The sequence below is a fragment of the Achromobacter ruhlandii genome, assembly GCF_902859695.1.
GTDB lineage: Bacteria > Pseudomonadota > Gammaproteobacteria > Burkholderiales > Burkholderiaceae_B > Achromobacter > Achromobacter ruhlandii.
Genome location: NZ_CADIJL010000006.1, coordinates 1 through 223,652 on the forward strand (window position 1 = coordinate 1; position 223,652 = coordinate 223,652).

At 69.5% G+C, this 223,652-nt stretch carries 216 protein-coding genes (1 of these 216 running past the window's edge); 102 read left to right on the top strand and 114 right to left on the bottom strand.

The window, feature by feature from the left end:
• The first annotated feature begins 23 nt into the window (after positions 1-23).
• The 5 genes from HV742_RS09730 to HV742_RS09750 all read left to right on the top strand — a co-directional run bounded on the left by HV742_RS09730 (position 24) and on the right by HV742_RS09750 (position 3,840).
• A complete protein-coding gene (locus tag HV742_RS09730) occupies positions 24-623 on the top strand; it encodes a hypothetical protein (RefSeq protein WP_254601055.1) in 600 nt (199 codons plus the stop codon).
• Between the two features lie 71 nt (positions 624-694).
• Complete coding sequence (locus HV742_RS09735; protein WP_175144915.1) at positions 695-1,042, top strand: DMT family protein; 348 nt, start codon at positions 695-697, stop codon at positions 1,040-1,042.
• A 9-nt stretch (positions 1,043-1,051) separates the two neighbouring features.
• The gene (locus HV742_RS09740; RefSeq protein WP_175144916.1) at positions 1,052-2,314 is read left to right on the top strand and encodes an MFS transporter; all 1,263 of its coding nucleotides are present in this window, start codon (positions 1,052-1,054) and stop codon (positions 2,312-2,314) included.
• A gap of 31 nt (positions 2,315-2,345) precedes the next feature.
• Positions 2,346-3,569, top strand: coding sequence for a diguanylate phosphodiesterase (locus tag HV742_RS09745; protein WP_175144917.1), 1,224 nt, complete (start codon positions 2,346-2,348; stop codon positions 3,567-3,569).
• Positions 3,570-3,627: 58 nt separating this feature from the next.
• On the top strand, positions 3,628-3,840 hold the full coding sequence (locus tag HV742_RS09750) for a hypothetical protein (RefSeq protein WP_054415139.1): 213 nt from the start codon (positions 3,628-3,630) through the stop codon (positions 3,838-3,840).
• A gap of 61 nt (positions 3,841-3,901) precedes the next feature.
• On the opposite strand, the gene HV742_RS09755 is transcribed toward HV742_RS09750, so the two are convergent.
• Positions 3,902-4,882 (bottom strand): GlxA family transcriptional regulator, encoded by a 981-nt coding sequence (locus tag HV742_RS09755; protein ID WP_068950378.1) that lies wholly within the window; start codon positions 4,880-4,882, stop codon positions 3,902-3,904.
• 324 nt (positions 4,883-5,206) lie between these two features.
• Between HV742_RS09755 and HV742_RS09760 the strand changes: the two genes are divergently transcribed.
• Positions 5,207-6,172, top strand: coding sequence for a DJ-1/PfpI family protein (locus HV742_RS09760; protein ID WP_254601034.1), 966 nt, complete (start codon positions 5,207-5,209; stop codon positions 6,170-6,172).
• A 24-nt stretch (positions 6,173-6,196) separates the two neighbouring features.
• Here the strand turns inward: HV742_RS09760 and HV742_RS09765 are convergent, their stop codons facing one another.
• Together HV742_RS09765 and HV742_RS09770 are read right to left on the bottom strand one after the other, a co-directional pair.
• The gene (locus HV742_RS09765) at positions 6,197-7,051 is read right to left on the bottom strand and encodes a PA3715 family protein (protein ID WP_175144919.1); all 855 of its coding nucleotides are present in this window, start codon (positions 7,049-7,051) and stop codon (positions 6,197-6,199) included.
• A gap of 17 nt (positions 7,052-7,068) precedes the next feature.
• Complete coding sequence (locus HV742_RS09770; protein ID WP_063585392.1) at positions 7,069-9,144, bottom strand: DUF8189 domain-containing protein; 2,076 nt, start codon at positions 9,142-9,144, stop codon at positions 7,069-7,071.
• 264 nt (positions 9,145-9,408) lie between these two features.
• Between HV742_RS09770 and HV742_RS09775 the strand changes: the two genes are divergently transcribed.
• From HV742_RS09775 to HV742_RS09805, 7 genes are all read left to right on the top strand, one after another.
• On the top strand, positions 9,409-10,149 hold the full coding sequence (locus HV742_RS09775) for an RNA polymerase sigma factor (protein WP_254601035.1): 741 nt from the start codon (positions 9,409-9,411) through the stop codon (positions 10,147-10,149).
• A complete protein-coding gene (locus HV742_RS09780; protein WP_175144920.1) occupies positions 10,146-11,150 on the top strand; it encodes a FecR family protein in 1,005 nt (334 codons plus the stop codon). Before HV742_RS09775 ends, HV742_RS09780 begins: the two co-directional genes overlap by 4 nt.
• A gap of 125 nt (positions 11,151-11,275) precedes the next feature.
• Positions 11,276-13,735, top strand: coding sequence for a TonB-dependent siderophore receptor (locus HV742_RS09785; RefSeq protein WP_254601037.1), 2,460 nt, complete (start codon positions 11,276-11,278; stop codon positions 13,733-13,735).
• A gap of 43 nt (positions 13,736-13,778) precedes the next feature.
• Entirely contained in the window at positions 13,779-15,689 is a 1,911-nt protein-coding gene (locus HV742_RS09790) for a PepSY-associated TM helix domain-containing protein (RefSeq protein ID WP_175144922.1), read from the top strand.
• Between the two features lie 147 nt (positions 15,690-15,836).
• Positions 15,837-16,436: a TetR/AcrR family transcriptional regulator gene (locus tag HV742_RS09795; RefSeq protein ID WP_254601039.1), complete on the top strand. Its 600-nt coding sequence runs from the start codon at positions 15,837-15,839 to the stop codon at positions 16,434-16,436.
• 134 nt (positions 16,437-16,570) lie between these two features.
• The gene (locus tag HV742_RS09800) at positions 16,571-17,092 is read left to right on the top strand and encodes a hypothetical protein (RefSeq protein ID WP_049076019.1); all 522 of its coding nucleotides are present in this window, start codon (positions 16,571-16,573) and stop codon (positions 17,090-17,092) included.
• Complete coding sequence (locus tag HV742_RS09805; RefSeq protein WP_059272536.1) at positions 17,089-17,661, top strand: hypothetical protein; 573 nt, start codon at positions 17,089-17,091, stop codon at positions 17,659-17,661. Before HV742_RS09800 ends, HV742_RS09805 begins: the two co-directional genes overlap by 4 nt.
• A gap of 14 nt (positions 17,662-17,675) precedes the next feature.
• Here the strand turns inward: HV742_RS09805 and HV742_RS09810 are convergent, their stop codons facing one another.
• The 7 genes from HV742_RS09810 to HV742_RS09840 form a co-directional block, all read right to left on the bottom strand.
• Complete coding sequence (locus HV742_RS09810) at positions 17,676-19,073, bottom strand: S41 family peptidase (RefSeq protein WP_175144923.1); 1,398 nt, start codon at positions 19,071-19,073, stop codon at positions 17,676-17,678.
• A gap of 5 nt (positions 19,074-19,078) precedes the next feature.
• Complete coding sequence (locus tag HV742_RS09815; protein WP_063585387.1) at positions 19,079-19,543, bottom strand: hypothetical protein; 465 nt, start codon at positions 19,541-19,543, stop codon at positions 19,079-19,081.
• Positions 19,540-20,022: a hypothetical protein gene (locus HV742_RS09820; RefSeq protein WP_175144924.1), complete on the bottom strand. Its 483-nt coding sequence runs from the start codon at positions 20,020-20,022 to the stop codon at positions 19,540-19,542. Before HV742_RS09820 ends, HV742_RS09815 begins: the two co-directional genes overlap by 4 nt.
• A 117-nt stretch (positions 20,023-20,139) precedes the next feature.
• The gene (locus HV742_RS09825; RefSeq protein WP_175144925.1) at positions 20,140-21,276 is read right to left on the bottom strand and encodes a hybrid sensor histidine kinase/response regulator; all 1,137 of its coding nucleotides are present in this window, start codon (positions 21,274-21,276) and stop codon (positions 20,140-20,142) included.
• A gap of 19 nt (positions 21,277-21,295) precedes the next feature.
• Positions 21,296-21,901 (bottom strand): chemotaxis protein CheB, encoded by a 606-nt coding sequence (locus HV742_RS09830; protein WP_059272531.1) that lies wholly within the window; start codon positions 21,899-21,901, stop codon positions 21,296-21,298.
• On the bottom strand, positions 21,898-22,743 hold the full coding sequence (locus HV742_RS09835) for a CheR family methyltransferase (protein WP_049076006.1): 846 nt from the start codon (positions 22,741-22,743) through the stop codon (positions 21,898-21,900). Before HV742_RS09835 ends, HV742_RS09830 begins: the two co-directional genes overlap by 4 nt.
• A gap of 29 nt (positions 22,744-22,772) precedes the next feature.
• The gene (locus HV742_RS09840; protein WP_175144926.1) at positions 22,773-26,177 is read right to left on the bottom strand and encodes a response regulator; all 3,405 of its coding nucleotides are present in this window, start codon (positions 26,175-26,177) and stop codon (positions 22,773-22,775) included.
• 178 nt (positions 26,178-26,355) lie between these two features.
• Between HV742_RS09840 and HV742_RS09845 the strand changes: the two genes are divergently transcribed.
• A complete protein-coding gene (locus HV742_RS09845) occupies positions 26,356-26,730 on the top strand; it encodes a response regulator (protein ID WP_254601041.1) in 375 nt (124 codons plus the stop codon).
• 66 nt (positions 26,731-26,796) lie between these two features.
• Here HV742_RS09845 and HV742_RS09850 read toward each other — a convergent pair whose 3' ends face one another.
• On the bottom strand, positions 26,797-27,492 hold the full coding sequence (locus HV742_RS09850) for an ankyrin repeat domain-containing protein (RefSeq protein WP_175144927.1): 696 nt from the start codon (positions 27,490-27,492) through the stop codon (positions 26,797-26,799).
• 111 nt (positions 27,493-27,603) lie between these two features.
• On the opposite strand from HV742_RS09850, the gene HV742_RS09855 reads away from it, so the two are divergent.
• The 3 genes from HV742_RS09855 to HV742_RS09865 all read left to right on the top strand — a co-directional run bounded on the left by HV742_RS09855 (position 27,604) and on the right by HV742_RS09865 (position 30,385).
• A complete protein-coding gene (locus HV742_RS09855; RefSeq protein WP_175144928.1) occupies positions 27,604-28,512 on the top strand; it encodes a LysR family transcriptional regulator in 909 nt (302 codons plus the stop codon).
• 92 nt (positions 28,513-28,604) lie between these two features.
• On the top strand, positions 28,605-29,282 hold the full coding sequence (locus HV742_RS09860) for a DsbA family oxidoreductase (RefSeq protein WP_254601043.1): 678 nt from the start codon (positions 28,605-28,607) through the stop codon (positions 29,280-29,282).
• Positions 29,283-29,371: 89 nt separating this feature from the next.
• Positions 29,372-30,385, top strand: coding sequence for a cyclase family protein (locus HV742_RS09865; protein WP_175144930.1), 1,014 nt, complete (start codon positions 29,372-29,374; stop codon positions 30,383-30,385).
• 23 nt (positions 30,386-30,408) lie between these two features.
• On the opposite strand, the gene HV742_RS09870 is transcribed toward HV742_RS09865, so the two are convergent.
• From HV742_RS09870 to HV742_RS09895, 6 genes are read right to left on the bottom strand one after another with little or no spacing between them, the layout of a single operon-like run.
• Positions 30,409-32,736 (bottom strand): molybdopterin-dependent oxidoreductase, encoded by a 2,328-nt coding sequence (locus HV742_RS09870; RefSeq protein WP_175144931.1) that lies wholly within the window; start codon positions 32,734-32,736, stop codon positions 30,409-30,411.
• Positions 32,737-32,742: 6 nt separating this feature from the next.
• On the bottom strand, positions 32,743-33,606 hold the full coding sequence (locus HV742_RS09875) for a sulfurtransferase (protein ID WP_175144932.1): 864 nt from the start codon (positions 33,604-33,606) through the stop codon (positions 32,743-32,745).
• Between the two features lie 14 nt (positions 33,607-33,620).
• Positions 33,621-33,962 (bottom strand): carboxymuconolactone decarboxylase family protein, encoded by a 342-nt coding sequence (locus tag HV742_RS09880; RefSeq protein WP_175144933.1) that lies wholly within the window; start codon positions 33,960-33,962, stop codon positions 33,621-33,623.
• A gap of 36 nt (positions 33,963-33,998) precedes the next feature.
• A complete protein-coding gene (locus tag HV742_RS09885; protein WP_175144934.1) occupies positions 33,999-35,003 on the bottom strand; it encodes a tripartite tricarboxylate transporter substrate binding protein in 1,005 nt (334 codons plus the stop codon).
• Between the two features lie 40 nt (positions 35,004-35,043).
• A complete protein-coding gene (gene purB, locus HV742_RS09890; RefSeq protein ID WP_175144935.1) occupies positions 35,044-36,408 on the bottom strand; it encodes an adenylosuccinate lyase in 1,365 nt (454 codons plus the stop codon).
• 21 nt (positions 36,409-36,429) lie between these two features.
• Positions 36,430-37,875 (bottom strand): FAD-binding oxidoreductase, encoded by a 1,446-nt coding sequence (locus tag HV742_RS09895; protein ID WP_175144936.1) that lies wholly within the window; start codon positions 37,873-37,875, stop codon positions 36,430-36,432.
• A gap of 160 nt (positions 37,876-38,035) precedes the next feature.
• Between HV742_RS09895 and HV742_RS09900 the strand changes: the two genes are divergently transcribed.
• Positions 38,036-38,764, top strand: coding sequence for an IclR family transcriptional regulator (locus tag HV742_RS09900; RefSeq protein ID WP_254601045.1), 729 nt, complete (start codon positions 38,036-38,038; stop codon positions 38,762-38,764).
• A gap of 34 nt (positions 38,765-38,798) precedes the next feature.
• Here the strand turns inward: HV742_RS09900 and HV742_RS09905 are convergent, their stop codons facing one another.
• Positions 38,799-40,181, bottom strand: coding sequence for an MmgE/PrpD family protein (locus HV742_RS09905; RefSeq protein WP_175144937.1), 1,383 nt, complete (start codon positions 40,179-40,181; stop codon positions 38,799-38,801).
• Between the two features lie 233 nt (positions 40,182-40,414).
• On the opposite strand from HV742_RS09905, the gene HV742_RS09910 reads away from it, so the two are divergent.
• From HV742_RS09910 to HV742_RS09965, 12 genes are all read left to right on the top strand, one after another.
• Positions 40,415-40,960: an RNA polymerase sigma factor gene (locus HV742_RS09910; RefSeq protein WP_175144938.1), complete on the top strand. Its 546-nt coding sequence runs from the start codon at positions 40,415-40,417 to the stop codon at positions 40,958-40,960.
• On the top strand, positions 40,957-41,628 hold the full coding sequence (locus HV742_RS09915; protein ID WP_049075998.1) for an anti-sigma factor: 672 nt from the start codon (positions 40,957-40,959) through the stop codon (positions 41,626-41,628). The genes HV742_RS09910 and HV742_RS09915 overlap by 4 nt, the downstream gene beginning before the upstream one ends.
• A 58-nt stretch (positions 41,629-41,686) precedes the next feature.
• The gene (locus HV742_RS09920; RefSeq protein WP_081330310.1) at positions 41,687-42,586 is read left to right on the top strand and encodes an alpha/beta hydrolase; all 900 of its coding nucleotides are present in this window, start codon (positions 41,687-41,689) and stop codon (positions 42,584-42,586) included.
• Positions 42,587-42,588: 2 nt separating this feature from the next.
• The gene (locus HV742_RS09925) at positions 42,589-43,332 is read left to right on the top strand and encodes a hypothetical protein (RefSeq protein WP_059272528.1); all 744 of its coding nucleotides are present in this window, start codon (positions 42,589-42,591) and stop codon (positions 43,330-43,332) included.
• Positions 43,333-43,403: 71 nt separating this feature from the next.
• Entirely contained in the window at positions 43,404-44,333 is a 930-nt protein-coding gene (locus tag HV742_RS09930; RefSeq protein ID WP_232732847.1) for an acyl-CoA desaturase, read from the top strand.
• 2 nt (positions 44,334-44,335) lie between these two features.
• Entirely contained in the window at positions 44,336-45,601 is a 1,266-nt protein-coding gene (locus HV742_RS09935; protein ID WP_175144939.1) for an NAD(P)/FAD-dependent oxidoreductase, read from the top strand.
• On the top strand, positions 45,598-46,374 hold the full coding sequence (locus HV742_RS09940) for a DUF1365 domain-containing protein (protein ID WP_175144940.1): 777 nt from the start codon (positions 45,598-45,600) through the stop codon (positions 46,372-46,374). The genes HV742_RS09935 and HV742_RS09940 overlap by 4 nt, the downstream gene beginning before the upstream one ends.
• Entirely contained in the window at positions 46,371-47,645 is a 1,275-nt protein-coding gene (locus tag HV742_RS09945) for an SAM-dependent methyltransferase (protein WP_049075989.1), read from the top strand. The genes HV742_RS09940 and HV742_RS09945 overlap by 4 nt, the downstream gene beginning before the upstream one ends.
• Entirely contained in the window at positions 47,642-48,157 is a 516-nt protein-coding gene (locus HV742_RS09950) for a DUF2878 domain-containing protein (protein WP_236749477.1), read from the top strand. The genes HV742_RS09945 and HV742_RS09950 overlap by 4 nt, the downstream gene beginning before the upstream one ends.
• Positions 48,154-48,921 (top strand): DUF1295 domain-containing protein, encoded by a 768-nt coding sequence (locus HV742_RS09955; protein WP_049075987.1) that lies wholly within the window; start codon positions 48,154-48,156, stop codon positions 48,919-48,921. The genes HV742_RS09950 and HV742_RS09955 overlap by 4 nt, the downstream gene beginning before the upstream one ends.
• Positions 48,922-48,932: 11 nt before the next feature.
• Complete coding sequence (locus HV742_RS09960) at positions 48,933-50,015, top strand: SAM-dependent methyltransferase (protein ID WP_175144941.1); 1,083 nt, start codon at positions 48,933-48,935, stop codon at positions 50,013-50,015.
• A gap of 11 nt (positions 50,016-50,026) precedes the next feature.
• Complete coding sequence (locus tag HV742_RS09965; RefSeq protein ID WP_054415177.1) at positions 50,027-50,545, top strand: lipocalin family protein; 519 nt, start codon at positions 50,027-50,029, stop codon at positions 50,543-50,545.
• A gap of 21 nt (positions 50,546-50,566) precedes the next feature.
• On the opposite strand, the gene HV742_RS32245 is transcribed toward HV742_RS09965, so the two are convergent.
• Both HV742_RS32245 and HV742_RS09980 read right to left on the bottom strand, forming a co-directional pair.
• Positions 50,567-51,481, bottom strand: coding sequence for a hypothetical protein (locus HV742_RS32245; protein ID WP_254601047.1), 915 nt, complete (start codon positions 51,479-51,481; stop codon positions 50,567-50,569).
• Positions 51,482-51,499: 18 nt separating this feature from the next.
• Positions 51,500-52,426 (bottom strand): DMT family transporter, encoded by a 927-nt coding sequence (locus HV742_RS09980; RefSeq protein WP_059272522.1) that lies wholly within the window; start codon positions 52,424-52,426, stop codon positions 51,500-51,502.
• A 292-nt stretch (positions 52,427-52,718) separates the two neighbouring features.
• Between HV742_RS09980 and HV742_RS09985 the strand changes: the two genes are divergently transcribed.
• Positions 52,719-53,219 carry a hypothetical protein gene (locus tag HV742_RS09985; protein WP_232734788.1) on the top strand — a complete coding sequence of 167 codons (501 nt, stop codon included), beginning with the start codon at positions 52,719-52,721 and terminating at the stop codon, positions 53,217-53,219.
• A gap of 76 nt (positions 53,220-53,295) precedes the next feature.
• Positions 53,296-54,066, top strand: coding sequence for a thiol:disulfide interchange protein DsbG (dsbG, locus tag HV742_RS09990; protein WP_059272521.1), 771 nt, complete (start codon positions 53,296-53,298; stop codon positions 54,064-54,066).
• Between the two features lie 133 nt (positions 54,067-54,199).
• Here the strand turns inward: dsbG and arsH are convergent, their stop codons facing one another.
• From arsH to HV742_RS10010, 4 genes are read right to left on the bottom strand one after another with little or no spacing between them, the layout of a single operon-like run.
• Positions 54,200-54,925, bottom strand: coding sequence for an arsenical resistance protein ArsH (gene arsH, locus HV742_RS09995; RefSeq protein WP_175144942.1), 726 nt, complete (start codon positions 54,923-54,925; stop codon positions 54,200-54,202).
• Positions 54,918-55,340 carry an arsenate reductase (glutaredoxin) gene (arsC, locus tag HV742_RS10000; RefSeq protein WP_175144943.1) on the bottom strand — a complete coding sequence of 141 codons (423 nt, stop codon included), beginning with the start codon at positions 55,338-55,340 and terminating at the stop codon, positions 54,918-54,920. The genes arsH and arsC overlap by 8 nt, the downstream gene beginning before the upstream one ends.
• Before the next feature lie 56 nt (positions 55,341-55,396).
• Positions 55,397-56,467: an ACR3 family arsenite efflux transporter gene (gene arsB, locus HV742_RS10005; protein WP_054415186.1), complete on the bottom strand. Its 1,071-nt coding sequence runs from the start codon at positions 56,465-56,467 to the stop codon at positions 55,397-55,399.
• A 13-nt stretch (positions 56,468-56,480) separates the two neighbouring features.
• Positions 56,481-56,804: an ArsR/SmtB family transcription factor gene (locus HV742_RS10010; protein ID WP_054415188.1), complete on the bottom strand. Its 324-nt coding sequence runs from the start codon at positions 56,802-56,804 to the stop codon at positions 56,481-56,483.
• A gap of 123 nt (positions 56,805-56,927) precedes the next feature.
• Between HV742_RS10010 and HV742_RS10015 the strand changes: the two genes are divergently transcribed.
• Genes HV742_RS10015 through pdeM form a run of 4 tightly spaced genes read left to right on the top strand, consistent with a single transcriptional unit; the run spans position 56,928 to position 62,684 of the window.
• A complete protein-coding gene (locus tag HV742_RS10015) occupies positions 56,928-57,932 on the top strand; it encodes a ligase-associated DNA damage response exonuclease (protein ID WP_175144944.1) in 1,005 nt (334 codons plus the stop codon).
• Between the two features lie 48 nt (positions 57,933-57,980).
• A complete protein-coding gene (locus HV742_RS10020) occupies positions 57,981-59,585 on the top strand; it encodes an ATP-dependent DNA ligase (protein WP_175144945.1) in 1,605 nt (534 codons plus the stop codon).
• The gene (locus HV742_RS10025) at positions 59,582-62,038 is read left to right on the top strand and encodes a ligase-associated DNA damage response DEXH box helicase (protein ID WP_175144946.1); all 2,457 of its coding nucleotides are present in this window, start codon (positions 59,582-59,584) and stop codon (positions 62,036-62,038) included. The genes HV742_RS10020 and HV742_RS10025 overlap by 4 nt, the downstream gene beginning before the upstream one ends.
• Positions 62,022-62,684, top strand: coding sequence for a ligase-associated DNA damage response endonuclease PdeM (gene pdeM, locus HV742_RS10030; RefSeq protein ID WP_175144947.1), 663 nt, complete (start codon positions 62,022-62,024; stop codon positions 62,682-62,684). Before HV742_RS10025 ends, pdeM begins: the two co-directional genes overlap by 17 nt.
• Before the next feature lie 38 nt (positions 62,685-62,722).
• Here pdeM and HV742_RS10035 read toward each other — a convergent pair whose 3' ends face one another.
• Genes HV742_RS10035 through HV742_RS10045 form a run of 3 tightly spaced genes read right to left on the bottom strand, consistent with a single transcriptional unit; the run spans position 62,723 to position 67,385 of the window.
• Positions 62,723-64,465, bottom strand: coding sequence for an ABC transporter ATP-binding protein (locus HV742_RS10035; RefSeq protein WP_175144948.1), 1,743 nt, complete (start codon positions 64,463-64,465; stop codon positions 62,723-62,725).
• Complete coding sequence (locus HV742_RS10040; RefSeq protein WP_302478781.1) at positions 64,462-66,177, bottom strand: ABC transporter ATP-binding protein; 1,716 nt, start codon at positions 66,175-66,177, stop codon at positions 64,462-64,464. The genes HV742_RS10035 and HV742_RS10040 overlap by 4 nt, the downstream gene beginning before the upstream one ends.
• Positions 66,178-66,194: 17 nt before the next feature.
• A complete protein-coding gene (locus HV742_RS10045) occupies positions 66,195-67,385 on the bottom strand; it encodes an MFS transporter (protein ID WP_175144950.1) in 1,191 nt (396 codons plus the stop codon).
• A 340-nt stretch (positions 67,386-67,725) separates the two neighbouring features.
• Here HV742_RS10045 and HV742_RS10050 point away from each other — a divergent pair, with 340 nt between their 5' ends.
• Complete coding sequence (locus tag HV742_RS10050; protein WP_054415202.1) at positions 67,726-67,998, top strand: metal/formaldehyde-sensitive transcriptional repressor; 273 nt, start codon at positions 67,726-67,728, stop codon at positions 67,996-67,998.
• 57 nt (positions 67,999-68,055) lie between these two features.
• On the top strand, positions 68,056-69,144 hold the full coding sequence (gene dmeF, locus HV742_RS10055) for a CDF family Co(II)/Ni(II) efflux transporter DmeF (protein WP_175144951.1): 1,089 nt from the start codon (positions 68,056-68,058) through the stop codon (positions 69,142-69,144).
• Positions 69,145-69,160: 16 nt separating this feature from the next.
• On the opposite strand, the gene HV742_RS32250 is transcribed toward dmeF, so the two are convergent.
• The gene (locus tag HV742_RS32250) at positions 69,161-69,373 is read right to left on the bottom strand and encodes a hypothetical protein (RefSeq protein WP_238907859.1); all 213 of its coding nucleotides are present in this window, start codon (positions 69,371-69,373) and stop codon (positions 69,161-69,163) included.
• Positions 69,374-70,091: 718 nt separating this feature from the next.
• On the opposite strand from HV742_RS32250, the gene HV742_RS10065 reads away from it, so the two are divergent.
• The 7 genes from HV742_RS10065 to HV742_RS10095 all read left to right on the top strand — a co-directional run bounded on the left by HV742_RS10065 (position 70,092) and on the right by HV742_RS10095 (position 76,477).
• Positions 70,092-70,571, top strand: a complete 480-nt coding sequence (locus HV742_RS10065) for a VOC family protein (protein ID WP_175144952.1) — start codon at positions 70,092-70,094, stop codon at positions 70,569-70,571.
• Positions 70,572-70,933: 362 nt separating this feature from the next.
• Positions 70,934-72,703, top strand: coding sequence for a thiamine pyrophosphate-requiring protein (locus HV742_RS10070; protein WP_068950354.1), 1,770 nt, complete (start codon positions 70,934-70,936; stop codon positions 72,701-72,703).
• An 86-nt stretch (positions 72,704-72,789) separates the two neighbouring features.
• Positions 72,790-73,095, top strand: a complete 306-nt coding sequence (locus tag HV742_RS10075) for an ElaB/YgaM/YqjD family protein (RefSeq protein ID WP_049075949.1) — start codon at positions 72,790-72,792, stop codon at positions 73,093-73,095.
• A 77-nt stretch (positions 73,096-73,172) separates the two neighbouring features.
• Positions 73,173-73,571, top strand: coding sequence for a PRC-barrel domain-containing protein (locus HV742_RS10080; protein ID WP_049075947.1), 399 nt, complete (start codon positions 73,173-73,175; stop codon positions 73,569-73,571).
• Positions 73,572-73,757: 186 nt separating this feature from the next.
• Positions 73,758-74,639, top strand: coding sequence for a glycosyltransferase family protein (locus tag HV742_RS10085; protein ID WP_232734785.1), 882 nt, complete (start codon positions 73,758-73,760; stop codon positions 74,637-74,639).
• Positions 74,640-74,728: 89 nt separating this feature from the next.
• The gene (locus HV742_RS10090; protein ID WP_175144954.1) at positions 74,729-75,445 is read left to right on the top strand and encodes a hypothetical protein; all 717 of its coding nucleotides are present in this window, start codon (positions 74,729-74,731) and stop codon (positions 75,443-75,445) included.
• A 264-nt stretch (positions 75,446-75,709) separates the two neighbouring features.
• Complete coding sequence (locus HV742_RS10095; RefSeq protein ID WP_175144956.1) at positions 75,710-76,477, top strand: class II aldolase/adducin family protein; 768 nt, start codon at positions 75,710-75,712, stop codon at positions 76,475-76,477.
• Between the two features lie 72 nt (positions 76,478-76,549).
• Here HV742_RS10095 and HV742_RS10100 read toward each other — a convergent pair whose 3' ends face one another.
• A complete protein-coding gene (locus HV742_RS10100; protein WP_175144958.1) occupies positions 76,550-77,338 on the bottom strand; it encodes a hypothetical protein in 789 nt (262 codons plus the stop codon).
• A 213-nt stretch (positions 77,339-77,551) separates the two neighbouring features.
• On the opposite strand from HV742_RS10100, the gene HV742_RS10105 reads away from it, so the two are divergent.
• The 3 genes from HV742_RS10105 to HV742_RS10115 are packed head-to-tail and all read left to right on the top strand — an operon-like array spanning position 77,552 to position 79,763.
• Entirely contained in the window at positions 77,552-78,427 is an 876-nt protein-coding gene (locus tag HV742_RS10105; protein ID WP_063585363.1) for an NAD(P)-dependent oxidoreductase, read from the top strand.
• A gap of 38 nt (positions 78,428-78,465) precedes the next feature.
• Positions 78,466-78,915: an acetyltransferase gene (locus tag HV742_RS10110; protein ID WP_054415224.1), complete on the top strand. Its 450-nt coding sequence runs from the start codon at positions 78,466-78,468 to the stop codon at positions 78,913-78,915.
• Positions 78,912-79,763 (top strand): alpha/beta fold hydrolase, encoded by an 852-nt coding sequence (locus tag HV742_RS10115; RefSeq protein ID WP_175144960.1) that lies wholly within the window; start codon positions 78,912-78,914, stop codon positions 79,761-79,763. The genes HV742_RS10110 and HV742_RS10115 overlap by 4 nt, the downstream gene beginning before the upstream one ends.
• A gap of 91 nt (positions 79,764-79,854) precedes the next feature.
• On the opposite strand, the gene HV742_RS10120 is transcribed toward HV742_RS10115, so the two are convergent.
• Positions 79,855-82,173, bottom strand: a complete 2,319-nt coding sequence (locus tag HV742_RS10120) for a molybdopterin-dependent oxidoreductase (protein ID WP_175144962.1) — start codon at positions 82,171-82,173, stop codon at positions 79,855-79,857.
• A gap of 235 nt (positions 82,174-82,408) precedes the next feature.
• Here HV742_RS10120 and HV742_RS10125 point away from each other — a divergent pair, with 235 nt between their 5' ends.
• Together HV742_RS10125 and HV742_RS10130 are read left to right on the top strand one after the other, a co-directional pair.
• Entirely contained in the window at positions 82,409-83,344 is a 936-nt protein-coding gene (locus HV742_RS10125; protein ID WP_054415230.1) for a 4-hydroxy-tetrahydrodipicolinate synthase family protein, read from the top strand.
• Positions 83,345-83,481: 137 nt separating this feature from the next.
• Positions 83,482-84,489, top strand: coding sequence for a Bug family tripartite tricarboxylate transporter substrate binding protein (locus HV742_RS10130; protein WP_054415233.1), 1,008 nt, complete (start codon positions 83,482-83,484; stop codon positions 84,487-84,489).
• A 45-nt stretch (positions 84,490-84,534) separates the two neighbouring features.
• Here HV742_RS10130 and HV742_RS32450 read toward each other — a convergent pair whose 3' ends face one another.
• Positions 84,535-85,737 carry an MFS transporter gene (locus HV742_RS32450; RefSeq protein ID WP_269888885.1) on the bottom strand — a complete coding sequence of 401 codons (1,203 nt, stop codon included), beginning with the start codon at positions 85,735-85,737 and terminating at the stop codon, positions 84,535-84,537.
• 93 nt (positions 85,738-85,830) lie between these two features.
• Here HV742_RS32450 and HV742_RS10140 point away from each other — a divergent pair, with 93 nt between their 5' ends.
• Positions 85,831-86,784 carry a helix-turn-helix transcriptional regulator gene (locus HV742_RS10140; RefSeq protein WP_175144966.1) on the top strand — a complete coding sequence of 318 codons (954 nt, stop codon included), beginning with the start codon at positions 85,831-85,833 and terminating at the stop codon, positions 86,782-86,784.
• 119 nt (positions 86,785-86,903) lie between these two features.
• Complete coding sequence (locus tag HV742_RS10145) at positions 86,904-88,160, top strand: MFS transporter (protein WP_059272503.1); 1,257 nt, start codon at positions 86,904-86,906, stop codon at positions 88,158-88,160.
• Between the two features lie 51 nt (positions 88,161-88,211).
• Here HV742_RS10145 and HV742_RS10150 read toward each other — a convergent pair whose 3' ends face one another.
• The 4 genes from HV742_RS10150 to HV742_RS10165 all read right to left on the bottom strand — a co-directional run bounded on the left by HV742_RS10150 (position 88,212) and on the right by HV742_RS10165 (position 90,656).
• Positions 88,212-88,817, bottom strand: coding sequence for an ATP-dependent Clp protease proteolytic subunit (locus HV742_RS10150; protein ID WP_049075926.1), 606 nt, complete (start codon positions 88,815-88,817; stop codon positions 88,212-88,214).
• A 38-nt stretch (positions 88,818-88,855) separates the two neighbouring features.
• Entirely contained in the window at positions 88,856-89,215 is a 360-nt protein-coding gene (locus HV742_RS10155; protein WP_175144968.1) for an SRPBCC family protein, read from the bottom strand.
• Positions 89,212-89,526 carry an ArsR/SmtB family transcription factor gene (locus tag HV742_RS10160; protein ID WP_049075922.1) on the bottom strand — a complete coding sequence of 105 codons (315 nt, stop codon included), beginning with the start codon at positions 89,524-89,526 and terminating at the stop codon, positions 89,212-89,214. The genes HV742_RS10155 and HV742_RS10160 overlap by 4 nt, the downstream gene beginning before the upstream one ends.
• A 74-nt stretch (positions 89,527-89,600) precedes the next feature.
• On the bottom strand, positions 89,601-90,656 hold the full coding sequence (locus tag HV742_RS10165) for a GGDEF domain-containing protein (RefSeq protein ID WP_231891666.1): 1,056 nt from the start codon (positions 90,654-90,656) through the stop codon (positions 89,601-89,603).
• Positions 90,657-90,920: 264 nt separating this feature from the next.
• Here HV742_RS10165 and HV742_RS10170 point away from each other — a divergent pair, with 264 nt between their 5' ends.
• The 3 genes from HV742_RS10170 to HV742_RS10180 all read left to right on the top strand — a co-directional run bounded on the left by HV742_RS10170 (position 90,921) and on the right by HV742_RS10180 (position 95,145).
• Positions 90,921-92,765, top strand: a complete 1,845-nt coding sequence (locus tag HV742_RS10170) for a methyl-accepting chemotaxis protein (protein ID WP_175144970.1) — start codon at positions 90,921-90,923, stop codon at positions 92,763-92,765.
• A 423-nt stretch (positions 92,766-93,188) separates the two neighbouring features.
• Positions 93,189-93,617, top strand: a complete 429-nt coding sequence (locus HV742_RS10175; RefSeq protein WP_049075918.1) for a tripartite tricarboxylate transporter TctB family protein — start codon at positions 93,189-93,191, stop codon at positions 93,615-93,617.
• A gap of 16 nt (positions 93,618-93,633) precedes the next feature.
• Positions 93,634-95,145: a tripartite tricarboxylate transporter permease gene (locus HV742_RS10180; protein WP_054415478.1), complete on the top strand. Its 1,512-nt coding sequence runs from the start codon at positions 93,634-93,636 to the stop codon at positions 95,143-95,145.
• Positions 95,146-95,195: 50 nt separating this feature from the next.
• On the opposite strand, the gene HV742_RS10185 is transcribed toward HV742_RS10180, so the two are convergent.
• Entirely contained in the window at positions 95,196-96,392 is a 1,197-nt protein-coding gene (locus tag HV742_RS10185; RefSeq protein WP_175144972.1) for an FAD-dependent oxidoreductase, read from the bottom strand.
• A 90-nt stretch (positions 96,393-96,482) separates the two neighbouring features.
• Here HV742_RS10185 and HV742_RS10190 point away from each other — a divergent pair, with 90 nt between their 5' ends.
• A complete protein-coding gene (locus HV742_RS10190) occupies positions 96,483-97,319 on the top strand; it encodes an AraC family transcriptional regulator (RefSeq protein WP_100507602.1) in 837 nt (278 codons plus the stop codon).
• A gap of 30 nt (positions 97,320-97,349) precedes the next feature.
• Here HV742_RS10190 and HV742_RS10195 read toward each other — a convergent pair whose 3' ends face one another.
• The 3 genes from HV742_RS10195 to HV742_RS10205 form a co-directional block, all read right to left on the bottom strand.
• A complete protein-coding gene (locus tag HV742_RS10195; RefSeq protein ID WP_059272499.1) occupies positions 97,350-97,700 on the bottom strand; it encodes a DOPA 4,5-dioxygenase family protein in 351 nt (116 codons plus the stop codon).
• A 5-nt stretch (positions 97,701-97,705) separates the two neighbouring features.
• The gene (locus HV742_RS10200) at positions 97,706-98,065 is read right to left on the bottom strand and encodes a translation initiation factor Sui1 (protein ID WP_054428740.1); all 360 of its coding nucleotides are present in this window, start codon (positions 98,063-98,065) and stop codon (positions 97,706-97,708) included.
• Positions 98,066-98,139: 74 nt separating this feature from the next.
• A complete protein-coding gene (locus tag HV742_RS10205) occupies positions 98,140-99,042 on the bottom strand; it encodes a LysR family transcriptional regulator (protein WP_169536729.1) in 903 nt (300 codons plus the stop codon).
• A 101-nt stretch (positions 99,043-99,143) separates the two neighbouring features.
• Between HV742_RS10205 and dkgB the strand changes: the two genes are divergently transcribed.
• Together dkgB and HV742_RS10215 are read left to right on the top strand one after the other, a co-directional pair.
• Entirely contained in the window at positions 99,144-99,947 is an 804-nt protein-coding gene (gene dkgB, locus HV742_RS10210) for a 2,5-didehydrogluconate reductase DkgB (protein WP_068950340.1), read from the top strand.
• Positions 99,948-100,076: 129 nt separating this feature from the next.
• Positions 100,077-101,126 carry an NADP(H)-dependent aldo-keto reductase gene (locus HV742_RS10215; RefSeq protein ID WP_068980869.1) on the top strand — a complete coding sequence of 350 codons (1,050 nt, stop codon included), beginning with the start codon at positions 100,077-100,079 and terminating at the stop codon, positions 101,124-101,126.
• A gap of 69 nt (positions 101,127-101,195) precedes the next feature.
• Here the strand turns inward: HV742_RS10215 and HV742_RS10220 are convergent, their stop codons facing one another.
• On the bottom strand, positions 101,196-105,215 hold the full coding sequence (locus HV742_RS10220; RefSeq protein WP_175144974.1) for a bifunctional nitrate reductase/sulfite reductase flavoprotein subunit alpha: 4,020 nt from the start codon (positions 105,213-105,215) through the stop codon (positions 101,196-101,198).
• A 408-nt stretch (positions 105,216-105,623) separates the two neighbouring features.
• On the opposite strand from HV742_RS10220, the gene nirB reads away from it, so the two are divergent.
• From nirB to HV742_RS10235, 3 genes are read left to right on the top strand one after another with little or no spacing between them, the layout of a single operon-like run.
• Positions 105,624-108,176, top strand: coding sequence for a nitrite reductase large subunit NirB (gene nirB / locus HV742_RS10225; RefSeq protein ID WP_175144976.1), 2,553 nt, complete (start codon positions 105,624-105,626; stop codon positions 108,174-108,176).
• Positions 108,176-108,580, top strand: coding sequence for a nitrite reductase small subunit NirD (gene nirD, locus HV742_RS10230; protein ID WP_063582206.1), 405 nt, complete (start codon positions 108,176-108,178; stop codon positions 108,578-108,580). The genes nirB and nirD overlap by 1 nt, the downstream gene beginning before the upstream one ends.
• A gap of 11 nt (positions 108,581-108,591) precedes the next feature.
• Positions 108,592-109,881 carry a nitrate- and nitrite sensing domain-containing protein gene (locus tag HV742_RS10235; protein ID WP_175144978.1) on the top strand — a complete coding sequence of 430 codons (1,290 nt, stop codon included), beginning with the start codon at positions 108,592-108,594 and terminating at the stop codon, positions 109,879-109,881.
• On the opposite strand, the gene HV742_RS10240 is transcribed toward HV742_RS10235, so the two are convergent.
• The gene (locus tag HV742_RS10240; protein WP_175144980.1) at positions 109,878-110,690 is read right to left on the bottom strand and encodes a metallophosphoesterase; all 813 of its coding nucleotides are present in this window, start codon (positions 110,688-110,690) and stop codon (positions 109,878-109,880) included. The genes HV742_RS10235 and HV742_RS10240 overlap by 4 nt on opposite strands.
• Before the next feature lie 72 nt (positions 110,691-110,762).
• Between HV742_RS10240 and HV742_RS10245 the strand changes: the two genes are divergently transcribed.
• The gene (locus HV742_RS10245; protein ID WP_049075894.1) at positions 110,763-111,740 is read left to right on the top strand and encodes a GNAT family N-acetyltransferase; all 978 of its coding nucleotides are present in this window, start codon (positions 110,763-110,765) and stop codon (positions 111,738-111,740) included.
• Positions 111,741-112,106: 366 nt separating this feature from the next.
• Positions 112,107-114,350, top strand: a complete 2,244-nt coding sequence (locus HV742_RS10250; protein WP_175144981.1) for a phosphocholine-specific phospholipase C — start codon at positions 112,107-112,109, stop codon at positions 114,348-114,350.
• A 13-nt stretch (positions 114,351-114,363) separates the two neighbouring features.
• On the opposite strand, the gene HV742_RS10255 is transcribed toward HV742_RS10250, so the two are convergent.
• Both HV742_RS10255 and HV742_RS10260 read right to left on the bottom strand, forming a co-directional pair.
• Positions 114,364-115,776, bottom strand: a complete 1,413-nt coding sequence (locus HV742_RS10255) for a DUF2252 domain-containing protein (protein ID WP_175144983.1) — start codon at positions 115,774-115,776, stop codon at positions 114,364-114,366.
• A 165-nt stretch (positions 115,777-115,941) separates the two neighbouring features.
• Complete coding sequence (locus tag HV742_RS10260; RefSeq protein ID WP_049075889.1) at positions 115,942-116,592, bottom strand: response regulator; 651 nt, start codon at positions 116,590-116,592, stop codon at positions 115,942-115,944.
• Positions 116,593-116,996: 404 nt separating this feature from the next.
• On the opposite strand from HV742_RS10260, the gene HV742_RS10265 reads away from it, so the two are divergent.
• Positions 116,997-117,809 (top strand): hypothetical protein, encoded by an 813-nt coding sequence (locus HV742_RS10265; protein WP_175144985.1) that lies wholly within the window; start codon positions 116,997-116,999, stop codon positions 117,807-117,809.
• Positions 117,810-117,814: 5 nt separating this feature from the next.
• Here the strand turns inward: HV742_RS10265 and HV742_RS10270 are convergent, their stop codons facing one another.
• The gene (locus HV742_RS10270) at positions 117,815-118,261 is read right to left on the bottom strand and encodes a GvpU-like protein (RefSeq protein WP_174539047.1); all 447 of its coding nucleotides are present in this window, start codon (positions 118,259-118,261) and stop codon (positions 117,815-117,817) included.
• A gap of 174 nt (positions 118,262-118,435) precedes the next feature.
• On the opposite strand from HV742_RS10270, the gene HV742_RS10275 reads away from it, so the two are divergent.
• Entirely contained in the window at positions 118,436-118,816 is a 381-nt protein-coding gene (locus HV742_RS10275) for a hypothetical protein (protein ID WP_049075886.1), read from the top strand.
• A gap of 33 nt (positions 118,817-118,849) precedes the next feature.
• On the opposite strand, the gene HV742_RS10280 is transcribed toward HV742_RS10275, so the two are convergent.
• Positions 118,850-119,866, bottom strand: a complete 1,017-nt coding sequence (locus HV742_RS10280; protein WP_054415483.1) for a helix-turn-helix transcriptional regulator — start codon at positions 119,864-119,866, stop codon at positions 118,850-118,852.
• Between the two features lie 116 nt (positions 119,867-119,982).
• On the opposite strand from HV742_RS10280, the gene HV742_RS10285 reads away from it, so the two are divergent.
• A complete protein-coding gene (locus HV742_RS10285) occupies positions 119,983-120,591 on the top strand; it encodes a glutathione S-transferase family protein (protein ID WP_049075884.1) in 609 nt (202 codons plus the stop codon).
• A 22-nt stretch (positions 120,592-120,613) separates the two neighbouring features.
• Here HV742_RS10285 and HV742_RS10290 read toward each other — a convergent pair whose 3' ends face one another.
• Both HV742_RS10290 and HV742_RS10295 read right to left on the bottom strand, forming a co-directional pair.
• Positions 120,614-121,936: a ParB/Srx family N-terminal domain-containing protein gene (locus tag HV742_RS10290; protein ID WP_054415274.1), complete on the bottom strand. Its 1,323-nt coding sequence runs from the start codon at positions 121,934-121,936 to the stop codon at positions 120,614-120,616.
• Positions 121,937-122,210: 274 nt separating this feature from the next.
• Positions 122,211-123,380 (bottom strand): MFS transporter, encoded by a 1,170-nt coding sequence (locus HV742_RS10295; protein WP_175144986.1) that lies wholly within the window; start codon positions 123,378-123,380, stop codon positions 122,211-122,213.
• Between the two features lie 91 nt (positions 123,381-123,471).
• Between HV742_RS10295 and HV742_RS10300 the strand changes: the two genes are divergently transcribed.
• Positions 123,472-124,260 carry an AraC family transcriptional regulator gene (locus HV742_RS10300; RefSeq protein WP_054415277.1) on the top strand — a complete coding sequence of 263 codons (789 nt, stop codon included), beginning with the start codon at positions 123,472-123,474 and terminating at the stop codon, positions 124,258-124,260.
• Here the strand turns inward: HV742_RS10300 and HV742_RS10305 are convergent.
• The 7 genes from HV742_RS10305 to cyoA (HV742_RS10335) form a co-directional block, all read right to left on the bottom strand.
• Positions 124,257-125,363 (bottom strand): porin, encoded by a 1,107-nt coding sequence (locus HV742_RS10305; RefSeq protein WP_175144987.1) that lies wholly within the window; start codon positions 125,361-125,363, stop codon positions 124,257-124,259. The genes HV742_RS10300 and HV742_RS10305 overlap by 4 nt on opposite strands.
• 314 nt (positions 125,364-125,677) lie before the next feature.
• The gene (locus HV742_RS10310; protein WP_175144989.1) at positions 125,678-126,856 is read right to left on the bottom strand and encodes a porin; all 1,179 of its coding nucleotides are present in this window, start codon (positions 126,854-126,856) and stop codon (positions 125,678-125,680) included.
• A gap of 293 nt (positions 126,857-127,149) precedes the next feature.
• Positions 127,150-127,944 carry an SURF1 family protein gene (locus tag HV742_RS10315; protein ID WP_049075871.1) on the bottom strand — a complete coding sequence of 265 codons (795 nt, stop codon included), beginning with the start codon at positions 127,942-127,944 and terminating at the stop codon, positions 127,150-127,152.
• 4 nt (positions 127,945-127,948) lie between these two features.
• Positions 127,949-128,344, bottom strand: a complete 396-nt coding sequence (cyoD, locus tag HV742_RS10320; protein ID WP_059272485.1) for a cytochrome o ubiquinol oxidase subunit IV — start codon at positions 128,342-128,344, stop codon at positions 127,949-127,951.
• Positions 128,341-128,982, bottom strand: coding sequence for a cytochrome o ubiquinol oxidase subunit III (gene cyoC, locus HV742_RS10325; RefSeq protein ID WP_054415284.1), 642 nt, complete (start codon positions 128,980-128,982; stop codon positions 128,341-128,343). Before cyoC (HV742_RS10325) ends, cyoD (HV742_RS10320) begins: the two co-directional genes overlap by 4 nt.
• Positions 128,975-130,978: a cytochrome o ubiquinol oxidase subunit I gene (gene cyoB / locus HV742_RS10330; protein WP_054415286.1), complete on the bottom strand. Its 2,004-nt coding sequence runs from the start codon at positions 130,976-130,978 to the stop codon at positions 128,975-128,977. The genes cyoC (HV742_RS10325) and cyoB (HV742_RS10330) overlap by 8 nt, the downstream gene beginning before the upstream one ends.
• An 80-nt stretch (positions 130,979-131,058) precedes the next feature.
• Positions 131,059-132,102, bottom strand: a complete 1,044-nt coding sequence (cyoA, locus tag HV742_RS10335) for a ubiquinol oxidase subunit II (protein WP_100503462.1) — start codon at positions 132,100-132,102, stop codon at positions 131,059-131,061.
• A gap of 224 nt (positions 132,103-132,326) precedes the next feature.
• Here cyoA (HV742_RS10335) and HV742_RS10340 point away from each other — a divergent pair, with 224 nt between their 5' ends.
• On the top strand, positions 132,327-133,661 hold the full coding sequence (locus HV742_RS10340) for an MFS transporter (RefSeq protein WP_049075865.1): 1,335 nt from the start codon (positions 132,327-132,329) through the stop codon (positions 133,659-133,661).
• On the top strand, positions 133,654-134,055 hold the full coding sequence (locus HV742_RS10345) for a hypothetical protein (RefSeq protein ID WP_175144990.1): 402 nt from the start codon (positions 133,654-133,656) through the stop codon (positions 134,053-134,055). Before HV742_RS10340 ends, HV742_RS10345 begins: the two co-directional genes overlap by 8 nt.
• A gap of 120 nt (positions 134,056-134,175) precedes the next feature.
• Here the strand turns inward: HV742_RS10345 and HV742_RS10350 are convergent, their stop codons facing one another.
• From HV742_RS10350 to HV742_RS10360, 3 genes are read right to left on the bottom strand one after another with little or no spacing between them, the layout of a single operon-like run.
• Complete coding sequence (locus HV742_RS10350) at positions 134,176-135,219, bottom strand: histone deacetylase family protein (protein WP_175144992.1); 1,044 nt, start codon at positions 135,217-135,219, stop codon at positions 134,176-134,178.
• 31 nt (positions 135,220-135,250) lie between these two features.
• Positions 135,251-135,838 carry a SanA/YdcF family protein gene (locus tag HV742_RS10355; RefSeq protein WP_175144994.1) on the bottom strand — a complete coding sequence of 196 codons (588 nt, stop codon included), beginning with the start codon at positions 135,836-135,838 and terminating at the stop codon, positions 135,251-135,253.
• A gap of 28 nt (positions 135,839-135,866) precedes the next feature.
• Positions 135,867-137,204, bottom strand: coding sequence for a hypothetical protein (locus HV742_RS10360; protein WP_175145086.1), 1,338 nt, complete (start codon positions 137,202-137,204; stop codon positions 135,867-135,869).
• 136 nt (positions 137,205-137,340) lie between these two features.
• Here HV742_RS10360 and HV742_RS10365 point away from each other — a divergent pair, with 136 nt between their 5' ends.
• Positions 137,341-137,742 (top strand): hypothetical protein, encoded by a 402-nt coding sequence (locus HV742_RS10365; protein ID WP_049075855.1) that lies wholly within the window; start codon positions 137,341-137,343, stop codon positions 137,740-137,742.
• A gap of 122 nt (positions 137,743-137,864) precedes the next feature.
• Here HV742_RS10365 and HV742_RS10370 read toward each other — a convergent pair whose 3' ends face one another.
• The 3 genes from HV742_RS10370 to HV742_RS10380 form a co-directional block, all read right to left on the bottom strand.
• Positions 137,865-138,467, bottom strand: a complete 603-nt coding sequence (locus tag HV742_RS10370; protein ID WP_054415294.1) for a hypothetical protein — start codon at positions 138,465-138,467, stop codon at positions 137,865-137,867.
• Positions 138,468-138,519: 52 nt separating this feature from the next.
• Positions 138,520-138,921, bottom strand: coding sequence for a hypothetical protein (locus HV742_RS10375; protein WP_175144997.1), 402 nt, complete (start codon positions 138,919-138,921; stop codon positions 138,520-138,522).
• A gap of 86 nt (positions 138,922-139,007) precedes the next feature.
• Entirely contained in the window at positions 139,008-139,901 is an 894-nt protein-coding gene (locus tag HV742_RS10380) for a LysR family transcriptional regulator (protein ID WP_049078061.1), read from the bottom strand.
• 107 nt (positions 139,902-140,008) lie between these two features.
• Here HV742_RS10380 and HV742_RS10385 point away from each other — a divergent pair, with 107 nt between their 5' ends.
• Positions 140,009-141,007, top strand: a complete 999-nt coding sequence (locus HV742_RS10385) for a TerC family protein (protein ID WP_006387384.1) — start codon at positions 140,009-140,011, stop codon at positions 141,005-141,007.
• Between the two features lie 199 nt (positions 141,008-141,206).
• On the opposite strand, the gene HV742_RS10390 is transcribed toward HV742_RS10385, so the two are convergent.
• Complete coding sequence (locus tag HV742_RS10390) at positions 141,207-141,920, bottom strand: alpha/beta fold hydrolase (RefSeq protein WP_175144999.1); 714 nt, start codon at positions 141,918-141,920, stop codon at positions 141,207-141,209.
• Between the two features lie 150 nt (positions 141,921-142,070).
• Between HV742_RS10390 and tam the strand changes: the two genes are divergently transcribed.
• Positions 142,071-142,838: a trans-aconitate 2-methyltransferase gene (gene tam / locus HV742_RS10395; RefSeq protein WP_175145001.1), complete on the top strand. Its 768-nt coding sequence runs from the start codon at positions 142,071-142,073 to the stop codon at positions 142,836-142,838.
• A gap of 63 nt (positions 142,839-142,901) precedes the next feature.
• Here the strand turns inward: tam and HV742_RS10400 are convergent, their stop codons facing one another.
• Positions 142,902-143,687 carry an AraC family transcriptional regulator gene (locus tag HV742_RS10400; protein WP_054415299.1) on the bottom strand — a complete coding sequence of 262 codons (786 nt, stop codon included), beginning with the start codon at positions 143,685-143,687 and terminating at the stop codon, positions 142,902-142,904.
• 85 nt (positions 143,688-143,772) lie between these two features.
• Between HV742_RS10400 and HV742_RS10405 the strand changes: the two genes are divergently transcribed.
• Entirely contained in the window at positions 143,773-145,005 is a 1,233-nt protein-coding gene (locus HV742_RS10405; protein ID WP_302478779.1) for an MFS transporter, read from the top strand.
• 28 nt (positions 145,006-145,033) lie between these two features.
• Here HV742_RS10405 and HV742_RS10410 read toward each other — a convergent pair whose 3' ends face one another.
• Together HV742_RS10410 and HV742_RS10415 are read right to left on the bottom strand one after the other, a co-directional pair.
• On the bottom strand, positions 145,034-145,369 hold the full coding sequence (locus HV742_RS10410; protein ID WP_059272478.1) for a protealysin inhibitor emfourin: 336 nt from the start codon (positions 145,367-145,369) through the stop codon (positions 145,034-145,036).
• Entirely contained in the window at positions 145,366-146,430 is a 1,065-nt protein-coding gene (locus HV742_RS10415) for a M4 family metallopeptidase (RefSeq protein ID WP_175145003.1), read from the bottom strand. Before HV742_RS10415 ends, HV742_RS10410 begins: the two co-directional genes overlap by 4 nt.
• Before the next feature lie 211 nt (positions 146,431-146,641).
• On the opposite strand from HV742_RS10415, the gene HV742_RS10420 reads away from it, so the two are divergent.
• Positions 146,642-147,271, top strand: coding sequence for a DMP19 family protein (locus tag HV742_RS10420; protein WP_049075839.1), 630 nt, complete (start codon positions 146,642-146,644; stop codon positions 147,269-147,271).
• Positions 147,272-147,293: 22 nt separating this feature from the next.
• Here HV742_RS10420 and HV742_RS10425 read toward each other — a convergent pair whose 3' ends face one another.
• On the bottom strand, positions 147,294-147,773 hold the full coding sequence (locus HV742_RS10425) for an anti-virulence regulator CigR family protein (protein WP_054500871.1): 480 nt from the start codon (positions 147,771-147,773) through the stop codon (positions 147,294-147,296).
• A gap of 271 nt (positions 147,774-148,044) precedes the next feature.
• Between HV742_RS10425 and HV742_RS10430 the strand changes: the two genes are divergently transcribed.
• Positions 148,045-148,938 carry a prohibitin family protein gene (locus HV742_RS10430; protein WP_049075835.1) on the top strand — a complete coding sequence of 298 codons (894 nt, stop codon included), beginning with the start codon at positions 148,045-148,047 and terminating at the stop codon, positions 148,936-148,938.
• Here HV742_RS10430 and HV742_RS10435 read toward each other — a convergent pair.
• Positions 148,931-151,027 (bottom strand): EAL domain-containing protein, encoded by a 2,097-nt coding sequence (locus tag HV742_RS10435; protein ID WP_054415307.1) that lies wholly within the window; start codon positions 151,025-151,027, stop codon positions 148,931-148,933. The genes HV742_RS10430 and HV742_RS10435 overlap by 8 nt on opposite strands.
• A 274-nt stretch (positions 151,028-151,301) precedes the next feature.
• On the opposite strand from HV742_RS10435, the gene HV742_RS10440 reads away from it, so the two are divergent.
• From HV742_RS10440 to HV742_RS10470, 7 genes are all read left to right on the top strand, one after another.
• Positions 151,302-151,544 (top strand): hypothetical protein, encoded by a 243-nt coding sequence (locus HV742_RS10440; RefSeq protein ID WP_049075832.1) that lies wholly within the window; start codon positions 151,302-151,304, stop codon positions 151,542-151,544.
• Between the two features lie 96 nt (positions 151,545-151,640).
• Positions 151,641-152,144, top strand: coding sequence for an RNA polymerase sigma factor (locus tag HV742_RS10445; protein ID WP_049075830.1), 504 nt, complete (start codon positions 151,641-151,643; stop codon positions 152,142-152,144).
• A 52-nt stretch (positions 152,145-152,196) separates the two neighbouring features.
• On the top strand, positions 152,197-153,192 hold the full coding sequence (locus HV742_RS10450; protein WP_175145006.1) for a FecR family protein: 996 nt from the start codon (positions 152,197-152,199) through the stop codon (positions 153,190-153,192).
• Between the two features lie 125 nt (positions 153,193-153,317).
• A complete protein-coding gene (fhuE, locus tag HV742_RS10455; RefSeq protein ID WP_175145089.1) occupies positions 153,318-155,726 on the top strand; it encodes a ferric-rhodotorulic acid/ferric-coprogen receptor FhuE in 2,409 nt (802 codons plus the stop codon).
• Between the two features lie 124 nt (positions 155,727-155,850).
• A complete protein-coding gene (locus HV742_RS10460) occupies positions 155,851-156,372 on the top strand; it encodes a sigma-70 family RNA polymerase sigma factor (RefSeq protein ID WP_175145007.1) in 522 nt (173 codons plus the stop codon).
• A complete protein-coding gene (locus HV742_RS10465) occupies positions 156,369-157,322 on the top strand; it encodes a FecR domain-containing protein (RefSeq protein ID WP_068950734.1) in 954 nt (317 codons plus the stop codon). The genes HV742_RS10460 and HV742_RS10465 overlap by 4 nt, the downstream gene beginning before the upstream one ends.
• 116 nt (positions 157,323-157,438) lie before the next feature.
• Positions 157,439-159,898 carry a TonB-dependent receptor gene (locus tag HV742_RS10470; RefSeq protein ID WP_175145009.1) on the top strand — a complete coding sequence of 820 codons (2,460 nt, stop codon included), beginning with the start codon at positions 157,439-157,441 and terminating at the stop codon, positions 159,896-159,898.
• 57 nt (positions 159,899-159,955) lie between these two features.
• Here HV742_RS10470 and HV742_RS10475 read toward each other — a convergent pair whose 3' ends face one another.
• From HV742_RS10475 to HV742_RS10490, 4 genes are all read right to left on the bottom strand, one after another.
• Positions 159,956-160,852 (bottom strand): GntR family transcriptional regulator, encoded by an 897-nt coding sequence (locus HV742_RS10475; RefSeq protein ID WP_175145011.1) that lies wholly within the window; start codon positions 160,850-160,852, stop codon positions 159,956-159,958.
• A gap of 19 nt (positions 160,853-160,871) precedes the next feature.
• Complete coding sequence (gene acnA / locus HV742_RS10480) at positions 160,872-163,514, bottom strand: aconitate hydratase AcnA (RefSeq protein ID WP_175145013.1); 2,643 nt, start codon at positions 163,512-163,514, stop codon at positions 160,872-160,874.
• A gap of 93 nt (positions 163,515-163,607) precedes the next feature.
• The gene (locus HV742_RS10485; RefSeq protein ID WP_175145014.1) at positions 163,608-164,255 is read right to left on the bottom strand and encodes a 2OG-Fe(II) oxygenase; all 648 of its coding nucleotides are present in this window, start codon (positions 164,253-164,255) and stop codon (positions 163,608-163,610) included.
• Positions 164,252-164,959: a DNA-3-methyladenine glycosylase family protein gene (locus tag HV742_RS10490; RefSeq protein WP_081335644.1), complete on the bottom strand. Its 708-nt coding sequence runs from the start codon at positions 164,957-164,959 to the stop codon at positions 164,252-164,254. Before HV742_RS10490 ends, HV742_RS10485 begins: the two co-directional genes overlap by 4 nt.
• Positions 164,960-165,129: 170 nt before the next feature.
• On the opposite strand from HV742_RS10490, the gene HV742_RS10495 reads away from it, so the two are divergent.
• Positions 165,130-165,819, top strand: a complete 690-nt coding sequence (locus tag HV742_RS10495; RefSeq protein ID WP_049075821.1) for an HAD family hydrolase — start codon at positions 165,130-165,132, stop codon at positions 165,817-165,819.
• 13 nt (positions 165,820-165,832) lie between these two features.
• Here HV742_RS10495 and HV742_RS10500 read toward each other — a convergent pair whose 3' ends face one another.
• Positions 165,833-166,609, bottom strand: a complete 777-nt coding sequence (locus HV742_RS10500) for a short-chain dehydrogenase/reductase (protein ID WP_049075819.1) — start codon at positions 166,607-166,609, stop codon at positions 165,833-165,835.
• A gap of 122 nt (positions 166,610-166,731) precedes the next feature.
• Between HV742_RS10500 and HV742_RS10505 the strand changes: the two genes are divergently transcribed.
• The gene (locus tag HV742_RS10505) at positions 166,732-167,250 is read left to right on the top strand and encodes an MgtC/SapB family protein (RefSeq protein ID WP_049075817.1); all 519 of its coding nucleotides are present in this window, start codon (positions 166,732-166,734) and stop codon (positions 167,248-167,250) included.
• Between the two features lie 7 nt (positions 167,251-167,257).
• Here HV742_RS10505 and HV742_RS10510 read toward each other — a convergent pair whose 3' ends face one another.
• The 7 genes from HV742_RS10510 to HV742_RS10540 all read right to left on the bottom strand — a co-directional run bounded on the left by HV742_RS10510 (position 167,258) and on the right by HV742_RS10540 (position 173,054).
• Entirely contained in the window at positions 167,258-167,626 is a 369-nt protein-coding gene (locus tag HV742_RS10510) for a cupin domain-containing protein (protein ID WP_175145016.1), read from the bottom strand.
• Positions 167,627-167,711: 85 nt separating this feature from the next.
• A complete protein-coding gene (locus tag HV742_RS10515; RefSeq protein WP_175145018.1) occupies positions 167,712-168,518 on the bottom strand; it encodes an AraC family transcriptional regulator in 807 nt (268 codons plus the stop codon).
• A 2-nt stretch (positions 168,519-168,520) separates the two neighbouring features.
• Complete coding sequence (locus HV742_RS10520) at positions 168,521-168,904, bottom strand: VOC family protein (RefSeq protein WP_049075812.1); 384 nt, start codon at positions 168,902-168,904, stop codon at positions 168,521-168,523.
• 47 nt (positions 168,905-168,951) lie between these two features.
• Positions 168,952-169,947 (bottom strand): formylglycine-generating enzyme family protein, encoded by a 996-nt coding sequence (locus HV742_RS10525; RefSeq protein ID WP_175145020.1) that lies wholly within the window; start codon positions 169,945-169,947, stop codon positions 168,952-168,954.
• A gap of 145 nt (positions 169,948-170,092) precedes the next feature.
• Positions 170,093-170,752: a DNA oxidative demethylase AlkB gene (gene alkB, locus HV742_RS10530; RefSeq protein ID WP_175145022.1), complete on the bottom strand. Its 660-nt coding sequence runs from the start codon at positions 170,750-170,752 to the stop codon at positions 170,093-170,095.
• 1 nt (position 170,753) lies between these two features.
• Positions 170,754-171,449 carry a 2OG-Fe(II) oxygenase gene (locus HV742_RS10535; RefSeq protein WP_175145024.1) on the bottom strand — a complete coding sequence of 232 codons (696 nt, stop codon included), beginning with the start codon at positions 171,447-171,449 and terminating at the stop codon, positions 170,754-170,756.
• An 84-nt stretch (positions 171,450-171,533) separates the two neighbouring features.
• A complete protein-coding gene (locus HV742_RS10540) occupies positions 171,534-173,054 on the bottom strand; it encodes a phospholipase D family protein (RefSeq protein ID WP_437340588.1) in 1,521 nt (506 codons plus the stop codon).
• A gap of 126 nt (positions 173,055-173,180) precedes the next feature.
• On the opposite strand from HV742_RS10540, the gene HV742_RS10545 reads away from it, so the two are divergent.
• Both HV742_RS10545 and HV742_RS10550 read left to right on the top strand, forming a co-directional pair.
• Positions 173,181-173,753, top strand: a complete 573-nt coding sequence (locus tag HV742_RS10545; RefSeq protein ID WP_063569141.1) for a helix-turn-helix domain-containing protein — start codon at positions 173,181-173,183, stop codon at positions 173,751-173,753.
• Between the two features lie 7 nt (positions 173,754-173,760).
• Entirely contained in the window at positions 173,761-174,297 is a 537-nt protein-coding gene (locus HV742_RS10550) for a GNAT family N-acetyltransferase (protein WP_049075800.1), read from the top strand.
• A 33-nt stretch (positions 174,298-174,330) separates the two neighbouring features.
• On the opposite strand, the gene HV742_RS10555 is transcribed toward HV742_RS10550, so the two are convergent.
• Together HV742_RS10555 and HV742_RS10560 are read right to left on the bottom strand one after the other, a co-directional pair.
• Complete coding sequence (locus HV742_RS10555) at positions 174,331-174,663, bottom strand: hypothetical protein (protein WP_049075799.1); 333 nt, start codon at positions 174,661-174,663, stop codon at positions 174,331-174,333.
• Positions 174,664-174,780: 117 nt separating this feature from the next.
• The gene (locus tag HV742_RS10560) at positions 174,781-175,683 is read right to left on the bottom strand and encodes an alpha/beta fold hydrolase (protein ID WP_175145026.1); all 903 of its coding nucleotides are present in this window, start codon (positions 175,681-175,683) and stop codon (positions 174,781-174,783) included.
• Positions 175,684-175,792: 109 nt separating this feature from the next.
• Here HV742_RS10560 and HV742_RS10565 point away from each other — a divergent pair, with 109 nt between their 5' ends.
• From HV742_RS10565 to HV742_RS10575, 3 genes are all read left to right on the top strand, one after another.
• Positions 175,793-176,680: a LysR family transcriptional regulator gene (locus HV742_RS10565; RefSeq protein ID WP_049075797.1), complete on the top strand. Its 888-nt coding sequence runs from the start codon at positions 175,793-175,795 to the stop codon at positions 176,678-176,680.
• Between the two features lie 144 nt (positions 176,681-176,824).
• Entirely contained in the window at positions 176,825-176,977 is a 153-nt protein-coding gene (locus tag HV742_RS10570; protein WP_167352798.1) for a hypothetical protein, read from the top strand.
• Positions 176,978-177,211: 234 nt separating this feature from the next.
• A complete protein-coding gene (locus tag HV742_RS10575; protein ID WP_049075795.1) occupies positions 177,212-178,015 on the top strand; it encodes an SDR family NAD(P)-dependent oxidoreductase in 804 nt (267 codons plus the stop codon).
• A 14-nt stretch (positions 178,016-178,029) separates the two neighbouring features.
• Here HV742_RS10575 and HV742_RS10580 read toward each other — a convergent pair whose 3' ends face one another.
• Together HV742_RS10580 and HV742_RS10585 are read right to left on the bottom strand one after the other, a co-directional pair.
• Positions 178,030-178,800: a sulfite exporter TauE/SafE family protein gene (locus HV742_RS10580; RefSeq protein WP_175145027.1), complete on the bottom strand. Its 771-nt coding sequence runs from the start codon at positions 178,798-178,800 to the stop codon at positions 178,030-178,032.
• Positions 178,797-179,207, bottom strand: a complete 411-nt coding sequence (locus HV742_RS10585) for a sel1 repeat family protein (protein WP_175145029.1) — start codon at positions 179,205-179,207, stop codon at positions 178,797-178,799. Before HV742_RS10585 ends, HV742_RS10580 begins: the two co-directional genes overlap by 4 nt.
• A 125-nt stretch (positions 179,208-179,332) precedes the next feature.
• Here HV742_RS10585 and HV742_RS10590 point away from each other — a divergent pair, with 125 nt between their 5' ends.
• Positions 179,333-180,262 carry a LysR family transcriptional regulator gene (locus HV742_RS10590; protein WP_059272458.1) on the top strand — a complete coding sequence of 310 codons (930 nt, stop codon included), beginning with the start codon at positions 179,333-179,335 and terminating at the stop codon, positions 180,260-180,262.
• Positions 180,263-180,272: 10 nt separating this feature from the next.
• Here the strand turns inward: HV742_RS10590 and HV742_RS10595 are convergent, their stop codons facing one another.
• Entirely contained in the window at positions 180,273-181,625 is a 1,353-nt protein-coding gene (locus HV742_RS10595) for an MATE family efflux transporter (protein WP_175145093.1), read from the bottom strand.
• A 185-nt stretch (positions 181,626-181,810) separates the two neighbouring features.
• Between HV742_RS10595 and HV742_RS10600 the strand changes: the two genes are divergently transcribed.
• Positions 181,811-182,281 (top strand): MarR family winged helix-turn-helix transcriptional regulator, encoded by a 471-nt coding sequence (locus HV742_RS10600; protein WP_049075790.1) that lies wholly within the window; start codon positions 181,811-181,813, stop codon positions 182,279-182,281.
• Between the two features lie 48 nt (positions 182,282-182,329).
• On the opposite strand, the gene HV742_RS10605 is transcribed toward HV742_RS10600, so the two are convergent.
• The 4 genes from HV742_RS10605 to HV742_RS10620 form a co-directional block, all read right to left on the bottom strand.
• On the bottom strand, positions 182,330-183,031 hold the full coding sequence (locus tag HV742_RS10605; RefSeq protein WP_175145031.1) for a B3/B4 domain-containing protein: 702 nt from the start codon (positions 183,029-183,031) through the stop codon (positions 182,330-182,332).
• A 3-nt stretch (positions 183,032-183,034) separates the two neighbouring features.
• Positions 183,035-183,922, bottom strand: coding sequence for a DMT family transporter (locus HV742_RS10610; protein WP_175145033.1), 888 nt, complete (start codon positions 183,920-183,922; stop codon positions 183,035-183,037).
• A 94-nt stretch (positions 183,923-184,016) separates the two neighbouring features.
• Complete coding sequence (locus HV742_RS10615) at positions 184,017-184,811, bottom strand: AraC family transcriptional regulator (RefSeq protein ID WP_175145034.1); 795 nt, start codon at positions 184,809-184,811, stop codon at positions 184,017-184,019.
• 40 nt (positions 184,812-184,851) lie between these two features.
• Positions 184,852-185,814 carry a LysR substrate-binding domain-containing protein gene (locus HV742_RS10620; RefSeq protein ID WP_054415354.1) on the bottom strand — a complete coding sequence of 321 codons (963 nt, stop codon included), beginning with the start codon at positions 185,812-185,814 and terminating at the stop codon, positions 184,852-184,854.
• A gap of 106 nt (positions 185,815-185,920) precedes the next feature.
• Between HV742_RS10620 and HV742_RS10625 the strand changes: the two genes are divergently transcribed.
• Positions 185,921-188,215: an NADP-dependent malic enzyme gene (locus HV742_RS10625; RefSeq protein WP_175145036.1), complete on the top strand. Its 2,295-nt coding sequence runs from the start codon at positions 185,921-185,923 to the stop codon at positions 188,213-188,215.
• Positions 188,216-188,390: 175 nt separating this feature from the next.
• On the opposite strand, the gene HV742_RS10630 is transcribed toward HV742_RS10625, so the two are convergent.
• The 3 genes from HV742_RS10630 to HV742_RS10640 all read right to left on the bottom strand — a co-directional run bounded on the left by HV742_RS10630 (position 188,391) and on the right by HV742_RS10640 (position 189,898).
• Positions 188,391-188,765, bottom strand: coding sequence for a hypothetical protein (locus HV742_RS10630; RefSeq protein ID WP_175145037.1), 375 nt, complete (start codon positions 188,763-188,765; stop codon positions 188,391-188,393).
• A 194-nt stretch (positions 188,766-188,959) separates the two neighbouring features.
• Positions 188,960-189,319, bottom strand: coding sequence for a DUF4148 domain-containing protein (locus HV742_RS10635; RefSeq protein ID WP_175145039.1), 360 nt, complete (start codon positions 189,317-189,319; stop codon positions 188,960-188,962).
• Positions 189,320-189,682: 363 nt separating this feature from the next.
• A complete protein-coding gene (locus HV742_RS10640; RefSeq protein ID WP_049075772.1) occupies positions 189,683-189,898 on the bottom strand; it encodes a SlyX family protein in 216 nt (71 codons plus the stop codon).
• 172 nt (positions 189,899-190,070) lie between these two features.
• On the opposite strand from HV742_RS10640, the gene HV742_RS10645 reads away from it, so the two are divergent.
• Positions 190,071-192,125: a TonB-dependent receptor gene (locus tag HV742_RS10645; protein ID WP_175145095.1), complete on the top strand. Its 2,055-nt coding sequence runs from the start codon at positions 190,071-190,073 to the stop codon at positions 192,123-192,125.
• A gap of 233 nt (positions 192,126-192,358) precedes the next feature.
• Positions 192,359-193,381 carry a hypothetical protein gene (locus tag HV742_RS10650; protein WP_175145041.1) on the top strand — a complete coding sequence of 341 codons (1,023 nt, stop codon included), beginning with the start codon at positions 192,359-192,361 and terminating at the stop codon, positions 193,379-193,381.
• 41 nt (positions 193,382-193,422) lie between these two features.
• On the opposite strand, the gene HV742_RS10655 is transcribed toward HV742_RS10650, so the two are convergent.
• The 14 genes from HV742_RS10655 to HV742_RS10720 form a co-directional block, all read right to left on the bottom strand.
• Positions 193,423-194,040 carry a nitrogen fixation protein NifQ gene (locus tag HV742_RS10655; protein WP_175145043.1) on the bottom strand — a complete coding sequence of 206 codons (618 nt, stop codon included), beginning with the start codon at positions 194,038-194,040 and terminating at the stop codon, positions 193,423-193,425.
• Positions 194,041-194,183: 143 nt separating this feature from the next.
• Positions 194,184-194,609: a DUF3995 domain-containing protein gene (locus HV742_RS10660; protein WP_175145045.1), complete on the bottom strand. Its 426-nt coding sequence runs from the start codon at positions 194,607-194,609 to the stop codon at positions 194,184-194,186.
• Positions 194,610-194,784: 175 nt separating this feature from the next.
• Positions 194,785-195,135, bottom strand: a complete 351-nt coding sequence (gene cyoD, locus HV742_RS10665; RefSeq protein ID WP_006387442.1) for a cytochrome o ubiquinol oxidase subunit IV — start codon at positions 195,133-195,135, stop codon at positions 194,785-194,787.
• Positions 195,135-195,749, bottom strand: a complete 615-nt coding sequence (cyoC, locus tag HV742_RS10670) for a cytochrome o ubiquinol oxidase subunit III (RefSeq protein WP_006387443.1) — start codon at positions 195,747-195,749, stop codon at positions 195,135-195,137. The genes cyoD (HV742_RS10665) and cyoC (HV742_RS10670) overlap by 1 nt, the downstream gene beginning before the upstream one ends.
• Before the next feature lie 3 nt (positions 195,750-195,752).
• A complete protein-coding gene (cyoB, locus tag HV742_RS10675; RefSeq protein ID WP_020926575.1) occupies positions 195,753-197,729 on the bottom strand; it encodes a cytochrome o ubiquinol oxidase subunit I in 1,977 nt (658 codons plus the stop codon).
• Complete coding sequence (cyoA, locus tag HV742_RS10680; protein ID WP_026384598.1) at positions 197,729-198,640, bottom strand: ubiquinol oxidase subunit II; 912 nt, start codon at positions 198,638-198,640, stop codon at positions 197,729-197,731. Before cyoA (HV742_RS10680) ends, cyoB (HV742_RS10675) begins: the two co-directional genes overlap by 1 nt.
• Positions 198,641-198,898: 258 nt before the next feature.
• Positions 198,899-199,453, bottom strand: coding sequence for a response regulator transcription factor (locus tag HV742_RS10685; protein WP_372363313.1), 555 nt, complete (start codon positions 199,451-199,453; stop codon positions 198,899-198,901).
• Between the two features lies 1 nt (position 199,454).
• Positions 199,455-200,657: an ATP-binding protein gene (locus HV742_RS10690; RefSeq protein ID WP_175145047.1), complete on the bottom strand. Its 1,203-nt coding sequence runs from the start codon at positions 200,655-200,657 to the stop codon at positions 199,455-199,457.
• Between the two features lie 183 nt (positions 200,658-200,840).
• On the bottom strand, positions 200,841-201,218 hold the full coding sequence (locus tag HV742_RS10695; protein ID WP_049075760.1) for a DUF4148 domain-containing protein: 378 nt from the start codon (positions 201,216-201,218) through the stop codon (positions 200,841-200,843).
• A gap of 263 nt (positions 201,219-201,481) precedes the next feature.
• Positions 201,482-201,973: a copper chaperone PCu(A)C gene (locus HV742_RS10700; protein WP_059272451.1), complete on the bottom strand. Its 492-nt coding sequence runs from the start codon at positions 201,971-201,973 to the stop codon at positions 201,482-201,484.
• Between the two features lie 28 nt (positions 201,974-202,001).
• Entirely contained in the window at positions 202,002-202,619 is a 618-nt protein-coding gene (locus tag HV742_RS10705) for an SCO family protein (protein ID WP_049075758.1), read from the bottom strand.
• Positions 202,620-202,677: 58 nt separating this feature from the next.
• Positions 202,678-203,112: a DUF2946 family protein gene (locus HV742_RS10710; protein ID WP_049075756.1), complete on the bottom strand. Its 435-nt coding sequence runs from the start codon at positions 203,110-203,112 to the stop codon at positions 202,678-202,680.
• A gap of 32 nt (positions 203,113-203,144) precedes the next feature.
• Entirely contained in the window at positions 203,145-204,662 is a 1,518-nt protein-coding gene (locus tag HV742_RS10715; RefSeq protein ID WP_054415377.1) for an acyl-CoA-binding protein, read from the bottom strand.
• Entirely contained in the window at positions 204,652-205,941 is a 1,290-nt protein-coding gene (locus HV742_RS10720; RefSeq protein WP_049075753.1) for an MASE1 domain-containing protein, read from the bottom strand. Before HV742_RS10720 ends, HV742_RS10715 begins: the two co-directional genes overlap by 11 nt.
• A gap of 210 nt (positions 205,942-206,151) precedes the next feature.
• Here HV742_RS10720 and HV742_RS10725 point away from each other — a divergent pair, with 210 nt between their 5' ends.
• Positions 206,152-206,895, top strand: coding sequence for a peptidoglycan DD-metalloendopeptidase family protein (locus tag HV742_RS10725; RefSeq protein ID WP_236747605.1), 744 nt, complete (start codon positions 206,152-206,154; stop codon positions 206,893-206,895).
• 377 nt (positions 206,896-207,272) lie between these two features.
• Here the strand turns inward: HV742_RS10725 and HV742_RS10730 are convergent, their stop codons facing one another.
• From HV742_RS10730 to HV742_RS10740, 3 genes are all read right to left on the bottom strand, one after another.
• Positions 207,273-208,034: an amino acid ABC transporter ATP-binding protein gene (locus tag HV742_RS10730; protein WP_063569129.1), complete on the bottom strand. Its 762-nt coding sequence runs from the start codon at positions 208,032-208,034 to the stop codon at positions 207,273-207,275.
• Positions 208,031-208,711 (bottom strand): amino acid ABC transporter permease, encoded by a 681-nt coding sequence (locus HV742_RS10735; protein WP_049078048.1) that lies wholly within the window; start codon positions 208,709-208,711, stop codon positions 208,031-208,033. Before HV742_RS10735 ends, HV742_RS10730 begins: the two co-directional genes overlap by 4 nt.
• An 81-nt stretch (positions 208,712-208,792) precedes the next feature.
• On the bottom strand, positions 208,793-209,578 hold the full coding sequence (locus HV742_RS10740; RefSeq protein WP_175145049.1) for an amino acid ABC transporter substrate-binding protein: 786 nt from the start codon (positions 209,576-209,578) through the stop codon (positions 208,793-208,795).
• A 192-nt stretch (positions 209,579-209,770) separates the two neighbouring features.
• Between HV742_RS10740 and HV742_RS10745 the strand changes: the two genes are divergently transcribed.
• Together HV742_RS10745 and trhA are read left to right on the top strand one after the other, a co-directional pair.
• Complete coding sequence (locus HV742_RS10745) at positions 209,771-210,859, top strand: P1 family peptidase (protein ID WP_169536678.1); 1,089 nt, start codon at positions 209,771-209,773, stop codon at positions 210,857-210,859.
• A gap of 142 nt (positions 210,860-211,001) precedes the next feature.
• On the top strand, positions 211,002-211,625 hold the full coding sequence (trhA, locus tag HV742_RS10750; RefSeq protein WP_059272446.1) for a PAQR family membrane homeostasis protein TrhA: 624 nt from the start codon (positions 211,002-211,004) through the stop codon (positions 211,623-211,625).
• Positions 211,626-211,635: 10 nt separating this feature from the next.
• Here trhA and HV742_RS10755 read toward each other — a convergent pair whose 3' ends face one another.
• Complete coding sequence (locus HV742_RS10755) at positions 211,636-212,109, bottom strand: Lrp/AsnC family transcriptional regulator (protein ID WP_006386706.1); 474 nt, start codon at positions 212,107-212,109, stop codon at positions 211,636-211,638.
• 138 nt (positions 212,110-212,247) lie between these two features.
• Between HV742_RS10755 and kynU the strand changes: the two genes are divergently transcribed.
• The gene (gene kynU, locus HV742_RS10760; RefSeq protein ID WP_175145051.1) at positions 212,248-213,498 is read left to right on the top strand and encodes a kynureninase; all 1,251 of its coding nucleotides are present in this window, start codon (positions 212,248-212,250) and stop codon (positions 213,496-213,498) included.
• 58 nt (positions 213,499-213,556) lie between these two features.
• Entirely contained in the window at positions 213,557-214,963 is a 1,407-nt protein-coding gene (locus HV742_RS10765) for an amino acid permease (RefSeq protein ID WP_175145053.1), read from the top strand.
• Between the two features lie 104 nt (positions 214,964-215,067).
• Here HV742_RS10765 and HV742_RS10770 read toward each other — a convergent pair whose 3' ends face one another.
• On the bottom strand, positions 215,068-215,973 hold the full coding sequence (locus tag HV742_RS10770) for a LysR family transcriptional regulator (protein WP_175145055.1): 906 nt from the start codon (positions 215,971-215,973) through the stop codon (positions 215,068-215,070).
• Positions 215,974-216,075: 102 nt separating this feature from the next.
• On the opposite strand from HV742_RS10770, the gene HV742_RS10775 reads away from it, so the two are divergent.
• Positions 216,076-217,209, top strand: coding sequence for a threonine synthase (locus HV742_RS10775; RefSeq protein ID WP_049078047.1), 1,134 nt, complete (start codon positions 216,076-216,078; stop codon positions 217,207-217,209).
• On the opposite strand, the gene HV742_RS10780 is transcribed toward HV742_RS10775, so the two are convergent.
• The gene (locus HV742_RS10780; protein WP_175145057.1) at positions 217,181-218,101 is read right to left on the bottom strand and encodes a LysR substrate-binding domain-containing protein; all 921 of its coding nucleotides are present in this window, start codon (positions 218,099-218,101) and stop codon (positions 217,181-217,183) included. The two genes, HV742_RS10775 and HV742_RS10780, sit on opposite strands and share 29 nt — an antisense overlap.
• Positions 218,102-218,210: 109 nt before the next feature.
• Here HV742_RS10780 and HV742_RS10785 point away from each other — a divergent pair, with 109 nt between their 5' ends.
• Positions 218,211-219,521, top strand: coding sequence for an SLC13 family permease (locus HV742_RS10785; protein ID WP_175145059.1), 1,311 nt, complete (start codon positions 218,211-218,213; stop codon positions 219,519-219,521).
• Here the strand turns inward: HV742_RS10785 and HV742_RS10790 are convergent.
• From HV742_RS10790 to HV742_RS10805, 4 genes are all read right to left on the bottom strand, one after another.
• Entirely contained in the window at positions 219,493-219,921 is a 429-nt protein-coding gene (locus HV742_RS10790) for a VOC family protein (RefSeq protein ID WP_054415388.1), read from the bottom strand. The genes HV742_RS10785 and HV742_RS10790 overlap by 29 nt on opposite strands.
• A 110-nt stretch (positions 219,922-220,031) precedes the next feature.
• Positions 220,032-220,724 (bottom strand): helix-turn-helix transcriptional regulator, encoded by a 693-nt coding sequence (locus HV742_RS10795; protein ID WP_059272440.1) that lies wholly within the window; start codon positions 220,722-220,724, stop codon positions 220,032-220,034.
• Between the two features lie 88 nt (positions 220,725-220,812).
• Positions 220,813-221,775 carry an alpha/beta hydrolase gene (locus tag HV742_RS10800; RefSeq protein ID WP_175145060.1) on the bottom strand — a complete coding sequence of 321 codons (963 nt, stop codon included), beginning with the start codon at positions 221,773-221,775 and terminating at the stop codon, positions 220,813-220,815.
• Positions 221,772-222,785 carry a tripartite tricarboxylate transporter substrate binding protein gene (locus HV742_RS10805; RefSeq protein WP_175145062.1) on the bottom strand — a complete coding sequence of 338 codons (1,014 nt, stop codon included), beginning with the start codon at positions 222,783-222,785 and terminating at the stop codon, positions 221,772-221,774. The genes HV742_RS10800 and HV742_RS10805 overlap by 4 nt, the downstream gene beginning before the upstream one ends.
• 156 nt (positions 222,786-222,941) lie before the next feature.
• On the opposite strand from HV742_RS10805, the gene HV742_RS10810 reads away from it, so the two are divergent.
• Positions 222,942-223,652: the 5' portion of a LysR family transcriptional regulator gene (locus HV742_RS10810; protein WP_059272438.1), read on the top strand. It continues 240 nt past the right edge of the window; the window shows 711 of its 951 coding nt (coding positions 1-711); the start codon lies at positions 222,942-222,944; its stop codon lies beyond the right edge, outside the window.

Here is a 223,652-nt window from a genome sequence, read left to right on the forward strand (position 1 = left end):
AGCCCCCGACCCCTGCCGGCGCGGTGCCCCCGCCGCCGGTTGCCGCGATGCCGCCGCCCGCGCCCGGCGCCGCCGCCCCGGTCGTGGCGCAGGGCCAGGTCCAGCGTCTGCTGATCAATCCCTACGGCGAGGTCGACGGCCTGCGGCTGGCCGACGGCACCGTGGTGCGGTTTCCGCCGCATCTGTCCCAGGCGCTCAGCGCGGCGATCAAGCCGGGCGACGCCGTCCGCGTCATCGGCCGCCCGCAGTCGCGCGGCAGCGTCAAGGCCGACGCCATCGTCAATGCCACCAGCGGCCAGACCGTCTACGACCAACCGCCGCCGCCGGACGCGGGACGGCCGCTGCCGCCGCACCTGCGCGCCCAGGCGCTGCGGCCGCAACGGGTGGAAGGCCAGGTCGATGCCGTGCTGACCGGCCCGCGCGGCGAGGCCAACGGCGTCATCCTGACCGACGGCAGCATCGTCCGCTTCCCGCCGGAGAGCCTGCGACTGTCGGTACTGCCCGGCGCGCCGTTCGCCGCCGACGGCCTGGGAACGCGCAACGCCCTGGGCACGTCGCTGGAAGCGATCAGCGTAGGGACCAGCCTGTCGGCGCTGCAGCCGCTGTATGACCGCACGCCCTGAGCGCTGCCGCGTTCTTCCTGACCGGGCCGCCGCGCGGCGGCCTGCCCCTCATTCCCCCGGGATTTTCGAAGATGTCTCCCAAGCTCCTGCCCGTCGCCCTGCTGCTGGTCTCCAATGTCTTCATGACCTTCGCCTGGTATGGACACCTCAAGTTCGGCGAACGTCCGTTGTATGTCGTTGTCCTGGCCAGCTGGCTGATCGCCTTCGCCGAATATTGCTTCGCGGTGCCGGCAAACCGCATCGGCCATGTCGTCTACAGCGCCGCCGAACTCAAGACCATGCAAGAGGTCATCACCTTGACGGTGTTCGCCGTGTTCTCGGTCTTCTACCTGGGCGAGCGTTTGACGCTCAATCACCTGGTCGGTTTTGGCTGCATCGGATTGGGCGCGTTCTTCGTCTTCAAGGGCCCCTTGCCCTAGGAAACGATCATGACGACCGCGCAAACGGACACCGACTCGCAGCGCTGGCTGGCGGGTGTCAACTTCTTCCTGGCCGACGTGCGCGACGGGCTGGGCCCGTTCCTGGGCGTGTTCCTGTTGGGCCATGGCTGGCACGCCGACGCCATCGGCTACCTGATGACGGCCGCCGGCCTGGCGGGCATGCTGGCCACCACGCCGATGGGCGCGTGGGTGGATGCCTCGCGCCGCAAGCGCGGCCTGCTGGCCGGCGCCACCCTGGCCCTGATCGCCTGCAACCTGGCGCTGTGGGCCCAGCCGGTGGCCAGCGTGGCGGCCGCCACGCAGATCCTCGCGGCCATTATTGGCGCCCTGTTCGCGCCGGCCATCATGGGCCTGACGCTGGGGCTGGTCGGTCCGCGCGGCCTGCCGCGCCAGCTTGGGCTGAACGAGGCCTGGAACCACGCGGGCAACGTCGCGGCCGCGGCGCTGGCGGGCCTGGCCGGCTACCGCTGGGGCCTTTCGGCGGTCTTCGTGTTGATGGTGGTGGTGCCATGCGGGGCGTTCGTCTGCCTGGGGCGCATCCGACCGTCGGCGATCGACCATGATGTCGCTCGCGGGGCCGAGCCCGCGGCCTCGGCCCCGGTGGGCCCGCAACCGGCGCCTGGCATCTGGCAAGTGCTGTCGCGCTCGAAAGCGCTGCGCCGGGTGGCATTGATCATGATGCTGTTCCACCTTGGCAATGCGGCCATGCTGCCTCTGCTGGGGCAGTCCGCCGTTGCGCGCGGCCAGGCCGATCCCAGCGCCTATACGGCGCTGACGATCATCGTCGCGCAACTGGTCATGATTCCGGTGGCGCTGCTGGCCGGACGCCACGCCCGGCAGTATGGCTATTGGCGGCTGCTCGCGTTGGCGTGCTGTGTGCTGCCGCTGCGCGGACTGCTGGCCGCGGCCTTGCCCGCCGCTTGCGCGCTGGTGCCGGTGCAGATGATGGATGGCGTCGCCGCCGGCCTGATGGGCGTGGCGCTGCCGGGGCTGGTGGCATCGATCCTGCGCGGAAGCGGGCATGTCAATGCGGGGTTGGGGGCGGTCATGGCCATCCAGGGCGTGGGCGCGGCGCTCAGTCCGGCCCTGGGCGGCTGGGTGGCGCAACACCATGGGTACGGCGCGGCCTTCATCGCGCTGAGCGGCGTCGCCACGCTCTCGTTGGCGCTGGTCGCAACCCACCGGACGGCGCGCGGCGGCGTGCGAACCGGTGACGCTCGGCGGGCCGCCGACGTAAACTCTTGCCATTGACCATGCAGGCACCGGTGACAAAGGGGGCGCCATGTTATCCACCTTGATATACCGCAGCCGGCTCTGTAGCGCCATGCGCGCTGACGATTTCGACCTTCTCATACGGAAGGCCAGGGTGCGCAACGCGTCGTTGAACGTCACCGGCATCCTGCTTTTCGACGGCAGTCACTTCGTCCAGTTGCTGGAAGGGCCGCCGCAGGCGGTGGAGGCGCTGTTCGACACGATCCAACGCGACCCGCGGCATGGGAGCGTTGTGCGGCTCCTGCGCGACCAGGGACCGTTTCGCCGTTTCGAGGGCGATCAGATGGCAATGATCGACCTGCGTGAGTTCGAGGCGGCGCGGGTGCCCTCGCTCATCCTCGACAAGATGAAAAAACAGGCCAGGCTGGCTGCCAGCGACGACCGGGTCGCCAGGATTCTGACCTGGTACGCGCTCACGCGGGAAACCCGCCTCATCGCTGATGGCGACGATGGGGCGGGCTGGCGATTCGAGGCGGACGCCGCCTTGCCCGAGCCTGGCTTGGGCGCGGACCAAGCCTACCAGTTCGCCCTGCAGCCGATCGTCGAGCCGATGCGGCGGGTGATCAGTTCGTTCGAATTCCTGATTCGTGGTCCGTCCGGCGGATCGCCGCAGGAGCTGTTCTCGTCCGTGCCGCCAGACCAGCGCTACCGGATCGACCTGGAGTCCAAGGCGTCCGCGTTTCGCCTGGCAAGCCGCCTGCATCTGGACGACATCAAGCTGTCGGTGAATCTGTTGCCCATGTCGTTGGTTGCCGATCCGTCCGCGGTGGACTTCCTGGTCGAGCAGATCGCGGGGTGCGGCTTGTCGCCCCGGCAGGTGATCGTGGAGATCACCGAGGAGGAGGCCATCGTGAACCAGGGCGACTTCGGCGCGGCCATCGAGCGGTTGCGCCGCGCCGGCATTGGCGTGGCCATTGACGATTTCGGCGCGGGCTTCGCCGGCCTGTCGTTGCTGGCGGATTTTCAGCCGGACAAGCTCAAGATCGATCGCAAGATCATTCAGAACATCCATTCGGATGGCCCGCGGCAAGCGATTGTGCGCGCGATTGTCGAAGTGTGCGCGGCGTTGGGAATCACGCCCGTCGCCGAGGGCGTGGAACGGGTACAAGAGTGGCGTTGGCTGCAGGCGGCGGGGGTGGAGCGTTTCCAGGGTTACCTGTTCGCCCGGCCCGCGCTGAACGGCGTGCCGGCGGTCCGATGGCCGCGACGGTCTGGCGGACATCAGGGTAGCTGAGGGGGCGGACTCCGCCGCGGGATGGATTTCCAATCAAATCCGATGGGAGCACTCACCCATGACAGTCAGATTGGCGGCCTTGAATCAGAGTCTGGTCACCGTAGCCAGGCTGATGGACACCGCGAATGATCTCGACGGCGTGAAAGCCGCGTTCGCGCTGCACGCGGAGGTGGCCTCGGGGTTGTTCAGATTGGTCGAGGCGGAGTTGCTGGAGCTTCGACAGAAACTCGAAGACGTGCAGGAAACGCTCAGGCAGGCGGGGCCGCGGTAGATGCTGTCCGTGAGCCCGCGGCGCGCCAGACGCTCCGCCGCGGTGGGCGGCATGCGCAGGCTCAAGTCGCCTGAGCGCGGCCGCGATACTGAGAGGGCGTGAGACCGAAGCGCCGCTGGAAGGCCTTGGACAGTTGCCCCTCGGAACGGAATCCGGTGGTCCTTGCCAATGCCTTGAGCGACTGGTTGGCATCCAGGCCCGCGCGTACCGTTTCCAGCCGCAACGCTTCCAGGAAGGCGCGCGGCGTGAACCCGGTCGCGCGTGTGAATCCACGATGGAAGGTGCGGGGCGCCTGGCCCGCCGCCTGGGCCATGCGTTCGACGCTGATGGCCTCGGCCATGTGGCGGCGCAGCCAATCGACCAGTTCGCCATAGGCGCCGGCCTGCCCCTCCAGAATAAGCGAATACTGCGCCTGGTTGCCGGGCCGCCGCAACGCCAGGTTCAATTGGCGCGCCACGCGAGAGGCCAGCCAGCGGCCCGCATCCTGCTCGACCATCGCCAGGCACATGTCGATGCCGGCGGTCACGCCGCCCGAGGTCCAGAGCCTGCCGTCCTGGACATACAACGCGTCGGGATCCACATCCAGGTCGGTGAAATGCCCCGCCAGCAACTGCGCGGAACGCCAGTGGGTCGCCACGCGCCGACCGGCCAGCATGCCCCAGTGGGCCAGCAGGAATGCGCCCGTGCATACCGAGGCCAGCCTGCGCACACGCGGGCACGCCTGGTCCAGCCAGGCTCGCAACGCTTGATCCGCTCCGGCATGCATCAACCCGTCCCGTTCGCCGCCCGCGATGATCAGCGTGTCGACGCTGGCGGGGGCGACGCTGGCGGCGGCTTCCGTGTGCAAGGTCAACCCGTTCGACAGCGTGATGGGGCCGCCGGCGCCGGACAGGACGACGACGCGGTAGGGGGTATCCACGCCCAGCGCGCCGGCCATCGCGAAGACATCGGCGGGACCCGCAATGTCCAGATGCTGCGCGGTGGGGAAGGCGAGGATCGCGATCAGGCGCGACCTGTCGGCTGGCGGGAGCGGGAGCGACATGAGGGACGGGAGGGGAGGAACAGCCGCCATGGTAACGGCCAGTGGCAGAAAACGGCGGAATCTTGTCATTGCTGCCAGCCTTGCGGATGTTTTAGTCTCGCCGGGTTGAGGCCGGGCCTCGTCGAATGCAGGGGTACACCGATGTCGGGCAAGGGGCGTCGTTCGGTTTTGTGGTGCGCATTGGCGTGCGTGCCGGTCGTCATTGCGACGCTTGTGTGGCGCGATCCAGGCGGTGTGCCGGCTCCCCTGTCCCGCCCGCAAGCGGGGCAGGCGCTGCCAGGCCCGCGCCTGTCCGCGGATCCGTCGCGCAGGCCGGTGGTTGCCGTGATCGCGCACAACGCGAACACCGAGTTGGTGGATTTCGTGGTGCCGTACGCCGTATTGAAGCGCGCCGGCGGCGCCGATGTGTGGGCGTTGGGGCTGGAGCCGGGACCCGTGCGCTTTTTCCCGGCATTGCGGGCGCGCCCCGACGCCGATATCGCCGCTTTCGACCAGCGCTATCCCGATGGCGCCGACTACGTCATCGTGCCGGCCGTGCACGATGACGACGATCCACGATTGCTGGCGTGGGTGGCGGGCCAGGCCCGCAAGGGCGCGGTGGTCATCGGAATCTGCGATGGGGTCTGGGTGCTGGCCCGGGCCGGCTTGCTGGAGGGCCGCGAGGCGGTATCGCATTGGTATTCCCGCGGCGCCCTTGCCGACGGCTTTCCCGGCGTGCGATGGCGTCAGGATCGGCGCTACGTGGCCGACGGGAATGTCGTGACCACCACGGGTGTCAGCGCCTCGATTCCGGTGTCGCTGGCGCTGGTGCAGGCGCTGGCGGGCCGGTCGCGGGCGCAATCGCTGGCGCGGGAGTTGGGGGAGGGCGAGTGGGGCGGGCCGCACCCCGGAGAGGGGTTCCGTCTCGGGCCGCGGCATCTATACACCGCGGCGGCCAATGCGGTGGCGTTCTGGCGCCATGAAACTCTGGTGGCGCGGCTGGCGCCCGGCGCCGATGATCTGTATCTGGCGCTTGCCGCCGATGCGTTCGCCCGCAGCTACCGGACCTCGATCGTTGGAAGAACCGGCGATGCGGGGCCGGTCACGTTGGCGAGCGGCCTGGTCTATCTGCCAGACGACGGGGCGGATGCCGGCGAGGCGTCATTGCCGTGGCTCGCGGAAAAGCCCGTGGCCGAGGGGGAGCCGCGCGCGGCGCTCGCCCGCATGCTGGATCTGCTGCAGGATCGCTACGGCCAGGCGACAGCCGATTTCGTGGCATTGCAGTTGGAGTATCCGAGGCCCAAACGCTGATTGCGCGCGAGCGTCGGCGCCAGGCTACCCCGCGTTGTCCCGGTCCAGCGACCGCAACTTCTCCGGGATCTGATAGCGCTGGCCGTCGAACTTCAGCGTGCGCGGGGTCTTGCCCTTGTCGACGACCTTTTCCTGGCAGTCGCCTTTCTGCAAGGCCGCGCGGCTCGACTCGTACGACTCGCTCGTGACCAGGTCGCGGTATCCGTGGGTGGCCGTGTCGCCCACGGACAGGGTGACCACGCGGCTGTTGAATCTGCCGGCGCAGTTGGTGTCCCATTCACCGGTCGAGCGGCTGGCGATCAGGCCGTCCAGCACCATCGCCAGCCCCTTGGGGCCGATATCGAACAGGCGCAGGCTGGTTTCGTCGAAGGGATTGGCGCGTGAGGCGCCGACGTGGGAGATCCGCAAGCCGAAGGCGCGGCGGCCCGGGGCAAGGTCATAACGGGCGGTGTCGAAGGATACGTTGGTGATGCGTATGGCATCGTCCGACATCACCCCGGGCAGCAGGATGTCATGGCGCGTCTTCAGGGTGGCGCGGTCCAGCACCAGGATGCGCAGGTCGCCCGTGTGGCCGTCGTCCTGGTTGGGCGTGTCCTGCATCAGTGGAATCGCCGCCAGCAGCAGGTCGGGGTGGGCCGGCCACGTCTTGCAGATCACGGCGAAAGGCTCGCCGTAATCGGCGTCGGCGATGCGGATGACGATGTTGTCGCGGCCAAGAAGGAGGTTGCCGTCCTTGTCGGCGGCGGGCGCCTGGGGATAGGCCGCGCGCACGATCGCCTCGGCCTGCGGGCAGGCGTCACGGGCGGCGTGCGCGGCGCCGGGGGCGAGCAAGGCGGCCAGCGCCAGGGGGGCGGCCAGGGCGGACAGGGAACGGAGCATGTCGGATGTCGGGGTTGTCATTGCGTATGGGTCGGGGTGGCGGCGCGCGAGGCCTGCGTGGGCATGGGTTCCTGCGTCAAGGTGCCCGGCTCGGAGGGGGATGGCCGTATCACCACGGCGTTGTGGCTGTCGTTGGCGCCCAGCTTGGGCAGGTCCGCGGGCCGCGCGGCCAGGTTGGCGAAGGGGCCGCCGCCGGTGGCCGGCATGCCGTCCAGCGTCAGGCTGGCGGCCCACTGGCCATCGCGGCGCGAGAGCACCTGGTAACGCTGGGGGCCGCCCGCCATGCGCGCCACCACATACAACGTGCCATTGATGAGATGGAGCGCCGGCGGTGACGCGGCCTCGGCCTCCAGCCGCGTCGGCTTGCCGCGTTCGACCAGCCAGAGCGGGCCATCGGCGCGTTCCAGGATCGCCAGGACCACGTTGCCCTGGGCATCGGCGTCGATGGCGGGGCGGCCGATATAGGGCACGCCCAGGTCGGCGGGCGCGCTCCAGTCCATGTCCATGTCCGTGGTATCGCCAGCTTCTTCCAGGCGGGTCAGGTGATTGTTGGCGCGTTGGCGGAAATAGAGTTCGACCCGGTGTTCATGGTTGCGGATCGCGGCCAGTCCGCCGGCCGCTTGGGGCGCGGGGATGCGGCGCCAGGGCTGCCAGTCGGGGCGCTGGCCTTTGGCGGCGGGCCGTTGGCGGGTGTAGAACAGCTGGCCGCCGCCCGCCGATGCGAACACGATGTAGCGGCCATCGTTGCCACGCACGACCGCGGGCGCGCCGGTGGCGCCGTCCAGCGGCGGCAGGCTTTGCCAGGTGCTCCAGCTGCCGTCGATGCCTGAGGGCGCGATCCAGTGCAGCAGGCCGTCGTAGCCCAGAGCCACGGCGGCGGCCTCGCCGCGCGGCGCCACGGCCGGGATCTGCGTGACGCGGATGCCGGCCAGTGCCTGCCACCCCTGCCAGGTGCCATCGTGGCGCTGCTTGTTGGCCCACACCCCGCCCAGGGGATCGCGCGCCATCAGGCCGGCGGTGCCGTCGGCGTGGCCGAACGTGACCAGCGGGCCGCTGGTGCGCCCGCCCAGGCTCTGCCAGCGGCGCTGGCCCGAGTCCCAGCGGTTGACGGCGGCATTGGTTTCGCCGGCGGCGAACACCACCAGGCCGTCGCGTCCATCCGGATAGATCTGCGGCGGCATGTCCTGCCGTGACACGTAGTAGGCGCGCTGCACCCAGGCGGCGGCCGGCCCGGCGGGCTCCTTGCAGCCCGTGGGGCCGGCGCAATAGTGGTAGTCGTTCCAGGCATAGTGCTGGAAGATCACCGATTTGGTGGCGATTTCGTTTTCGGCGAGGTTGCTGGCGCGTTCCTGGCTGGGGTAGTCGATGTAGCCGGTCTCGGCATAGTTGCCGGGCGCGCGCAGCATGGCCGCGCGCACCAGCCGCGCGCTGGCGATATGGTCGGGATGCCCGTGTCCGGCGCAGCGCCAGCACAACTGCGTGTAAGGCACCGTGATGGTGTCGTCCAGGTGACGCACCGTGGTCGGTTGATACTGGCGGATCAGTTCGGCCAGGGTGTCGACCAGTTGCTCGCGCGAGTAGACCTCGGGGTAGGGGCCGAGCGTGTCCACCATTTGCCCCGGTTCGGATTCGGTGCGGCTCAGCGGCGTGAGGCTGCCCCAGCCCTTGCCCAGCCAGGGGTCCTTCAGGCGCAGGTGCCACAGTTGCACGCGCGGATTGCCGCTCAGGGTGAAGCGCGCAATCTGCCGCGGGCCGACGCGGCCGGCGCTTTCTTTCCAGAGATCGGGCTGGCGCGCCATGTAGGCGTAGGCGGCGCGCACACCGCGCTCGCGGCCCAGCATGTAAGTGTCGCCTTCACCGGCGTCGCTGGCCGTCAGATAGACCACGCGCACGCAGCCGCCGGCCGCGATGTTGGAGGCGATGTCCGGGTTCATGAACAGCAGGTCGTCGTCCAGGTGGGCGACGAAGGCCAGGTCCTTGATGCCGTTGCACTGCGCCAGCGTGGGCGGCGCGGCGAGGGCGGGGGAGGCCAGGCAGGCGAAGAACAGCGCCCGCGCGGCAAGGGAGAGCAGGGTCGTGAGTATCCGCGTCAAGAGGCGTGGCTCCGGAAGGCAGGGATATGAAATTGCCGGTTGCTGGCATCTTAGCAAGTCATGGCGGAGCCCGGGAGGGACGGCCAGCGCGGGCAGGGGCCGGCACGGCCCCTCGGCCAGGCGCGCCCGGGGCAATCGAATAGATGTTGAGAATAAATCTCAGTACAATGCCGCGACGATCAACCCGCCCGCGCCCGGCGCGTCGCGGTCCGCCGGCTCATCCGTGGTCTCCGTGTTGCTTCTGCCGTTCCCTCTTCGCACCGCTTGCATGGCACTGGCATCGCCCAGGCCGGCGTCGCCGTGGCCGATCCGGCCGGCATGGACGGGGCGGGCGGCATGAGCCGCAATCCATTGCTGGCCTCGGACGGCACCGCCGCGCCTGCCGAGGCCGATAACGAAAGCCCGGGCGGCATCGCCAAGGCCTACACGCGCTGGCGCCTGCCGCTGCTACGCGGCCTGGCGCGGTTCAAGGGCAGCATCGGCAGCGCCGAAGACGCGCTGCATGATGGCGTTGTCAAATGGGTGGCCGCCAATCCGGCCTTGGATTCCATCGACGAACAGGGCGCCTATCTGCGCAGGACCGTTCTGAATGGGGTCGCCGACGAGTTCCGAGAGCGCGAGGCCGGCCGCCGCCTGCGCACGGTGTCGTTGGACGAGGTCGAAGCGGATGCACAGGCCTGGGTGGCGGATGAGGCGTCGTGTCCGCTGCGCGCGGCCGCGCACCAGCAGCGGCTGCAACGCCTGGGCGAAGCGCTGCGCGAATTGCCGGAGCGCCAGCGCGAAGCCTTCGTCCTGAGCCGTTTCGATGGACTGACGCAGGATGAAATCGCCAGCCGCATGCAGATCTCGCGGCGCATGGTCGTCAAGCACCTGGCGCGTGCCATCGCCTACTGCGAGGTCCGTGTGCACTATGCTACGGTTGCGCAGATGCAGCAGATGCATCGGTCCGCCGCCGATGATGGCGGGCCGGACAAGAACAACAATAGCGACGCCGCCTCGTCATGACCGACTCCCCTTCCTCCGCTCCTTCCGACCTGCTCGTCTTGCACGAGGCGGCGGCCGAATGGCTGGTGCGCCGCCAGGATGCCAGTTGGTCGACCCAGGACGAGCGCGACCTGGACGCCTGGCTGGCCGCCAGTCCGGCGCACCGCGGGGCTTACGCACAGGTGTCGCGTACCTGGCGGGATCTGTCGGACACGCCACGGCCCACGCTGGCGTCGGATCGGCCGGCCGCCGCGGCGCCGCGCGGGTGGCGGGGGCTGATGGGCCAGGCGGTTTTCTCCCGTGCCCTGGCCGCCGTCTGTGCCATGCTGGTGGTGGGCGCGGGCGTCAGCGGGTACCACTGGGCCAACACGCCCGGGTATGTGCTGGAGGTCAGCACCGGCGCTGGCGAGATGCGCCAGGTGGATTTGCCCGATGGTTCCCATATCGCCGTGAATTTCGGCAGCACGCTGCAGGTGCGCTACTACCCGGGCCGTCGCGAGGTCGTGCTGAACCAGGGCGAGGGTTTCTTCGAGGTAGCGCCGGACAGCGGCCGGCCCTTCACCGTGGATGCGCGCCAGAGCCGCGTCACGGTGGTGGGCACGGCCTTCAACGTGCGCACGACGCCGGATGAAGTGTTCGTCAAGGTCCTGCATGGCCGGGTGCGGGTGCAGCCGGACCGCGCCAAGGCCGGGACGGAACTGGCGTTGGGTGCCGAGCAAGGCGTGTCGGTGGACACGCGCGCGGCCTCCTACCAGACGACGGCCGTGGCCGCCGACGGCATCGGCGGATGGCGCAATGGCCGATTGGTGTTCCGGCGCACGCCCCTGGGCGAGGTGGCGCAGGAGGTGGCCCAATACCTGGGCAGGCCGATAGCCTTGGGATCGCCAGGACTGAAATCCCTGCCGGTCTCGGGCTTTGCCGCCACCACGGCGCCCGCCGCGTTTGTGGAAGCGTTGCCGGACCTGTTGCCGTTGCGGGTGGCGCGCACGCCCGATGGCGGCTATCTGATCCTAGCGCGCTGAGCCGCCAGGCGCCCGCTGGAATTTATTTTTTTGCCGGGGTTCCCAATCCCGTCCTGAAATCCGTTTACCCCTGCAAGGCCGGTATCGGTCAACAACAGTGAGTGGGAGTGGGAATGGGACGGGGTATGTTGAGAAGCGCGCTGGCGGGTGGCGCGTTGACCGCCGGCATGCGGGCCAGGGCGGTTCCGCTGCTGGTGGCGGGGGCGGTGGCCGCCATGGCCGCGCCGCTGGCGCAGGCGCAGCAACCGGCGCCGCGAATGCAGTTCAGTATTCCGGCCCAACCGCTGGACCGTGCCTTGAGGCTGTTCTCGGAGCAATCCCGGCATCAGGTGCTGTTCGATGAAGCGGCGGTGGCTGGCCAGCAGGGGCCGGCCGTCGACGGCCGCTACACGCCACGCGAGGCGCTGGACAGGCTGCTGGCCGGCACCCACGTGCGGGTCAACAGCAGCCGGCCCGACGTATTCACCCTGACCGCCAGCGGCCAGTCCGCGGGCGATGCCGTGACGTTGCAGGCGGTTACGGTCAGCGGTGGCGCCCTGCGCGACCCGACCACGGAACTGACGGGTTCCTACACGAGCGGGGCGCTGACCATCGGCAAGCTGGCGCAGTCGATCCGCGAAACGCCGCAGTCGGTCAGCGTGATCACGCGGCGGCAACTGGACGACAAGAACCTGACCACTCTGGACGAGGCGCTGGCGCAGACCACCGGCGTGACCAAGACGGCACGCAACTTCGGCAACCACAAGTTCTCGATACGCGGCTTCACGGTCGATGACAACAACTACCTGGTCGACGGCGTGGCCGGCATCGTCTATGCGCCGGTGGGCTGGCTGCCCATCGATACCGCGGTGTTCGACCGGGTCGAAGTGCTGCGCGGCGCGGGCGGCTTGATGCTGGGTTCGGCCGACCCCAGCGGCGCGATCAACATGGTGCGCAAGCGCCCGCGCGGCGAGGGCCACCTGGAAATGACCGCCACGGCGGGGGCGTGGGACAACTATCGCATGGAGTTCGATGGCGGCGGCCCCATCAATACCGCCGGCACGGTGCGCGGACGCATTGTCACGGCCTATCAGGACCGGCACTACTTCTACGATGGCACCAAGTCCAGGTCGCCGCTGTTCTACGGCGTGATCGACGCCGATGTCGGGCAGGACACCACGCTGACGTTCGGCGCGCGCCATCAGGCAACCGACACCGACGGCTATTGGCTGTTCGGGCTGCCCCGCTACACCGACGGCGGCCCACTCGACGTCAAGCGCTCGACCTCCTTGATCCAGGACTGGAACCGGCAGAAGGGGCTGGTCAACGAGATCTTCGCCGAAGCCGAGCACCGTTTCTCCAAGGACTGGAAGGCGCGGCTGTCGCTCAATAGCACCGAGGTTGACCTGGACCAGCGCGTGGCCATTCCGATTGGCGGCGTGGACCGGGCGACCGGGCTCGGCTCCAGCTTCTACACCACCTATTTCAACCGCGCGCGGGTACGTAGCGATGGCGTCGACCTGAACACCACTGGCAGTTTCCAGGCGCTGGGCGGCACGCACCAGGTCCTGCTGGGCGCCAGTTGGGCACGCCAGCGCATCAACCAGAAGTCGGCTAGCCTGGACACCGACATGCCGATCGATGTGTACCATCCGGACCATTCCTCCCTGTCCACGCCGGCGCGTCCGGACTGGGACTCGAAGGAAACCGCGCGGGGCGAACAGGCCGCGCTGTACGGCAATATGCGGCTGCAACTGGCGGACCCGCTGCATCTGCTGCTGGGCGGTCGGCTGAGTTGGCTGAAGTACCACTCCAGCGACGGCCTGACGGGCGCGAAGACCCGCGACTACCAGCAGAAGCACGAGTTCACGCCCTATGCCGGGTTGGTCTATGACCTCAACAAGCAATGGTCCGTCTACACCAGCTATGCGGATATCTTCCTGCCGCAGAGTTCCTACGTGACGTCGTCGGGCTCGCCGCTGGACCCGGCCATCGGCGCCAACTACGAGGCGGGAATCAAGGGCGAACTCTACGACGGGCGCCTGAACCTGTCGGCGGCGGTGTTCGCGGTCAAGAAGTCCGGCATCGCCGTGGTGGACGAGTCCAATCCGGGCGGATGCACCGGTTCGCTGGCCTCCAGCGACTGCTATCGCAATGGCAGCACGCTGCGCAGCAAGGGCTTCGAGCTGGAAGCCAGTGGCGAACTGTCGCCGGGCTGGCAGGTGATGGCGGGCTATACGTTCGTCACCAGCCGCGATGATGATGGCGAGACCATCAGCGCGGAGACGCCGCGCCATCTGTTCCGGCTGTCTACTACCTATCAACTGCCGGGACGCTGGAACGCCTTCAGCATCGGTGGAGGTGTGTCCGCGCAAAGCGGTTATTCGTATCCCGCCTACGACGACACGTCGGTGCGGATGGGCGCGCCCGGCCGCGCGGTGTGGGACTTGCGCGCCGGCTACCGTATCGACAAGCACTGGAGCCTGGCCCTGAACGTGGCTAACGTCTTCGATAAACACTATTACGGAATGGTGAGCCAGATCCGCCGCGGCAACCACTTCGGCGAGCCGCGCAACGTGATGCTGACCTTGCGCGGCACGCTATGACCCGCCACGCGGCCGCCTCATGCCGGCGCGCCCGAGCGCCGGCATGAGGCCGGGATTCCGCCAGAGCATGGCCTGGCTGCACACCTGGTGCGGCCTGGTCTGCGGCTGGCTGCTCTGCGCCATCATGCTGACCGGCACGCTCAGCGTCTTTCGCGAGCCCATCACGCGCTGGATGCAGGCGGAGCCGTTACCCGATCCCGCCGCCGGCATTGGCGCCGAAGGCCAGGCGCAATGGCTGGTTGGCGCGACACGGATGCTGGCGGCGCGCGGGGCCGACGCGCTCGCCTGGGACATCGCCTTGCCCACGCGGCCGGGACTGCCGATGCGCCTGGCCTGGCGCGACACCGAAGGCCGGGCGCACGAGGCCTGGATGGACCCGGCGACCGGGGCCGGGCGGGCGGCGCCGCCATCGCGCATGACAGAGGGCGGCCGCCATTTCATGTCCTTTCACTACACCTTGCACGGCGGTCTGCCGGGATTCTGGCTGGTGGGCGCGATATCGCTGTGCATGCTGGTGGCGCTGGTCTCCGGCGTGGTGGTGCACAAGCGCCTCTTCAAGGATTTCTTCACCTTCCGGCGCGGCAAGGGCCAGCGTAGCTGGCTCGACGCCCACAACGCCACGGGCGTGCTGGCGTTGCCGTTCCTGTTCATGATCTGCTACACGGGGCTGGCGTTCTTCTACACCAGCTACATGCCGTGGCCCCTGCATGCGGTGTATGGCGGGGAGGACGGCGCCTATCGCCGCTACAGGGCCGAACTGGCGCCCACGCCACCGGAACCTAGCCTCGCGGGGCCGGGCGAGGGGGGCGTGCCCGCCTTGCATCCCTTTCTATCGCGGGCGCGCGCGCTCACGGGGCAGGACGCAGCGTCGGTGGCCATCGAGCATCCCGGCGCCGCACGTAGCGTCGTGCGGGTGCTGGGCCGCAAAGACAGCCGCGCCGCGCCGCGCCTGTTGACGGGCGCGAGCCGGGTCGCCTTCGATGCGCGGTCCGGCGCGGTGCTGCAGGTCGTGCCGGCCTTCGAGGAGCGCGTGGCGGCGCATCACGTCCACGAGACGATCGAAACCCTGCACAAGGCCGATTTCGGCGGCTGGGCGATGAAGTGGCTGTATTTCATCTGCGGCCTGGCGGGCACCGCGATGGTCGCCACCGGTACGCTGCTCTTCGCGCTCAAGCGGCGCAAGAAAAGCGAGCACGAATTCGGCGCGGCCACGGCCCATGTCTACCGCGTAGTGGAGGCGCTGAACGTGGCGGCGCTGGCCGGCATCGCGCTGGCCAGCATCGCCTACCTCTATGCCAACCGGCTGATTCCCGCCGCGCTCGCCGGGCGCGATCTGTGGGAGATCCGCGCGTTCTTTGCCGTGTGGACGGCCTCGCTGGCCCATGCGCTGTGGCGCGAGCCCCGGCGTGCCTGGATCGGGCAACTGGCGCTGGCGGCGGTGCTGTGTCTTGGCCTGCCGCTGCTTAACTGGGCGACGGCGGGGCTGAACCTGTGGGCTTACGTCCGCCATGGACAGGGGCAGCAGGCGGGGGTGGAGCTCGCCGCGCTCGGCTTCGGCCTGGCGTTGGCGTACATCGCCTGTGCGTTGCGGCGTGGCTGGGCGCAGGAGCCGGCGGCGCAGGCGACCAAACCCGCGCCGCGCAAGCCGCCGCCGGCCCCGCGCGGGGACGATGGGGCCCATCGATGGCGGGTGGCCAGCCGCGTATTGGCGGCCGCCGTTGGAGGCTACGGCGTGTCGGCGCTGGCGCTGTCGGCCTTGGCGCTGGCACTACCCGGCATCGCCGGCGTGTCGCCGGCGGTGGCGGTCCTGGCGGGCACGTTGTCCAGCTTCGTCCTGTACCCGGTGATCGTGCTGGGCGTGTTCTGCGCCCGCGACGCCGGACGGGCGTGGGGGGCGTTGGCGTTGGCCGGCGCATTGTGCGCGGTGTTGCTGCTGCTGGGGTGGCAGCCGTAGGGGCGATCGCGTTCCGCCGGCCGAACGGGGAGCCGCTTGCCCGGGCCGCGCCGTGATCGTGGTTGACAGAAAGCCAACCAACTAGTAGATTGTTTTTCATTGCAGAGGCCCAGGCCCTGCACCATCCGCCGTTTTCGCTGGATCACCATGTCTACACCCATAAGCCTGGAACTGTCTCCAAGGGCCCTGGAAATCGTCGCGCAGACCAAGCAGCTGCTTGCCGCCGGCGGCTATCACGGCTTCAGCTATGCCGATGTGTCCGAGCGCGTGCGCATCGGCAAGGCCAGCATCCACCACCATTTCCCGGCCAAGGTCGACCTGGTGCTGACCGTGGTGGCGCAGCATCGCGCGCAGGCCCGCGACGGCCTGGCGGCGCTCGACCAGCGCGTCAAGGATCCGCTGGCGCGGCTGACCGCCTATACCGACTACTGGGCCGGCTGTATCCGCGACGGCAGCGCGCCCATTTGCATCTGCGCCATGCTGGCCGCCGAATTGCCCCTGTTGCCGCAGGCGGTCGCCGACGCGGTGCGGGCCTATTTCAGCGAACTGAGCACGTGGCTGGCGCTGGTGCTGGAACATGGCGCCGCGACCGGGCAGTTCCAATTGCGCGGCGGCGCCCAGGCCGAGGCGCAAGCCTTCATGTCCACCGTACACGGCGCGATGCTGACGGCGCGGGCGTTCGGCGATCCCGACACGTTCGCCGCGATTGCGCGCGCGGCCATTGCCAGGCTGACGGCGCCAGCCTGATCGTTTTGCGGCGCACCCCCGGCGGGTGCGCTTTTTTTGCTATCAAAACCAACCAACTAGTTGGTTGTTTAATGTAACGCATATCTGCTGTCTTTTCCCAACGTCTGTTTGCCCCCTTTCAAGGAGTTCCCCTCATGCCACATCCCATTTCCGCCCTGGGCGCGGCGCACACCCTCATCAGCCTGGTGCCCGCCTTCACCGGGCTGTACAGCTTCGTCCGCTACCGCGGCATCGACAGCGCCACGCCCGCCGGCAAGGTCTATCTGGGCGGCTTGCTGGTGGCCGTGCTGACGTCCTTCGGGCTGTCCAGCACCGGCGGCTTCAATGCCGGGCACGCGCTCGGCATCCTGGCGTTGCTGGCGGTGTCGGGGGCGCTGCTGGTGGCGCGGATGCCGTGGCTGCCCCGTGCTCGCCAGCATCTGGCCCAACTGGGCTTTTCGTTCAGTTTCTTCCTCATGTGGATCCCGGGCATCGCGGAAACGTTGACGCGGTTGCCGGCGTCGCATCCGTTCGCCGAGAGTCCGCAGTCGCCGCTGGTGCGGGGCGCGCTGGCGACCTGGCTGGCGGTGTTCGTGCTGGGCGCGGCCGCGCAGCAGTTGTGGATCCGCGCGCGGCGCCGTCGTGTGCCGGCCGGCGTGGCCCGGGTACAGTCATGAGCCACTGCGGCATCGATGCGCTTGACGCGGCGCGGATGGGCGATGTGCGCGATCCCTACCGCGCCGAGCGCCTGCGCGTCCAGATGCAGGCGGCGCGGGGTGCGCCGGCGCCATCGTTCACGCGCCCGCAAGCCGAGCGCCCGCGGGCGACAACGCCGCCCGGGGTGACCGGGTTGGCACGGGCAGGCGCCGGCGCGTCCGTCGATCCGCTGCGCGACCAATACACCGCGCACTGCGTGCGCAACGCGATCCGCGCTTTCCACGAGGAACAGGCGCGCCTGCAGGCGCGCGGCGCGGCGGTCAACCAGGCGCTTCGGGATGAACAGACGGTATTGCAGGCGCGCGCCGGGGCGGCCAATGACCTGGGCACGATCCCTGCGCTGTTGCCGTTGCAGCCGTATCGCATCGCGGCTGGCCAGCCTGCGCTGCTGCCGCCCGTGCTGGTCGTGGCCGCCAGCGCCGCGCAGGCCATGGTGGCGTCGGTGGCGGCGGCGACCGCGCCGCGCAACGCCACCGATGATGCGCTTGCCACGGATCCCGCCACGCGTGCGCGCACGCGCCGCGGGTGACGCGGATGGCAGGATCAGTCGCGGCCGGCGTCCGCCAGCGCGGTCAGCGCCGCCAGCCGGGCCGTGTCGGCGCCGGCGGGCGCCCTGGCCACGGCCGTGCGCACGCGCTGCGCCAAGGCGCTGTTGAAGTCGGCCGCGAGATCGGCGCGCACGGTGATCCGCCGCGTGGCTTCGTCCAGCAGCATGTCCGGCGTCACGCCGGCCGCATCCAGCCGCGCGCCATTGGCGCGGTATACACGGGCGGTGGTCACCACCAGCGCGCCCTGTCCGGCGGGCAGGGGCAGTACCGTCTGGATCGTGCCGGCGCCAGCGGTCTGCGCGCCGATCAACAGGGCGCGGCCGTGGTCCTGCAGGGCGGCGGCCACGATCTCCGCGCCGGCGCCGGTGCGCTGATCGACCAGCACCACCACCGCCACATCATGCGGCAGCAGGGCGTCGCGGGCGCGCAGGGGATGGGCATTGGCCGGGGTGCGGCCACGCAGGCCGCCGATCGTAGCGCCTTCGGGCAGCGCCATGCCGGCGACCTGTTCGGCCACGTCGAGCAGTCCGCCGGCATTGCCGCGCAAATCCAGCACCAGGCCCGCCAGCGGGGCGCCGGCGCGGGCGGCGGCGTCGAGCGATTCCCGCAACTGGGCGCCGGTCCTGCTGTCGAAGCCGGACACCCGGATCAGCGCGACCGCGCCGTCCCGTTCCCACTGCACCGTGGGCGGCGCCTGCACCGGCCCGCGCACGGGCTGCGCCATGATCGTGCCGGCCGTGCCGGGCCGACGCAGCGCGAGCGCCGGCCGGGTGCCGGTCGCGCCGCGCAGCAAGGCGACGGCCTCGGGGAGCGGCAGGCCCGCGGTGGGCTGGCCGTCGACGCTGACGACGATGTCGCCGGCCTGGATGCCGGCGCGTTCGCCGGGGCCGCCGGGCAAGGGCCGCACCACGGTCAGGGCGCCATTTCGCAGAGAGAGTTCCAGGCCGACCGAGGCGGGCGGGGGCGCCAGTTCGGCACGGCTGGCGACGCGGCTATAGGGGTCCAGGCTGGCCATCATGCCGCGCAGGGCCGCGTACAGCGCCGCCTCGCGCGCCGCGTCGTCGCCAAAGCGCAGGATTTCATCGGCCAGGATGCGCGTTTGCGGGGCAAGGCCTTCGGCCTGATGTTCGGCCTGGACGGCCTGCTCGATGGCGGCCCGGCGCGCGGGCGCGTCGGCGCCGGGCAGGACCGCCAGCGCGCGCAGGCCGTGCACCGCCAGCATGCGTGAACCGACCGGATCGACGTACTGGTCCGCGACCTGGGTCATGGCGGCCGCGAGCGTGGCCTCGATTTCCAGGCGCGACAGGGCACTGGCGGGGGACGCCAGCACGGCCGCGCCGGCCAGCAACAGGGCGCCCAAGGCGCGTCGCATCGTGGCACCGTGCGTGGCCACGGGGGTTACTGGACTTTCACGCGCACCGCCGCGCCGGGACGCGGTTCGAACGCGGGCACCGTGCGGTTCTTCAGCGCTTCGCCCGCGAGGCTCCATACTCGGGTGTCGGTCGGGAAGTCCTCGCTGCGCGTCATCTTGTCGATCTGCGCGGCCGCCAGCTTGCCGGCGCCATCGACCTCGGGATTCCAGGCGTACACGCCCCACTGGCCGTACCAGGCCACGGGCGCGTCGGCGTCCAGGCGGCGGTCGGGGCACATCACGAAACCCTTGTCCAGCAGCACGCGCAGGGCGCCCACGGGCACCAGCTTGACGGTCGGCGTGGTGCGCTCCTTGCTGTGCCCGGGGCACACGTTGGCGCTGCGCGCCACCGTGGTGTCGACGACCTCGCGGTCGGACTGTGCGTAGCTGGTGGATGCGGCGCACAGCGCGAAGGCGGCGGCGGTCAGGGCGAGCGGGCGGTGGCGGATCATGCGGAGCCTCCAGGTCGGGGAGTGGATGATTCGGGGAGCGGGGCAGTCCTGTCGGGTCGGGCGATGGCCCAAAAGCTGGCGCCGATCAGGGCGCCCAGCGCGGCGGCTGCCAGGGGGACCGCCGGGCGTGACACCACGGTGTCGGCCAGCATGTACAAGGCGAGGCGCAGGTCGGCGGGACCGAACGCGGAGGCGATGAGGAGCGCGGCGCACCAGCCCACCAGACCGATGGCGGTGAAGGCCAGCACGTAAGGCGCCAGCGCGGTGCGGCGGCGACGCCGCAGCAGGCGGTGCGCCGGCAGGCCCAGCACGGCCATGGCGATGGCGCCGGCCAGCAGGCCCAGCAACGTGGCCATGAGCACCCAGTCCGGCGGTTCGCCGGGGCCGGGCGCGTCGCGCCAGAACAGGCGCGCTTGCAGGCCAAGGAACACGGCCGTCCAGAAAGGCCCGGCCAGAAAGGCAAATGGAAGTCTTGTCATTCGGCGGAATGCGGCGCCGGCGCTTGCGCGCGGCGCCCCAACTTTTGCGTGCGCCGATCTTAGCAGCCGCCCGGTATCGCCGACGGTTACAGGTGCGACAGAACGAACGCGCCGCGCTCAGCCGGCGGCCGGCGGCACCTGGCGCGGCAGCGTCACGCGAAAGCGCGTGATGGCATCGCGCGATTCGGCGGCGATGCGGCCGCCATGCGCCAGCACGATCTGCTGCGCGATGAACAGGCCCAGGCCCAGGCCGCGGTGGCCGCCGGCGGGACGGGCGCCGCTGCGGAACGGATTGAACAGCTGCGGCAGCAGTTCCGGAGGAATGGTGCCGCCGTTGCTGACCGTGACGGTGACCTGGCCGGGCGTCGCGCCATCGACTTCGACGCGCACCGGCGCCTCGGGGCTGCCATGGTGCAGGGCATTGCCCAGCAGATTGGCGAGCACCTGCGCGATACGCTCCCCGTCCCAATCGCCAGCCGTATCGCCATGGCATTCGGTATCGATGCGGCGGTCGCCGGCGCCGGTGCGGATCTCGTCCAGCGTGCGGTCGACCAGCGTTGCCATGTCCAGGCGGGTCGGCGCCAGCGCCAGGCCGCCGGCCTGGCGGATGCGCGTGACGTCGAGCAGATCCGCGATCAGGTGGTTCATGCGTTCGCCGCTTTGCAGGATGCGCTGCGCCAGGCTGACCACGCGCGCATCCTCGCTCTGGCGTTGCAGCAGCGACGCGCCCATGATGACGGCCTGCAGCGGCGTGCGCAGGTCGTGGCCGAGCACGGCCATGAACATGTCGTTGACCCGCAGCGCCTCGGTGCGCGCCTCCAGTTCGCGCGCCAGCGCGTGGCGGCGTTCGTGCAGCTCGAAAAAGACGTTGGCCTTGCTGCGCAGCATGTAGGGGTCGACCGGCTTGTACAGGAAGTCCACCGCGCCGCTCTCGTAGCCGCGGAACTGCCAGTTCTGCTCGCGCGAGCCGGCGGTGATGAAGATCAGGGGGATGTGGCGGGTGCGTTCGCTGCCGCGGATCAGCTCGGCCAGTTCGAAGCCGTTCATGTCCGGCATCTGCACGTCGAGCAGCGCCAGCGCCACGTCCGGATGATTCAGCAGCAGTTCCAGCGCCTGCGGGCCGGACTGGGCGGTGAGCACCTGGACACGCTCGCTGGCCAGCAGCGCTTCCAGGGCGATCAGGTTTTCGGGCACGTCATCGACCAGCAGGCACTTGATACGGTCGTCCGATGATTTGGCAGGTGTCAGTAGCATGGTGTCGGGGAAGGAGGTGTCAGGGCAGGCGCGCCAGCAGGGCGGCGATGGCTTCCGGAGGCAGGACTTGCGATGATGGGACCCGGGACAGGGCGGCGTCGGGCATGGCGCGCATGGCGGCGGTCTCGGGCGCCTGGACCAGCGCGTGGCCGCCCGCGGCCCGGATCGCCGCCAGGCCGTCGGCGCCGTCCTCATTGGCGCCGGACAGCAGCACGCCCAGCAGGCGCTCGCGATAGCAGTCCGCGGCGGACTGGAACAAGACGTCGATCGATGGCCGCGAGAAATGCACCGGCGGCCCGATCGACAGGGCCAGGCGCGGCCCGCGATCCACCAGCAGGTGGTAGTCGGGCGGAGCGAAGTACAGGTGCCCCGGCTGTATCGGCATCTGGTCCTCGGCCTCCAGCACCGGCAGGGCGCAGCGGTCGCGGAAAATGTCGGCCAGCAGGCTGCGGCGGTCGCGCGGCAGGTGCAGCAGGACGATCACGGCCGCCCGCAGGCCGGCCGGCAGCGCCGGCAGCAGCAGGTTCAGGACATCGATGGCGCCCGACGAACCGCCGATCACGATGGCGTCCCAGGCGGCCGAGGCCGTTGCGTCTTCGCGCGGGGCCGGCGAACGACGGCTCATAGACCGGCCTTCTTGCGGTAGATGCGGTCTTCGAGCACGAAATCGTCGAAGCCGTCGGCCTGGGCCGAAAAGCGCACCGATTCCCGCGATCCCAGGCCCATGAAGCCGCGATGCACCAGGGCGTCGTGGAACAGGCGCAGCGCCCGGTTCTGGAGTTCGCGCTCGAAATAGATAAGCACGTTGCGGCACGATACCAGGTGCACTTCGGCGAAGACGCTGTCCGTGGCCAGGCTGTGATCCGAGAACACCATGTGTTCGCGCAGCGCCTTGTCGAACACGACGCGGCCGTAGCGCGCGGTGTAGTAGTCGGACAGCGAGCTGCGGCCGCCTGCCTGCGCGTGGTTGCGGGTAAAGGTGGCGGCGCGCTCCAGGTCGTACACGCCCTGTTCGGCGGTGCGCAAGGCGTGCGGATTGATGTCGGTCGCGTAGATCAGCGCGCGATCCAGCAGGCCTTCCTCGTGCAGCAGGATGGCGAGCGAATAGACTTCCTCGCCCGTGCTGCACCCGGCCACCCACACCTTGATCGAAGGATAGGTGCGCAGGATCGGCACCACTTCGTTGCGCAGCGCCAGGAAATAGCTGGGGTCGCGGAACATGTCGCTGACCTGCACCGTGAGGAATTGCAGCAGCTCCGTGAACACTGGCGGTTCGTGCAGCACGCGGTCCTGCAGCTGGGACAGCGTCTTGCAGCCGAAGTGGGACAGGGCGCTTTGCAGGCGCCGCTTGAGCGAGGCCTGGGCGTAGGCGCGGAAGTCGTAGTGATAGTGGTGGTAGATCGCGTCGAGCAGCAGGCGCTGCTCGATGTCCTCGGTGGGCACCTTGGCGGGCGGCGGCGTGTTCATGGTCTTGGAAGGGGGCGGGCGGCGGCTCGTCACTTGCGCATCCAGACGCGCACCAGCGACAGCAGGCGCTCGACATCCAGCGGCTTGGCGATGTAGTCGTTGGCGCCGGCGGCCAGGCATTTATCCTGGTCGTCCTTCATGGCCTTGGCGGTCAGCGCGATGATGGGCAGGCGGCGCCATTCGGGCCGGGCGCGGATCTCGCGCATGGCGGTATAGCCGTCCATCTCGGGCATCATGATGTCCATCAGCACCAGGTCGATGGCGCGCTGGCCATCGCTGCCGGCGCGGTCAAGGGCCTCCAGCGCCTCGCGGCCGTTGCGCGCGATTTCCACCCGCAGGCCGGTCGGCTCCAGGATGCTGGACAGCGCGAACACGTTGCGCACGTCGTCCTCGACCACCAGCACCGTGCGGCCTTCCAGCGCGGTGTCGCGGCTGCGCGCCAGCTCCAGCATCTGGCGTTGCTGCGGCGGCAGGTCGGCCTCGACCTGGTGCAGGAACAGCGTCACTTCGTCGAGCAGGCGCTCGGGCGAGCGCGCGTCCTTGATGATGATGGACTTGGAGAAGCGGCGCAGCCGCTGTTCCTCGTCGCGCGACAGGGCCCGGCCTGTGTACACGATCACGGGCGGGAACGACACGCTGTCCTGCTCGGCCATCTCGCGCAGCAGTTCGTGGCCGCTGATGTCGGGCAGGTTCAGGTCCATCACGACGCAGTCGAAGGTGGTGGTGCGCAGCAGGTCCAGCGCGGCGCTGGCGGTGGCGGCGGGCACGATCTCGACGTCATCGCGCGCCAGCAGTTCGCGCACGCTGTCGCGCTGGCGTTCGTCGTCCTCGACCACCAGCACGCGCCGCACGTTCTGCGTGAACTTGGCCTCCAGGCGCTGCAACGCATGGACCAGTTCCTCGCGCTTGACCGGCTTGAGCGCGTAGCCGACCGCGCCGCGGCCCATGGCTTCCTGCGCGTAGTCGGCCACGGACACGATGTGCACCGGGATGTGGCGGGTGTGCGGGTTGCGCTTGAGCTGGTCCAGCACGCCCAGCCCGGAGAAGTCGGGCAGGTTGATGTCCAGCACGATGGCGTCGGGACGCCGCCGGGTGGCGAGGGCGAGCCCGTCGGTGGCGGTGTGCGCCGCCATGCAGGCAAACCCCATCTCGCGCGCCAGGTCGCCCAGGATCGAGGCGAAGCGCTCGTCGTCTTCGATGACGAGGATGGTGCGGGCGCCGTCCTGGCCGGCCTCGTAATGGAACGCCGGTTCGGGTTCGATGGCCGCGGCGGCGATGGCCGGCGGCGTCGCGGGCACGGCCGGCGCGGGGGTGGCCATGTTCGGGATGACGGTCTCGCGCGCGGCCGGCGCGGCTTCCAGGCGCAGCGGCAGCAGCAGCGTGAACACGCTGCCCTGGCCCGGCGTGCTGACCAGCGACAGGGTGCCGCCCAGCAGTTTGGCCAGGTCGCGCGAGATCGACAGTCCCAGGCCGGTGCCGCCATGCTTGCGATGGGTGCTGCCGTCTGCCTGGCGGAAAGCCTCGAAAATCAGTTCCTGCTGGTCGGCCGCCACGCCAATCCCGGTGTCGTGCACGGCGAACGACAGCATGTTGCGCGGCGCGCGCGCGACCTTGAGCCCGACCGTGCCCTGGTCGGTGAACTTGAGCGCGTTCGACAGCAGGTTCTTGAGCACCTGGCCCAGACGCTGCGGGTCGGTATGCAGCGACGCCGGCACGTCGGCGGCGATGTCCAGTTCCAGCGCCAGGCGCTTTTCCTGCGCGATCGGCCGCAGCGGATCCAGCAGCCGTTGCAGCGCCGGGGCGATGGCGACCTCTTCGACCTCCACCGTGGCCTGGCCCGCCTCGATCTTGGCCAGGTCGAGAATGTCGTTGATCAGCGCCAGCAGATCGCTGCCCGCCGCGTGGATGGTCTGCGCGTACTTGACCTGCTCCGGGCTCAGGTTGCCGGGCTTGTTGTCCGACAGCAGCTTGGCCAGGATCAGCGTGGAGTTGAGCGGCGTGCGCAGTTCGTGGCTCATGTTGGCCAGGAACTCGCTCTTGTACTGGCTGGCCTGCGTCAGCAGGCGCGCCTTGTCGGTCAGCGCGCCCTGCACCCGCAGCAGCTGCTCGGTCTGCTGTTCGAGGCTGACATTGGCCTGCTTGAGCTCGGTCTGCTGCACTTCCATGCGCGCCTGCGATTCCTGCAGGATACGGCTTTGCTGTTCCAGTTCCTCATTGCTGACGCGCAGTTCTTCCTGCTGGGTCTGCAGTTCTTCCGACTGGCGCTGGGTTTCGGCCAGCAGCGATTCCAGGCGGGTGCGGTCCAGGCCGGCGCGGATCGCCGAGGCCAGCATCTCGGAGGCGCCTTCGAGCAGGCTGCGCTCGCTCTCGCCCACCGGGTGGTTGAAGCCCAGCTCGATCACCGCATACACCCGGTCGTTCTGCATGGCGGGCGCCAGCACCAGTTCGGCCGGATTGGAACGCCCGGTGGCCGACGAGACCTCGAAATGCCCGGGGGGCACGTCACGCAGGTGCAGCAGCTTGCGCGAGCTGGCGGCCTGTCCCACCAGTCCTTGCGCGCTCGCGATCTTCTGCGTCAGGCGCTCGGCGGGCAGGGCGTAGCCGCCAAAGAGTTCCAGGTCGTCGCCGCCCTTGACCACGTAACCGGCGCCCACGCTGGCATGCAGGTATTCGGCCAGGTACTCCAGGGCGCGTTTGCCGATCTCGTCCAGCCGGTGATCGCCGCGCAGGCGCATGCCCAGGCCCGACAGGCCGGCCGTGACCCAGGCCTGGCGCGCCTTGGCGCGGTATTCGCGGATGGTCACCGCGGCCGAGGCCAGGATCAGCGCCAGCAGCAACAGCGAACCGCCCCACGAGTAATAGGTGGAGGTGGCCGAGGCCGAGGCCCAGGTTTCGCGTTGATCCTCGACCAGCGACAGTTGCCGCGTGTACAGGTCGGCGACCAGGTCGCGCAGCCGGTCCATCGCGTCCTTGCCGGCATCGGTGCGCACCACGGCCAACGCGCCGGCGGCGTCGCCGGCCTTGCGCATGTCGACGGTTTCGCGCAGTTCGGCCAGCTTTTGCTGGGTGATTCCGGCGATGTCGTTGACGATGCGGCGCTGGGCCGGGTCGGCGGCGGCGGCCTCCTGGATCACGGCCAGGCGCTGCTCGATGAGGGGGACCGAGCGCAGATAGGGCTGCAGGTAGGTGGGATCCCCGGTCAGCAGGTAGCCGCGCTGGCCGATCTCGGCATCCTTGAGCGCCGAGTTGAACAGGCTGAGCTGGCGCAGCGTCTCGGTGGCGCGGTCCATGGCCTTGACCGCCTGGGTGCGGGTGTCGGCCGAGCGCACGTTGACAAAAGCGATGACCAGCGTGGCCAGGGCGGCCGTCACGAAGCCGAGCATCAAGGTGCGGGGCAGGGCGTGGCGGGCGGCGCGTTGCGGCGAATGCGGCATGGGAACGGTGTATTCGGGTGCGAAAGGAACGACGACTATACAGGGGTCTGTCCAATTGTTGCGTACGGATACAAATGCTTCCCCTCTGTAGGGCCGGCATGTCCTAGCATGCGCCTTCCCCCCGCTTTGCCTATTCGCCCGCGCCTCGGCTTGCGCCAAGGCCCCGGCCTGAACAACCATGACGAAAATCCTTTTGGTCGACGACCAGCCCACGCTGGTCGCCCTGATGAGCGAGTTCCTGAGCGGCGAAGGCTACGAGGTCGCGACGCACACGGACGGACTGACCGCGCTGCGGCAGATGCTGGAGCTGCGGCCTGACGTGGTCATTACCGACTTTTCCATGCCCGGCATGGACGGCGGCGCGCTGCTCACCGCCATGCGCGAGAATGCCTACCTGAGCGACACCCCCGTGCTGGTGCTGAGCGGTCGGCCCGAATCCGAACTGGAAGCGGCCTGCGCCGGCCGCGCCACGCTGCTGCGCAAGCCGGCCGAGCCGCAGGACGTGTTGCAAGCGATCCATCGTCTGCATCCGGCATCCGCCCTGGCCGCCTAGGCGGGGCCCCTACACGGCTCCGGATGGAGCGCGCGGCGATGCGATTCCTATGACGGCCCGCGGCTGTCAGCGCGCGCCGGCGGCGCGCAGCATCGTCGCGATGGCGCCCTGGCCGCGTTGGCGCGCGTGCCAGAGCGGGCTGCGGCCGTCACCGTCTGGCAGGTTCACGTCGGCGCCATTGTCGAGCAGCAGCCTGACGACGGCCTGGTGATCCGGGCCGCCATCGCTCAGGATGATGGCTTCCAGGAGGCCGGTCCAGCCCAGCCTGTTGACATGGTTGGGGTCGACGCCGGCGCGCAGCAGCATGCCGACGGTATCGACCAGGCCGCGCTCGCACGCGGGGATCAACGCCGTGCCGCCATACCGGTTGGTACTGCGCAGATCGGCGCCATGGCGCAACGTCTCGGCCAGGATGCCGTTGTGGCCGCGCGCGCCGGCGTACAGGTAGGCGCTGTCCTGCATGCGGTTCTTGGCGTTGACGTCGGCGCCCGCCGCCATCAGGGCCGACGCGACCGCTTCATGGTTGGCCAGCGTTGCCCGCAGCAGCGGCGTGTTGCCGTCGGGATCGCGCGCTTCCAGCGGCGCGCCCCGCGCCAGCAGGGCCTGGACGCGAGCGAGGTCGCCAGCGCCGGCGGCGCGCAGCAGCCCGGCGCCGCTGTCGCCTTGGCCGGCCGGGTCTTGGCCAGCGGCGCCCGTGCCGCCTTCCGCCACCGCCAGCAGGGCGGCCGCCAGGAATCTACGCCAGGAACGGAAAATGGGCATGGGCGGTCTCCTTGGAACAATTTCCCCGATTATGCCGCCAGGTGCCCTGCGGTTTGGCGAATGCGGCCGATGGCTGGAGAATGCCGGCATTCCCCATCTTCCGTTCCTTCCATGGACACCTTCAACTACATGCGCGCCTTCCGGCGCATCGTGGAACTGGGCAGTTTCGCCAAGGCGGCCGAGGACCTGGGCGTGTCGCCCGCCGGCCTCAGCAAGCAGTTGCGCGCCTTGGAAGCGCACCTGGGCGCGGTGCTGATCCAGCGCACCACCCGCAAGATGAGCCTGACGGACACCGGCGCCGCCTATTACGCCGAATGTTGCCGCCTGCTCGATGAGCTGGACACGCTGGAAAAATCCGTCAAGCGCCAGTCCCGGCGCGTGTCGGGACGGCTGCGCGTGAATGCGCCGGTGTCCTTCGCGTTGAGCGTGCTGACGCCGCTGCTGGCGCGTTTCCTGCGCCAGTATCCCGAACTGCGGCTGGACCTGTCCATGGAGGACCGTCTGGTCGACGCGGTGGGGCAAGGGTTTGACGTGTCGATCCGGTTGCGGGCGCAGTTGGAGGATTCCTCCTTGATTGCGCGCCAGCTCGCCTGCCTGACCCAGGTGCTGTGCGCCGCGCCCGCCTACCTCGAACGCCGTGGCCGCCCCGACAGCGTGGATGCGCTGCGCGGACACGACCTGCTCAGCTATAGCCTGGCGGACAGTCCCGGTCCGGTGACGGAGGAAGATGCCGGCGCGTCAGCGCAGCCGCCGGCAGGCGCCGCCCGAGTGCAGGTCAACAACAGCCTGATGCTGCGCGACCTGCTCGAAGCGGGGCTGGGCATCGGCGCGTTGCCTTCGTTCCTGGCCGCGCCCGCCATCGCCGGTGGCAGGCTGGCGCGGGTGTTGCCCGACCTGCCCGGAGCGCCGCGCCAGGTCTACGCCGTCTACCCGACCAGCCGCCACCTGCAGCCCAAGGTCAAGGCTTTCGTCGATTTCCTGGCCGAGCACCTGCCCGCCGCCCTGCGCGGCGATTCGTGACGCCCAGCGAATAATGTCCTGCCGGCGGGCGCCTTACTCCCGCGCCGGCCCGTCCGTAAGCTGGCGTCCATTGAAACCCGATGGACGCCAGCATGTTCTCTACCTCGCCTTCCACCCCTGCCGCCGTGACCACCGCGGCCTCCGTGCCGCCGACCGTGGAGTTCTTCCATGACGTGGTCTGTGGCTGGTGCTACGTGATGTCGCCGCGCTTGCGCCAGGTGGCGGTCGAACTGGGCATAACGGTGCGCCAGCGCAGCTTTGTGCTGCAGGACTCGCCCGAACAGATGCGCCGCGTGTTCGGCTCGATGGAACGCGCCAAGCGCGTGATCCTGGGTCATTGGGAGGTCTGCGCCCGCCATGACGACACGTTGCGCATCGACGTCGACGGCATGCGCGCCGAAGCGTTCGACTATCCCAGCGGCATGGCGGGTGCCCTGGCCTGCCAGGCGGCCCACCTGTTGGCGGGCGATGCGGGCCACTGGGACCTGTTCGATTCCATCCAGCATGCGCATCTGAGCGAGCACCGCAACATCGGCGATGCCGCCGTCCTGCTGGACATCGCCCAGGCGCAAGGATTCGACCGCGCCGGATTCGCCGGGGTGATGCAAGGCGAAGAGGCGCTGCGGCGCGTCCGCGACGACCGCGCCGAGGCCGCGCGGCTGGGTATCGACTCCATCCCCACCCTGGTTGCCGGGCCGCATCGGGCCCGTCTGCAGACCTTGCCGCTGGCCGAGCTGCGCGACCGCCTGCGGGCCTTGATGCCTGCCTAGTCCCTGGTTGTTTCCCGGAGCCGCGCCGGCGCTCCCGACTATCCCTCGCTCCCGTCCGCGCGGCGGGCGCTTCACGCACAAGGTGCATCATGACTATCCGCTACACCCACAAATTGTTTGGCCTGGCGCTGGGCGCCGCCATCGGCCTGAACGCTTTCGCGCACGGCGCGCCGTCGCGCGCACCGGCTCCCGGCCATGAGGTCGGCGTCAGCCCCTGGGGCCCCGACGATGAAATCGGCCGCCTCAATCTCATCACGCCGGCCTCGCGCGCCGCCATCATGTCGCGCGTGGCTGGCGACAAGGTCTATGACCTGGCCACCGAATACTATGTGGGCATGCCCAGCTGGCAGGACGCCGGCGATCCCCGCTACCAGTTCTGGATGACACACACGCCGCGCGGCACCGAAGTCGACGACCCGATGGGCGTGGGCAAGGACATGAATGCCCTGCGCAGCTATACCGGCACCGCGTTCTCCATGTACAGCCACACTGGCACGCACATCGACGCGTTGAATCACTTCGGCATACACGGCAAGATCTGGAACGGTTTTCGCGCCGATGAACACCTGGGCGACCGCGGCTGGAAACGCACCGGCATCGAAAAATTCCCGCCGCTGGTGGCGCGCGGCGTGCTGATCGACGTGGCCGCGCTCAAGGGCGTGGAGATGCTGGCGGATTCGTACCGCATCACCCGCCAGGACCTGAAGGCCGCGCTGGCGCGCCAGAAGACCGAACTGCGCCAGGGCGACATCGTGCTGATTCGCACCGGCCGGATGAAGCTGTACCACGACCCGGCCGCCTACATGGCCAAGCCGCCCGGCATGGGGCTGGACGCGGCGCGTTACCTGGTGGAAGAGGGCGGTGCCATGATCCTGGGCGCGGACAACCTCAGTTTCGAGACCTTCCCGTCGGAGGTCGTCGACGACTACGTGCCGCTGCACACCTACCTGCTGGCGCAGCAGGGCGTGCCTATTATCGAGCTGGCGGCGCTGGACGAGCTGTCGCGCGACAAGGTCTACGAATTCGCCTTCATAGGCGGGCCGTTGAAGATCCGCGGCGGCGACGCGGCGCCCCTGCGACCGGTGGCGATGCCGCTGCGCTGAGGATGCCCGCCGCCTGCGCGGCGTCAGCGCGCGGGCGCCGCCGTGTGAGGGGGATCGAAGGCGCGGATCGGCGGCAGCGGCCCGTCATGGCGTTCGACCTGCACCGTCGTCAATTGGCCGCTGCAACCCTGCGCCAGCGACGAGGTGCCGGCATCGCGCGTCAGGATATTGGGATTGCCGTGGCCGCATAGCGTCACTTCGCCCTGCGCGTCCCGCACCGGGTCGTACCAGGCGCCGGTGGGCAATTGCGCCACGCCTGGCATGATGCGCTCGCTGAGCGTGGCGCTGGCCAGGCAGGCGCCGCGGTCGTTGAACAGCCGCACGATGTCGCCTTCGCCGATGCCGCGGGCCGCCGCGTCACGGGGATGCAGCGTGCATACTTCTCGCCCCTGGCGCTTTTGCGACGCGCTGTGGGCGCCGAAATCCAGTTGGCTGTGCAGGCGGGTGGCGGGCTGATTGGCTACCAGGAACAGCGGATGCGCGGGTGTCGGCGCATCGCGCGGCGCCAGCCAGGCCGGATGGCCCGGGCAATCGGCATAGCCGAAAGCGGCGATGGTCGGCGAGCTGATCTGGACCTTGCCGCTGGGCGTGGGCAGCGGCTGGCCCTGGCGGAACGCCCGCAGGATGCCGCCGTCGTCGTCCTGCTGCGGCAGCGCCAGTTCGCCGCGCGCCCAGAACTGGTCGAAATCGGGCGCATCCAGGCCTTTTTCATCGAGCGCCACGCGGGTGCGTTCATACAGGTGGCGCAGCCATTGGGCACTGCTGCGCCCTTCGGTGAATGCCTCGCGCGCGCCCAGCCGCTCGGACAGGTCGGCGAAGATGTCGTAGTCGTCGCGCGCCAGCCCGTTGGGCGCGGCGATGCGGTGCATGGCCACCAGCAGCGGGTCGGTGGGCGCGCCGCCGATGTCTTCGCGTTCCAGCGTCATCGTGCACGGCAGCACGATGTCGGCATGGCGCGCGGTGGCGGTCCAACCGATCTCGTGGACCACGAAGGTGTCCAGCGTGGCGAAGGCACGGGCCAGGCGCTTCAAGTCCTGGTGATGGTGAAACGGGTTGCCGCCGGCCCAATAGGCCAGGCGGATGCGCGGGTAGCTCAGGCGCTTGCCGTTGTAGTCGAACGGTTCGCCCGGGCGCAGCAGCATGTCGGCGATGCGCGCCACGGGGATGAAATCCTTGACGCCGTTGGTGCCCTGCGGCAGCGACGCCACCGGCACGGCGTTGCTCCGCTTGCCGTAGTGCGCCAGCGTGCCGAGGGCATAGGCATAGCCGCCACCCGGCAGGCCGAGCTGGCCCAGCGCGGCGGCCAGCACGGCGCCCATCCAGACGGGCTGCTCGCCATGCTCGGCGCGTTGCAGCGAGTGCGCCACGGTCACCAGCACGCGTTTGCCCGGTAGCAGCCGCGCGATTCGCGCGATCTGCGCCGCAGGCACGCCGCAGATGGGCGCGGCCCAGGCGGAATCCTTGGCCTGGCCGTCGGTGCGGCCCATCAGGTAATCCTCGAAGCCATCCCAGCCCTCGCAGGATGCCTCCAGGAAGGCGTGGTCGTGCCAGCCATTGACAACCAACTCATGCAGCAGCGCCAGCATCAATGCCACATCGGTGCCGGGCACTATCGCGATCCAGTCAGCCCCGGCGTCGTCCGGCATGTCGGTGGCGAGCGGGCTGATGTTCAGGAAGCGGCAGCCGCGTTGCGCGGCCTGGCCCATCGAGTCGCGCTCGATGTGGCGGCTGATGCCGCCGCTGGCCACGCGCGAGTTCTTCAGCGCCATCCCGCCGAAGGCCAGCACTACGTCGGTATGCGCGACGATCTGCTCCCAGGTGACGTTGCGGCGCGCCACGTCGTCCATGCTGCCCAGGATGTGCGGCAGGATCACGGCCGAGGCGCCCGCGCTGTAGCTGTTGACCGAGCGCACGTAACCGCCCAGCGCCGTGTTCAGGAAACGGTGCACCTGGCTCTGCGCGTGATGGAAGCGGCCAGCGCTGGACCAGCCGTAGGAGCCGCCGAAGACCGCCTGGGGCCCGTGCAGGTCGCGCACGCGCCGCAATTCGGCAGCCAGCAGGTCCAGCACTTCGTCCCAGCCGACCGCCACGTAATCGTCGCGGCCCCGCCGCGCATCGGGGCCCGGGCCACGCTCCAGCCAGCCGCGCCGCACCATCGGCGCGGTGACCCGCGCGGGGTGGTCGAGCGCATTGGTGAAATTCTCGATCAGCGGGTTGGGATCGGGGTCGCCGGGATGCGGGCGCACGTCGAGCACGCCGTCGTTCCAGGCGGCGGAGAATACGCCCCAGTGCGCGCTGTGCGGCTTGCGGCGGCTATCGGGGTGAGGCGGGCGGGAGACAGCGTCGACCATGGCGGATCAGGGGTTGGCGCCCGTGGCGACCGGCGCGCCGGGTTGCGCGCTCCATTCGCTCCACGAGCCGGGGTAGAGGGCGGCGCCGGGCAGACCGGCGATTTCCAGGGCCAATAGATTGTGGCACGCGGTGACGCCGGAGCCGCACTGGCACACCAGCGCTTGCGGCGCGCGGCCGTCCAGGTGCGCCATAAAGGCTTCGCGCAGCGCGGCCGGTGGCAGGAAGCAGCCATCGGCGCCGAGGTTGTCGCGGAAGAAGCGGTTGCGCGCGCCGGGAATGTGGCCGCCAATCGGATCCAGGGTTTCGTTCTCGCCCCGGTAGCGGTCGGGGGCGCGGGCATCGAGCACCAGGCGCGACTGCGTGGCCAGCGCTGCGCGCAAGCCGGCGTAGTCCAGCGTCGGCTGGCGGCCGTCGCGCGCGACCAGCGCGCCGGCCGTGCGCGAGGCCGGCGCCTCGGTGGTCAGCGGGAGGCCGGCCGCCTGCCAGGCGCCGACCCCGCCATCCAGCACCGCCACGGCGTCATGGCCGATCCAGCGCAGCAACCACCACAGGCGCGCGGCGTACATGCCTGCAGCATTGTCGTAGGCCACCACCTGGGTGTCGGGGCCCACGCCCAGCGCCGCCAGGGCCTGCGCCAGCGCGGCGCGATCGGGCAGCGGATGGCGGCCGTTGCGGCCGGTCTTGGGGCCGCTCAGGGTGTCTTCCAGATGGACGTGGAAAGCGCCTGGCAGATGACCGGCGTCGTAGTGGCGGCGCCCGGCCTGCGGGTCGGTCAATTCGAAGCCGCAGTCCAGTACCAGGAAGCGATCGCTTTGGGGGCCCTGCAGGGCCCGCGCCAGGTCCTGCGCGCAGATCAGCGTGGTGTACATGCGTGACTCCCCGCTCAGGCCTGGCCGGCCGTCAGTGCGTCCATCGCGCGCAGCGAATACACGTAGGCCGCGCCGGCGTTCAGGGCGATGGCGGTGCTCAGCGCTTCGCTCAATTCCAGTTCGGTCACGCCGGCCTTGCGCGCGGCATCGGCGTGCGCGGCGATGCAGCCGTCGCAACGGGTGGTGACGGCCACCGCCAGCGCAATCAGTTCGCGCGTCCTGGCGTCCAGGGTGCCGGTGGCGCCCTGCGCCTGGTTGAGCGCGCGGAACGCGCTCAGCAGCTGAGGATTGTGCTTGCCCAGCGTTTCGCCGGCCTTGCGGTTGTTGGCGAGGGTGTCGGTCCAGTTCTGCAACATGAATGGTTCTCCTTGGGGGGGGGCGATCTGGCGGGGCTACTGGCCGATCTGCTTGAGCAGGTCCGGCGTGGCGGCCTTGCGGTAGTTGGCGATGTCGTCGAGGATGTACTGCTTGAACTGGTCCATCGGCAGGTCGCGCTCCATCGCGGCGTCCTTGCGGATGGTGTTCTGCACCGTCGGATCCGCCAGCGCGCGCGACAGGTGCTCGGACAGCGCCTTGACCACCGCGGGCGGGGTGCCGGCGGGAGCGGCCAGGCCGTACCACTGCGTCATGGTCATGTCGATGCCGAGTTCCTTGAAGGTCGGCACGTCGGGCAGGATGGGGCTGCGCTGGCGGCCGGTCAGCGCCAGCACGCGCAATTGGCCCTGCTGCACCTGCGGCACCAGTGGCGAGGCGGTGGCGAAGAACATGTCGATCTGTCCGCCCAGCATGTCGGTGATGGCGGGCCCCGAGCCCTTGTACGGCACGTGCAGCAGTTTCAGGTGGCCCAGCTCCTTGATGGTCTCCATGCCGATGTGGGCGGCGCCGCCGGTGCCGGTGGAGGCAAAGGTCAGTTCCTTCTGCTTGGCGGTATCGAGCACTTCGCGCGCGGTCTTGAAGCGCGACGCCGCGGTCACGAACAGGCCGTGCGGCGCTTCCAGGATCAGGCCGATCGGCGCGAAGTCGTCGGGCACCTTGTACGGCAGGCTCTGTGGCTTGAGCGCGGGCGACACCGCCAGGTTGCCGCTCATGGCCAACAGAATGGTGTAGCCGTCGGGCGCGGCTTTGGCGACCAGCCCGGCGGCGATGTTGCCGCCGGCGCCGGGCCGGTTCTCGACGATGACGGTCTGGCCCAGGGTCTTGCCCATGGCCGTGGCGATCAGGCGGCCGTAGAGATCGCCGCCGCCACCCGGCGGAAAACCCACCACCAGCGTGATGGGGCGTTCGGGAAACGCCGCCTGCGCCTGGCCGCCGGCCAGCGCCGCCAGCCCCACAGCCACCGTCATGGCGGCGCGCCGCCCCAGCCGGCGCATGCCCCGGCGTAAGAAGGAAATGCCCATGGTATTTGTCTCCTGTGTATTTTTTTATCAGGGGGGACCGTCAGGCAGCGAGCCAGCCGGTCCGATGTCGCTGCACCACCCTGTCCACCGAGGCGGCGCACTGTCCCAGGTAGCCCGAGGGATCGGTCAGGCGCAGGATCTCGTCTTCGCCCAGCAGGTTGGCCAGGTCCTTGTGCTGGCGCAGCGCCTGGGCGAAGTCGAGCTTGTGAGTGATGCCGTGCATCGAGGCTTCGTATATCCATTCATGCGCGGTCTGTTTGCCGACGCGCTCGGACAGGTCCAGCATCACGTGTTCGGACAGCAGGTAGCCGCGCATGCGGTCCAGGTTCAGTGCCATGGCGTCGGCGTCCACGCGCAGCCCGGCCAGCAGGTTCCTGGCCTGGAACAGCATTGCGCCGGCGATCAGGCAGCATTCCGGCAACGCCTTCCATTCGATCTTCCAGGCGATGCCGTCGCGCTCGCCTTCCTGCACCATGCCTTCGAGCATCAGCGCGGCGTTGGCGCGCAGCGGGCGGCACAGGCCGGCGAGGTTCTCGGCCGAGGTGGGGTTGCGCTTGTGCGGCATGGTCGACGACCCCAACTTGCCTTCGGAGAAGGCTTCCTCCACTTCGGCGAATTCGTTGCGCTGCATGTTGAACAGCTCGTTGCCGATCTTCGACAGCGTCGCGCCGATCATGGCCAGCACCAGCGCGTATTCGGTGAAGCGGTCGCGCGCCGGCGCCCAGCTGATCGGCGCTGTTTCCAGGCCGAGCCGGGCCAGCGTGCGGCGCTCGACCTCGGCGGCCTGTTCGCCCAGCGAGGCCTGGCTGCCGACCGCGCCCACCACCATTCCGACCAATACGCGCGTCTCGCACTCCTTCAGGCGCGCGTGGTGCCGCGACAGCTCGTCCAGCCATACCGCGCACTTGTGCCCGAAAGTGATGGGCAGCGCCTGCACGCCATGCGTGCGGCCGGCCATGGGTGTGTCGCGGTGATCTTGCGCCAGGCGCGCCAGTTCATGGCCGATGGCGGTCAGGTCGCGCAGGAACACCGCGTGCGCCTGCTTGAGTTGCAGCGCCACGCCGGTGTCGACCACGTCCTGCGTGGTGGCGCCGTAGTGCAGCCATTCGCCATGTTCCGGGCCGCAGCGCGCCTGCAGCTGCTTGAGCGCGGGCACCAGCGAGTGCTTGATGCGGCGGATCTCCGCCGACATCGCCGTGATGTCGATGTTGGCGACCGCTGCCTGGGCACGGATCTGGGCGGCGGCGGCGGCGGGGATGATGCCCAGCTCGGCCTGGGCCTCGGCCAGGGCGGCTTCGAAGTCCAGCCACTGCTGGATGCGGTTTTCTTCGGAGAAGATGGCGCGCAGTTCATCGGTGCTCCACAGGTGCTGGAGCGATTGCATGTCGAAAACGGAAACGGGCATGGCGCGAGGTCCTGGTGGGGATTAGAAAGACTGCTGGTCGGGACGCGGCAGCAGCCGGCCCGGATTGAAGGTGCCGCGCGGGTCGAGCGCGTGCTTGATGCGCTGCATGACGTCCACGCAGGCGACGGGTTTGTAGTGCAGGAAGGCGGCCTGCTTGAGGCGGCCGATGCCGTGTTCGGCCGAGATCGAGCCGCCCAATTGCGCTGCCACTTCGTGCACGATGTCGTGCACCGCGTCCTCGCGCGCCCGGAAGGCGGCTTCGTCCATGGCCCGCGGCTTGCTCTGGTTATAGTGCAGGTTGCCGTCGCCGACGTGGCCGAAGCAGACGATGCGGATTCCCGGCATCAGCGCCTGCAGCCGCGCGTCGGCGGCGGCAATGAAGTCGGGAATGCGCGACACCGCCACCGATATGTCATGCTTGATGGAGGGACCATCCAGCCGCTGCGCTTCCGGCACGTGTTCGCGCAACGCCCACAGTTCGTGCGCCTGGCGCCCTGACGCGGCGATCACCGCGTCGCTCACTTCGCCGTGTTCCATGGCGGCTTCCAGCACGCCATGCACCGCGGGCTCGGGGTCCAATAGCGCCGACGTTTCCGACACGTCGAACAGCACCATCCAGGGCGAGGGTTGCGACAGCGGATCGCGCATGCCGTCCAGCGGCTGCGCCAGCACCTGTTGCAGCGTCTGGCGGCCGATCAGCTCAAAGGCGGTGACGCGTTCGCCGACGGCGTCTGTCAGGCGCGCCAGCAGGTCCACCGCCGCCTGCGGCGTCGGCACCGCGGCCCATGTTGTCACCACCTTGCGTGGCAGGGCATGGAGCTTGAAGGCTGCGGCGGTGACCACACCCAGCGTGCCTTCGCCGCCGATGAACAATTGCTTGAGGTCGTAGCCGGTGTTGTCCTTGCGCAGCGTACCCAGCAGCGGCAGCACGCTGCCATCGGCGATCACCACCTCCAGGCCCAGGGTCAGGTCGCGTGTGTTGCCATAGCGCAGCACCTGTTCGCCGCCAGCGTTGGTGGAGACCACGCCGCCGATGGTGGCGCTGCCTTCGGAGGCCAGCGACAGGGCGAACAGCCGGCCCGCCTCGGCGGCGGCCTGTTGGGCGGCCAGTACGGTGCAGCCGGCTTCCAGCGTGATGCTGTTGTCCAGTGCATCCACCCGGCGCACGGCACTCATGCGGTCCAGGCTCAACACCATCTCGCGGCCCGAAGCGTCGGGCGTCGAGCCGCCCACCAGGCCGGTGTTACCGCCCTGCGGCACCACCGCCACGCCTTGCGCGGCGCACAGCGCCACCACACGCGACACCTCTCGGGTGTTGGCCGGGCGCACCACGGCGCGCGCGGCGCCTGGGAAATTGCGGCGCCAGTCGGCCGAGTAGCGGGCCGTGTCGGCCGTGCCGGTCAGTACCTGGGCCGGGCCGACGATGGCGCCCAGCGCCTCCGCGATCGCATCAATCTGATTCGGCATAATGCTACGGTGCGCGGCGGCCGGGGTAAGCCCCTGTGGCCGCGCGACGCTTGTCTCCTGATTGAAACCGGGGCGGCCATTCCTTGGTCCGGTAGCCGCCTTTCGTTTCATTGATTAAAATATGTTTTATTGAACAAAACTATAGGAAGCATCCGAAACCGTGTCAAGCGAGAATTCCCCTAAGCCGCCCGCCGGCGTGCTCGAACGCGGCATCTGCGTGCTGGAGTGCTTTGGCGAAGGCCGCCTGCGTCTGTCACTGCGCGACCTGGCCGAACGCACCGGCCTGGACAAGGCGACGCTGCTGCGCCTGTTGGGCGTCTTCATCAAGGCGCGCATGATCCATCGCTACGACAGCAGTACCTACGCGCTGGGACCGGCGCTGCTGCACATGGGCATGCTGTACCGCGATACTTTCGACCTGGGTTCGCGCCTGCAGCCGGTGCTGCGCAGCATCATGGAACAGACCGGCGAGACCGTTGCGGTCTACGTTCGCAGCGGCGAGGACCGCATCTGCCTGTATCGCGAGAACACCTCGAAAGAGGTGCGCCACCACGTCGAGGTTGGCAAGCGCATCAGCCTGAAGGACGGCGGCTCGTCGGCGCACGTGCTGCGCGCCTTCACTGGCGGCGCCACGCCGCTGGCGGGCGACATCCACGAAAAGGGCTACGCGATGACGCGTTCGGAGCGGGTCGCGGAGATGGCCTCGGTGGCCGTGCCGGTGTTCGATGCCGACGATGCCTTCGTCGGCGCGCTGGTGGTGCTGGGGCTGGCCTCGCGCCACAACGAGGCGGCCCAGCGCAAGGCGGTGGAGATCGCGCGCCACGAACTGGCGCTGCAGGGGTTTCGCACCGCGCCGCCGGCATCTTGGACGCCGCCGGCGCAGGAATGAGGCGCCCGGCGAGTGGCCTGCGTGCCGATGCCTCTCAGTCGCGTGGCGCGGCGCCGAACAGGGCGGGCGGCGGCAGGCAGATCCGCGCGTCCTGATCCGCATCGGTGAAGCCTTCGCACCATATCGCGATGGCCGCAGCCGTTTCGTCATCCATGGCGGGCGCGAAGGCGCGCATGCGCGCCTGCAATGCCGGCCAGTCATATGGGTCTTCGGGATCGCCCCGGCGCAGTTGCCGCAGCGCGCTCAGCGTGCGGCCGTCTTTCAATGTCAACGTCACGCGGCATGGCCGCAGTCGCGGAAAGTCGCGCTGGAACAGGTCGCTGGTGCGCACCGTGATGCGGCGCGCCAGCGCCAGCAGATCGGGCGCGCGCAGATCGGGTGTTTCCATGTCCTCGATGCCCAACCGGCCCGTGAGTAGCAAGCGCGCCACCACGTAGCGCAACGAGAAGCAGGTTTCCGCCGGCCTGGCCGGCCAGTCGACGCCGGCGATCTTGAGCGCGTGCGTGAAGATCTCGATGTCGACCGATTCGATCGCATTCGGCGTCGGCGCGTGCCGGTCCAGCAGTTCGCGGGCGGCGTCCAGCGGTGAGAACAATTGCGCGCAGCACGGCCACGCCTTGATGGTGGCGGTGTTCAACCGCTCGCTGGCTTCCAGGCCGCCATCGAGCGCGTCCAGCGGGCCGTCGCCCGCCAGCAGGGCGTACAGACCGCGCGTGCCGCTGGCGAAGCGCTGCGCGCCAGGCAGACCGGCGCGCGCGGCGTAGGCCGCGGCCATGCCGTTGCGCACCGCGAACGCGGGGTGCAGCGACTTGGCTTCGTGCGCGCCGTCGTCCACCAATTGCCACAGACCGGCGGCCTGGGTGGCGCCGATGCCCAGCGCGTGATGTAGTGGCGCCGCGTCCAGCCGCAAGGCCACGCCCGCCGCCGCCGCCGCGCCCACCGCGCCGGCCGTGGCCGTGGCGTGGAAGCCGGCTGCGTGGCGCGTGCCCAGCGCCTCGCCCAACCGTAGCGAAACCTCGTAGCCGGCGATGACGGCGTCGGCCACCTGTCGCTGCGTCATGCCGCCCGTGGCCGCCAATGCCAGGGCGGGTGTCACCGACACCACGCCGGGATGCAGCATCGCGGCGCGGTGCGCATCGTCGATCTCGCGGATATGGGCGATGGCGGCATTGGCGAACGCGGCGCCGTTGGCGTGCATCGCGGGCCCGCCGAATACCGGCGCCGATCCCGGAGCCGGGAAGCAATCGCGGGCCACCTGGCGGTAGCTGGCCGCAGCCGGCATGGCTGCCGCCGACCACCCCGCTGTGAACCAGTCGAGCAGGGCTTGCGCCAGGCGGGCGCGGGTGGCGGGCGGAATCGGGCGCCGTTGCAGGTCGGCCAGGTGGGTGATCAGGACGCGTTCGGGAGAGGAGGTCATTTTATTTCATTGAATAGAATATATTTTATTCAACGAAACTAATGGCGGGTTGTCAACGGCGACGAGGCCGGCGCGATGGCACCGCCCGCGCGTTGCGCGCCCTCGTGCGATCCGGCCGGCGCTGGAGCGCGCGGTCGTCCCTGACTTGCCTGTATCATGCGCAGCAAGACATCCGTCCCCCCGAGCGCCGTTGCCGTCGCGCGGCCGCATTGCAGTGACTCTGGATAGCCGCCATGCCCGACCCGCTTCGTCTGCAGGCTTTGATACAGGATTGTGCCCGCGGCCAGGAATCCGCGCTGGCCGAACTCTACCGAGAGACCTCGCCGCATCTGTTTGCGCTTGCCATACGTATATTGCGGCGAAGCGACTGGGCGGAGGAAGTCCTCCAGGACAGCTTCATCAATATCTGGCGCAATGCCGCCCGCTATTCTTCGGAGCAGAGCCAAGTCATGACCTGGATGACGCGCATCGTGCGCAACCGCTGCATCGACCTGTTGCGCAAGCCTGACCTGGAGCGCCCCGATGCCGATGGTGCCTTGACACTTGCCTGGGCCGACGACGCGCCCGGGCCGTTCGAACGGTTGCAGCGCGACCAGGACGGACAGCGCTTGGCCGACTGCCTGAAACAGCTCGACGGGCCGCAACGCACCGCCATCGCCCTATCCTTCTTCGATGATCTCAGCCACAGCGAGATCGCCCGCCGCCTGCAGGCGCCGCTGGGCACGATCAAGAGCTGGGTGCGGCGCGGCATGGACCGGCTCAAGAGGTGCCTGTCATGAACTACAGCGATCCCGAGCTGCGCGCGCGGCTTGCCGCGGACTACGTGGCCGGCGCCATGCGCGGCGGCGCGCGCCGCCGTTTCGAGGGCCTGATGGCCGCCGATGCCAACCTGCGCCGCCAGGTGCGCGATTGGGAAGACGATATCTATCCCTTGCTGTGGTCGCTGCCCGCCCGGGTGCCGCCGCGCCGCGTCTGGCGCGCCATCGAATCGCGGCTCAAGCCCGGCGGCGCTCGCGGCTGGCAAGGGCTGGCCTTCTGGCGCGTGCTCAGCGGCGCGCTCGCGGCGGTGCTGGTGGCCGGGGTGGTGGTCTATCCCATGCAGGTCGACCGCGCCGCGCGCACCCAGTTGATGGCGGTGCTGCAAAGTCCGGAAGCCCAGGCGATGCTGGTGGTGCGCGCCGACGAGCGCGGCGGTCTGCACGTCCAGGCCTTGCAGGACCTGGCGTCGCGCGCCGGCGGCAAGGCGCTGGAACTCTGGGTGATCCCGCCGGGACAGGCGCCGCAGTCGGTCGGCCTGGTGGCGCCCGAGGGCTTGACGGCACTGCCGCGCGCCCAGGGCCTGGAGGGGGTGCAGACCCTGGCCATCACGCTGGAACCGCCGGGCGGGTCGCCTTCGGGCAAGCCCACCGGGCCGGTCATCATGAGCGGCGACGTGCTCAAGATCTGATCCGCATCCAAAGCGGGCCGGGCCGCGTATAGGGGGGTATTCCGTTGCGGAGTGCCCCATGTCTTCCTGGATCGCCGCCGGCCCGCGAGGCCTGCTTGCCATCATGGCCCTGGCCACGCTGGCCCTGGGCCTGCTGGCCGCCTGTTCGCCCTTGACGCTGCTCAACGGCGCGGTGCCCGACGACGCCAGCCGCGTCACGGCGGGCGTTGCCTATGGCCCGTTGCCGCGTCAGCGGCTGGACATCTACCGGCCGCCCGCCGTGACACGCGCGCCGGTGGTGGTGTTTTTCTACGGGGGCAGCTGGCGCAGCGGCGACCGCGCCGACTACCGGTTCGTGGGCGACGCGCTGGCGGCGCGCGGCATCGTGGCCGTCGTCGCCGACTACCGGCTCTACCCCGAAGCCGGCTACCCGGACTTCCTGCGCGATGCCGCCATGGCGGTGGCCTGGACCCAGCGGCATATCGACGCCTATGGCGGCGATCCGGCGCGGGTCTTCGTTGCCGGCCACAGCGCCGGCGGCTACATCGCGGCCATGCTGGCGCTGGACGGCCGCTGGCTGGGCGGCGCCGGCTCCAGCCCGGCGACCCTGGCCGGCTGGATCGGCCTGGCCGGCCCCTATGACTTCCTGCCCATCGTGGCGCGCGACGTGCGCCCGGTGTTCGGCTATCCCGCCACGCCGGCCGACTCCCAACCCATTCATCACGCCAGCCTGCACGCGCCGCCCGGTCTGCTGCTGACCGGCGCCGCCGACACCACGGTCGACCCGCGCCGCAACAGTGTCGGCCTGGCGCAGGCCTTGCGGGAGGCGGGCGCGTGCGCGCGGCTGGTGCAGTACCCCGACCTGGGCCACAAGCTGCTGGTGGGCGCGCTGTCGCGGCCGCTGCGCTGGCGCGCGCCGGTGCTCGACGACCTGGGCGAGTTCGTGGCCCGGCCCTGTCCCGGCGGCCAAGGAGAATGACCATGCGACCGCTGCTTGCGCTTGTGCTGCTGGCGCCCCTGTGCGCCTGGTCCGCCAACCAGCACTACCTTGGCTACGCCTATGACAGCCGCGACGGCGCCGAGCGCTATCGCGAAGAACACTGGGTGGTGCGCGAAGGCGCCCGGCAGGAGCGCCTGGTGCTGTACCGCTGCCCGGGCGGCGCGGCGTTCGCGCGCAAATGGGTGCGCGGCGGGATCGACGACCCGGCGCCGGATTTCGCCCTGTATGACCAGCGCGACGGTTACCGCGAAGGGGTGGACACCCGCCAGGGGGGACGCACCGTTTACGTTCAGCCGCGCGCCGGCGCCGAGATGCAGAGCCGCAAGCTGCCGGAAGTGGACGACCCCGTGGTCGATGCCGGTTTCGACGCCTGGCTGCGCGCCCATTGGCAGCCGCCGGAAGCTTCGCCGCGCTTCCTGGTGCCCAGCCGGCTGGACTGGTTGCCATTGGCGGTGCAGGCGCGCGACGCCGCCGGCCAGGGCGAGCGCAGTTTCCGCCTGCGGCTGGACGCCTGGTACGGCTTTGCCGCGCCCACCTTGCGCGTGACCTACGACAGTGCCAGCCAGCGCCTGCTGCGGTTCGAGGGGCCCAGCAACCTGCGCGACGGCAACGGCGGCACGCAGACCGTGCGCATCGAATTCCCGGCCGATGCCATCCGGCCGCCGCCCTCGGCGCGCGACCTGGACGCGGCGGCGGCCACGCCGCTGGTGTCGCGTTGCGAGTAAGGGTTTTCACTTATGCATCCGGCGCCTCGCCGTGCCCGTATATCCCGACACGTTTCAAACAGGACACCATGATGCGTTCCGTTCTTACCGGCTGGACCGCTTCGATACGACGCTGGGTCGACACACAGGCGCAGGATGCGCCCGGCGGCGACCCCGATCGCATCGATTGGACCCGCGCCTTGCCTTTCGCCCTGTTGCACGCCGGCTGCCTGGGCGCGCTGTGGACCGGCGTGTCGCCGGTGGCGCTGGCGCTGGCGGGGGCGTTGTACGCCGTGCGCATGTTCGCCCTGACCGGCTTCTACCACCGTTACTTCTCGCACCGCGCCTTCCGCACCTCGCGCGCCATGCAGTGCCTGTTCGCCGTGCTGGGCGCATCGTGCGCGCAGCGCGGACCGCTGTGGTGGGCGGCCCATCATCGCCACCATCACCGCCATGCCGACGATGAGCAGGATCTGCATTCGCCGCGCCGCCACGGCTTCTGGTGGAGCCACATGGGCTGGTTCCTGACGCGCCGCGCCTTCGCCACCGACCTGGCGCGCGTGCCGGACCTGCGCGGCTACGCCGAACTGCGCTGGCTCGACCGCTTCGACGCGGCGGTGCCGCTGGCGCTGGCCTTGGGCTGCTACGGACTGGGCGCACTGCTGGAGCGCGTCGCGCCCGGCCTGGGCACGAACGGACCGCAGATGCTGGTCTGGGGCTTCTTCATTTCGACGGTGGCGCTGTTTCACGCCACCGTCACCATCAACTCGCTGGCGCACCGCTACGGCAAGCGGCGCTACGACACCGCCGACGACAGCCGCAATAACGCCTGGCTGGCGCTGCTGACGTTCGGCGAGGGCTGGCACAACAACCATCATTTCTATCCGGGGTCGGCGCGGCAGGGCTTTCGCGCCCATGAGATCGACATCACCTGGTACGGCCTGCGCCTGCTGGCCGCCGCCGGCCTCATCTGGGACCTCAAGCCCGTGCCGGCCTGGGCGCTGGCCGCCGCCAAGGAGTGAACATGCGCATCGCCATCATCGGTTCGGGCATCGCGGGGCTGGTCTGCGCCTGGAAGCTGGGCCGCGACCATGACGTCACGCTGTACGAGGCCAACGACTACCTGGGCGGGCACACCCACACGCACACGGTCGAACAGGACGGCCGGTCCTATGCCGTGGACAGCGGTTTCATCGTTCACAACCCGCTCAACTACCCCCATTTCACGGCGTTGCTGGACGAACTGGGCGTGGCCTCGCAGCCCACCACCATGAGTTTCTCGGTGCACAAGCAGGCCGACGGGCTGGCCTACAACGCCACCTCGCTGGACGCGCTGTTCTGCCAGCGGCGCAACCTGTTGTCGCCGCGCTTTCTGGGCATGGTGCGCGACATCATGCGCTTCTACCGGGAATCGCCCGCGCTGTTGCGCGCGCCGGAGCCGGGCCCCGCGCTCGGCGAATACCTGGCGCAAAACCGCTACGGCGAGGCTTTCCGCAGCGACCACCTGATTCCGATGGCCTCGGCGCTGTGGTCGTCGCCGGCCTCGCGCATCCTGGAATTCCCGGCGCGCTACCTGGTGCAGTTCATGGCCAACCACCAGATGCTGCGGATCAGCGGCCGGCCGCAGTGGCGCGTGGTGCAGGGCGGATCGCGCCGCTATATCGACGCCATGCGCCAGCGCTGGACGGTGCGCGAGCGGCTGAACTGTGCCGTGCGCGCCGTCAGGCGCCAGCCGGCCGGCGTGCAGGTGATCACGCGCGACGGCCAGGAACACCATGACGAAGTGATCTTCGCCTGCCACAGCGACCAGGCGCTGGCGCTGCTGGCCGATGCGACGCCGCAGGAACGCCAGGTGCTCGGCGCCATCGCCTACCAGGACAACGACGTGGTGCTGCATACCGACGCTCGCCTGTTGCCGCGCCAGCGCAAGGCCTGGGCCGCGTGGAACGCCTACGTGCCGGCCGATCCCCAGGCGCCCTGTTCGGTCAGCTACTGCATGAATCTGCTGCAGGGGATCGCATCGCCCCGGCCCTTTATCGTGACACTGAACCGCGGCGATGCCATCGACCCGGCGCAGGTGCTGGCGCGCATGCGCTACCACCACCCCGTGTACACCCACGAAGCGGTGGCCGCGCAGGCGCGCCGCGCCGAGATCTCGGGCCGGCGGCGCACCTGGTACGTGGGCGCCTACTGGGGCTGGGGCTTTCATGAGGACGGCGTGGCCAGCGCATTGGACGTGGTGCGCGCCATGCTGGGACGGCCGCGGGTCTGGGCGCGGGAGGCGGCATGAACCTGCAGAGCGCCGTCTACGAGGGCCGGGTGACGCATCGGCGCCATCACCCGCATGCGCATGGCTTCGGCTATCGCATGGCGCAGCTCTACCTGGACCTGGACGAGATCGACCGGGTGTTCCAGGACCGTTGGCTGTGGTCGGTGGAGCGGCCCAACCTGGCGCAGTGGCGCCGTGCCGACTATCTGGATGCCGACGGCGGACTGCCGCTGGCGCAGGCGGTGCGGCAGCGCCTGCGGGCCCACCTGGGCGATGTGCCGGCCGGACCCATCCGCCTGCTGGCGCACCCGCGCTACGCCGGCTACGTCTTCAACCCGGTGAGCTTCTATTACTGCTACGACGCCGACGGCAGCACGCTGGCCGCGATCGTGGCGGAGATTACCAATACCCCGTGGAAGCAGCGCCATTGCGTGGTGCTGCCGGTCGCCAGCGCCGAACGCGAGTGCGATGCGCTGGCCTGGCGCTTCGACAAACGCTTTCACGTGTCGCCCTTCATGCCGATGGACTGCGCCTATGACTGGCGCTTGACCGCGCCCGCCGACGACCTGCGCGTGCACATGCGCGTCAGCCGCCAGGGCGTGGCGCAGTTCGACGCGCGCCTGGATCTGCGGCGCCGCGAGCTCGACGGCGCGGCGCTGGCGCGCCTGCTGTGGCGCTATCCGCTGATGACGCTGCAGGTCATCGGCGCCATTCATTGGCAGGCGCTGCGCCTGTGGCTCAAGCGCAATCCCGTCTACGACCATCCCCGCACCCCCAACGGAGAACCCCGATGAAACCCATGACGCCCTCGGAACACGCCTCGATCGCGGCCAGCCGCCGCGCCGGATCGCTCGACCGCCTGCTGCGCCAGCGCCTGTTCGCCAGCCTGGGGGCGCTGGACCACGGCCAGTTGTTGATCGAAGACAGCCTGGGCAGCGTTACCCTGGGCCGCGGCGAGCCATGCGTGCGCCTGACCGTCAGCGACCTGGGCTTCTATCGGCTGGTGGCCGCGCAAGGCAGCGTCGGCGCGGGCGAGGCCTATGGCGACGGCCTGTGGCGCTGCGATGACCTGGTCGGGCTGGTGCGCCTGCTGGTGCGCAACCGCGACACGCTGGACGCCATGGAGTCGGGGCTGGCGCGGTTGGCCGGCTGGGCGCTGCGGCGCTGGCATGCCGGCAATCGCAATACGCGCGCGGGTAGCCGGCGCAACATCGCCGCCCACTACGACCTGGGCAACCCGTTCTTCGCGCTGTTCCTGTCCGACGACCTGATGTATTCCTCGGCGCTGTGGGCCGATGGCGACGACACGCTGGAAGCGGCGTCCCACCGCAAGCTGGAAACGATCTGCCGCAAACTGGAGTTGCGGCCGGCGGACCGCGTGGTGGAGATCGGCAGCGGCTGGGGCGGCTTCGCCATCCACGCCGCGCGCCACTACGGTTGTCATGTCACCACCGCGACGTTGTCGCGCGAGCAGCATGACCTGGCGATCGAGCGGGTGCGCGCCGCCGGGTTGCAGGACCGCGTCAGCGTCGTGCTGCGGGACTACCGCGACCTGCAGGGCCAATACGACAAACTGGTGTCGGTCGAGATGATCGAGGCGGTCGGCGCCAACTTCCTGGAAACCTATTTCGCCAAGGTCGCCAGCCTGCTCGAACCGGGCGGCCGCGCGCTGATCCAGGCCATCACCATCGAAGACCACCGCTACCGGCAGGCGCTGGCCTCGGTGGATTTCATCAAGCGCCATATCTTTCCGGGCAGCTTCATCCCGTCCATCGAGGCGATGCTGCGCGCCAAGACGCGCGCCTGCGACCTGGCGCTGGTGCATCTGGAGGACTTCGGCCTGTCGTACGCGCGCACGCTGCAGGCCTGGCGCGAGCGCTTCCTGGCGCGGCTGCCCGAGGCGCGGGCGCAAGGTTTCGACGCGCGTTTCTGCCGTCTGTGGGAGTTCTATCTGGCGTATTGCGAAGGCGGCTTTCGCGAACGATCCATCGGCGTCGCGCACCTGCTGTTGACGCATCCCCAGGCGCGCGCCACGGGCGCCCGCTGGGTGCGGGAGGGCGCATGATGCGCTTCTGGGCCAACCTGATCGGCTACCAGATCGTGTGGTTCAGCGCGGTGATCGGCGCCGGCCAAGGCCTGGCCTGGCCGGGCGTGGTTGCCGCCACGTTGTTCATCGCGGCGCAGTTGGCGGCATCGGCGACGGCGCGCGCCGACCTGCGGCTGGCCGGCGGCGCCGTGTTGTGCGGCGTGGCGCTGGATGGCTCGCTGTCCGCGCTGGGCTGGGCGCGCTATGCCGCCGACGCGTGGCCCGCGCCGCTCTGGATCCTGGCGTTGTGGGCCGCGTTCGCGCTGACACTGAATCACTCGCTGGCCTACCTGCGGCCACGGCCATGGCTGGCCTGCGTGTTCGGCGCGGTGGGCGGGCCGCTGGCCTATTGGGGCGCCGCCCGCGGCTGGCAGCCGGTGCAATTCGAAGCGCCGGCCTGGCGCGCCACCGCGGCCCTGGCGGCGGGCTGGGCGCTGGCATTGCCCGCGCTGACGGCGGGCGCGCGGCGCTGGACCCGGGAGGCGCCATGACGGCCTGGCAACAATGGTCCTGCATCGCGGTCGCCATGGTCATCGCCATGGCGCTGGCCTGGCGCTGGCAGCGCCGCCGCGCCAATGCCGGCATCGTCGACGTGGTGTGGTCGCTGGGCATGGGCGCGGCGGCCTGGCTGATCGCCGCCACCGGCTCGGGCAGTCTGGCTGCCCGGCTGGCCCTGGCGCTGATGGCCGGCGTCTGGTCGCTGCGGCTGGCGTGGCACCTGTGGCGCCGTGTGCGCGCGGGCGAGGACGGCCGCTATCGCGCCCTGCGCGAGCACTGGCATGGCCACCAGGGCAAATTCTTCGGCCTGTTCATGTTCCAGGCGGGCCTGGTCATGCTGTTCTGCCTGCCGTTCCTGGCGGTGGGGGCCAGCCCGGCGCAAGGCGCGCCGGTCGCCCTGGGGCTGCTGATCTGGCTGGCGGCGCTGACGGGGGAGGTGATCGCCGACCGGCAGCTGGATCGCTTCCGCGACGATCCATCGCGCCGTGGCAAGACCTGCCGCCAGGGCTTGTGGCGTTTTTCGCGCCATCCCAACTACTTCTTCGAATGGTGCCACTGGTTCGGCTACGTGGCGCTGGCATGGGGCTCGCCGCTGGCGTGGCTGGCCTGGCTGGGGCCGCTGCTGATGTATGTGTTCCTGCGCTGGATCAGCGGCATTCCATTCACTGAGCAACAGGCGCTGCGCACGCGCGGAGACGACTACCGCGATTATCAACGCCGCACCAGCGCTTTCTTCCCGTGGTTTCCGAAATCCTGACGAGGCTCGCCATGACAACCGCTACTTTGCACGACACCCCATTGGCCACCGACCGTCCCGCGCCGGGCCTGCTCGGCCTGGCCGAGCGCGGCCTGCTGCCCGACGCGCTGCTGCGCCTGGGCATGCGGCGCCTGTGCGCTCAGCGCCTGGCGCAGGAATATGCCGGCGGCATCGAGGCCTGGACCGAACGCGATCGCCAGCTCATCGCGGCGCTGCGCGCCAGCGCGGTTGCCATCCATACCGATGCGGCCAACGCCCAGCATTACGAATTGCCGACCGCGTTCTTCCAGCTTTGCCTGGGCGCCCGCATGAAATATTCGAGCTGCTATTACCCGACCGGTGGCGAAAACCTCGACCAGGCCGAAGCCGCCATGCTGCGCCTGTATGGCGAGCGCGCCGAGCTCGCCGACGGCCAGGACATCCTGGAGCTGGGTTGCGGCTGGGGGTCATTGACGCTGTGGATGGCCGAACAATTTCCCAACGCGCGCATTACCGCGGTGTCGAACTCCGCCACCCAGCGCCAGCACATCGAGGCGCGCTGCCGCGAGCGCGGCTGGTCGCACGTGCGCGTGGTCACCAGCGACGTCAACGTCCTGTCGTTGCCTGCGGCCGCCTACGACCGCTGCGTCTCCGTGGAGATGTTCGAGCACATGCGCAACTACCAGGACCTGCTGGCGCGCATCGCTGGGTGGCTGCGGCCCGGCGGCAAGCTGTTCGTGCACATCTTCGCGCACCGCGAGCGCGCCTATCCGTTCGAGACCGAAGGGGCGGACAACTGGATGGGCCGGCATTTCTTCACCGGCGGCATCATGCCGTCGGCCCATACCCTGTTGCATTTCCAGCATGACCTGCGGCTGCAGGAGCGCTGGTTCCTTGACGGTACGCATTACGCCCGCACCGCCAACCACTGGCTTGCCAACCAGGACGCCCGCAGCGGGCAGGCGCGGGCAGTGCTGGCGCAGGCCTACGGCGCGCCCCTGGCCGGCCTGTGGCACCAACGCTGGCGCATGTTCTGGATGGCGTGCGCCGAACTCTTCGGCTATGAAGACGGCCAGCAATGGGGCGTGGCGCACTACCGCTTCGAGCGGCCTTGAGGAGAAGCGCGATGTGGCGATCATTCTGCGCGGGCATCACCGCGATCCTGGCCGGTTGCGCGGCGCCTGCGCCCATGCCGCCGGTTGCCGCGGTCGACCTGGACCGCTTCATGGGCGACTGGTATGTCATCGCGCACATTCCCAGCTGGCCCGAGCGCAATGCCTATGACGCGGTGGAGAGCTACCGGCTGCTGCCCGACGGCCGGGTGCAGACCGACTTTCGCTATCGGGATGGCAGCTTCGATGCGCCCGTCGACACCATGCACCCGGTGGCGACCGTGCGGCCCGGCACCGGCAACGCGGTGTGGGGCATGCAGTTCATCTGGCCCATCAAGGCCGAATACGTCATCGCGTACCTGGACGAGGGCTACCAGACCACCATCATCGGCCGTTCCAAGCGCGATTACGTCTGGATCATGGCGCGGGTGCCGTGCCTGGACGACGCGGTCTATGCCGATCTGCTGCGCAGGGTGACGGCACTGGGCTACACGGAAAGCCCGCGCAAGGTGCCCCAGCGCTGCGACCGGTGATGCTGCCCGGGCCGGGCCGCTTTAGGCCTCGCAGGTCCAGCCGGCTGGCGCGTCGCCGTCGGTGAAGCGCACCGACGGCCAATAGCCCGCCATGAACCAGGTCGCGTCGCGCGGCGCCAGGTGCAGTACGTAGCCGCCATCGGGCGCGACCACCAGATCGGACGGCGCGAAGCCTTCCATGAAGGCGGCGGGCGCCTGTTCGGGATCACCGGCCTGGCGGCCGGCCTGCCACAGAAAGCGCAGCGCCGCATCGCGGCGCGCGGCCAGCGATTGGGCGATGACGCGGGCGCGCGCCAGCAATGCCGCCGCCTCGCGCGCATCCACGGTCGGCAGCACCAGCCTGAGGCGGCCGCCGTCCGCCTGCGCGCAATCGAGCCAGCCCTCCCGCGCCGCCACGGCGTCGTGCGTGCAGGGCCGCAGCGCGATCTCCTCGACGCCGGCCGGCGCCGCGCCCGGGTCGGCCGGTGGCCCCAGTAGCGCCGCCGTCGCGCCACCGGCCATCATGTCCAGGAACAGCGCGTCCAGGCTCGCCGCCACAGGGGTGGTGTCCTCGAATTCCGGCTCGACGCCATGCACGATCCGTCCGCTCTCGCGGTCGATGGCCAGGAATTCGTAGTCGCCGTCGACGCTCAGGTAAATGGGCGCATGGCGTGTCCAGAACGCCTGGACCGCTTGGCGTTCGGCCGCGTCCAGCGCCGCGTCCAGGCTGATCTGGCGCAAGGCGTCCCAGGGGAAGTCGTCGCCGGCGTCGCCGGCGTAGTCCCTCGCGCTCAAGAACCAGCGCGTGCCGGCGGCGTTGGACAGCGCATCGAACATGGCCGAGAAAGGCGCATAGGCGCCGGCGAACGCCGGCGGCGCCGTGGCGGCGGTGGGCGCCGTCACCGTCCAGCCGCGCGCGGCCAGATGGTCGAGGAAGCGTCGGTATGGCGTGGGCATGGGGCTCCGTCAGGGTGGTCAGCGGCCGCGCGCCTCGGCCCGGCGCCGGCCGACATGCATGAGCGCCATGCCCGAGATCGCGAGGGCCGCGCCGATGAACAGGTTCGCCGGGGTGGCCTCGCCCAGCCAGAGGCTGGAGAACAGCACGCCGAAGACGGGCACCAGCGTGATGTAGCCGGAGGCCGCGCCGGCACCCAGCGCCTTCACGCCCTCGAAGTACCAGGCATAGGCAATCGCGGTTGCCCCGAACGCCAACGCCAGCAGGCTGCCCCAGGCGCTGGCGGGCGCCTGTCCCAGCTTTTCCCAGGCGGGCACGCCTTCCACCATCAGGCTGGTCAGCAACAGCATCAGCGCCCCGATCACGGTGGTGACCGTGGTGGTGGTCAGGGCGTCCACGCCCTTGAGCACCAGCCGCCCGACCAGGGTGTAGGCCACCCAGCACGCCACGCAGCCGAGCAGCAGCAGTTCGCCCAGGCCCACGCCGGCGCCGGTGGCGGCCTGCGGGCCGCCGCCGCCGATGGCGATATAGGCGCCGATGGCGGACAGGATCATGCCAGCCAGGATCGCGGCATTGAGATGTTCGCGGAACAGGATCGCCGCCAGCAGCAGGGTCGCGCCGGGGTTCAGCGTCACCACGATCGCGGCCTTGCCGGCCGGCACCAGCTGCAGGCTCAGCATGAAGAAACTGGAGTAGCCGAACACGCCGGCCAGCGCGGCGGCGGCCAGGCCGAGCCATTGGTGGCGCGTCAACGACTTCAGGCCGCGCAGCGCCGAGGCGCGGTGCATCCACAGCACCAGCGCCACGCTGGCGAACAGGAACCTAAGGCTGGCCGCGGCCAGCGGCGCCATCGATTGGGCCACGACCTTGCCCCAGGACCATGACGCGCCCCACAGGGCCGCCATGCCGACCAGTCGCAGGTGCGTGGCCATCAATGTATTTTTCATGTCTCGTTCTAAGTCTGGCGGCAGCCCTCGCGCACGGCGCGACAGGGCAAGGGGAGTACGTCGAAACGGCGGGGCCGAGTCGATCGCAGGCGGGATTTTAGCTGGCCGCCCGCCGGCCACTTGCGCGCCAGCCAGCCCCTTGCCGCCTGGCGCGCCGTCGTGCCCGCGCGGGCCAGCGTGGCGGCAGGCTTCACGCCGCGCGCTCATTCTGTTTCACTTGTCATGAATTGCCGCCTCGACACTGGCATGACGGGGTGGAATAGGCGGCGTCACGGGAACCGGGGAATTTGGCGTGCCGATAGATTTCGAACCGATCGAGCGGGAATTCATGCAGACCTTGCGCGCGCAAGCGGCCTTCGCGGGCTGGAAGACGCGCCGCAAGCGCTGCCTGTGGCGGGCGCTGGCCGACGGCGTCGAGCAGGGCGTGGAGCTGCTGCGCTACCGGGCGTCGTTCGAAAATCGTCAGCTGGTGTCGCTGGGTATCTACGCCTCGGTTCCGTGCGAACGCGAATGGCCGGTCTACGTGCCCCCCGAGGTCTGGCACAAGGGACGGTTGTATCGTCGCGCCTGCCTGGTGCCGGGCCAGGGATTGGTCGACGAGGCCACGCTGGGCAGCGGGGCCGTGATCGACCTGAGTTCTCCCGCCGACCTGGCGGAATGGCTGGCCACCCTGCCGGCGGACATCGAGCGCCATGTCGCGCCCTGGTTCGAACGGCACGACACCCTGGCGACCGCTTCGTACGAATACGAGATCCCGCGCTGGCGCCTGCGGCAAGCCGGGTTGCTCCCGTAGCCCTGTACGCGTGGATGACAGCGCCGCCGGTATCATTGACGCCTTTGGCACTGTTCGGAAAAGCCCAGGAGTACCCATGATTCGTTCACTTGCGCCCCGCCGCATCGTTTTCGCCCTGGCCGCCCTGCTGGCCGCCGCCGGCACCCAGGCCGCCCAGGATCGGCCCGCCGTGCTCAAGGCGCTGGAGGCGCGCGGCCTGCGCGTGGTGCAGGAGTTCAAGATCGACGGCGGCCTGCGCGCCTTCGCTGGCGTGGCCGGCGACCAGCCCGTGGCGATCTATGTCACCCCCGACGGCAACGCCATCGTCGGCGCGCGACTGGATGCCCAGGGCAAGCCGCTGGACGATGCCAAGCTCGAGGCCCTGGTCAGCAAGCCGATGGGCGACCAGGCCTGGGCCCAGCTCGAGAAATCGACGTGGGTGCTTGACGGCAAGAAGGATGCGCCGCGCATCATCTACACCTTCAGCGACGCCAACTGCCCCTATTGCCACAAGTTCTGGGAGGCCGCGCGGCCGTGGGTCGATGCCGGCAAGGTGCAGTTGCGGCACGTGATGGTGGGCGTCATCCGCCAGGACAGCCCGGCCAAGGCCGCGGCCATCCTGGGCGCCGCCGATTCCTCCGCCGCGCTGCTGGAGAACGAGCACAAGTTCAACCAGGGCGGCATCACGCCGGCCAAGAGCGTGCCCGACGGCATCGCCAGAAAGCTCGACGACAACCAGGCATTGATGGTGTCGCTCGGTTTTCGCGGCACGCCCGGCATCGTCGCGCGCGACGAAACCGGCGCCCTGAAGAAATACAACGGCCTGCCGCAAGCCGGCGAACTGGACAAGCTGTTCGGGCCGCGCTGACGCGTTCGTGGCCGCTCTTCAGTAGTCGCCCGCCGGCGGCATGTCTTCCAGCAGGCCTGGGGGGGCGGCGCTCAGCATATGCCGTGGCCAGGCCTCGCGCTCGAGCGCCGGAGGCCCCCGGCTTGCCCGCGCGTCAGATCGCCGCCTGCTTCATCCGCGCCGCCAGCGCCTGCGCGCTTTCCTTGCGTTCGCTGTAGCGATCCGTCAGGTACGGCGCCACGTCGCGCGTGAGCAGGGTGAACTTCATCAGTTCCTCGACCACGTCGACAATGCGGTCGTAGTACGGCGACGGCCTCATGCGGCCGGCTTCGTCGAATTCCTGGTAGGCCTTGGCCACCGACGACTGGTTGGGAATGGTCAGCATGCGCATCCAGCGGCCCAGGATGCGCATCTGGTTGACCGCGTTGAAGGACTGCGAGCCGCCGGATACCTGCATGACGGCGAGCGTCTTGCCCTGGGTCGGGCGCACCGCGCCCACCGACAGCGGGATCCAGTCGATCTGCGTCTTCATCAGGCCGGTCATGGCGCCGTGGCGTTCCGGCGAGCTCCAGACCATGCCTTCGGCCCATTGCACCAGCGCATGCAGCTCACGCACCTTGGGGTGGTCCTGGCTGCCGGGCGCGTCGACCAGCGGCAGCCCCGTCGGGTCGAACATCCGGGTGTCGCCGCCCAGGGCGCGCAGCAGGCGCGCGGCTTCCTCGGCCGCCAGCCGGCTATAGGCGCGTTCGCGCAGCGAGCCGTACAGCAACAGGAAGCGCGGCGCGTGACCGGCGCGGGCAGGCGCGAACAGCGCCGTCGTGTCGGGCCGTTCGAACCGCGCGGCATCGAGGTTGGGCAGGAGATCGGCGGTGTCAGACACGGCGGCCTTCCGCGTCGATGACCGGCTCGCCGTCTTCCTTGTTGAAGGGGCCGCGTTGCGGTCGGGGCAGGATGTCGAGCACGGTCTCGGACGGCCGGCACAGGCGCGTGCCCAGCGGCGTGACGACGATGGGGCGGTTGATCAGGATGGGATGGGCGAGCATGAAATCGATCAATTGCGCGTCGCTCCACGCGGGATCCGCCAGGCCCAGTTCGTCGTAGGGCGTGTCCTTCTGCCGCAGGAGGTCGCGCGCCGCGATGCCCATGGCGCCGATCAAGGCCTCCAGCGTGGCGCGGTCGGGCGGCGTTTTCAGGTACTCGATGATGGTGGGCGTTTCCCCGCTGTTGCGGATCAGGGCCAGAACGTTGCGCGATGTGCCGCAGGCAGGGTTGTGATAGAGGGTGATGGGATTCATGGATTGCACGTGATGACGGTGTTGGCGGGGCCGGAGTGGGGCGGATGCTGGCGGGCTCAACCGCGCGCCTGGCCGGCGTCGTACCAGCCGCGGCTGCGGTTGACGATGCGCACCACCAGCAGCATCACCGGCACCTCGATCAGCACCCCCACCACGGTGGCCAGCGCCGCGCCGGACTGGAAGCCGAACAGGCTGATGGCGGCCGCCACCGCGAGCTCGAAGAAATTGGACGCGCCGATCAATGCCGACGGGCAGGCGATGCTGTGGCGCTCGCCCACGCGGCGGTTGAGCCAGTACGCCAGCCCGGAGTTGAACAGCACCTGGATCAGGATCGGCACCGCCAGCATGGCGATCACCAGCGGCTGGCGCAGGATGGCCTGGCCCTGGAAGGCGAACAGCAGCACCAGCGTCAGCAGCAGCGCGGCCATCGAGAACGGCCCGATGCGCGCCAGCGCCGCCTCGAACGCCGCCTGGCCGCGCCGCAGCAGCGCGCGCCGCCAGAGCTGCGCCAGGATCACCGGAATGACGATGTACAGGCCGACCGACACCAGCAGCGTGTCCCACGGCACCGTGATGGACGACAGGCCCAGCAGCAGTCCCACCAGCGGGGCAAAGGCGAACACCATGATGGCGTCGTTGAGCGCCACCTGCGACAGCGTGAACACGGGGTCGCCGCCGGTCAGCCGGCTCCACACGAACACCATGGCGGTGCAGGGCGCCGCGGCCAGCAGGATCAGGCCGGCGATATAGCTGTCGAGCTGGTCGGCCGGCAGCCAGGCGGCGAAGACGTGGCGGATGAACAGCCAGCCCAGCAAGGCCATGGAGAACGGCTTGACCGCCCAGTTGATGAACAGCGTCACGCCGATGCCGCGCCAGTGCCGGCCCACCTCGCCCATGGCGGCGAAATCCACCTTGAGCAGCATGGGAATGATCATGACCCAGATCAGCAGGCCCACCGGCAGGTTGACCCGGGCGACCTCCAACTGGCCGATGGCGTGGAACAGGCCGGGCAGCAACTGGCCGAGCGCCACGCCCAGCACGATGCACAGGAATACCCAGAAGGTGAGGTAGCGTTCGAAAACATTCAGGCCGGCGGGAGCGCGAAGGGCGGCGGGCGGTGTGGACATGACGTTGATCCGGTCAGCAGGTGACGCAAGCGCCCGGGGCGACTTCGCACGGCGCGCCCTGGCAGCAGTGTTCGGTCAGATAGCCGAGCAGGCCGTTCATGCGCGTGAAGTCGGCGCGGTAGATCAGGTTGCGGCCTTGCGGTTCGACCGTCACCAGGCCCGCGTGCGCCAACTCCTTGAGGTGGAACGACAGCGCGTTGCGGGCGATGCCGAGCTGGTCGGCAAGGACGCTGGGCGTGAGGCCCGGAAGGCCGGCCACGACCAACGCGCGGAAGGTGCGCAGCCGTTGGGGGTGGGCCAGGGCGCCAAGGGCGGAAACGACTTGATCTTCTTTCATTGTTCAATAGTACAACGATTATTGAATAATTGAAAAGCGCGTCGCCGCGTTCGGGTATAACGGAAGCACCGACGCGTGGTTTGCGCGCCCGCGCAAGCCGCGCCTGTCAGATCGGGAGAGTCCATGGCCGACATCGTCCAATTGCGTCCGGAAGGTCTGTATTGCGCCGCCGGCGGCTTCTACATCGACCCCTGGCGCCCCGTGGACGTGGCCGTCCTCACGCATGGCCATGGCGACCACGCCCGCGCCGGCATGGGTTGCTACCACACCAGCGCCGAGGGCCTGCCCATCCTGCAATGGCGCTTGCGCGAGCAGGACTACCGCGTCCACGCCTATGGCGAGCCGTTCACGCTGGGCCGGGCTCGCGTTTCGCTGCATTCCGCGGGCCACGTGCTGGGCTCCGCGCAAGTGCGCATCGAGGTCGACGGCCAGGTGTGGGTGGTGTCGGGCGACTACAAGCGGCAGCCCGACCCCACCTGCGCGCCGTTCGAGGTGGTGCCGTGCGACACCTTCATCACCGAAGCCACCTTCGGCCTGCCGATCTATCGCTGGCCGGACACCGCGGAAGTGGCGCGCGACATCGTCCAGTGGCGCGACCATTGCGCCGCGCGCGGCGAGGCGGCCATTCTCTACTGCTATGCGCTGGGCAAGGCGCAGCGGGTGCTGGCCGAGCTGATGCCGTTCGTCGACCGGCCCGTCTACCTGCATGGCGCGATTGCCGCGGGCGTGGACGTCTACCGCGAGGCCGGCATCGCGCTGCCCGACACGCGCCTGGTCATCGAGGCGGACGGCGCGCCGGCGGCCGCGGGCACGGGATTTGCTGGCGAGCTGGTGCTGGCGCCGCCGTCGGCGGCCGGCAGCGCGTGGCTGCGGCGCTTCCGCAAGGCGCAGCACGGCTTCGCGTCCGGCTGGATGCGGCTGCGCGGCAACCGGCGCCGGCGCAACATGGACCGGGGCTTCGTGGTGTCGGACCACGCCGACTGGCCCGACCTGCTGCGCACGATCTGCCAGACGGGCGCGCGCCGCGTCATCGCCACGCATGGCGACACCGACGCGCTGGTGCGCACGTTGAATGAATCCGGCATCGCCGCCGAGACGCTGGCCACGCAATATGGCGAAGACGACTAGCAGGGCGCGCCGCGCCATTTTCGTAGCGACAGGGGAACGGATCCAGGCATGAAGCGATTCGCGGCGTTGTATCAGGAACTGGACCGCAGCACCGCCACCTTGGACAAGCGCGCGGCGCTGGTGGCGTACTTCCGCGATGCGCCGCCGCGCGACGCGGCCTGGGCCTTGTATCTGCTGGCGGGCGGCAAGATCACCAGCGCGCGCCGCAAGATCGCCGCCGTCGGCGAGTTGCGCGCCTGGGCCGCGACCGCGTCCAAGACCGCGCCCTGGCTGGTGGACGCCTGCTACGACCAGGTCGGCGACCTGGCCGAGACGCTGGCGCTGCTGGTGCCCGACCCGCGCACCGCCGCGCCCGAGCGCGGCCTGGCCGATTGGATCGAGGAGATCCTGGTGCCGGTCGCCAACCGCGACGAGGCCGAGCGCCGCGAAGTCATCGTCGCGGCCTGGCTGGGGCTGCCCTACATCGAGCGCCTGGTCTTCAACAAGCTGCTGACCGGCGCGCTGCGCGTCGGCGTGTCGCAACGCATGGTGCAGCAGGCGCTGGCGGAGTTGTCGGGCGTGCCCATCGCCCGCATCGCGCAGCGCATGCTGGGCGCATGGTCGCCCAGCCCCGCGTTCCTGCGCGACCTGCTCAGCGCCGACGAACTGCCCGGCGACCGCCAGCAGCCCTATCCCTTTTTCCTGGCCTCGCCGCTGGAGGGCGACCCGGCGCTGCTGGGTCCGATCGACGACTGGCTGCTGGAGTGGAAGTGGGACGGCATCCGCGCGCAACTGATCCGGCGGCGCGGCGAGGTGGCGCTGTGGTCGCGCGGCGAAGAGCGCCTGGACGGCCGCTTTCCGGAAGTCGAAGCGGCCGCGGCCGCCTTGGCGGTGGACTGCGTCGTTGACGGCGAACTGCTGGCCTGGCAGGAAGACAGCGTCGATCCCATGCCGTTCTCGGCCCTGCAGACGCGCATCCAGCGGCTCAAGCCCGGACCCAAGTGGCTGGCCGAGGCGCCGGTGCGCTTGCTCGCCTACGATCTGCTGGAGCTGGATGGCGCCGATCTGCGCGACGAGCCGCAGGCCGCGCGCCGCGCGCGGCTGGAAGCGCTGCTGCGCGAGCGCGCCGACCCGCGCCTGGGCCTGTCGCCGCTGGTGGCGCCGGCAAGCTGGGACGAGGCCTACGTGCTGCGCGCGCAATCGCGCGAGCGCGGCGTGGAGGGCTTCATGCTCAAGCGCCGCGGCGCGCCCTACCAGAGCGGCCGGCGGCGCGGCGACTGGTGGAAGTGGAAGATCGATCCGCTCACCATCGACGCGGTGCTGCTGTATGCGCAGTCCGGCCACGGCCGCCGCAGCACGCTCTACACCGATTACACCTTCGGCGTATGGGACGGCGACGCGCTGGTGCCCATCGCCAAGGCCTACTCGGGCCTGGACGACAAGGAGATCCTGGAACTGGACCGCTGGCTGCGCGCCCACACGCGCGAGCGCTTCGGCCCGGTGCGCTCGGTCGACCCGGTGCAGGTGTTCGAGCTGGGTTTCGAAGGCGTCAACCTGTCCAAACGGCACAAGTCCGGCGTGGCGGTGCGCTTTCCGCGCATCCTGCGCTGGCGCCACGACAAGCGCGCCGACCAGGCCGACCGGCTCGATACCCTGAAGGCCCTGGCGCGATGAGCGGCGCGCGGCGGGACGGCCCCTTGCTGGCCTGGTTCGCGGCGCGCGGCTGGAAACCGGCCGCGTTCCAGCGCGAAACCTGGCGGCGCTATCTGGCCGGCGAATCCGGCCTGCTGCATACGCCCACCGGCAGCGGCAAGACCCTGGCCGCATTCGGCGGCCCGCTGCTGGAAGCGCTGGCCGATCCGGCGCCGGCGCGCGCGGCGGCGGGCGAGGGGCCGCGCGTGCTGTGGGTCACGCCGCTGCGGGCGCTGGCCGCCGACACCACGCGCGCCCTGGCACAGACAGCGGCTGACCTGGGCCTGGCGTGGACGGTGGCGCTGCGCACCGGCGACGCCAGCGCGCGCGACAAGCGCCTGGCGCGGCAGGGCAAGGCGGACGTGCTGGTCATCACGCCCGAGTCCCTGGCGCTGCTGCTGTCCTACGCCGATGCGTCGCAGCGCTTTCGCGCCCTGCGCGGCATCGTGGTGGACGAATGGCACGAGCTGCTGGGCAACAAGCGCGGCGTGCTGCTGCAGTTGTGCCTGGCGCGCCTGCGCTGCCTGTCGCCGGGCGCCCGCACCTGGGGCCTGTCGGCCACGCTGGGCAACCTGGACCAGGCCCGCGCCGTGCTGCTGCCGCATGCGCCCGACAGCGCGCTGGTGGCGGGCGCGCGGCCGCGCAAGATCCAGATATCGACCCTGTTGCCCGAACGCAGCCGCGCCCTGCCGTGGGCGGGGCACCTGGGGCTGTCGCAGCTGGAACGGGTCTTCAAGCGCCTGTTCGACGTGCGCGCGACCCTGCTGTTCACCAACACCCGCGCGCAGGCCGAGCTCTGGCACCGCGCGCTGGAATCGATCTGGCCCGAGGCCCCGGGCACCCTGGCGCTGCATCACGGCTCGCTCGATCCCAAGCTGCGCGCGGCGGTGGAGCAGGGCCTGCGCGACGGCACGATGCGCTGCGTGGTGGCCACTTCCAGCCTGGACCTGGGCGTGGATTTCCCGGCGGTGGACCAGGTGTTGCAGATCGGCAGCCCCAAGGGCGTGGCGCGCCTGCTGCAACGCGCCGGCCGCGCCCGGCACCGGCCGGGCGAGTCCGGCAACGTGGTGTGCGTGCCGGCGCAGGCGCTCGAACTGATCGAGTACGCCGCCGCCCGGCAGGCCATCGCGCGCGGCGAGATCGAATCCCGGCCGCCGCCGGTCGGCAGCCTGGACGTGCTGGCCCAGCATGCCGTCACGCTGGCGCTGGGCGGCGGCTTCGACGCCGCCGCGCTGTATCAGGAAGTGTGCGGCACGCATGCCTATGCCGCGCTCGATCGCGCCACCTGGCAGGCGGTGCTGGACTTCATCGTGCAGGGCGGCCGCGCGCTGGCCAAGTATCCGGACTATCAACGCGTGGTGCGCGACGACGACGGCCGCTATCGCGTGCACGACCGGCGCGTCGCGTTCCGCCATCGTTTGTCCATCGGCACCATCACCGCCGACGGCGCCGTGGCCGTCAAATACCTGCGCGGGGGCAGCCTGGGCTCGGTGGAAGAGGGCTTCCTGGCGCGCCTGCGGCGTGGCGACCGCTTCCAGTTCGCCGGCCGCACGCTGGAACTGGTGCGGCTGGAAGGCATGGTGGCCTATGTGCGCCGCACCAAGGGCGGCGATGGCCCGGTCGCCACCTGGCAGGGCGGGCGCATGCCCCTGTCGACGCAACTGGCCAGCGAAGTGGAAAGCCTGTATTCGCATCCCGGCACGCATCCGGAGATGCGCGCCGTCGCGCCGCTGCTGCGGATCCAGGCGCAGGCCAGCGCGCTGCCGGACCGGGGGCGGCTGGTGGCAGAACGCATCGGCACACGGCGCGGCATGCACCTGTTCCTGTTTCCGTTCGCCGGCCGCGCCGTGCACGAAGGCATCGCGGCAATGATCGCGCTGCGCTGGGGCCGGCGGCAGGCCAACACGATTTCCTATACGGTCAACGACTACGGGTTGATGCTGACGCTGGCCGAGCCGGCCGCGCTGGACGCGGCGCTGCTGCGCCAGTTGCTCAGCCCCGAACACATGGCCGAAGACCTGCGCGACGGCGTCAACCTGGGCGAAATGGCGCGCCGCCAGTTCCGCGAGATCGCGCGCGTGGCGGGCCTGTTGACGCCGTCATTGCCCGGCCAGGCGGCACGCTCGCTGCGGCAGGTGCAGGCCTCCAGCGGGCTGCTCTACGATGTGCTGCGCCGCTACGATCCTGATCACCTGCTACTGGCGCAAGCCGAGCGCGAGGTCTTCGAGCTGCAACTGGAAGCGCCGCGCCTGCTGGCGGCGTTGCACGACTGCCAGCGGCGCGAACTGGCGCTGCGCGAGCCGCGCGCGCTGACGCCCCTGTCGTTCCCGCTGTGGACCGAAAGCATGCGCGGGCAACTCAGCACCGAGACCTGGCAGGCGCGCGTCAGGCGCGCCGCGCAGCAACTGGAGAAGCGCTATGAGCGCATTGCCTGACGGCGCATTGCGGGCGCTGCTGGGCGACGAGCCCATGTGGCTGCTGGGGACGCGCGCCCTGTTCTGGCCGGCGCGTTCGCGCCTGGTCATCGCCGACCTGCATCTGGGCAAGAGCCATGTGTTCCGGCGCGCGGGCATCGCGGTGCCCAGCGGCGCCACGCGCGGCGACCTGGACCGCCTGGCGGATGTGATCGCGCGCACCGCCGCCCGCGAGCTGTGGATCGTGGGCGATCTGTTGCACGGGCCCGCCGGGCAGGCGGGGTGGCGCGATACCTGGATGGCGTGGCGGCGGGACCATGCCGCGCTGGATGTCGCGGTGCTGGCGGGCAATCATGACCGCGCCCTGGATGGCCCGGCGTTCGGCGTGCGGCAGCTGGGCGAGACGCACATTGACGGCCCGTTCCTGTTCAGCCATGTCCCGCGGGCGGACCCAGACGGCCGGCACGTCATCGCCGGCCACATGCATCCGAAGACATCCGTGCGCGGCGTGCCGCGCAGTTGGCCGGCGTTCTGGCTGCGCCCCGGTCTCACGATCCTGCCAGCGTTTTCGGACTTCACCGGCGGCCATCCGGCCGATCGCGCTGACGGGCGCGTCGTCGCCTGCGTGGAAGGCGTCGCGATCGAGGTCGGCGCGCGCGCGCGGTGAGGGCGCCGGGCGAGGAATCGCGAAGGGGGCGGCCCGCGCTACCCCTGCTGCGCCTGCCACATCCGCCGATAGCGTCCCGGCTGCACCAGCAGTTCGGCGTGCGTGCCCCGCTGCGTGATGCGGCCGTCCTCGAACACCAGGATGCGATCGGCCGCGACGATGGTCGACAGGCGATGGGCGATGACGATGACGCTGCGTTCCGCCACCAGCGTGTCGATGGCCGCCTGCACCGCCAGTTCGCTTTCGGTGTCGAGCGCGGCGGTGGGTTCGTCCAGGATCACGATCGGCGCGTCCTTGAGGATGGCGCGCGCGATCGACAGGCGCTGGCGTTCCCCGCCCGACAGCTTGCCGCCCGCCTCGCCCAGGCGGGTCTGCCAGCCTTGCGGCAGGCGCTCGATGAAGTCCAGGCAATGGGCGGCGCGCGCCGCCGCCCGCACCTCGGCCTCGCCGGCCTCGGGCCGCGCCATGCCGATGTTGCCGATGACGCTGTCGTCGAACAGGTGCACGTCCTGGAACACGGTCGAGATCAGGCGGTTCAGGTCCGCGGGCGGCAGGCTGCGGATATCCACGCCGCCGATCCGGATCGCGCCGCGCTGCGGGTCGGCGTGGCGCATCAGCAGGCGCGTCAGTGTGGTCTTGCCGGAACCGGACGGCCCCACCAGCGCGGTCAGGCCGCGCGCCGGCAGGTCCAGGTCGATGTCGCGCAGCGCCGCGGCAGTGCCGCCGGCGTAGCGGAACTCCAGGCCTTCGATGCGGATGTCCGCCGGCCCGGCCAGGCCGCCCTGCGCGGGCCATTGCGGCAGCGGCGCCACCTCGCGCAGCTCCTCGATGCGGGCCAGCGCGGCTTCGATCAGCGCCAGGACCGTGGTGAAGTTCACAAAGGTCGCCAGCGGTTCGGCAAAGCGCGCCACCAGCACCAGCACCGCGCCCAGCGCCGCGGGCGCCAGGCTGCCCTGGGTGACCCAGAGCATGCCGCAGCCCAGGATCGCCAGCATGCCGGATTCGACGATGGCGGCCACCATCAGCGATGGCTTGGCCCCGCGCCGGTGGTGTTCGCGCTGCAATTGCTCGAGCTGCTCGAAGCCGGCGCGCAGGCGTTCGTTGGCGGCGCCGGCGCGGCCCGTCGCCAGGCACACGGGCAGCCCTTGCATGTATTCGAGCAGTTCGGCGTTCAGGGCCTCGTTGGCGCGCCCCGTGGCGTCGTGGCCTCGGTCCAGCGCCGGCCGGCGCCAGCGGTAGAGCGGCACGATGGCGGGGAACACCAGCATCAGCGCCACGCCCAGCCGCCAGTCCCAGGCCAGCAGCGCCACGGCGGCCGCGGCCGGCGTGACGATGGCGCCCAGGATCAGGTTGATCACCGTCAGCGCGTAGTTCATCTGTTCGTCGACGCCGCCCAGCAGCTTGGCGGCGATGCCGCCGGTGCGGTGGGCCTGCAGCGCCTCCAGCGGCATGCGCCGTAGCTGCTCGCCCAGCAGCACGCGCAGTTCGTGCGTGGCGCGCGCCATGTGGCCGCGATAGTCGAAGCCCTGCGCCCGCCAGCGCAGGACGATGGCGGCCGCCGCCAGCAGGGTGAAGGCCGCCAGCCAGGCCAGCGCGGCGCGCCAGGGATCGCCGCGGGTCAGGTGGACGAACAGGGGCACGATGCAGGCCAGCGACAGGCCCTGGCACACGGCGGCCAGCAGCAGCAGGCACAGGCTGGCGCGCAGGCGGCCGGCCTGGCTGCCGGCGCTGCGGAGAAGGCGGCGATAGGTGTCGCGCCAGGGAGCGGGAGGTGTGGTCATGAGGCTTGGTCGCCCAGGGTCCAGCGACGGGCGCGTTGATGGTTGTGCCACAGCTGGGCATAGAGGCCGCCGGCCGCGACCAGGGTGTCGTGCGTGCCGCATTCGGCCAGCCGGCCACGGTCCAGCACCAGGATCTGGTCGGCGTGGCGGATGCTGGAGAGCCGGTGCGCGACCATGATGACGGTGCGGCCGCGCATCAGCGCGGCCAGCGCGGCGCCGACCGCGCGTTCGTTCTCGGGATCGGTGGCGGAGGTGGCTTCGTCCAGCACCAGGATCGGGCGGTCCATCAGCACGGCGCGGGCGATCGTCAGGCGCTGGCGCTGGCCGCCGGACAGGTCCTTGCCGCCCTCGCGCAGCACGGTGGCGTAGCCGTCGGGCAGCGCCAGGATGAAGTCGTGCGCCTGCGCGGCCCGGGCGGCGGCCTCGATCTCGGCCGGGCTGGCGTCGGGACGGCCCATGGCGATGTTCTCGGCCACGCTGCCGGAGAACAGGAAGTTGTCCTGGAACACGAAGGCGACGTGCTCGAACAGGGTCTCGCGTTCCAGGTCGCGCACGTCGACGCCGCCCACCAGCAGGCGCCCGGCGTCGATGTCCCAGAAGCGCGCGATCAGCCGCGCCACGGTGCTCTTGCCGGCGCCGGAGCGGCCCACCAGCGCCGTCAACTGGCCGGCGCGCGCGGTGAAGCTCAGGCCGTCCAGCGCGGGGGCGCCGCCATAGCCGAAGCGCACATCCTCGAAGCGCACGCTGGCGTCGGCAGGACGACGCTCCGGCGCGCGCGCCGGCGGCAGCGGCGCGATCGCCAGCACCTGCTGGATGCGCGCCACGCTCAGCTTGGCCTGGTCGATCATGTGCGCCAGCGACATCATCGGGAACATGGCCTCGGCCATGCCCATGCCGAACAGCAGCAAGGCCAGCCAGACGGGAAAATCGAGCTGGCCCTGCGCCGTCCACCAGGCGCCCAGCCACAGCAGCGCCGCCAGCGTCGGCAGCGGGCCCAGCACGGCGATCGCGAAGCGTGAGCTGAAGCTGGCGCCGCGATACCAATCGGTCAGCACGACCAGGTAGCGTTCCAGGGCGCGATGGTAGCGGCCGAAGGTGGTCTGGCCGGTATCGAAGGTGCGCACCACAGGCATCGCCTGCACGTACTCGATCACCGCGGCGCTGACCTGCTCGCGCGCTTGATGGTAGCGCCGCGTCATGACTTCGCGCCCGCGCATCGCCAGCGACAGCCCGCCCGCGCCCACCGCCAGCACGCCCACGGCGGCCAGCGCCATGCGCCAGTCCAGCGCGAACAGCAGCGCCGCGCTGAATACCGGCATGGCGTAGGCGCGGGCGAACAGCGGCGTGCTGTCGGCCACGAATACGTGCAGCGCCTGCACGTCGTTCTGCACCACCTTGGCCAGCGGACCGCTGCCCAGCGCCTGCAATTCGCCGAACGACAGCCGGGACAAGTGCCGGACCAGGTCGTTGCGCAGGATCACTTCCAGGCGGAAGGCGGCATAGTGCGACTGGTTGAAGGCCTGCAGCCGCAGGAAGCAGGCCAGCAGGGTGCAGGCCAGTGCGCCCAGGAACGCGGGCCAGGGGTAGGCGGCGGACGCCCGCAGCAGGTCGCGCATGGCCAGGGCCAGGCAGCCCAGGCTCGCCAGGCTGCACAGCACGCCGGCCACCGCCAGGCCCATGGCCAGGCGGATCCGGCCGCGCACCGGCCGCATGATTTCCCAGGGCTTGTTCATGCCGCCTCCCGGGGAACCCAGCGCATGGCGGCGAGCAGGCCGAGCACCGCCAGCGCGATCGCCGCGCCGACCACGCCGCCATAGCCGATGCGGCCGGCCAGCATGGTGCCGGCCGAGGTCAGCAGCATCGCGAAGAAATGGCTCACGCTCATCTGCAGGGTGTAGTCGGTGGCGGGGCTTTGCGGCGACGACTGATCCATGATCAGCGTGCACAGCACCGTGGCGGCCGGGGTGTACAGCATGTAGTACAGCACCACCGCCACGCCCGCCGTGGCATGCGACCCCCAGGCCATGGCGGGCAGCGCCAGCCCGGCGATGCCCGCCACCTGCAACAGCGCCGCCGACAGGGTGGCGCCGCGCCGCGACCAGCGCTTGAGCAGGCGGCCGTAGGCCAGCGCCACGAGCAGGCCGGCGCTGGCGCCGACTACGTTGAGGACCAGCCCGATGTCGGCGAGCGACCAGCCGGTGTCGATCAGCGAGGGCATGATGACGGCATACCCCAGCGACGCGGAGGCCGGATAGAGCACCAGCAACAGCAGCCAGCGCTTGCGTTGCGGGCCGCGCCAGAAGGCCAGCAGGCGCGCATGGCTGGCGGGCCCGGCGCTGCGCGGCCACTGTGGTTCTCGGTAACCCAGCAGCTGGATCCACGACACCGCCGTGAGCGCGGCCAGCAACAGGCAGCAGCCGCGCCAGCCCAGCCTTGGATACAGCATCAGCATCATGCCGCCGCCGACCAGGTTGCCGATCAGGCCGCCGGCGATCTGCAGGCCGTTGCCGAAGCCGCGATCGGCCGGACGGGTCAGCAGCCGGCAGGCCAGGCCGTCGAGCGCCACGTCCTGGGCGCCCGAGAACAAGGCGGTGGCCCAGCACAGCAGGTAGATCGCCGTGAAGTCGGTCCGCAGGTCGAGCATGCCGATCAGGGCCAGGCACAGCACCAGCCCGGCTTGTGTCACCAGCAGCCAGCCGCGGTAGTGGCCGCGCAGGCCGGTGGCGTGGCGGTCGATCCACGGCGCGTACAACGCCTTGAGCGGCCAGGCCATGCCTATCAGGTAGACCAGGCCGAGGGTGTCCAGGCTGGCCCCGCCGTCGCGCAGGATGGCCACCATGGCGATGACGAAGAACATCAGCCCCAGGAACTGGGTGCTGTAGAGGCTGGCCAGCAAGGCCCAGGCGCGGCGCGATGGCACGGGGAAGATTCTCCGGAGGAGTGAGCAGGCGGATGCCGGGCGTGCCGCGAGAGGGCGGCGCGGGGCGTACGCGGCAAACCGGCGGGGCGTGCCGCGAATTCATTTATGATAATGATTGTTATTGTTATTTCTACCCGAATCGGGTCATTTCAGCCTGAATCGGATAGAAGCACCATTCCACTGCCGGCCGTCTCGCCACGCGGCGCCGGGGTATCCGTGGGCTTTCGGGCCGGGACGGCTTGCCTTCGTCCGCTTTTCGGGGGCGGTGGCAGGGGCATTCCTTTTGCGTCGCGGTATTTATAATATAGTCCCCTAGACTATATTCAGGCATTCATCCGCCATGGCCCACACCATCCGCCAGAAAGAAAAACTCATCGCCCGCGTGCGCCGCATCCGCGGCCAGCTCGATGGGCTGGAACGCGCGCTGGAGGCCGAGACGCCCTGCGGCGAGGTATTGCGCCAACTGGCTTCCGCGCGCGGCGCGCTCAGCGGCCTGACCGCCGAGGTGATGCAGGGGCATCTGGACGAGCACGTGGTGCACGCGCCGTCCGAATCCGAGCGGGTCCAGGCGGCGCGGGAAATGATGGATGTCATCCGGGCCTACATGAAATAACGGCCCGCCGGCGCCGGGCCGTCGGTCACGGGCCTGGCGGGCAGCAGGAGCAACCCCATGAATCATTCCCCGTCCCACGATCATGTCTTCCTGGGCCAAGACCACCGGCGCAACGAGCGTCGGGTGTGGTGGGTCATTGCCCTGACCGCCAGCATGATGGCCATCGAGATCGTTGCCGGCAATATCTACGGATCGATGGCGCTGGTGGCCGACGGCTGGCACATGTCGACGCACGCCGGCGCGATGCTGATCACCGCGCTCGCCTACGGTTATGCGCGCCGCCAGGCCCGCAATCCGCGCTTCACGTTCGGCACCGGCAAGCTGGGCGAACTGGCCGGATTCGCCAGCGCCATCGTGCTGGCGCTGATCGCCCTGATCATCGGCTGGGAAAGCCTGGCGCGGCTGGTCGATCCGGTGCCCATTCGTTTCGACCAGGCCATCGCCATCGCGGTCGCCGGGCTGCTGGTCAACCTGGTATCGGCCTGGCTGCTGAAGGATGACCATGGCCATGCGCACGGCCATGGCGGCCATCGGCATGGCCACGCGGGGCACGGGCATGACCATGATCATGGCCCTCTTGTCCGTGGCGCCCATGATCGAGGCCATCATGGCCATGGCCACGGCCATAACCACGACCATAACCACGACCACGACCACAACCACGACCACAACCACGGCCACGGCCACGCGCCAGCCGCCGGTCATGGCCACGCCGCGCGCGTTCGTGACAACAACCTGCGCTCCGCCTACATCCACGTGCTGGCCGATGCCCTGACCTCGGTGCTCGCCATCGCGGCCTTGCTGCTGGGCCGCAGCTACGGCTGGCTGTGGGCCGATCCGGCGATGGGCGTGGTCGGCGCGCTGGTCATCGCGCGCTGGTCGTGGGGCCTGATCCGCGACTCGGGCACCGTGCTGCTCGACGCCACGCCGCAGAGCGGGAAAATGCGGCGCGACATCGAACAGGCCCTGGATGCCGGCGACGGCGAGATCGCCGACCTGCATGTGTGGCAGGTGGGGCCGGGCCACTACGCGGCCATCGTGTCGCTGGTCACGCGCCATCCGCGCGACAGCGCGTTCTACAAGGCCAAGCTGGCGCATATCGCCGGCCTGTCGCACCTGACGGTCGAGACGCAGGCCAGTCCCTGAACGAGACGGCCCGCGCTCAGTCGCAGGCGCCGGCGTCGCGCCGGGCCGGATCGACGCAGCGGCCCCAGGCCTTGGCATCCAGCGCCGTGACGGGCAGGAAGCGGGTCATGTCGTGCACATACAGGAATACCCGCCCCGGCGTCTCGCGCAGGGCCCGGTGGAACGGCGCAATCTGCCCCGCGTCCAGCACGACCCGGCCCTGGGCATTGCTGAGCCCTTTGAGCAGCACGGTCTGTACCTTGGGATCCCACGACGGCAGGCCATCGCCCTAGACGGTGTCGGCCGGCATGGCCTACGCGATCATCGCGCCGTCCCGGTCGGGATCGGGACGCGAGCGGTAGACCGCGCGGGTCGTGCCATCGGCGTTCAAGCGCTGCACCCGCGCGGAACACGGCCGTGACGCGGCCTTGGCCGTCGCGGCTGACGCAAGCCTGCTGCAGCGCGCTCTTGCCACTGCGCGCCGACGTGAATTCGGCGTAGGCCATCAGCCGGCGCTGGGCATCATAGGCGAGCCGGTAGCCGCCATCCTCGACCTGGCGTCCACGCACCGGCCGGTAGCGGTCGATGCGGCACAGCCGGCCGTCGGCGTCGCGCTGCAACACGGTCGCGCCGGGCTCGCCGGCGCGGCTGGCGTAGACGCTCCAGTCCACCGCGTCGGGCCAGCGAGGGGGAAGACATGCCGGTGGACCCCTTGGGGGAGGACGGGATGCCCGGGATTATGCGCAGAGCGGCGAAGGTCTGTCACCCCGGGGGGAGGATCGCCGCCGTTGGGGCGCTTGAGATGCGCCAACGCTTCGTAACGACTGTGCGCCGGGGCCGGCGTTATGCTCGACCGGGCAGCATTCTTCATTGAGCAGGGCGCGGACCTGGCGAGCGCTATAGCCGTATAGGGTTCGCGCGTTGCCTGCTTCGTTTCGCGTTTCGCTTCTCATCGCAGGAGACCGATGATGATCAGCAAGAATACGATTTGCCTCTGGTATGACCGCGACGCGCTGGACGCGGCGCGGTTCTACGCACAGACCTTTCCCGAGAGCACCGTGGGCCGCGTGATGCATGCGCCCGCCGACTATCCGTCGGGGCGCGAAGGCGATGTGCTGACCGTGGAATTCACGGTGGCCGGGATTCCCTGTCTCGGCCTGAACGGCGGCCCCGGCATCCAGCACAACCAGTCCTTCTCGTTCCAGATCGCCACTGACGACCAGGCCGAGACCGACCGCTTGTGGAATGCGATCGTCGGCAACGGCGGCTCGGAAAATGTCTGTGGCTGGTGCCAGGACAAATGGGGCCTGTCCTGGCAGATCACGCCGCGCGTGTTGACCGAGGCGCTGGTGGCGCCGGACCGCGCCGCCGCCAGGCGCGCCTTCGAGGCCATGATGCGGATGGGCAAGATCGACGTGGCCGGAATCGAGGCGGCTTTGCGCGGTTGAGCCGGGGCGCGGCTCCGGCGGCGCGCCATCGCGCTCATTGCGCTGATAAGTGAACCCGCGGTAGCGCATCACGGCTTCCGTCAGGAAGACGTTCCGCCCATACGCCTGGTACGAGGCGGTGGAACGCTACGAGTCCGGTGGCGGCGCTTTCGCCGAGCATGCGTTGCAGCCCCGGGACCCGCGCAACGCGGTCAGGCCATTGCTCCTGTCCCTCGAACTTCGGGCGCCGCAAGGCGCCCGTGTCGTTGTTGCCGCCCGTTGTAAATGCCGCCTGCGGCTGCGCGGCATGCGCCGGGCGGGCCGCCCGGGCACGCCAGTTGCGCACGGCGTAATCCACCTGTGCAGACAGAAGGAGCAACGCCATGCAAACCGTATCCGACTTTATGCTGGACCGTCTCGGCCAATGGGGCGTGCAACGCGTGTTCGGCTATCCCGGCGACGGCATCAATGGATTGATTGGCGCTTTCGGGCGCAACGACACGTTGGAATTCGTGCAGACGCGGCACGAGGAAGGCGCCGCCTTCATGGCCTGCGCGCATGCAAAGTTCACCGGGCAGGTGGGCGTGTGCCTGGCGACCTCCGGCCCGGGCGCCATCCACCTGCTCAACGGGCTGTATGACGCCAAGCTGGATCACCAGCCGGTGGTGGCCATCGTCGGCCAGCAGGCGCGCAGCGCGCTGGGCGGCGACTACCAGCAGGAAGTGGACCTGGTGAATCTGTTCAAGGACGTGGCGCATGAGTTCGTGCACATGGTGACTTCGCCGGTGCAGGCGCGCCACATGGTCGACCGCGCCATGCGCATCGCCATGGAGCGGCGCAGCGTCACCTGCCTGATCGTGCCGAACGATGTGCAGGACCTGGAGGCGGTGCCGGTGCCGCCGCGCGAACACGGCACCGTGCGCACCGGCATCGGCGTCACCTCGCACGCGGCGGTGCCGCCCGTCGCCGCGCTGGCCAATGCCGCCGACATCCTCAATCGCGGCGAGCGGGTGGCGATGCTGGTGGGCGCGGGCGCCCTGTCCGCCGGCAACGAAGTGCGCGCGGTGGCCGAGCGCCTGGGGGCCGGCGTGGCCAAGGCGCTGCTGGGCAAGGCGGTGCTGCCGGACGCGCTGCCCTACGTCACGGGCGCCATCGGGCTGCTGGGCACCCAGCCAAGCTGGGAAATGATGAACGATTGCGACACCTTGTTGATGGTGGGCACGTCCTTTCCGTACGCGGAATTCCTGCCCAGGGAAGGCCAGGCCCGCGCCGTGCAGATCGACGTGGACGGCCGCCAGTTGAGCCTGCGCTATCCGGTGGAGGTCGGGCTGGTGGGCGATGCCAGGCTGACGCTCGACGCGTTGCTGCCCCTGCTTGAACCGAAGGCGGAAAACCCGTGGCGCGAACAGATCGAGAAGTCGGTGCGGCGCTGGCGCGAAACGGTGCGTGCCCGCGCCCTGGTCGATGCCACGCCGGTCAACCCGCAGCGCCCGTTCCTGGAGCTGTCCAGCCGCCTGCCGCCGCACAGCATCGTCACCTGCGACTCGGGTTCGGCCGCCAACTGGTATGCGCGCGACGTTCAGCTGGACGAAGGCATGATGGCCTCGGTATCCGGGGGGCTTGCCAGCATGGGCTGCGGCGTGCCTTACGCGGTGGCGGCCAAGCTTGCTTATCCGGCGCGTCCGGTGATCGCGCTGGTGGGCGACGGCGCGATGCAGATGCTGGGCATCAACGAACTCATCACCATCGCGCACCGCTGGAAGGACTGGAGCGATCCAACCCTGGTGGTGCTGGTGTTGAACAACGGCGACCTGAACCTGGTGACATGGGAGCAGCGCGTGATGGGCGGCGATCCGCGCTTTGCCGACTCGCAGTGGCTGCCGCAATTCTCTTACGCGGACTACGCCCGCCTGCTGGGCCTGGAGGGTATCCGCGTGACCTCGCCCGACGAGGTGGGACCGGCCTGGGACCGGGCCCTGTCGGCCGGACGGCCGGCGGTGCTGGAAGTGGTAACCGACCCGGAAATGCCGCCGCTGCCGCCGCACGTGTCGATGAAGCAATTCGGCGCCTACATGACGGCCTTGCGCAAAGAGACCGGCGCCGCGGGCAGCGCCGCGTTGCGCGCCACCATCAAACAGTGGTGGGCAGGCTGACGGGGGGCGTGGCACGCGGCTTGCTGAAAGGGCTGGGTCCGGGCTCGCAGCGCGGCTGGCGCGGACGTTTTTTTCAAGGAGGTGTCATGGCTACACAGAACGGCAACGGCACGTTGCGGGACCTGATTTCGGGAACCGAGAACCTGCTGCGCAGCACGGCCAGCTACGGTGGCGCGGAGATCGAAGCGGCGCGCGATCGCCTCAAGCAGCAACTCGATGCCGCGCGCGCCGAGGCGCGCGGTTGGGAGAAGCACGCGTGGCGGCGCGCCCGGGAAGTCTCGGCGGCCACCGACGGGTATGTGCACGAGAACGCCTGGAAGAGCATCGCCGGCGCCGTGCTGGTGGGCGCGCTGGCGGGCGCGTGCCTGATGTCGGAAGCCCGGCGCCGCTGAGGGCGGCCTCACTCGTCATTCACAACGATTCATCCTTCAACGACAGACAGCGGGAACAGTCCCGCGGGAGAAACGCGATGGAACAGCAAGCGAATATCGTCGGCGGTCCGAAGTCCAAGGCACTGGGCCCCGGCCCGGAGGTCATGGCCGCCAATACGCTGGAAGGCAACGATGTCTACAACGGCGCCGGCGAGAGCCTGGGGGACATCAAGGCCATCATGATCGACGTGCCGCGCGGCCGCGTGGCCTATGCGGTGCTGGCGCGCGGCGGCGTGCTGGGAATGGGCGAAAAGCTGTTCGCCATTCCCTGGGCGGCGCTGACGCTGGATACGGACCGCAAGTGCTTCGTGCTCAACGTCGACAAAGAGACGCTCAAGAACGCGCCGGGGTTCGACAAGGACAACTGGCCGAGCATGGCCGACGAGACCTGGGCGCGTGAGCTGCACAAGTACTACAACCAGGACATCTACTGGTAGCAACGGGCCGGCGCCCCGCGCGTCCGGCGTGTCCTGGCGGCCGGCGGCCTGCGCGTCCCTGCGCGGGCGGGCCGGCCGCGAGCCGAGCGGCCCGATGCGGAAAGCATCGCGCCCAGGGTAAAGTCCGATTACAATTCAGTAATTATTCAGGTTGGGCGGCCCGAGGCCCCGACCCCATTGCCAGGGATGACGACACAGATGCGCGACGCCATCAGGATTTTCGTGGGCTGCGACCCGAACGATTGCGACCTCGAACAGATGATGGTGCTGGACTACAGCGCCCGCAAGCATGCCTCGCGGCCGGTCGAGATCACCTGGATGCGTCTGTCGCGCGACCCCGCCAGCCCCTGGTATTGCGATCCCGAACGCGGTCGCGGCTGGCGTACCGAGAAATGGTCGACGCCGTTTTCCGCCTTCCGCTGGGCGGTGCCGGCCGCCGCCGGCTTCGAGGGCCGCGCCCTGTACATGGACGCCGACATGCTGGTGCTGTGCGACCTGGCCGAGATCTGGGACCTGCCCTTCGAAGGCGAGGCCATTGTCGCCGGCCGCCGCGACGGCGATGGCTGGCGGTCGTGCGTGGCGCTGTGGGATTGCGCCCGCGCCCGCGACCACCTGCCGGCGCTCGATGCGTTGCGCGCCAAGCGTCACGCCAACCGCGAAATGAAGCACTACTTCGCCGCGCGGCCGCAATTGGTGCGGCACCTGGACGCGCGCTACAACAGCATCGACGGCGAAGGCCTGGCGCCCGACGAGATCGGCATCCTGCATTATTCCGACATGGGCACGCAGTTCTCGCACCGCTACGCCATGCCGCGCCTGCGCGACGAAGGCAGGCGCCACTGGTTCGACGGCGAGGTGGTGGCGCATGCGCGCACCGACCTGGCCGAACTGTTCGACCGCTACTACCAGGAAGCGCTGGCCGCTGGCCACAGGCCCGACGACTACCGCGGCAGCATGCCGTTCGGCGAGGTGGTCAAGGCCTCGCAGAAGGACTACACCGGCAACCGGCCGCGAGCGCCGCGCCGCTCCTGGATACAGCGGCTCTGGGCCGGCGCGGTCGGCGGCTGAATCCGGCCCCTGCCGGGCGGGGCGGCCGGTCTGGCGGGCGGGCCGGGTTCCGGCGGCGTCGCGCGGCGGCTTTGGGCTTTAATAGCAGCATGTCCCGCGTTCCCCTCATCTCGTATTTCGCCAGCGGCGATGCCTTGCGCAGCCGCGGCGTCGGCGTCGCCACGCCGACCGCCACCCTGGCCCTGCCCGCGCCGCCCGCGCGCCTGCTGGCCGACTGGACGCGCGAGATCGATACCCGCCTGCAACTGGAGCCGGGCGATGTCGAGCAGATGCCGTTGGCGCGCGCCATCGTGCGCTGGCCCGACTATGGCGCCTGCGTGCGCGCCATGCGCGACTGGACCGCGGCGCTCGGCCTGGGCGATGCGCTGGACACGGGCGACATCGCCCTGATGGCTTGCCGCGGCGCCCGCTACCATCATGACGGCAACCAGTACGGCGGCGCCGCCTTCTGCAACCTGTTCCTGAGCGAGGACAAGGGCCTGGATCTGGTTTTCGCCCAGACCGGCCGGCGCATCGCCCTGACGCGCGGCACCGCCGTGTTGTTCGATACCTGCCAGCCGCATGGCGTGGTGCCGCGCGGCGCCAGCGTTTTCGACGCCGCCGACTTCGCGGACGGCCGCGATCTGTCGCAGGTATTCCTGACATGGGAACTGCCGATCGAGGACGCCCGCGTGGCGGGCGCGCTGGGCATCGACTTCGACGTCGATGCCGCCGGCGCGGCGCGGCTGGACGCGGAACAGGTGCGCCGTGGCGACGCGCGCCAATGCGTGCGGCCGGACAGCGGCCAGTGGACCGACGCGGACTGACAGCCGCTCGCCGCGCGGCCCGCGCAGCCCGCTCGGGCGCTTGACGGGCACTTAGCGGCCCCCGGCCAGGCACGTCGCGCCCGGACCGCCCCGCGGGAGCCGGGCGCGACATTCAGGACCGCCGCGCGCCCCTGTTGCACAGTGCGGACGCTTGCCTGGCCGGCGCCGCCGCGGGCGCGTAAACCGAATACATTACCGAACACATTGTGCAACAAGCTCCCGCGCCGCGCCGGTGACGGGAGAACATCAGGCAAGGGAGACGACATGGATACGGCAGGCAAGGTGGGCGGCGGTGTGTGCGAGCGCGTCAGCGCCACGGAATGGCAGGTGCGCAAAGACCTGGCGGCGTTGTACCGGCTGGTGGCGCTGTTCGGCTGGGACGACCTGATCTTCACCCATATCACGGCCAAGGTGCCCGGCACCGAGCATTTCCTCATCAACCCCTACGGCATGATGTTCGACGAGATCACGGCCTCCAGCCTGGTCAAGATCGACCTGCAAGGCCGCAAGGTGATGGACTCGGAATACGACATCAATCCGGCCGGCTTCACCATCCACAGCTGTATCCATGCGGCCCGCAAGGACGCCATGTGCGTGCTGCACACGCACTCCATCAACGGCGTGGCGGTGTCGGCGCAGAAGGAAGGCCTGCTGCCGCTGTCGCAGTTCGCGTTCATCGTGCTGCGTTCGCTCGGCTATCACGACTACGAGGGCCTGGCGCTCAATCCCGAAGAGCAGCCGCGGCTGGTGCGCGACCTGGGCAGCAACAACTACCTGATCCTGCGCAACCATGGCCTGTTGACGGTGGGGCAGAGCATGGCCGAGGCGTTCCAGGCCATGCACCGGCTGGAAGCGGCCTGCATGGTGCAGGTGCGGGCGCAGGCCGGCGGCGCAGAACTGACCTTCATCCCGCCCGAGGTGCTGGCCCGCGCCGCGGTGGAATCCCCGGCCGACCGCGCCCACAAGGCCGCGCTGGCCTGGCCGGGCCTGCTGCGCCGGCTGGACCGGCGCAATCCGGGCTACGCCGACTGACGACCCCAACGGTCCGCCGCGTCCCGCCGGTGCGGCGGGGCGGGCGCGGCCAGGGTGGCCAAGGCCAGTGCCTTATTTCTTCCCGGGCCGCGGTTGCAGGAACTCGGCGCAGTCCGGCACCGGCGTGGCCGGCTGGTAGACCGAGCCGTCTGCCTTCCACTTGTAGGTCACCGTGTAGCTGCACTGCTTGTCGGCCTGCGGTTGCAGTTGCGCGGCCGTCGGCGCGGGCCGCTTGCTCGAATCGGCGTAGCGGCTGGCGTCGGCCGGGCTGCGCGTGGCCTGGGTGGTGACCTGCAGGTCCGGGTACGGCTGCTGGCTGGGCAGGGCCTTCACCGTGGCGTCATAGCGGTAATAGTCCATGCAGTTGCCTTCGCGGCGTTTCTCGTCCGCCTCGTTGGCGCAGGCGCGGATGCCGGCCTTGGCGCTGTACGGCAGCAATTGCACCAGATTCGACGACTTGTCTCCCAGGTCGACCACGAACAGGTACAGGTCGCGGCGCGAGAAGCTGCCGCCGGGGAACTGGATTTCCTCCTTGTAGTCGGGCTCGTTGGGACCGATCACGCCCACCAGGGCGCGTTCCTCGCTCAGCCGGATCAGGTGCGGCCAGACCGTGAAGTGCGTGAAGTTCGGGATGTCGGGCAGGTCCCAGATGCGGTAGTCGGCGCGCAGCGTGCGGCTGGTGGCGAACGGGCCGTTTTCCTCGAAGCTGCCATCGACCTTGATGCCGACGCACCAGTCGGCCTGTTCGTTGCAGTACAGCTTGTTGCGCGGATCGAGCTTCAGTGCCTCGACATCGGGCTGGGCGGCGGTGGCCAGGGTGGGCAGGGCAGCGCAGAGCAGCAGGGCTAGGGCTTTGTTCATCGGGGTTCCTGGTGAGACGGCGGACGGATGCCGGCGCATTGTGGCCCGAAATCCCCGGCGGGACGTCTCCAATTGTGTAAAACGCTGCAAAAAACATCGGCGCGGTTGAGCGCGGCGGTGCGAGGCTGAGGCGGGCGTGCCGGGCATGTCTTATCATCGGAGCGGAAATCAAGGCGACGCTGACTCGCCCCTGAACGTATATCGGAGACTCATATGGATATCGGATTCATCGGCCTGGGCGTCATGGGCACGCCGATGGCGCTCAATCTGGCCCGGGCCGGCACGCCGCTGGTGGTCTGGAGCCGTTCTCCCGGCGGCTACGACGCGCTGCGCGCCGCGGGCGCGCGCGTGGCCGACAGCGCCGGCCAGGTCTACGCGCAATGCCGCACCGTCATCCTGATGCTCGCCAACGACGCGGCCATCGACACGGTGCTGGCGCGCGGCACGGACGACTTCGCCGCGCGCGTGCGCGACCACGTGATCGTCAATATGGGCACCACATCTGCCGACTTTTCGCGCCAACTGGGCGCGGACATCGAGGCGGCCGGCGGGCGCTACGTCGAGGCGCCGGTGTCGGGCTCGCGCAAGCCGGCCGAAGCCGGGCAACTGGTGGTGATGCTGGCCGGCCACGACGACGACGTCGCCGCCGTGCGCGAACTGGTGCGGCCGCTGTGCCGCGACAGTTTCGTCTGTGGCGCGGTGCCGTCCGCGCTGGTCATGAAGCTGTCGGTCAATCTGTTCCTGATCACCATGGTCACGGGCCTGACCGAGTCGGTGCATTTCGCCGAGCGTCACGGCATCGACCTGGCCCTGTTCGCCCAGGTGCTGAACGCCGGACCGATGGCCAGCGATGTGTCGCGCGTCAAGCTGGGCAAGCTGGTGACGCAGGACTTTTCCGTACAGGCGGCGATCACCGACGTGCTCAAGAACAGCCGGCTGGTGGCCGAGGCCGCGCGCGGCGCCGGCATCGCTTCGCCGCTGCTGGACGCCAGCCATGCGCTGTACGGCGAGACCGAGGCCCAGGGCCTGGGCGCGTCCGACATGGTGGCGGTGATCCGCGCCATCGAACGGCGCACCGACGCGGGCTGACAGCCGCCAACCTTTCTTCTTTTTTTTCCGTAGCACCCATGATTACCCTGAGAACCTCCACCCCCGCGGACGGCGAACGCGTCGTCGACATCTGGCGCCGCGCCGTCGATGCCACCCACGACTTCCTGTCGCCGCAGGACCGCCATGACATCGAGGCCGAGGTGGTGGGCTTCCTGCCCGCCGCCACGCTCGATCTGGCCGTGGATGCGAACGACCGCGCGCTGGCGTTCATGCTGCTCGACGGCGGCCACATGGAAGCGCTGTTCGTCGACCCCGCAGCGCGCGGCACGGGCGTCGGGCGCGCGCTGGTCGAGGACGCGCTGCGGCGCCATCCCGGCCTGAGCACCGACGTCAACGAGCAGAACGCGCAGGCGATCGGCTTCTATGAACGGCTGGGCTTCGAGCGCACCGGGCGTTCCGAGCGCGATGGCCAGGGACGGGCCTATCCGCTGATCCATCTGCGTCATCGCGGCGACGCGCCGGCATGAGCCCGGTCTTCAAGTCCGAGCGCCACGCCGAAGCCGTGCGCCAGGCCTATGCCGCCGCGCTGGCCCATTGGCCGGCCGATGTGCGGCGGGTGATGGTGCCGACGCCGGCTGGCGACACCCATGTGCTGGTGTGCGGCCGCGAGGACGCGCCGCCGCTGGTGCTGCTGCATGGCGCGCAGAGCACGGCCGCCAGTTGGCAGCGGCAGGCCGCGGCCTGGGCGCCGCATTTCCGCATTTACGCAATCGACCTGATCGGCGAGGCCGGCCCGAGCGCGCCGGCGCGGCTGCCGCTGGCGAGCGATGCGCACGCGGCCTGGCTGGAGGCCGTGCTCGACGGCCTGGGCGTGGCGCGCGCGGCGTGCTTCGGCATTTCGCTGGGCGCGTGGCTGGCGCTGGACTTCGCCGTGCGGCGGCCGGCGCGGGTCGAGCGGCTGGCGCTGTTGTGCCCGTCCGGCATCGGCCGCCAGAAGAACATCCTGCCGTGGGTCCTGCCATTGTTGCTGCTGGGGCCCGCCGGCCGCGCGCTGGTGCGTCGCCGCATCATCGGGCCGCTGCCGGCCGATCCGGCGCCCGCCGACCGTGCCCAGTTCGCGTTGATGCACGCCATCGACCGCGGCTTCCGCTCGCGCTTCGGCGCCATTCCGGTTTTCGGCGACGAGGCGCTGCGTCAGCTGGCGCAGCCGCTGTTCGTGGCGGTGGGCGGGCGCGATGTGATGCTCGATTCGCAAGAGACCTGCGAACGGTTGCGCCGCCTGGCGCCGCGCGCGCAGGTGACGCTGTTGCCGCGCGAACGCCATTTCATCCGCGGGCAGAACGACGCGGTGCTGGCGTTCCTGCGGGCGGCCTAGGGTCTGTTCACACGACAAGGCGCCTCGCACACGCCGGCAATCGGGCGCCAGGCCGGTGCGGTCGCGCGGCAATGGGAGCGCGATTGCGCCGTCAGCGTGGCGCGCCCGAGGTCTCCGGTTGCAGCGCTGGCGGCTCGAAGGCCCGCATCGCGGGCGCCTCACCGTGCCAGCGTTCCACCTGCACCAGCGCCGATAGCGCGCTCGGGCCCTGCGCCAGCCGCGACGTGCCCACGTCCACCGTCAGCACGTTGGGGTTGCCATGACGCTCCAGCGCGTCGTCCTGCGGATCGAACCAGGCGCCCGTGGGCATCACCACCACGCCGCGCAGCAGGTCGGCGCTGAGTTGCGCGCCGCCGAGGCAGGCGCCGCGATCATTGAAAAGGCGCACCACATCCCCCTGCGCGATGCCGCGCTCGGCGGCGTCGTCGGGATGCAGCAGCACCGCCTCGCGCCCGGCGACCTTGTTGGCGCGGGTGGCCGGCGCCGGGTCGAGCTGCGAGTGCAGCCGGTCGGCGGGCTGGCAGGTGACCAGGTGCAGCGGCCAGCGCGCGGCGCGCTCGGCGCCCAGCCATTCCACCGGCGGCAGCCAGGCCGGATGCGGCGGACAGTCGTCGTAGCCGAATTCGGCGATGGCCGCGCTGTGCAGTTCGAGCCGGCCGGAACGGGTCTTGAGCGGATGCGCGGCGGGGTCTTCACGGAACTGCTCGAACAGCACGAAGTCGCGCGCCGGCGGCGGCAGCGCGACGTGGCCGCGTTCCCAGAATTCGTCGAAGGCCGGCAGCGTCAGTTGCGCCGCTTCCCAGGCCGGCCGCATCTGTTCGTAGATGTGGCGGATCCAGGTCATTTCGTCGCGGCCTTCGGTGAAGGCGTGCTCGAAGCCGCCGCGCGCGGCCAGTTCGCGGTAGATGTCGAAGTCGTTGCGGCTGTGGCCCACCGGCGCCAGCGCCTGCCGCATCGCCAGCAGGTAACGGTCGCGCGACGAGCCGCCGATGTCGTTGCGTTCCAGCGTGGTGGTGGCGGGCAGCACGATGTCGGCGCGGCGCGCGGTCGGCGTCCACCAGGGCTCGTGCACGATGATGGTCTCGGGCCGCGCCCAGGCCCGCATCAGCCGGTTCAGGTCCTGGTGGTGATGGAACGGATTGCCGCCAGCCCAGTAGACCAGGCGGATGTCCGGATAGATGCCGGTCCTGCCGTTGAACTCGTACGGCTCGCCCGGCTGCAGCAGCATGTCGGTCAGGCGCGCCACCGGGATCGACGCGCCGGCCGGATTGCGGCCCGCGCGCATCTCCGGCGCGGGCAGGTCGGGACGCGGATTGCCGGCCCCGTTCATCGAACCATGGCCGAAGGCGAAGCCGCCGCCGGGCAGGCCGATCTGGCCGAGCAGGGCGGCCAGCGCGACGCTGCCCCAGTAAGGCTGCTCGCCGCGATGGCCGCGCTGCAGCGACCACGAACACGACAGCAGCGTGCGGGTGCCGGCCGCGTCCCGCGCCAGCGCGCGGATGGTATCGGCCGGCACGCCGCAGATGCGCGCGGCCCAGGCTGCGTCCTTGGGCTGGCCGTCGGCGCGGCCCAGCAGGTAGTCGGCGTACTGCTCGAAGCCATTGCAGCAGCGCGCCAGGAAGTCGCGGTCGTGGCGGCCCTCGGCCAGCAGGGTGTGGGCCATGCCCAGCATCATCGCGGCGTCGGTGTTGGGACGGATGGGGATCCATTCGGCCGCCAGCGCCACCGGCGCGTCGCCGCGCGTGGGGCTGACCACCACGGTGCGCATGCCGGCCTGGCGCGCCCGCGCCAGCCAGCCGGGCGCGCTGTGGTCGCCCGCGCCGCCCGAGGCGATCTGGGTGTTGCGCAGCGGGATGCCGCCAAAGGCGATCAGCAGCCGGGTGTGCCCGACCACGCTGTTCCAGTCCGTGATGCGGCCGGTCACGGGGGCATAGGTGCCGATGATGTGCGGCAGCAGGAATTGCGCCGCGCCCCAGCTGTAGTTGCCCGACTGGTCGACGCAGCCGCCGCCGGCATACAGGAAGCGGTGTGTCAGCGTGCGGGCGTGGTGCAGGCGGCCGGCGGAAGACCAGCCATACGAGCCGCCGAAGATAGCGGTCGGCCCATGCCGGGCGCGCACCCGTTGCAATTCATCGTGCACCAGCCCCAGCGCGGTGTCCCAGTCGACCTCCACGTAACCGTCCACGCCGCGCAGCTCGGGCGCGCCGCGATGCTTGAGCCAGCTGGCGCGCACGGCGGGGCGGGCGATGCGCAGCGGCGAATGCACCATGTCGGGCATCGCATGGATAAGCGGGGACGGGGCCTGGTCATGGACGAACGGCTCGCAGCCCACGACACGGCCGTCGCGCACCAGCGCGGTGTACGCGCCCCAGTGGGACAGGGACGGATAACGGGAGATCGCTTCGGACATGCGGGCGGCGCCGTGAAAAGCGTATTGTCATGGAAATCCTCATAACTTAAACGCATTGCCTTAGAAATTCTTTGTCTTTCGGGCCCCTCGAAAGTGTGGAAAATAGAAAAATTTTCGGGGCCGCTCTTCCTATACTGCAAAAGCAGCAAGGGGAATGGCCAGGTGCGGGCGCCAACCACCGCGCGCCAGCCTGGCCTTATTTGATTGAGCAGTCCATCCGCATGTGGAGCAGGTCATGAGCAAAATGAAAATCCAGGGGTCCTTCGTCGCCATCGTCACGCCGTTCAATCGCGACGGCAGCGTCGATTTCAGCGCCTTCCGCAGTCTGTTGAAGTTCCAGGAAGACAACGGCACCGCCGCCGTGCTGATCATGGGCTCCACGGGTGAGGTCTCGATGCTGTCGCCCGAAGAGCGGCGCCAGGTGATCGTCGAGACGGCCAAGATGAAGACCGGCAAGATGAAGCTGTTCTACGGCTGCACCGGCAACAACACCGACTCCACCATCGACTACCTGAAGTTCGCGCACGCCAATGGCGCTGACGGCGCGATCCTGGCCGCGCCCGCCTACATCTGCGCGTCCGAGGCCGACACCGAAGCCTATTTCCTTGAAGTGGCCGACGCCACCGACCTGCCCCTGGGCATCTACAACAACCCGCCGCGGGTCAAGAGCGACCTGCACTGGGACCAGCTGCTGCGCATCTTCAAGCACCCCAACTACGTGGTGCACAAGGAATCGACCACCCGCGTCGGCCAGGTGGCGCAGGTGCTGCGCGGCCGGCCCGACGTGTCGGTGATGTGCTGCGACTCGCCCAACCTGGGCCTGGTCGTGCCCACCATGAGCCTGGGCGGCCACGGCACCGCCAACATGACCGGCAACATCGCGCCCGCGGAGATGGCCGACATCTCGCGTCCGTGGGACACACCGGACGTGTCGGTCAGCTTCCGCGAAGGCTACCTGGGCCTGCTGCCGATGCTGCACTACTCGTACTCGGCCATCAACCCGGTCGCCATCAAGTCGCTGATGAAGGCGGTGGGCCTGCCGGTCGGAGACCTGCGCCGACCGCTGCGCGGCCTGGAGGGCGACGCGCTGGCCAAGGGCCTGCGCATCGTGCGCGAGCTGGGGCTGGACGCCAAGTACGGCTTCAGCTCCGCCCAGCTCAAGGCGGCCTGATTCCCCTGTTCCGGCGGCAATAGCCGCCGGATGCATATTGACGATCCACGACATGGCGGCCGCGAGCGTCGCGGCCGGTGGCGTGGTCGGCCCCTGCGCGTCCGGAATGGACGCGCCATCGCCTAGAGAGACCCATCATGTTCCGTTCCCCGTCCCGCCCCGCGCCGCTCAAGCGGCTGCTCAGCGCCGCCCTGCTGGCGGTGGGCGTCGTGTCAGGCGCCGCCGCGCTGGCCGACGACAACTATCCGCAGCGCCCGATCACCCTGGTGGTGCCGCACCCGCCCGGCGGCTCCGTCGACGGCGTGGCGCGCCTGTATGCCGAACAGCTGGGCAAGGAGCTGGGCCAGTCGATCGTGGTGGAAAACCGCGCCGGCGCCTCGGGCATGATCGGGGCGGCCTACGTCGCGCGGGCCGCGCCGGACGGCTACACGCTGTACCTGAACGCGTCCATCCACGCCATCAATCCGCTGCTGTACAAGAAGACCATCAAGTTTGATTCGGTCAAGGATTTCACGCCGATCAGCGAGCTGGCGCAGGGCGCGCTGATCTTCAGCGTCTATCCCAAGGTGCCGGCCGAGAACGTGGGCGACCTGGTCAAGCTGCTCAAGGCCGAACCGCAGAAGTACTCCTTCGCCACTTCCGGCTTCGGCTCGGCCGGGCACCTGGCCGCGGCCTCGTTCCTGCATGACAACGGCCTGGACCAGATCCCCATCGTGCTCTATCGCGGCGGCGGTCCGGCGCTGTCCGATCTGGTCGGCGGCCAGGTGCAGGGCCTGATCGACCCGATGCTGTCGTCGCTGCCGATGGTGCGGGCTGGCAAGCTCAAGGCGCTGGCCGTGACCGGCGCCGCGCGCAGTCCGCTGCTGCCCGATCTTGCCACCATGAAGGAGCAGGGCCAGAAGAACTTCGAGTTCTATTCCTGGTATGGCGTGTGGGGGCCGGCCAAGCTGCCGGAGCCGGTACTGCGCAAGCTGGAGGCGGCCTCGGCCAAGGTGATGGCCAACCCCAGGATCGTCGACCAGCTCAATGGCCTGGGCTTTGAACCGTCGGTCAAGAACTCGGCGGCCTTCGCCAGGTTCATCGACGCCGAGATGAAGCGCTACCAGGTCATCATCGACCAGGCCAACATTCACATTACCGAATGATGCGAACCCATTGACCAGGCCCCCCGCCGCGGGGGGGCCGTGGCGTCATGGCGCGGCCACGCGCGGCTTGAGCGTCGCGGCCAGCGCCACCAGCAGCAACAGGCTGGCGGCCACCACATAAGGCATCCAGGGTCGCACGCCATACAGCAGCGTGCATACCAGCGGCGCCACCACCATCGCCATGCCCTGCACCGCGATCACCGAGCCGGCGGCGATGCCTTGCTCGTCGGCGGTCACGGCATTGGCCGCCAAGGTCTGGATCGAGGGGAACACCAGGCCCATGCCGGCCGCCATGACGGCGTAGCACGCCACCAGCCCCGCGGTGCCGCCCAGCGCCGGCACCAGCAGGAAGCCGATGCCCGACAGCAGCGCGCCGCCCGCCAGGCAGCGCGCCGCGTTCATCCGGCGCGCCTTGGCCAGCCCCACCTGCACCAGGATCAGCATGACGCCGACGGTGGTCATGGCCCAGCCCGCCGTCCGCGCGGCCGGGCCGGGCGCCTGGCGCAGCGCGTCCATGGCGTAGAAGCCGACGATCATCTGCGCGGTGATGACCGCGCTCATGGCCAGCAGCATCGCGGCCAGCGGCAGGCGCAGCCGGCGGTCGCTCAGCTTGAGCGGCGGCGTGGCGCGCGGCTCGTGCGCGGCGTCGGACGGCAGCTTCGCGGCCAGCCACAGCGTGCCCAGCAGCGGCAGCGCGGCGGCGATGTACAGCGGCAGCGTCAGGCTGTCCTTGACCAGCAGGCCGCCGATGGCCGGCCCCAGCACCATGCCCAGGCCGTTGGCCGCGCCCAGCTTGGCCATCATGGCGCCGCGTTGCTCCGGCGCGGTGATGTCGGCGATGCGAGCCGCGCTGACGGTGGGCATGGCGGCGTAGAAGGCGCCGATCAGGGCGCGCAACGCCATCAGCGCCAGCAGCGCCAGCCAGACCGGCGGCGGCTCGCGCAGCATCAGGTCCAGGCCGATGGCCAGCAGCAGGTAACTGGCGATGTAGCCGGCGGCGGCGCGCAGCAGCACGCCGCGGCGGCCGATGCGGTCGCTGCGGCCGCCCCAGTAGCGCGCCATCAGCATCCACAGCACGCCGGCCACGGTGACCACCAGGCCGCCATGCCATTCGGCCAGCCGCAGGCCGCGCACCACCGGGCCGATCACGGGCATGAAGGCCATGATTGCGGTCAGGCACAAGGTGTTGAAGACGAACAGGGCGGCGGCCTCGTTCGGGCGGCGGGCGGTGTCTGGCAAAGGCGGCATGGAAAGTTTGATGCGGATGAAAATTGTTATCATCCAGGCCAGGCGGCGGCCGCGCTAGCGAATCCGCGCCGGAAATTGCGGAATTGGAACAAAATGGCCTCTCAGCCCCGTCCTGCCCCGGACCGCCGCGCGCCCCTTACCGCGCAGGACCTGCTGCGCCTGCTGCCGCCGGATTGGCTCAGGATCCGCACCCAGCACGAGCTGCCGGGCGGCATCTCGATCGGCTGCCTCGACGGCCGACCCGAGTCCGACTGGGCCGCCAGCGGCGCCGCCGAATCCAGCGTCGGCGTGGCGATCGTGCTGGAAGGGCAGTTCGGCGTGGGCTTCGAGGGCGGCGCGGCCCTGCGCATCCAGCCGGGCAGCGTCATCCTGCACGGCACGGCCGAGCCGGTGCCGGGATGGGACGAATTCAAGGGCCGCCACAATATCCGCGCCGTCGACATCCGTTTTTTCAGCGACACCGTGCGCGCCCTGTGGCGGCGCACCTTGCGGCAGGTGCCGCCCGCCGCGTTCGCGGCCGACGGCAGCGTGCCGGCGCGTGACGCGCAGTTGGCGACGCTGCCGCTGTGGCCGGGACTGGCGCGCGTGGCCGGCGAGATCCTGGCCTGGAACCAGGACCGTGGCGAGATCGCCGCGCTGTATCTGCAAGGCAAGGCCCAGGAGGCCCTGGCCCTGACCCTGGCGCACCTGGCCGGCCGCGCCGCGGCCGACTTGCCGCCGCCGGCCGACCGCAAGCGGCTGGCCGAGGCCCATCGCCGCATCCAGCACGAATACGCCGATTGCCGCGGCGTGCGGCAGCTGGCGCACGCCGTGGGCCTGAGCGAAAAGCGGCTGCAGGCCGGCTTCATGTCGCTCTACGGGCAATCAGTGCACGGCTGCCTGCTGCAAGCGCGGATGGAGGCAGCCGCCGGCCTGTTGCGGCGCGGCTGCTCGGTTACCGAAACCGCCTACAGCATCGGCTTTTCCAGCCTCAGCCATTTCATCAAGGCCTTCAAGGCGCACCGCGGCGCCACCCCCAAGGCCTGGCTGCGCGGCGCCGTGCGATAGCCGCGCCCGGTGGGGGGTAGCGGCAATACCGGTATCGCGGCTGGCCTTGCTGCGCGCGGCGAGGCTGGCAACAATCGCGCTTTCACCATTCACGCCCGAACGCCACAAGGCCCGCTGCCATGACATCGCCCACATCCCCGGAACCCGCCGACGCGGCCGCGCCCGCCGAGAACATCCACTGGCGGCGCAATCTGGCCGTCTGTTTTGCCGGCTCGTTCAGCACCATCGTGGCAATGACGCTGCTGCTGCCGTTCCTGCCGCTGTATGTGGAAGAGCTGGGCGTGCAGGGCCATGCCGCCATCGTGCAATGGTCCGGCGTGGCCTATGGCGCCACCTTCTTCGCCGCGGCGCTGGTGGCGCCGCTGTGGGGCCGGCTGGGCGACCGCTACGGGCGCAAGCTGATGCTGGTGCGCGCTTCGTTCGGCATGGCGATCTGCATGTCGCTGACCGGCATGGTGCAGAACGTGTGGCAGCTGGTGCTGCTGCGCTTGCTGGTGGGCCTGGCCGGCGGCTATGCCTCGGGCTCGACCATCCTGGTGGCGATGCAGGCGCCCAAGGCGCGTTCGGGTTGGGCGCTGGGCGTGCTGTCGGCCGGCATCATGGCGGGCAACCTGGTGGGCCCGCTGATCGGGGGCGGGCTGCCGCCGCTGATCGGCATCCGCGCCACCTTCCTGCTGGCCGGCGGCGTGATCTTCCTGGCCTTCCTGGCCACCGTGTTCCTGATCAAGGAGATGCCGCGTCCGGCCAAGCCCGCCCGATCGGATGGCAAGCGGCGCGGCGGCTGGGCGCAGATTCCCGACAAGCGGCCGGTGGCCGCGATGCTGGCGACCGGCATGCTGCTGATGTTCGCCACCATGTCGATCGAACCGATCATCACGGTCTACGTGGGTCAGCTGGTGGACGACCCGGCCCGTGTCACCCTGGTGTCGGGCGTGGTGATGTCGGCGGCGGCGCTGGGCGCCATCCTGTCGGCGTCGCGATTGGGCCGGCTGGCCGACCGGGTCGGCCACTGGACGGTGATCATCGGCGCGCTGGCGGTGGCCGCGCTGCTGCTGGTGCCGCAGGCCTTCGTCACCGCCGGCTGGCAACTGGTGGCGCTGCGCTTCCTGATGGGACTGGCGCTGGGCGGGCTGCTGCCATGCGTGACCAGCGTGATTCGCCACAATGTGCCCGACGGCGTGGGCGGCAACGTGCTGGGCATGTCGATCTCGGCGCAGTATGCCGGCCAGGTGGCCGGGCCGCTGCTGGGCGGCTTCATCGGCGGCCATTTCGGCATGCCGGCGGTATTCCTGGGCACCGCGGTGCTGCTGGCGCTGGGGGCGCTGGCCAACGGCGTGCTGCGGGCGCGCCACCAGCGCGCGCTGGCCGAGGCCTAGTGCGTGGCCGTCACGCCGATGGCGCGACGGCGCGGGCCGCGCATGGCCGCCTCAGAAGCCGGCCGAGCGCGCATCCATGACGTGGTCGATCAAGCCCCATTCGACCGCTTCCTCGGCGCTCATGTAGCGGTCACGGTCCAGGCTGCGCTCGACGTCCTCGTAGCTGCGGCCGCAGTGTTCGGCGTACAGGCGGATGATGCGTTGCTTGGTGCGCTGCATTTCCTCGGCATGGATCAGCATGTCCGAGGCCTGCCCCTGGAAGCCGCCCAGCGGCTGGTGCACGTGCAGGCTGGCGTTGGCCAGCGCGGCGCGCTTGCCGGGTTCGCCCGCCATCAGCAGGAACGAGCCCATCGAACGCGCCGTGCCCATGCACAGCGTATGCACCGGCGACTTGATGAACTGCATGGTGTCGTACATGGCCAGGCCGCTGGTGATGACGCCGCCGGGCGAATTGATGTACAGGTGGATCGGCTTGCCGGGGTTCTCGGCTTCCAGGAACAGCAGCTGCGCGCACACCAGGGCCGACACGGCGTCGTTGACCTCGCCGCTCAGGAAGATGATGCGTTCGCGCAGCAGCCGCGAATAGATGTCGAAAGAACGTTCGCCGCGGCCGGACTGTTCCACCACCATCGGGACGAGCTGCATCGTTTCGCTCATGGGCGAACTCCTGTCTTGCGTGAAAGAGGGACCGGGGGTCAGGCGGCGAGCTTGAAGCCGGACCAGGTATCGTTGGCCGCCCGCGGCAGCGGTTGCGCCAGCCGCGCGTCATCGGGCGTGTGCACGATGGTCAGGCGGGTGCCGCCGTCGGCGTTGGGGCTGAGCTGGAACGTGACCACGCTTGCCAGGCAGGGCGGCAGCGTCTCGCGCATGCGGTAGCGGATTTCGACGCCCGGGGTGGCGGCCAGCGGCTCGGGGTCGGCCAGCGCGCCGTCCGGCAGCCATTGCTCGCGCAGGGCGGGAACGCTGATCGCGCGCCAGACTTTCTCGGGCGGCGCATCCAGGTCGTAATCGAGCACCAGCGCGGTGTCCTGCGGGGCGGGGGCCGTCGGGGTCATTGGTCCATGTCCTTGAGCAGTGTCTTCAGGGCGTCGACGCGCGCCGGCCACCAGGCGCGGTACTTGGACAGCCACCCGGCGAGCAGCGCCAGCCCGTCCGGGTCGACCTGATAGTTGACGAAGCGTCCCTGGCGTTCCTCGCGCACCAGCCGCGCCTGGCGCAGCACCGCCAGGTGCTGCGAAACCGCCGGCTGGCTGATGTCCAGGCCCTCGCGCAGCGCGCTGGCGTTCATGGCGCCCGCCGCCAGCTTGTCGAACAGCGCGCGGCGGGTGGGGTCGGCCAGAGCCTTGAAGATGTCGTTTTCGATCATGGCAACACATTAGCAAACACTTATGTGTTGCGCAAGCCCTGACCGGCCGGGGCTTGCGCGCGCCGTCGCCCCTCTCAGTGGATGGTGCGGGACCCCTTGCGGGCGCGCTTGACCTCGTACATGCGGGCGTCGGCCAGGCGCACCGCTTCCTCGGCCGTCAGGCCGCGCGGGTCCAGCGCCACCACGCCGACGCTGGCGCCCTCATACGCCAGGGCCGCCTCGCCGAGCTGGAAGCGGCCCACGGTGGCGGCGGTGGCGCGGTCCTCCAGCGACCGGGCGGCCTCTTCGGCGTCGCCGCGTTCGGCCTCGTGCCCCGGCGCCGCGTCGCCGCGCGCCAGCGCGGGGCCGGGCCCGATCAGCACGAACTCGTCCCCGCCCAGCCGGCCCACCATGTCGGAGGCGCGCAGCGCCATCGCCAGGCGCCGCGCGATTTCCCGCAGGAAGACATCGCCCTGCTGATGGCCATGGGTATCGTTGATGCCCTTGAATCCGTCCAGGTCGACCATGCCCACCAGCACGCTGCCGCCTTCGCGCAGGGCGCGGCCGCGCAGGCGGTCCAGTTCCTCGTACAAGGCGCGGCGGTTGGGCAGGCCGGTCAGCGGATCGGTCAGGGCGAAGGCCATCAACTTGGCGTTGGCATCGCGCAACTGCGCGACAAGTTGTTCGCGTTCGATGAAGTTGGCGATCACGTTGGAGAACAGCCGCAGGATCGATTCGGCCTGGGGCGCGATCGCGCGCTGGCTGGCGCTGGCGCCGCACAGGGTGCCCAGCAAGAGGCCGTCGTCGGTGCGGATCGGCGCGCTGACGTAGGTCTGGATGCCGAGCTGGCGGGCCGCGTCGGAGTCGGGCCAGCAGGCGCCGACGTCGCTGGTGGCCATGCGGCCCTCCGCCAGCGCGCGCTTGCACAGGGTGTCCGCCCACGGCACCGACAGGCCTTCGGCGATTTGCAGCGTGCCGGCATTGCGCGCGTAACGCACGTGCTGCAGGTCGGCTTCCAGGTCGATCGACGTGAGGTAGGTGGACTCCAGGCCGGTCACGGCCCCGAGCATGTCCAGGAGGGGGCGCGTCAACTGTTCGACCGATTTGGCGGCCTGCAGCGACGCCGAAAGTTCGGCGAGTATCGGGTCCAACGAAAGCTCCCTGCGTATCACTGTGGCGATGCCGCTCCCGCGCGTCCAGGCGCGTCGTCGCATGCCCGGGCCGCGGTCCGGCCCAACCCCGATTATGCCTTGCCAGGATGGCGGCAACGCCTGTCTTGCGCGGGCGCGTGTCCGGGCCGGTCGCCCGGCCTAAAGTCCCTAGCGGCATTGCCGTAAGCCTGGGTGGCGCGGAGCTTATCGCGTACCTGGATACCCGTGCCCTCCGGCCCGGGCAGTTGCAGTAAGAAGACAAGCATGAAAATCACCTCGTTGCGCAACAGGATCCTGTTGATCACCTGTTTCACCGTCATCGGCGCCCTGGCGCTTTCGGGCATCGCGATCTATCACATCGTGCGCGACAACATGATGGCCACCATCTCCGCGGACCTGGACGCCATCGCCGCCGGCAACGCCAGCGCCATCGACCGCTGGTCGGCGGACAAGGCCCAGGCCGTGTCCGCCACCGCCGCCGTGGTCGAGAAGGGCGACCCGCGCGGCCTGACCCGGCTCATGGGCGAGACCAACGGCTTTCCCATCACCAGCATCGGCTGGAGCGACAAGAGTTATTTCTCGACCGCGCAGACGCCGCCCGACTACGACCCCACGGCGCGCCCCTGGTACAAGAGCGCCGTGGCCGCCGGCAAGCTGACCGTCACCAAGCCCTATGGCGACTCGGGCACCGGCAAGCCGTACGTGGCGTTCACCGCGCCGATCGTGCGCAACGGCCAGACCACCGGCGCCATCAGCGGCGCGGTGGCGCTGGACGGCATCAAGGACGTCATCAAGGCCATCCGCCCCACGCCCGCCAGCACCGCGTTCGTGCTGGCCAGCGACGGCCAGGTGATCTCGCACGTCGATGACAAGCTGGCGCTCAAACCCTCGACCGACGTGGCCGCCGGCCTCACGCCGGTCGCGCTGGCCGAAATGGCGCGCGACGGCGCCGCGCCGATGGCGCTGAGCCTGGGCGGCGTTCCCAAGCTGCTCAAGGCCCGCCGCATCCCTGGCACCGACTGGTTCCTGGTGATCGCGCTGGACGAGGCCGAGGCCACCGCCGGCCTGTCGCAGGTGTTCAACGCCACGCTGGTCTCGCTGGTGGTGCTGACGCTGGTGGCGGTGCTGCTGGCCAGCGTGGTGACCTCGCGCGCCTTCAAGCGTCTGTCGGCGGTGCGCGACGCGATGGACACCATCGGCTCCGGCAACGGCGACATGACGCACCGGCTGGCGGTGGTGGGCCATGACGAAGTGGCGCAGATCTCGTCGTCGTTCAATGCGTTTGTCGACAAGATCAGCCACGTGATGCTGGATGTGCGCAGCGGCGTGCATTCCATGACCTCGGCCACGCGCGAGATCGAGATGGGCAACCGCGACCTGTCGCAGCGCACCGAAGTGTCGGCCGGCTCGTTGCAGGAAACGTCGTCGGCGCTGACCGAGCTGACCTCCAGCGTGCGCCAGACCGAAGAGGCCGCCGAGCACGCCACCCGCCTGGCGACCGAGGCCAGCCTGGCGGCCGAGCGCGGCGGCCAGGTGGTGACCGATGCCGTCACCACCATGGGCGCGATCGCGCAATCGTCCGAGCGCATCACCGAGATCATCAGCGTGATCGACGGTATTGCCTTCCAGACCAACATCCTGGCGCTGAACGCGGCGGTGGAAGCCGCGCGCGCCGGCGAGCAGGGCCGCGGCTTTGCCGTGGTGGCGGGCGAGGTGCGCACGCTGGCGCAGCGCAGCGCCGCCTCGGCGCAGGAAATCCGCGCGCTGATCCAGGCCTCGGTGCAGAACGTCAAGAGCGGCACCGAGCGGGTGCAGGCCGCCGGCTCGACCATGAACGAGATCGTCGAAGGCGTGTCGCGCGTTCAGAAACTTGTCAGTGAGATCCACGGCGCCATGGCCGAGCAGAGCGTGGGCATCAGCCAGATCGACCGCAGCGTGTCCGAGATGGACCAGGCCACGCAGCAGAACGCGGCGCTGGTGGAGCAGTCGGCCGCGGCCTCGGCCATGCTGAGCGACCAGGCCGGCGCGCTGGCCGGCACCGTGGCCCTGTTCAAACTGCGGGAGGACTCGCAAGCCGCCGCGCCCCGAATGGCCGCGCTGCCCGCCTGAGCAGGCCCTGCGCTTTCCGGCGGCGCCTGCCGCCGGATGCCGCCGCGCCACGCCGCGTATGTCGCGGCGCCTGCCGGCCGCCATGCCGACGCCCGCCTCGTGCCGCGTCGGTTTTTTTTCGCCCTTCGCGCCGTGCCGAGATTGGCGATAACCCGGGGTGTTGCCGCCGGCCGCTTTCAGTTTGACATCAATTCAGGAAGCAGTCAGCTGAAAACCGCGAGCACTACGGGAAAGCGATAAGTGTTTGACGCGTTTCGCCACAAAAAGCGAAAGCGGATTGGAAGTGTCGCTCTCTACTATCTGCCGACCCGTCCGCAGCACCGAAATTTTCAGCGGCAAGACAGGCGGGAAAGCCAGGCCGATTGCAAGGATCGGCTGGAGAAAAACAAGCGAGAAAGCGCATTGCCTGGGAGGGCGCGTCGTATGTACTTAAGCAATAGAAACTTCGTTGCGGGGCTCTTCATGATCGCCTTCGCCCTGTTGTTCGGGCTGGCGGCATTGAAGTATCAATTGGGGACTTTCAGCCGGTCGGGGCCTGGCCTGTTCCCGCTCATGGTCAGCTCGCTGCTGGGCGTGATCGGGGTGATCTCGGTGGTGCGTTCGCGCTTCGTGCCGCCCGTGCCGCTGAGCTACAGCATCAAGAACATCGCCATCATCATGCTGAGTCTGTGCGGCTTCGCGGTGGTGTCCGGCCTGATCAACATGATCGTCGGCATCGTCTTCTTGGTGTTCTGCTCCACCTTGGCGGGCACCTCGTATTCGCTGGTGCGCAACGTCAAGATCTCGCTGGGCCTGATCGCGGTGGCGTTCGCCTTCCGCAACCTGCTCGGCCTGAACCTGCCGCTGTTCTGAGGGGAGAGACGCCATGATGGAGATGTTCAACAACCTCGCGTTCGGTTTCGAGCACGCGCTGACCCTGCAGAACCTGATGTACTGCGCCATCGGCTGCGTGGTCGGCACGCTGGTCGGCCTGCTGCCGGGCCTGGGCCCGCTGTCGACCATCAGCCTGCTGCTGCCGCTGACCTATTCCATTCCCACCGGCGGCGCGTTGATCATGCTGGCCGGCATCTACTACGGCGCGCAGTACGGCGATAGCGTCAGCGCGATCACGATGAAGATCCCGCATGCGAGCAGTATCGTCGCCTGCATCGACGGGTATCAGATGAACCTGAAGGGCAAGACCGGCCTGGCCTTGTTCACCGCGGGCGTGTCGAGCTTCATCGGCGGCACCGTGGCGATCGTGGTGCTGTCGACCATGGCGCCGGCGCTGGGCGAAGTCGGTCTGCTGTTTGGCCCGGCCGACTACTGCGCGCTGATGCTGCTGGGCTTTTTCTGCGTCAGCTTCGTCAGCAGCGGCAGCCTGCTCAATGGCCTGGCGATGGCGATGATCGGCATTCTGCTGGGCGTGATCGGCACCGACGTCAACAGCGGCGTGGCGCGCTACACCATGGACCTGGCCTTCCTGCAGGACGGCGTGGGCCTGATCAGCATCGCGCTGGGCTGCTTCGGCATCGCCGAGATCGTCAAGAACCTGGATAACCGCAACACGCTGACGCCGTTCAACGGCAAGATCAAGCTGATCCCGACGTGGCCCGAGTTCAAGCGCATCCTGCCCAGCGCGCTGCGCGGCAGCGTGGTCGGTTCGGTGCTGGGCATCCTGCCCGGCGGCGGCCCGACCATCGCGCAGTTCGCCGCCTACGCGGCCGACAAGCGCTTCAGCAAGTACCGCCACGAGATCGGCAGCGGCGCCATCGAAGGCGTGGCGGGCCAGGCGGCGGCCGACGAAGCGGCGGCGCGCACCAGCTTCATCCCGCTGATGGCCATCGGGATCCCCGAGAACGCCGTCATGGCGCTGATGCTGGCCGCCTTCATCGTCAAGGGCATCCAGCCCGGCCCCAACATGATCGGCACCCACCCCGACCTGTTCTGGGGCCTGGTGGCCAGCATGTGGGTGGGCAACTGCTTCCTGCTGATCCTGAACGTGCCGCTGGTGCGCTACTGGCTGTCGGTGTTCAAGATTCCGTACACGGTGCTGTTCCCGGCGATCCTGTTCTTCTGCTGCATCGGCACGTTCAGCATCAACAACAACCTGGACGACATCTACATCACGGCGATCTTCGGCCTGATCGGCTACCTGTTCCTGCGCCTGGGCATGGAAGCCGCGCCGCTGATGCTGGGCTTCATCCTCGGCCCGATGCTGGAAGAGAACTTCCGCCGCGCCATGCTGCTCAGCCGCGGCGAGTTCAGCATCTTCCTGACGCGGCCCATCAGCGGCACGCTGCTGGCGCTGATCGGCGCGGCCGTGGTGTGGCAACTGGTGTCGTTCCTGCGCAAGGCGCGCAAGGCGCCCGCGCTGGAACAGGCGCCGGCCGAGCCCTGAGGCGGCGGGGTTGCGGGCCTGCGCGGCGTTGCTTCTCGCGCGAGCAGGCCCTAGCCCCTGCCGGTGACGCGGGCGGCGGCCTCGGCCGATTGTTGGACGGCCCGGTCGCCGCGAGCGCGCAGATCCACTTCATAGTCTTGCAAGGCCTGCCCCAGCGGCAGGCCTTTGCACACCTGCGCCAGCCGCGTCGCCAGCGATTGCGCATCGGCCAGGGCGGTGTTGGCGCCCAGGCCGCCCGCCGGGCTCATCGCATGCACCGCGTCGCCCAGGAACGTCAGCCCGGCTTGCGTCCATCGCGGCAGGGGCGGCGCCTGGTAGACGGTCTTGAGCGCGATGCCGCGCGGATCGCTGGCGGCCGCCATGGCGGCCAGCGCGGGATGCACCGGCGCCAGCAGGCGCTGCGCGGCTTGCTGCCAGCGCGCGCCCGTCGCGGTGTCGTCCCGCTGGCTCGCGCTGATCGCGGCGTCGTCCGCGCCCAGCACCGCGCGGCGCTCGCCGATGATGGCCCAGTACTGGTAGCCGGGCACCGCCGTCAGCGTGCAAGCCGGCGCGAGGCGCCGCGCCAGCGCCGGCAGCGCCGCCAGTTTCATGGCGTCCAGCACCAGCGCGTAGCCGGCGCCGAACACCACGCCGGCGCCATCGCGCAGGGCCGGCGGCAGGTCACCGGACGCGAGGCTGCCGGCCGGCGCCATGCCGAAGATCGTCACCGTGCCGCTATCCTCGGGCACGGCTAGCGGCAGGTGCTGGCGCCGCAGCGCCGAGTGCACGCCGTCGGCGGCCACCACCAGCGTGCCGGGCCGCGCGCGGATGCCTTCCAGGCGCGGGCCGCTGTCATCCATGCCCGCGCAGCCGTGGCCGAAATGCACGCGCCCTTCCAGGCCGGCCAGCAGGATCTCGCGCAGCGTCTGCCGGTGCGCCGAGCGGTCGGGCGGGGTGTCGGCGTCGTCCAGGCGCCAGGTGGCCGAGGCGCGTCGCGGCAGCGGCCGCAGTTGCGCGTCGAGCATCGCGCCGGGGTGGTCGTGGGTCGAGCAGCTTTGCTGGAACAGGGCGTACAGGTCCGGCGGCAGGCAGTGCGCCAGCGCCGCCTGGCCAGTGGCGTCGATGCGCAGGCGGTAGCCCTGCACCCGGCTGTCGGTGCGCGCGTCGCGCTCGTAGACGTCGAAGTCGATGCCGACGCGCGCCAGCCCCTGCGCCAGGCACAGGCCGCCCAGGCCGGCGCCGATGATGGAAACGTGGAGATTCTGCATAATGTCCTCGAAGCAAGCCGGCGTTGCCGGCACCTCCACAGCTTGCGCGCAAGCGCGCCCGCGACGGTAATGCCGGCGCGCCAACAAATGATGCGAACCCGCCAGACCGCTGCCCCCGCGCCCGACTACAGCGAATTGCTCGACGGCCCGGCCGTGTGCGTGTTCCATGGCGCCGACGCGCCCGGCAGCGAGTTCCGCCTGGGCTCGCGCGAATACGATTGGCATGCCCATGCCCGCGGGCAGTTGTTCGGGGTGGACAGCGGCGCGATGCGGGTGCGCACCGAGGCCGGCTCGTGGCTGCTGCCGCCGCAGCGCGCGGGCTGGATCCCGCCAGGGCTGCGGCATCGGGTCAGCGTGGCCGGGGCGGCCAGCGGCTGGGTGGCGCTGGTGCATCCGCAGGCCGCCGCGGCGTTGCCGGCGGCGCCCTGCGTGCTGGGGGTGGACGGGGTGTTGCGCGCCATGGTGCTGCGCGCGGCCGATTGGCCGGACAAGTTGGCGCTGGACCCGGCGCGCGCGCGCTTCGCGGCCGTGCTGCTCGACGAAATCGAGGCGGCGCCGCGCGAGCGGCTGCACCTGCCGTGGCCGCGCGACCGCCGGCTGGCCCGACTGGCGCAAGTCCTGGCGGAAAACCCGGCCGACAATCGGCCGCTGGAAGTTCTGGCCGCGCAGGCCGGGCTGGCGCCACGCACCGCGCAGCGACTGTTCCGCGAGGAAACGGGATTGGGCTTCGCGCAGTGGCGCCAGCAACTGCGCCTGATCCATGCGCTGGAGCGCTTGAGCGCGGGCCAGCCGGTGGCGCAGGTGGCCGACGCGCTGGGCTATGCCACGCCCGGCAATTTCATCGCCATGTTCAAGCGCGCCTTCGGCATGACGCCGGGGCGGTACCTGCGGACGCCGCTGGGCGAGGGCGACGCGGCCATCGCCTGATCCGCGCCGGGCATGGCCGGTTCGCGGCGTTCAACCGCCGAGCGCCGCCAGGTTCAGCGTGTGGCTGTGGCCGATCCACACCGCGCAGTCGCGGTGGTCGCGCAGCGACTCGCCGGTGTTCGGATGCAGGAACACGTCCAGCGCGCCATGGTTGAGCGTCAGCCAGGTGAGCACGCGCGGCAACGCGGCTGGCGCGAAGGCGAGCTGGTAGCTCCATTGCGGGTGCGGGCCGACCGGGCGCTCGTGGAAGCGGCCCATCTGGATGCTGTCGCCGAAGGCGTCCAGCGCCTGTTCGCGCAGCGCCCAGGCCGCGTCGCGGCTGTCGGCGTTGAAGTAGACGTGGGCGTGCCAGCTATCGACGATGGCGGGGTCCAGGATCATGAGGGTCAACCTCCGGCGCGCTTGGCGCGATGGCCGAGTTTGTCGAGCGCGGCCAGGATGCGGTCGCAGTGATCGCCCTGCACCTCGATGACGCCGTCCTTGACGGTGCCGCCCGAGCCGCAGGCGGTGCGCAGCTGTTTGCCCAGCGCCGCCAGGGCGTCGTCGTCCAGCGGCAGGCCCTTGACCACGGTCACGGCCTTGCCGCCGCGGCCCTTGGTTTCGCGCGAGACGCGCACGCCGCCGGGCGCCGGCACGGGCCGGGCCGCCGCCTTGCACTGGCAATCGGCGAGCGGGCGGCGGCATTGCGGACACATCCGGCCGCCGTCGGTGGAGTAGACGAGTCCGCCTGGGGAGCTGCTTTTCATGGGTGATGCGTGAGATTGCGGTTCAGGCAGCCATTATGCCGGAGCCGCCGCCGCGAGCCCGGCGCGGGCGGCGCTCACTCGTCGAAGCCGCGCGGCCCCAGCGATTCGACCAGGTAGTCGATGAAGGACTTGATGCGCGAGGAGATCGCGGTGTTGCGGTAGTACACCGCGTTGACCGGCTGGCGCACGTCCAGCGTCTGGCGCGGGAACAGCTGGCGCAAGGCGCCGGACTGGCGGTCGGCGCGCGTCATGAAGTCCGACAGGCAGACGATGCCGGCGTCGTTCAGCGCCAGTTGCCGCAGCGTTTCGCCGCTGAACGAGCGGATCGCCGGCTGGATGTGCAGCGGTTGGCCGTCGGCGTCTTCCAGCGGCCATTCGTTCAGCGATTCCAGTTGCGAGAAGCCGAGCAGGGTGTGCTCGCGCAGATCGGCCACCCGCTTGGGGGCGCCGTGCGCCGCCAGGTAGCCGGGGCTGGCCAGCACGCGCACGCGGCTGCGGCCGATCGGCACCGCGTGCAGCGAAGAATCCTTCAGGCTGCCGATGCGCAGCGCCAGGTCGGTGCGGCGTTCCAGCAGGTCGATGTTGCCCTCGTTGCTGTTCAGTTCCAGCTCGACCTTGGGATAGCGCTTGCGGTAGCCCGGCACCAGCGGAACGATGACGTGCAGCATGAAGGGCGAGGCGGCGTCGACCCGCAGCCGCCCGGCCGGCTGGTTGCGGCGCGCGCGCATCTGTTCCTCGGTCTCTTCGACCGCGGCGATGATCTTGCGGGCCTGCTCCAGGTAGGCGCTGCCTTCCTCGGTCAGTTCCAGCCGCCGGGTGGTGCGGCGCATCAGCGTGGTCTGCAGCTTTTCCTCCAGCCGCGTCATGGTGCGGCTGGTGGCGGAAATGGTCTGCTGCAGCGCATCGGCGGCGGCGGTGATGGAACCGCAGTCCACGATGGCGATGAAGACCTGCATTTCGTCGAGGGTCGTTTTCATATTTGACGTTATATCAAAAGTCTTTCGCCGATACAGGGCTTATTCCGCAAGGATCGCGCGGGCACACTGGGTGCATTCCAACACCTACCCGGGAGTTTTACATGAGCATTCCGTCTTTTGGCGTCGGCACCTTCCGCCTGCAGGGCCAGGTCGTCATCGATTCCGTGCGCAACGCGCTGGACGTCGGCTACCGCGCCGTCGACACCGCCCAGATCTATGAAAACGAAGCCGAGGTCGGCCAGGCCATCGAGGCCAGCGGCATCGCCCGCGCCGACCTGTTCCTGACCACCAAGATCTGGGTGCCGAACTATGGCCGCGCCAAGCTTGTGCCCAGCCTGAAGGACAGCCTGGCCAAGCTGCGCACCGACTACGTCGACCTGACGCTGATCCACTGGCCCGCGCCCGGCAACGGCGTGGCCATCGCCGAGATGATGGCCGGACTGATGGACGCCCGCGAACAGGGCCTGACGCGCCAGATCGGCATTTCCAACTTCCCCATTGCCGAGACCCGCGAGGCCATCGCCGCCGTCGGCAAGGAAGCGATCGCCACCAACCAGATCGAGCTCAGCCCGTATCTGCAGAACCGCAAGCTGGTGGACTTCCTGAACCAGCAGGGCATCCACGTCACGTCGTACATGACGCTGGCCTACGGCAAGGTGCTCAAGGACCCGGTGATCGGCCAGATCGCGCAGCGTCACAACGCCACGCCGGCGCAGGTGGCGCTGGCCTGGGCGCTGCAGCGCGGCTTCGCCGTGATCCCGTCGTCCACCAGGCGCGAGAACCTGGCGAGCAACCTGCTGGCCCGCGACCTGCGCCTGACCGACGCCGACATGGCGCGGATCGCCGCGCTGGAACGCAACGGCCGCGAAGTCAGCCCGGAAGGCCTGGCCGCCGCCTGGGACTGAAGCGCGCCGCCGTCGGCTGACGGGGGCGGCGTCCACGGGCTGGGCCAACCGCGCCGCTTCGTCAGCAAAACGCCAACCGAGTTGCGGTAAGGTAATCGCTCCCTTCAGAGATTCCGCACGGAGCAGAACTTGAAATACCGCAAACTCGGCCGTACCGACCTGGACGTCAGCCTCATCGGCCTGGGCACCATGACCTGGGGCGAGCAGAACACCGAGGCCGAGGCCCACCAGCAGCTCGACTACGCGCTGGAGCGCGGCGTCAACCTGGTCGACGTGGCCGAAATGTACCCGGTGCCGCCCAAGCCGGAAACCCAGGGCCTGACCGAAACCTACATCGGCACCTGGCTGGCGCGCGGCAAGCGCCGCCAGGACATCGTGCTGGCCAGCAAGGTGGCCGGCCCGGTGCGCGATCCCAAGCGTCCCGGCCACATCCGCGATGGCAAGACCTTCCTGGACCGCAAGAACCTGACCGAAGCGCTGGACGCCAGCCTCAAGCGTTTGCAGACGGACTACCTGGACCTGTACCAGCTGCATTGGCCCGACCGCACCACCGCCACCTTCGGCCAGCTGTCGTATCCGTGGGTCAAGGACGACCACACCGTGCCGATCGAGGAAACCCTGTCGGTGCTGCAGGACTTCGTGCGCGCCGGCAAGGTGCGCCATGTGGGCGTTTCCAACGAAACGCCGTGGGGCGTGTCGCAGTTCCTGAAGGCCTCCGACAATCTCGGCCTGCCGCGCATCGCCTCGATCCAGAATGCCTACAGCCTGCTCAACCGCGTCTACGAGATCGGCCTGTCCGAATTCAGCCACCACGAAGGCGTGGGTCTGCTGGCCTATTCGCCGCTGGCCATGGGCATGCTCTGCGGCAAGTACCTGGACGGCGCCCGTCCCGCCAATGCGCGCCTGACGCTGTATACGCGCTTCACGCGCTACAGCAATCCGCAGGCCGAGGCCGCCACCCGCGCGTACGTCGAACTGGCGCGCCAGCACGGCATCTCGCCGACGCACCTGGCGCTGGCCTGGGTCAACCAGCGCCCCTTCGTCACCAGCAACCTGATCGGCGCCACCAACCTGCAGCAATTGAAGGAGAACATCGACAGCGTCGACGTCGAACTGTCGTCCGAGCTGCTGCAGGCCATCGACCAGATCCACGTGCGCCATCCCAACCCGGCGCCCTGATCCCCGCCCGCCGCGCCTGCGCGCAGGCGCGGCCCGGGCCGCCCAACCGGACGGCCCGGCCCCTGTCTCTCAATACACGTCACGCAGGTAGCGCTTGTCGGCCGTCATCCGCGCCACATAGGCTGCCGCCGCGTCGGCGTCCAGGCCGCCATGTTCCGCCACCACCTGCCGGAGCATGGCGTCCACGTCCTTGGCCATGCGTTCGGCATCGCCGCAGACATAGAAATGCGCGCCCTCCTGCAGCCACGCCCAGAGCTGTGCGCCGTGCTCGCGCATGCGGTCCTGCACGTAGACCTTGGCCGCCTGGTCGCGCGAGAACGCCAGGTCCAGCCGTGTCAGCAGGCCATCATCGCGCAGCGCCTGCAATTCGTCGCGATAGTAGAAATCGCTGGCCGCGTGCCGCTCGCCGAAGAACAGCCAGTTGCGGCCGCCATCGCCGCGCGCCCGCCGCTCCTGCAGGAAGGCGCGGAACGGCGCCACGCCGGTGCCGGGGCCGACCATGATCATCGGCGTGTCCCCCTGCCGTGGCGGCCGGAAGTGGCTGGCCTCCTGCACGAAGACCGGCACGTCGGCGTCACCCGCGCGGTCGGCCAGGAAGGTCGACGAGACGCCCTTGCGCTGGCGCCGGCCGTTGTCGTAGCGCACGGCGGACACCGTCAGGTGGACCTCGCCGGGATGCGCCTTGGGGCTGGAGGCGATGGAGTACAGGCGCGGCTGCAGGCGCTTGAGCGCGCCCAGCCACGCCTGCGCCGGCAGCGCAGCCGGAAACGCGTGCAGCACGTCGACCAGCTGCTTGCCCCACAACCATTGGCGCAGGTCGGTCCGGCGCTCCTCGGCCAGCAATTGCCGCAGGCCCGGGTCGCGGGTGTGTTCGGCGATCAGCGCCAGCGTGGCGGGGGCGGGGCGCGCGATTTCGTAATGCGCGGATAGCGCTTGGGCCAGCGGCATGTCACCGACGCCCGGCACGCTGGCCACGGCGTCGCCGGACAGGCCCGCCTGCGCCAGCAGCTCCTCCACCAGCGCGGGACAGTTCACCGGCCACACGCCTAGCGCGTCGCCGGCCTCGTAGGCCAGCCCCGAGTCCGACGTGTCCAGCGCCAGCGCGCGGGTGTCCTTGTCGCCGTGGGCGTTCAGACGCTGGTTGCCGACCAGGCGCGCGCGGGCCGGGCGCTTGCGGGAGGGCGGCGCGGGACGCATGCCGGGCGGCGAGCCGGCAGGCGTCGGCGGCGCGATGGTCGGCACAATCGCGGACGCCGGGCGCGGCGCCCGCGCCGGCGAGGCCCCGGCCGCCAGCGCCCCGGCGATGTCATCCGGCATCAGGTCGCCCGCTGGATGTCCTTGCCGTTCGGCCTCGGCGGCGTGGATGGCGGCAATGGCGCTTTCCAGCCAGGCCTGGGCCGGCGCCTCGAAGTCCGTGTCGCAATCGACCCGCGCCAGCAAGGGCCGCGCGCCCAATTGCGCCAGCCGCCGGTCGAGCCGGCGACCGTGGCCGCAAAAAGCCTCGTAGTTGCTGTCGCCCAGGGCCAGCACCGCGTGGCGCAGCGGCGCCAGTTGCGGCGCGTCGGCGGCGGACAGCGCGCGCCACAGGTCCTGGCCGTTGTCCGGCGCCTCGCCGTCGCCGAAGGTGCTGGTGATCAGCAGCAGGTACTGGGCGCGCGCCAGGGCGTCGACCGCGCAGTCCGCCATGCAGGCGGTGCGCAGCGCGAAACCGGCCGCGGCCAGCGCGGCGGCGCTGCGTTCCACCAGCGATTCGGCATTGCCGGTCTGCGAGGCCCACAGCAGCGTCACGCGCGGGCGCGGGCCGATGATGCGGATGGCGGCTTCGCCGGTGTCGGCGGCCAGCCCCAGCGGCGCGGCCATGGCCTCGGCCGGCGCGGCGCGGCCTGCCGACACGGCGGGTGGTTCGGCGGCCGTCGTCCTGTCGGCAGGCGCTGACACGCGGCACAGCGCCACCGCGCAGAACTTCAGTTCGGGCTGCTGCGACAGTGGATCGATGGCGTCGCTGGTGACGGCGTTGATGCACAGCGCCTCCCCATACAGGTCGTTCCAGTGCATGGGGGCGAAGCAGTTGCCGGGCCGGACACGGTCGGTGACGACGGCGGGCAGCACCGCGCGCCCGCGCCGCGAACGGATCTCGACACTGTCGCCGGCGGCGATGCCGAGCGCAGTCGCGTCGTCGGGATGGATCTCCACGAACGGCGCGGGATTGAGCTTGTTCAGCATCGGCACCTTGCCGGTCTTGGTCAGCGTATGCCATTGGTGCTGCAGGCGTCCGGTGTTGAGCACCATGGGATAGTCGACGTCGGGCAGCTCGGCCGGATCGACATGCGGCCGCGCGTGGAATTGCGCGCGGCCGTTGGCGGTGGCGAACGCCAGGCGAGGCCGCGCGCCGTCCTCCTCTTCGCGCCACGGCTGGCTGACGCCGTCGTTGAGATAGCGGATCGGATTGCGGTCCGGACCGTCGGCGCGCGCACAGGGCCATTGCAGCGGCGTTTCGCGCAATCGCGCATGGCTGGCGCCGCGCAGGTCGTAGCCGGTGGCGGGGTTGGAAAAGCCGGCGATCTCGTCGAACACCTCGGCCGCGCTGGCGTACTGGAACGCGTGGCCGTAGCCCATCTCGCCGGCCACGGCGGCGATGATGCGCCAGTCGGGCAGGGCGTCGCCGGGCGGCGGCACGGCACGCGGCATCAGCGTCAGGGTGCGCTCGGAATTGATCATCACGCCGTCGGCCTCGGCCCACAGCGCGCCGGGCAGGAGGATGTCGGCATGGCGATTGGTCTCGGTGTCCAGGTAGGCGTCCTGCGCGATCACCAGTTCCGCGGCGCGCAGCCCGGCCAGCACGTTGGCGCGGTTGGCGACGCTGGCCACCGGATTGGTGCAGATGATCCAGCAGGCCTTGATCTCGCCCGCCGCCATGCGCTGGAACAGGTCGATGGTGCCTTGCCCCAGCCGCGCATGCAGCGTGCCGGCCGGCACGCCCCAGCGCGCCTCGACAAAGGCGCGGTCGGCGGCCGACAGCACACTGCGCTGGCCCGGCAGGCCGGGACCCATGTAGCCCATCTCGCGTCCGCCCATGGCATTGGGCTGGCCGGTCAGCGAGAACGGCCCGCTGCCCGGCCGGCAAATGCGGCCGGTGGCCAGGTGCAGATTGCACAGCGCGTTGGTGTTCCAGGTGCCATGGGTGCTCTGGTTCAACCCCATGGTCCAGCAGCTCATCCATTCCGGCGCCGCGCCGATCCAGTCGGCGGCCTGCCGCAGTTGCGCGGCGGCGATGCCGGTCAGCGCCTCGACGCGCTCGGGCGCGTAGTCGCGCAGGAAGTCCGGCATCGCCTCCCAGCCGTCGGTGTGCGCGGCGATGAAGGCCGCGTCGGTCTTGCCGGCCTCATGCAGCAGATGCAGCAGGCCGTTGAGCAGCGCCAGGTCGGTGCCCGGCTTGATCGCCAGGTGCAGGTGCGCCTTCTCGGCGGTGGTGGTGCGGCGCGGATCGACCACGATCAGGCGGGCGCCGGCCTTGACCCGGTCCATCATGCGCAGGTACAGGATCGGATGGCAGTCGGCCATGTTGGCGCCGATCACCAGGAACAGGTCGGCGCGGTCAATGTCCTGGTACGAGCCCGGCGGGCCGTCGGCGCCCAGCGACAACTTGTAGCCGCTGCCGGCGCTGGCCATGCACAGCCGCGAATTCGACTCGATGTTGTTGGTGCCGATGAAGCCCTTGGCGAGCTTGTTGGCCAGGTACTGGGCCTCGATCGACATCTGTCCGGACACGTACAGCGATACCGCGTCCGGGCCGTGCGCATCGATGACGGCGCGCAGCCGGCGGGCGGTCTCGCGCAGGGCCTGCGCCATCGGCCTTGGCACCAGGTCCTGGCCGCGCCGGTCGCGCGCATAGGCGTGTTCCAGCCGGCCGGACTGGCGCAGGGCGAGGTGGGCCGAGGAACCCTTGGTGCAGAGGCGGCCGAAGTTGCTGGGATGCTCGCGGTTGCCGGTGATCTTCACCACCTGCTCGCGCTCCACATGCAGGGTCATGCCGCAGCCCACGCCACAGTAGGGGCAGACGGTGTCCACGGTGCGCGCGTTGCCGTTCATGCTCGGCTCCAAAAAAGAAAGCGCCCTGCCTGCGCGGCCAGTGGCCGGGCGGGCAGGGCGCCATTGCCCTGGTGAGTTCCCGGCGTGGCCGGGTCGATACGCTGTCGATGCAAGTTCCATGCCAGTCGGCCGCCGCCGGCGGACCACGCCGCACGCGGACCGGCGGCGCGCGCGGCGGTGCGCGGCCGCACCGCATTGGTGCGCCTTCGAACCGTTTGGGTGCGCGGTGGACGCGCCGGCGCGCCGCTGCGCGGGCGCCAGCGCGATGGCATGCTTATTGCTTTGTTTGCCATACCGGGCCCGTGTCCGGCCAGACAACGCGAGCATTGCAGGCAACGGCGCCCGGACCCACCAGTCCCGGGCGCCGTTTGTCTTTTGAAACCCGAACGGCCCAGCCTGGATAGCCCCATGAGCACAGCGACCTCAACGACCCTCAAGCAGACCCTGATCGTCATCGGCAACGGCATGGTCGGCCATCACTGCGTCGAGCAACTGATCGAGCGCGGCGCGCTGGCGCGCTACCGCATCCTGGTGTTCGGCGAAGAGACCCGGCGCGCCTACGATCGCGTGCACCTGTCCGAATACATCGGCGGGCGCGATGCCGAATCGATGGCCATGAGCGACGCCGCGTTCTATGAACGGCCGGGCCTGTCGCTGCGGCTGGGCACGCCGGTGCTGCGCATCGATCGCCACGCGCGGCAGGTGGTGACGGCCGAGGGCAGCCATGGCTACGACAAGCTGGTGCTGGCCACCGGCTCCTATCCCTTCGTGCCGCCGATCGCCGGCGCCGACGGGGCCTCGCGCCTGGTGTACCGCACGCTCGATGACCTGGACCAGATCCGCGCGGCGGCCGATGGCGCCCGGCGCGGCGTGGTGGTCGGCGGCGGCCTGCTGGGCCTGGAGGCCGCCAACGCGCTCAAGTCGCTTGGGCTGGAAGCGCATGTGGTCGAGTTCGCGCCGCGCCTGATGCCGGTGCAGCTGGACGAGGCCGGCGGCGCCGCGCTCAAGGCGCGCATCGAGGCGCTGGGCGTGGGCGTGCACCTGTCGCGCGCCACGCAGGAAATCAAGGAAGGCACGCAATACCGCTACCGCATGCGGTTCGCCGAAGGCGCGCCGCTGGAAACCGACCTGATCGTGTTCTCGGCCGGCATCCGGCCGCGCGACGGCCTGGCGCGCCAGGCGGGACTGACCGTGGCCGAACGCGGCGGCATTGCCGTCGACGGCTATTGCCGCAGCAGCGATGCGTCGATCTACGCCATCGGCGAATGCGCCGCGTTCGACGGCGCCATCTTCGGCCTGGTGGCGCCCGGCTACCAGATGGCGCGCGTCGCCGCCGCCGACCTCTGTGACGACGACAGCGCGCCGTTCGCCGGCGCCGATATGTCGACCAAGCTCAAGCTGCTGGGCGTGGACGTCGGCTCGATCGGCGATGCCCACGGCGCCACGCCCGGCGCGCGCAGCTATCGCTACATCGACGAGGCCGGCGCCTCGTACCGCCGCCTGGTGGTGTCGGCCGACGGCAAGCGCGTATTGGGCGCAGTGCTGGTGGGCGACAACAGCTACTACGACACCCTGCTGCAATACGCGCAGAACGGCATCGCGCCGCCGGCCGATCCGGCCAGCCTGATCCTGCCCGCCGGGCAGGCCGCGCCCATGCTGGGCGCGGCGGCGCTGCCGGCCAGCGCCACCATCTGTTCGTGCCACAACGTCAGCAAGGCCGCCATCTGTGACGCGCTGGACGGCGGCTGCGCCGACGTCGCCGGCGTCAAGGCCTGCACCAAGGCCGCCACCGGCTGCGGCGGCTGCGCGGCCCTGCTCAAGCAGGTGGTGGAACACGAACTGGCGAGCCGCGGCGTCGCGGTGGACAAGAGCCTGTGCGAGCACTTCGCCTACACCCGCCAGGAACTCTACGCCATCGTGCGGGTGCAGGGCATCGAATCGTTCGAGGAACTGCTGGCGCGCCATGGCCGCGGCCACGTCGGCTGCGACCTGTGCAAGCCCACCGTGGCGTCGATCCTGGCCTCGTGCTGGAATCGCCCGATCCAGGATCCTCACCTGGTGCCGCTGCAGGACACCAACGACACCTTCATGGCCAACATGCAGAAGAACGGCACCTATTCGGTGGTGCCGCGCATTCCGGGCGGCGAGGTCACGCCCGACGGCCTGATCGCGATCGGCGCGGTGGCCAAGAAATACAAGCTCTACACCAAGATCACCGGCGGCCAGCGCATCGACCTGTTCGGCGCGCAGTTGCACGAGCTGCCCGACATCTGGGCCGAACTGATCGCCGCCGGCTTCGAGACCGGCCACGCCTACGGCAAGTCCACCCGCACCGTGAAGTCCTGCGTCGGCAGCACCTGGTGCCGCTACGGCGTGCAGGACAGCGTCGCCATGGCGCTGCGTATCGAAGACCGCTATAAGGGCCTGCGCGCGCCGCACAAGCTCAAGTTCGCGGTTTCGGGCTGCACCCGCGAATGCGCCGAGGCGCAAAGCAAGGACATCGGCGTCATCGCCACCGAGAACGGCTGGAACCTGTACGTGTGCGGCAACGGCGGCATGCGGCCGCGCCACGCCGAACTATTCGCCCAGGACCTGGACGACGCCACGCTGATCCGCTACATCGACCGCCTGCTGATGTTCTACATCCGCACGGCCGACAAGCTGCAGCGCACCTCGGTCTGGCGCGAGTCGCTGGAAGGCGGCCTGGATTACCTGAAGGCCGTGGTCATCGACGACAGCCTGGGGCTGGGCGCCGAACTGGAGGCGCAGATGCAGTTGGTGGTGGACCGCTACGAATGCGAATGGGCCAATGCCCTGTCCGACCCGGAAAAGCTCAAGCGTTTCCGCACCTTCGTCAACAGCGCCGCGGCGGACCCGGACATCCGCTTCGTGCAGGAGCGCGGCCAGCCGCGCCCCGCGCCGGCCGCGCGCGTGATTCCCATCGCCGAGGAGCTTGCCTGATGCGTTCGAATGCCGTGATTGCCCTGCGCCCGGAGACCGCACGTGACGCCACGCCCGACGCCGCGTCGTGGCGCCCCGCCTGCACCCGCCGCGATCTGGTCGCCGATTCCGGCGTGGTGGCGCTGGTGGACGGCCGCCAGGTAGCCCTGTTCTATCTGCCCGCCGTTGCCGGCGAAACGCTCTACGCCCTCGACAACCGCGACCCGAAATCCGGCGCCAACGTCATCGGCCGCGGCATCATCGGCCACCTGGCCGGCGAACTGGTGGTGGCCTCGCCGCTCTACAAGCAGCACTTCCGTCTGCGCGACGGCGCCTGTGTCGAATATCCCGATCAATCGCTGCGGGCCTGGCCCGTGCGTTTCAATGGCGATGCGGTGGAAGTCCAACCGCCCGCCATGGCTTGAGGGCGACCGCCATGCCGCAGCACGCCATGCCCTCGACCCTGCGCTTCCTCCTGGCCGCCCGCCGCAGCGAGCTGCACGGGCTGGAGGCGCTGGCCAGCACCTGCGAGCTGGCCACCCTGGTCAGCAAGCTGGTGCACGTGCTGCAGAAGGAGCGCGGTTCGTCCAACCTGTACCTGTGCGGCGGCCAGGACGCGCTGCGCCAGACGCTGGCGGGCCTCAGTTCCGACGCCAGCGCGGTCGAGGAAGAAGTGCGCCGCTTCCTCGACCGGCTGGAACCCGACGCCACCCGCAGCGCCGGCAAGGCGCGCCTGCTCAACTGCATCGCGCACGCCCTGTACCGGCTGGACGAACTGCCGCGCACGCGCCGCGCCATCCGCGACCGCCGCGTGGCGGCCGAAGAGGCCGGCGCGGTCTTCACGCGGCTCATCGCCAGCCTGTTCGCGCTGGTGTTCGAAGCCGCCGATTCGTCGCTGGACGCCGGCGTCACGCGGCTGCTGGTGGCGTTGCTGAATTTCATGCAGGGCAAGGAACTGTGCGGCCAGGAGCGCGCCTATGGCGTCATGGGCTACACCGCCGGCTACTTCACCGAGGCGCAGAAGGCTCGCCTGTTGGAACTGGCGGACCTGCAGAAGCGCTGCTTCGACACCTTCGCGCAATACGCCGGCGCGGACGCGCTGGCCGTCTGGGAGCGGGTGGAGCAGGGCGCGGGCCCGGCGCTGCGCATGCGCGACATGGCGCTGCGGACTTCCGCAGCCGAACGCGTCGACGCCGGCCTGGCCGAGCTGTGGTTCGGCCTGTGCACCGAACGCATCGACGCGATGCGCGCGGTCGAGAGCCTGCTGGCCGAGGCCCTCACCCTGCAATGTCACCGCCGCATCGTCGAGACGCGCGCCGAGCTGGACAACCACCGGCTGCTGCTGAGCCGTTTCGCCGACCGCGCCGGCGACGACACGCCGGCGATGCTGTTCCAGCTGCAAGGCCGCATTCTCGACGTGCCGCCGCAGGACGGCGTGGGCGAGGCCATGGAACGCTCCATCCTCGACCTGATGCGCGAGCAGGCGCAACGCCTGCGGCAGTCCGACGACGCGCTGGCGCTGGCGCGCGGCGCGCTGGAGGAGCGGCGCCGGGTCGAGCGCGCCAAGTGGCTGCTGGTCAGCCGCCATGGCCTGAGCGAGCAGGCCGCGCACGATCAGTTGCAGCGCGTTGCGATGGACCGGCGGCGCTCGCTCGACGACGTGGCCCGGCAGGTGCTGGCCGAGCTGGACGGCGCCGGCCTTCCCGATGACGCCGCGGCCGGCTAGGCGTTTGGCACCTGCCACAAGGCGTCGGGCAGGAAGCCTTCCTGTTCGCCCTTCCTGGCGTAGCCCAGCGGATTGGCGACCACGCGGCAACCGTCCTTCACATAGTCCAGCGGACAGTGCAGGTGGCCGTGCATCCATAGGGCGGCCAGCGGCAGCAGGGTGTCCAGCGCGTTGCAGAAGCCGGCGGTGCCCGGCGTGACGCCATAGCGCGGATCGGCGCTGGCCAGGCTCGGCGCGAAGTGCGTGATGGCCACGGTCGGCCCGGCGAACGGCGTGCGCAGCGCCTGTTCCAGCCAGGCCTGGCAGAGCAGTCCCTGCTCGCGCATCTGTTCGGCCATGAACGGCGCGCCATGGCGCCGCATCTGTGCCTTCTCCAGATAGAAATCGGCGGCCCGGAACGCCTTGCCGCGCTTTGCCAGCACCTGCGTCAAGGTGTCGCCCGGCGCGGCCAGCGCGTCGAAATCGGTCCATAGCGTGGTGCCCACCAGGCGCACGCCGTCGAGCACCAGGGTCTCGCGCTCGAGCCAATGGATCCCCAACGCCTCGCACAGCGTGCGCAGCCGGTCGTGGGTCTCGTCGAAATCCAGGTTGTCGTATTCATGATTGCCCGGCACGTAGACCACGGGCGTCGGCCAGCCATGGCGCGGCGAATAGCGGCCCAGGCCGAAGTCGTCCGTCGTCAGCCTGGAGCGCGGCTGGTACGAGCCGATGTCGCCGGCCAGCACCAGCAGGTCCGCGCCCGGGATGGGGTGGGCGACGAAGCCGGGATCGGATTCCAGGTGCAGATCGGACAGCAATTGAATTTTCATGGGCCGGGGGCTTGTTTTGGTTGCGATTCGCAAGTAAATTAGTTGCGACCCGCAACTTCAGGACGCGTCATCATGGATCTTATCGATTTTCCCACCCGTTCCCGGGAACAGACCATCCGCGACCTGCGGGAATTCTCGCGCAAGCTGGTGCGCGAACTGGGTTTCATGCGGCCGTCCCTGGCCGGCAGCGACCTGGCGCCGTCGGCCGTGCACGCGATCATCGAGATCGGCCTGCAGCCTGGTATCCAGGCGCGCGACCTGGCCCTGGTGCTGCGGCTGGACAAGTCCAATACCAGCCGCCAGGTCGCCAAGCTCGAAGCCGCCGGCCTGGTGGCGCGCGAGAGCGACAGCGGCGACGCGCGCGCCTCGCGCCTGTCGCTCACGCCCGCCGGCCTGGACCTGCGCAACCGCATCGACCAGTTCGCCACCGAGCAGGTCTCGCGCGCGCTGCGGCAGCTGGCCCCGCCCGACCAGGAAATCCTGGTGCGCTACCTGTCCTTGTATGCCGACGCCTTGTCGCGCGAAAACCCCAACACCCGCGCCGCGCAGGCCAGCGACGCGATCGAGTCGCAGATCCAGGAAGGCTACGCGCCCGGCTGTATCGGCGACGTGGCCGGCCTGCACGCGCGCTACTACGCCCAGGCCGCCGGCTTCGGCGTGGTGTTCGAGCGCCTGGTGGCGACGGGGCTGGCGGCCTTCGCGGAGAGCCTGCCCGCGCCCGGCAAGAACCTGTGGCGCTACACCGACGGCAACCGCACGCTGGCCTCCATCGCCATCGACAGTGACCTCGCGGCGCGCACGGCGCATCTGCGCTGGTTCATTGTCGATGAATCGCTGCGCGGCATGGGCGTGGGGCGGGCCCTGCTGGCGCGCGCCATGGCCTTCGTCGACGCGCTCGACATTGACGAAACGTATCTGTGGACCTTCAAGGGCCTGGACGCCGCGCGCCACCTGTATGAGTCGGCCGGCTTCGTGCTGACCCAGGAAGCCGAGGGCACGCAATGGGGCGGCGTGGTGGTCGAACAGCGCTTCAGCCGCCCGGCGCGCTGACCTCGCGCTGACGCATCTGGACACACACTGAGGCCGCGCGCACGCGCCGCGGCCCGCTTCGACGCGTCCGCTTTCACGGCGCTGTCACTTCGCGTTCCTAGACTCGCTGGGGTCTTGCCGATGCTTCGCGGCAAGGTTGGTCCTCCTCTTTCCAAAGAACCTCCCCCATGCCCTCCACGTGTCTCGCAAGAACCCTTGCCGCGGTCCTGTTCGCCGCCGCCACGCTCGTCGCCTGTGGCGGCGACGACGATTCCCCGGATGATCCCGCCCCGCCGCCGACCACCGAACAACCCAAGCCCGCGCCGCAATTGCGTTGCGCGCCATGAGCGGCGGTTGCGCCGACCTCCACGAATCCGAGTCCACCCGATGACCTCCCGCCGCAACTTTCTCCAGACCGCCGCCGGCGCGGGCTTTGCCGCCGCCGCGCTCGCCGCATTTCCGCCCAGCATCCGCCGCGCCCTCGCCATTCCCGCCAACAACGCCACCGGCACCATCAAGGATGTCGAGCATGTGATCATCCTGATGCAGGAGAACCGCTCGTTCGATCATTACTTTGGCACGCTCAAGGGCGTGCGCGGTTTCGGCGATCGCTTCCCCATTCCGCTGGCCAACGGCCGCAGGGTCTGGCAGCAGCAGCGCGCCAATGGCGCCGTGCTGACGCCGTTCCATATCGACGGCAGCAGCCACAACGCGCAGCGCGCCGCCGGCACGCCGCACAGCTGGGACGACAGCCAGAAGGCCTGGGACGGCGGCCGCATGGCGCAATGGCCCACGCACAAGAACGATATCTCCATGGGCTACTTCAAGGAAAGCGAGATCCCGTTCCAGTTCGCGCTCGCCAACGCCTTCACCCTGTGCGACGCCTACCATTGTTCGATGCACACCGGCACCGACGCCAACCGCTCGTTCCACCTGACCGGCACCAACGGCGCCGTGCCCACCAACACCGCCTTCGTCAACAACGAATGGGACTGGATCGACGGCCTGCCGGCCAACGTCAACAAGGGCTACACCTGGACGACCTATGCCGAGCGGCTGGAACGGGCCGGCGTCAGCTGGATCTCGTACCAGAACATGCCCGATGAATGGGGTGACAACATGCTGGGCGCGTTCCGCGCGTTCCGCCAGGCCAACGTGAGTTCCGGCTATCCGGTGTCCAGCGGCGGCGAGCCCGGCGTGCCTTATGCCAACACCGGCCAGGCGCTGCCGTACAAGGCCTACGATCCGGCCACCGACAACGCCGCCAACCCGCTCTACAAGGGCGTGGCCAACACGCTGCCGGGCGCCGCGCCCGAGAACTACCTGGACGCCTTCAAGCGCGACATCCGCGAAGGCCGCTTGCCACAGGTAAGCTGGATGAACGCGCCGTCCATCTATTGCGAACACCCGGGCCCGTCCAGCCCCGTGCAGGGCGCCTGGTTCCTGCAGGAAGTGCTGGATGCGCTGACTGCCGTGCCCGAGGTCTGGAGCAAGACGGTGCTGCTGGTGAATTTCGACGAGAACGATGGCTACTTCGACCACGTGCCGTCGCCGTCCGCGCCGTCGCGCGATGCCGGCGGCACCCCTGCCGGCAAGACCACGCTGGCCGATGCCGACATGGCGTTCGAGTACTTCACGCACGCCTCGCCCGCCGGCAGCACAACCCAGCCGGCGATCAAGGATGGTCGCGTCTACGGCCCCGGCCCGCGCGTGCCGATGTTCGTGATCTCGCCCTGGAGCCGAGGCGGCTGGGTCAACTCGCAGGTGTTCGACCACACCTCGGTGCTGCGTTTCCTGGAGGCGCGCTTCGGCGTGGCCGAGCCCAACATCAGCCCCTTCCGCCGCGCGGTCTGCGGCGACCTGACCAGCGCCTTCAACTTCAAGACGCCCAACGCCGAGGCGCTGCCGACGCTGGCCGGGCGCGCCACGCGCGCGGCCGCCGATCAGTTGCGCAGCGCGCAGGAAGCCCTGCCGCAGATGCCGCTGCCCACCGACATGCAGCTGCCGCTGCAGGCCAGCGGCACGCGCCCGTCGCGCGCGCTGCCCTACGAACTGCACACCAGCGCGCGCTGCGCCGCGGCCGGCACGGTGGAACTGGTGTTCGCCAACACGGGCACGCAGGGCGCGGTGTTCCACGTCTATGACCGCTATCACCTGGACCGGCTGCCGCGCCGCTACGCGGTCGAGGCCGGCAAGACGCTGTCCGACACCTGGAACGCGCTGCTGGACAACCTGGGCAGGTACGACCTGTGGGTGCTGGGCCCGAACGGCTATCACCGCCATTTCAAGGGCGACACCCACCGCATCGCCGACAGCGGTTCGCTGCCCGAGATCCGGGTCTGCTACGACATTGCCAATGGCGAGGTCTACGCCGAGTTCCTCAACACCGGCGCCAACGCCTGCACCTTCACCGTGACGCCGCAGGCCTACCGGCAGGACGCGCCGTTGGCGCTGGAGGTCGCGGGCGGGGGCAAGGCCACGCGCAATTGGAACCTGGCGGCCAGCGGCCAGTGGTACGACTTCGCTGTCACTTGCTCCAGCGACCCGACGTTCCACCGCCGCTTCGCCGGTCGCGTCGAGACCGGCGCGCACACGGTCAGCGATCCGGCCATGGGCGTGGCCGACGCCTGACGGACGGGGGCGGTCAGACGCGGAAGTCCGCCGCAATGTCCTCGTCGGTGCGCATGGGCAGCCTGCCCGCGCGGCACGCGTCGAGGAACTGGCGGTAGTCCTTCTCGTTCTGCCGCGCGTAGTCGTGGGCGTAGGTCAGCAGCGCCTCCGGAAAGGCGTCCGCGCGCCCCATGTAGGCGGCCAGCTCCACCGCATGCCCGCTGGCCTTGGCATGGGCGCGCGCCAGCGCCCGGCCGCACATGCGGCCGTATCCCTTCAGGATCTTCTGGTTGAAGCTCTCGATATCCGCCGATACCTTCATGTCGCGCAACTGGCGGAAGTAATAGTGCTTGCCGCGCGGGCCGGTCGACCAGCCCAGGAAGATGTCGCTGGCCGCCTGCAGCAATCGTTGCCCTGTCACCACGCGGAAGCCGCCATGCGGCGGCGCCTTGTCGCGGGCGTACCGCGCGATCACGGACTCGCGCGCCTCCTTGGCCTGCAGGAACAGGGGATTGCCCCAGCTATCGACCAGCAGCGCCACCAGGCACACGGTGCCGACGCTGCCCACGCCCACCACCTTGAACACCACATCCTGCACCGAGAAATGCTTGAGCAGCTCGCGCCGGTCCGGCGTCAGGCTATCGAGATAGCCGCCGAAGCACTTGGCCATCTTCTTTTTCCAGGTGGCGGTGTCGGGCCAGTGTTCGTCCTTGCCCAGCAGGGTGACGGGGCCCGATGGATGGAACATCGCCGGCGGAGCGTCGCGGATGCGCCACAGACCGCCGTCCTGATACGCCATCTTGCGCAGCATGCTCTCGTTGGTGCGGCCGGCGGCCTTTTCCATCGCCTTGGCGATCAGCCGGCGGCCTTCGGGCGTCTCGGCATCCTGCAGCATGCGTTCGAACGTGAGACCGTCATACCAGATGTCCAGGGTGCTGTTCTGCGCGTACTCGTTCATCCGCGACTGGTACTCGGTGGCCGCCGCCATGACGATGTCGGCGCTGTCGCCGCGACCGTAGCCCATGTGCGTCGCCGCCACGGCCAGGCTGGCCGTCAGGCGTTTGATGTCCCATTCCCAGGGGCCCGGGGCGGTTTCGTCGAAATCGTTCAGGTCGAACAGCAACTGGCGCTCGGGCGTGGCGAACCCGCCGAAGTTGAGCAGATGGGCGTCGCCGCACAGCGGAATCGAAATGCCGGTATGAGGCGTGCCGGCCAGATCGTGCGCCTGCAGGATGGCGGCGCCGCGAAAGAAGGTGAAGGGCGAAGCCGCCATGCGACCGTAGCGCAGGGGAATCAGGGCCTTGACGCGGCCCAGGCTGTTGCTGCGCTGCAGCCTGACCGGATCGCGGTCGACATTGCCGACCGCCGCGTGCGACGAACGCTTGACGAGTTCCCGGGCCTTCTGTCCGGAGGACCTGCGCGCTTGGATGCTGTCTGTCTCGAGCATGGCGGTTCCCTGGTCGCGGACCGGTACCGATGACCGGCCTGACGGCGGCAGTGTAACGGGAGCGCGGCGGCGCGGCCAGCCCTCCGGCGGCCCACCGCCTGGCCGCTGGCCACGTCCGTGGATTGCGGCGTCCTGCCCATCTGCTCGATCAGCTTGATCGAGACTCTACTGGAACATGCCGCTTTCAACGCAGAAGGTGACCAGTTCCTGGTCGGTCTGCACGTTCAGCTTGCGCATGGCCGAGATCTTCTGGCCGCTGACGGTCTTGACGCTGCGCTTGAGGCTGTCGGCCACCTGCATCATCGATTCGCCGCGGATGAAGTGGCGCAGCACCTCGAATTCCTTGGGCGACAGGCTGTTGATGCGCTCGCCGATGAACTTGCTGCGGGCCGCCAGCGTGCCGTCGCGCTGGAAGCCCGGCGGGTAATACTTGCGGCCCAGTTGCAGCGCATGCAGGGCAGTGACGATCTCGCCCAGGTTGTCGTGCTTGAACACCACCGCGTCGACGCCGGCGTCGTACAGCGCCGAGATGATCATGGGGTTGGACACCATGGTCAGCACCACGATGCGGGTGTCGGCGTAGTGCCGGATCAGGTACTTGATCAGGCGGATGCCATCGCCGTAGATCTCGTCGCCCGGCATCGAATAGTCGGTGATGACGACGTGGGGCTGATCGCGCGCCAGTTGCTCGACCAGCGCGGTCGGCGTACCCAGCGTGGCGACGACGTCGAAGCTCAGGTCTTTGTGCAGCAGGTCGGTCATGGCCATCAGCACCAGCGGGTGGTCGTCGGCGATGACGATGCGGAGTCTTTGCATGCGGGGTGCAGTCAGGTGGGCCGGTTGGGCATACGGATTATTCTGCACCAGGATCCGGACATTGAACCAGAATGTTGCGAGGCCGGGCGTAAGACGAAATCGTATGGTCCACGGCCGGCCCCGGCCATAAGAAGAATCTCAAAAACAGGGACGCTAACGTGGACCCACGGAGTCCGCGGGTTCTCGCCGGGGTTTTTGCCGGATTCGTCCGAGCGAGCGGGCGGATTGAGAATTTTCTTGTTCAATCGTCTGGCGCCGTTTGGCACCATCCTCGTCGTATCCGCTTCCGTCTCGCGGCGCGCCAGGCCGCGCCCGGCATTGCGGCGCTCCCGCGCCCACACGAGGTTCCATGATGTCTTCCTCCACACGCCGCGTCTGGCCGGCGCCTGTGGCCCGGCTTCACCATGGGTGACGCCGTTTCCCCGTGGCCCCCGCGCGAGGAATCCCTGTTCCTGCGGTTCCAGCCGGTGTTCACGGCGCAGGGCCGGGTGCATGAATACGCGGTGGCCGGCAGCCTGATGCCGGCGCGCGGCGGCGGGCCGGGCCTGTTGTCCCAGCGCGCCCGCTTGCGGGCCACCGCCGCCTTCGCCGCGCAGTTTTCCATTCCCATCGACTTTTCCTTCGAGCACGCCCTGGCCGCGCCTGACGACACCGACCTGGCGCGGCGTCTGTGCGCCGACCTGGATATCGGCCTGATAGGCGATTTCCTGTGCTTCGGCGCGCCCGACGCGCTCACGGCGCCGCGCCTGTCCGGCCAGCGGCTGGTGTTCGACCTGCCCCTGATCCGGCGCCTGTCGCCCCACGCCACCGCGCTGGCCGGCTACACCGAATTCCGCGCCAGCCTGCGCACGCGTCTGTTGCCGGCCAGTTGCGGCGGCAAGTTCGTGCCCGGCGGCAGCCTGCGCGTCGAAGGGCTGACGGTGCGGATTCCGCGTGGGCTGGGCAGCGACCGCGCCCTGCAGCGCCGCTTTCTCTGCCTGATGGGGTGCGCCGCCAGCGCCAGGCTGACGCTGGTGGTGGACGCCATCGACGACATGCACGACTTCGTCTGGCTGCGTCGCCAGGACGGCCTGCTGTTCCGTGGCACGGCATTGTCCGCGCCGCTCAGTGCGCAATGCCTGGAGGTCTGGCTGCGCGCCGACGGCGATGCCTGGCGCAGCTTCAACGCCTGTATCGCGCGGCCTGGCTGGACCGACCGCCCGCCGCCCGGGAACTAGCCGTTTCACCCGGCCTGCAGGCGCCCCAGGATGAAGCCATCCACCGCGCTGCTGCGTCCGCGCCACAGCGTGGGTTGGCCCGCGATCGGGGTGCCGTCGGCGGTGAAGAACAGCGCGTCGGCCAGGTGGATGTAGTTGGGCAGCGGCTCGGCCGGTTGCGGCAGGCGGAACACATCGCCCAGCTCGGCCAGCGACGTACGCACCGCTTGCCGCGCCGGCGGCTCCATGTCGGACAGCGAATCGGCGAAGGCCGCGGCGAAGCGGTCGAAATACTCCGCGCCCGACACGATCGAGCCGGACACCAGCATGCCACCCATCTGCAGCGTCACGCCAATGCTTTCCAGCTGTCCGCCGTTGTTCACCAGGTTCACCAGGAACTGCAGGAAGACATCGGCCGGGGGCGTGGGCGGGGCGGGGGATCTGGGGGTGTCGAGGGTCGGGTCGAGACTCATGGCGGCGCATGCTCCGGAATAGGTAAGGGTGACACAAGATACTTGAAGCCGGGCCGGCGCGCATCGGGTGCAATCGGCTGATAAGCGCGGCGATCAGGCGCCTGTCCCGGGCTTCGCCCGGCCGCGATTGCAGTAACTTGCGGACAATCGAGACCCTGCATGCAAAGGCCATTCATGATTGCCATCGATCCCTCGTCCGCCACCCGGTCGTCCGCCACCCGCCAGTCCGCCGCCGGGGCGGACCCCGGCGCGTTCCGCGCCGCCTTCGCCGACGCGCGCCAGCGCGGCGCCTCGGCCCTGGCCGGCGGCCTGGCCGGCGCCGCGCCGTCCGGCGCATCCGAGTCCGAGCAGGAATTCCTGGACTACGCGTCCATGTCCTTGCAGGACAAGATGTTCTACGCCGCGCTGGCCTCGCTCGGCATCTCCAAGAAGGACTACGACGCCATGTCGGCGGCGGACAAGCTCAAGATCGCCGACAAGGTGGCGCTGGCCCTGCGCCAGCTGGCCGAAGCCGAACAGGCCAAACAGGCCGAGCGGGACGGCCGCGCCGTCTGACCTCGCGGCGCTCGGCCGGGAGCGCCTTGCGCATCAAGGCGCCGGGGGCCGCCGTCCGGCGTGCGCGGCCGGGTCGGATTCGCGCGCGGCATGGCGTTCCAGCATGCGTGCCACCCGTTCGCCCGCCTGCCGCAGGCGCTGCGCCAGCGCGGTCGGCGCCAGTACATCGAATTCCACGTCCAGCGTCATCAGCCAATACGCCAGCGCGTCCGGCGACTGCCCGGCGCAGCGCAACAGGCAGCGGTCCTCGTCCAGCGCTTCCAGTTCGCCGGCCCACGGCGGAATGCGCGCCGCCATGGCCGCGCGCGGCGCGTGCAGGACGACGCGGGCGTCCTCGGCGTTGGGCGCGTGGCCCACGGAGCGCGCCACATAGCCGCGCAGGTCGCCGCCATCGGGCGGCGGCCGGGGACGAAAGTGCGCGCCCGGTGTCACCGCGCCGGCGATACGGTCGAGCCGGAACGTGCGCCAGTCGTCGCGCGCCGGGTCCCAGGCCACCAGGTACCAGCGCCAGCCCGTGTGCGCCAGTCCCTGCGGTTCGACCTGGCGCGTGCTGGCCTGGCCGCGGCCGTCGGTGTAGTCGAAGCACACGCGCAACTGGTCGCGGCAGGCGGCGGCCAGCGCGGCCAGCAGGCCGGCATCCACCAGCGGCGTGTGGCGCGCCAGCGGCACCAGCGCCGAGCGCAGCGCATCCATCTTGTGGCGCAAGCGGGCGGGCATCACCTGTTCCAGCTTGACCAGCGCCCGCAGCGCGGCTTCCTCGATGCCGGCGACCGTGCCGGTGGCGGCGGTGCGCAGGGTGATCGCCACCGTCAAGGCTTCGTCGTCGTCCAGCAGCAGGGGCGGCAGCGCATGCCCGGCGCGAAACGCATAGCCGCCCGCCACGCCGCTGCTGGCCTGGATCGGGTAGCCCAGCTCGCGCAGCCGGTCGATGTCGCGCCGCAGGGTGCGGGGGTGGACTTCGAGCGCCTGCGCCAGTTCGCCGCCCGCCCAGTGGCGGCGGGTTTGCAGCAGCGCAAGCAGGCGCAGGAGGCGGTTGCTGGAGGTAAGCATGGCGTCGACAATAAAACCCATCGAGGGCGGAAACTGTCCGCAATGGATTCTACAGTTCATCCCGTCGCCAGCGGCCATGGGGCCGCGGCGGGAATCCCTCGAACGGAGTCTGTTCCATGTCTATCGTCTTCTATTGGCACCCCCAGTCCAGCGCCTCCCCGATCGCCGCCGCCCTGGAGGAACTGCAAGTCCCGCACGAACGCGTGAAGGTGGACATCCGCGCCGGCGAGCAGCGCCGGCCCGAATTCCTGGCGATCAATCCGAATGGCAAGGTGCCGACCCTGACCGTGGACGGCGCGCCCTTGTTCGAGGGCCTGGCGATCCAGCTGTGGCTGGGCGAGCAATGGGGCGTCGAACGCGGCCTGTGGCCGGCGGCCGGCACGCCGCAGCGCCTGGCCGCCATGTCCTGGTGCGCCTGGGCCTATGTGTCGTATGGCGCGGTGCTGTGGCGCCTGTTCCATGTGGGCCATGGCGAGGCCGGCCAGCGCGACCCGGGCCAGGCCGAACGGGCGCTGGCCGATCTGGATTCGCTGCTGGCGGTGCTGGACGGACATCTGGCGCGCCAGCCCTGGATGCTGGGCGCCGAATATTCACTGGCCGACCTGGTGGTGGGGTCGGTGATCGGCTACAGCACGATGCTGGGGGCGCCGGCGGCGGCGCACCCCAAGGTGCAGGCCTGGCTGGGCAAGGTGCAGGCCCGGCCGGCCATGCAGATCGACCGCTGAAGCCGGCCCGCGCGCGGCGCGCTTACCAGCCCCAGCAGGTGCCCGCGGCAGGCTTGCCGCAGGCGCGGTAGTTGACCGCGAACCACAGCTTGCCGGCGCCGCGCGGGCTGCCATCGGACTTGACGTCGTTGCGCGGCAGTTCTTCCAGCGTGTCGCGCGCCGTCTTGGTGGGCGAACCGCTGGGCGCGCCCGCCACCAACGCAATGCGGCCCAGACTGGCGGCCGTGCGGTCCTGGAACACGATGTCGGTGTCGGCCAGCGCGCTCATCTTCAATGCGGCGTTGCGCACCGCGGCGGCATAGCCGTCGTTGGCGCCGGTGGGCGCCAGCGCCGAACTCAACGTGCTCACCGTCAGGATCTGCGCCGGCGTGGCCGGGGCCGCCATGGCGTATTGATCCAGGCCCGCCAGCTGGCCGCCGGCCACCTGGCGGCGCAGCCAGTCGCCCCACAGGAATTCAGCGAACTCGGGCAGGTTGCCGTTGCTGTAGGCGATGTCGCGGGTGAAGTACACCAGCGAGCGGTAGCGGTCTTCCTGCATGCCGCCGGCTTCCTGCGCATTGGCGATGCCCAGGCGCGTCGGCAGTTGGTCCACCGTGATGGGCTGGTTCTGGCCATCGCGCAGCCAGGCCTTGCGTTCATCGACCATGCGCTGCCAGAACGCGGCGGCGGTGCCGACGGTGCTGTAGTTGGCGTCGACCTTGACCCACACCGGCAGCTTGGGGCCGCCGTCGGCGATCTCGCGCAACGACGAGAAGGTGTGATGGCCGTCGGTCAGGTACAGATTGCCATCCCAGCCGACCACCACGGTCTTCAGGCTGGCGGGGTCGGCGCCCATGGCGGCGGTGCAGCCGAACGTGGCGGGCTGGTCCAGGCGCGCGGCCTGCAACTGCGCGATGGTGGTAAAGGGCTGGGACGTGGTGGCGCCCATGTCTTCGCAGTAGTCGCTGAACTTCTTGCCGACCGTGCGGTTCAGGTAGTCCAGCTGCTTGACCGGGTCGGCGGCCCAGGTCGGGCGGTTGAAGTCGCCTTGCCAGCGGCCCAGCTTGTAGTAGATCTGGTCGTAGCCGATCGCGGCCTGGGTCGGACGCAGTTCTTCGATGCGCACCTTGAGCACGTCGCCGGATTTTGCCGCCAGGTAGGCCTGGTTGCGCGTGTCGACCGGCGGCGCCGGGGTTTCGGTCACGGGGCTGGTGACAGGGCTGGCGCCGGGAGCGTCGTCGTCATCGCCGCCGCCGTTGCAGGCGGCCAGCAGCAGCGGCAGCGCGGCCAGGGCCAGGATCCTCAGGGCGGGGCGCCAGCGCGTGGTCAATGGTCGGGGCAGGTCGGGGCAAGGCGTGCGGGTCATGAGTGCGGGGGGCTGGATTCTGGAAGTATCCAATGATGACAGCATCGTGTTTCTCGTTCATTGCACCGTCACGCGACGGACATGGCGGGGACCTGCCCCGCAACGGGCGAGCCGCCTGGGCGCAGGCAGCATGACGCCGCCCGGGGAGGCGGCCCGCCGACGAATGCGCGCAGGGGCTGGCGGTGCGGACGCCGTCGGTCCGCATGAGGCGCATCAGCCCCCCGCGCGAAACCGCGCCTTTCGCGCATCCGCGCGGCGCGGCGCGGCGTTGCCCCTAGCCGCGCTCACGCGCGGCCAACAGGGACAGCGCCACGGCCAGCCAGGCCGCGCTCAACGGTCGTGGCGTGTCGAAAGGCAGCCACGATGTGGCCGCCAGGCCCAGGCCCAGCAGGCTGTAGTAGCCCAGGCCGAACAGGGCGCCGGCGCGGCCCAGGCAGTGGCCATAGCGGCGCAGCGCCGGCCCCAGCAGATTGGGGATCGCCAGCCCATAGCCGACGAACACCGGCAGGGCCGCGACCGCCCACCACCAGCCGGGTTCCGGCCGCCAGGCCACGGCCAACGCCTGCCCCGCCGCGCCCAGCGCGACGCAACGCAGGCCGTAACGCACCCGCATCGCCGCGTCCGCCGTGGCGGGCAGCCGACGGTTGCAGGCCGCGCCCAGGCTGCCGGCCAGCGCCACGCCCAGGCCCACCCAGCCGAAGCCCAGGCCGGGCAGGGCGCCCGTCATGAATGGTCCGGCGGCATAAAACGAAAACACCAGCAGGTTCAATCCCGCCACCCGCAGCACCGCCAGACGCAATGCGCCATCGGCCAGCATCTGGCGCGCCAGCCGTGCCAGGGGCGCGGGAGCGGTCACGGCCGGCCGGGTTTCGCCCCAGCGCCAGGCGACCGACCCCAGCAGCGCCGCCACCGCCGCCGCGATCGCCGCCAACACGCCGGGATAGCCCTGCCGGTCGGCCAGCAACTGGCCCGCCAGCGGCCCGACGGCGGGCGACCACGCCAGCACCGCGCCCAGCGTGACGAAGTAGCGGGTCAGCCGCGCGCCGTCCAGGCAATCGCGCAGCACGGTCTGCGTCACCACCGAGCAGGCCGCCAGTCCCAGCGCCTGCAGGAAACGGCCGGCCAGCAACCAGGGATAGGCCGGCGCGGCCAACGCGCACAGGGTGCCCGCCAGTCCCAGGGCCAGGCCCGCCAGCATCGCCGGTCGCCGGCCCCGGACGTCGGCCACATGGCCCCACAGCAGCACCCCGGCGGCGAAGCCGACAAAGAAGATGCCCATGACCGGTTGCGTGGCCGCGGCGTCCAGTCGCCAGTGGCGCGCCAGGTCGGGCAGGGCGGGGGCGAGGATGGTTTCGGCGATCTGCGGCAGCGCCAGCAGCGCGATGACGAGCCACGCCGGCGGCAGGGCGCCGGGGGCCGATGATGAGAAGGAAGGGGAAGACATGGTGTCGCCGTCACGCAGAAAAGACGCTAGCGTAGGCGCGCCGCGACGCGCAAAATCACGTCATTGCGCCACAAAACATCGCCAATCGGACATGCCTGTCTATTCCCCCACCGCCGTCGAGGATCCGGATACCGTCGCTTGCCCCGTGGTGGGCATGGCGATCGACACGCGCGAGCACGCGTCGGACTGGCACGCGCATCGGCGCACCCAGCTGCTGTACCAGGTGGAAGGCGGTGTCACGCTGTACCTGGCCGACCGGGTCGGGCAGTTGGCGCCGCTGCAGGCGGCCTGGCTGCCGGCCGGTTGCGTGCATCGCACCGCCATGCACGGAACGTTTGCCTATCGCAGCTTGTATTTCGACGTCTCCGTCTATCCCGACCTGCCGCGCGAGCCCCGCATCCTTGACGTCAATCCGCTGCTGCGCGAGATGATCGTGCGCATCACGCACTGGCCGTCGGATCGCGCCCTCGACGCGCCGCGCGCGCGCTTGGTGGGCGCGCTGCTCGATGAACTGGCGGCGGCGCCGACGGCGCCCTTGCATCTGCCCATGCCGCGCGACCGGCGGCTGGCGCCCATTGCGCGTGAATTGCTGGAGAATCCGGCCTGCCCGCTGTCGATCGACGATTGGGGCCGGCGGGTGGGGGCCAGCGGCCGCACGCTGGCGCGGATGTTCCTGGCGGAAACCGGCCTGCCCTTCACCCGCTGGCGCGCGCAATGCCGCCTGTTGACGGCGCGGGCCCGGCTGGCCGAAGGCGCTTCTGTGACCGAGGTGGCGCATGCCGTGGGCTATGCCAGCGACAGCGCCTTCATCGCCATGTACCGGCGCGCCTACGGCGAGCCGCCAGGGCGCCGGCGGCGCCGGCGCGATTCCCTGCCTTAGAACACGTGGCGGATGCCGACGCCGGCCGCGGTGCTCTTGAGGCCGTCGATGAACGCGTAGTCCTTGCCGTACGAACCGTAGGCGTACAGATTGGTGCGCTTGGACAGGTCGTAGGTGTAGCCCACGCTCCACACGTTCATGTTGGCGTCGCCGCCGGTCAGGCGGTCGTTGGACGGCGACACGTGCTGCCACGATGCGAACAGGCTGCTGGCGCCGCCCACGGGCATCGTCGCGCCCAGCATGTAGGCGTTGGCCTTGAAGCCGTCGACGTAGCGGTTGGTGCCGAACTCGTCGCTGAACGGCGTGCCGGCCGGCAGGTCCTGGCCGACGAACCAGCCATCGGTGGTGCGGCCGTAGGCGGCGGCCAGCTTCACCACTTCGAGGTCGTACGACACGCCCACGGCGTACTGACGCGGTGTGGCGTCATGGTCGATCGACGCGCGGTTCGAGCCATTGAGCTGGTCGTAGGTCAACGTGACATTGACCGGGCCTTCCACGTAGCGCAGGCCGGCGGTGATGCCGCGCGAGTTGTCGGCGGTGCGGAAACGGGTTTCGTCGCTGTTGGTATCGTCGACGTTGAAGGAGTAACCCGCGGCGAACTGGAAGCCGCTCATCGAGGGGCTGCGGTACATCACCATGTTGTCCCAGCGCATGGTGTTGGCCGCGCTGAAACCCAGGCCCAGGTTCGATTGGGTATAGCTGGTGTAGAAGGGGTCGATGTCGGCCAGGTAGTTCGAGCCCACCGTGGCCTGGCGGCCGAATTCGATCGTGCCCCAGGCGTCGTTGGCCAGCCCGAGGGTGGCCTGGCGACCAAACAGGCGACCGCTCTGGCCGCGGGTGCCGTTGCCCGAATCGAAACCGCTTTCCAGCGTGAACACGGCGCGCAGGCCATCGCCCAGGTCTTCGGATCCGCGCAGGCCCCAGCGGGAGCCGGCCTGGATGCCGTTGATCATGCCGAGCTTGCTGCCGTCATAGCCATTGCCCTTGATCTTGTTGTAGCCAATGCCGGTGTCGATGACACCATAGAGAGTGACTGACGTTTCTGCCTGAGCGACGCCTGCAAAAGTGGTCAACATTGCGGCTGCGAGCAGCGTCTTTTTCATCCGGAGAACTCCTGTAGTGAGGTGGGAAAAAAACAAAGGGAACAGCAGTCAGGCATGATGCCGATTGCGGTTCCCGAGACGCATTGTAGGTCAAAAAGCCCTATTTTCTGACAAAAGGCGGGGATTTCTGGCTATTTTGGGTGATCGGTGGGCGGCGCTGGATGGCTTTCCGGAAGTCGCGGCGCGGGTCTCTGACACGGCTTGGCCAGCTCGATCCGGCGGCGGTTGACATGCAAAAAAGCGCCGCCGGGGGGATGCCCCGGCGGCGCTTCGAAGGCCGTGCGCCGAGTGTGTCGACGCGGCCCGGTCGCGGCTTAGAACAAGTGACGCACGCCTACGCCGCCCGCGGTGCTCTTCAGGCCGTCGATGAACGCATAGTTCTTGCCGTACGAGCCATAGGCGTAGACGCTGGTGCGCTTGGACAGGTCATAGGTGTAGCCCACGCTCCAGACGTTCATGTTGGCATCGTCGCCGCTCAGCAGGGCGTTGGACGGCGAAACGTGCTGCCACGAGCCGAACAGGTTGCTGGCGCCGCCCAGGGGAATAGTGGCGCCCAGCATGTAGGAATTGGCCTTGAAGCCGCTGGCGTAGTGGTAGCTGCCCAGCTTGACGTTCGGCAGGTCCTGGCTGACGAACCAGCCGTCGGTGGTGCGGCCGTAGGCGGCGGCCAGCTTCACGACTTCCAGGTCGTACGAGGCCGCCACGGTGTATTGTCGCGGCGTGGTGTCGTGGTCGAATTCGACCGGCCTGCCCCCGATGATCAGTTGCTCGCCATCGGCGTCGAGTACACGGGCCTGATTCGAGCTGTTGATCTGGTCGTAGGTCAGCGACACGTTCAAGGGGCCGGTGACGTAGCGCAGGCCGGCCGTGATGCCGCGGGCGTTGTCGCTGGTGCGGAAGCCGCTCTGGTTGCCGTCGGTGGCGTCGACATTGAAGGAGTAGCCCAGCGCGAACTGGAAGCCGTCGGTCCAGGGGCTGCGGTACATGATCATGTTGTCCCAGCGCATGGTGTTGGCCGCGCTGAAGCTCGTGCCGATGTTGGCCTGGGTGAAGCTGGTGTAGAAGGGGTCGATTTCCGCCAGGAAGGTGCCGCCGACGGTGGTCTGACGGCCGAATTCGAGCGAGCCCCAGCTGTCGTTGGCCAGGCCGATGGTGGCCTGGCGGTTGAACAGGCGGTTCTGCTGCGACTGGCCGTTACCCGAGTCGAAGCCGCTCTCGACCGTGAACATGGCGCGCAGGCCGTCGCCCAGGTCTTCGCTGCCACGCAGGCCCCAGCGCGAGCCGGCCTGGACGCCGTTGATCATGCCGAGCCGGCTGCCGGTCACGTCTTGCATGGTGATGCTGCCGGTCTCGTCCCGGGAGGGGAAGTCGCCGGACACCTTGTTGTAGCCGATGCCGGTGTCGATCACGCCGTAGAGCGTGACCGAGGTTTCCGCCTGGGCGACGCCGGCGAAAGTGGTCAGGATGGCGGCTGCGAGCAGCGTCTTTTTCATCGGAAGAACTCCTAGAGAGGTAAAGGGCGGAAGAACGGACCCGTGAGCCGGGAGTCCGACGGGTTCCGGTTGCCCGTGTCGATTGCACCGGGCCATTCTCCGGTAAGTTCGGTGAATGACTGGCTATCCTGCTTTCTTCTAGGACGGATCTGAGACAGGTTCGCCACGGTGGCGCGCGCGGCTGCTGGAACGAGGCGCGGGACCTCGCCGGCGCCTGGTCAGGGCGAGCCGGGAAGTCCGGGAGGAAGGGGGAAGGCGATCCGGGCGAGTGACGGACCGGGGGGGGGGGGGCGTCAGCGGCGCGCGCGCAGCCGCCGTTCTTCGCGCACCACGATGCCGGCGCCGACGATGATCATCGCGGCCAGGGCGTACCAGGTGATGGCGTAGACCAGGTGGTTGTTGGGGAAGGTCAGGGTCGTCAGGCCGCCGACCGGCGCCTGCGTCGGATCGCGGCCGGCGCCGGGGGCGGCGTCGGCGTCGATGAAGTAGGGCGCCACCTCGCCCAGCCCGCGCGCCTGGGCGATGGCGGGCAGGTCGCGCGAATACCAGAGGTTGGCGGCCGGATCGTTGTTGCGCAGGAAGCCGTTGCCCGGCTCGCCCATGCGCAGCAGGCCGTCGACCTTGACCGGGCCGGCGTCGGCCTCGGCCTGGCCGCCGGCCGCCTGGCGCTTGCGCCATTCGGGCAGCACGAAGCCGCGGTTGACCAGCACCGTGCCGCCGCCATCGGCCAGTCGCAGCGGCGTCATGACCCAGTAGCCGCTGCCCAATTCGGTGGCGGCCTGCACCAGCGTCTGCTTGTCGTACTGGTAGGCGCCGCTGGCCGACACGCGGCGGTATTCGGCGTTGTCGGAGGTCAAGGCCGGCCAGTCGGCGCGCGCGGGGGCGGGCGTGGCGGGCGCGTGCGCCCGCTGGTCCACCTGTGCGATCAGGTTCTGCTTCCAGGCCAGGCGATGCACCTGCCAGGTGCCAAGGGCGCACAGGCCCGCGAACAGCGCGGCCGCAACCACGCCCAGGACGGCCAGGGTGGTTGCGCTGCGGGGATTGCGGGGGGTGTCGCCGGAATGCGTAGAGTCTTTTGTTGCCGCCATCACGTCAGGGCATATTCCGCATGTCGTGGATCGACATGGGCATCATGTTGGAGTTCAAGTGGTACATGATCCAGATGGATCCGCTGAGCGTGATCACGACCAGCACCAGCGTGAATATTAACGCCAACATGTTCCAGCCGCTTTCGGACTTGGCATCCATGTGCAGGAAATAGATGATGTGCACCACGATCTGCACCGCCGCGAACGCCAGGATGATCAGCGCCGTGGTGCGCGAGCTTTCGAACACCCGGTCCATCACCAGCCAGAACGGGATCGCGGTCAGGATGGCCGCCAGGATGAAGCCGGTGACGTAGCTTTTCAGGGTGCCATGGGCGGCGCCGTCGTCGTCGTGATGGCCGTGATCGTGGCCGTGGCCGGCGTGGTCGGCATGGGCGTTCATGGCAGCACTCCCATCAGGTAGACAAAGGTGAACACGCCGACCCAGATCAGGTCCAGGAAGTGCCAGAACATCGACAGGCACATCAGCCGGCGGCGGTTCTCGGGGATCAGGCCGTGCATGCGCACCTGCACCATCATCGTCACCAGCCAGACGATGCCGAACGTGACGTGCAGCCCGTGCGTGCCCACCAGGGTGAAGAACGACGACAGGAAGGCGCTGCGCTGCGGCCCGGCGCCGATGTGGATCAGGTGCGCGAACTCATACAGTTCCAGCGACAGGAAGCCCAGTCCCAGCAGGCCGGTGACCGCCAGCCAGCCCTGCGTGGCGCCGACCCGGTTGCGCCGCATCTCCAGCATGGCGAAGCCGTAGGTGATGGACGACAGCAGCAGCAGCGAGGTATTGACCGCCACCAGCGGCAGGTCGAACAGGTCGGCGCCGGACGGGCCGGCGGCGTAGTTGCGCCCCAGCACGCCGTAGGTGGCGAACAGGCAGGCGAAGATGAGGCAGTCGCTCATCAGGTACACCCAGAAGCCCAGCAGCGTGCCGTTCTTCGGGTGGTGTTCGCCGGCCACGTGGAACACGGGCTCGGCGGGCGGCGCGGCGCCGCCGTGCAGGGTGGGAGCCAGGGTATCAGACATGTTTCGCCAACAGGTGGGTGCGGGCGTCCTCCGTGCGCACGACCTCGTCGGCCGGCACGTAGTACTCGCGCTTGTAGTTGAAGGTATGGACGATGGACACGACGATCAGCGCGGCGAACGACAGCACCGCCAGCGGCCACATGTGCCAGATCAGCGCGAAGCCCATCACCACGCTGATGGCCGCCAGCACGATGCCGGCCCAGGTATTCTTGGGCATGTGGATGGGAATGAAGCCGGCCTGCGGGCGCTGGTAGCCGTGCTGCTTCATCTGCCACCAGGCATCCTGGTCATGCACGCGCGGCGTGAAGGCGAAGTTGTAATTGGGTGGCGGCGAGGAGGTGGACCATTCCAGCGTGCGGCCGTCCCACGGGTCGCCAGTGAAGTCGCGCAGCGATTCGCGGCGGCGGTAGCTCACCACCAGCTGGATCAGGAAGCAGGCGATGCCGATGGCGATCAGGAAGGCGCCGAACGCGGCCACCTGGAACCAGATCTGCAGCGACATGTCCTCGAAATGGTTGACGCGGCGCGTCACGCCCATCAGGCCCAGCACGTACAGCGGCATGAAGGCGAAGTAGAAGCCCACCAGCCAGAACCAGAACGAGCACTTGCCCCAGAACGGATCGAGCTTGTAGCCGAAGGCCTTGGGGAACCAGTAGGTAATGCCGGCCATCAGCCCGAACAGCACGCCGCCGATGATGACGTTGTGGAAGTGGGCGATCAGGAACAGGCTGTTGTGCAGCGCGAAGTCGGCCGGCGGCACCGCCAGCAGCACGCCCGTCATGCCGCCGATCACGAAGGTGACCATGAAGCCCAGCGTCCACAGCATCGGCACCTCGAAGCGGATGCGGCCGCGGTACATGGTGAACAGCCAGTTGAAGATCTTGGCGCCGGTCGGGATCGAGATGATCATGGTGGTGATCCCGAAGAATGAGTTCACGCTGGCCCCGGATCCCATGGTGAAGAAGTGGTGCAGCCAAACCAGATACGACAGCACCGTGATCACGACCGTGGCGTACACCATCGATGCGTAGCCGAACAGGCGCTTGCGGCAGAAGGTGGCGACCACCTCCGAGAAGATGCCGAAGGCCGGCAGGATCAAAATGTAGACCTCGGGGTGGCCCCAGATCCAGATCAGGTTCACGTACATCATGGCGTTGCCGCCAAAGTCGGCCGTGAAGAAGTTGGTGCCGACGTAGCGGTCCATCGACAGCAGCGCCAGCACCGCCGTCAGCACCGGGAACGCCGCCACGATCAGCACGTTGGTGCACAGCGCGGTCCAGGTGAAGATCGGCATGCGCATCAGCGACATGCCGGGCGCGCGCATCTTGACGATGGTGACCAGCAGGTTCACCCCGGACAGCAATGTGCCGACCCCCGCGATCTGCAAGGCCCATATGTAGTAGTCGACCCCCACGTCCGGACTCTGCGCGATGCCCGACAAAGGCGGATACGCCAGCCAGCCGGTGCGGGCGAACTCGCCCACGAACAGCGACATCATCACCAGCACCACGCCGCCGGTGGTCATCCAGAAGCTGAAGTTGTTCAGGAACGGAAAGGCCACGTCGCGCGCGCCGATCTGCAGCGGCACCACGTAGTTCATCAACCCCGTGACCAGCGGCATGGCCACGAAGAAGATCATGATGACGCCGTGCGCCGTGAAGATCTGGTCGTAGTGGTGAGGCGGCAGGTAGCCGGTGGAATCGCCGAAAGCCACGGCCTGCTGCAGCCGCATCATGATGGCGTCGGCGAAGCCGCGCAGCAGCATCACCAGGCCCAGGATCATGTACATGATGCCGATCTTCTTGTGGTCGATGCTGGTGAACCACTCGCGCCACAGGTAGCCCCACTTGCGGTAGTAGGTGATGCCGCCCAGCACCACGATGCCGCCGATCGCCACCATGGCGAAGGTGGCCAGCAGGATCGGCTCGTGGAAGGGGATGGCGTCCCAGGTCAGGCGACCGAAGATCAGCTTGGTGAGGTCTGGTTGATCAGTCATCTCGGTTTCCAGGGCTCGGTTTCCAGGGGGAAGACCTTGATTTCACGCGATGCGACGCTGCGCCGGCGCGGCCGTGTGGGCTACAGCGCCAACTCCGCCGCCGAGGTGCACATGGCGCCGACATACTTGCGCGGCGGCGTATCGGCCAGGCCCAGGCGCTCGCGCGTGGCCTCGTCCAGGCTGGCGATGTTGCGCGCGCCGGGAATGCCCATGCCGCCGCCGGCGTCGATCGCCATGGCGTCCTTCATGCACATGCGGTTCGGTTCCACGCAGCGGTTGACGATGGCGTCGAACAGGCCAGGCGCGACGCTGGCGTAGCGCTGCACCGGGTTGCGTTCGCTGGGCTGCTCCAGTTTCAGGTAGGTGTCGCGGCCAAGCGCGGCGCCGGAGGCGCGGGCGTCGGCGATCCACTTGTCGAAGCCCTGCTGGTCCAGGCCGTGGAAGCGGAAGCGCATGCCGGAAAAGCCCGCGCCGCTGTAGTTGGCCGACAGGCCCTCGTATTCGCCGGGATGGTTGATGACCGCGTGCAGCGTGGTCTGCATGCCCGGCATGGCGTAGATCTGGCCGGCCAGCGCCGGGATGAAGAAGGAGTTCATCACCGTGGACGAGGTGATCTTGAACTGGATCGGGCGGTCGACCGGCGCGGCCATTTCATTGACCGCGGCCACGCCCTGTTCGGGGTAGAGAAACAGCCACTTCCAGTCCAGCGCCACCACTTCGACCACCAGCGGCTTGGTGCCGGCCGGCACCTCGCGGCCTTCGGACAGGCGCGCCAGCGGACGGTAGGGATCGAGCTGGTGGGTGCTGACCCAGGTGAGCGCGCCGAGCGCGATGATGATCAGCAGCGGCGCGGCCCAGATCAGCAGCTCCAGCATGGTGGAGTGGTTCCAGTCGGGGTCGTAGTGCGCGTCGCGGTTGCTGGCGCGATAGCGCCACGCGAACAGGAAAGTCAGGAAGATCACCGGCACGATGATCAGCAGCATCAGGCCGGTGGAGATGATGATCAGGTTGCGCTGCTGCACCGCGATGTCGCCTGATGGCGAGAGCAATACCGCATTGCATCCGGAGAGCAACGGCAGGGCGGCTAACAGCAACAATCCGCGGAGCCTTGGGAAAGACGGCATGGCCATACCCCGAAACGTAACCGTGGGAGTTAAACGCAACACTACGCTGGAAGCCGCGAAAAATCTAGGGTAAAAAGAGCAAAAGTATGCACGGAAAGGCGTGCGGGGCAGGGCCGGGCGAGATCGCGCCGCGGTCCACGGGGCCTTGGCGCATGTGTGTACGAGTGTGTTGCAAAAAGCGTAGACAAGGCGTTTTTCAAAACCTCCTTTCAGCGAGCACTCACATGGCGACCACCACGCAGTATCCCGGTCATGCCTCCCCCTTGCCCGGTCCGGGCGCGACAGGGGGCGCAGCCAGCCACGCCAAGGTGGCGCCGGGCGAAATCGCCGTGGGGGTCGTCATCGGACGCGCCTCCGAATACTTCGACTTCTTCGTCTTCGGCATCGCCTGCGTGCTGGTGTTTCCACGGGTGTTTTTCCCGTTCGAACCGCAGCTCGAAGGCACGCTGTGGGCCTTTGTCATCTTCTCGTTCGCGTTCATCGCGCGTCCCATCGGCACGGCGGTGTCGATGGCGATCCAGCGGCGCTGGGGGCGCGGCACCAAGCTCACCATCGCGCTGTTCCTGCTGGGCACCGCCACGGTCGGCATGGCTTTCCTGCCGGGCTATAACGTCATCGGCTCGCATGCCATCGTGCTGCTGGCGGTGTTCCGCTGCCTGCAGGGGCTGGCCTTCGGCGGTTCCTGGGACGGGCTGCCGTCCTTGCTGGCCCTGAACGCGCCGCCCCAGCGCCGCGGCTGGTACGCGATGCTGGGCCAGCTGGGCGCGCCCATCGGCTTCATGATCGCCAGCGCGCTGTTCCTGTTCCTGCACCTGACGCTGACCGAGGCCGACTTTCTCGACTGGGGCTGGCGCTATCCGTTCTTCGTCGCCTTCGCCATCAACGTGGTGGCGCTGTTCGCGCGGCTGCGGCTGGTGCTGACCGAGGAATACACGCAACTGCTCGAAGAAGGCGAACTGGAACCCATCAGCACCACGCAGATGGTGCGCGAGCAGGGTTACAACCTGTTCCTGGGCGCGTTCGCGGCGCTGGCCAGTTATGCGCTGTTCCACCTGGTGACGGTGTTCCCGCTGTCGTGGATCGCGGTCAGCGCCACGCAGCAGATCTCCGATGTGCTGATCGTGCAGATCATCGGCGCGGGCGTGGGCATCCTGGGCACCATCGCCTCGGGCTGGATCGCCGACCGCATCGGCCGGCGCACCACGCTGGGCCTGCTGGCCGCGCTGATCGGCGTGTTCGCGTTGTTCACGCCATGGCTGCTGGGCGGCAGCCCCAAGGCGCAGGACGCGTTCATCCTGATCGGCTTCGCGCTGCTGGGGCTGTCGTACGGGCAGGCGTCGGGCACCGTCACGGCCAACTTCACCAAGCGCTTTCGCTATACCGGCGCCGCATTGACCACCGACATGGCCTGGCTGGTTGGCGCGGCCTTCGCGCCGCTGGTGGCGTTGGGGTTGTCGGCACGCTTCGGCCTGGTGGCGGTCAGCATCTACCTGCTGTCGGGCACCGCCTGCACGCTGCTGGCGCTGCGCATCAACAAGGCGCTGGAAACGCGTGACTGACGGGAAGAGGACGCCAGTACGCGGCAGCGACACGGGGACTTCGTTCAATTGGGCGCGCGCCCTGGTGCTGGGCGCGTTGCTGATCGCCATCGCCATGTATCGGCCGCTGGATCCGCAGGTCATTCCGGGCTGGTATCGCGCCGCGGGCGACGCGTTCTTCGTCATCGTATGCATGCTGGCCGCGGCGCTGGGCCGTGGCGCGGGCTTTCGCGATATCTGGTCGCGCGGCTTCGTCTCAGGTTTCCTGCTCTACAGCCCGGCCTGGCTGCAAGGCGGCACGCCGCCCGCGGCCGCGCCGTGGCTACCTACCTTGCTGGTCGGACTGTTGCTCGCCTGGCCCTTGCTGTGGCTGTGCGAGGCGCTGTGGTGGCGGCGCGGGCCGCGCGGCGCCTGATCCTGGAAAAGACCGCCGCGCCCGAGGGCGCGGCAGGCGTGGCGCGGAACCGCTGGTCCGGGCTGTCCGCCCGCGTCGCGCCGGTCAAGGCCGGCGACCCTGCCATCTGGCCGCGTCCACTCAGCCGGCGTAGCCTTCCAGCACATTGGCGACGTTGGTGCCGACCTCGGCCACCGCGTAGCCGCCTTCCATGGTGAACACCGTTGGCAGGCCCAGCCGGGCCAGTCGCGCGCCCACCTGCAGATAGTCGGCGCTGCGCAGCTTGAATTTCGAGATCGGATCGCCTTCGTAGGTGTCCACGCCCAGCGCGATCACCAGCGCGTCCGGCTTGAAGCGGCCGATGGCGGCCAGGCCCTGTTCCAGCGCCTCGGTCCAGACGGCAAAGTCGGTGCCCGCCGCCAGCGGCAGGTTCAGGTTGGCGCCCAGGCCGGCGCCCTGGCCGGGTTCGTCGGCATAGCCCAGGAAGAAGGGATATTCGGTGGTCGGGTCGCCATGCACCGACACGGTCAGCACGTCGCCGCGCTCGTAGAAGATGCTCTGCGTGCCGTTGCCGTGGTGGTAGTCGATGTCCAGCACCGCGACGCGTTCGGCGCCGGCCTCGCGCAGCGCCTGCGCCGCCAGGGCGGCGTTGTTCAGGAAGCAGTAGCCGCCGAAGAAGTCGGCGCCGGCGTGATGGCCGGGCGGGCGCGTCAGCGCCATGGCGGCGCGCGGACCGTGGCCGCCCGCGACCGCGCGCGCGGCGTCGATGGCGCAGGCCGCGCCGGCGGCGGCGGCTTCCCAGGTGCCCGACGTCAGCGGGCTGCCGCTGTCGAACGAGAACAGGCCGACGCGCGCGGCGAAGTTGCTGGGCGCGATGTCGTGGCGGAAGCCGCGCACCGGCCATACCGACGGCAGGATGTCGAGCTCGGCGTTGGCCGGGTCCAGCGCGATCCAGTCGGCCCAGGCGCGTTGCAGGAAGTCGACGTAGCGCGGGCTGTGCACGCGGCGGATCAGGTCCAGGTCGGGCGCGGCCGGCGCCCGCAGCGTGCCGATGCCGCGCTGGCGCAGGGCGTCCAGCACGTATTCGAGCCGGGCCGGGGTCTCGTGACAGGGCACCAGCTTGCCGCGGAACATTTCCTGGCGGCCATCGTGTTTGCCGTGGACGGGATTGTGGAAGATATGCACGGTAGCGTCTGTGGAAAGAGAGGAAGGGAAACTATAGCGGCCGCAGCGCGTACCAGGCGATGGCCGGCAGCTCGCGCAGGATCGAATACAGGTCGCGCGCCTCGGCGTAGCGGGGCGAGGCGCCGCCGACCTGTTGCACGCCATGGCGCTTGAGCGCCAGCATGGTGCGCGGCACATGGAAGTACTGCGTGATGGCCATGGCGCTGGCGTAGCCATGTTCGCGCATATAGGCGCTGGCGTGGGTGGCGGTGGCCCAGGTGTCGTTGCCGAGACTGTCGGCCACCACCTGGCCGGCCGGCACGCCGCGCGCGATCAGATAGTCGCGCATCACCGCCGCTTCGTCGTGGCCGGCCGGATCGACGCCGCCGCTGACGAACAGCACGCGGCAGCGCGCGGCGGCGTAGCAATCGTAGGCGCGGTCGAGCCGGGCGGCCAGGCGCGGCGACGGGCGGCCATCGGGCGCCACGGTGTTGCCCAACACCACCGCGACGTCGGCCTCAGGACCGTCCGCCAGCAAGCCGGCGGCGATCAGGGCGCAGGCGGCCAGCAGGACGGCCGCGCACAGGCCCGCGCCGATGGCGCGGGCGCGGCGGCGCCAATGGGAGGCGGGGGCTCTCATGCCTGCGGGCGGCGGCGCGGGACCGGGATCATTGCCGTTTGGGGAAGGGCAGGTCGACCTCGATGGCGTTCGAGTAGACCGGCCCGGTCGCGGCGGCTGGGTCGGTCAGCACCACCACCAGGCGGTAGCGGCCCGGCGCCAGGTCGGGGAAGAACGGCACGTATTGGCCGTTGCCGGCGCTGACGCGGTAGCCGAAGTCGCCACGGTCATCCTGGCGCCACAGCACCGGGTCGTCGGCCCATTGGGCGACATGGGGCGCCGTCGCGGGCGGGGCGGGCCGCGCCGCGCTGTCGCCGTACGCGGGCCGGGGCGGCGCGGCGGCGTCCTTTTCGGCGGGCGCCGCCAGCGTCACCGGGGGACGCTGGTACAGGGGTTGCAGCGTGCGGCGGTCCTGTGAGTCGATGAACAGCAGCCAGACGCGCGGCGATTGCAGGCGCACCGAACCGGGGCCGAGATTGCTCACGTGCAGCGTGAAGCGTCCGGCGGCTTCGTACAGCGTGGTGCCGAGGTGGCCGAACACCGACAGCGCCAGGCCGCTGGCGGGCGGGCGTTGCGGCGGCGCATAGCGGTGCTTGTCGATCAGCAGGTCGGCATAGCGGACCCACTTGGCCGGCGCATCCGCGTCCGCGCCGGCGAGGCGGACCTGCAGCCAGTGCGGCCGCAGCGCGATGATGTCGAGCCGGTCGCCCGCCTTGGCGGCCCGCGCCGACAGCGCCTGCACGTCGGGCGCGTCGTACAGGTCGAGCCGGTCGAAGGGCACCGTGCCGTTGCCGTCCAGCGGCCACCCGTCGCCGTCGATCGCGATGTCCGCCACCGTGCCGTCTTCATGGAAGCCGTAGGTCAGGTCGAAGGCCGTGTCCTCCAGGTCGAACAGGGCCTGGGCGGTCCACCGCAGCGGCCGCGCCGTGCCGTCGGCGCGCAGCGCGTAGTCTTCGGTGCCGTTGCGATCGGCGCCATAGCGGCAGCCCGTCGTGAATGCCGCCCGCCTGGCGTCGAATACCGGATTGACGAAGCGGTGGCACGGGCTGGCGTCGGGCGCCGGGTGGACGATTTCCTGGAACCGGCGCTCCTGGGGACGGTACAGGAACAGCCGGGCATGGACCTGGCCCGCGCCGCCGCTTTGCCCGATGACCAGGTCGCGATAGCCGTCGTGGTCGATGTCGGGCGTCTCGAACACGTCGACCGTCTCGTCGTCCAGGCGGGCAAGCGCTTGCGGGGCGCCCTTGCCGACGCGCGCGCTGACGCGTTGCTCCGCGGCGCCGTCGATGTTCACCACCGCCCGCAGGCCCGGCTTGATGTCGTAGGCATGGTCACGGGCCAGCGCGCCGGCGCTGAAGCCGGCCAGCACCGCCGCGAGCAGGAACATTTTCAAGGAAGCGCCTCCCGGATTTCTTCTCGGCGCATTATGCCCGAGCGGCGGCGCCGCGCGCGGGCCGGGCAGAGGGTCGCGGCGGCCGGAAGTTCCTGGGTAGAATCATCGGATAGCTTGCGATGCGCGTGCCATGAACCTTCCGTTCCCCATCCGACAAGAATGCCCGCCGGGCGCCTGTATGTGCGACCGCGAACGGCTGCTGGCCGATCCGGCGGCGGACGTGCGCATCCTGCGGCTCACCAAGGAAGAGGAAAAGCGCCTGGTGGCGCGGCTGGAGAACATCGCCAGCCTGGAAGACCTGCGCGCCATGCAGGGCCGCATGCAGGCGCAGTTGGGCATCGTGGTGCGCATCGTTCCCAGCGACAACGAGGTGCGCACCTCGCGCGGCATCGCCATCCAGCTCGACGACCAGCCCGGCCTGTGCCGCAAGACGCGCACCTCGATTCCCGCCGCCATCCGCCGCGGCTTCGACAACCGGCCCGAGATCGTCTATGCGCTGCTGAACGAGCGCGACCTGCTGCACGGCACTTAAGGGGGCTGTGCCCCCGCCACGCCGGCGCATCGTCCACCTCATGACGCCATGGCGCCGCGCGGATGCCCGCGCCCTTGCCGGCGGTCGCCGCCCGGCGGGGGGGCTATCGCGGCGGGCGCCGTTCAGTGCCCGCGGGGCACCGGGCAGGGCTTGAGCGGGGTGACCATGGCCGGCGCGCGGCCCGCTTCCGGCCGGGTGTCCAGCTTCTTGCCGCTGCGTGCGGGGTAGGCCAGCAGCACGGCGCTGCCGGGAGCCAGAGTGGGCGCGTTGGGGCCGCCATAGGCCACCGTCCAACCGCGCACCGCCAGCGGCGCGAGCGTGTATTGCAGCGCCGAGCCAGGCGAGACGTGCGCGACCTTGCCGGCGAACAACTCCTCTTGCCGGGTCTCGGCGCCATTGACGGATTGGTAGGTGGCGATGCTGACGAGCGCCGCCGATTCGCCATGGCGGGCCAGGATCGCCGTTTCGTAGCGGCCGGGCGGGATGGCGCCGAGGCTGACCGTGATGTTGTCGCGCGCCTGGCCGCCCGCATCCAGCCGCACGCCGGTGACCTCGGCGCGCGCCAGCGGCGCCGAGCCGGTGTTGCGGACCCGCACGCTGTACTGCCCGGACGTGCCGGTCAGCGTGCACACCTCGACGCCATAGGGCGGTGTGCTTGCTTGCGCGGACGCCGCCGCCAGGACGGCGGCGGGCAGGATGGCGGCGCGGAATAGTCGGGACGGCACGGTACGCTCCTGTCAGGAGGCAGCGCGCCGGGACGCCGCGTTGCCTGCCTTATTACACCACTTGGCGGCCGGGGTCGTCGCCCTGCGGGCGCTTGCCGGCCAGCCAGTGCAGGATCAGCGCCAGGATCAGCAGGGCGGCCATGATGAAGCCCCAGAACAGCCAGCCCAGCACCGCGATCCAGGTGCCCAGGCTGCCGGCCGCGGGCAGGACCTGGTTCAGCAGGTCCACCAGCCACACCAGCCCCGACTGCAGCGACTGGATCAGGCCGGCGTCGACCCAGGGGGCCGCCCACGCGGGCGCCTGCCACTGCGCCGAGCCGATCGCGGCGGCGCCCGGCACCTGGGTCGAGGCGATGGTCGCCAGCACCCAGTCCGCCAGCTGCAGCGTCAGCGCTACCAGGCCCGTCCATAACGCGGCCAGTACGGCGAAAGCGATCCAGATGATTTTCTTCATTGTTGCGGTACTCCGGTGATTCAGGAAAGAAACGCCACGATAGAGCGGAAACGGATTCTGAAAAACCAGCGTCTTTGTGACAATCATTAAGAAAAAACCGAAGTCTTGGCATGCGCCAGTATCTGCTGCACCAGCGGGTGGTGCTGCCCGCGCCGGTTGCGGATGCCGTGGATTTCCTCGTGCACGCTGTCGCAGCGCGCCAGCGGCCGCAGGCCGCGCAGCAGGCCGACGTCGTCACCGCCCAGGCGGCTGAGCGGGAACACGCCCAGGCCGCGCGCGGCGAACACCGACATCAACGCGCTGTCCTCGAACTCGCCGACCACGTTGGGCCGCAGGTCCTGTTCATTGAACCACCGGTCCAGCGTCTGGCGCAGCACCGAATGGCCGGTCGGCAGCAACACCGGCAGGCGCTCCAGGCAGCGGGGGAAGTCCTGCGTGTCGGCCTTGCGCACCAGCCGCGCCGGGCCGTACCAATCGACCGGCGAGGACACCAGCCGATCGCTGGTCAGGCGCAGGTTGGGGTTGGCGGGCGCGCCCTGGCCGGCCAGCACCAGGTCCAGGTGGTGGCGCGCCAGTTCGCCCAGCAGTTCCTCGACCTCGCCCTCGTGGCAGGTCAGGCGCAGGTCCGGGGTGTCCAGCACCGGCCCCAGCAGCGCGTGCGCGGCCAGCTTGGAGATGCCGTCCGACAGGCCCACCGACAGGCGGATCACCGGCTTGGTGGCGGCGGCGCGGACTTCCTGCGGCAGTTCCTGGCCGATCTGGAAGATCTCCTCGGCGCGGGCGAAAGCGGCCTGGCCGGCGTCGGTCAGGGCCACGCCGCGGCCCGCCGGGCGTAGCAGTTGGTGGCCCAGGTTCTTTTCCAGTTCGCGCACCTGGGCGCTGATGGTCTGGATGGCCATGTCGAGGCGCTCGGCGGCGCGCGAGAAGCCGCCTTCCTTGGCGACCATCCAGAAGTAATACAGGTGGCGGTAATTGAGCATGGCGATGTTCACTTCGGTTTTTTCGAACCATAACTCACTTTCAGGCTGATTTCTCCATCGGCCCGGGATCCGGATCATGAGGGCCTTCACACACAAGCGGGAACATCATGGAAGCCTTGCTCTCATTTCTACAAGCCGACTTCGCCGGCACGCCGGCCTGGAGCTGGCTGCTGTTCATCGGCATCGTCATCTCCCTGCTGGTCTTCGACCTGGGCGTGCTGCACAAGGAAGACCGCGAAATCGGCGTGCGCGAAAGCCTGTTGCTGTCGGCGGGTTACATCTCGGCCGCGTTGCTGTTCGGCGGCTGGGTCTGGTGGCAGATGGGCCCGGCCAGCGGCATGGCCTACTACACGGGCTTCCTGATCGAGAAATCGCTGTCGCTGGACAATGTGTTCGTGATCGCGCTGATCTTCAGTTTCTTCGCCATCCCGCGCCAGTTCCAGCACCGCGTGCTGTTCTGGGGCATCCTGGGAGTGATCGTGCTGCGCGCCATCATGATCGGCCTGGGCGCCGCGCTGGTCAGCAACTTCGGCTGGTTGATGTATCTGTTCGGCGCGTTCCTGGTGTTCACCGGCATCAAGATGTGGATGATCGCCGACCAGGAGCCGGACATCGCCACCAACCCGATCCTGAAGTTCCTCAAGCGCCGCATGCGCGTGACCGATGGCCTGCGCGGCAACGCCTTCTGGGTGCGCGAGCCGGATGCGGCCACCGGCAAGACGGTGCGCTGGGCCACGCCGCTGTTCCTGGCCCTGGTATTGATCGAGTTCGTGGACCTGTTGTTCGCGGTGGACTCGGTGCCGGCGATCTTCGCCATCACCACCGACCCGTTCATCGTGTACACCAGCAACATCTTCGCGATCCTGGGCCTGCGCGCGCTGTACTTCGCGCTGGCGGCGATGATCCATCGCTTCCACTACCTGAAGTACGCGCTGTCGCTGGTACTGGTGTTCATCGGCACGAAGATCTTCCTGGTCGGCTTCATCGGCAAGATTCCCGCCGTGGTGTCGCTGTCGGTGACCTTCGGCCTGATCGGCGGCGGCGTGCTGTTCTCGCTGTGGAAGACCCGCTCGGGGGCGTCGCAGCCTGAACTGAAGACCGAGTAAGCGCGTACGGCGCGTGTGAGGGGCCCGCCCATGGCGGGCCCTTTTTCATCGCCGAGCCGCCTCAAGATGAAAAAAGCCCCCTCGGGGGGCAGCAAGCCGAAGGCGCGGCGTGGGGGGCCTTTTTCATCGCCGAGCCGCCTCAAGATGAAAAAGCCCCCTCGGGGGCAGCAAGCCGAAGGCGCGGCGTGGGGGGCCTTGCTCACACGTCGGCGGCGGGGGCCGGATCAAGCGTGCGCATGAAGCCGATGATGGCCGCGGCGGCGGCCTCGGGCGCGGACTGCAACAGGCAGTGCGGCGCGTCGATGTCGACCAGGAGGGTCTGCGGCGCCAATTGCCTGACCAGCGCGGCGGCGGCGGGCGGCACCACGCGGTCGTGGCGCGCCCGCAGGTACAGCAGCGGCAGGCGCACGCCGGCAAATGCCGCGCGTTGGTCGGCGGCCATCACGGCCTGGAGGCGGGCCCGCATGACGGCGGGCGCCACCTGCGCGACGGCCCGGTCCAGCGCGGCGCGCAGCGCCGGCGTGCCATGGGCGCCCAGCAACAGGTGATGGAGGACCGCGCGCGGCAGCAGCGTGACCGGCAGCCAGTTGGCCAGCGGCCGCGCCAGGCCAAGCCGGGGATGCGGCGCGCGCACGAACGAGGCGCACAGGATCAGGCCGCGCAGGTTTGGCGGCGGCGCGGCGGCGATGGCGGCGCCCAGCGGTCCCGAGAAGGATTCGGCCAGCAGCACGAAGGGCGCCTGCGCGGGCAGGGCCTGGCGCACGCGCTGTTCGAGCGCGGGGTAACCGAGCGGCTCGCGTGCGGGATAGCGCAGCACCACGGGCGGTGGCGCGGGGGGCAGCGCGGACAGCAGCGGATCAAACAGATCGCCGGTGCCGTCCATGCCGGGCAACAGGACCAGCTGCGGGGGCATTCATCAGGTTCCGGAAGGGGGGAATAGCCGCATTCTGACAGGGTGTCGACATATCCTGTAAATATGAATGTGTAGCCATATATATATTTGTCATATGGAATGACGCGGCGTAGAGTGCGAAACGTACCCAGACCCACGCAAGGAGCCGCTATGACCTGGTCCGCCAAACAGTATTCCGCCTTTGAAAACGAACGCACCCGCCCGGTGCGCGACCTGGTTGCCGCTCTGCCGAACGAACAGGTCGGCCACGCGGTGGATCTGGGCTGCGGCCCCGGCAACTCCACCGAGGTGCTGGCCGCCCGCTACCCGCAGGCCAACGTGACCGGCATGGACAGCTCCGACGACATGGTGCAGGCGGCGCGCAAGCGCCTGCCGTCGATCGCGTTCGAACTGGCCGACATCGAAACCTGGAATCCGCCGCGCCAGTACGACGTGATCCTGGCCAACGCCGCGCTGCAGTGGGTGCCCGACCATGCGACCCTGTATCCGCGCCTGGTGGGCAAGCTGGCGCCGGGCGGCAGCCTGGCGGTGCAGACGCCGGACAACCTGGAAGAGCCGGCCCACAAGCTGGCGCGCCAGGTCGCCGCCGACGGCCCCTGGGCCGCCAGGATCGGCGGCGTCAAGCACCCGCCGCGCCACAGCGCCGCCTGGTACTACGAGCTGCTCAAGCCGCATTGCGGCCGACTGGACGTGTGGCGCACGACCTACATGCACCCGCTGGCCGGCGCGCAGGCGGTGGTGGAATGGTTCAAGGGCACGGCGCTGCGGCCCTATCTGAACAAGCTGGACGCTGATGAACAGGCGGCGTTCCTGGCGCGCTATCGGGACGAGATTGCGCGCGCCTATCCCGCGTTGGCCGATGGCACCGTGCTGCTGCCGTTCCCGCGGCTGTTCCTGGTGGCGGGTCCCAAGGACTGAAGCGGCGCGCCCGGTCCGCCGCGCCGCCGCGTGGCGCCGCGTCTTTCCAGGGCAACCGTGGCCCTAGGCCTTGTCGGCGAAGTAGCGCGCCGGCGTCTGCCCCAGCGTCTTGCGGAACATGGTGATGAAGGCGCTGACCGACTCGTAGCCCAGGTCTTCGGCGGTGCGCTGCACCGACACGCCCGACGACAACCGCTGCAGCGCCATGACGATATGCATCTGCTGGCGCCAGCGGCCGAAGCTCATGCCGACCTCCTGGCGCACCAGGCGCGCCAGCGTGCGTTCGCTCATGGCCAGGCGCCGGCCCCATTCGGCCGCGGTGCTGCGGTCGGCGGGATTGGCACGCAGCGACGCGGCAATCTCGCGCAGGCGCGGATGGTCGGACAGCGGCAGGTGCAACTGCTCGGTCGGCATCCGCGTCAACTGCTCGATCAGCACGGCGGCCAGGCGGCGGTTGGCGGGCAGGGCGGTGTCGGCCGGCGCCAGGTCGGCCAGGTGCGCCACCATTTCCCGCACCAGCGGCGTGATCGCCAGCGTGCAGCATTGCGTCGGCAGGCCGGGCGTGTCCGCCGGCACGAACAGGAAGCAGACCCGGCCGTTGTCGGTGACGCGGTTGCTGTGCGGCACGCCGCCGGGGATCCACACGCCGCAGCGCGGCGGCACCATCCACAGGCCCTGCGGCACGAAGCTGGTCACCCCGCCTTGCAGCGACAGCACCAACTGGCCCATGCGGTGGCGATGGGTGGGCGATTCGTGTTCGTTGCGGGCCGCCTCCACGCGCATGGCGTAGGTCCATTGCGTGGGCGTATCGGGATCGAAATAGGGGCTGTGGGCGTGCGGCGGATACATGGCGCGGCGCTGCCTTGGCTGAATTTAGGGATATCTTGTCATTATCTCGAAATTCAGCAGAGACGGCTTTGCCTAAGCTGACGGCATGATTCCTTCCGCTTCCTCCCCCGCTTCCCAACGCCCCGTTCTGCTGATCGTGGGCATCCTCTTCATCGCCATGGCGCTGCGCGCGCCGGTCACGGGCATGCCGCCGCTGGTCGGCCTGATCCGTGAACAGCTCGGCCTGTCGAATACCGCCGCCGGCATGCTGATCACGTTGCCGCTGCTGGCGTTCGCCATCGTTTCGCTGGTGTCGGCCGGCATGGCGCGTCGCCATGGCCTGGAGCGCACGCTGTTCGCCGCGCTGCTGCTGATCGGCGGCGGCATCGTGCTACGCAGCCAGGGCCAGACCTGGGCGCTGTATGCCGGCACGGCGGTCATCGGCTCGGGCATCGCCGTCGGCAACGTGCTGCTGCCCAGTCTGCTCAAGCGCGATTTCCCGCAGCGCGTGGCGGGCCTGACCTCGGCTTATGTGTTGACCATGAGCATCGCGGCCGGCGCCGCGTCGGCCCTGGCGGTGCCGCTGGCCAGCCTGGCGGGCGGCAGCTGGCGCTTTTCGGCGTTGTGCCTGCTGGTGATTCCCGTGGCCGGGGTGCTGCTGTGGCTGCCGCAACTGGCCAACCATACGCCGCCAGCCGCGTCCACCGCGCACGCGCCGCATGGCGGCCGGCTGTGGCATTCCGCGCTGGCCTGGCAGGTGACGCTTTACCTGGGCATCAATTCCTTCGTGTTCTACGTGGGCGTGAGCTGGCTGCCGGCGATCCTGCGCGATGCGGGCTACTCGGCCGAGCGCGCCGGCTCTTTGCACGGATTGCTGCAGCTGATGTCGGCCGGGCCGGCGCTGTTCCTGGCGCCGGTGGTGCGGCGCATGAAGGACCAGCGCGCGGCCGCGTTCTGCTCGGCGCTGTCCTCGCTGGTGGCGTTCGTCGGCTTGATCGTGGCGCCGGGCTGGGCCACGCTGTGGATCGTGTTGCTCGGCCTGGGCACGGGCGGCGGCATCATCCTGGGCCTGATGTTCGTGGGCCTGCGCGCCAGCCATGCGCAGCAGGCGGCGGCGCTGTCGGGCATGGCGCAGTGCGTCGGCTACCTGTTCGCGGCCAGCGGGCCGGCGCTGGTTGGCGCCCTGCACGACCGGCTGGGGGGCTGGTCCGCGGCGCTCGGGCTGTGCGCCGCATTGTGCCTGGCGATGGCGGGCTGCGGCCTGCTGGCGGGCCGCGCGATCCAGATCGGCGCGTTCCGCGCGCATCCGGCCCAGGCGCCGCGACGCGCGGCAGAGTGACGCCGGCGCACGCCGCTAGCGGCGCTTTCTAGCCGCCGGCCTGGGCGCGCCACAGGCGCACCAGGATGTCGGGCGCCTGCGCTTCCGGCACGTCGAAGGCGAGGCTGGCCGTATCGCCGCTGGCCGGATCGCGGAATGCCAGTTCCACATGGAAGTAGCGCTGGTCGCCACCCTGGGCGGCGCAATCCGGCGAGGCCAGCGGCGCGGTGCGCCGCAATGCCTCGCCGACCTCCTGCCGCAAGTCGGACGGGCAGGAGGTCAGGTCGATGCTGCGGGTGCGCGCCAGCCCGGGCAGGTAGGCCAGGCCGCCTTCGCGCGTCAGGCTGACGCGCAACGCGAGTTCGAGCGGAGGCAGGTCGATCATGGCTGGACGCCCACCACCGCCCAGGCGCCGGCGACGGCCTTGTGCGCGGCCTCGCCGTGCGCGCCGCGGGCCACGTCCAGCGTCAGGCGCGCGAACGCGGCAAAGTCGGCATCGTGGCGCAGCCGCTTGTCGCGCAGCGTGTCGTACCAGATGCGGCCGGCCACTTCCCAGGCCGGCCCCTTCAGGGCGGTCGCGGCCAGATAGAAGGCGCGGTTCGGAATGCCGGAGTTGATGTGCACGCCGCCATTGTCGTGCGGCGTATCGACGTAGCCGCTCATGTGCGCCGGCTGCGGATCCTTGCCCAGCACCGGGTCGTCGTAGGCGCTGCCGGGCTCGGCCATCGAACGCAGGGCGCGGGCCTGCACTTTCGGCAGGAACAGGCCCTGGCCCACCAGCCAGTCGGCTTCGCGCGCGTCCTGGCTCAGGGCGTATTGCTTGACCAGCGCGCCGAACACGTCGCAGAGCGATTCGTTGAGCGCGCCCGACTGGCCCTGGTAGGCCAGCGCCGCTTCGCTGTCGATGACGCCGTGCGTCAGTTCATGGCCGATGATGTCGACCGCCACGGTGAAGCGGTTGAACACTTCGCCATCGCCGTCGCCGAACACCATCTGCGAGCCATTCCAGAAGGCGTTGTCGTAGTCTTCGCCGTAATGCACGCTGCCCACCAGGGGCAGGCCCGCGCCATCGATCGAGTCGCGCTGATAGACATCGTGGAACAGCTTGTAGGTGGCGCCCAGGTGATCGTAGGCTTCATCCACCGCCGCGTCGCCGCTGGCCTTCGCGCCTTCGGCGCGCACCAGCTTGCCGGGCAGGGCGGTGGTGTTGGCCGCGTCGTGCACCGCGCGTTGCGGCGTGCCGACGGCAGCCGACGCGCGCGGCGCCGCCACCTGGGCCCGCGACGGCCGCGCCGCCATTTCACGCAATCCGCGCTGCTGCTGGTCGATGATGAGTGTCTTGACAGCCGGCATGCTGACACGCGCATCGGCGTGCTGCGCCAGACGGTCCAGGACATAGGGCGGAATCACGCCGATCAGGGGCGTGGACGCGGAGGGGCGCGGCATTGTCGATCTCCCTGTGAAGACATGGCGGACACGGCGCGCGGGCCGGGCCCGGGGCAGGCTTTACGGTAGCAGATAGGCCATGCGCGGGCGTAACAGTGTGCGGCCTGATGCTAGGAACGATAAACGGGCGCGCCGCGGCTCGACGGCCGTGGCGCGATCCGCTATCTTTCAGCGCGTCCCGCCTCCTTCCGCTTACGCTTCGAGACATCGCATGTCCGCCGACTACCGCATCCGCCATCTCGCGCTGACCGAGACCCACATCCTGCTGACGCTGGCCGACGGCCGCACGTTGCGCGAGCCGATCCGGCGGCATATCCGGCTGGAAAAGGCCAGCCCGGCCGAGCGCGAACAGTGGCAACTGGTGGACGACGACCATGGCGTGGTGTGGCCCGCGCTGCTGGCGCCTTCGGCCGCGGGCATGCTGAACGTGCGCGACCTGTTGTGGGACGCGCATTACGAGGGCGCGCTGGCGGCGCTGCGGGCGGTGGAGTGGAAGCTGGAAAGCCTGCCGCAGCGTGAGCAGGAGCTGGTTGCGCTGTGGCGCATGGAAGCCGACATCAACAACGGCGGTTTCATGCAGTTCCTGTGCAACTGGGGCGATCCGACCTGCCAGCTGGCGCTGCTGGCGCTGGGCAAGATCGGCGCGGCGCGCACGCGCGCCATCCTGGCGGACATGCGCGGCCTGGTCGATCGTTTCGAGGCCGCGCCCGAAGTGATCGAACTGAACGATATCTACGGCGCCATGACCGAGGCCGAGCAGGCGCGCCTGCATGCGCTGGACGAAGCCTACTTCGACTATCCGGACGACCTGGCGCGGCTGGGCCTGGCCTACTACGACTAGCCAGGCGGCCAGTCGATACGCTTCAGTCGAACACGCCCGCCAGCACGTCCGCGACGATGCCGGTGGCGATGGCGATCAGGATGAGGTCATTGCCGGCCACGCGCCACTCGTAACCGGGATGCACCGGCAGCCGGGCCAACATCGGGCCGGGCACCATCTTCTTGGCGATGCCCGGGGGCAGCGGTTTGCCGCGCGCCAGGTTCTTGCGGATGCCGGGCGGCAGGGAGCCATAGCCGGTGGCGCCAGCCTGCACCGCGTAGCCGCGCGCGGTCGAGATGCTGATGCCCGCGGTGCTCAGCGTGACGCTGACGTTGGTGTCGGCATCCTTGCCGTTGCCCTTGTTCTTGCCGCCGCTGTTGCCATTGCCCTTGTTGTTGCCATTGCCGTTGCCGTTGCCGGCGTGATCGGGCTTGCCGCGGTTTTCAGGCGGCGCCGACCAGGCGGGGGCGAGGAGGGTGGTACAGGCCAAGGCGGTCACGAAAATGGCGATCGAGCGGCGCATGATGGGCACCCGGAGTTAAGGCCCATGCAGCGTACCGCAATGCTGGAACGCGCACCATCTCCATTGGCAAGCGGTTTTTCCTATTGCAACAACCGTAACCTTTCACGCCGCTGACTCGGGCTAGAATCGCTCGCTTCTATTCCGGGGGGGAATGCCAGATGCGATATTTCCTGATCTTGGTGGGGGCGGCCGTGGTCGCCTATTTACTTGCGCGCGGCATCGCCGCCGTGCTCTCGGATCGTAAACGCAACAAATCAGAAAGGGACTGAAAGTGAAGCCGACCGACCTCCAGATCGTCAAGTCCGTCAAACCGCGCAGCCTGAAGGTGGCCATCATCACGGGCGTGCTGTTCGTGCTGATCCTGTGCCTGGCGTTCGGCTCGTGGTTCCAGGTGGACCAGGGCGAACGCGGCGTGGTGCTGCGCAACGGCAAGCTGGTGCGCGTGTCCGAGCCGGGCCTGGATTTCAAGACGCCCTTCATCGACAACGTGATGACGGTGTCGGTGCGCGACCACACTTTCGTGTTCGAGAAGCTCGAAGCCTATAGCTATGACCAGCAACCGGCCACGCTGCGCGTGTCGGTCACCTACCGCGTGCCGCCCGAGCACGTGGCCGAGCTGTATTCCGAGTACGGCACCATCAGCAACCTGCAGATGCGCGTGCTCGAACGCAAGACGCCCGACGCGGTCAAGAACGTGTTCGGCCAGTACACCGCGGTGCGCGCCATCCAGGAACGCCAGAAGCTGGGCCTGGACGTGAACAACGCCGTGCTCAAGACCATGGAAGGCGCGCCGGTGCAGGTGGTGGGCGTGCAGATCGAGGAAGTCGGTTTCTCGCAGGCCTACGAGCACTCGATCGAACAGCGCATGCTGGCGCAGGTGCAGATCGAGACTACCCGCCAGCAGAAGGAAACGGCGATGATCAACGCCGAGATCCAGGTGGTCAAGGCCAAGGCCGAAGCCGACGCGCGCCGCCAGCAGTTCACCGCCGAGGCCGACGGCATCCGCATGCGCGGCGAAGCCGAGGCCGCGTCGATCCGCGCCAAGGCCGAGGCGCTGGCCGCCAACACCAACCTGGTCAGCCTGAACGCGGTCGAGAAATGGGACGGCGTGCTGCCGTCGACCCAGGTGCCGGGCGCGGCGCTGCCGTTCATCGGCATCAAATAGCCGCGGCGTTGTCGCGTTGCGCGGGGGCCGGCTGCCGGCTCCGCGCGAACGCCATCATGGCGTCGCCGGACAGCGCCTTGCTGTAGACCCATCCCTGCACGATGATCTCGGCGCTTGATTCCAGCGCCGCCAGTTGCGCCGGCGTTTCCACCCCCTCCACGATGATCCGCAGGTCCAGCGCCTCGCAAAAGCGCAGCAGACCGCTCATGACCTGCGCCCCGCGCTCGCTGGCCTGCGCCAGCACGAAGCTGCGGTCGATCTTGACCGCGTCGATCTCGAACTGGTGCAGGTAGCTCAACGCCGAATAGCCGGTGCCGAAGTCGTCGATGTAGACCTTGCAGCCGATCGCGTGCAGCCGGTCGAAGGCGGTGTGCAGGGCCTGGGCGTCTTCCACCAGCGCGTCCTCGGTCAGTTCCACCGACACCTGGCCGCGGGCCTGCTCCAGCACCTTGACGAGCTTGTCCAGGTACGACTCCGAGGTCAGCGTGCCGCTGGTCACATTGACGGTCAGCGGCAGGGTGAATCCGGCCTTGCGCCACGCATGGCATTGCAGCACGGCCTGCTTTGCCACCCACAGATCCACTTCGCGCATCAGGTCGGCCTGCGCCAGCCAGCGCAGGAATTCCAGCGGCGCCTGTTGCGTGCCTTCCGGGCCGGTGGCGCGCAGCAGCGCCTCGCAGCCGGTGCAGCGGCCGCTGCGCAGCGACACCTGCGGCTGGTATTCGAGATAGAAGTCGTATTCGCTGATGGCGCGGATGCGCGAAATCTCGGCGCTGCGGCGCGCGCGGTTGGCATAGGTGGACACCACCGGGTCGTGCGCGAACAGCAGCGATTCTTCCTGCAATCGCGGGAAGGTGGTGTCTAGCGACTTGAAGTAGACGGTGGCGTCCGCCTTGCGCTGGCGCTCCAGCGCCACCACGAACGGCGCGTAGATGCAGGTGCCGAGCGCGATCAGGAACACCTGCAGCACCACGCCGCCGACGTGGCCGCCGGCGCCGAGATAGGCGTTGAGCAGCACCGGCGAGGTCAGCGGCAGGGTGACGCTGGCCGGCGCCATCCAGCCGGCCTGCACCGCGGCCAGCGCGATCAGCACATTGCAGACCGGCGCCAGGATGAACGGCAGCAGCAGGCGCGGATTGAGGATCAGCGGCAGGCCGAACAGCAGGATCTCGTTGACGTTCAGCAGCGACACCGGAATGCTGGCCAGGGCCAGCAGGCGCAGCGACTCGCTGCGCGAGAACAACAGGATGGCGGCCACCAGCGATAGCGTCGCGCCGGCCCCGCCGATGAAGACGAAGGCGCCCAGCAGCGTGCCGTTCAGGGCATACATGCCCTCGTAGCCGGCGGCGGCGCTGGCCGCGTTCAGCGCCGTGGCCTGGTCCAGTACGTCGATGACCGGTGACATCGCGTGGTAGCCATGGATGCCGAAGAACCAGAAGATGGAGTTCAACGCCGCCGTCACCGGCCCGGTGGTAAAGGGGCTTTCGAGCGAGGCCAGGTCCAGCGGGATGTCGAACTGCGCCACGCCCGGAATCCGCAGCAGGGCGCTGACCGCCAGCGCCACCACGCCCGCCGTCAGCACCCCCGGTATCACCATGTTGAGGGTGCCGCGCACGTTCTCGCCGATCAGGCCGTCCGGCGCCAGCCGGGTCCAGTGGCGCCGGTGCAGCCAGGCCAGCAGGGGCACGCTGCCCAGCGGCAGCAGGATGGCGATGCACAGGATAAGGGTGGCGGCGGCGTGCGGGTAGGGCGCCAGCAGTCCCTCGGCGATCACGACATACGACAGGCACAGGAATGCCGCCGGCAGGTTGGGCACGCGATAGCGGATCGACATCATGTAGCCGACCGAGGTGCTGACCAGGATCGGCATGACGGCGTTGAGCCGGGTATGCACGCCGGCCAGGATCTCGGCCACCGGCGCCGGCATCCCCAACTGGCGGGCCAGCACCGACAGCACCAGGAACAGCGCGGCCACCAGCAGGCATGGCATCGTCCAGAGCAGGCCTTCGCGGATGGCCCGTAGCGCGTTGGCGCTGGCCAGTGCCGCCAGCCGATCTTTCGGATAGCGCATGAAGCGGGATGTCGGCATACCGGTCTGCCCTAAAAAGCCCGTTACCGAGAGGGGTCTGCCGGGGCGCGGCCGTGTCGCCCGCCCCGGTTTGTAAGAATCCTTTGCTGCATCCTAGCGCCTGAGTTCCCGATTTAGCAATCGCGTTTCGGAAAAATCCTGGGGTTTCCCCTCTGTCAAGAATTGAAAAGCGGGCGCATCGTGCGCTTATCAGGAGACAGGCAACGCTATACGATCGAACGCGGACCTCGCGGGCCCGCGGCTTCAATACAGGCTGGATCAAGAGGGAGACAGGATGTCGCAGTTGGAATGGGTGTCCGGCGACACGACGCCGGAACGGCAGGGTTACTACGAAACGCGGTTCGATACGGGCGGCACCGCGATCACGCTGTACAGCGTACTGGGCTGGATGCCGGCCAAGGCGCCCGGCAACATGGTGAGCTGGCGCGCGTTGCCGCCGGCGGTCGAGCGCGAAGAGGCCGAGCGGCACATCCAGGAGTTGCGCGCGGCGCAGAGCCACGTGCCGATGGATTACTGAGGCGCGGACACGGGCGGACCGACCCGGCGGGCTTGCGGTAATGAGAATTGTTTGTAAAATCCGCAGCGTCGCCACCCTACGCCACCGGATCGCTCCATGTCCCGCCCCGCTTCGCCCCGCCCCGGATGGCTTGCCTGCTATGACGAGCTGATCGGCGCCTGGAGCCGCCGTTCGGGCAACCGGCATGACGCCGAGGATGCCGCGCACGATGCGATCGAACACCTGCTCCGGGCCGACGGCAGCGTGGCGGCCAAGGCGCGCGGCTATCTGTTCCAGGTTGCCGGCCATCGGCTGATCGACCGCTGGCGGCGCCAGCGGCGCGAGCAGCATGTGCCGCTGGATGAGCTGGGCGAGCACGACGAACCCGTGCAGGCCGACCCCGAAGCGCCGGTGCGCGCGGCGCGCCTGGCCGATGACCTGGCCCGGGTGCTGGCCGAGCTGCCCTCCAAGTGCCGCCAGGCCTTCGTGCTGAACCGCATCGAGGGCTGGACCCAGGCCGAGGTGGCCACCTACATGGGCCTGTCCAAGAATATGATTGAACGCTACGTCATGCGAGCGATCGAACACGTGCGGGAACGCCTGCGCGAACACAATCCGTGACGCAGTCTTCCTTCACTCCAGTTCCGCGCCACGGTGCGGGCGACAGCCGACGATGACCGAGTCCTTTTCCCGCGATGCCGACGATCCGCGCCAGCCCGCCACCGCCGCCTGGTGGTTTGCCCGCTGGCATTCGGGCGACATGACGCGGCGCGAGCGGCGCGCGTTTGCGCGCTGGCGCCGCGAGCAGCCGGACGCGGCGCGCGAGTTCGACCGCATGCAGCAACTGGGGCAGGTCGCCGGGCAACTGCCGCGCGAACGGGTGCGCGATCTGCTGGGCGGCGCGGTGCCGGCCCGTCCCTCCCGCCGCCGCATCACGGCGCCCCTGCGCATGGCCTTCGCCTGCGGAGCGCTGGCATTGGTGGCGCTGGTCACCTGGTGGAGCCTGCCGCGCGAGGCGCCTACCTACACCATGGTGGTGGGCGCCGATCGGGGCGAGCGCAAGCAGGTCACGCTGCCCGATGGCTCCGTGCTCGACATCAACGGCAATACGCTGGCCGAGGTCAAGTTTTACGCGGGCCGCCGCGAGATCGAGCTGCAAGGCGGCGAAATCCTCTTCAGCGTCAGCCCGGAGGCCGAACGTCCCTTCATCGTGCGCGCCGGCAGCGGCGACGTGCGTGTGACCGGCACCGTGTTCGACGTGCGGCGCGACGAGGACGTGGTGACCGTGCTGGTGCGATCCGGCACGGTGGAAGTCACCGGCGGCCATTGGTGGAATCTCGGCCTGGCGGTGCTGCGCGACGGACACGGCATCCGCGTGCCCGGCAGCGGCGCCATCGGCGTGCCGGCGCCCACCGATGTCGATACGGCATTGGCCTGGCAGACGGGCCGGGTGGTGTTCAAGAATGCGCCGCTGGCCGAGGTGGTCAGCGAAATGAACCGCTACCTGGCTACGCCGTTGCGCCTGGCCGATAGCAAGACCGGGCGCTTGCGCGTCTCGGCCTCGTTCAGCCTGGATCGCCCCGAGGCCCTGCTGGAAGCGCTGCCGGCGGTGGCGCCGGTGAAGCTGGCGCCGGCGGCGGACGGCGCCATCGACATCTCGGCGCGCTAGACGCTTGCGCCGTTACAAAATAATCGGGCCCGGCATTCAGGTTTTTTCGCAGCGGCATCGTTCTACCCAGGAAGGCGCGTCGCGCCGCGTCCCCCCGAAGGGACTTTCCTGTCGAACCGAAACCGCTGCTGATCGTGAATGCTCCTTCCAGGCGCCGCCCGTGCGCCACGCCCCGCTTTACCCTTTCCTCCCTGACGCTGTCGCTGGCCATGGCGACCGGCGCCTGCGGCGCGGCCCAGGCCCAGCCACAGACGCCCGCGGTCGCCGTCGACATCGCTCCGATGCCGCTGGGCGACGCGTTGTTGCAATGGGCCGCGCAGACTCGTCAGCGCGTGTTCTACGCGCCCGAGCTGGTGGCCGGTCTGCGCTCGCCGGGCCTGCGCATGAGCGGCAGTCCGGAGCAATCGCTGGCCCGCGTGTTGCAGGGGACCGGCGTGTCGTATCGCTGGCAGGGCGACAGCATCGTGCTGACGCGCGAGGGCGAGGAGGTGGCCAGCCTGTCGCCCGTGAAGGTGCTGGGCACCGGCGATCCCGCGGTGACAGAGGGATCGGGTTCCTACGCCACGCCGGCCACGTCGGCGGCCACCGGGCTGGCGCTGTCGCTGCGCGAAACGCCGCAGTCCGTCACGGTGGTGACGCGCCAGCGCATCGAGGACCAGAACCTGCGTTCGCTGGACGAGGTGATGGGCAACGTGGTGGGCGTGCAGGTGGTGGCAGAGGACAGCGACCGCACCGACTTCTGGTCGCGCGGCTTCTACATCGACAGCCTGCAATACGATGGCGTTCCCACCACGATCGGCCTGTCGATGTATGGCGAGTCGGACAATGATTCCATCATCTACGACCGCATCGAGGTGGTGCGCGGCGCCACCGGCCTGATGACCGGCGCGGGCAATCCGTCGGCCTCGATCAACCTGGTGCGCAAGCATGCCAACAGCCGCGAATTCACCGGTTCCGTCAACGTCGGCGCCGGCTCGTGGAACCAGTTCCGCAGTTCGCTCGACCTGAGCACGCCGCTGAACCAGGCGGGCACGGTGCGCGCGCGCATGGTGGCGCTGTACCAGAAAAAGGACTCCTACATCGATCTGTATCACGCCGACAAGAAGGTGTTCTACGGCGTGATCGATGCCGACCTGACGCCGTCGACCACGCTCAGCGTCGGCATGGACTCGCAGGACAAACGGCCGCGCGGCACCACCTGGGGTAGCCTGCCGGTGGTGTTCAGCGACGGCACGCCCACAGACTGGCGCCGCTCCAAGACCACCGCGGCGGACTGGACCTATTGGCACACCACGCAGCGCACCACGTTTGCCTCGCTCACGCACCGGTTCGACAACGACTGGGAGGCGAAGGCCGACTGGTCGTTGCGCAAGAGCAAGTACGACGCCAAGCTGCTGTATCTGTACGGCCAGCCCGACCGGGAAACCGGCGCCGGCCTGGGCGCGCTGCCCGGCTACTGGAATTCCTACGCGCAGCAGACCGCGCTGAACCTGCAGGTCAAGGGGCCGTTCCAGTTGCTGGGGCGTCGCCATGAGCTGGTGCTGGGCGCGATGCGCAGCCGTTACAGCGAGGATTTCTACAGCTATGGCCGCGCCGGCGCCATGCCGGACACGGGCTCGTTCTACGATTGGGATGGCAAGTATCCGCAGCCCGACTGGACCACCTCGACGCTGCGCGACACCGTGACGCATCAGCGCGGCGCCTATGCCGCGGCGCGCTGGTCGCTGAACGACAGCCTGACCCTCATCACCGGCGGCCGCTACGCGACCTGGCAATCGCGCTCCCCGACGCGCGACCAGAAGGACTCGCGCCTGATTCCCTACGCCGGCCTGGTGTACGACATCAACAGCACCTACTCGGCCTACGTCAGCTACACCGACATCTTCCAGCCGCAGGACTATCGCGACCGCAACGGCAATTACCTGGATCCGGTCGAGGGGCAGAACTACGAAGTGGGCGTCAAGGGCGAGTACCTGGACGGCAGGCTCAACGCATCGCTGGCGCTGTTCAAGGTCAAGGAAAGCAAGACGGGCGTGCCGGACGCCGGCTACATCGTGCCGGGATCGACCGACAGCGCCTACAAGACCGCCGACGGCGTGACCACGCGCGGCATCGAGATGGAAGTGACCGGCCAGATGGCGCCGGGCTGGAACACCACGCTGGGCGGCACGTACTACACCAGCCGCGACGTGCATGGCGTGTCGGTCAACACCGAGCGGCCGCGCGCCACGGCGATGCTGTTCACGACCTATCGCCTGCCGGGCGCGTGGAGCAAGCTGACCCTGGGCGGCGGCGTCAATTGGCAGATCAGCACCTACACCAACGTGGAGCTGGACGAAGGCAGCGTCACCGCCAAGCAGAAGGCCTACGCGCTGTTCAACCTGATGGCGCGCTACGACTTCAATTCCCGCCTGTCGGCGCAATTGAACGTGAACAACCTGTTTGACAAGAAGTACTACCTGGGCGGCGTGGCCAATCAGGTGTATTACGGCGAACCGCGCAATGTGTTCCTCAACCTCAAGGCGACGTTCTAGCGGTGTCGGGGGTGAATGCCGTGCCTGCGCGGCATTCGCGTCTCCGTGGCGAGCGGGGAATCGGGAATCCGGAATGGGATAAAATAGTAACAATTCCCATTTAGATTCCACCGCGAGCCGCGCCGTGTCCTCGACCGAATCCCTGCCCACCGACGCCGTTACGCGGATCTACCAAGAGCATCACGGCTGGCTGTCCGTCTGGCTGCGCAAGAAGCTCGGCAACTCGTTCGATGCCGCCGACCTGGCGCACGACACTTTCGTGCGCCTGATGGCGGCGCGGGTGCGCGCCGGCGGCGGCGACGAGCCGCGCGCATTGCTCACCCATATCGCCAAGGGCCTGGTGGTGGACCACTGGCGCCGCCGCGCGCTGGAAGACGCCTACCAATGCGCGGCCGCGCAGCTGCCGCCGCGCGAGGTGCCGTCGCCGGAAGTGCGGGCGCTGATCCTGGAAACGCTGTACGCCATCGACGCCACCTTGCGCACGCTGCCCGCCAAGACCCGCGCCATCTTCCTGGCCTCGCAATTCGACGGCATGGCGTATGCCGATATCGCCCGCGCGCAGCGCGTGTCGCTGGCCACGGTCAAGCGCCACATGCAAAAAGCGCTGACGGCCTGCCTCATCGCCTACCAGGGGGGCGCCGCGTGAGCGCCACCCCGGATACGGCGGTCCTGGAAGAGGCCGCCGGCTGGCTGGTGCGCTTCCAGTCGGAGACCCTGTCGGCCGCGGACCGCGCCGCCTTCGAGCGCTGGCGCGGCCGCAGCGCGGCGCATGCCGCCGCCTGGGCCCGGGTGGAAGACATGCTGCGCAGCTTCGGACAGGTACCGCCCGATCTGGGCGCGCGCACGCTGCGGCAGCTGGAGCGGCCCGGCCGGCGCCAGGCGCTGCGCAGCGTGGCGGGCCTGCTGCTGCTGGGGCCGGCGGCCTGGCTGGCCTGGCGCGCATTGCCGTGGCACGAATGGAGCGCCGATGCGCGCACCGCCACCGGCGAGCAGCGCCGCATGCAACTGGCGGACGGCACCCGCCTGCTGCTGAACACCGCCACCGCCGTCGATATCCAGTACACCGCCGAGCAGCGCGTGATCTGGCTGCGCGCGGGCGAGATCCTGCTGACCACCGGCAAGGACCCGGCGCCGGTCCATCGGCCGTTCATCGTGCGCACCGCGCAGGGCTCGGTGCAGGCGCTGGGCACGCGCTTCATGGTGCGGGACGAGCGCGACGGCATCCGCGTCGCGGTGTTCGACGGCGCGGTGGCGATCCGGCCGGCCGCCAGCGACGCGCAGCGCGTGTTGCAGGCGGGACAGCAGACCGTGTTCGACGCGCAGCGGATCGGCCCCGAGTCGGCCGCCGACGCCGCGCTGGCGTCCTGGGAGGACGGCATGCTGGCCGCGCGCAACTGGCGCCTGGCCGACCTGGTGGCGGAACTGGCGCGCTACCGCCGCGGTTTCCTGCGTTGCGATCCGGCGGTGGCCGAGTTGCGCGTGTCGGGCGCCTTTCCCCTGAACGACATCGACGCCGGCCTGCGCCTGCTGGAGAAGACGCTGCCGGTGCGGATCCAGCGCATGACGCCGTACTGGGTCACCGTGGCGGCGCGCTGAGGGCGCGGCCGTTACAAATTAATCGCCGAGTCCCTGACACTTTTTCGGCCTTCGTCCGGTGTACCGGGTGAATCGTCGCGGCGCGACCGCGATGCCCCGCCCACGAAGAATCCCTCATGGCAAGCCGTTACTCCCGTTCCCTGTCCGTCCGCCGCGCGCGGACCTCATCGTCGTCCACGCGGGCCGCGGTGCGCGCCCTTGGCCTGGGCGTGGCGCTGGCGCTGGCGTCGGCGGCCTCGCAGCCGGCGCGCGCCGCCGATGCCGTCAGCGCGGCGAGCGGCAAGCCCTATGCGATTCCCGCCGGCCCGCTGGGCGACACGCTGGCCCGCTTCGCCGCCGCCGCCGGCGTGCCGCTGTCCTTCGATCCGGCCCTGCTGGCGGGCCAGCACAGTGACGGCCTGAACGGCGTCTACACGGTGCGCGAGGGCTTCGCGCGGCTGCTGTCGGGCTCCGGCTACGCGCTGGCGGAGCAGGGCGGCGGCGCCTATTCGCTGCGCAAGCTGCCGCCGCAGGGCGAGACCACGCTGCTGCCGAGCGTCGTGGTGACGGGCGCGGACGCGCATCCCTCGGCGCTGCCGGTCGCGTACACGGGCGGCCAGGTGGCGCGCGGCGGCCGGCTCGGCCTGTTGGGCAACCGCGATGTGATGGATACGCCGTTCAGCGTCGCCAACTACACCTCGGACCTCCTGGCCAACCGCCAGGCGGTGACGCTGGCCGACGCGCTGAACGTCGATTCCTCGGTGCGCTTCACCGGCCAGATCGGCGGCGTGACCGACTCGTTCTACATCCGCGGCTTTCCGATAGGCGAAGGCAACCTGGGCGAGATCGCCTTCGACGGCGTCTATGGCGTGGCGCCGAACTACCACGTGTTCACCGACTACATCGAGCGGGTCGAGGTGCTGAAGGGGCCGGCGGCGCTGCTGTACGGCATGTCGCCCAACAGCGGGGTGGGCGGCGTCATCAACATGGTGCCCAAGCGCTCGCTGCCGCAGGACCTGACGCGGGTGTCGGCCGATTACGCGGGGGCGTCGCAGTTCGGCGGCCGTGTCGACCTGAGCCGGCGCTTCGGTGACGACGGCGCCTGGGGCGTGCGCGTCAACGGCCTGCACCGCCAGGGCGACACGCCACTGGACAACCTGCATTCGCGCACCGACATCGGCGCGCTGTCGCTGGACTACCAGGGCGATAAGCTGCGCGCCTCGCTCGACCTGCTGATCCAGAACGAGAAGATCGACGCGCCCACGCGTCCGTTCCTGGTGGCGGCGGGCCTGCGCGTGCCGGACGCGCCGGACGGCCGCCGCAATGCGACGCAGCCGTGGAGCTGGTGGAAGTCCGAAGGCGAATCCGCGCTGCTGCGCGTCGAGTACGACATCAGCGACCGCCTGACGGTGTTCGCCGACGCGGGCGGCTCGAGCACCACCATCAACCGCCTGTCCGACCAGACGCCAACCCTCGTCAACGCCGCCGGCGACACGCTGGTGACCCCCAACCATTTCAAGTTCCAGGTCGATCGCAGCACCTACAACGCCGGCCTGCGCGCCAAGCTGGACACCGGTCCGGTGCGCCATGCCATCACCTTCATGGGCACGCTGTACAGCGACCGCAACGCCCAGGCCAGCGTGAACGGCACGGCGCTGTCGTCCAACATCTATCACCCGGTGACGCGACCCCGGCAGGACATCGCCGCGCCCGCCAGCGTGCCCAAGGTGTCGTCTTCGGACCTGAGCGGCTTCGCGCTGGCCGACACGCTGAGCGTGCTGGACGAGCGGGTCCAGTTGACGCTGGGCGCGCGCCAGCAGCGGGTCGAATCGCGCAACTTCAATGGCGTCACGGGCGCGCGCACCCTCAGCTACGACGAAAGCGCGATCACGCCGCTGGCTGGCCTGGTGCTCAAGCCGTGGCGGAACGTCTCGTTCTACGCCAACTACATCGAGGGCCTGAGCAAGGGCGACGTGGCGCCGGCCACCGCCACCAACGCCGGCCAGGTGTTCAAGCCGTACAAGTCCAAGCAAAAGGAAGTGGGCGTGAAGGTCGATTTCGACAGCGCCATGCTGACCCTGAGCGCCTTCGAGATCACCAAGCCCAGCGGCCAGCTGACGGGGGGCGTGTATGCGGCGGACAGCGAGCAACGCAACCGCGGCGTGGAACTGAACCTGTCGGGCGAGCCGCTGCGCGGCCTGCGCCTGCTGGGCGGCGTGACCTTCCTGGACGCCGAGCTGACGCGCACCAGCAACCCCGCCACGCGCGGCAACCAGCCCGTGGGCGTGCCGCGCTTCACCGCCAACCTGGGCGCGGAATGGGATACGCCCTGGGTCGCCGGGCTGACCCTGACCGGCGGCGTGATCCACACCGGCAAGGAATACGTCAATCAGGCCAACACGCAGTCGGTGCCCTCGTGGACCACGTTCGACCTGGGCGCGCGCTACGTCACGCGCATCGACGGCAAGGAAGTGACCCTGCGCGCCAATGTCGTCAACGTGTTCAACCGCGCCTATTGGTCGGGCGTGGCGTCCTACGGCACCATCTCGCAAGGCGTGCCGCGCACGCTGATGCTGTCGGCGTCGATGGACTTCTGAGGGGCCCGCGGCGGGCCGCCAGGCGGCCCGCGCGTAGCGGCTTGATCCGCCGGCGGCCTAGGTTGTGAGGATGCCGCGGATGCGCGCCAGGTTGTCGAGCGTGCTGCGCAGGTGCCGGGCCAGCGCCTGCGAGGCCTCTTCGTTGCGCTCGCGCTCCAGCAGGTCGAGGATTTCCAGGTGCTGCTCGCAATGCTGGCGATAGCGGCTGCGGTCCTGCATCGAGCGGTACGACAGCAGCCGCCGCACGCGGTTGACGCGCTTGATGGTGTCGATGAAGAACGGGTTGCCCGAGGCCTCCACCAGCGACTCGTGGAAGCGCACGCCGCGTTCGTGCAACTGGTCGGCGCTGTCGCTGTCGATGCCGCCGTCGAGCAGGTGGCGTTCGGCGGCGCGGCAGCGCGCCAGCACGGCCTTGTCGATGCGGTAGGTGGGTTCGAGCAGCGCGGCCGGTTCCAGCGCCAGGCGCAGGCGATACGACTGCAGCAGGCTGTCGGGCGTGGTCATCATCGACGAGAATTCCCAGCCGTAGCCGGGGCGCCGCTGGGCCCAGCCTTCTTGCGCCACGCGCGCCAGCAGCGCCTGGGTCTGCGCCTGCGTCAGGGCGTAGCGGGCGCGCAGCAGCGCTTCGCTGCACTGCATCGGCAGCGCGCCGCGCAGCAGTTCGTCGGCCAGCCGGAAATAGCTTTGCGTGACGACGTCGTCGGCGGCGGGCGGGGCCAGGTCCGCGCAGGTGCGCGCCAGGACCTCGTGGTCCAGCTGCAGGAAGTAGCCGCGGTTGGGCTTGCGCGCCACGATGCCGTGCCGCTCCAGCAGGCCAAGCGCGTCATTGACCGGCGAGCGCGACAGGCGCAGGCGGTCGGCCAGTTTCTGCGCGCTCAGGTGCGCGCCGCCGGTCAGGCGGTCCTGCCGGATCAGCTCCAGGATCTTGCTGGCGGTGTGGGTCTGCGCGCTCATGGGGAATGCAAAGTGGGACTCAGCCCGGCGGGGCCGTCTCGGACGGCGCCGAGGTCGCGGCGCCAAGCGTATCCGCGAGGATAGCCGGAATCACGCCGCCCATCCGCAGCAGATGCAGCTCCAGTTGGGTTTCGACCGCGGCGGTGGCCTGCAGGGCCTGCTCGCGGCCGTCGGCGCGCAACAGCCGCACCGCGACCGGCTGGCGCGGCGCCAGGCGCTGCGGCGGGCAATCGATCTCGAAGCGGTCGCCCGGCTGAATCGCCAGGCGGTGCGGCGTGACGCCCGCCGGCAGGCGCAGCGGCAGGATGCCCATGCCGATCAGGTTCGAGCGGTGGATGCGCTCGAAGCTGACCGCCAGCACCGCGCGGATGCCCAGCAGCCGCTGGCCCTTGGCGGCCCAGTCGCGCGAGGAGCCGGTGCCGAAGCGTTCGCCGGCCAGCAGCACCACCGCGTCGCCGTCGCGGCGGTAGCGCTCGGCGGCTTCCCAGATCGGTTCGATGGCGCCGCTGGGCGCATGCACGGTGTGGCCGACCGGGGCATCCGGGCACAGCAGGTTGGCCAGGCTCTTGCTGTAGAAGGCGGCCCGCATCATCACCTGCCAATTGCCGCGCCGCGACGCGAACACGTTCAGGTCATCGCGGTCGTCGCCTTGCGCCACCAGGAAGTCGGCGATCAGGCTGTCGGGCGGAATGGCGCTGGCGGGTGAAAGGTGGTCGGTGGTGACGTCGTCGCCCAACACCAGCAGCGGATGCGCGGCATAGCGGCCCAATTGGCTCGCCGGACCGGCCGCCGCGAACGGCGGGCGGCGCAGCGCGGTCGAGGCCGGATCCCACGGAAAGCGCGGCGTGGCGGGCGACTGCAAGGCCTGCCAGCCCGGATTGGCGCTGGCCGCCTGGAAGGCCCGCTGGAAGTCGTCGGCGCGCAGGCCGCGCGCCAGCGCCGCGTCGATCTCGCCGTCGTCTGGCCAGAGGTCGCGCAGGAACACGGGGCGGCCGTCGGCTCCGACCTGCACCGGTTCGCGCGCCAGGTCGCGCTCGGCGTCGCCGGCCAGCGCGAAGGCGATGACCAGCGGCGGCGACATCAGGAAGCCCAGGTCCAGGTCGGGGTGGATGCGGCCGGTGAAATTGCGGTTGCCGGACAGCACCGCCACCGGCCGAACGGCGCCGGCCGCCATGGCGTCGCGCACCATCGGGGGCAAGGGGCCGGAATTGCCGATACAGGTGGTGCAGCCATAGCCGACGATGCCGAAGCCCACCGCCTCCAGGTCGGCGAGCAGGCCGGCGCGGGCCAGGTAGTCGGCGGCGGCGGGCGAGCCGGGGCCGAGCGAGGTCTTGACCCAGGCGGGCGCCTTGAGCCCGGCGCGGCGCGCCTTGCGCGCCAGCAGCCCGGCCGCGACCAGCAGGCGCGGATCGGAGGTGTTGGTACAGCTGGTGATGGCGGCGATGGCGATGGCATGGCGCGGCAGCGGCGAAGCCGCCCGCGGCGCGAACCCGAGGCCCGCCAGGAGGGCGCGGGTCTGTTCGTAGGGATGCAGGTCCTGCGGCCGGGTGGGCCCGGCCACCCGCGTGCCCACCTGGTCCAGCGCGATCTCGACCACGCGCGTGTAGCGCGGCGTGGCCGCCGGATCCAGCGCCAGGCCGGCGCTGGCGGCATAGGCGCCCACCCGCGCCACGTGGGCCGGATCGCGACCGGTCTGGCGCAGGTAATCGAGCGTGGCCGCGTCGATGGGGAAATAGCCGGTGGTGGCGCCGTACTCCGGCGCCATGTTGGCCACCACGCAGCGGCTGCCGGCCGACAGGGTGGCGACGCCGGGACCGAAGAATTCCACGAACTCGCCCGACACGCCGATGGCGCGCAGGCGCTGGGTCACGGTCAGCGCCAGGTCGGTCGCGGTGACGCCGGCCGCCAGCGCGCCGCTCAGGCGCACGCCGATCACGTCGGGAATGCGCAGCAGGGTGGGCATGCCGAACATCACCGTCTGCGCCTCCAGCCCGCCCACGCCCCAGCCCAGCACGCCGATGCCGTTGATCATCGGCGTATGGCTGTCGGTGCCGATCATCATGTCCGGATGCAGCGCGCCGTCGTGTTCGCACACCACGGTCGCCAACTGTTCCAGGTTGAGGGTGTGCATGATGCCGGTGCCGGGCGGATGGATGCGCACGTTGGACAGCGCTTTCGAGGCCCAGCGCAGGAAACGGTAGCGCTCGGCGTTGCGGCGCAATTCCAGCGCCAGGTTGCTGGCGGCCGCATCCGGCCGCGCATAGGCCTGCACCGCCAGCGAATGATCCACCGACACGTCCACCGGCAGCACCGGGTTCAGCGCGCGCGGGTCCATGCCGGCCTCGTCCAGCGCGTCGCGCATGGCGGCGATATCCACCAGCGCGGGCGTGCTGGTGGTGTCGTGCATCAGCACGCGGCCTGGCTGGAAGGCGATCTCCGCTTCGCTGGTGCCATGCGCCAGCCACGCGAACAGCGCCGCCACGGCGTCGTCCCGCTCGGCGCCGCGCATGTTGCGCAAGGCGTTTTCCAGCAGCAGCCGCAGCACCACCGGCAGGCGCTGGAAGTCCGCGCCGTACTGGCCGGCCATGTCGATGTGAGTGTAGGCGACGCCGTCCAGCGTGAAGCCGGTGCGGCGGGGCGGGGTGTCGTCGGGGGTGTCCATGGCGGCTAGTTTTGCATATTGCATTGTTAAAATGCAATATAACTTTCGGCCGCATGCGCCGCGCTGCGGGGGGCGGCCGGCTGGCCCGGGCCGTCAGGACGGACCGGACAGCGGCAGCGACAGCCCCACGCGTACACCGCTGCGCACCCGGCTGATGGCGTGGCGCAGCGTGGCGCGGTAGTCGCCGTTGGCGCCCCGCACGGGCCGGTGCAGGGCCGCGATCAGGGCGGCGTCGCCGCGTGTCAGCGGCAGGACCATCGGGCGCGATTGCTGGCGGGGCCGCTGCTCGGTCATGACGAATTCGCCGCCGCTGAAGTCGCGCCCGGGGGCGGACAGCAACGCAACCAGATAGAACGGGAACCCTGCCTCGTCCGGCGCGTGGCGCAGGGGCTGGCAATCGTCCCGGCCCAGCCTGCTCAGGCTGGCCGGGCCCGCCGCCGTGGCAGCGGGGGCGGCGTGTCCCAACCGCCGCGCCCAGTTCCGCGCCAGGGGCGCCAGCCGTGCCTGCAGTGCGTCCTGCAGGGTGTCCAGGCCATGCGGCAGCGGCGGGGGCAGTGACCGGCAGGCGCCGCCCTCCGCGCCGCCCGGGACGGCGTGAGGATCGTCGAAGGCGCCCGCCAGCGCACTGGCCTGGGCGGGGCTGAACAGCGCGGGCAGCGGCGCCCAGCCCTCGGTATCGAGCTGTTCGAGAATGCGGGCCCAGTCGTAGCGGTCCAGCGGCAGGAGGTCGGCCGCGGTCATGGCGCCGCCGGGGCCGGGGCGGCGGGCATGCGCCACAGATACCAGGCGGCGATCGTGCGGTACGGGCGGAAGGCCTCGCCGATGGCGCGCATCCGCGCCGGCGACGGGGCCTGGTCCAGCCGCTTCAGGCGCCGGTAGCCCTCGCGCACGCCGAAGTCGTCCACTGGCAGGATGTCCATGCGCTCCAGCGTGTAGATCAGCAACATTTCCACGGTCCAGCGGCCTACGCCGCGCAGCGTCACCAGCCGTTCGATCAGGTCTTCGTCGCGCATGGCCAGCGCTTCCTCGCGCGAGGGGATCAGGCCGTCCAGGGCGGCCTGCGCGATGCCGCGGATGGTGGCCAGCTTGGACGCCGAAAAGCCGCAGGCGCGCTGGGCGTCGGGATCGGTGTCGAGCAGCGCGCGCGGCGCGGGAAAGGCCTGCCCGGGATACAGCGCCAGCAGGCGGCCGAGAATGGCGTCGCCGGCGCGCGCGTGCAGCTGCTGGTAGGCGATGGCGCGCACCAGCGCCTCGTACGGATCGCGCGCCGGCCGCGAGGCGTGGCGGCACGGGCCGATGGCGGCCACATGGCCAGCCCAGTCGGCATCCAGCGCCGCCAGGTGCCGGGCGGCGCGCGCGTACAGGGCGGGAACATCATCGACGGCGGCGGTTGTCGCGCGGACTGTCGGCGGTGTGGATTTCGCGGGGGAGGTCGGTGGCGTCATGGAAGGCTGTGCAATGAACGGAGGGCGGCTCAGGGGAGGCCTGGCCGCGATACAGCATAGCGAACCGCGCGGCCGCGCACACTCCGTTGCTTGCGCTCCGCCGCGCGGGCGGGTTGGCGCGGTGCAGTATGCTCTAGGGCTTCCCCGATCCCTCCTTTCCGCCATCCTCAATGACTGATTTTCCCTTTGACGCCGTGTTGTTCGACTGTGACGGCGTCCTGGTCGATTCCGAGCCGATCACCGCCCGCGTCCTGACCGAGATGCTGAACGAACTGGGCTGGGCCATCACCTTCGAAGAAGCCACGCGCATCTTCACCGGCAAGGCGGTGCGCGACGAGCTGCCCCTGATCCAGGCGCGTACCGGCGTGGCGCTGGCGCCCGAATGGTTCGCGCAGTTCCGCGAACGCCGCAATGGCGCGCTCGACCGCGAACTGCGCGAAATTCCCGGCGCGCCGGACGCGGTGCGCAGCCTGCACCAGACGCTGTCGGGCCGCATCGCGGTGGCGTCGGGCGCCGACCGCCGCAAGGTCGAGCTGCAACTGGCCAAGGTCGGCATCGCCGAGTGCTTCGGTGAACGGGTCTTCAGCGGCCACGAAATGCCGCGCAGCAAGCCGCATCCCGACGTCTATCTGGCCGCCGCCAGCGCGCTGGGCGTGGATCCGCGGCGCTGCGCCGTGGTCGAGGATACCGTCACCGGCGCCACCGCCGGCGTGGCGGCGGGCGCCACGGTGTTCGGCTACAGCCCGAGCGCCAACGGCCACAGCAGCGCCGAGGCGCTGCGCGAGGTCGGCGTGGCCCACGTGTTCACCGACATGGCGCAATTGCCGGGCCTGTTGGCCGGCTGGGCCGCGGCGCGCTGAGGCGCCGGACGCGTCAACGGCCGGCGTATTGCTCGCCGCCGTCCAGGTCGATCACCGTGCCACTGAGATAGCCCGCCCGCGGCGACGCGCCGAACACCACCATGTCGGCGACTTCCTCGGGCTCCATCAGGCGGCCGAAGGGCAGGTCGTTCAGGGTTTCCTGCCAGCGCGATGCATCGCCCCAGCGGGCCTGCGCGCGCTGCCTGGCCAGGGTCAGCACCCGGTCGGTGCGGGTGCGTGACGGGTTCACGCCGAACACGCGCACGCCGTGGCGCGGCCCGTCGCCGCCCAGGGCGCGGGTGAAGGCGATCAATGAGGCATTGGCGGCGGCGCCGCAGATGTAGTCGGCGCGCGGCGCCGAGCCGGCCATGCCGATGATGTTGGCGATGACGCCGGCGCCCGCCGCGCGCATCAGCGGATAGTAGTGGCGCGCCAGGTCGATGTAGCCATGCACTTTCAGGTCCCAGCCGGCGCGCCAGCGTTCGTCCTGCACCTGGTCCAGGGCGCCGCCGGGCACCGCGCCGGCGTTGTTGACCAGGATGTCGATCGCCCCGGTCTGTTGCAGCACCCGCGCCGCCGCGCCGGGCTGCGCCAGGTCGACCGCCAGGGTGCGCGCCGCGCGTCCGGTCTGCGCCTGGATCGCCTGCGCGGCGGCCCGCAGCGCCGCGTCGTCGCGCGCCGCCAGGATCGGTTCGGCGCCTTCCCGCGCAAAGGCCATGGCGCAGGCCAGGCCGATTCCCTTGGACGCGCCCGTGATCAGTACGCGCTTGCCATCCAGCTGCAAATCCATCCGTCGCTCCTCGTCGTGTCCGTCTCGATGCGGACCTGCCTGACGTTGTAAACCAGATGGGCGCCGCCGCGCCAGCGCGGCCCTGCTATGCTGGCTGCATCCACCTGCCGCGGGAGACAACGATGGCGGATATCTGGCTGGAAGTCTGGACCACCTTGCGCAGTGAATTCGCCGACATCCCCGATGTCGGCGAGGCCACCCGCATCGTGCTGCGCCTGGGCATGGCGGTATTGCTGGGCGGCCTGCTCGGCTATGAACGCGAGCGCAGCGGCAAGGCCGCCGGCCTGCGCACCCATATGCTGGTGGCGCTGGGCGCCGCGATCTTCGTGCTGGTGCCGCTGCAGAACGGCATGCAGGTCGGCGACCTGAGCCGGGTGCTGCAGGGCGTGATCGCCGGCATCGGTTTCCTGGGCGCGGGCGCCATCATCAAGCTCAGCGACGAGCGCGAGATCCGCGGCCTGACCACCTCGGCCAGCATCTGGATGACCGCCGCCATTGGCGTGGCCGCCGGCATGGGGCGCGAGGCCACCGCCGTGGCCAGCACGCTGATGGCGCTGTTCGTGCTGGCGGTGCTGCGGCGGGTCGAGGCGCGCATCGCGGCCAAGGACGACAAACGGCTGATCGAAAGCGACCGGCCCTGAGCCGCCGTCAGATCCAGACGTCGTTGGGGGCGCTGCGCTCGCCGCCCTGGTCGCCGGTGTTGAGCACGCCGCGCGGCTCGATCAGCATGGCCTGCACCGTTTGCGGCGCACACGGCTTGTGCTCCACGCCTTTGGGGATGACGGCCATTTCTCCCGGTCCCAGGTCGATATGGCCGTCGCGCAGGTCGATGCGCAGTTGGCCCGCCAGCACGATAAAGGTCTCGTCGGTATCGGCATGGGCATGCCACACGAATTCGCCGTGCAGCTTGACCAGCTTGAACTGGTAGTCGTTCATCTCGGCGATGACCTTGGGCATCCAGGGTTCCTGGATCAGCGACAGTTTGTGGGCCAGGTTGATGGCGGTGATGGCGGGCATGGCGGCTTCCTTGTGCGGCAATGAAAACCGCAGCTTAGGGGCCGGCGCGCGCGCGGTCTTGTACGTTTGTGCGAAACGCCGCGCATCAGCGGCGCAGGGTGCCGCGCCAGTGCGCGGGCGTCATGCCGAAGGCCTCGGCGTGGCGGCGCGTCAGGTGGCTCTGGTCGGTGAAGCCGGCGGCCAGCGCGGCCTGCGCCAGCGGCTCGCCCGCGGCAATCAGGCGCCGCGCCAGGTCAAGGCGGCGCAGCAAGGCGTAGCGGTACGGGCTGGTGCCGTACAGCGCGCGGAAGTCGCGCGAAAGGCGCCAGCGGTCGATGCCGGCGGCGCGCTCCAGGTCGTCCAGCGACACCGCCTGGCCGCGCGCGTCGTGGATGTACTGGCGCGCCCGCTCGCCGGCGGCATAGTCGGGCCGCGACCGGGCGGGGGCCTGGCCCGCGGCGGCGCACAGCGCCAGCGTCAGGTCGTATAGCGCGTCGTCCTCGCGCAGCGGATCGGTGGCGTCGGGGGCTTGCAACAGCGCGACGCAGGCCGCGCGCAGCCGCGCATCGTTGGAGACGCCGTCGCGCACGAAGGGCAGCGGACGGCCGCCCAGGATGCGCTGGATGAGCGCCGGCTGCACATAGGCCATGCGGTAGTGGAAGCCGGCGTCGGTGCCGGCCTGGCCATCGTGCGCCTCGTCGGGGTGCAGCACCAGCACGCCGCCCGGCAGGCTGTGCCGCAGGTCGCGGCGGTAGTGAAAGCTCTGCACGCCGGCCAGCGTGCAGCCGATGGCGTAGGTGTCATGCCGGTGCAGCCCGTAGCCGAGGCCGCCGAAGTAGGCTTCGATGCGCTCGAACCGGTCCGCCGGCGCTTGGCGCACGATCCAGTCGCGGGAGGCGGGACGAGCGGCCATGGCTATTTCAGCTGCACCAGCACGAACTCATTGCCGTACAGGTCGATGAAGTGCGCATAGATGGCGGCGGTGTCGTCCACCGGCTCCCGGGTGAAGCGCACGCCGCGCGCGGCGAAGCGTGCATGGTCGCGCGCCACGTCGTCGGTGTAGAACACGCCCACCGGCTGGCCGCCGGTCTGGTCGCCGACGCGGTCGCGCTGGGCCTGGGTCTGCGCCTGCAGCAGCCACACGCCCACCGACGGCTGTTCCGGCAGCCGCAGATGCACATAGCGCTGCGGGCCCACGGCCATGTCGACGAACACCTGCATGCCCAGCTTGTCCTGGTAGAAGGCGATGGCGGTGTCGTAATCGTTGACCAGCAGGACGAGGCGGCCCAGCGAATGCATGTCGGGACTCTTTTAAAAGTTAGGCTTGCGGCTATGCTAACCGGTCTTCATGGCGCGACTTCGCGCAGCAGGCGGAATCCGACCAGTGGATAGCGTGTTTCGGGGGTATTCCAGTTGCGGTACGCCGAACGCGTGTACAGCGCCCAGGTATGCCACGAGCCGCCGCGGCGCACCCGCACGTTGCCGCTGGCCGGGCCCTGAGGGTCGTCCTGGGGCGAGTGCGCGTAGTAGTCCTCGCCGTACCAATCGGCCACCCATTCCCATGCGTTGCCATGCATGTCGTACAGGCCGAAGGCGTTGGGCGCGTGGCTGGCGACGGGGGCGGTGAAGCGGTGGCCGTCGCTGCGCGCCGCCGCGTAGGTCCGCCATTTTGGCCAGAGCGGCGCCGCGTCCGCGTCGAAGGTGTTGGCCACGTCCGGCAGGGCGGCCGGGTCGTCGCCGTGCTGGTAGCGGCCCTGGCCGCCGGCGCGGGCGGCGTATTCCCATTCGGCTTCGGTCGGCAGCCGGTAGACCTGGCCTTCGCGCTGGCTCAGCCAGCGCGCCATGGCGGTGGCGTCGTTCCAGCTGACATTGACCACCGGATGCGTGTCGTCCTGGGCAAAGCCGGGGTTGCGCCAGGAGTAGCGGCGGTCGCGGCCTTCGAAAGCGTCGCCGCGTTCGGACGCGTCGGGATCATAGGCGGCGTTGTAGCCGTAGCCGCCCGTGCCGTCGGCCTCGGATTCCGGCACGTAGCCCGAGGCCTCCAGGAAGCGGCGGAACTGGCCCACGGTGACTTCGGTGGGCATCAGCAGGAAGGGCCGGGTGATGCGCACGGTGTGCACCGGCGCCTCGTCGAACAATTGCGTGAAGCGCTCGCTCGGGTATTGGGGATAGTCGCGCGCCAGCGCCTCGGGCGGTTCGTCGCTGCCCATGAGAAAGCTGCCGGCCGGCACCATGACGAATGGCATGCCCAGCGAATTCTCGGTGCGGGCCGGCGGTTCGGCGGCGCCGGCGGGCGGGCCGAGCAACGGGCACAGCAGGGCAAGGGCGAGGCTCAGGCGCATGGAATTCCCAAGGGCGGAAAAGGTGCCTGATAGTAGGCCGGCGCGCTGGCCGCCGCCAGTTCTGGTGAACCCGCATGGCCGCGCCTTGCGCCAGGCCGGCCTGGATGAGGGCCGGATCGGGGAGCGGCTGGCGCGGCGCGCCGTTTCAGCCGGCCTGGCGGATGGTGAAGTTGATCCGCACGCTGCCCAGCGTGGGATGGGGGCGGTCCTTGAGCGGTAGCACGCCGTGATAGCGCAGCCGATCGACGCCGCCCCACACCACCACATCGCCATGGAACAGTGGCACGTGCACGGCCCGGTCGCCGCGCGCGTGGCCGCCGAACAGGAACACCGCCGGCATGCCGAGCGACACCGAGACGATGGGCGCGCCGTAGTCGCGCTCGTCCTTGTCCTGGTGCAGCGACAGCCGTGAACCGGGCTGGTAGCGGTTGACCAGGCAGGCGTCCGGCGCGAAGCCGGGAAAGCCCGCCTCGCGCGCGGCCGCGCGCGCCAGCGTATCGAAGACCTCGGGCATGTCCGGCCATGGCAAGCCGGATAGCGGATCCTCGCGCGTGTAGCGATAGCCCTGTTCATCGCTGGTCCAGCCATGGCGGCCGCAGTTGGTCAGCGCCACCGACATCGGCAGGCCGCCGGGCGTGACCATGTGGCGAAACGGCGCCTGCCGGCGCACCGTGTTGACCCCGGCCAGCAGCGCCTGTGCCGCCGGCAGCGCATAGCCGCGCAGCACCACCGATTGCGCGCCGATGCTTTCGCGGCCGGTCTGCGCGATCTCTTCATCGTCGAACAGGTTCAGGCTGGTTCCCATATCAGGCCGCGTCGTGGAAGATCACGCCAAGCGTGTGGCGCCGCCCGTCGCGCAGCGCGCTGACGCCGTGGCGCATGGCCACGCGGCGCCAGCCGCGCGCGCCGGCCACCGGGCGTTGGTTGACGGTGAAGATCAGCGCGTCGCCCTGGCTCAGCGGCAACACCTCGGCCCGCTGGCCGGCGCTATCGGTTTCGGTCATGACGAATTCGCCGCCGGTGAAGTCCTCGCCCGGACGCGACAGCAGCACCGCCACCTGCAACGGGAAGGCGTGCTCGCCGTACAGGTCCTGGTGCAGGCAGTTGTAGTCGCCGGGCCCGTATTGCAGGATCAGCGGCGTCGGCCGGCGCTGGCCGGCCTGGTGGCAGCGCGCCAGGAAGGCGGCGTGCCCGGCCGGATACTCGACCGCGATGCCCATCTGCCGGTTCCAGCGGTTGGCGATCGGCGCCAGCCGCGGGTACAGCGCGGTGCGCAGGTTGTGCAGCAGGCGCGGCAGCGGATAGGCGAAGTATTTGTATTCGCCGCGGCCGAAGCCATGGCGGCTCATGACGATGCGGCTGCGGTAGCGATGCTCGTCCGCGTAGCCGGCCGCCAGCGCCTGGCACTGCGCGGGCGTGAGCAGGCCGGCGGCCACGGCGTGGCCGCGCGCGTCCAGGTCGGCGGCGATGCGGGTCCAGTCCAGGGTGTCGAGCTTGCTCATGGGAACGGCGGGGCAACGGAAGTCGGCGGACATCCAGTCTACCGCCGTCCCTGTCCGGCGCGAACTCCGTTGCTTGCGGTCACGCTACAGCAGCGATTCGATTGGCAGCAGCGACACGAACCAGACCGAAAAGCGCTGCCAGGCGGTGGTGCCCGGTTCGGTGTCGTGGCGGATGCGCTGGCCATCGCGCTGCTCCAGCCAGTACAGCGCGCCCTTGTCGTCCAGGCAGACGCGGTAGGCGGTGCGCGCAATGTCCTCGTCGAAGGCCTTGGCGATGTGGCGCGCCAGCGTCGGGCTGTCGATGACAAAGCCCAGTTCGGTATTCAGGCGCGCCGAACGCGGATCGAAATTGAACGAACCGACGAACACGCTGCGTCCGTCCACCGCGAAGGTCTTGGCATGCAGGCTCGATCCCGAGCTGCCGAACGGTCCCAGGCTCTTGTTGCGCTCGACCTCGCCCGGCTGCCGCTTCATCTCGAACAGCTCGACGCCGGCGGCCAGCAGGTCGCGGCGGCGCGAGGCGTAGCCGGAATGCACCACGGCCACGTCGGTGGCCTCCAGCGCGTTGGTCAGCACCCGCACCTTGACCCCGCGTTGCGCCATGGCCGCGAAGGCCTCGGTGCCGCTGGCGGTGGGCACGAAGTAGGGCGAGACCAGTTCGACGTCGGTGGCGGGCGTGCCGATGATGTCTTGCAGCTGGTGCGACAGCATGGCTTCGGGCGGGGCGGTGCCCAGGGTCTTGCGCGGATCGTCGCTGACCATGCGGGTCGGCGCCCATTCCAGCGCCAGCTCGCCGCGCAGCAGCTGCTGGATGAAGGGCAGCTGGCGCATGGCCTCGGCGTAGGCGGCGGCCTCGGGCGAGCGTTCCAGCGTGGTGGCCGTGCGCGCCAGCGCCGCCAGTTCGTCGGGGCCGGCCGGCTTGAGCAGCCGGTCCACCGGATAGGCCGATTCGCTGGCCCAATAGCGGTCGAAGTCGTTCGACACGTCCTGCACCGCGTCGCCCACGGCCAGCACGTCGAGGTCGGTGAACAGCACGCCGTCGGTGGCGCCGAAGTATTCGTCGCCGATATTGCGGCCGCCGACGATGGTGGCCTGGTTGTCGGCGGTGAACGACTTGTTGTGCATGCGCCGGTTCAGGCGGCGGAAGTCGGTCAGGTAGCCGATGAACTTGGGCCAGCGCACCACGAATGGGTTGTACAGGCGCACCTCGATGTTCGGGTGCGCATCCAGCGCCGCGAGCACCTTGTCCAGCCCGGCCGTGCCGTTATCGTCCAGCAGCAGCCGCACCCGCACGCCGCGATCGGCGGCCGCGTGCAGCGCTTCCAGCAGCAGCGTGCCGGTCAGGTCGTCGTGCCAGATGTAGTACTGCACGTCCAGGCTGCGCTGCGCGGCGCGCGCCAGCATCATGCGCGCGGCGAAGGCGTCGTGGGCGTCGGCCAGCGGATGGATGCCGGATTTACCCGGGTGTTGCGCGGCCAGCGGCGCGATGGCGCGGCCCAGCGCGGTGTCGCGGGCGGCGTCGGGCGCCAGCGCCTGCGAGGCGCTGCGTGATTCCAGGGGCGGCAGGCTGCAGCCCGTCAGGATGCCCAGGCAGAGGACGGTCATGGAGACGAATCGGGCTGTGTGCATACGCCGTATTGTGCCGAATTGTCGCCGTGCCCGGGAGGCGGCGCCGGACGCGGGGCAAGCCCGCCATTGATGAATTTTCAGATATGGGATAAATTCCCGAATATGGAAAACGCAACCGCTCCCGATGCCGACCTGGACCAGCGCCTGGCCGGCCGCCTCAAGACCCTGCGCCTCGAGCGCGGCTGGTCGCTGGATGAACTGGCCGGCCGTGCCGGCGTCAGCCGCGCCACCTTGTCACGCCTGGAAAACGCCGAGGTCAGTCCCACCGCCAGCGCGCTGGGAAAACTCTGCGGCGCCTATGGCATGACCATGTCGCGCCTGATGCGCATGGTCGAAGACGACTTCAACCCGTTGGTGCCGAGCGCGGCGCAGGCGCTGTGGGTCGATGGCGCCACCGGCTTCCGGCGCCGCTCGGTATCGCCGCCGTCGCAGAAGCTGGCCGGCGAGGTCCTGGCCTGCGAGTTGCCTCCCGCCACCCACATCGACTACCCGCAGTCACCGCGGGCCGGCCTGGAACACCACCTGGTCATGCTGGAAGGCGAACTGTCGATCCGCGTCGACGGCCAATCCCACACCCTCGCGCCCGGCGACTGCCTGCGCTACCAGCTCTACGGCGCCAGCGCCTTCGACACCCCGCCGCACAGCGGCGCCCGTTACCTGTTGTTCATCGTCTGAGTCCATCATGTCCACCGATACCCTTGCATTGAACCGCGTTACCGCGGATGAAGCCCACGCGTTGCTGCCCGGCCTGGGCGAACTGCTGCATGCCTGCGTGCAGGATGGCGCCAGCGTCAGTTTCGTGCTGCCCTTCGGCCCCGAGGCGGCGCGGGCATTCTGGCTTGACAAGGTGCTGCCGCCGCTCGAAAGCGGTGGATTGGTGCTGCTGGTGGCGATGGAGGCGGGGCGCGTGGCCGGCTCGGTGCAGCTGGACTGCGATACGCCGCCCAATCAACCGCACCGCGCCGAGATCCGCAAGTTGCTGGTGCATCCGGATTTCCGCCGCCGCGGCATCGCCCGCGCGCTGATGCAGGCGGCGGAGGCCGCCGCCGTCGAGGCCGGCCGCAGCCTGATCACGCTGGACACGCGCACTGGCGACAACGCCGAGCCGCTGTACACCTCGCTGGGGTATCACACGGTGGGCGTGATTCCGGGGTTCGCCCGCGATGCGCGCGATCCGTCGCGGCTGGACGGCACCACCATCATGTACAAACCGCTGTAGAACGCCCGGCGGGCGCCGGGCGCAAAGGGCCGCTCAGGCCAGCGGCTTGAGGCCCACGCTGTAGGGCGGGGCATTGCCGCGCGCGGCGGCTTTGATCTTCAGCATCGAACCGCCCGGCGTGAATTCGAATTCCTGGAACGGCACTTCGAACCACTGGTGAAAGCTGGTGCGCGAGAACTCCGGCACCCATACCTTGGGCCGCTTGGCGTCGCAGTGGAATTCCACCAGCGTGCGGTCGATGCCCAGCGGCCGGGTGTTGCCGATGCGGTAGCTGGCGCGCAGTTCGGCGCTTTCGGTGCGGCCGGGCTGCCAGGCCAGGCCGATGGACATCATGAATTGTTCGATCGCCTCAATGCCGCGATACATAGCTGACTCCGAATGCTGCCCCGCGCCGGCGCCGGCGGGAAACCGCCGCCCGAAAGGCGGGAAATAGCCGGATTATCCGCCATTCCCCGTTTTCCTGCCCGGCGGCGTCGGGCCGTGTCAGCCTCGCGCCGGTGGATTGGCGACGAAATTCAGGATGGCTGCGGCCACCGCCTGCGGCGCCTCGCGCTGCGGGAAATGGCCCACGCCATCGAGCACCCGGCGTTCGTAGCCGCCGCTGAAATAGTGCGACTTGCCTTCGGATGTGGCGGGCTGGTTGCAGGTGTCGGCGCCGCCGTGCAGCACCAGGGTCGGCACCGCCAGCCTTGGCGCCGGCGTCAGCCGCGCGCCATCCTGCGCGTACGCGGGATCGCCCGGCTCGAAGCCCCAGCGGTGGCGATAGGAATGCAACACCACGGCGGCCCAGTCGGGGTTGTCGAAGGCCTGCGCGGCCTCGGCGAATTCCTCCTCGGTATACCAGCCGGCCGGCGACCAGGTGTCCCACAGATAGCGGGTGAAGCCGCGCGCATCCTCGCGCACGGCAGCGGCGCCGCGCGGCGTGGCCATGAACCAGTGGTACCAGTAGTTGCGCGCCTGCGGTAGCGGCAGAACCTGCGCGGGATCGTTGGTGCCGTAGCCGATCGACAGCAGCACCAGTTGCGCGGCCGCGCCGGTGGCCAGGCCGCAGGCGTTGGCGGCGGCGCGCGCGCCCCAGTCATGGCCCGCCAGCAGCGGTTGTTCGAGGCCGAGGGCATCGATGAAATCCAGCAGGTCGCGGCCCAGCGCCGCCAGTTCGCCGCTGCGTGGCGTGGCCCGGTCCAGAAAACGGGTCGGGCCGAAGCCGCGCAGCGCCGGACACAACACGCGATAGCCTTCGGCGGCCAGCCGCTGCGCCACCGGGCGCCAGCCGGCCGGGCTGTCGGGCCAGCCATGCAGCAGCACGGCGCTGCGGGCGGCGCCGGGATTCCATTCGAGATAGGCGATTTCCAGCCTGGGGGTGCGGATCGTGCGGTAAGGGGTCATGGTGGCTTGTCCTGCCGATAGCGGAAGGCCCACGATAGCGGCGCGAGAAATCATGATTAGTGAATAATGCGCGTTTATTATCAAAGAATCGTGTATTGAGGCCGACCCCATGGATACCCCCGCGTCCCCCGCTGGCGCCGTGCTGGACCTGACCCTGCTGCGCACCTTTCTCGAAGTCGTGGACCACGGCGGTTTCGCGCTGGCGGCGGACGCGCTGGCGCTGACGCCGTCCGCGGTCAGCGGCCACATCAAGCGCCTCGAATCGGTCGCTGGCGTCGTCCTGCTCGAACGCACCACGCGCAGCTTCGAACTGACCGCCGCCGGCGAGACGCTCTACGCCTATGCGCGCAATATCGTCGAACTCGAACGCGAGGCCCGCGCCCGCCTGAGCGGGGCAGGCCTGAAGGGACGTTTGCGCGTCGGCGCATCGGAAGACTTCGCCGGCGCCTGGCTGGCCGAGGTATTGCAGGCATTCCATCGCGCGCACCCGGGAGCGTCCATCGAGCTGAAAGTGGGTGTGACGGGGGACCTGCTGCGCCAGCAGGCGCGCGGCAAGCTCGACGTGGTGTTCGGCAAGCAGTGCTCACTCGTGCGGGATGAAGGCGAACTGCTTTGGGAAGAAGAGCTGGTGTGGGCCTGGGGCGAAGACAAGGCCTGGATGCCGGGCGAGCGCGTGCCGCTGGCGGTGTTTCCCGAGCCCTGCGTCTACCGCGAAGCCGCCATTACGGCGCTGGGCAAGGCGCGGCGCGCGTGGTCGCCAGCGTTCGAAAGCGGCAGCATGGCCGGCTGCCTGGCGGCCGCGCAGGCAGGGTTCGCGGTGGCGCCGGTGGCGCGCAGCCAGCTGCGCCCGGGGCTGCGGGCGCTGTCGCGCGAGGACGGCTTGCCGGCGCTGCCGAATGCGCGCTTCTATGCCTTCGCGCGCTCGGCCGAAGCCGCCGTGCGGGCCCTGGTGGCGACGGTGCGGCAGACGGGCCAGCGACGCCGTTTCGCGCGTTGAGCCAAGGCCTTGCGTTGCCTCAATCGCCTTGATTGAGTAAACCAAATGGACGCCCGCCGCCGTGCCCCGCAATATGAGCCCCATGTCTTATATAAGACCGACGCAGCCGCCGCCGGTCTGGGCATTCGACTCAAAGGAATCATCATGGCGAATCTTCTCCTTGCATTGGTCACCGCCGAACTCTCTCTCTTCGGCGTCGACGCCGCCGCGCCGGTCACGCAACCGGTGGCGGATGCCGAGCCCGCCGGCAGCGCGCCGAGCTTCGACAGCGAGCACTACCGCAGCGCGCTGGGCTGATCCCGCCGCAGGCCGCCCCGGGGCGGGGCGCCGCGGCTGCCCCCGTCCCCCCGGCCTTCGGACAACGGCAAACCCGTAGAAATAGGCAGGTTTCACGCAAGAACGAGCCTGTGCGCGTCGATGCGCGATGCTTAATATCCCTCTCACGCTTGGGGTCGATGTGTTCCGCGTGAATCCGTGGGCGCCAGCGGGCCGCCGGCGTGTTGCCGGCCGCCGCAAGCAGAGGGAGATCGCATGAGCACCGAAAAAATCTGGTTTGTGACAGGCGCCGCCGGCGGCCTGGGCCTGGCGCTGGTCAGGATGCTGCTCGACCAGGGGCACAAGGTCGCGGCCACGTCGCGCGATGTCGATGCATTGATGGACGCGGTGGGCGCCAAGCTCGAAGGCCGCTTCCTGCCGCTGGAAGTGAATCTGGCCGACGAAGGCAGCGTGCGCCGCGCGATCGACACCACCGTGGCGGCGTTCGGTCGCATCGACGTGGTCGTCAACAACGCCGGGCATGGCCTGGCGGGCGCGCTGGAAACGCTGTCGGACGCCGAGCTGCGCGACAGCTTCGACATCAACGTCTTCGGCGTGCTGAATGTGGTGCGCGCGGTGATGCCGCGCCTGCGCGCGCAGCGCGCCGGCCACGTGTTCAACATCTCGTCGATCCTGGGTTTCGATGGCGGCAGCGCCGGCTGGGGCGCCTACAGCGGCGCCAAGTTCGCGGTCAGCGGGCTGAGCGAAACCTTGGCCCTGGAGGCCGCGCCGCATGGCGTGCGCGTGTCGCTGGTCTATCCCGGCGCGATGCGCGCGCCGGCGGACGGCGCGCGCCCCGAGGCGGGCGCGGGCCACGCCGCGTCCGGAGACCCGGCCAAGGCGGCGCGCGCGCTGATCCAGGCGGCGGACGCGCAATACGCGCCGCTGCATCTGTTCCTGGGCCGCGACGCCTTCGACCAGGCGCGCGCCAAGATCCAGTCGGTGCAGCAGGAACTGGCGCGCTGGCGCGAGATGTCGGTGTCGATCGGTTTCGTCGACGAACGGCGCCTGGCGGCCTGACCCCGCGCGGGCGCCTACCCGGCCAGGCCTTGCGCCACCTGGTAGGCGCCCAGCAGCGCCAGGCTGACCATGAAGCATTGCTTGAACGCGCGCGCCGACAGCCGGCCGCGCAACCATTGCCCCAGTGCCATCCCGGCCAGCGCCGGCGGCAGCATCAGCGCCGAGGCGCCGGCCGCGCCCGGGGAATAGCTGCCGTTCAGCCATAGCCCCGCCGCCAGGGCCACGGTGGACACCGTGAACGAGATGCCCATCGCCTGGATCAGGCCGTCCTTGCCGAGGTTCAGGGCCTGCAGGTATGGCACGGCGGGAATCACGAAAACCCCCGTCGCCGCGGTGATGAGGCCGGTCGCCATGCCCATCACCACGCCCAGCGCGCCCTCGTGGCGCGCCGGCACCGCCGGCGGCATGCCGAACAGGCCCCAGCCCGCATAGGCCACCAGCGCGATGCCCAGGCAGACACTGGCCCAATGGCCGGCGGGCGCGCCGAACCACGCCGCGCCGGCCAGGGTGCCCACGCACACGCCCGCCTGCAGCGTGGCGATGCGGCGCAACACCTGCATCAGCGTCGGCCATGGCCGCGCCTGCCACAGATTGGTGATGAGCGACGGCACGATCAGCAGCGCGGCGGCCTGCGCCGGCGCCATGACCAAGGCCAGCATGGCCATGGAAATGGTGGGCAGGCCCAACCCCACCACGCCCTTCACCACGCCCGCCAGCACGAAGACCGCGGCGGTCGCGGCCAGCAGCGCGGGCGTGCCCGCGCCCAGCAGGTCGTTGGCGCTCATGAGGCCTCGCAGTGCGCGGTGAGCGCGTCGCGTGGCCGGCCGAACAGGGCATAGGCGACGTCGTCGCCCGCGCCCTGGGCGGCCGCGCGCAGCAACCACAGGCGGCCTTCGCAAAGATCGGCGGACTGGCCGGCCCCATACAGGGCCGGGCCGCCGAGCAGCGCGATGCCGAGCATGCGTTGCGCCGGCGCATGGCCTGCGCGCGCCGCCGCCCGCAGCCAGGCCAGCATGGCGGGATAATCGCCCTGGGTCTGGGCCTCCAGCGCCAGCGCGTATTGCTGTACCGGCGTGGCGTAGGCCGACAGGACGCCGTTGGCTTCGGCAAGGCCTGAGGAATGCAGCGCCAGCGCCGCCACTAACGCCGCGCACCAGGCCGCGGCCCGGCGGCCGCCAAGGGAATTTTTCATGGGAATACCCCGCTTTCGATGGGTGGATGCGGGCATTCTGCGCCCGGGGTGGCGCCTGTCCCTATCGGGATCTGGCATAGGCGGCCTATGGAGCAGCCTGAGGCTGGCGTGCTACGCTTTTCGTCATGCGCTTCGACCTGACCGATCTGCGGCTTTTCCTCAATGTGCAGGAGACCGGCTCCATCACCGCCGGCGCGCGGCGTACGCACATGACGCTGGCGTCGGCCAGCGAGCGCATCCGCGGCATGGAGGAAACGCTGGGCGTGCCGCTGCTGCTGCGCGAACACCGGGGCGTGCAGGCCACGCCGGCGGGCCGCACGCTGGCGCATCACGCGCGCCTGGTCCTGGCGCAGATGGACCGCATGCGCGGCGAACTGGATCATTACGGCCAGGGGCTCAGGGGCCACGTGCGCGTGCTGTGCAACACCACCGCGCTAAGCGAATACCTGCCGGCGGTGCTGGGCGACTTCCTCAAGGATCACCCGCGCGTGTCGGTCGACCTCGAAGAACGTCTCAGCTACGAAATCGCCGATGCCCTGCGCGCCGGCACCTGCGACATCGGCGTGCTGGCCGATTCGACCGACCTGCATGGCCTGCACGTGCGGCGTTTTCGCCATGATCCGCTGGCGCTGGTGGTGCCGCCGGACCATCCCCTGGCGGGGCGCCAGACCGCGCTGCTGGCCGACGTGGCGGACGAGGAATTCGTCGGCCTTGTGGAAGGCAGCGCACTGCAGGAGCACATCGCGCATCATGCGCGCCGCAGTGGCAAGGTGCTGTCGTACCGCGTGCGCCTGCGCAGCTTCGACGCGGTCTGCCGCCTGGTGGGACAGGGGGTGGGCATCGCCATCATGCCGCGGGTCGCCGCCGTGCGCCATGGCCGCGCCGCCGGCGTGCGGCGGGTGGCGCTGGTGGATGACTGGGCGGTGCGCGACCTGGTGCTGTGCGTGCGCGGCGAGCTGCCGGCCTATGCCCAGCAACTGGTGGCCTACGCGTTGCGCGATGCGCCCCGCGCCCGAGGGCGGGCCGAGCCCGTTCCCGGTGAGGACAGGGGCTAGCTGGCGCGGCTCAACGCCCCGCCAGGCGCGACTCGCGCAAGTGGCCGCGTTCGAACCAGGACCCCGACGCCACGGCGGCCAGGATCACCAGGCCGTACAGGACCATGGCCAGCGCGGCGACCGCGAAGAACCAGGCCAGCGAACCGGTCAGGCGCAGCACCGCGCCGCCCGCGCCGATGGCGGTGGCCAGGCGCAGGACGCCGGCCCACAGCGGCCATTTCAAGCGCCCCGCGCCCTGCGAGGCGAAGTACATCGAGAAGCCCAGCGCGAAAAAGCCGTACACCGGCCCGACGATGCGCAGATAGGCGGCGCCCGCTTCCAGCATGTGGTCCTCGGCGCCGAACAGGCGCAGCCAGGATTCGGGAAACAGCGCGGCCGCCAGGCCGATGACCTCGGCCAGCGCGAACGCCATGGCGCCGCCGGTCAGCGCGATGCGCAGCGCCCGTTCGGGCTGGCCGGCGCCGATGTTGGCGCCGACCATCGCCACCATCGGCGCGCCGAGCCCGAACGCCAGCGGGATCATCAGGTATTCCAGCCGCACCGCGATGCCGTAGCCGGCCACCGCGGCGGTGCCGGCGTAGGCGCCCACCAGCGCCACCGTCAACGCCACCAGGCCGTTGGTCAGCAAGGGATTGAGCGTGGCCAGCGCGCCGACCCGCAGGATGCTGCGCATCAGGCTCAGGTGCAGGCGGCTGCGGGTCAGGCGCGCGGCATTGCGCCCGCTCAGGCAATAGCCGCCCAGCAGCAGCGTGCCTGCCGCGTAGTAACAGACCAGCGCCCAGCCGCCGCCCGCCACGCCCAGCGCCGGGAACGGGCCCCAGCCGAAGATCAGGCAGGGCGACAGCGGCACCAGCAATAGCGCGCCGCCGCAGATCACCGCGCCCGGCACCAGCATGTTGCCGGTGCCGCGGATGACGCTGGCGAAGGCGTTCATCAGCCACATCAGCACGATGCCGCCGAAGATGACATTGGAATAGGCCAGCGCCGCGTCCAGCGTCGCGCCGTCGGCGCCCAGGGCGCGATACAGCCGTGGACCGCAGGCCAGCAGCAGCACGCAGAACGCCAGGCCCAGCGCGGCGTTCAGGACCACCGCGTGCAGCACCAGCTGGTCGGCCTCCTGCTGCCGTCCCGCGCCCAGCGCGCGCGCCACCGCCGCCGAGATGCCGCCGCCCATCGCGCCCTGTGACATGTTCTGCATCAGCATCAGCACCGGCACCACCAGCGCCACCCCGGCCAGCACCGGCGTGCCCAGGCGCGCCAGGAACCAGGTTTCGATCAGGCCGGTGGCGGACTGCGCCAGCATCATCAGGATATTGGGCCACGCCAGCCGCGCCAGCGTGGGCGCGATCGGCGCGTGCAGCATCGCCTGCAGGCGCGCGTTGGCGGGGCGGGGCGTGGCGGCGGCGCGGGTGGCTGACATGGTCGGGGAAGCCAGAGGGAAGGGTGCGGAAAATTTACGTGCATATGCCAATAAATGTCAAGAATGCGCTAGACTCCGCTCTGGCGCGGCAGTAGCGTTATGAACTTGCCGTGCTCCCTGAACCCATCATGTCCGACGCCGATTCCTCCGCCATCCCCCCGGACCCGCTGATCTGCAACGGCGCTGCCTTGCGCAAGGCCACCCGGCGCGTCTCGCAGCTCTACGACACCGTGCTCGCGCCCTGCGGGCTGAAGGTGTCGCAGCATTCGATCCTGGTGCACATCGCGCGCGCCGGCACGCCGTCCATGACCGACCTGGCGCGCGCCATGGTGCTGGACCGTTCCGCCCTGGCGCACAACCTCAAGCCGCTCGAGCGCGACGGCTACGTGCGCATGGCGCGCGATGAGCGCGATGGCCGCAGCCGCCGCGTGGCCCTGACCGATGCCGGCCGCGCCAAGCTGGCCGAGTCCAAGCGCCTGTGGAAAGACGCACAGCGCCGCTTCGAGGCGGCCTATGGCGCCGAGCGCGCCGCCGCCTTGCGGCAGTCGCTGGCGGATATCTTCTCCGACGATTTCGCGCTGGCGTTCAGCCGCGGTTGAGCGCCGGCGCCCCGGGGGCGTCCGCGTTCCGCCCGCGACGCCCTGGGCTCAATCCCTGGCCACCTCGAAGTCCGGCGCTCGCGCCGTCAGCAGCGCGTGCCGCGCCGGGGCCTGCCACACTTCGGCCAGGGCCGCGCGCAGCGCCTCGGTCAGCCGCGCGATGTCGCGCGCGGCGTCGGCATGCAAGGCCTCGGCCACGATCAGCACCTCGCGCGTGCCGTCGTGCACCGCCGACAGGCCGCTCTGGCGATTGGTCCAGCGGCGCGCGTGCGCGCGGCCCTCGGGATCGGCATAGATGACTTCCCCCGGCTCGGGATGCTCGGTATCGCCGCCGAACGTGAGATAGCGCTCGGTGCCGTTGGCGTGGCGCACTTCCAGCGCCGATCCCAGGCGCTGCGCGTCCAGCGCCGCGACGGGAATCGCGTAGGCCATGGAGGCCGCATTGCACAGTTCGACCAGCGGATGCAGCGGCGGCATCGCCCCCTCCTTGCGCAAACGACGCAGCAGGGCCTCCGAAGCGCAGCGGTATTGCGTGGGCTTGACGCCCATGCTGGCGAATGCGCGGCGCCAGGCCTGGATCTCCGGCAGGTCGGATTCGCTGGCGCTGTCCAGGCGCAGGCGCGCCTGCCGCAGGAACGGCTCGGCCTGCGCGTCGACCCGCGCCTGCCGATGAATACCGCGCATATGCAGGGCCCCGACGGCCAGCTGGGGATAATCGCGCCAGATGGCGCTCGCGTGACGAAACAGCATGGCTTACCTCGTAATGGAGGCCGGCTTGCGGGTCCGGCCCAGGATCAGGACGGCGCCCAGCACGCAGGCCATGCCCGCGAGTTGGTGGCGCGACAGCGATTCATCCAGCAGCAGGGCCGCCAGCAGCACGGCCGAGACCGGCGCGATGGCGGTGAACAGGGCGGCTTCCGTGCCGGCAACACGCTGTGCGCCGGCGTACCACAGCACGAAGCCGGCCACGGTCGGCACCAGCGCGTAATAGGCTACCGCCAGCAGCGCCTCGGTGGAAAGCGCCAGCGTCCACGGCGCCTCCATCAGGCTGGCCGGCAGGCACACGGCCAGGCCCAGCGCGCACATCGCCGTCGATAGCGCCAGGGGCGGCAGCGGCACGCGCAGCCGCTTCTGCAGCAGGATGAACAATCCCTCGCACACCACCGCGCCCAGCACCAGCGCATTGCCGATCCACGAGCCGGCGCCCGGCGCCGCGGGGCCGGGCGTCATCAGCCATACGCCCGCCGCCGCCGTGGCGATGGCCAGCAGCGTGGCCTTGCCCGGCCGCTCGCCCAGCAGCGCGATGGCGATGGCGGCCGACACCAGCGGCAGGCTGCCCAGGATCACCCCGCCATCCACCGCCGAGGTCCGCCCAAGTCCGGCGATCAGCAGCGTGGTGTAGCCCACGCTGCCGGCGATGGCCTGCGCCGCCAGCAGCAGCCAGTCGCGACCGCCCAGGCGCGGCAAGCGCGTGCCGGTCAGCCACCCCAGCAGCGCGAAGCAGGGTAGCGCCAGCGCGAAACGCAGCGTGGTGGCGGTAAAGGGCGGCAGCCCCGCCGCGATGATCTTGCTGGCGACGACGGTGCTGCCCACCAGCGCCATGGCGGCGGCCAGGCAGGCATACCCTTGGGTTCGGTTCATGGAAAACGGCCGGAATCAGGACAAGGCCGCAGCGTAGGCGCGGGCGGCGCCCGGCGTCTTGAACGAAATTGCGGCGGATCAGCCGATCGCGCCGTCAGCGCGTGGCGGCCTGGGCGTAGCGGCCGGGCGACACGCCATAGGCGCGCGAGAACAGCCGCGTCATGTGGCTCTGGTCGGCAAAGCCGGCGGCCGCGGCGGCGTCGGCCAGCGCCATGCCCTGGCGCAGCAGGCGGCGCGCCAGCAGCAGGCGGCGCTGCATCTGGTACGCATGCGGCGTCATGCCGGTGGCGCGGCTGAAGGCGCGCAGCACCTGGAAACGGCTCAGGCCGCTGGCCCCGGCCAGATCGGCCAGCGACAGCGCGGCGGCGGGCGCGTCGTCGATCAGGCCGAGCGCGTGGCGGATGCCGGCGGGCACGCCGGGCCGAGGCGGGGGCGCCGCCTGGCGGCGGGCGCGCGCCAATACCCGCAACAACAGCGTGTCGCGCGCCAGCGGTTCGCCGCCGGCAATCGCCAGCGCGTACAGCGACAGCAGGTCGGCCGCCAGCACGGGCGCGTCCATCACCGGATGTTCGAACTCGAAGCTGGCGCCGCCCGGCAGCGCCTCGGCACTGTCGGCCACCACCGCCGCATCCAGGTACAGCATCTGCCAGGCTCGCTCGCCGCCGACCGGGGCGCCGTCATGCACTTCGCCGGGATTGACGGTGATCACCTGGCCCGGCCCCGCCTCGACCTGGCCGCGGCCGCTGTGCGACAGTTGCCCGCCCTGGCGCATCACGCCGATGCCGAACTGTTCGTGCGTGTGACGCGCAAACGCCCGCGCGCTGCGCGCGGCCACCGCCTGCACCCCGGGCAGGGCGCTGCGATGCATGACGAACGGGTTGGCGCGCATGGGCGGGCTCCGTGGTGTGCCGAAACGGGCGCGGGCGGCCTCAGGCCCGGCCGTGGCGGCTGAATACGTCGCGCAAGGCCGCCGCGAACAGGGCGTCGACATTGCGCCGCAAGCCGTCGGCGCGGGTGAACAGCGAAATCGGCGGCAAGGTCCAGTCGAAAGAATACGGCACGATCGCCGCGCCGGCGATACGCACCAGCTCGTCGGCGATGTCGGCCGGCAGGATCGACACGGCGCGGTCGCTGGCCACGATCATCTCGCCGATCAGTTTGGATGAATCGCTCTGCACCGAGGGCGTCGGCGGCGCCAGGCCGGCGCGCAGGAAGATGTCGGCCACCTGCTCGCGGATCGGGCTGTCCGGCGTGCCCAGGATCCAGTCCAGGTCGGCCAGCATGTTCCACTCCAGCCGCGCGCGGCCCAGCCGCGCCGCCAGGCGGCGGCTGGCGATCAGGCGCGGCGGCTGGTGATACAGCACTTCGAAGTCGATCTGGCCCAGGTCCACCGACGGCGTGGCCCAGCCCACCACCACGTCCAGCGTGTGGTCGCGCAACTGGCGCAGCAGGGCCGGCCCCTGGCCCTCATGGATGGTGGCGGTGATGCCGCGTCCTTGGGGCATGGTGCGGGCGATGGCGGCCGACAGCAATTGGCCCGAGACGAACGGGATCACGCCGATGTGCAGGTGGGCGGCCTGGCCGGCGGCCACGGCCTCCATTTCCTGCACCAGGTGGCCCAGGTCGTGCACCAGCGCGCGGGCCCGCGCCAGCACCACGGCGCCCAGGGGGGTGGGGGTCATGCCGCGCACGGAGCGTTCGAACAGCGGCACGTCGAACATGCTTTCCAGTTCGGCCAGCGCATTGGTCACGGCTGGCTGGCTGGTGGCCATGTGCTCGGCCACCCGGGTCAGGGAGCCGTGCTGCTCGATCTGCAGCAGCAGCATCAGATGCCGCATCTTGAGCCGCGAGGTCAGTTTCCGGAGCACCTCGTCCGGCGAAAACGGTGTCATAGACAAGGCATAAGAAAAAGGTGATGTGACAATATTAAATCCGAATGAACACCTTATGCCTGCCGCCCTAGAATTTTTCCTGTTCAAGACTAGGAGGCGCCGCCCCATGAATTCGCAAGCAGACCGCCAGGCCGCTCTGGATTACCACGAGTTTCCCACCCCGGGAAAGATCTCCGTCGTGGCGTCCAAGCCGCTCACCAACCAGCGTGACCTGGCCCTGGCGTACTCGCCCGGCGTGGCGGCGGCCTGCGAAGAAATCGTGACTGATCCGGCCAATGTGTTTCGCTACACCGGCCGCGGCAACCTGGTGGGGGTGATCTCCAACGGCACCGCGGTGCTGGGCCTGGGCAACATCGGCGCGCTGGCCTCCAAGCCGGTGATGGAAGGCAAGGCGGTGCTGTTCAAGAAGTTCGCCGGCCTGGACGTGTTCGACATCGAGATCAACGAAACCGATCCGGACAAGCTGGTCGAGATCATCGCCGGCCTGGAGCCGACCTTCGGCGGCATCAACCTCGAAGACATCAAGGCGCCCGAGTGCTTCACGGTCGAGCGCAAGCTGCGCGAGCGCATGAAGATCCCCGTCTTCCATGACGACCAGCACGGCACCGCCATCACCGTTTCCGCCGCCTTCATCAACGGCCTGAAGGTCGTGGGCAAGCAGATCGACAAGGTCAAGGTCGTCACGTCCGGCGCCGGCGCGGCCGCGCTGGCTTGTCTGGACCTGATGGTGGACCTGGGCCTGCCGCTGGAAAACATCTGGGTCACCGACATCGAGGGCGTGGTGTACGAGGGCCGCACCGTGCTGATGGATCCGGACAAGGCACGCTTCACGCAGAAGACCGACGCCCGCAAGCTGGCCGAAGTGATCGAGGGCGCGGACGTGTTCCTGGGCCTGTCGGCCGGCGGCGTGCTCAAGCCCGAGATGGTGGCCAAGATGGGCCCGCGCCCGCTGATCCTGGCGCTGGCCAACCCCACCCCGGAAATCCTGCCGGAAGTGGCGCACGGCGTGCGCGACGACGTCGTCATGGCAACCGGCCGTTCGGACTACCCGAACCAGGTCAACAACGTGCTGTGCTTCCCGTACATCTTCCGCGGCGCGCTGGACGTGGGCGCCACCACCATCACGCGTGAAATGGAAAAGGCGGCGGTCTACGCCATCGCCGAACTGGCCGAGGAAGAGCAGAACGAAGTGGTGGCCGCCGCCTACGGCACCTACGACATCTCGTTCGGCCCCGAGTACCTGATTCCCAAGCCGTTCGATCCGCGCCTGATCGTGCGCATCGCCCCGGCGGTGGCCAAGGCCGCCATGGAAGGCGGCGTGGCCACGCGCCCGCTGGCCGACCTGGAAGCCTACGAAGAGCAGCTGCAGCGGTTCGTCTACCACTCCGGCGCGTTCATGAAGCCGCTGTTCTCGGCGGCCAAGCGTATCGTGCGCAACGGCGGCAAGTCGCGCATCGTCTTCACCGAGGGCGAGGACGAACGCGTGCTGCGCGCGGTGCAGGTCATCGTCGACGAAGGCGTGGCGCGCCCGATCCTGGTGGGCCGTCCCGCCGTGCTGCTGTCGCGCATCGAGAAGTTCGGCCTGCGCCTGCGCCTGGGCGAGGATGTCGAAGTCACCAACCCGGAATACGACGAGCGCTTCCACCAGTACTGGACCACGTACTGGGAACTGATGTGCCGCCGCGGCATCACCAAGGAAATGGCGCGCGTGGAAATGCGCCGCCGCCTGACCCTGATCGGCGCGATGATGGTGCACCTGGGCGATGCCGACGGCATGGTCTGCGGCACGGTCGGCGCCTATCACGATCACCTGCGCTTCATCGACGAAGTGATCGGTCGCCGCCCGGGCGCCAACGTCTACGCCGCCATGAACATCCTGCTGCTCAACGAGCGCACGGTGGTGCTGGTGGACACGCACGTCAACGATGAGCCGACGGCCGAGCAGATCGCCGAGTTCACCATCGCCGCCGCCCGCGAAGTGGGCCGCATGTTCCTGGCGCCCAAGGTGGCGCTGCTGTCGCGCTCGAATTTCGGCTCGGGCAGCTCGGCCTCGGGCGCCAAGATGCGCCGCGCGCTGGAACTGGTGCGCGAAGCCGCGCCGGAACTGGAGATCGACGGCGAGATGCATGGCGACTGCGCGCTGGACGAAGCCCTGCGCTTGCGCATCCTGCCGTCCTCGACGCTCAAGGGCGAGGCCAACCTGCTGGTGTGCCCGAACGTGGACGCCGGCAACATCGCCTACAACCTGCTCAAGACGGCGGCCGGCGGCAACGTCGCGGTGGGCCCGATCCTGCTGGGCGCCAACGCGCCGGTGCACATCCTGACCTCCAGCTCGACCGTGCGCCGCATCATCAACATGACGGCCCTGACGGTGCTGGACGCCAACCGCGTCGAAGGCTGATCGCCACGCGCTCGCGCCCGGCCGCAAGGTAAAACGCCCGCGTCATCGCATGATGACGCGGGCGTTTTTTTATTGGCGGACCGCCTCGGGATGACGGGGCCCCTGGATGGGCCGCCCCAGCCGAAGGCGCTGCGCGATGAAACGGCTCTTGGCGCCGGCAAAGCCGGCCTCGGACTTAGTTGGCGCTGGCCTTCCAGGTGCCGTCGGGTTGCTTGCAGAACCAGAACTTCCAGGTTTCGGTGGTGCTGGTGCGCGCGAAATCGCCTTCCAGCAGGCGGCAGGTACGGTCGCCCGACGTGCTGGTCTGCAGCGGCGTGATCTTGGCCGTGATCGGCGCGGCCTTGCGCTTGGGCGTGCTGGACCAGTTGACGCTCTGGCCGTCGGCGGCGTTGTTCAGCGCTTCGGCCACCGCTTGGTGGAAGGCCGGCTTGTCCGCCTTGGAAATCTGGGTGATGAGGGCATTGTTCAGCATGACGGCGGGCGCCGCCAGGACCGGTCCGGACGTGACGCCGGCGGCGAGTGCGAAAGCGATGAGACGGATGGTTTTCATTGCGGGCTCCCTCGTTGTTGTCAAGGCTGCGTGGGCAACCTATTGATGGCTAGATGCGATGGTACGCGAAGCGCCCGCGTCTTGTCTCGGACCGTTTCCGCCCCGCGCCGGTCGGCTTGCGCGGACGCAAAAAAAGCCGCCCGGCAGGGGCGGCCAAGGTACAACAAGGGGAGGGGTAAATCGTCAGGCCGTGCTCAGTTGACGCGGTGGTAGGCGCCCGAGAACGGCAGGTCGTTGGGTTCGACGTTCGAGACCTGGCCGGCGGCCTTGGCGGTGGCCAGTTCGGCCTGCACTTGCGCGCGCGTCACGCCGGATTGGGGGGCGCCATACACACCCTGGAACGGCATGTCGTTGGGCTCGACATTCGAGACCTGGCCGGCGGCCTTGGCGGCGGCCAGCTCGGCCTGCACCTGGGCGCGGCTCGGGCCTTCATACGGGGTGCCGTAAACGCCCTGGAAGGGCACGTTGTTCGGTTCGATGTTCTGTCCGGCGTAGGCGCCGGCGCTCAGGGCGGCCAGGGACAGCAGCAGGGCAGAGGCAAGGGTCTTTTTCATGGTGAATCTCCGATTTCAGAAGCCTGGGAGCGAATCCGGCGGCCCATCCGTCGTGGTTCGTTGTTGTTTCCCGATGGCTCCATAGTGCGCCGGATATCACTAGGGATAAACCCGTATATCGGTAAAAGATTTTTCCATAAATGGAATGAATAAGTAATTTCGAGCAATTATTCTCCATCAATGGCAGCGATAGCCGGCGCAACGCCTTGCTGGGGCGCGGCGTGGAGCAGAGGAAATGGCACGGCCGTCGTGGCGATGCCACGCAGCCGGCAACAGGCGGCAGGCGATCCGGGCAGGCCGGGCCAGCTGTGGCGGGTGGTGGGGGGCAGACGGGAGCGACCGGGCGCCCTGGAGCGGCCGGGGTCAGTAGTGCGGCGGCAGTTCGTCGCGCAGGCTGCGGAACGGCGCCGCGCCCTCGGGCGCCTGCTGGCGCAGGTCGGCCACTTCGCGTTGCAGGCGGTCGATCTGCTGCTGCTGGCGCACGATGATCTGGTTCAGCTGTTCCAGCAGGTCGTCTGCGAAACTGGCCTTGACTTCCAGGTCCAGCAGCCGGCGTTCGATGTCTTGCGGATTTTCCATGGCGCTATTAGAACCCATTCCCCGCGCCGGCCCGCCGCGCCCCGGCTGTATCGACATTGTCCACATCCTGTGCGAGGCTCGGGGCTTGCTCATTGCGCGAGGTTTTCGATTGGCGAAGCAACGACGCCGGCCCGGCGGCCTGGCCAGCTCCTTCCTGCATGGCCTGCTCGGCATGGCGCCAGCCGTGACGGCGCTCGCCCAATCGCAGACGCCGCAGCAGCTGGCGCCGGTTGCGGTATCCGGCACGCGGATCGGCACGCCGCCGCTGGAAACCCCGGCTTCGGTCGACATCGTGGAGGGCGCGGCGATGCGGCGCGGCCAGCCGGGCATCAACTTGTCCGAAGGCCTGGCGGGCGTACCGGGCCTGCAGATCCAGAACCGCCAGAACTACGCGCAGGACCTGCAGATATCCAGCCGCGGCTTTGGCGCGCGTTCCACCTTCGGCGTGCGCGGGGTGCGCCTGTACGTGGACGGCATCCCGGCAACCATGCCGGACGGGCAGGGCCAGACCTCGAACATCGACATCGGCTCGCTCGACCGGGTGGAGGTGCTGCGCGGACCGTTCTCGGCGCTGTACGGCAATTCTTCGGGCGGGGTGATCCTGGCCTACACCGAAGACGGCGCCGTGCCGCCCGAAATCGGCGTCTCGGCCTGGGCCGGCGGCGATCGCACCTGGCGCTATGGCGCCAAGGCCTCCGGCACGTCCGGCGACATGGATTACGTGCTCGACCTGTCGCGCATGACCACCGACGGCTACCGCGACCACAGCGCCGCGCGCAAGAACCTGGGCAACGCCAAGCTGGGTGTACAGCTTGACGACGCCAGCCGCCTGACGATCGTGGCCAACAGTGTCGACCTGACGGCCCAGGATCCGCTCGGCCTGACGTACGCGCAGTTCCAGGACGCGCCGCGTAGCGCCGAGCTGGCGGCGCAGTACGACACGCGCAAGACCGTGCGCCAGACCCAGGGCGGGCTGGTCTACGAACGCCACGTCGACGGCGCCAACACGCTGCGCCTGATGCTGTACTACGGCCAGCGCGACACCACGCAGTTCCAGGCCATCCCGCCCGCGGCGCAGGCGGCGCCGACGCAGGCGGGCGGGGTGATCGACCTGCGCCGCCGCTATGGCGGGGCCGACCTGCGCTGGACCTCGGAACTGGGGCCGGCGGCGCGGCCCTTGACGCTGGTCGGCGGCTTCTCGTATGACACCCTGCGCGAGAACCGCCAGGGCTACCAGAACTACGTGGGCGACGGCGACAGCCGCCAGCTTGGCGTGCGGGGGGTATTGCGGCGCGACGAAACCAACACCGTCTATAACGCCGATCCCTACCTGCAGGCGTCCTGGCGCGCGGCGCCGCGCTGGACGCTGGATGCCGGCGTGCGCTACAGCACGGTGGCGTTCCGCTCGCGCGATCATTACCTCGCGCCGGGCAATGGCGATGACAGCGGCAGCGCGCGCTATCGCCGCGCGCTGCCGGTGGCCGCGGTGCGCTACCAGGCCGATCCGCGGACCTCGCTGTACGCCTCGTATGGGCGCGGCTTCGAGACCCCGACGCTCAATGAGCTGTCGTACCGGCCCGGCGGCCAGCCGGGCCTGAATTTCGCGCTGGCGCCAGCGCTCGGCACCCACGTCGAGGCCGGCGCCAAGACCGATCTGGCGGGCGGCCAACTGACCGCGGCCGTGTTCCGCGTGTCCACCGATGATGAAATCGTCGCGGCCGGCAGCACGGGCGGCCGCGCCACCTTCCGCAACGCCGGACGCACGCGCCGCGACGGCGTGGAACTGGGCTGGTCCAACCGCTTTGCCGGCCACTGGCGGGCGCAACTGGCCTACACCTGGCTCGATGCCCGCTATCGCGACGATGGCGGCGGCGCCATCCGCGCCGGCAACCGGATTCCCGGCATTGCCGGGCAGTCGGCCTATGCCTCGCTGGCCTGGACGCCGCCGCAGGGCTGGCAGGCCGGCATCGAGGCCCGCTACCTGAGCCGCCTGTATGCCGACGACGCCAACGACGCGGCCGCGCCGGGCTATGTGGTGGCGGCGCTGTCCACGGGCTACGTGAAGCAGGTGGGGCCGTGGGCGTTGAGCGCCTATGCGCGGATCGACAACCTGTTCGACCGGCGCTATGCCGGGTCGGTCATCGTCAACGAGAGCAATGGCCGCTACTACGAGCCGGCGCCCGGGCGGGCCGTGGGGCTGGGAGTTGGGGTGATCTATCGCCATTGAGGCTGGAATTCGTCGTCAGACGTCGCGACACGCGCTCAATGTCAAAAATGTCGGACGGTTTGCCGGGGCAACTATCGGGCGTTGCTCGATAGAACCGTTTCTTTTGGATCAGCCGGGAGCATTCATCGTGGCGGCAAAAAATAGGCGGATCCGCCTGGCTTGTAGGCGTACTCACCGCCTTTCTACTCCTGCCTGGGGCAGGTCACACGCAAGCTACGGGGCGTGGATGCAGGTTGCTCGATGGCGGCGGCATCGTAACGTTCAGCCTGCCGCCCTCGATCAGTTTCGCGCTCGATCACCAGTTCATTCCGGGCTTTCCCATTTACATCAGCAGTCCCTATGAATTCAGGTACCGTTGCACCAACAGTCCCAATTTAACGAGGCGGGCGGCCATCTCGATCCTGGGCGATTTCGGCCCGATCCGGCAAGCCTTGCGGGATGCATCGTTGAGCGTGGCGGTCGTCTATGACAGTCTTGAAAAGGGGATCTGGAATCCGGACCCCACGGCGGCAGCCTGTTCACCTTTTTTCAGCGTCGATGATCCGTATCAAGGCGACTCAGGGGAGCGCCTTGGGCGCATCTTCCTGCTCCTGTATGCCGAAAAATCCGTGACCCGCCCCTTGCGCGTGTTCCTGCCGCCCTCGTTCGCGTTCAAATTGATCGCTGACGAAACCGCCGGGGGCGATCCGGGCATCTTTCTCAATTCCACTGCCTCGCGCTTCCAGTTCATCCCCTCTTGCGTAGGCGCGGTCAACGTCGACAACACGGTCACCTTCGACACTGCCCTGACCACGGTCAACTACAACGGCAAGTTGCCGCAGGCCAAGCCGTTCAATGTAACGACCCGCATGAATAGTCCCGCCTGCCCGGGACTGGAGGGGTTGACCAGCCCGCCGTCCACCAACAACCCCCTGGACGAGTTGTATCTACGCACGGCGGTGGCGTTCTTGCCACAAAGCGGTGAGCGTACCGATCTTCTGGATCAGACGATCTATCTGAAGAATGCCGACGGCCAGGAAAACGGCCTGAAGCTGACCATCACCAATCAGGCCAATCAGACGGTTACGCTTGGCGCGCTTCCTGCCGATGACCACGGCACATTCCCCTGCCGCTACAACGGCAATCTAGGGGGGCTCCTGCATGGCGCCACGTTGTCGCAGACGCAGACGTATACCGCGCACCTGGAGCGAACCACCGCCGAATTGAAAGCCGGCAAGTTCAGCACCCAGGTGCTGGTCAAGGTGACCTGGTTCTGATCGGTCGCGCGCGAAGATTGCCTGACGCGGCGAGGTTCGGCTCAGGTCGTGGTGCCCGTGTCATAGCACCGCCCATGATCCTCGCAGTCCGCGCAGCCGGGCGCGGCGGCCAGGGGTAGGTCGGCATGCGCAAACGCGGCATAGGCCAGGAATTTCTTCCACCGCAGGTTTTGCGTATTGCGCGCCACCAGGCCGGGGTAGTGGCGGGTCAGCAGCGCGGTGACGTCCTCGCGGCCGCCCAGCCCCAGGTCGCGCCACAGGTGATCCGGGCGCAGGCAGGCGTGCGCCAGCACGCTGGTGACCCAGGGCGTGGTCGCGGCCGGTCCGCTGCAGGCGTCGAGCAGCATGCGCAGCAGGCGCGTGAAATCCGGCCGCGGGTTGGCCAGGCCGCGCGCCGCGTAGGCGAGCAATTGCGCCCGCAGGGCGGCAAGCGTCGCGTTTGAGCCTGCCTGCGCGTCGGGAAACAGGCTGGCGAGCACCCCGGCCAATTCGGCGGGAGCCAGGCCGGTGCGGGCCAGGTCGCCGTGCGCCAGGCTCTTGCCGATCACCGTGGCGAAAAAGCGCGCATCGGGCTGATCGGGCGACGCATGCGCCAACAGCGCACAGGCCAGGGCATCGATATCCCGGGCGGTGGGGGCGGCGATCAGGACGGCATCCATGGGCGGCTCGCGGTGCTAAGGTGAAAAATTCGTTATGAGCCGAAATATATAACGAATGGGGAAGAGAGGCGTCTGCGCCGCGTCAAACCTGCCGGGATCAAGGGCGCGGCCGTGCGCGGAAAGTGGGATGCGTCCGGGCGGCGTCAGGCCAGCCCGGGCCAGCTCGCCACTGCCACGCCCGCCGCCAACAGCAGGCACAGTGGCGAATAGACGCGGGTATCCAGGCGGGCGAAAGGGTCTTCGCCCTTGCGCTTGAAGAAACCGACGCAGCGAAAATCGCCGATGGCGCGCGCCAGCAGGCCCAGCGCCACGGCCATGCCCAGCCACGGCAGCCAGCGCTGGGGCGGCGCGGTCACCAGGCCGCCATTGGCGGCCGTGATCCAGGCGCAGCCGATCAGCGCCGCGGCCACGGCCAGCGTGCCCAGCGGCGACGGTCGGAACAGCGGTTGGCCATCCTGGATCGGCAGCGCCGCCCGGTGCGCCAGCCGCCCGCCGGCTGCCCAGTAGGCGTGCCACAGTCCGAGCACCACGAAGACGATGGCCGTGATGGCGGCGGCGATGGCTTGCATGCGGATTCCCGGGGGGCGATTCTGCGATGGCGCGAGTATGCCAAAGAAAGCAGCGCCGCGCTTCGTCAGGCCGCGGCCACGGCAGGGCGCAAAAAAAGCCGTCCCGATAGCGTGACGGCCTTCCAAAAAAACAGGCGCCTCGCGGCGCCTGTGTGTCGTCATTGGATGACGGGTCTTACATGGCGTGGCCCATGTTGACGTTCATGTTGTACAGCACCCAGGCCGAACCCCCGACGATGATGGCGATGATCATCACGGTGAAGACGAACGTGGCCAGGTTGTCGCGGGCCGATTTCGAAGCGCCCATGTGCAGGAAGTACACCAGCTGCACCAGCAGCTGGAGCACGCACAGCGCCACCACGCCGATGATGGTGATGGTGTGGGACAGCGCGCCGCTCATCACCAGGCCGAACGAGCCGAAGGTGAGCAGGAGCGAGAGCACGAAACCGATGATGTAGGACTTCAGGCTGCCGTGGTCGGCGGCGTGATCGTCGTGGCCGTGTGCGGCCGCAGCGGAGTGCGACATCAGAGGGCTCCCAGAAGATAGACGAAGGTGAAGACGCAGATCCAGACGATGTCCAGGAAGTGCCAGAACAGGCTCAGGCACGCCAGACGACGCTTGTTGATCGAGTCCAGGCCATGGCGGCGGATCATGTCGATCATGACGACGATCCAGATCAGGCCGAACGTCACGTGCAGGCCGTGCGTGCCGATCAGCGTGAAGAACGCCGACAGGTAGGCGCTGCGGCCGGGGCCCGCGCCTTCGGTGATCAGGTGATGGAATTCATAGACTTCCATCGCGATGAAGCCCGCGCCGAACAGGAACGTGACCATCAACCAGCCGATTGCGCGGCTCTTGTTGTTGGCGTGGACGTTCAGGTTGGCCATGCCGAAAGTGAAGCTCGAGAACAGCAGCAACAGGGTTTCGACCAGGACGAACTTCAGGTCGAAGAGTTCCTTGCCGGTGGGGCCGCCCGCGGTGGCGTTGGCCAGCACCGCGAACGTCGCGAACAGCACCGAAAAGATCAGCAAGTCGCTCATGAGGTAGACCCAGAAACCGAAAACGGTCTTGGATCCATCGTCATGGTGCGCGTGATCGTCGTGACCCGCGTGGGGGTGAGTGGCTACGGCTTGAATCATGGCTCAGGCGGCCTTCTGCATTTTTTCAAAGTGGGCGTTTTCGATGCGTTCGACTTCCGCGGCCGGGACCCAGTAGTCGACGTCGCGGTCATAGGCGCGGACGATGAACGAACCGATCATGCCGACGAAACCGACGATCGACAGCCACCAGATGTGCCAGATCAGGGCAAAGCACATGACCAGGCCGAACGCGCCGATGAAGACGCCGGCGGCGGTGTTCTTCGGCATGTGGATGTCTTCGTACTTGGCCGGGCGCTTGTAGGCCTTGCCGTTCTGCTTGTCTTCCCAGAACTGGTCCAGTTCATCGACGTGAGGAACGTGGGCGAAGTTGTAGAAAGGCGCGGGCGACGAGATCGACCATTCCAGGGTGCGGCCATCCCAGGGATCGCCGGTGATGTCCTGGTTCTGCTTGCGCTGGCGCACGGACACGAACACTTGCTGCAGCAGGAACCAGATGCCCAGCATGATCAGCGCGGCGCCGGCCAGGGCGACCAGCAGGTACGGCTGCCATTCGGGGTTGTCGTAGTGGTTCAGGCGACGCGTCATACCCTTGAAGCCCAGGATGTACAGGGGCATGAAGGCCAGGAAGAAGCCGACGAACCAGCAGTAGAACGAGTAGCGGCCCAGGCGTTCGTTCAGCTTGAAGCCGAAAGCCTTGGGGAACCAGTAGGTCATGCCGGCGATGCAACCGAACACCACGCCACCGATGATGGTGTTGTGGAAGTGGGCGATCAGGAACAGGCTGTTGTGCAGCACGAACGACACGCCGGGGATGGCCAGCATCACGCCGGTCATGCCACCGATGACGAACACCAGCATGAAGCCCAGCGTCCACAGCACCGGCGTGGTGATGCGCAGGCGGCCGCGGTAGATGGTGAACAGCCAGTTGAAGATCTTCGCGCCCGTCGGGATCGAGATGATCATCGTGGCGATGCCGAAGAACGCGTTGACGTTGGCCCCCGCGCCCATGGTGAAGAAGTGGTGCAGCCAGACCAGGAACGACAGCACGCCGATGGCGGCCGTGGCGTAGACCATGGACTTGTAGCCGAACAGGGTCTTGCGGGCGAACGTGGCGACCACTTCGGAGTACACGCCGAAGGCCGGCAGCACCAGGATGTAGACCTCGGGGTGGCCCCAGATCCAGATCAGGTTCACGTACATCATGACGTTGCCGCCCATGTCGTTCGTGAAGAAGTGCGTGCCCAGGTAGCGGTCCATCGTCAGCAGCGCCAGCGTGGCGGCCAGCACCGGGAAGGCGGCCACGATCAGGACGTTGGTGACCAGCGAGGTCCAGGTGAAGATCGGCATCTTCATCAGGGTCATGCCCGGCGCGCGCATGCGCAGGATGGTGACGATGAAGTTGATGCCGCTGAGTGTTGTTCCCAGCCCGGAGATCTGCAGCGCCCAGATGTAGTAATCCACCCCGACACTTGGGCTGTAGTCGAGCCCGGACAGCGGCGGATAGGCGAGCCAGCCGGTCGCGGCGAATTCACCGACGAACAGCGAGATCATCATCAGCGCGACGCCGGCGCCGAACAGCCAGAAGCTCAGCGAGTTCAGGAACGGGTAGGCCACGTCGCGGGCGCCGATCTGCAGCGGCACCACGATGTTCATCAGCCCGGTGATGAAGGGCATCGCCATGAAGAAAATCATGATGACGCCGTGGGCGGTGAAGATCTGGTCGTAGTGGTGCGGCGGCAGGAAGCCGGCGGAGTCGGCCGAGGCGACGGCCAACTGGGTACGCATCATGATGGCGTCGGCGAAGCCGCGCAGCAGCATGATCAGCGCGACGATGATGTACATCACGCCGATGCGCTTGTGGTCGACGGAGGTGAGCCATTCCGTCCAGAGGTACTTCCACTTGCGGAAGTAGGTGATGGCGCCGAAGACCGCTAGGCCTCCCAGGCACACGGCGGCCAGCGTGACCATGACGATGGGTTCATGGTACGGAATGGCCTCGAGGGTGAGTTTCCCGAGCATTATTGAGTCAATCCTGCGACAAGATTATTCGACGTGGGGGTGCACGTGGCGTCGTCGACGCCGGCCATCTTGGACATGGTGCTGCCCAGGATGTAGTCGAACATGGACGGCGGCACCGAGGCGTACTTGGCGACCGGGTTGTGTTCGCTGCGCTTGGTCAGTTCCTGGTACACCGCCGGGGTCAGCGCGGTGCCGGAAGCCTTGGCTTCCTTGACCCAGTTGTCGAAACCTTCCTGCGACGTGGCGATGGCCTTGAAGCGCATGCCGGAGAAGCCGGCGCCGCTGTAGTTGGCCGAGATGCCGGCGTAGGTGCCGGGTTCGCGCGCGTTCAGGTGCAGCTTGGTCTCCATGCCGGCCATCGAGTAGATCTGGCTGCCCAGCTGGGGGATGAAGAACGAGTTCATGACCGAGGCCGAGGTGATCCGGAAATTGACCGGGACGTCGACCGGGAAGGCGATCTCGTTGACCGTGGCGATGTCGTACTCGGGGTAGATGAACAGCCACTTCCAATCCAGCGACACCACCTCGATGGTGACCGGCTTGTGCTCGGAGACGAGCGGCTTGTAGGGATCGAGCGCGTGCGTGGAGCGCCAGGTGATCACGGCGAGGATCGCCACGATGATACATGGCACGGTCCAGACCACGACTTCGATCGCCGTGGAGTGGGCCCACTTGGGCTGGTAGTCGGCTTTGGTATTGGATGCGCGGTATTTCCAGGCAAACGTCAGGATCATGATGATGACCGGGATCACCACCAGGAGCATCAGACCGGTTGCCGTGAACAGCAGGGTCTTTTCCTGAGCGCCAATGTCTCCCTTGGGGGAGAGGATTTCCATGTTGCAGCCGCCAAGCAGCATGACCGCGCCGACGCCAAAAATGCGCGTAAGGGTCGCAAGGAGGGGGTGTTTCACGTACAGCCTTGGATGGAAGGTGGGAAATGCTGCGGAGCAGCAGACTGGAATGCTGCTAGGCAGCAACGTCCATCCTATCGGTTTGACCTGGGTCAAGCGTGCGACGAATGGTCGCATTGCCCAGCCGGCTTTTGCCCCCAAGGCCCCTGGTTAAGGGTTTTCCCAGGCGGGAGAGGGCTCCGCGGGGAAGGTGGGGGTGCGACGATATGTCGCACCCGCACAAAGCAGGATTGTTGCGATGTGTCGTATCCGCGCCAATCAGTCGACCAGGACCTCGCGTTCCGGCCCCGGTTTCTTGGCCAATTTGCGCTGCAGGGAGCGCCGGTGCATGCCCAGCAGGCGGGCGGCGGCCGAGACGTTGCCGCCGGTCTCGTGCAGGGCCTGGTGGATGTGTTCCCATTCTAGGCGGTGCAACGGCGTCATGGTGCTTTCGATGGTAACGGTTTCCGGCTTCACCAGGCCCAGGGTGCGCAGGATCATCGGCGCGGTGGCGGGCTTGGGCAGGTAGTCGTCGGCGCCGCGCTTGATGGCCTCGACCGCGGTGGCCACGCTGGCGTAGCCGGTGACCAGCAGGATGCGCATGTCGGCGCGCAGGGCTCGAAGGGGACGGATCAGGGTGAGGCCCGAATCCTCGCCCAGGCGCAGGTCGACCAGCGCGAAGGCGGGGCGGATCTCTTCGGCCACGCGCAGCGCCTCGGCGATGCCGGTGGCGGTTCGGGTTTCGAGGCCGCGGCGCGACAGGCTGCGCTGCAGGGTGCGCACGTAGAGCTCGTCGTCGTCGATCAGCAGGCCAAGATCGGTGGGATTCAACATATCAGGTCCCGGGAGTGCCGAGAGGCAAATAAAAACGGATGCGGGTGCCGCCGCCATCGGCCGCGGTCATGGTCATTTCGCCGCCCAGCTGCTCGACGGTGGCGTGCGACAGGGCCAGGCCGACGCCCAGGCCGCCGGGCTTGCCACTGTTGAACAGGCTGGTGGCCGGCAGTAGCGTGTGGTCGGGGTCGAAGCCGCCGCCATAGTCGCGCACTTCGCCGCGCAGGGCTCCATAACCGTATTCCAGGTGCAGGTCCACGCGCGGCTCGTTGGCGGCTTCGCCGGCATCGGCCGCGTTGTTCAGCAGGGCCTGCAGCAGGTGGGCGATGGCCGGATCGACCCGCAGGCTGGCGGGCAGCGTGCCCGACCGGCGCAGGTCGATGGTCGGCCGGATCAGGCGCCATTGCCCCACCACGCGCACCAGGTCCACGGCGGTTGGGACCGCCAGATTGCGAATCCGTTCCCGGCACAGGGCCAGCAGCTGGCTGAGCGTGGCGACGTCCTGCTTGAGGTCGGGCTCCTTGACCTCGGCGGCGATCTCGTCGGCCAGCAGGGTCATGGTGGCCAGCGGGGTGTTCAGTTCGTGCGCCATGGCGGCGGCGTGGGTGGCCAGGGCGACGATGCCCTCGTTGCGGGTGAAGCGCTCGCGCAGCCGCGCCAGTTCGCGCTCGCGCGCCCGCAGGTCGGCCGCCAGGCGGGTGGTGAACACCAGCACCACCACCACGGAAATCAGGAAGTTGGCGGCCAGGCCCCATAGCAGCAGGGTGTGGGTGTTGAGGTCGCCGCGCAGCGGCTGGCCGAAGATGGCGGCGGCGAAATAACCGGAGATGCCCGCCAGCGCCGCCGACAGCGCCCAGTTGCGCGGCAGCGCCAGCGCCGCCAGGGCGGTGAGGATCAGGAACATCATGCCGAACGGATTGCTCAGGCCGCCGCTCCAGCCCACCATCCAGGCCAGCACCGCCATGTCCACCAGCAAGTGGCCGAAAGCGGTGGCGTGGGACAGGTCGCGGCTGTGGCGCAGCCGCAGGCTGGCGTAGACGTTGAAGCCGATCAGCACGCCCACGCCGATCCACAGCGGCTCCAGCGGCAGGGCCAAGCCGAGCACGGCGCTGGCCACCAGGATGGTGGCGGCCTGGCCCGCGATGGCGAGCCAGCGCAGGCTGCAGAGGGTACGCAGGAAGGAAAAGGCGGAACTACCGGGCATATCCAGACACAGGGTTGCCGGTCTATCGCCGGCGGATCAGGCGCCCGGCTGCGCGGAACGCTGGCATCCGGGGCGGCGTGGGGCGCCGCGCTGCCGCCGGGCCCCGCGAGGCCGCCGGCGGCGGATGTGTGCTGGCATTGTATGAGGAATCAGGACGGACCGCAGGTTGCGGTGTGTCCCTTATTATTGAATGTCGGACCTGCCGCTGTGGGCCATGGGCATCGGCGGATAGCTTTCCTGGTCGGACGCCATCTGCCCTTGCATTTCGGCGGTCTGGAGTTCCTGTTCGACCTGGGCGCGGCTTTCCCCTGGGCCGGTGGCGGCGATGGCGGGCGGGTAGTCTTCCTGGCCGAAGGTGTATTGGCCATCGGCCTTGGACCGCGCCAGTTCCGCCGCGACCTGATCGGCGGTCTTGGCCGTCGGGGCGGGGTAGCTGACACGCCAGTCGCCGTACAGATCGCGCTTGTACTGGGCGGCCGGGGCCTGGGCCTGCTGGGCTTGCACGGTTGCGGCGGCGGTCAGGCCGGCGCAGAGCAACAAGGTGGCTGTCAATGTCTTCATGAAACGCTCCTGGCAATCAAAGCAAACGGCCTGAAGGCAGGCCGCGCCGTCGTCCCCGCTGCGGCTTGGGGGCGATTTCCTGGGATGCGGGCGATGCGCGCCGGAGCGTGGCGCGGCCGCGCTCCCGGCTTTTTCAATTCGACCGGGCGCGGGCCAAGGCGTTGCAGGAAACGTGGGTCGTCTTGCAAACAGCCATTTCAAGCTTGAAATACAGGTGTCAATCTGCTTGCGGGGATGTGGCCCCTGTATTTCACCGCAAGGCTTCAGTGCTTGTGTTCTCCGGCTGGCGCGGCCGCCGCCGACAGCGGGCGGGCCTCGGCCGTCACCGGCACGCGCCGTTGCTTGCCATCGGCGTCCTGCACCAGCAGCGTCAGCGCCACCGGGTCGCCCGCGGAGATCTGCCGGGCCAGGTCGATCAGCATGACGTGGTAGCCGCCCGGCTTGAGTTCCACCGGCTTGCCGGCGGGCAGGTCGATGGCGGACACCTGGCGCATCTTCATGACGTTGTCCTGCATCGCCATCTCGTGCACCTCGACGTGCCTGGCGGCGTCCGATTCGACGCCAACCAGGCGGGCGGCGGTCGGCGAGGTCAGGCGCATGAAGACGCCGGTGGCGTGTTGGCTGGGCACGGTGGCGCGGACCCAGGCGTCCTCCACCTTGAGCGAGGCGTCCTGGGCTACGGCGGGCGCGCCGGCCAGCGCCAGGGCGCCCAGGGCGAAGGCGGCGGCGAGGGATTTGAAGCGAGTCGTTTTCATCGGAAATTCCTTTTGTCTTGGCGTGGGGTCACAGCACGGTGCGCAGGTCGGCTGCGCATTCCTCGGCGCTTTGCTGGTGGCGCAGGGCCACGCGCAGCTTGCCTTCGGCGTCGATGACGTAGGTCAGGGCGGTGTGGTCCATGGTGTAGGACGAGCCGGTCGGCACCTTCTGGTAGAACACCTTGAACGATTGGGCGGCGGCGCGGGTCTGCTCGGCGTCGCCGCGCAGGCCGACGAACGCCGGGTCGAAGGCCTGCATGTAGGCCTGCAGGATCTCGGGCGTGTCGCGCTCCGGGTCCACGGTGATGAACAGCACCTGCAGCTTGGCGGCGTCGGCGCCCAGCAGGTTCTTGATCTCCAGCGCGCGGGTCAGCGCGGTGGGGCAGACGTCCGGGCATTGGGTGAAGCCGAAGAACAGCATCACGGTCTTGCCGCGATAGTCGGCCAGCTGGCGTTGCCGGCCTTCGGTGTCTTGTAGCTGGAAGTCGCCGGTGGGCATGCTGGACAGATCCATGCCGTTGATCTTGGGGGCGTCGGGCCCGCAGCCGGCCAGGGGCAGCAAGGCCAGGGCCGACAGCAGCCGGCGCCGGTCACGGTTGGGCGCCGACGGCGCGCCCAGGGGCGCGCGCGGGGGAAGGGAATGCATGAAAACCTCGTGGCTTGACGTTCGCGTGGGCGCGGCGGGGCCGCGCGTGAAGGCGGAGTCAGGCCAGGCGAGGCGGGGCGCGCGAGCCTAGCGGCGGCCCTTGGGCCGGTTGCACGGGCAGCGCGAGCGGGGCCGGCGCGGCCGGGGCGGGCCGGCCGCTGGCCAGCGCCAGCGGTGTGGTGGGCGAGGCGGGCGCGGGCGTGACGTGCGCCAGCAGGCCGAACGGACATTGCGCGCCGGTATCGGCATTGGAGTGGGCGCCGGCACCCGCGTCGCCCTTGCCGGCGGGCGAGAGCGCCAGCCGCAGCGTGGACAGGTCGCCGGCGGCCGAGCAGAAAGTGACCTCGATGCGGCCATCGTGCAGCGCGCGCGTGTCGGGCATGTAGCCCGCCGGCACCACCGCGCGCAGCAGCAGCGCCAGGAACGCCAGCCACAGCACGCCGCGGACGCGCACGGCGTCACGGGGGCGTGGAGGTCGGATCAAGGCGGACATGGGGCGATTGTAGGCCCTGTGGCCAGCGCGGTTCAGGTGTCGGGGTCCAGGCGCCGGATCAGGGCGATGTAGCGGCGCCGGGCCTGGTCAGCCGGCAGGCCGGCCAGCAGGCGCCAGGTGGTGTATTCGATCTGCTCGCGCACCGTGGCCGCGGCGGGGGGCTGGGCGGGGGCGTCGCCCTGCCGCGCCTGCCGCTCGTAGGCGTGCAGGCGGATGGCGACGCTGGTGGAGGGCGCCTGCGGCAAGGCCCGCAGTTCGATCACCGCGGCCTCGAATGCGTCCTCCAGTTCCGCGGCGGGGATGGCCAGCGTGGCCGGATCCATGGCGTCGCCTTCGGGCTCCAGGCCGCTGGCCACGGCCAGCCGCCGCCACAGCGCGTCTTCGGCGGCCGGGTCGGCGGCCTGCGAGGTGACCTTGACGATGCTGTTGTTGCGCAGGCGCAGCGTATGGGTGGAGGCGCCGCGGTGAATCGTGGCGCCGTCGCGCACCTGGAAGGTCAGCGGCACGGCGATGGCACGGCCAGCCAGCGCCGGCTGGCCGACGCTGTCGACCGTGAAGGTATTGCGCGAATAGTCCATCACGCGCGAGAACAGGTCGATCAGGCCGCCCCGGCCCTGGTAGGTGCCGCTCAGGGGGTTGTCGCCGTCTTCCTGCCAGACCACGTCTTCGGAGAACAATGGGAACAGCGCCTCGTACTGGCCCGACAGCAGCGCCTCGCGGTAGTGGCCGAGGATGCGCTCGATTTCGTCGCCGCTCATCGCGGCGGCGCGGCCCGGACGGGTGGTGTCGGGAGACTTGTCCATGAACCGCAGGATGTCGGCGGCGACCCGGTCGCGGTCGTTGTCCACGCAGATCATGTGGTAGCTGTTGTCCAGCAGCACCAGGCGGCTGTCGGCAATGGCGTCGTTCAGGAAATGGGCCGAGCGCACCGAGGTCAGTTCGTCCTCGTGCGCGTGGATGATCAGGCTGGGGCAGGTGATGGCGCTGAGCCCGCGCTGCACGAAGCGGCGCAGGCGGTCCACCTCGCGGATGCAGGCCAGCGGCACCCAGCGGTAGTGGAAATTCTCGCCGCGCTCGAACTTGGCCTTGACGATCGAACGGACCAGTTCATTCTTGATGCCGTAGGGCTCTTCCTCCTCGACCCGCATGCGCGCGGCCAGGCCGGGGATGCGATAGACCAGGTTGCGCAGGCCGCGATACCAGGGCGTGCTCCAGCCGTCGATGAAGACGGGCGCGGCCAGGCTCACCAGCTTGCCCTTGCGGTGCTCGACGCGCTTGCACAACTCCACCGCCAGCAGCGCGCCCAGGCACATGCCGACCACATGCAGCGTGTCGTGGCGTGCGGCCACTTCACGGTACTTGGCGGTGACGGCATCGATCCAGTCCTCGGCGCGCACCGGCAGCAGGTCCTCGGGCGTGGTGCCGTGGCCGGGCAGCGTCAGCGTGTGCGTCTCGATGCCGGCGCGCTTGAGGATCTTGTGCAGCGATCCCAGGTCGTACTGGGTCCCGCCCAAGCCGTGGATGAGCAGGGCGCCGGTGCTAGTGGACATCTGCCTGCTCGATTTCGCCCAGGCGCCACATGCCGGCGACGACGGCGACGCTGCCGTCGAAATCCTCCAGCGGCGAACCGCGGTCGCTGATCACGCGCCAGCCGCCGCCGGCGTGCGCGACACGGAACAGCAGCGGCGTGCGGTCTTGGGCGCCGGCGCGGCGCGCGGCCCAGTGCAGCGTCAGGCGCGCGCGGTCGTCCGGGTGGGCCAGGGCCAGCAGGGCGTCCAGGCTGGCAATGGCATTTGCCTGCACGCCCAGGGCGCCTTGCAGGTCGCCGGCCAGTTCGAGCGAGCCGTCGAACGGGTTGTAGCGGTACATCAGCTGGTGGCTGCCGGCCAGCGCCAGGTCGAAGCGGCCGCGCCACTGCTCGGCGTTTTCGAGTTCCTGCGCGCGGGCGGCGCGCAGCGTATTGACCAGCAGGATCAGCAGCGCGGTGACCACCAGGTAGACCTGGGTGGCCAGCAGCACGTGCCAATGGTCGTTGGCTTCGACGAACGGCCCTTCGCCCTGCGCGCTCTGGTACAGCGCCATCAGGGCCAGCGTGATGACGGCCAGGGTGCCGCCCGGCGCGCCCCATACCAGCGCGGTCAGCACCGCGAACACCAGCGGCAGATAGGTCAGTTCGAAGGTGACGACGTACGGCAGGTTCTTGATCATGTCGCCGTCGAAAGTCATGAAGGTCGACACGATCAGCGCGGCGTAGGCGATGACCCCCAGCACCAGGTCGCGCTTGCGCGGGCCGCCCGAGCGGCGCGGGCGGAAATGGGCCCATACCGTCAGGGCCGGCGCCACGATCAGGATGCCGGCCAGGTAGGCCGCGACCCAGGTGCGCAACCGCACCCAGGCATGCGCTTCCTGGGTCAGCCATAGCCAGCCGCCGCCCAGCAGCGCCGACAGGCCGGCGCCCGCCACCGCGCCGGCCAGCAGCGCCGCGACCAGGCCGAGTCCGCCCTCGCGCGGCGCCAGGCGCTGCACCGTCCAGGCCGCCAGCAAGCTGGACACGCTGGCGGTGATGGCGAACACCAGGGCGGTGGCGGGCTGGCCGCGCGTGAAGCTGGTCAGCACCAGTTGCGCGCAGAAGAAGGCGGCCAGCAGCAGCGGCCAGTTGCGGCGCTGGGTCAGCAGGTAGGCGCCCACCGCCACGCCGGGCGGCAGCCAGACGAACACGGCGTGGCTGACCGGATCGTTGAGCAGGCGCGAGAAGACGCCGCACAGCAGGTAGGGGATGGCCCACAGCAGGCAGTACAGGTTTCTTCGGGGCGCTTGGGGTGTTCCCATATCGTTCCTTGCAGACGCGGTAATCCATGGCGAGCGCGGCTCGCGGCGATCCGCGGGGTTATACAACACGGCCCGGCAGCGTCCGCGAAAGTTGCCGGCAGGCATACCGCCGTTCGAAAATCTTGGTACCCTTGGACGCAGTCGTGTCTCACTCCGTTCCAGGATTCAGTGCTCTCCTTGCCCGCCCAGACCCTGCCAGCCCCCGATTCCATTGCCGTTGCCGGGTTCGCCCGGGCTCGCCTGCCTGCCCGTGGCGTCATCCGGTCAGTCCGGCTGGCGCTGCTGGCCGCGTTGCTGGCGTTGCTGGCGGCGTGCGGCACGACCAAGGTCCAGCCCGGCTATTACCGGGTGCAGTCGGGCGACACGCTGACGCAGATCGCGCGCAAGCAAGGCACCAGCGTATCCAACCTGGCGCGCTGGAACAACCTGTCGAACACCAATGCGATCGAGGTGGGCCAGATGTTGCGGGTGGCGCCGCCGGCCGGCCAGGCCAGCACTTCCGCGCCTGCCACCTCGCGGCCCAAGGCCTCGGGCGGCTCGCGCGCGCCCGCCGCCAGCATGGGCAAGCGCCGCACCGCGCCGCCGGGGGCGATTTCCCTGGTGTGGCCGGCGCAGGGCAAGGTGACCCGCGGCTACGACGGTTCGGGGTCGAACGGCATCGTCATTTCCAATGCCACAGGCACGCCGGTGGTGGCGGCGGCGGCGGGCACCGTTGCCTATTCCGGCAGCGGCCTGCGCGGCTATGGGCATCTGGTGATCGTCAAGCATAACGCCAGCTTCCTCAGCATCTATGCCCACAACAGCAAGCTGCTGGTCAAGGAAGGCCAGCGCGTGAGCCAGGGGCAGAAAATCGCCGAAATGGGCAATAGCGACAGCAAGCAGGTGGGACTGTACTTCGAATTGCGCTACGACGGCCAGGCGGTCGACCCGGCCGGGTCGTTGCCCGGGAAGTAGGGGAGCCCCCACGCGGCGCGCGCTTTGCGCGCTTGCTGCCCCCCGAGGGGGCTGCCCGGCCTTCGGGCGGCCGGGCGGCCGGGCGGCTATTTTTTTGTGGCGGTGTTGTAAGGGGGCGGGCGCGCGCGATCGGGCTTGGCGCCTCCGAGGGGGCTGCCCGGGCTTCCGGCCGCCGGGCGGCTATTTTTTTGTGGCAGTGTTGTAAGGGGGCGGGCACGCGCGAGCGGGCTTGGCGCCTCCGAGGGGGGCTGCCCAGGCTTCGGGCGGCTGAGCGGCCGGGCGGTTTTTTTTTGTGGCGGTGTTGTAAAGGGCGGGCGTGCTCGATGGGGGCTTGGCGCCTCCATGGGAGGACTGCCCGGCCTTCGCCGGGCGCCGCCTCAGCCGATCTGGCCGGCGTCCTGCGTCAGCGTCGAGATGAATGTCGCGGTGCGCGGGTCGCGCGGGCGGGTGAAGAGGTCGCGCGAGGCGCCGGCTTCGACCACGTTGCCATCGAGCAGGAACACCGCTTCACGCGAGACGCTGGCGGCCAGGCGCAGGTCGTGCGTGGCCATGAGCATGGTCATGCCTTCGGCGGCCAGCTGGCGCAGCACGTCCACCACCTCGGCCGCCAGGCCGGGGTCGAGCGCCGAGGTCGGCTCGTCGCACAGCAGCACGCGGGGAGCGGGCGCCAGGGCGCGGGCGATCGCCACGCGCTGCTGCTGGCCGCCCGACAGATTGGCCGGCCAGGCCTCGGCCTTGTCCAGCATGTTGACCTTGCGCAGCAGCTCCTCGGCGCGGGCGCGGGCGCGGTCGGCCGGCCATTTCTGCACCGTCACCAATCCCTCCATCACGTTGCCGATGACGGTCTGGTGCGGAAACAGCTGGAAGTTCTGGAACACCATGCCGGTCTGCATGCGCACCCGCTGCACCTGGTCGCGCGAAAGCTTTTCGCCGGGCTCGAACTCGATCCGCTCGGGGCCGATCTCAAGCGTGCCGCGGTCGGGCACTTCCAGCAGGTTGACGCAGCGCAGCAGGGTGCTCTTGCCGCTGCCGGACGGGCCGATCAGGGCGGTGACGCTGCCTTCGGCGATGGCCACGTCGACCTGCTTGAGCACCAGGTTGCCGCCAAAGGACTTTTCGATCTTTTCCAGGCGGATCATCGGTTTTTCTCGGAAAACACCGCGTGCTGGCCGAAGCGCCGTTCCAGGCGCACCTGGGCGGCGGACAGCACCGAGCTGAACACCAGGTAGATCAGCGCGGCCTCGGTGTACAGGATCAGCGGTTCGTACGTGACGGCGGCGATGCGCTGGGCCGCCTGGAAGATCTCGGGCACCGTCAGCACGGCGGCCAGCGAGGTGTCCTTGACCAGCGCGATGAAGGAGTTCGACAGCGGCGGCACGGCCACCCGCGCGGCTTGCGGCAGCACGGTGCGGCGCAGCGCCTGGGCGCGCGTCATGCTCAGCGAATAGGCCGCTTCCCACTGGCCCTTGGAGATCGACTCGATGGCGCCGCGGATCACTTCGGAGTTGTAGGCGCCGACGTTCAGGGTGAAGCCGATCAGCGCGGCCGGCAGCGGGTCGAGCACCACGCCGACGCTGGGCAGGCCGTAGAAGATCACGAACAGCTGCACCAGCAGCGGCGTGCCGCGGATCAGCCAGACGTAGAAACGCACCAGCGCCACCAGCGGCGCCGGCCCGAACAGCCGGATCAGCGCCACCACGAAGGCCAGCGCCAGCCCCAGCGCGAACGACATCAATGTCAGCGGGACGGTGAACACCAGGCCGGCGTGCAGCAAGGGCCAGAACGAGTCGGCCATCAACTGCACCCAGGCCGGCACCGCCAGGGTGTCGACCTGGGACAGAACCCAGTCGGGCAGGACGTTGTGCAGCCAGGCGGGGAGCGTCATGGAGCGGGCCGCTTATTGCTGCGCCGACAGGTCCGTGCCGAAGTACTTGACCGAGATGGTCTTGTAGGTGCCGTCGGCCTTGATATCGGCCAGCGCCTTGTTGATGGCGGCCACCAGTTCGGGATTGTTCTTGCGCAGCAGCACGCCGGAGTTGCTGAATTCGGCGGCCTTGTCGGTGGCGGCGATCTTGACCTTGGCGTTGGGCTTCTGCTTCTTGAAGTCCAGGAACGACAGGTTGTCGTTGACGGTGGCCTCGACGCGGCCCGAGGTCAGCAGGTCGATGGCTTCGTTGAAGCCCTGCACCGCGACCACTTCCGCGCCATGGCTCTGCGCCAGCTTGCCGAAGTTGCTGGTGAGCGTGTTGGCGGACTTTTTGCCCTTCAGATCGGCGAACGACTTGATGGTGGTGTTGTCGTCGCGCACGATCAGCACGGCGGCCGACGAGATGTAGGGATCGGAGAAATCGTACTTGGCGCGGCGCGCGTCGGTGATGCCGACCTGGTTGATGACGGCGTCGTAGCGCTTGGCGTCGAGCCCGGCGATCAGGCCGTCCCACTTGCCTTCGACGAATTCGGCCTTGACGCCCAGGCGCTGGGCAATGGCGCGCCCAATGTCGACGTCAAAACCGGTAAGCTGGCCGGAGGCGTCGTGGAAGGTGAAGGGAGCGTAGGTGCCTTCGGTGCCGATCTTGAACACGCCGGCGGACTTGATCTGGTCCAGCCCCGACTGGGCGTGGGCGGTGGACAGGGCGGCGACCTGGACCAGGCCGGCGATGAACAACGAGCGCAAGAGTTTCATGGCAATGCTCCACGGATGAGGGATCACTGCGAAAGGCCCGCGCGGATCGCGCCGCCTTCCGGTGTAGCCGCACTCTAACAACGCGTCTATTTTTCCACAAAGCATAAGGAATAGTAAAAATATAGCGGCAAGTCATATGCGGTATTCGCGCCCCGGGCCGCCCGGCCCGGGGTTCATCCAGGCGGTATCCAGATGGAGACAGGCGTGCAACAACAGTGGAACAGGCGGGCTTTCATGATGGCGGCGGCGGGTGTCGCGGCGTCCGCAAGTGTCATGCCGGCGCACGGCGCCAACGGCCTGCGCCGGGTGCCCGGCGGCGGCAGCATCACCGACGTGGCCGGCCTCAAGGTCGGGCACTACACCGACACGCGGCGGCCGACCGGCTGCACGGTCATCATCGCCGAAGCGGGCGCCACCGGCGGCGTGGACGTGCGCGGCGCGGCGCCGGGCACGCGCGAGACGGACCTGCTCAATCCCGTCAACATGGTGGAAAAAGTGCATGCGGTGATGCTGGCCGGCGGCAGCGCCTTCGGCCTGGAGGCGGCCACCGGCGTCATGCGCTACCTGGAAGAACGCAAGATCGGCTTCGACGTGGGCGTGGCGCACGTGCCGATCGTGCCGGCCGCCATCCTGTTCGACCTGGGCGTGGGCGACGCCTCGATCCGGCCCGATGCCGCGGCCGGCTACCAGGCCTGCAAGGCGGCCAGCGCCAAGCCGCCGCAGGAGGGCAACGTTGGCGCCGGCGCCGGGGCGACGGTCGGCAAGCTGTACGGCGCCAAGCGCGCCATGAAGGGCGGCCTGGGCAGCGCCTCGCTGACCGTGGCGGGCGTCACGGTGGGCGCGATCGTCGCGGTCAATGCGGTGGGCGATGTGGTCGATCCGGCCACCGGCCACGTGCTGGCCGGCGCCCGCACCGCCGACGGCAAGATGTTGCTGGACACACGCGCGGCGATCCTGGCCGGCGACCTGCCGACCTCGATGCGCGAAGGCGCGGCCACCACCATCGGCCTGGTGGCGACCGACGTCAAGCTGACCAAGGCGCAGGCGCAGAAGATGGCGCAGACCGCGCACGACGGCCTGGCCCGCACCATCAACCCGATCCACACCATGCTCGACGGCGACACCGTGTTCGCGCTGGGCACGGGCGTCTCCAACAAGCCCGCCAACATGATGCTGCTGGGCGTGATGGCGGCCGAGGCGATGGCGATCGCCGTGCAGCGCGCCATCCTGGCGGCGCGTGCGCTGGAAGGCTATCCGGCGGCGGTGGATTTCATCGCCTGAGCGGCGCTTTCTTCCGGGTAATGGCGCGCCTGCGGGCAGGAACGCCATTTGCTGCCACCCCGTGTTCGTGCTGACCCCAAGCTGTCATATCGCGCCGGCATGATGGAAAGCGTCGGCGCACCGCCTGCGCGGGAGGGATGGCATGTACGAAGGAGAGCGCTTCAACGGAGCCACGCACCTGGCCGGCCTGGCCATGGCGGTGGCTGCTTCCGGGGCCCTGATCGCGCGGGCCGCTGAATTGAAAGTCGAGTGGCGCCAGACCGTGGCCTGCGCCGTGTTCGCGGCATCCATGATCGCCGTCTATGCCTCCTCGGTGCTGTATCACTGCTCGCGCGGACGCCGCAAGGCGCTGTGGGCCAAGGCCGACCACTGCGCCATCTACCTGCTGATCGCCGGCACCTACACGCCGCTGGCGTTCGTGCCGCCTGAACTGGGCTGGGGCGCCGCCATGGCGGTGGCGATCTGGCTGCTGGCGCTGTACGGCATCGGCCGCGAACTGTGGTGGGCGCGCGGGGCCGCGCCAGCCTTGCCGCTCTATCTGGCGATGGGCTGGCTGGGCGTGATGTGCGCGGCGCCCATCGCCGGCGCGCTGTCGGGCGCCGGGCTGGCCTGGCTGCTGGCCGGGGCCGCGCTCTATACGGTGGGCACGGTGTTCTACGCCAACGACAAGCGCTGGCGCCATGCCCACGGCATCTGGCATCTGTTCGTCATGGGCGGATCGGCCTGCCACTTCGTCACGGTGTTCGGCTTCCTGCGCCACGCCTGACGCGGGGCCGTCAGCGCCACGCCGCCAGCGGCAGCATGCCGCCGCGGTTCTTCACTTTCCGCATGACGATATGCGAACACAGGTCGCGCACGCCCGCGATCTTGCTGAGCTTGTCTTCCACGAACTGCGAGAAGGCCGCCAGGTTGCGGGTGCGCACCGTCAGGATGTAGTTGGAGGCGCCGGTGACGATGCTGGCCTCGGTGATCTCGTCATACAGGGCGATGCCGGCCAGGAATTCCTCGTGCCAGCCGGGCCGCGACTGATCCAGGGACACGTGCACGATGGCTTCCAGCTCGAACCCCAGCCGCTCGGCGTCGAGCACGGCGCGGTAGCCGCGCACGAAGCCGCCTTCCTCCAGCGCCCGCACCCGCCGCAGGCAGGCCGAGGGCGACAGGGCCACCTGCTCGGCCAAATCCTGGTTGCTGAGCTGGCTGTTCTCCTGCAGGCGGTAGAGAATGCGGTGGTCGATGGCGTCCAATTGCATGGTGCAATCCAATTCGAAAAAATGGTCTACAGCGCAATTTAATGCGAAATCCTAGGGTAAGCCACGCCTCGTTTTGCAAGTATTCGGCTTGGTCGCGCTGATAGTATGTAGCCAGCATATTGCCCGAAGGAGCTGTGAATGAACACCCGCGAAGCCTGCGTCGCCGCCGACCGGCAGGACCCCCTTGCGCCGCTGAAGGCGCGTTTCGACCTGCCGCCCGGCGTGCTCTATATGGATGGCAACTCGCTGGGCGTGATGCCGCGCGCCGCCGCCGCGCGCGCCGCCGAGGTCATCACCCAGGAATGGGGCACTGGCCTGATCCGCAGCTGGAACACCGCCGGCTGGTTCGAACTGCCGTCGCGGCTGGGCGACAAGCTGGCCGGCCTGCTCGGCGCGAAAGCGGGCGAACTGGTCATCACCGACACCACCTCGCTGAACATCTTCAAGGCGCTGGCGGCCAGCCTGCGCATCCAGCAGAAGCGCCAGCCCAAGCGCCGCGTGATCCTGTCCGAACGCGACAACTTTCCCACCGACCTGTACATGATCCAGGGCTTGATCGACCTGCTGCAGCAGGGCTACGAGATGCGCCTGATCGACGACGAGCTGCCGCTGGACCGGGCGCTGGACGAGGACGTGGCGGTGGTGCTGCTGTCGCACGTCAACTACCGCAGCGGGCAGATGCACGACATGGCCGCGGTCACGCGCCAGGCGCACGAGCGCGGCGCGCTGGTCATCTGGGACCTGGCGCACGCCGCCGGCGCGGTGCCGGTGGACCTGAATGGCGCCGACGCCGACTACGCCGTGGGCTGCACCTATAAATACCTGAACGGCGGCCCGGGCTCGCCGGCCTTCATCTGGGTGGCGCCGCGCCACATTCCCGATTTCTGGCAGCCGCTGTCGGGCTGGTGGGGTCACCAGCGTCCGTTCGACATGACGGTCGCCTACGAGCCGGCCGGCGGCATCCGCCGCTACCTGTGCGGCACCCAGCCGATCGTGTCGCTGGCCATGGTCGAATGCGGCCTGGACGTGGCGCGCGAGGCCGACATGGCCGAGGTGCGCAGGAAGTCGCTGGCGCTGGGCGACCTGTTCATCGCCCTGGTCGAGGAACGCTGCGCCGGCCATCCGCTGACGCTGGTGACGCCGCGCGACCATGCCCAGCGCGGCAGCCACGTGAGCCTGCGCCACCCGAACGGCTACGAGGTCATGCAGGCGCTGATCGCGCGCGGTCTGATTGGTGACTACCGCGAGCCCGAGGTGCTGCGTTTCGGCCTGACGCCGCTGTACTTCGGCTACGCCGACGTCTGGGACGCGGTCGAGATCCTGAAAGACGTGCTCGACAGCAAGGCCTGGGACAAGCCCGAGTTCAAGCAGCGTTCGGCCGTGACCTGACCTGCCGCGCACCGGCCCGAGCGACATCCAGCAAGAGAGCGCAGTACCGGAGGAGACAATGACACAACAACAAGGATTCGGCAGGATCGCCGAACGCGAGCAGGGGCTCAAGCGCCGCCTGACGTCCGGCCAGATGAGCATGATCGCGATCGGCGGGGCCATCGGCACCGGCCTGTTCCTGGGCAGCAAGTTCGCGATCGGCTTCGCCGGCCCCAGCGTCATCATCAGCTACGCCATCGGCGGACTCATCACGCTGCTGCTGATGGGCTGCCTGGCCGAGATGACGGTGGCGCATTCCACCTCGGGCTCGTTCGGCGCCTACGCCGAGCACTACATCGGCCCGCTGGCCGGCTTCCTGGTGCGCTACGCGTACTGGTCGTGCGTGGTGCTGGCGGTGGGCACCGAGGTCACCGCGGTGGCCGAGTACATGAAGTTCTGGTTCCCGTCGGTGCCCGGCTGGCAATGGGTCTGCCTGTTCTCGGCGGCGCTGATCTTCATCAACGCCATGAGCGTGAAGGCGTTCGGCACCATCGAGTACTGGTTCTCGACCATCAAGATCAGCGCCATCGTGGCGTTCATCATCCTGGGCGCCTACGTGGTCTGGGGCAATCCGCAATACGGCGCGGCGCAGTACACGGCGCACGGCGGCTTCTTCCCCAACGGCGTGTGGGGCATGTGGATCGCGGTGGTCATCTCGATCTTCAGCTACCTGAGCGTGGAGATGATCGCGGTGGCGGCGGGCGAGGCCGAGGCCCCCGAGCGCGCGGTGAAGAAGGCGTTCCGCGCCACCATCGTGCGGCTGGTGGTGTTCTACCTGCTGACGCTGGCGTTGATCCTGGCCATCGTGCCGTGGGACCAGGCCGGCAAGGGCGGCAGCCCGTTCGTGACGGTGATGGAAGCGGTGCAGGTGCCGTACGCGGCCGGCGTCATCAACTTCATCGTGCTGGTGGCGGCGCTGTCGGCCATGAACAGCCAGCTGTACATCACCACCCGCATGATGTTCAGCCTGTCGCGCGCCGGCCACGCGCCGGCGGCGCTGGGCAGGCTGACGCGCAGCGGCACGCCGCTGAACGCGCTGCTGCTGTCGACCAGCGGCATCGCCATCGCCACCGTGCTGAACGTGCTGTATCCGGAGACCTCGTTCACGCTGATGATGGCGATCTCGATGTTCGGCGCGCTGTTCACGTGGATGATGATCTTCGTCACGCACTACTTCTTCCGCCGCCGCTGGGCGCGCGAGGGCGGCGCGGCGCTGTCGTTCCGCATGCCGGGCTTTCCGCTGCTGACGCTGCTGGGCGCGGGCGCCATGCTGGCGATCCTGGTCACGACCTACTTCACCGGCGTGTTCAAGATGACGCTGGTGTTCGGCGTGCCGTTCCTGCTGGTGCTGGCGGCGCTGTATCTGCTGCTGTTCCGCAAGTCCGCCGAGGCGGTGGTGTTGCAGGCGCGGCAGCAGCGGTCCTAGCGGCCGCGCCCATCGGATGCGCGTGGCGTGGTGGCTGGCGGATGGCCGACAGCGGTCCCCACGCCGTGGCCCGACGGCGTGCTTCCGATAGGGCGGGCCGCGTTTCAGCCGGCGCCCGCGGCCTGGCGGATCGCCGCCAGCATGGCGCGGGCGCGCGCCGGCAACGAGCGCGATCCATACACCGCATGCATCTGCGGGGCCACGCCGCGCGCCGAGGTAGCGGTGTAGCCGGGGCAGACCCGCACCAGCGTGCCGCGGGCGATTTCCGGCGCGGCCGCCCAGTCGGCCAGCCGCGCGATGCCCACGCCCTGCAACGCCAGCGCCATCAGGCCGCTGCTGGTGCTGACCCGCACCGCCGGCTCGGCGTGCATGCGCACGATGCGCTTGTCGCGCCGCAGGTGCCAATCCTTCAATACGCGCGGACCGGTATGCATGATGAGCCGGTGCCGCGCCAGTTCCTCGGGTTCGCGCGGCAGGCCCATGCATGCCACGTAGTCCGGGCTGGCGCACAACAGCCGCTCGTAGGGCCACAGGCGCGCGCCCAGCAGATCGCTGGACGCCGGGAAGCCGCCGCGGATGGCGAAATCCAGGCCCTCGGCGATCGGGTCGATTGCCTTGTCGGTGTAGTGGATGTCCACCGTGACGCCCGGATGCTGGGCCGCGTAGCGGCGCAGCACGGCCGGTAGCAGGGTCACGCCCAGCAAGTCGGGCGCGGAGAAGCGCAGGCGGCCCTGGTCGCCTTGCTGGGCGTCGTGCAAGGCCTCGCGCGCCTGGCTTTCCAGGCGCAGCAGCTCGCGCGCGTATTCGAAGTAGCTTTCGCCTTGCGGCGTCAGCGCCACGCTGCTCTTGCTGCGCAACAGCAGCTGCGCGCCGACCTGGCGCTCCAGGGCCTGCACCGCGCGCGTGACGGCGCTGGGCGAGGCGCCCAGCGCGCGCGCCGCCAGCACGAAGCTCTGGCGTTCCGCGACGGCGCAGAACACCTGGTATTCCCATAGGGCGCCACGTTCCATGGCGATTCTCCATTGCAATTATCGCAACATGATATTGCAACGAGGACCGCCTGGGCGGACCTAGACTGCGGCCCTTCCCGACTCTTCGCCAGGTTGACCGCCATGCACGACCCCCACTATTTCGACCCCCTCACCGGCGCGCGCCATGCGCTGGACGAGGCCCGCTGGTGTTCCGATGCGCGCACGCCGCTGATGATCTCGCCGCTGCCGGGCATCTCGCCCGACGACATCGACCGCCGCGAACGCTCGCTGTGGCGCTACCGGGCCGCGCTGCCCGGCGCCGTGACGCGCCCGGTATCGATGGGCGAGGGTTGCACGCCGATGGTGGAGCGCGCCTGGGGCTGGCTGCGGCCGCATTTCAAGCTGGAATGGTTCAACCCCACCTGCAGCTTCAAGGACCGTGGCGCCGCGGTAATGCTGTCGTGGCTGCGCCAGATCGGCATCGGCGCCATCGCCGAGGACAGTTCGGGCAATGGCGGCGCCGCCATCGCGGCGTACGGCGCGGCGGCGGGCATGGGCGTCACGATCTTCGCGCCGGCCTACACGTCCAGCGCCAAGGTGGCGCAGATCCGCGCGTTCGGCGCCAACGTGCAACTGGTGCAGGGGCCGCGCGAGAACGCCGAAACCGCCGCGATCGAGGCCGCCGCGCGGATCTTCTATGCCAGCCACAACTGGCAGCCGTTTTTCCTGCAGGGCACCAAGTCCATCGCCTACGAGATGTGGGAGGACTTCGGTTTCCAGGCGCCGGACAACGTGGTGATTCCGGCGGGCGCGGGCAGCAACGTGCTGGGCTGCGCCATCGGCTTTGCCGAGCTGCTGGCGGCCGGGCAGATCAAGCGCCTGCCGCGCCTGTTCGTGGCCCAGCCGCTGAACTGCTCGCCGCTGGACGCCAGCTTCCAGGCTGGCGTCGACACGCCGGTGGCGCGCGACGTGCTGCCGACCGTGGCCGAGGGCACCGCGATCAGGCAGCCGGTGCGCCTGCGCGAAGTGCTGCAGGCGATCCGCGCCAGCGGCGGCCAGACGGTGGCCGTGCCGGAGGCGGACATCATCGCCGCGGTGCGCAAGCTGGCGGCGATGGGGCTCTATGCCGAGCCCACCAGCGCCAGCGCCGCGGCGGCGCTGGACAGGCTGCGGGCGCGCGGCGCCATCCGCGATGCCGAGCGCACGGTGGTGCTGCTGACCGGCACCGGCATCAAGGCCACGCAGTTCATGACGGATCTGTACGCGGCGGCGTGACCGCCGCCGCGTCCGCCAGTAGATGGTCGAGCAGGCGGCGGGCGCGGGCGCTGAGGGTATCGCGCGATGGCACGCACAGCAGCAGCTCGCGCACGGCCCAGGCGTCGGACAGCGCCACCGGCGTCACCCTGAGCAGCTGGCGCATGCTGTTGGCCGTGGTTTCGGGCACGATGCCCACGCCCACGCCGGCCTCGACCAGCCGGCACATGGCGTCGAAGCTGCGCAACTGCACCCGCAGCTTGATGGGCTTGCCGACCACCAGCGCCTGCCGCGCCAGGAAGCGTTGCAGCGCGCTGCTGCGGTCGAGCCCGACGAAGTCCTCGTCCAGCACGTCGCGGAACGCGACCTCGGCCCGGTCCGCCAGCGCGTGGCCGGCCGGCACGATCAGCACGAAGCGGTCGGCGCGGTAGGCGTGGGTCTGCAGGGCGCCGGTGTCGACCGTGCCGGCGACGATGCCGATATCGGCAGAGCCGTCGGCGATGCACTCGACGATCTCGTCGCTCAGCATTTCCTGCAATTCGACGTTGATGCGCGGATGCGCCGCCAGGAAGCCGCTGAGCGCTTCGGGCAGGAAGGCGGTCAGCGCGTTGGTATTGGACAGCAGGCGCACCGAGCCGCCGAATTCGCCGGAGAAATCGGCCAGGTCGTCGCGCAGGCGGTCGGCCTGGGCCAGCATGACGCGGGCATGGGCGGCCAGCTTCAGGCCGGCCGGGGTGGGAATGACGCCCTGGCGGCGGCGCTCCAGCAGCGGCGCGCCGAGCGAGGCTTCGAGGTTGCGGATGCGGGCGCTGGCGGCGGCCAACGCCAGGTTGGCGCGGGCGGCGCCGTGGGTGATGCTGCCTGCCTGCACCACGTGCAGGAACAGCGCCAGGTCGGTCAGGTCGAAACGCATGGCGGCGAGCCTACGCGAGGCGCGCAGGCAGCCTCTGCGAATCGCGCATTTTCAGCGCGGGACAGGGTCCGTACACTGCGCCGATCCGTGTTCTCGTGGTGGTTTTTCCATGCATCTTGTCGCCTCCGGTTTTCCGATTCTACCCGCGCTGATCACCGCGATCACGATCGCGTTGTGGGCCTTTTCGCGGCTGCCTGAGTACCTGACGGCGCTGCTGTTCTTCAGCGCGGCCATGATCTTCGTGGCCGCGCCGCGCGAGGTGGTGTTCTCCGGGTTTTCGTCGGCGGCGTTCTGGCTGGTGCTGAGCGGCCATGTGCTGGGGCTGGCGCTGAAGTACACCGGCCTGGCCGACCGCATGGCGGGCGCGCTGTCGCGGCGCCTGTCGGGTTCGTATCCGAAGGTGGTGGCCGGCGTGGTGGCGCTGACCTACCTGCTGGCCTTCGTGATGCCGTCGAACATGGGCCGCATCGCGCTGCTGATGCCGATCGTGCTCGCCTATGCCGACCAGATCGGGCTGGTGGCGGGCCGTCGTGGACGCATTGGGCTGGCGCTGGCGGTGGGCTTCGGCACCTTCCAGCTGTCCACCTCCATCCTGCCGGCCAACGTGCCGAATCTGGTGATGGCCGGCAGCATCGAATCGAGCTATGGCCTGCAGCTGGGTTATCTGCCGTATCTGTGGCTGCATGCGCCGGTGCTGGGCATCCTGAAAGGCGCGGTGCTGGTGGCCTGTATTGCCTGGCTGTTCCGCGACACCCCCGAGGCGGCGCCGCCGGCGCCCGCCGCCCAACCCCTGTCGGCGGCGGAAAAGCGCCTGGCCGTGCTGCTGGGGCTGACGTTGCTGGGTTGGGTGACGGACGGATGGCACGGCGTGTCGCCGGCCTGGATCGGGCTGGCGTCGGCCTGTGTGTGTCTGTTGCCCAAGGTGGGTTTCGTCAGCGGCGAGCAGTTCGGCAAGGAAGTGAATTTCCGCACCGCGATCTACGTGGCGGGCATTCTGGGACTGGCGGCGATGGTGGCCGACAGCGGCCTGGGCGGCATCATCGGCCGCGCCCTGCTGGACTGGCTGCCGTTGTCGCCCGAGGCGCCGATGCAGAGCTTCTTTTCGCTGGTGGGACTGTCGGCGGCGCTGAACTTCGTGGTCACGGCCAACGGCGTGCCGGCCCTGTATACGCCGCTGGCCGAGACGCTGGCGCAGGCCTCGGGCTTTTCGCTGATGACGGTGCTGATGGCGCAGGTGGCCGGCTACGCCACCGTCATCATGCCGTACCAGGCCTCGCCCATTGTGGTGGCGATGGGCATGGGCCAGGTGCCGGCGCGCAGCGGCCTGGCGTTGAGCCTGCTGACCGCGCTGGTGTCGTTCGTGGCGCTGGTGCCGCTGGACTACCTGTGGTTCAGGCTCCTGGGAATGCTGGGATCGTGATCAGTTCGTCTTCGACGGCGGCGGGGGCGGGTTCTGGCGCCGGGGCGAACACCCGCAGGCGGTGGCCGTCGGGGTCGAGCGCGACGAAGGTGCGGCCGAAGTCCATGTTGGTGGGGGCCTGCAGGATCGGCAGGCCGCGCAGGCTCCAGTCGAGGTGGCGCTGGTTGAGCGCGTCGGCGTCGGGTACGGTGAAGGCCAGTTCGGTGCAGCCGCCGCGGCCGGCGGCGGCCGGTTCCACGGTGTGGCGCGACCACAGGCCCAGCATCAGGCCGGAGTCGAGCGCGAACAGGGCGAAGGTGGGCGAGCTTTCGACGGGCGGGCGGTTCAGCAGCGCGCTGTAGAACGCCGCGCTGGCCTCGGGCTTGTCGACGTAGAAAATGACGAAGTTCTTGGCGGACATGATGCGCTCCTGGTTGAATGAGCGCTCATCTTAGAGAGCCATGCTGTCAGATTTTGTCAGCAGTCTTCATGCCGATGTCGCACCCGCCGGCGCGCGGCGCACGCCAGGGATCAGCAGGGGTCGCCCTTGGCCGTATTGATGGCGCGCCACTCCTTGAGCAAGGCCTGGCGGCGGCGTGGATAGCGTTGCCCGGCTTCGAGCGTGGCGATGCGGTCGGTGCGGAAATGGCGGAAGTCCTGGCGCAGTTCGCACCAGGCCATGACGATGCGCACGCTGTCGAAAAATCCCAGGGCGAACGGCCAGATGACGCGTTCGGAATCGGCGCCCTTGTCGTCGCGGTAGGTGATGGCGATTTTCTGCTCGCCGCGGATGGCCTGGCGGATCAGCGACAGGTCGACCCGGTCGACCACCGCCCAGCTGCTGGGGCCGACCAGCAGCGGAATGGCGTCCAGTTCGTCGCGCAGTTCGCGCGGCAGCACCGCGCTGATCTTGGCCAGCGCGTTGGCGGCGGCCTGGCCCAGGCGCGGATCGGAACGGCCGGCCACCCAGCGGGTGCCCAGCACCAGGGCCTCGATCTCCTCGGTGCTGAACATCAGCGGCGGCAGCATGAAGCCGGGCCGCAGCACGTAGCCGATGCCAGGCTCGCCCTCGATCTCGGCGCCCTGCGCCTGCAGCGTGGCGATGTCGCGGTACAGCGTGCGCAGGCTGACGCCCAGGTCGGCGGCCAGGCGGTGGCCGCTGACGGGCAGGCGGTGGCAGCGCAGGGTCTGCAGCAGGTCCAGGAGGCGTTCGGTGCGGGACATGGGAGCGGGGGAGGGCGGGACGGCGTAATGCTGCCATGGAATGGCAGCAGCGGGAAGCCGCGGCCCGCCGTTCTTGATCCGGCCGTCCTCAACCCGGCAGCGCCGCCAGCCAGTCGTGCACCCGCCCGGCCAACTCCAGGCTGTTGCGGTCCATCATCAGCATGTGCGAGTTGCCGCGGATGCCCAGGTCGGGCAACGACAGCACCGTGACGCTGGCATGGCGCGCCGCGAATTCCCGCACCCGTGCGCGCATCCGCGGCCAGCGCGGATCGGTGTCCATGTGGTCGCCCATCACGACCAGCGTGGGAGTGTCGTAGCGGGCACCGGGCCCGAGGTCCGGGATGCTGGCCGGCTCCAGCGCCACCAGCGCGCGCACCCGCTCGGGCAGAGCGTGGGCGGCGCGGATGCCGAACACGCCGGCCTGCGAATGGCAGACCACGATGGCCGCGCCGATCCGCTCCAGGAAGGCCTGGTAGGCGCGCAGGATGGCGGCATCGGTGTGGACCCAGCGCGGCACCATCTGCGCGGCCAGCTCGTCGAACGCCTCCAGCGGGAATTGCGTGTCCGGGTAGGCGCTGCCGGGGCCGGGCCGGGTGCCCGGGCGGCCGATGCGAAAGCGCGTGTAGCAGTCCTCGCGCGCCTGCACCACCGGCGCGTCGGGCCAGACGTGCGGCGCGGCGCCGGCGCGGCCGCGTTCCACCGCGTCACACAGGTAGGCGTCCCAGCCGCGCCGCAGGAAATAGTGCAGCCAGCCCTGGCGGCCGTCCGGCGTGGTCTCCCAGGCCGCGCCGGTCATGCCGCCGCCATGCCAGAACGCCAGCGGCGGCCGGCCGCTGGCCGGCTCCGACAGGAAGTACTGCGCATACATCTGTTCGACGCGGTAGGTGCCGTTGGGATCCAGCGCCACCGGCTGGCCGCCTTCGGCCATGATCAGCTCGCGTCGCGGCAGGCCGCTGAGCGCCAGGTCGCGGCCGCCGACATGGAAGGCGCCCATGTCGCGCAGGCGGATCGGCGCCAGCGCCGCGCCGTCGTCCAGGGGCGCGGCCATCATTCGGCCTTGATGTGGTTGGTCTCGATGACCTGTTTCCACTTGGCCGTTTCGGTGGTGACGAAGCGGCCCAGGTCGGCGCGCGAGCCGGCGGCGGTCTCGACGCCCAATTCGCGCATCTTGGCCGCCACCTCGGGCGCCTGCAGCGCCTGGGCGAAGGCGTCGTGCAGCGTGTTCAGCACCGGGGCCGGGGTGCCGGCCGGCGCCATCACGCCGAACCAGGGCGTGATCAGGAAGTCGGGCACGCCGGCCTCGGCGAAGGTCGGCACGTCCGGAATCGCCGGGGCGCGCGCGGCGCTGGCCACGGCCAGGGCGCGCAGCTTGCCGGCGCGGATGTTGGCCAGCGAGGCCGGCAGGTTGTCGAAGTACATGTCGACCTGGCCGCCGAGCAGGTCGGCCGCCACCTGGCCGGCGCCCTTGTACGGGATGTGGGCCAGGTCGATGCCGGCGCGCTGCTTGAGCAGCTCGGTCGCCAGGTGGGCCGAGCCGCCGATGCCGGAGGAGGCCGAATTGAGCTTGCCGGGGTTGGCGCGGGCATACGCCAGCAGCGCCGGCAGCGTGTCGGCCGGCACTTTGGGATTGATCACCAGCACGCTCGGCACCGTGCCGATCATGGCGACGGGCGCGAAGTCCTTGACGATGTCGTAGGGCGCCGGCTGGTAGAGCGACGGCGCCACGGTGCAACCGAACGCGCACATCAGCAGCGTCTGGCCGTCGGGCGCGGCGCGCGCCACCGCCTGCGCGCCGATGTTGCCGCCGGCGCCGGCGCGGTTCTCGACGATCAGCGGCTGGCCGAGGCGCTTGGAAAGGTTGTCGCTGAGCAGGCGCGCCAGGATGTCGGGCGTGCCGCCGGCGGGGAAGGGCACTACCAGCGTGATCGGGCGGCTGGGGAAATCGGTGGCATGGGCCGCCAGCGGCAGGCAGGCGGCCAGCGCCAGCAGGGCGCGGCCGGCCCAGCGGGCCAGCACGGGGCGGATGCGCCGGGGCGCGGGAAGGTGGCGGGTGGGGCCCATGGTTGTCTCCGTAGCGGGCGGCCGGGTCGAAACGCCCGGTCCGTGGCGGACTGTAGCCAAGCCGGCCGCGCCTGCCCAATGCCGGCGGCGCAAGACCACCATATCGAATCCGGTATGGTTCTTTTCAGTCATTCAGTTACGGCATAGCATGGCGCCATGAGCGACCCCCACTCCTTGCCCTCGCTGCGCAGGCTCGACATGAACCTGCTGCTGACCTTCGACGTGCTGATGCGCACGCGCAGCGCCACCGCCAGCTCGCGCCTGCTGCACAAGACCCAGCCGGCCATCAGCCGCGACCTGGCGCGCCTGCGCCTGCGGCTGGAGGACCCGCTGCTGGTGGTGGTGAAGGGACGTTTCGTTCCGACCGAGCGGGCGCTGGAGCTGCACGCGTCGGTGCATGACGCGCTGGCGCAGATCGAGGCCGCGCTGCGCCCGCCCGAGGCCTTCGATCCGGCGCGCGCCGAAGGCGTGGTCAACATCGGCACCGGCGCGCACAGCGAAATCCTGCTGGCCGCGCCGCTGATCGAGCGGCTGCACCGCGCCGCGCCCGGCGTGACGCTGCGCTTCCAGTCGCTGCACGGCGATTTCGCGCCCGACGACCTGGAGGCCGAACGGCTGCATATCGCCATCGGCCTGTTCGGCAAGGTGCCGGCGCGCTTTCACCGCGATGCGCTGCACACCGACCGCCGCGTCTGCGTGCTGTCGGCGCGGCATCCCTGGGCCGGGCGCGGCGCCCTGACGCTGGCCGACCTGGGCGCCATCAAGTGGTTCGCGTTCGAGCAGATGTACGGCCGCGAGACGACCTTCGACCGGCTGCTCAAGCCGGGCGCCGGCCGCATGGCATTCTCGGCCTATCTGTCGGGCTTC

Coding starts and splice junctions, on each gene's coding strand:
- HV742_RS10365 (WP_049075855.1), top strand. CDS start 137,341: ATGAACCTTCCGTTCCCCATCCGACAAGAATGCCCGCCGGGCGCCTGT.
- cyoD (WP_059272485.1), bottom strand. CDS start 128,344: ATGAACGCCCATGCCGACCACGCCGGCCACGGCCACGATCACGGCCAT.
- HV742_RS10560 (WP_175145026.1), bottom strand. CDS start 175,683: ATGACCCCTTACCGCACGATCCGCACCCCCAGGCTGGAAATCGCCTAT.
- HV742_RS10630 (WP_175145037.1), bottom strand. CDS start 188,765: ATGAAAACCATCCGTCTCATCGCTTTCGCACTCGCCGCCGGCGTCACG.
- HV742_RS10100 (WP_175144958.1), bottom strand. CDS start 77,338: ATGAACAAAGCCCTAGCCCTGCTGCTCTGCGCTGCCCTGCCCACCCTG.
- HV742_RS10485 (WP_175145014.1), bottom strand. CDS start 164,255: ATGACCGCGGCCGACCTCCTGCCGCTGGACCGCTACGACTGGGCCCGC.
- arsC (WP_175144943.1), bottom strand. CDS start 55,340: ATGAATCCCATCACCCTCTATCACAACCCTGCCTGCGGCACATCGCGC.
- HV742_RS10160 (WP_049075922.1), bottom strand. CDS start 89,526: ATGATCGAAAACGACATCTTCAAGGCTCTGGCCGACCCCACCCGCCGC.
- HV742_RS10505 (WP_049075817.1), top strand. CDS start 166,732: ATGGCGGATATCTGGCTGGAAGTCTGGACCACCTTGCGCAGTGAATTC.
- HV742_RS09870 (WP_175144931.1), bottom strand. CDS start 32,736: ATGGTCGACGCTGTCTCCCGCCCGCCTCACCCCGATAGCCGCCGCAAG.
- HV742_RS10085 (WP_232734785.1), top strand. CDS start 73,758: ATGACGACACAGATGCGCGACGCCATCAGGATTTTCGTGGGCTGCGAC.
- HV742_RS09850 (WP_175144927.1), bottom strand. CDS start 27,492: ATGCCCATTTTCCGTTCCTGGCGTAGATTCCTGGCGGCCGCCCTGCTG.
- HV742_RS10065 (WP_175144952.1), top strand. CDS start 70,092: ATGATCAGCAAGAATACGATTTGCCTCTGGTATGACCGCGACGCGCTG.
- HV742_RS32245 (WP_254601047.1), bottom strand. CDS start 51,481: ATGCCCACGCCATACCGACGCTTCCTCGACCATCTGGCCGCGCGCGGC.
- HV742_RS09825 (WP_175144925.1), bottom strand. CDS start 21,276: ATGCTACTGACACCTGCCAAATCATCGGACGACCGTATCAAGTGCCTG.
- HV742_RS10755 (WP_006386706.1), bottom strand. CDS start 212,109: ATGCAATTGGACGCCATCGACCACCGCATTCTCTACCGCCTGCAGGAG.
- HV742_RS09965 (WP_054415177.1), top strand. CDS start 50,027: ATGTGGCGATCATTCTGCGCGGGCATCACCGCGATCCTGGCCGGTTGC.
- HV742_RS10520 (WP_049075812.1), bottom strand. CDS start 168,904: ATGCATTCGCTGGGCCGCCTCGTCCTGCTGGTCAACGATTACGACACC.
- HV742_RS10145 (WP_059272503.1), top strand. CDS start 86,904: ATGACATCGCCCACATCCCCGGAACCCGCCGACGCGGCCGCGCCCGCC.
- cyoA (WP_100503462.1), bottom strand. CDS start 132,102: ATGCCGTCTTTCCCAAGGCTCCGCGGATTGTTGCTGTTAGCCGCCCTG.
- HV742_RS10310 (WP_175144989.1), bottom strand. CDS start 126,856: ATGAAAAAGACGCTGCTCGCAGCCGCCATCCTGACCACTTTCGCCGGC.
- tam (WP_175145001.1), top strand. CDS start 142,071: ATGACCTGGTCCGCCAAACAGTATTCCGCCTTTGAAAACGAACGCACC.
- pdeM (WP_175144947.1), top strand. CDS start 62,022: ATGAGCGCATTGCCTGACGGCGCATTGCGGGCGCTGCTGGGCGACGAG.
- trhA (WP_059272446.1), top strand. CDS start 211,002: ATGTACGAAGGAGAGCGCTTCAACGGAGCCACGCACCTGGCCGGCCTG.
- HV742_RS10150 (WP_049075926.1), bottom strand. CDS start 88,817: ATGAGCGAAACGATGCAGCTCGTCCCGATGGTGGTGGAACAGTCCGGC.
- HV742_RS10570 (WP_167352798.1), top strand. CDS start 176,825: ATGGCGAATCTTCTCCTTGCATTGGTCACCGCCGAACTCTCTCTCTTC.
- HV742_RS10405 (WP_302478779.1), top strand. CDS start 143,773: ATGATTCCTTCCGCTTCCTCCCCCGCTTCCCAACGCCCCGTTCTGCTG.
- HV742_RS10390 (WP_175144999.1), bottom strand. CDS start 141,920: ATGCCCCCGCAGCTGGTCCTGTTGCCCGGCATGGACGGCACCGGCGAT.
- HV742_RS10305 (WP_175144987.1), bottom strand. CDS start 125,363: ATGAAAAAGACGCTGCTCGCAGCCGCAATGTTGACCACTTTTGCAGGC.
- arsB (WP_054415186.1), bottom strand. CDS start 56,467: ATGTCCACACCGCCCGCCGCCCTTCGCGCTCCCGCCGGCCTGAATGTT.
- HV742_RS10555 (WP_049075799.1), bottom strand. CDS start 174,663: ATGTATCGCGGCATTGAGGCGATCGAACAATTCATGATGTCCATCGGC.
- HV742_RS09745 (WP_175144917.1), top strand. CDS start 2,346: ATGTTATCCACCTTGATATACCGCAGCCGGCTCTGTAGCGCCATGCGC.
- HV742_RS10190 (WP_100507602.1), top strand. CDS start 96,483: ATGCGAACCCGCCAGACCGCTGCCCCCGCGCCCGACTACAGCGAATTG.
- HV742_RS10195 (WP_059272499.1), bottom strand. CDS start 97,700: ATGATCCTGGACCCCGCCATCGTCGATAGCTGGCACGCCCACGTCTAC.
- HV742_RS10155 (WP_175144968.1), bottom strand. CDS start 89,215: ATGACCCCGACGGCCCCCGCCCCGCAGGACACCGCGCTGGTGCTCGAT.
- HV742_RS09980 (WP_059272522.1), bottom strand. CDS start 52,426: ATGAAAAATACATTGATGGCCACGCACCTGCGACTGGTCGGCATGGCG.
- HV742_RS10185 (WP_175144972.1), bottom strand. CDS start 96,392: ATGCAGAATCTCCACGTTTCCATCATCGGCGCCGGCCTGGGCGGCCTG.
- HV742_RS10640 (WP_049075772.1), bottom strand. CDS start 189,898: ATGGAAAATCCGCAAGACATCGAACGCCGGCTGCTGGACCTGGAAGTC.
- HV742_RS10105 (WP_063585363.1), top strand. CDS start 77,552: ATGGATATCGGATTCATCGGCCTGGGCGTCATGGGCACGCCGATGGCG.
- HV742_RS09750 (WP_054415139.1), top strand. CDS start 3,628: ATGACAGTCAGATTGGCGGCCTTGAATCAGAGTCTGGTCACCGTAGCC.
- HV742_RS10175 (WP_049075918.1), top strand. CDS start 93,189: ATGTACTTAAGCAATAGAAACTTCGTTGCGGGGCTCTTCATGATCGCC.
- HV742_RS10730 (WP_063569129.1), bottom strand. CDS start 208,034: ATGATCCGCCTGGAAAAGATCGAAAAGTCCTTTGGCGGCAACCTGGTG.
- HV742_RS10415 (WP_175145003.1), bottom strand. CDS start 146,430: ATGCCGCGCCCCTCCGCGTCCACGCCCCTGATCGGCGTGATTCCGCCC.
- HV742_RS10270 (WP_174539047.1), bottom strand. CDS start 118,261: ATGAGTCTCGACCCGACCCTCGACACCCCCAGATCCCCCGCCCCGCCC.
- HV742_RS10180 (WP_054415478.1), top strand. CDS start 93,634: ATGGAGATGTTCAACAACCTCGCGTTCGGTTTCGAGCACGCGCTGACC.
- HV742_RS10125 (WP_054415230.1), top strand. CDS start 82,409: ATGAGCAAAATGAAAATCCAGGGGTCCTTCGTCGCCATCGTCACGCCG.
- HV742_RS10290 (WP_054415274.1), bottom strand. CDS start 121,936: ATGACCCGCACGCCTTGCCCCGACCTGCCCCGACCATTGACCACGCGC.
- HV742_RS09755 (WP_068950378.1), bottom strand. CDS start 4,882: ATGTCGCTCCCGCTCCCGCCAGCCGACAGGTCGCGCCTGATCGCGATC.
- HV742_RS10255 (WP_175144983.1), bottom strand. CDS start 115,776: ATGCTCGAGACAGACAGCATCCAAGCGCGCAGGTCCTCCGGACAGAAG.
- HV742_RS10050 (WP_054415202.1), top strand. CDS start 67,726: ATGGCCCACACCATCCGCCAGAAAGAAAAACTCATCGCCCGCGTGCGC.
- HV742_RS10220 (WP_175144974.1), bottom strand. CDS start 105,215: ATGAACGGCAACGCGCGCACCGTGGACACCGTCTGCCCCTACTGTGGC.
- HV742_RS10020 (WP_175144945.1), top strand. CDS start 57,981: ATGAAGCGATTCGCGGCGTTGTATCAGGAACTGGACCGCAGCACCGCC.
- HV742_RS09840 (WP_175144926.1), bottom strand. CDS start 26,177: ATGCCGCATTCGCCGCAACGCGCCGCCCGCCACGCCCTGCCCCGCACC.
- HV742_RS10355 (WP_175144994.1), bottom strand. CDS start 135,838: ATGAGAGCCCCCGCCTCCCATTGGCGCCGCCGCGCCCGCGCCATCGGC.
- HV742_RS10315 (WP_049075871.1), bottom strand. CDS start 127,944: ATGGCGGCAACAAAAGACTCTACGCATTCCGGCGACACCCCCCGCAAT.
- dsbG (WP_059272521.1), top strand. CDS start 53,296: ATGATTCGTTCACTTGCGCCCCGCCGCATCGTTTTCGCCCTGGCCGCC.
- HV742_RS32450 (WP_269888885.1), bottom strand. CDS start 85,737: ATGCCGCCTTTGCCAGACACCGCCCGCCGCCCGAACGAGGCCGCCGCC.
- HV742_RS09785 (WP_254601037.1), top strand. CDS start 11,276: ATGTTGAGAAGCGCGCTGGCGGGTGGCGCGTTGACCGCCGGCATGCGG.
- HV742_RS09880 (WP_175144933.1), bottom strand. CDS start 33,962: ATGTTGCAGAACTGGACCGACACCCTCGCCAACAACCGCAAGGCCGGC.
- cyoD (WP_006387442.1), bottom strand. CDS start 195,135: ATGTCGCACTCCGCTGCGGCCGCACACGGCCACGACGATCACGCCGCC.
- HV742_RS10765 (WP_175145053.1), top strand. CDS start 213,557: ATGACACAACAACAAGGATTCGGCAGGATCGCCGAACGCGAGCAGGGG.
- HV742_RS09835 (WP_049076006.1), bottom strand. CDS start 22,743: ATGAACACGCCGCCGCCCGCCAAGGTGCCCACCGAGGACATCGAGCAG.
- HV742_RS10785 (WP_175145059.1), top strand. CDS start 218,211: ATGCATCTTGTCGCCTCCGGTTTTCCGATTCTACCCGCGCTGATCACC.
- HV742_RS10700 (WP_059272451.1), bottom strand. CDS start 201,973: ATGAAAACGACTCGCTTCAAATCCCTCGCCGCCGCCTTCGCCCTGGGC.
- HV742_RS09820 (WP_175144924.1), bottom strand. CDS start 20,022: ATGACAAGACTTCCATTTGCCTTTCTGGCCGGGCCTTTCTGGACGGCC.
- HV742_RS09905 (WP_175144937.1), bottom strand. CDS start 40,181: ATGACCTCCTCTCCCGAACGCGTCCTGATCACCCACCTGGCCGACCTG.
- HV742_RS10600 (WP_049075790.1), top strand. CDS start 181,811: ATGTCCGACGCCGATTCCTCCGCCATCCCCCCGGACCCGCTGATCTGC.
- HV742_RS10275 (WP_049075886.1), top strand. CDS start 118,436: ATGATTGCCATCGATCCCTCGTCCGCCACCCGGTCGTCCGCCACCCGC.
- HV742_RS09950 (WP_236749477.1), top strand. CDS start 47,642: ATGATGCGCTTCTGGGCCAACCTGATCGGCTACCAGATCGTGTGGTTC.
- HV742_RS09800 (WP_049076019.1), top strand. CDS start 16,571: ATGCCACATCCCATTTCCGCCCTGGGCGCGGCGCACACCCTCATCAGC.
- HV742_RS09885 (WP_175144934.1), bottom strand. CDS start 35,003: ATGGGCATTTCCTTCTTACGCCGGGGCATGCGCCGGCTGGGGCGGCGC.
- HV742_RS10500 (WP_049075819.1), bottom strand. CDS start 166,609: ATGGATTTGCAGCTGGATGGCAAGCGCGTACTGATCACGGGCGCGTCC.
- HV742_RS10710 (WP_049075756.1), bottom strand. CDS start 203,112: ATGTCCGCCTTGATCCGACCTCCACGCCCCCGTGACGCCGTGCGCGTC.
- HV742_RS09930 (WP_232732847.1), top strand. CDS start 43,404: ATGCGTTCCGTTCTTACCGGCTGGACCGCTTCGATACGACGCTGGGTC.
- HV742_RS09805 (WP_059272536.1), top strand. CDS start 17,089: ATGAGCCACTGCGGCATCGATGCGCTTGACGCGGCGCGGATGGGCGAT.
- HV742_RS10595 (WP_175145093.1), bottom strand. CDS start 181,625: ATGCTGCACGCGCCGATCGCGCCCACGCTGGCGCGGCTGGCGTGGCCC.
- HV742_RS10660 (WP_175145045.1), bottom strand. CDS start 194,609: ATGCAAGCCATCGCCGCCGCCATCACGGCCATCGTCTTCGTGGTGCTC.
- HV742_RS10295 (WP_175144986.1), bottom strand. CDS start 123,380: ATGTCTTCCCCTTCCTTCTCATCATCGGCCCCCGGCGCCCTGCCGCCG.
- HV742_RS09955 (WP_049075987.1), top strand. CDS start 48,154: ATGACGGCCTGGCAACAATGGTCCTGCATCGCGGTCGCCATGGTCATC.
- HV742_RS09935 (WP_175144939.1), top strand. CDS start 44,336: ATGCGCATCGCCATCATCGGTTCGGGCATCGCGGGGCTGGTCTGCGCC.
- HV742_RS10130 (WP_054415233.1), top strand. CDS start 83,482: ATGTTCCGTTCCCCGTCCCGCCCCGCGCCGCTCAAGCGGCTGCTCAGC.
- HV742_RS10645 (WP_175145095.1), top strand. CDS start 190,071: ATGGCGCCAGCCGTGACGGCGCTCGCCCAATCGCAGACGCCGCAGCAG.
- HV742_RS10015 (WP_175144944.1), top strand. CDS start 56,928: ATGGCCGACATCGTCCAATTGCGTCCGGAAGGTCTGTATTGCGCCGCC.
- HV742_RS10265 (WP_175144985.1), top strand. CDS start 116,997: ATGGGTGACGCCGTTTCCCCGTGGCCCCCGCGCGAGGAATCCCTGTTC.
- HV742_RS10070 (WP_068950354.1), top strand. CDS start 70,934: ATGCAAACCGTATCCGACTTTATGCTGGACCGTCTCGGCCAATGGGGC.
- HV742_RS09795 (WP_254601039.1), top strand. CDS start 15,837: ATGTCTACACCCATAAGCCTGGAACTGTCTCCAAGGGCCCTGGAAATC.
- HV742_RS10470 (WP_175145009.1), top strand. CDS start 157,439: ATGGCAAGCCGTTACTCCCGTTCCCTGTCCGTCCGCCGCGCGCGGACC.
- HV742_RS10280 (WP_054415483.1), bottom strand. CDS start 119,866: ATGCTTACCTCCAGCAACCGCCTCCTGCGCCTGCTTGCGCTGCTGCAA.
- HV742_RS10800 (WP_175145060.1), bottom strand. CDS start 221,775: ATGATGGCCGCGCCCCTGGACGACGGCGCGGCGCTGGCGCCGATCCGC.
- HV742_RS10205 (WP_169536729.1), bottom strand. CDS start 99,042: ATGAAAACGACCCTCGACGAAATGCAGGTCTTCATCGCCATCGTGGAC.
- HV742_RS10080 (WP_049075947.1), top strand. CDS start 73,173: ATGGAACAGCAAGCGAATATCGTCGGCGGTCCGAAGTCCAAGGCACTG.
- HV742_RS09860 (WP_254601043.1), top strand. CDS start 28,605: ATGTTCTCTACCTCGCCTTCCACCCCTGCCGCCGTGACCACCGCGGCC.
- HV742_RS10170 (WP_175144970.1), top strand. CDS start 90,921: ATGAAAATCACCTCGTTGCGCAACAGGATCCTGTTGATCACCTGTTTC.
- HV742_RS09910 (WP_175144938.1), top strand. CDS start 40,415: ATGCCCGACCCGCTTCGTCTGCAGGCTTTGATACAGGATTGTGCCCGC.
- HV742_RS10300 (WP_054415277.1), top strand. CDS start 123,472: ATGCCTGTCTATTCCCCCACCGCCGTCGAGGATCCGGATACCGTCGCT.
- HV742_RS10075 (WP_049075949.1), top strand. CDS start 72,790: ATGGCTACACAGAACGGCAACGGCACGTTGCGGGACCTGATTTCGGGA.
- HV742_RS10010 (WP_054415188.1), bottom strand. CDS start 56,804: ATGAAAGAAGATCAAGTCGTTTCCGCCCTTGGCGCCCTGGCCCACCCC.
- HV742_RS10240 (WP_175144980.1), bottom strand. CDS start 110,690: ATGAAAATTCAATTGCTGTCCGATCTGCACCTGGAATCCGATCCCGGC.
- HV742_RS09855 (WP_175144928.1), top strand. CDS start 27,604: ATGGACACCTTCAACTACATGCGCGCCTTCCGGCGCATCGTGGAACTG.
- HV742_RS10720 (WP_049075753.1), bottom strand. CDS start 205,941: ATGGGAACACCCCAAGCGCCCCGAAGAAACCTGTACTGCCTGCTGTGG.
- HV742_RS10380 (WP_049078061.1), bottom strand. CDS start 139,901: ATGCTCAATTACCGCCACCTGTATTACTTCTGGATGGTCGCCAAGGAA.
- HV742_RS10545 (WP_063569141.1), top strand. CDS start 173,181: ATGGAAAACGCAACCGCTCCCGATGCCGACCTGGACCAGCGCCTGGCC.
- HV742_RS10435 (WP_054415307.1), bottom strand. CDS start 151,027: ATGCCGACATCCCGCTTCATGCGCTATCCGAAAGATCGGCTGGCGGCA.
- HV742_RS10250 (WP_175144981.1), top strand. CDS start 112,107: ATGACCTCCCGCCGCAACTTTCTCCAGACCGCCGCCGGCGCGGGCTTT.
- HV742_RS10400 (WP_054415299.1), bottom strand. CDS start 143,687: ATGTATCCGCCGCACGCCCACAGCCCCTATTTCGATCCCGATACGCCC.
- HV742_RS09940 (WP_175144940.1), top strand. CDS start 45,598: ATGAACCTGCAGAGCGCCGTCTACGAGGGCCGGGTGACGCATCGGCGC.
- HV742_RS10795 (WP_059272440.1), bottom strand. CDS start 220,724: ATGTCCCGCACCGAACGCCTCCTGGACCTGCTGCAGACCCTGCGCTGC.
- HV742_RS09875 (WP_175144932.1), bottom strand. CDS start 33,606: ATGTACACCACGCTGATCTGCGCGCAGGACCTGGCGCGGGCCCTGCAG.
- HV742_RS10705 (WP_049075758.1), bottom strand. CDS start 202,619: ATGCATTCCCTTCCCCCGCGCGCGCCCCTGGGCGCGCCGTCGGCGCCC.
- HV742_RS10490 (WP_081335644.1), bottom strand. CDS start 164,959: ATGACGCCACCGACCTCCCCCGCGAAATCCACACCGCCGACAGTCCGC.
- HV742_RS10610 (WP_175145033.1), bottom strand. CDS start 183,922: ATGAACCGAACCCAAGGGTATGCCTGCCTGGCCGCCGCCATGGCGCTG.
- HV742_RS10110 (WP_054415224.1), top strand. CDS start 78,466: ATGATTACCCTGAGAACCTCCACCCCCGCGGACGGCGAACGCGTCGTC.
- HV742_RS09865 (WP_175144930.1), top strand. CDS start 29,372: ATGACTATCCGCTACACCCACAAATTGTTTGGCCTGGCGCTGGGCGCC.
- HV742_RS10340 (WP_049075865.1), top strand. CDS start 132,327: ATGGCGACCACCACGCAGTATCCCGGTCATGCCTCCCCCTTGCCCGGT.
- HV742_RS09915 (WP_049075998.1), top strand. CDS start 40,957: ATGAACTACAGCGATCCCGAGCTGCGCGCGCGGCTTGCCGCGGACTAC.
- HV742_RS10040 (WP_302478781.1), bottom strand. CDS start 66,177: ATGCGGCCGGTGCGCGGCCGGATCCGCCTGGCCATGGGCCTGGCGGTG.
- kynU (WP_175145051.1), top strand. CDS start 212,248: ATGAACACCCGCGAAGCCTGCGTCGCCGCCGACCGGCAGGACCCCCTT.
- HV742_RS09960 (WP_175144941.1), top strand. CDS start 48,933: ATGACAACCGCTACTTTGCACGACACCCCATTGGCCACCGACCGTCCC.
- HV742_RS10120 (WP_175144962.1), bottom strand. CDS start 82,173: ATGTCCGAAGCGATCTCCCGTTATCCGTCCCTGTCCCACTGGGGCGCG.
- HV742_RS09765 (WP_175144919.1), bottom strand. CDS start 7,051: ATGCTCCGTTCCCTGTCCGCCCTGGCCGCCCCCCTGGCGCTGGCCGCC.
- nirD (WP_063582206.1), top strand. CDS start 108,176: ATGCGTTCGAATGCCGTGATTGCCCTGCGCCCGGAGACCGCACGTGAC.
- HV742_RS10625 (WP_175145036.1), top strand. CDS start 185,921: ATGAATTCGCAAGCAGACCGCCAGGCCGCTCTGGATTACCACGAGTTT.
- nirB (WP_175144976.1), top strand. CDS start 105,624: ATGAGCACAGCGACCTCAACGACCCTCAAGCAGACCCTGATCGTCATC.
- dmeF (WP_175144951.1), top strand. CDS start 68,056: ATGAATCATTCCCCGTCCCACGATCATGTCTTCCTGGGCCAAGACCAC.
- HV742_RS10690 (WP_175145047.1), bottom strand. CDS start 200,657: ATGCCCGGTAGTTCCGCCTTTTCCTTCCTGCGTACCCTCTGCAGCCTG.
- HV742_RS09920 (WP_081330310.1), top strand. CDS start 41,687: ATGTCTTCCTGGATCGCCGCCGGCCCGCGAGGCCTGCTTGCCATCATG.
- HV742_RS10540 (WP_437340588.1), bottom strand. CDS start 173,054: ATGACCGTCCTCTGCCTGGGCATCCTGACGGGCTGCAGCCTGCCGCCC.
- HV742_RS09735 (WP_175144915.1), top strand. CDS start 695: ATGTCTCCCAAGCTCCTGCCCGTCGCCCTGCTGCTGGTCTCCAATGTC.
- HV742_RS09780 (WP_175144920.1), top strand. CDS start 10,146: ATGACCGACTCCCCTTCCTCCGCTCCTTCCGACCTGCTCGTCTTGCAC.
- HV742_RS10565 (WP_049075797.1), top strand. CDS start 175,793: ATGGATACCCCCGCGTCCCCCGCTGGCGCCGTGCTGGACCTGACCCTG.
- HV742_RS10585 (WP_175145029.1), bottom strand. CDS start 179,207: ATGAAAAATTCCCTTGGCGGCCGCCGGGCCGCGGCCTGGTGCGCGGCG.
- HV742_RS09830 (WP_059272531.1), bottom strand. CDS start 21,901: ATGAGCCGTCGTTCGCCGGCCCCGCGCGAAGACGCAACGGCCTCGGCC.
- HV742_RS10375 (WP_175144997.1), bottom strand. CDS start 138,921: ATGAAGAAAATCATCTGGATCGCTTTCGCCGTACTGGCCGCGTTATGG.
- HV742_RS10580 (WP_175145027.1), bottom strand. CDS start 178,800: ATGAGCGCCAACGACCTGCTGGGCGCGGGCACGCCCGCGCTGCTGGCC.
- HV742_RS10515 (WP_175145018.1), bottom strand. CDS start 168,518: ATGGCCGCTCGTCCCGCCTCCCGCGACTGGATCGTGCGCCAAGCGCCG.
- alkB (WP_175145022.1), bottom strand. CDS start 170,752: ATGGGAACCAGCCTGAACCTGTTCGACGATGAAGAGATCGCGCAGACC.
- HV742_RS10605 (WP_175145031.1), bottom strand. CDS start 183,031: ATGCTGTTTCGTCACGCGAGCGCCATCTGGCGCGATTATCCCCAGCTG.
- HV742_RS10525 (WP_175145020.1), bottom strand. CDS start 169,947: ATGCGCCTGAGCCTCGCCCTTGCCCTGCTGTGCCCGTTGCTCGGCCCG.
- HV742_RS10025 (WP_175144946.1), top strand. CDS start 59,582: ATGAGCGGCGCGCGGCGGGACGGCCCCTTGCTGGCCTGGTTCGCGGCG.
- HV742_RS09945 (WP_049075989.1), top strand. CDS start 46,371: ATGAAACCCATGACGCCCTCGGAACACGCCTCGATCGCGGCCAGCCGC.
- HV742_RS10425 (WP_054500871.1), bottom strand. CDS start 147,773: ATGCGCCGCTCGATCGCCATTTTCGTGACCGCCTTGGCCTGTACCACC.
- HV742_RS10620 (WP_054415354.1), bottom strand. CDS start 185,814: ATGACACCGTTTTCGCCGGACGAGGTGCTCCGGAAACTGACCTCGCGG.
- HV742_RS10090 (WP_175144954.1), top strand. CDS start 74,729: ATGTCCCGCGTTCCCCTCATCTCGTATTTCGCCAGCGGCGATGCCTTG.
- HV742_RS10095 (WP_175144956.1), top strand. CDS start 75,710: ATGGATACGGCAGGCAAGGTGGGCGGCGGTGTGTGCGAGCGCGTCAGC.
- cyoC (WP_006387443.1), bottom strand. CDS start 195,749: ATGATTCAAGCCGTAGCCACTCACCCCCACGCGGGTCACGACGATCAC.
- HV742_RS10200 (WP_054428740.1), bottom strand. CDS start 98,065: ATGAAAAGCAGCTCCCCAGGCGGACTCGTCTACTCCACCGACGGCGGC.
- HV742_RS10590 (WP_059272458.1), top strand. CDS start 179,333: ATGCGCTTCGACCTGACCGATCTGCGGCTTTTCCTCAATGTGCAGGAG.
- HV742_RS10235 (WP_175144978.1), top strand. CDS start 108,592: ATGCCGCAGCACGCCATGCCCTCGACCCTGCGCTTCCTCCTGGCCGCC.
- cyoC (WP_054415284.1), bottom strand. CDS start 128,982: ATGTCTGATACCCTGGCTCCCACCCTGCACGGCGGCGCCGCGCCGCCC.
- HV742_RS10245 (WP_049075894.1), top strand. CDS start 110,763: ATGGATCTTATCGATTTTCCCACCCGTTCCCGGGAACAGACCATCCGC.
- cyoB (WP_020926575.1), bottom strand. CDS start 197,729: ATGCTCGGGAAACTCACCCTCGAGGCCATTCCGTACCATGAACCCATC.
- HV742_RS10615 (WP_175145034.1), bottom strand. CDS start 184,811: ATGCGCGCCAACCCGTTCGTCATGCATCGCAGCGCCCTGCCCGGGGTG.
- HV742_RS09925 (WP_059272528.1), top strand. CDS start 42,589: ATGCGACCGCTGCTTGCGCTTGTGCTGCTGGCGCCCCTGTGCGCCTGG.
- HV742_RS10805 (WP_175145062.1), bottom strand. CDS start 222,785: ATGGGCCCCACCCGCCACCTTCCCGCGCCCCGGCGCATCCGCCCCGTG.
- HV742_RS10495 (WP_049075821.1), top strand. CDS start 165,130: ATGACTGATTTTCCCTTTGACGCCGTGTTGTTCGACTGTGACGGCGTC.
- HV742_RS09790 (WP_175144922.1), top strand. CDS start 13,779: ATGAGGCCGGGATTCCGCCAGAGCATGGCCTGGCTGCACACCTGGTGC.
- HV742_RS09895 (WP_175144936.1), bottom strand. CDS start 37,875: ATGCCGAATCAGATTGATGCGATCGCGGAGGCGCTGGGCGCCATCGTC.
- HV742_RS10770 (WP_175145055.1), bottom strand. CDS start 215,973: ATGGAACGTGGCGCCCTATGGGAATACCAGGTGTTCTGCGCCGTCGCG.
- HV742_RS10775 (WP_049078047.1), top strand. CDS start 216,076: ATGCACGACCCCCACTATTTCGACCCCCTCACCGGCGCGCGCCATGCG.
- HV742_RS10745 (WP_169536678.1), top strand. CDS start 209,771: ATGGAGACAGGCGTGCAACAACAGTGGAACAGGCGGGCTTTCATGATG.
- HV742_RS10740 (WP_175145049.1), bottom strand. CDS start 209,578: ATGAAACTCTTGCGCTCGTTGTTCATCGCCGGCCTGGTCCAGGTCGCC.
- HV742_RS09845 (WP_254601041.1), top strand. CDS start 26,356: ATGACGAAAATCCTTTTGGTCGACGACCAGCCCACGCTGGTCGCCCTG.
- purB (WP_175144935.1), bottom strand. CDS start 36,408: ATGCCCGTTTCCGTTTTCGACATGCAATCGCTCCAGCACCTGTGGAGC.
- HV742_RS10475 (WP_175145011.1), bottom strand. CDS start 160,852: ATGAGCGCGCAGACCCACACCGCCAGCAAGATCCTGGAGCTGATCCGG.
- HV742_RS10450 (WP_175145006.1), top strand. CDS start 152,197: ATGACCGAGTCCTTTTCCCGCGATGCCGACGATCCGCGCCAGCCCGCC.
- cyoB (WP_054415286.1), bottom strand. CDS start 130,978: ATGACTGATCAACCAGACCTCACCAAGCTGATCTTCGGTCGCCTGACC.
- HV742_RS10285 (WP_049075884.1), top strand. CDS start 119,983: ATGTCTATCGTCTTCTATTGGCACCCCCAGTCCAGCGCCTCCCCGATC.
- HV742_RS10410 (WP_059272478.1), bottom strand. CDS start 145,369: ATGATCGACCTGCCTCCGCTCGAACTCGCGTTGCGCGTCAGCCTGACG.
- acnA (WP_175145013.1), bottom strand. CDS start 163,514: ATGGACACCCCCGACGACACCCCGCCCCGCCGCACCGGCTTCACGCTG.
- HV742_RS10715 (WP_054415377.1), bottom strand. CDS start 204,662: ATGTCCACTAGCACCGGCGCCCTGCTCATCCACGGCTTGGGCGGGACC.
- HV742_RS10695 (WP_049075760.1), bottom strand. CDS start 201,218: ATGAAGACATTGACAGCCACCTTGTTGCTCTGCGCCGGCCTGACCGCC.
- HV742_RS10635 (WP_175145039.1), bottom strand. CDS start 189,319: ATGAAAAAGACCCTTGCCTCTGCCCTGCTGCTGTCCCTGGCCGCCCTG.
- HV742_RS10115 (WP_175144960.1), top strand. CDS start 78,912: ATGAGCCCGGTCTTCAAGTCCGAGCGCCACGCCGAAGCCGTGCGCCAG.
- dkgB (WP_068950340.1), top strand. CDS start 99,144: ATGAGCATTCCGTCTTTTGGCGTCGGCACCTTCCGCCTGCAGGGCCAG.
- HV742_RS10535 (WP_175145024.1), bottom strand. CDS start 171,449: ATGAGCAAGCTCGACACCCTGGACTGGACCCGCATCGCCGCCGACCTG.
- HV742_RS10655 (WP_175145043.1), bottom strand. CDS start 194,040: ATGGATGCCGTCCTGATCGCCGCCCCCACCGCCCGGGATATCGATGCC.
- HV742_RS10360 (WP_175145086.1), bottom strand. CDS start 137,204: ATGTTCCTGCTCGCGGCGGTGCTGGCCGGCTTCAGCGCCGGCGCGCTG.
- HV742_RS10510 (WP_175145016.1), bottom strand. CDS start 167,626: ATGCCCGCCATCACCGCCATCAACCTGGCCCACAAACTGTCGCTGATC.
- HV742_RS10140 (WP_175144966.1), top strand. CDS start 85,831: ATGGCCTCTCAGCCCCGTCCTGCCCCGGACCGCCGCGCGCCCCTTACC.
- HV742_RS09815 (WP_063585387.1), bottom strand. CDS start 19,543: ATGATCCGCCACCGCCCGCTCGCCCTGACCGCCGCCGCCTTCGCGCTG.
- HV742_RS10440 (WP_049075832.1), top strand. CDS start 151,302: ATGTCGCAGTTGGAATGGGTGTCCGGCGACACGACGCCGGAACGGCAG.
- HV742_RS10685 (WP_372363313.1), bottom strand. CDS start 199,453: ATGTTGAATCCCACCGATCTTGGCCTGCTGATCGACGACGACGAGCTC.
- HV742_RS10790 (WP_054415388.1), bottom strand. CDS start 219,921: ATGTCCGCCAAGAACTTCGTCATTTTCTACGTCGACAAGCCCGAGGCC.
- HV742_RS10035 (WP_175144948.1), bottom strand. CDS start 64,465: ATGACCACACCTCCCGCTCCCTGGCGCGACACCTATCGCCGCCTTCTC.
- HV742_RS10550 (WP_049075800.1), top strand. CDS start 173,761: ATGTCCACCGATACCCTTGCATTGAACCGCGTTACCGCGGATGAAGCC.
- HV742_RS10260 (WP_049075889.1), bottom strand. CDS start 116,592: ATGCAAAGACTCCGCATCGTCATCGCCGACGACCACCCGCTGGTGCTG.
- HV742_RS09740 (WP_175144916.1), top strand. CDS start 1,052: ATGACGACCGCGCAAACGGACACCGACTCGCAGCGCTGGCTGGCGGGT.
- HV742_RS10445 (WP_049075830.1), top strand. CDS start 151,641: ATGTCCCGCCCCGCTTCGCCCCGCCCCGGATGGCTTGCCTGCTATGAC.
- HV742_RS10780 (WP_175145057.1), bottom strand. CDS start 218,101: ATGCGTTTCGACCTGACCGACCTGGCGCTGTTCCTGCACGTGGTGCAG.
- HV742_RS10385 (WP_006387384.1), top strand. CDS start 140,009: ATGGAAGCCTTGCTCTCATTTCTACAAGCCGACTTCGCCGGCACGCCG.
- HV742_RS10575 (WP_049075795.1), top strand. CDS start 177,212: ATGAGCACCGAAAAAATCTGGTTTGTGACAGGCGCCGCCGGCGGCCTG.
- HV742_RS10420 (WP_049075839.1), top strand. CDS start 146,642: ATGTCCGCCGACTACCGCATCCGCCATCTCGCGCTGACCGAGACCCAC.